We start from the raw sequence: 213,684 nt of genomic DNA, 5'->3' as shown, positions 1-213,684 counted from the left end.
CACCGAGCGCGGTGCGATCGACATCGACGATCACATGCGCACGAACGTCGAGGGCATCTACGCCATCGGCGACGTCACCGCCAAGCTGCAGCTCGCCCACGTGGCGGAGGCTCAGGGCGTCGTGGCCGCCGAGACCATCGGCGGCGCCGAGACCCAGACGCTGCGCGACTACGGCAACATGTCGAGCGCCACGATCCTGTTCGTCATCCGGCGCATCCTCGACCAGGGCGCCCGGCCGGGGGAGCGCGTGGCCGCCATGGCGTTCGGTCCCGGCCTGACCGCCGAGAGCGCCCTGATGACCGTGGCCGTCGGCGCCGCATGAGCCACGATCTCTCCGTGCGGGCACACGATGCGACGGAGCTCATGGACGACCCGTCCGCCGACCTCGCGATGCTGGAGCGCACCTACGAGCGCTTCCGCATCGTGAACGCCCTCGTGTCGCGACCCGGCCAGCTCTACCGGAACGAGATCCGTCCGAGAGCCCGACGCGGCCCGGTGCGGGTGCTCGACGTCGGGGCCGGCGGCGCCGACGTGTGCAGGATGATCGCCGCGCGCCTGCGCCGGGACGGGCTCGAGGGGGAGATCACCGCGCTGGATGCCGACGAGCGGGCCATCCGCTGGGCCGCCGCTCACGACGATGGAGCCGGCGTCCGCTACCGCCGCGCGCTGGCGGAGGACCTCGTCGCGGACGGGGACCGGTACGACGTCGTGTTCTCTAACCATGTGCTGCACCATCTCAGCGAGGCGGAGCTCCAGAGCGTCCTCCGGGACACCGATCGGCTCACGGATGCGGGCGGCGTGGTCGTGCACCGGGACATCGCGCGGAGCCGAGCGGCGTACGCCCTGTTCGCGGCGGCGACCCTGCCGTTCGCCGGCACGCTGCTGCGCGGCTCCTTCATCCGCGTGGACGGCCTCATCAGCATCCGCCGGTCGTACACCCCCGCCGAGCTCGCCGCCGTCGCACCCGCGGGGTGGACCGTGCGCGGCGGGCTCCCGGCGCGCCTCGAGCTGCGCCGGGAGAAGGGCGACGCGCGACGGTGAGGTCGCGGTCCGCGCGCTCGACGAGACGACCCCCCGAGGCGATGCCTCGAGGGGTCGTGCCGTCACGGGTGCGGAGCGCCGGATCGGACGTCTGCGCGTCCGCCGTCAGCCCTCGATCCGTCGATCAGAAGTTGATCATGTGGCCGGCGAGGCCGTGGAAGCCTTCCTGCAGCGCCTCCGACAGCGTCGGGTGCGTGTGCACGTTGCGGGCCAGCTCGAGAGCCGTGAGGTCCCACTTCTGCGCGAGCGTCAGCTCGGGGAGCAGCTCCGACACGTCGGGGCCGATCATGTGGGCGCCGATGAGCTCGAGGTGCTCGGCGTCGGCGATGAGCTTGACGAAGCCGACCGGCTCGCCGAGCCCGTGGGCCTTGCCGTTCGCCATGAACGGGAAGGTCGCGACCTTGATCTCGCGTCCCTCGTCCTTGGCCTGCTGCTCGGTGAGCCCGAACGACGCGACCTGCGGCGAGCAGAACGTCGCGCGCGGCATCATCCGGTAGTCGCCCAGCGTCTGGGTCTCGGCGCCGCCGATGGTCTCGGCGGCCACGACGCCCTGAGCCTCCGCCACGTGGGCGAGCTGCAGCTTGGCGGTGACGTCGCCGATGGCGTAGATGCCCTCGACGTTCGTGCGCATGTGATCGTCGATGTCGATCGCACCGCGCTCGGTGAGCTTCACGCCCGTGGCCTCGAGGCCGAAGCCCTCGACGTTCGGCGCGAAGCCGACCGACATGAGGACCTTGTCCGCCTCGATCGAGGACTGCTGGCCGTCCTTGCCGGTGTACGTCACGGTGACGGAGGAGCCGTTGTCGACGACGCTCTCGACCTTGGTCGAGGTGAGGATGTCGACGCCGTAGTTCTTGTACTGCTTCGCGATCTCCTTCGACACGTCGGCATCCTCGTTGGGGAGCGCGCGGTCGAGGAACTCGATGATCGTGACCTTCACGCCGTAGTTCGTCATGACGTAGGCGAACTCCATGCCGATGGCGCCGGCGCCGACGATGACGATCGACTTCGGGAGCTCGCGGGAGAGGATCTGCTCCTCGTAGGTCACCACGTTGTCGCTCAGCTGCACACCGGGGAGCAGGCGCACCTTCGAGCCGGTCGCGATGATGACGTTGTCGAACGTGACCTCTTCGGTGGAGCCGTCGGACTTGGCGACCGAGATGGCCTTGGGTCCGGTGAAGGTGCCACGACCGTCGTACTCGGTCACCTTGTTCTTCTTCATCAGGAAGTGGATGCCCTTGACGCGCCCGTCGGCCACGACGCGGCTACGGTCGAACGCCTTGCCGTAGTCGATCGTGAACTCACCCGAGATGCCGAAGAAGTCGGCCTTGTGGTTGAGCGTGTGGGCGAGCTCCGCGTTCTTCAGGAGAGCCTTGGAGGGGATGCAGCCGACGTTGAGGCACACACCACCCCAGTACTTCTCTTCGATGATGGCGGTGGACAGACCGAGCTGCGCGCTGCGAACCGCAGCGACGTATCCGCCGGGACCTGCACCGAGGATGACGACATCGTAGTGTGGCATGCCTTAAGCCTATCGCCCCGTCGATTCGTCGGAGTCGCCCTCCGGGTCCTCCTCGGAGCCGGATCCGCGACCCTTCAGAGCGACTGCCGCCACGCCCGCGACGGCGGCGACGAGGACGCCGGCGATGGACAGGATCCAGATCCAGGTCGAGGCGCTCGAGCCCTCGTCGGAGGAGTCGGTCGCCTCGGGCGTCGGGGTGGCGGTGGAGGGCGACGCGGTCGCCGTCGTGTCGCCCGGGTCGGTGGTCGGGGCGGTCGTGGGGGCTGTGGGGTCGCCGGCGGAGGAGGCGGCCACCGTGAAGTCGAACTCGCCGGACGTGGGGTGGCCATCGCTCGACACGATCTTCCAGATGACGCGATACGCCCCCGCCGCGGCAGGGTCGGCGAGCGGCTGCGTGACGATCGCGCCGTCGACGGTCGCCGCGCCGTCGGTCACCGACGCGCCGGTCGCATCGGTGACGACGACCTCGGTCGCCCCCTCGCCGTCGATGAGCTTCGCGCTGAAGGTCAGGGTGAGCTCCGCGGGGAGCACGTCGACGGTGCTGCCGGCCTCGGGCGACGAGGCGATCAGGCTGTCGTGGGCCGCCGCCGACAGCGGCGAGACGAGCACGAGGAGGGCCGTCAGCAGGGCGGCGGCCAGGGCGATCGGACCAGCGGGAGAGGGGCGCGCTGCAGTTTTCACAGGTACAGCCTATGAACCCCCGGTATGCGAGCCCTGAGTGTGAACCCGCCTCACGCGAGACGCGTCGCATCCGTTAGTCTGGAGGACTAGGAGGGCACAGTGACAGACAGCGACAGCCGACCGGCCGGAGACGCCGCGTTCCATCGTCCCGGCGAGCAGAGGCACGACGTGACGCAGACGTTCGGGCACGACTCGGACCTTTCCTTCGTGCCTTTCGGCGTGGAGCTGACGGAGGTCGAGCAGAGCGCCATCGCGGCCCTGCCGTCGGGATCCGCGCTCCTGCTGGTGCGCTCGGGCGCCCTCGCCGGCGCGCGCTACCTGCTCGACACCGACGTGACGACCGTCGGCCGCCACCCGGAGGCCGACATCTTCTTCGACGACGTGACGGTCTCTCGCCGTCATGCCGAGATCACGCGCTCCGGCACGACGTTCGAGATCATCGACCAGCGTTCGCTGAACGGCACGTATGTCAACGGGGAGCGCGTCGACCGCAGCGTCCTCGAAGACGGCTCCGAGCTCCGTGTCGGCAAGTTCCGACTGAACTTCTTCGTCGCTCCCGTCGATCGCGTCGCGGCGAACGCCTGATGGCGGCATCGCCCGCCCGCGAACGCTCCGCGTCGCCGGGGCTGTTGAGCATCGGTCAGGTGCTCGCCCGGCTCACTCCGGAATTCCCCGAGCTCACCTCGAGCAAGCTGCGCTTCCTCGAGGTGCAGGGGATCGTCACCCCGTCGCGCACCGACTCCGGCTACCGCAAGTTCTCCCAGGCCGACATCGAGCGGCTGCGACTCGGTCTCACCCTGCAGCGCGACCACTACCTCCCGCTCAGCGTGATCCGGGATCAGCTCGACGAGGCCGAGGCGAACGGCGAGTCCGCCGCGCTCGTGCCGCCGCCCTCGATCACGCCCACGCCGAGGCGCTACCGTCGCGCGGAGCTGCTCTCGGCGGCCGGCGCCGGACCGCAGCTCCTCAACGACGCGATCAGCACCGGCGTGATCGCCGCGCAGGAGACGTATCCCGAGGCGACCGTCACGCTGCTCCGCGGTCTCGTCGCCCTCGACCGGCACGGCATCGAGCCCCGGCACCTCCGTTCGCTGCGCCAGGGCGCGGAGCGGGAGGTCGCCCTGATCGAGTCCGCCATGTCGGCGCTCCTGCGTCGGACGGACGCCGCCTCGCGCGCCAAGGCGAGCGAGATGGCGCCGACGCTCGCGACGAAGATCGACGAGGTGCGCTCGCTCTTCGTCAAGGACGCGCTGTCCCGCCTGCTTTCGTAACGAACTGATTGCGACACACCTTCGGGGTCGCTCGGATGTCATTGCCGGTGCACGGGGGCTGCTCTACCGTGGAGATAACGGCTCCAGAGAGGAATTCAGATGAATGCGGATGAGCGTGCAGGCGACCCGCGGTTCGTGACCGAACTCCTCTTCACCGACGGTCTGCCCGCGATGGACGACGAGGTCGGCTACCGCGGAGCGGTCGCCGCGCGCGCGGCCGGCATCACCTATCGACAGCTCGACTACTGGGCCCGCACCGAGCTCGTCGAGCCCACCGTGCGCGGCGCCAGCGGCTCGGGATCGCAGCGCCTCTACGGATTCCGCGACATCCTCGTGCTGAAGCTCGTGAAGAGCCTGCTCGACACCGGCATCTCGCTGCAGCAGATCCGCACGGCGGTCGAGGAGCTCCGCCGCGCGGGCATCCGCGACCTCGCCGGCACGACGCTGATGAGCGACGGGGCGTCGGTCTACCTCTGCACCTCGAACGACGAGGTCATCGACCTCGTCAGCCGCGGACAGGGCGTGTTCGGCATCGCCGTGGGCAAGGTGCTCCGCGAGGTCGAGTCCACGCTGGTCGAGTTCGACCCGACCGCTCCCGACCCCGTCGACGAGCTGTCCGCCCGCCGCGCCAAGCGCACCGCCTGAGACTGCGGCCCGGAATCCGGGCTCCACGAAGAAACGGCCACCCTCGCGAGAGGATGGCCGTTCTGCTGTGCGGGGGCGTGTCAGGCCTGAGCGCCGGACTCCGGCACCGGGATGCGTCCCGTGCGGATGATGCGGTCGAGCAGCTGGTCGAAGTCGGCGGCGAGCTCCTGCGCCGAGTCGCCGGGCCAGATGTGCAGCGGCTTGGCCGCGCCCTGCGCCTGCTGCAGCGACGTGCGCTCGGGCAGCTGAGGCGACAGCACGAGAGGACCGAACATGTCGCGCAGCTCCTTGATGCGGAACTGGTGCTCGATCGACTGCGGGCGCACCCGGTTCACGACGATGCCGAGCGGCTGCAGACGGGGCGAGAGACCGCGGCGGATCTCCTCGATCGCGCGCAGCGCGCGGTCGGCGGCGGCGACCGAGAAGAGACCCGGCTCGGTCACGACCATCACGCGGTCGCTCGCGGCCCAGGCCGTACGGGTCAGTGCGTTGAGCGAGGGCGCGCAGTCGATGAGCACGAGGTCGTAGTCGCTCTCGACGGCGGCGAGCGCCTCCTCGAGCTTCCAGACGTCGCGGACGCTCGGGTGCGGGCCGTCGAAGTTGATGGCGGACGGACTGCCGATCAGCACGTCGATGGTCCCGGGGTGCACCTTCGCCCAGCCGCTGGACGTGATGGCCTGACGGACCACCTTCTCCTTCGGGTTCGCCAGGACGTCGGCGATGTTGAGGCGACCGGCCACCTGGATGTCCATCCCGGTGGACACATCGGACTGCGGGTCGAGGTCGACGACGAGCGTCCGGACACCACGGGCGAAGGCCGCTGAGGCCAGTCCGAGGGTCACGGTGGTCTTGCCGACGCCTCCCTTGAGAGAGCTGACGCTGAGTACGTGCACGAACACCACGTTACCTGCCCCTAAGCTGGGTGCACACTCAGCCCCGCCCCATGCGCGCCGAAAACGCCGCGCATCGAGCTCTCAGAGGTGTGCATGTTCCAGAAGATCCTTGTGGCGAACCGTGGCGAGATCGCGATCCGCGCCTTCCGTGCGGCATACGAGGTCGGGGCGAGGACGGTGGCCGTCTTCCCCCATGAGGACCGCGGCTCGGTCCATCGGCTGAAGGCCGACGAGGCGTACGAGATCGGCGAGCGCGGGCATCCGGTCCGGGCGTACCTCGACGTGGAGGAGATCATCCGCGTCGCGAAAGAGGCGGGGGCGGACGCCATCTACCCCGGCTACGGCTTCCTGTCGGAGAACCCCGAACTGGCCGAGAAGGCCGCGGCGAACGGCATCGTCTTCATCGGACCGCCCGCGAAGGTGCTCGAGATGGCGGGCAACAAGGTCGAGGCGAAGCGCCATGCGATCGGGGCGGGCGTGCCCGTGCTGCGCTCGACCGAGGCGTCCGACGACGTGGATGCGCTGGTCGCCCAGGCCGACGGGATCGGGTTCCCGCTCTTCGCGAAGGCCGTCGCCGGCGGCGGCGGGCGCGGCATGCGGCGCGTCGAGACGGCGGCGGAGCTGGCCCCCGCACTCGCGGAGGCGATGCGGGAGGCGGCGAGCGCCTTCGGAGACGCGCGCATGTTCCTGGAGCAGGCGGTCGTGCGCCCGCGGCACATCGAGGTGCAGATCCTCGCCGACAAGACCGGCGAGACCGTCCATCTCTTCGAGAGGGACTGCTCGGTGCAGCGTCGTCACCAGAAGGTGGTCGAGATCGCGCCGGCCCCGAACCTCGACGACGGCATCCGCGCGGCCCTCCACGGGTACGCGGTCGCCTTCGCCCGGTCGATCGGGTACGAGAACGCGGGCACCGTGGAGTTCCTCCTCGAGACGGCGGGGGAGCGCACGGGGGAGGTCGTCTTCATCGAGATGAACCCGCGCATCCAGGTGGAGCACACCGTGACCGAGGAGGTCACCGACGTCGACCTGGTGCAGAGCCAGATGCGCATCGCCTCGGGGGAGACCCTCGCCGACCTCGGACTCGAGCAGGAGAACCTGCACGTGCGCGGGGCGGCGCTGCAGTGCCGCATCACCACCGAGGACCCGACGCAGGGCTTCCGGCCGGACACCGGCAAGATCACGACCTACCGCTCGCCGGGCGGGGCGGGGATCCGCCTCGACGGCGGCACGGTGCATCAGGGCGCGCAGATCAGCCCGCACTTCGACTCCATGCTCGCCAAGCTCACCTGCCGCGGACGCGACTACCCGGCCGCCGTCGCCCGAGCGCGACGCGCGCTGGCCGAGTTCCGCATCCGCGGGGTCTCCACCAACATCCCGTTCCTGCAGGCCCTGCTCGACGACGACGCGTTCATCGCCGGTGACGTCAGCACCTCGTTCATCGACGAGCGCCCTGAGCTGCTGCGCGGTCGCGAGTCCAAGGACCGCGGCACGAAGATCCTCAACTGGCTCGTCGACGTCACCGTCAACAAGCCGAACGGCGTGCATCCGCAGGCTGCGGACCCGCGGACCAAGCTCCCGACGGTCGACCTGACCGCGAAGCCGACCCCGGGTTCGCGCCAGCGGCTGCGCGAGCTCGGCCCGGAGGGGTTCGCGCGGAGCCTGCGTCAGCAGACCGCGCTCGCGATCACCGACACCACGTTCCGGGATGCGCATCAGTCGCTGCTGGCGACTCGGGTGCGGACGAAGGACCTCGTCGCCGTCGCGCCGCACATCGCGCGGCTCACCCCCGGACTCCTCTCCGTCGAGGCCTGGGGAGGCGCCACGTACGACGTGGCCCTGCGGTTCCTCGGCGAGGACCCGTGGGAGCGACTCGACAAGCTCCGGGAGGCGCTGCCGAACGTGGCGATCCAGATGCTGCTCCGCGGGCGCAACACCGTCGGATACACGCCGTACCCCACCGCCGTCACGGAGGCCTTCGTCTCGGAGGCGGCGGCCAGCGGCGTCGACATCTTCCGCATCTTCGACGCCCTGAACGACGTGGAGCAGATGCGTCCGGCGATCGAGGCGGTCCGGGCCACGGGCACCGCCGTGGCGGAGGTGGCGCTGTGCTACACGGGTGATCTGCTCGACCCGGCGGAGGGCCTCTACACGCTCGACTACTACCTGCGGCTCGCCGACCGGATCGTGGCCTCCGGAGCGCACATCCTCGCGATCAAGGACATGGCCGGCCTCCTCCGCCCGGCAGCCGCCGCGAGGCTGGTGGGCGCGCTCCGCGAGCGGTTCGACCTCCCGGTCCACCTCCACACGCACGACACCCCGGGCGGACAGCTCGCCACGCTGCTCGCCGCGAGCGCCGCGGGCGTCGATGCGGTGGACGCCGCGTCCGCTCCGCTCTCCGGCACCACCAGCCAGCCGTCGCTCTCGTCCCTCGTCGCGGCGCTCGCGCACACCGACCGGGACAGCGGGCTCGACCTGGCGGCCGTCTCGGACCTCGAGCCGTACTGGGAGGCGGTGCGCCGCGCGTACGCGCCGTTCGAGTCCGGCCTCCCCGGGCCCACCGGGCGCGTCTACCACCACGAGATCCCGGGCGGGCAGCTGTCGAATCTGCGGCAGCAGGCGAAGGCGCTGGGGCTCGCCGACGACTTCGAGCTCATCGAGGACATGTACGCCGCCGCCGACCGCATCCTCGGCCGCGTGCCGAAGGTCACGCCGTCCTCGAAGGTCGTCGGAGATCTGGCTCTCCACCTCGCCGCGGTCAAGGCCGACCCGGCGGACTTCGAGGCGAACCCCGAGAAGTACGACGTCCCGGACTCGGTGGTCGGGTTCATGGCCGGCGAGCTCGGCGACCTGCCCGGCGGCTGGCCGGAGCCGTTCCGCTCGAAGGTCCTGGCGGGTCGCACGGTGCGCACGGCGATGACCGAGATCTCCGAGGATGACGAAGCCGCTCTCGCCGGAGACAGCCTCACTCGCCGCGCGCGGCTCAACACGCTCCTGTTCCCCGCGCCGATGCGTGAGTTCACGGAGCGGCGCGAGCACTTCGGCGACCTCTCGGTGCTGGACACCGGGGACTACCTGTACGGGCTCGTGCAGGGGCAGGAGCACCTCGTCGAGATGGATCGCGGAGTGCAGCTGTACGTGGGCCTGGAAGCCATCGGCGACCCGGATGACAGGGGCATGCGCACCGTCATGACCACGCTCAACGGCCAGCTGCGCCCGGTGTTCGTCCGCGACCGCTCGGTCGCCGTCGACGCCCACGAAGTGGAGAAGGCCGACACCTCGGTGCCCGGTCAGGTGGCCGCGCCGTTCTCGGGGGTCGTGACGCTGAAGGCGGAGGTCGGCGACACGGTGCGGGCCGGCGAGCCGGTCGCGTCGATCGAAGCCATGAAGATGGAGGCGGCCATCACGTCGCCCGTGGACGGCGTCGTCGAGCGCCTCGCGATCGGGGCGACCCAGCAGGTGGACGCCGGGGATCTTTTGGTCGTCATCCGTCCGGCGCACTAATCTTGTCGGGCGCGGGCCGCGCTCGTCGTAGTGCACCCGAGGCCCGCCCAGGCTTGGAGTGACATCGTGACCCCGAAGAACATGGCAGAACCGCCGGACGAGGAGTCCAGGGGGGTGCTCGACGACGCCGCATCCCTGGACACGGCGGTGATCGGCAACCTCGGCAACACGGCTCAGGTCAGCGTGGTGATGCCGAAGGACGAGGATGACGACCTCGAGGACGACGGCGTGGTGGACGGCGAGGTCGTCGCGGATCTGATCATCGACGAGCCGGTCGCCGCCGCCAGAGCGGCGGCAGAGACCGTCGCGGCCGCGGAGATCTCGATCGCACCGCTCAGCGGTCCGCTGATCATCGAGCTGCCGCCGGAGCCCACCGGTCAGCAGGCGGATCCCGCGCCCGAGGAGCCGGAGGCGGATCCCGCGCCCGAGGAGCCGGAGGCGGAGTCTGCCTCCACGACGGCGACGCAGACGGGCGTCGAGACGCAGACCGGTCCGCAGGAGGACGATGCGCACCCGTCGTCCGAGCACGACGCGGCACCCGAACCCGACTCCGAGGGGGATCCCGCGCCGTCGGCGCAGGCCGAGGACGACATCGACCGGGACTCCGACTCCCATGCCGAGATCGCCGAGGTGCTGCCCGAAGGCCCCGCCTCGTCCGCTCGCACCGCGCAGACCGGCGCCGACCCCGTGACGTCGAGTGCGGCCGACTCCGCCGGGGACGTCCGCGGCGACGACGATGCCCGGGCGGCCGCGGATGCCGCCGAGGCGGCAGCCGCCGCGGCGTTCATCGCGCGCGCGCAGGCCGACATCGACGCACGCGCCGCATCGCGCACCGCGCCGACCCGCATCCGAACCGCGACGAAGGAGAGCACCGCTGTGGACATCCCCGACAAGAGCGTCGTCCCTCGACAGACGCGTTCGACGCGTGCGGACGTGCAGCTCAGCTCCAAGCGGCTCGACGATCTCGGCGACTCGTCGCGGGAGAGCGCCGACCTGCTCACGGCCGACCGGCTGCTCGATCCGCACCGCGTCACGAAGCCCGAGCCCGAGGGGGCCTGGAGCCACTTCCTGTACACGATCTCCGGTCGGCGCATCAACATCGGAGACGGGCGGCGCGCGCGGGAGCGCAAGGCTCTCTCCGCGCGGATCGCCGCACCGCTGGTCGGCGGCGCCCGGTTCGTGCCGGTGCTCTCCCGCAAGGGCGGGGTCGGCAAGACGACGATCACCGCGCTCCTGGGCATGGCCCTCGCCGACGCGCGCGACGATCGGGTGATCGCGGTCGACGCCAACCCCGATCGCGGCACCCTGGCGGAGCGGATCGTCCGTCCGCCGCACAACCGCTCGGTGCGAGACCTCGTGCGCATCCACGACGAGGTCAAGGGCTACCACGACATCTCGGCGATCGTCGCGCGCGATGCCACGCGTCTCGACGTCCTGGCGTCGGACGCCGATCCGCGCATCGCCGAGGCGTTCAGCGACAGCGACTACCGCGATGTCGCGGGAGTCGCCGCGCACTATTACTCCCTCGTGCTGACCGACACCGGCACGGGCATCGTGCACTCGGTGATGTCGGCGACGCTCGACCTCGCCGACCAGATCGTGATCGTGTCGGGGCTGAGCGTGGACGAGGCGCGTCTGGCGTCCGAGACGCTGACCTGGCTCGAGACGAACGGCTACGCCGAGCAGGCTCGGGAGGCCGTGGTCGTGCTGAACCAGTCGACGCCCGGCGCGCCGCTCGTGCGGCTCAACGAGCTCGAGGCGCACTTCCGCACGCGGGCTGCGCATGTGGTGCGGATGCCGTACGACGCGCAGATCGCCGGCGGGGGCACGATCGTGTTCACGAACCTCCAGCCGGAGACGAGGGTGGCGGCGCGCGAGCTCGCTGCGCTCCTCGTCGAGGGCCTGCGGGCGAAGGGAGCCTGATGTCGGTCCGTGAGATCAGGGTCTTCGGAGACCCCGTGCTCCGCACGATGTGCACGCCGATCGAGGAGATCGACGACGGCGTGCGCGCGCTGGTCGCCGACCTCGTCGACACCGTGGAGCTGCCGGGACGCGCGGGCGTCGCCGCCCCGCAGATCGGCGTGGCGCTGCGGGCGTTCAGCTACAACATCGACGGCGACATCGGCTACGTCATCAATCCCGTGCTGACCGAGGTGCGCGGCGAGCCCGTGCCGACCGGGGAGGGATGCCTCTCGGTACCCGGCCTGTGGCACGACGCGCTGCGGTATCCGTGGGCTCGGGTCGAGGGGATCGACCTCGACGGCGCGCCCGTGGTGCTCGAGGGGGAGGGGCTGCTCGCCCAGGCCCTCCAGCACGAGACCGATCACCTCGACGGCATGCTGTACCTGTCTCGACTCGACGCCGAGACCCGCAAGCGCGCGATGCGCGAAGTGCGCGAGAGCGCCTGGTTCTGAGCCGTCCTCCCACGCAGAAAGGCCCCGCCGGAGCGGGGCCTTTCTGCATGCAGGCTCAGCCGCCGATGGCGACGTTCGTCGTGGTGACCGGCTCGTCATAGATCGCGGAGATCTCGTCGGCGAAGTCGTTCATGATGATGTTCCGCTTGATCGAGAGCTTCGGCGTGAGGTGGCCGGAGGCCTCCGTCCACTCGCTGTCCAGGATGGTGAACTTGCGGATCGACTCCGCGCGGGAGACGCGGGTGTTCGCCGCATCCACGGCCTTCTGCACCTCGGCGCGCACAGCGTCGTTCTTCGCCGCCTCCACGAGGGACATGTCCTTGTCGAGGCCGTTGTTCGCCAGCCAGGTCGGGAGCATCTCGGGGTCGAGGGTGACGAGTGCCGAGATGAACGGGCGCTGATCGCCGACGACGACGACCTGACCGACGATCGGATTCGCGCGGATCGGGTCCTCGAGGGCGGCGGGGGCGACGTTCTTGCCACCCGCCGTGACGATGATCTCCTTCTTGCGACCGGTGATCGTGAGGAACCCCTCGGAGTCGAAGCTCCCGATGTCGCCGGTGTGGAACCATCCGCCGTCGCTGAACGCCTCGGCCGTCGCCTCGGGATTGTTCCAGTACTCCTTGAAGACGTTGACGCCCCGGACCTGGATCTCGCCGTCGTCCGCCAGCCGGATGCCGACTCCGGGCAGCGCGGGGCCCACCGTGCCGATCTTCGACTTGTCGGCGAGGTTCACGGTCGCGGGTGCGGTCGTCTCGGTCAGGCCGTAGCCCTCGAGGATCACGACGCCGAGACTGTGGAAGAAGTGGCCGAGACGAGCGCCGAGGGGAGCGGACCCGGACACCGCGTACACCACGCGGCCGCCCATCGCGTCGCGCAGCTTGCCGTAGACGAGCTTGTTGAACAGCGCGAACTTGAGCTTCATCCCGAACGGGATGCTCTTGCCCTCCTCCAGCAGTCGGGAGTGCTCGATGGCGACGTCCGCCGCCGCCCGGAAGATCTTGCCCTTGCCGCCGGCCTCCGCCTTCTGCTCCGCCGAGTTATAGACCTTCTCGAACACGCGGGGGACCGCGAGAAGGAAGGTCGGCTTGAAGGAGCCGAGGGCGGGGAGCAGCTGTCGCGTGTCGGGCTGGTGGCCGGTGCGCACACCCGCGTGGATGTTCAGGATCGAGATGAAGCGCGCGAACACGTGCGCCGTGGTGATGAAGAGCAGCGTCGACGATCCGGGCGTCTGGACGACCGCGTCGAGGGCCTTCGCGGAGTTGCGCGACAGCTCCACGAAGTTGCTGTGCGTCAGGACGCAGCCCTTGGGGCGCCCCGTCGACCCGGAGGTGTAGATGAGCGTCGCGATGTCGGAGCCCACGGCGATGCTGCGCAGACGCTGGATGTCGGCATCCGGGACGGAGGCGCCCTGGGCCGTGAGCGAGCCGATCGCGTCGAGGTGCAGCTGCCACACCTCCCGGAGCAGCGGGAGGTCTCCGCGGACCTCGTCGACCTTGGCGAAGTGCTCGGGGGACTCGACGATGAGGGCGATCGCTCCCGAGTCCTCGAGGATCCACTGGATCTGCGACGGCGAGCTCGTCTCGTAGATCGGCACCATGACGGCGCCGGCATAGAACAGCGCGAAGTCGACGAGCGTCCACTCGTAGGTCGTGCGCGCGAGGAAGCCCACCTTCCCGCCGGGCTGGATGCCCGCGGCGACGAAGCCCTTGGCGAGGGCGATGACAGCGGCTTCGAAGTCCTTCGCCGAGATGTCGCGCCATCCGTCTCCCTCCGGGACGGCGAACAGCGCCCGGTCCGGGGTCGCCTCGACACGCTTCGCGAGCAGGTCGGCGACGTTCCCCTCGGGGTCGGCGGGGACGACGGCGGGGACTTCGAATTGGACCACGGCAGCTCCTTCGGTACCGGTCGGGCACGGGGTTGCACCCGAGTCTAGGGCATGGGACCCGGTCGCATCATCGATGGAACTGAGTCGCTCGGCGGGCATCTCCACGAGATGCCTCCGACGGATGCCGGACTCGGCGCTAGACTTCACCTCGATGTTCTACTGGCTGATGAAGTACGTCGCGATTGGCCCCCTGGTCAAGGCGATCTTCCGACCATGGGTCGTGGGACGCGCGAACATACCCGCGAACGGGGCGGCGATCCTCGCCAGCAACCATCTGTCCTTCGCGGACTCCATCTTCCTGCCGCTGATGATCGATCGCTCGATGTCGTTCCTGGCGAAGAGCGACTACTTCACCGGGCGCGGTCTCAAGGGCCGGGCGACGAAGTTCTTCATGAAGGCGACCGGGCAGATCCCGATCGACCGGTCCGGCGGCAAGGCCTCGGAGGCCTCCCTCAACACCGGCCTGCAGGTGCTCGGCAGGGGAGACCTGCTCGGCATCTACCCCGAGGGCACTCGAAGCCCCGACGGCAAGCTGTACCGCGGTCGCACGGGCCTGGCACGCATGGCGCTCGAGGCGAAGGTCCCTGTCATCCCGGTGATCATGGTCGACACGGACACGGCGATGCCCATCGGGCAGCGGCTGCCGCGCGTCGTCCGCGTGGGCATCGTGATCGGCGAGCCCCTCGACTTCTCCCGCTACGCCGGCATGGAGAACGACCGCTACATCCTCCGCTCCGTCACGGACGAGATCATGGTGGCCCTGCAGCGGCTGGGCGCGCAGGAGTACGACGACGTGTACGCGTCGACCGTGAAGGACCGCCTCCCCGCCCGCGTCACACAGCGCTCCTGACGCATCGGGGCACCCTCCGCGAGCAGTAGGCTGGACGCATGCTCCCGCACCACATCGACGCGCTTGACGCGTGGCGCTCGCTCCCGATCAAGCAGCAGCCTCAGTGGCCGGACGCCGAGCGCGTCGCCGAGGTCTCTGCTCAGATCGCGGCGCTGCCGCCCCTGGTGTTCGCCGGCGAGGTCGACAACCTCCGCGACCGGCTCGCGCGCGCGGCATCCGGGCAGGCGTTCCTGCTCCAGGGTGGCGACTGCGCCGAGACGTTCGCCGGCGCCACCGCCGACCAGATCCGCAACCGGATCAAGACCGTCCTGCAGATGGCGGTCGTGCTGACGTACGGCGCCTCGATGCCGATCGTGAAGATGGGCCGCATGGCCGGTCAGTTCGCGAAGCCGCGCTCGAGCGACTCCGAGACCCGTGGCGATGTCACGCTGCCGGCATACCGCGGCGACATCGTGAACGGCTACGACTTCACCGAGGGATCGCGCCGCGCGGACCCGGGCCGCCTGCTGCAGGGCTACCACACGGCGGCATCCACGCTGAACCTCATCCGCGCGTTCACGCAGGGTGGATTCGCGGACCTCCGCGAGGTGCACTCGTGGAACAAGGGCTTCGCGCAGAACCCCGCGAACCAGCGGTACGAGCGCATGGCCGCCGAGATCGACCGCGCGATCAAGTTCATGGAGGCCGCGGGAGCGGACTTCGACGAGCTCAAGCGCGTCGAGTTCTTCACCGGCCACGAAGGCCTGCTCATGGACTACGAGCGGCCCATGACGCGCATCGACTCCCGCACGGACACGCCGTTCAACACCTCGGCGCACTTCCTGTGGATCGGCGAGCGCACGCGCGAGCTCGACGGCGCGCACGTCGACTACTTCTCGAAGATCCGCAACCCCATCGGCGTGAAGCTCGGCCCGACCACGACGCCCGAGACGGCGCTCGCCCTCATCGACAAGCTCGACCCGAACCGCGAGCCCGGCCGACTGACCTTCATCACCCGCATGGGGGCGGGAAAGATCCGCGACGCCCTGCCGCCGCTGCTCGAAGCCGTGCGCGACTCCGGCGCTCAGCCGCTGTGGGTCACCGACCCCATGCACGGCAACGGCATCACGACGCCGACCGGGTACAAGACCCGTCGCTTCGACGACGTGGTCGACGAGGTGCGCGGCTTCTTCGAGGCGCACCGGGCCGTGGGGACGTTCCCCGGCGGCATCCATGTCGAGCTCACGGGCGACGACGTCACGGAGTGCCTCGGCGGCTCGGAGCAGATCGACGAGGCCGCGCTCGCGACCCGCTACGAGAGCCTCTGCGACCCGCGCCTGAACCACATGCAGAGCCTCGAGCTGGCCTTCCTCGTCGCCGAGGAGCTCGAGAAGCGCTGACCCGTCGCAGACGCGAGAACCGCCCTTCCGGATGCCGGGAGGGCGGTTCTTCTGCATAGGGAGCGGCGAACATCGTCCGTCGCCCGTGGTCAGCCGGAGAGCTGGATCGACAGCCGGACGGTGCCGCCGCGCCGCAGCTGCTTGTCGGCGCCCGGGTCCTGGCCGGTGACCTTCGCCAGCTCCGCGAAGCCGGGGAGGTCACCCCATGCCGCATACGTCGCGGTGAAGCCGGCGTCCTCCAGGATGCCCTTCGCCTCCACGAGCGTGCGGTTCGACACGTCGGGGACCGGGAAGAGCTCGGGGCCCTTGGACACGATGAGCTGCACCGAGTCCCCGGGCCGCCAGTTGCCCTCCTCTGCGCGGTCGGCCACGCCGATGACGACGTCCTGGTCGACCGACTCGCTGAACCGGTAGTCGATCTCTCCCGAGACCTGCAGCTGCTTCTCGGTCAGCGTGCTCGTCGCCTCGTCCACCGACATCCCCGCGACGTCGGGGAAGGCGCCCGCCGAGACGTACAGCTCGACCGAGTCGTCCTCACGCAGCTCGCAGCCGTCACCGCAGCCGTAGACCTCGGCGCCGTCGCGCGGTGTCACGAACGCGTTGATGACGCGGCCCTCGTCGGCATCGGAGAAGAGGATGAGCGGCTGCTCGGCGACGTTGACCCTGATGTCGGCGAGGAAGTCCCGCGCCTCCTGCTCGGTCTTGCCGTTGAGCGCCTCGACCGTGTGCGAGGCGGGCCCGGCCGAGACGATCACGGTCACCTCGGCGCCCTTGTCCAGGCGCGCGCCCTCGTCGGGATCGGTGCGGATCGTCTGGTCCTTCGCGACGTCGATCGAGTTCTCCTCGCCGCGCACGGCCACGAAGCCCTCGGCGCTGAGCGCAGCCGCCGCGTCGTCGTAGCTCAAGCCCGCGACCCCGGGTACGGCGACCAGGGACCCCGGGCCGGAGCCGAACCACCAGCCGACGCCGCCCGCGAGCGTGGCGAGCAGCAGCACGAGCGTCAGGAGGAACGCGCCCCGCGCCTTCCGCTTGGACGCACGACGACGCAGCAGGGTCGCGTTGTCCACGGCTTCGGGCGCGGGCGCTGTCGGGTCGGGGATGACCATGGTGCTCGGCATGACCTTCGTCAGGTCGGCCGAGTCGGCCTGGGCGCGCTGCGGCGTCGTGGCGGCGGCGACCGCGGGGGCGATGCCGAGGTTCCGCTCGATCTCGCGCAGACGGTCCAGCATCTGCTGGGCGTCGTCGGGGCGGTCGTCGGGAGACTTCTCGGTCGCCCACAGCACGAGCTCGTCGAGCTGCTCGGGAACGCCCGGGTTGCGCACGCTGGGACGGGGGACCGATTCGGTCGCGTGCTGGAACGCGATCTGCATCGGCTGCTCGCCCTTGTACGGCTGCTCACCGACGAGCATCTCGTAGAGCATGATGCCGAGGGCGTAGATGTCGCTGCGCGCATCCGCGGTGCCGCGGGTCACGAGTTCGGGAGCGAGGTAGGCGATGGTGCCGAGCAGCTGCTGCCCCGTGGCGGTGTTGGCGGTCGTCGCCCTGGCGAGTCCGAAGTCGCCGATCTTGATGCGCCCGTCCTCGGCGAGGAGCACGTTCTCCGGCTTCACGTCTCGGTGCACGATCCCGGCGCGGTGTGCGGCGGAGAGCCCGGCCAGCACGGCATCCATGATCGTGATCGTCTGCGGCACGGTGAGCCGCTTCTGCTCGCGCAGTAGCTCGCGCAGCGTGATGCCGGGCAGGTACTCCATCACGAGATAGGCGAGCTCGCCGTCCTGGCCCTGATCGAACACGTTGACGACATGGGGATCGGCGAGGCGTGCGGCCGCGCGGGCCTCTTGGATGAACCGGCTCTGGAACGCCGAATCGTCGCTGAGGTGCGCGTGCATCACCTTGAGCGCGATGCGGCGCTCGAGCCGGAGGTCGGTGGCGACGTAGACGGTCGCCATGCCTCCGCGGGCGATCCGCGCCCGAACCCGGTACCGACCGTCGACGAGCCGCCCGATGAGGGGGTCGGCCTGCTGATTGGTCGTCACGTCAAGATTCTATTGAGGACTCCCTGAAAGCTCCGGGAGCGGCTCGCCCTCGGGGCCTGGGGGTTTCCGGGGAACTCCGTCACCCGTGCTGCGCGAGCCACTGGTACGCCTGCGTCTCCCACTGCCCGTACCGCTCGGGGTAGGCCGAGATCTGCACGGCCTGCGCGGCATCCGTGAATCGCATGGTCTCCCAGCCCGGGATGTCGAGGAGGCCGCGGGTCGACTGCCCGTTCGGGTCGCCGACTCCGCCGAAGAACACCCGCGTGCTGCGGTCGGCGTCGAGCGCCTGCTCGGGCGTGCCCCACCCCGTGCTGGGGCGCTGCTGGAAGAGACCGAGCGAATCCCGGTCGCCCCAGGGGAGGTTCCGCAGGCTGGACTCGACCATCGCCGTCGCCAGCGCGATGGCGATCGCGCGGTCGGAGACCCCGAGCTGGCGGCCGACGCCGATGATGAGCGCGGCGTTGGACGCCTGCTCCGCATCCAGCGCCGCCGAGGACTGCGCGGCGGGGCCGGGCGCCGCGGCCGGAGCCGGCGCGGGTGCGGCGGGAGCGGGTGCCGCCGCGACGACGATGCTCTGACCCGGGTAGATGATGGCGTCGGCGCCCAGGCCGTTGAGGGCGAGCAGCGCCGCGGTCGTGGTGCCGTGCTTCTTCGCGATGCCGAAGAGGGTGTCTCCGGCGACGACCGCATGCGTCGCACCGCCGTTCGCGGGTGCCGGTGCGGCGGGTGCGGCGGGGGCCGGTGCGGGTGCAGTGGCAGCGGGGGAGCCGGAGAGCGCGAGCGCCTGTCCCGGGAAGATCACGGACGAGCGGGTGAGGCCGTTCGCGGCGAGGACGGCGTCGACGCTCGTACCGTGCTTCTGCGCGATGCCGAAGATCGTGTCCCCGGCGACCACCACATACGTCGCCGCCGCCGGCGGCGCAGGGGAGGGGGCGGCAGCGGGGGCCGGCGCGGAGCCGGCGAGCGAGAGGGTCTGACCCGGATAGATGACGGATCGCCAGCTCAGCCCGTTCCACGACAGCACGTCGACCGTGCGGAGCCCGAAGCGGGTCGCGATGGAGGAGACGGTGTCGCCCGGCTGCACCGTATAACTGGCCGGCGCGGCTTCCATCGGGGCGACCCGCAGCGGCGTGGTCTGCGGGCGCTCGATCGGCACGGCGTCGGCGGTCGCGGGAGCGGCGGCGACGCCGCCGGACAGGGTGCCGAGCACGGCGGCCGGCACTCCGAACTGCAGAATGCGCGTCCGACGCGCTGCGGTGTGCGTGCTCACGGTGGTCTCCCATGTCTCGGCGTCCGTCCACGCTGACACGGATGTATACGGAAGTCAACGGAAGTGACGTCCGTGACATGAGTGACGGAAGTGGTCGAAATGCGTCCTGCGCGCGCAGGTGAGATAGTTGTGGGGTGTCTGCGCCGTCTGAGAACAACCCGTCCGTGACCCCCACCGAGTGGCTGGCCATGCCCGACCTCGTCGAGGCGCTCGACGTGCCGCTGGGCCGCGTTCGGCGGCTCATCGACGAGCACTATCTGATCGGCTCACGCCGATCCGGGGTCTTCGCGGTCCCGTCGATCTTCATCGTGGACGGACATCCCCTCTCGTCGCTGCGCGGCACGGTGATCGTGCTGCAGGACGCCGCTTTCACCGACGACGAGGTCATCGACTGGCTGCTCGAGGCGGACGACACGCTCGGGCGCTCTCCCATCGACGCGCTCCTCGCCGGTCACAAGAGCGAGGTCAGGCGCCTCGCGCGCACGCTGGCCTGAGACCTTCTCGCCGGCCCCTCAGGCGGAGCGGACGGTCGCCGCGCGAGCGAGATCGCGCAGCTCTCCGACAGCGGCGTTGTCGAGCGGTGCTCCCGAGAGCGCGCGGTCCGCATCCTTCGCGTAGTCGTCGATCATCGCCTCGACGCGATCGAGGGCGCCCGACGCCGTGATGGTGGCCTGCAGGAATCCGATCTGATCCGCGCCCAGCTCGGGATCACCGAGCAGCTCGTCGAACAGGTTCCTCGCCGAGGTGTCGAGCGTCTGCCTGGTGAGCGCCACGAGCACGGTGCGCTTGCCCTCGCGGAGGTCGTCGCCTGCGGGCTTGCCCGTAACGGCGGCATCGCCGAAGACTCCGAGCACGTCGTCGCGCAGCTGGAACGCCATGCCCACGGGATGACCGAAGCGGCGGAGCGCTCGCTGCTGCTCCGCGTCGGCGTCGGCGACGGCGGCGCCCAGCACGAGAGGCTGCTCGATGCTGTACCGCGCCGACTTGAGAGAGACGACACGGAGGGCTCGGTCGACGTGCGAGTCGGCGGCGTTCACACTCCACGCGGACTCCTCGGCGATGTCGAGGAACTGACCGACCGTCACGTCGCGTCGCATGCGGGCGTATTCGCGACGCACCCCGGCGGCGTGGGGGAGCGGCGCGATCGCGTCCTCGAGCAGATCGTCGCTCCAGGCGACCAGGAGGTCTCCCAGAAGGATCGCCGAGGACCGTCCGAAGGCGGCGGCGTCGCCCGACCACTGCGACGCGCGATGCGCGCCCTCCAGTGCCCGGTGTGCAGCCGGACGTCCGCGGCGCGTGTCGGAGTTGTCGATCAGGTCGTCGTGCACGAGTGCGGCCGACTGGAAGATCTCGAGGGCGGCGCACACGTCCCACAGGGCGTCGGACTCCGCGGCGCGGCGGTCGTGGTGGCGGGCGACCGCCTGCCATCCCGCGTGGCAGAAGCGGGCGCGCAGACGCTTGCCGCCGACGAGGGTGCCCGCCGCGGTCTCCACGAGCGCGGCGGCGTCCGGGCCGTATTCGGCCGACTCCTCCCGCATCCGCTCGAGGAAGAGCTCCAGGCGTGCGGCGACGGCGTCGGGGACGAGTGTGGGGGACGGCACGACTCCCAGCATACGTAAAGCCAATGGGGCCCCGAACAGCTAGCCCCGCGCCGCATACCGCGCGTAGAATGGACGGACGAATACCCGAGGGGGACGAAATGCCACTCTCCGAACAGGAGCAGCGTCTGCTCGACGAGATGGAGCGCCATCTCCTGCACAATGACGCCGACGTCGTGAGTGCGCCTTCGGGCGACCGAGCACTCAGCTACCGCAACCTGGTGTACGGAGCCCTCCTGCTCCTCGCCGGCGTGGGCGGGCTGATCGTCGGCGTCGTCCTCGGAGACGTGTGGGGCGTCGTCGTCGGAGTCATCGGCTTCGCGGCCATGCTCGGGGGCGTCATGCTCGCCGTGACCCCCGTGCGAAAGCCCCTCTCCGCCGTCCCGCGCGAGCGGGCACCCAAGCAGCAGAGCTCCGCGTCCTTCATGGATCGCATGAACGATCGTTGGGACCGCCGTCACGACGGCCACTGACCGCACTTCCTCCTCGAAGGCCCGGATGCATTGAGCATCCGGGCCTTCGTGGTTCTCGGGCTCGGGGCTCCCCGTCATACGGCGCCCCGACGGCGAGCGCGCTCCGGGTGGCCGCTGAGCTCCCTGTCGCTCCACCGGTCCTCCACCCGCCCTCCACTGCGCTCCACCGCATCGTTCCGCGGAATCCCGCGTCCCCTCTCGTCATTCCTGTCCTCAGAGCGGCAATTGACCGTGGTTTTGTGGAGGAAAGTGGAGTAAAGTGGTGCTCACCTCGAGTTGGCCGGACGCAGAGGGGGTGATGGCTGATGTTGCTGGGAACGCATTCTCCGAAGCTGGACGACAAGGGACGGGTCATCCTTCCCGCGAAGTTCCGCGAAGACCTCGGTGGCGGCATCGTCGTCACTCGAGGGCAGGAGCGCTGCCTCTACGTCTTCAGCACGGCCGAGTTCGAGGCGATGCACGAGCGGATCCGGCAGGCCCCGCTCGCGAACAAGCAGGCGCGCGACTTCATGCGCCTGTTCCTCTCCGGTGCGAGTGCGGAGATGCCAGACAGCCAGAACCGCATCACCATCCCCGCGCACCTCCGCCAGTACGCGGGACTGCAGAAGGAGCTCATCGTCACCGGAGTCGGCGCTCACGCCGAGATCTGGGATGCCGAGAGCTGGAACGCCTACCTCGCCGCCGGCGAGGAGTCCTACGCCGACCTCGAGCAGGAGGTGATCCCGGGACTGTTCTGACCACGGCTGTGATGCCCCGCCGCTCTCGCCCCGACACACTTCCCCGGTGCCGGGTCGTGAAGCGGAGGGGGATCAGGGCCCTGGTCACCGACATACAGAGGTCACCGAGAGAGATCATGAACCTCCGCGACATCCACACCCCCGTCCTGCTCGATCGATGCGTCGAGCTGCTGGCTCCGGCCCTCCAGGCCGACGGAGCGGTGCTCGTCGACGCCACTCTGGGCATGGGCGGTCACTCTGAGGCCCTGCTCGAGCGCTTCCCCAACATCCGCCTGGTCGGCCTCGACCGCGACACCGACGCCCTGCGCATCGCGGGTGAGCGTCTCGCACGATTCCGCGACCGCATCACGCTCGTGCACACGGTCTACGACGAGATCGGACTGCACGCGCAGGGTGCCGCCGGCATCCTGTTCGACCTCGGAGTCTCGTCGCTCCAGCTGGACGAGGCCGAGCGCGGATTCGCCTACTCCAAGGACGCGCCGCTCGACATGCGCATGGATCAGACGCGCGGCATCACCGCCGCCGAGGTGGTCGCGACCTACAGCGAGGGCAACCTCCGCCGGATCTTCGAGCGCTACGGCGAGGAGAAGCTCGCGGGACGGTACGCGCGCTTCATCATCGACGCGCGGCAGAAGTCGCCGATCACGCGGTCCGGGGAGCTCGTCGACATCCTCATCGCGGCCACTCCCGCCGCCGCGCAGCGGGCGGGGCACCCGGCCAAGCGGGTCTTCCAGGCTCTCCGCATCGAGGTCAACGCCGAGCTGAATGTGCTGGCCGACGCGATCCCCGCCGCGATGGACGCCCTCGCGGTCGGCGGGCGCATCGTCGTCATGTCCTACCAGTCCCTCGAGGACCGTCTCGTGAAGCAGGCGTTCGCCGCCGGTGCCGCGTCGACGGCTCCGAAGGGTCTCCCGGTCGAGCTCCCCGAGCACGCCCCTCGCTTCAGAATCATCACCCGCGGAGCCGAACTGGCCGATGACGCCGAGCGGGCGCGCAACCCGCGCGCGATCCCGGTGCGGCTGCGCGCAGCGGAGAAGGTCCGAGAGAACGCATGAGCCTGAACGCGACCGCACGCACGCCGCAGAGGGCGCCCGCCGCGCCTGCACGCGAGCCTCGGCGCCGACTCGAGCCCGTCACCGGCACGCCGACCCGCCGCAAGCCCAAGCTCGCCTACGCGCTGGCCGCGCTGGCCGGGGCGATGGCCATCGGGGCGGCGCAGATCGGGCTGTCCCTCGCGATCACCCAGGACTCCTTCGTGCTGGCCGGCCTGAGCTCGCAGCAGCGCGAGCTCGACCTTCGCACCGACGCCCTGCAGGAGGACCTGACCGGCTTGAGCTCGCCGCAGTCGCTCGCGTCGGGAGCCGCCGCGCTCGGCATGGTCGTCGCCGGCTCCCCGTCGTATTTGCGGCTGAGTGACGGAGCCGTGTTCGGTCAGGGGGAGGGCGCCGGAGGCACCTCGACCATCGATCCGAACGGCGCGGGCGCGGTGAGCAACGCGCTGCTGCAGAACGCCATCGCGCAAGGAATGACGGAGGCCGAGGCAGGGGAGGCCGAGGCCACGACGCCGCCCGCCGCCGAGCTGCCGCCGGCGATCACCGACGGCCTGCCGAGCCCGACCACCCGCTGAGACACCCGCACCGACCGCCACGACCCGACGGAGACAGTCCATGACGACGAGAGCCACCCGGAGTCCCCGGCGACGCACGGTCGTCGCACTGGCGGTCATCCTCGCCATCCTGGCGGCGTTCGTCGTGCGGCTGATCGACATCCAGGTGGTCAAGGCCGACGAGCACGTCGAACAGTCCCTGGATTTCATCGCGAAGGGGACGCCCATCTACGGCGACCGCGGATCGATCACGGACGCGGACGGCGCGGTGCTCGCCGAGAGCGTGAAGGTCTACGACGCCCAGCTCAGCCCGCAGGTGATCCGACTTCTCGAGGAGGACGCGGACAACCCGCCGAAGCTCCCGTGGGCCGAGGCGTCCACGCGGATCGCGGAGATCATGGGCCTGGATGCCGAGAAGCTGCGCGCCGACATCGCCGCGACGCTCGCGGAGAACCCCGACTCCCAGTACTTCCCGCTCGTGAAGGGCCTCGGCTCCGAGCAGTACATCGCGCTGCGCGAGCTCAAGCTCGGCTCCTACCTCACCATGACCGCGCGTGAGATCCGCGTCTATCCGAACGGCGCCGTGGCCGGCAACCTGATCGGCTACCTCGACGGCACCGGGACCGCTCAGGCCGGCGTCGAGAAGCTGGATGATCGATGCCTCGCGCCGACCGACGGCGAGGAGAGCTATCGCACGGGCAAGGACGGCGTGATCATCCCGGGCAGCGAATCCCGCACCGACGCCGTGAACGGCGGGACGGTGCAGCTCACGATCAGCAGCGACCTGCAGTGGTACATGCAGCAGATGATCGCCGAGGAGGCTCAGCTGCAGGGCGCCAAGGGCGGCACCGTGACGGTCGTCGAGGTGGGGACGGGCAAGATCCGGGCCGCCGCCGAGTGGCCGACCATGGACCCCAACGACCTCGACGCGTCTGCGCCGAACACCTGGGTGAGCAAGCTGTTCTCGTACCCGTTCGAGCCCGGATCCACGTTCAAGGCCGTCACCGCGGCGGCCGTGATGGAGAACGCGGGCGTGACGATGACGAGCCCGACCGTCGTCGCCTCCTCCTACGAGAAGTTCGACAACGGCGCCGTCATCAACGACGCGTTCGTGCACCCCGCTTTCACGTACACGCTCGCGGGCGCCCTGATCGACTCATCGAACGTCGCGCTGTCGAAGTTCGGGACCATGGTCAGCACGGACGTGCGGTACGACTACCTGCAGCGCTTCGGCGTCGCCGAGCCGACCATCGGGTTCCCTTCCGAGGCGAGCGGGCTGCTGCACCCGACGAAGAACTGGGACAACCAGTCGCTCTACACGACGACGTTCGGCCAGTACTTCACCGTGACGGCGCCGCAGCTCGCCGGTGCGTACCAGGCCATCGCGAACGGCGGAGAGAAGATCGGCCTGTCCCTGATCGAGTCGTGCACGGCCGCCGACGGCACGGTCGTCACCCCGGATGCGCCGGCGCGTGAGCAGATCATCAAACCGGAGACAGCCGCCGACCTCACCCGCATGCTCGAGAACGTCGCCGTCCAGGGCGGCAACGCCGAGCGCATCCAGGTTCCCGGCTATCGCGTCACGAGCAAGACCGGTACCGCGCAGATCCCCGACGGCAACGGCGGATACAAGCAGGGCGTGTACTACACGAGCATGGTGGGCTTTGCTCCCGTCGACGATCCGCAGTACGTCGTCGTGGTCACACTCGACGAGCCGACTAGAGTTACATCGTCTGCTGCTACCGCATCGGCCTTCCAGAAGGCGATGACCCAGACCATGAAGACCTATCGCGTGATGCCGTCCTCCACCCCGATGGACGCACTGCTTCCCAAGTTCGAATAGACGGCGCCCTGTCGCGCCTGGAGACGTCATGATCGCCCTGTCGCTTGCTGAGATCGCCGCCGTCCTCGGGGGTGAGCTGAGGCTCGCCGGAACCGCCACGGCGGACACCGTCGTCGACGGCGTCGTCGACACCGACTCGCGCACGATGGCTCCCGGTTCGATCTTCGTCGCGAAGCCGGGCGCCGAGACCGACGGCCATCGCTTCGTGGGCGCGGCTCTCGCGGCCGGCGCTGCTCTGGCCGTCGTCGAGCACCCCGTCGACGACGAGATCACCCAGATCGTCGTCGACGACGTCGTGGTGGCTCTGGCCGACCTCGCCCGCGAGGTCGTCGCGCGCGTGCGAGCGGCGGGGGACCTCCGGATCGTCGGGATCACCGGCTCCAACGGCAAGACGACGACCAAGAACTTCCTCGCGCGCATCCTCTCCGACGAGGGCGAGACCGTCGCGCCGATCAAGTCGTACAACAACGAGGTCGGCGCGCCCGTGACGATGCTGCGCGTCACCTACGACACCCGGTTCCTCGTCAGCGAGTTCGGAGCCGATGCGCCCGGCAGCATCGCGCGCCTCGCCGGCCTGGTCGAGCCGGACATCGCGGTGGTGCTCATGGTGGGCATGGCGCATGCCGGCGGGTTCGGCGGCATCGAGGCGACGGCGAAGGCGAAGTCGGAGCTCGTGACCGCGGCCTCGTCGTCCGGCACGGCCGTCCTCAACCTCGACGACCCCCGCGTGGCGGCGATGGGCGACCTCGCCCGCTCGCGCGGTATGCGGGTCGTCGGATTCGGCCAGGGACCGCACGCCGACGTGCGTGCCGAAGGCATCGAGGTCACGGCATCCGGGACGTCGGTGGACATCGTCGCCGGAGGCGAGAAGCGTCGACTCGCGCTGCGCGTCCTCGGCGCGCACCATGTGAACAACGCGCTGGCCGCGATCGCCGCCGCGGGCGTGCTGGGCGTTCCGGCGTCCGATGCGATCGCCCGGCTCGAGACGGTCGAGATCGCGGAGCGGTGGCGGATGCAGCCGATGGGCAGCGATCGGGTGCGGATCATCAACGACGCCTACAACGCCAGCCCTGACTCGATGGCCGCGGCGCTGCGGACCCTCGCGCAGATCACAGGCCCCGGCGAGCGCACGGTGGCGGTCCTCGGCGCGATGAGCGAGCTGGGGGAGACGGCCGGCGATGAGCACGACCGCATCGGCCTGCTCGCGGTGCGTCTGAACATCCAGCGCATCGTCGTCGTGGGTCAGGAGGCGCGTCGGCTCTACATCTCGGCGATCGGCGAGGGATCGTGGGACAGCGAGGCGATCTTCTTCGCCGACCAGGACTCCGCCTTCGAGTACCTGCGCACCGAGCTGCGCGACGGCGACCGCGTGCTCGTGAAGTCGTCCAATTCCGTGGGCCTGCGGCATCTCGGCGATCGTCTGGGAGAATTGTTCTCGTGAGGTCACTCATCATGGCGGCCGCGATCTCGCTCGCCTTCACCCTGTTCCTGACCCCCGTCTTCCTCCGGCTCTTCCGGAAGTGGGGCTGGGGGCAGGTCATCCGCACCCCCGAGGCGATCGAGAACCCGAACCACGAGGCGAAGCGCGGCACCCCGACGATGGGCGGTGTGATCTTCATCGTCGGCACGATGGTCGGCTACTTCACCGGCGTCTACGTCGGCGGCGGGACTCCTGCGCTCTCGGCGCTCCTGGTGATCTGGCTCATGGTCGGGTTCGGGATCGTCGGATTCATCGACGACTACATGAAGGTCCGCAGTCAGCGCAGCCTCGGCCTCTCCGGCTGGCGCAAGATCATCGGCCAGCTGCTCGTCATGATCCCGTTCGGGATCGTCGCGCTGAACTTCCCGAACCGGTTCGACCAGACTCCGGCATCCGGCTCGATCTCGCTGTTCCGCGACATCCCGTGGCTGAACCTCTTCGCCTTCACCGCGATCGTCGGCTGGGCGCTCTACCTGCTCTGGATCTCGGTCATCGGCGTCGCGACGTCGAACAGCGTCAACCTGACTGACGGGCTCGACGGGCTCGCTGCGGGCGCCGGTGTCATCGTCGTCGGGGCGTACAGCCTCATCGCCTTCTGGCAGTTCAAGCAGTCCTGCGTCGGAGAGGGCGTCGAGAAGGCGGCCATCGGCGGATGCTATGAGGTGCGAGACCCGTTCAGCCTCGCGATCATCGCGGCATCCTTCGCGGCGAGCCTCATCGGATTCCTGTGGTGGAACGCCCCCAAGGCGAAGGTGTTCATGGGAGACGTCGGCTCGATGGCGATCGGCGGCGTCGTCACCGCCATGGCGATCCTCACCCGCACGGAGCTGATGCTGTTCATCATCGCCGGCGTCTTCGTCCTCGCCTCGGGCTCGGTGATCCTGCAGCGCGCGTACTTCAAGATCACCCGCGGCAAGCGCCTGTTCCTGATGAGCCCGTTCCACCATCACCTCGAGATGCGCGGATGGTCGGAGGTGACCATCGTGGTCCGGATGTGGATCATCGCGGGTCTGCTCGCGGTGTCCGCGGTCGGTCTCTTCTACGTGGAGTGGCTGACGCGTGTCGACTGAGTCCCGCCTCGCGACCCTCACCAGCTGGCACGCGGACTGGTCGGGTCTCCGAGTCGCCGTCCTCGGCCTCTCGATGACGGGCTTCTCGGTCGCCGACACCCTCACCGAGCTCGGTGCCGAGGTCCTCGTGCTCAGCGAGGCGGCCGAAGAGGAGTACGCACGCCTGCTGCCGGTGATCGGAGCCCGGCTCGAGCTCGGTCCGCTCGCCGAGGTCCCCGACGCGCTGAGCGGGTTCGCCCCCGAGGTGATCGTCGCCTCGCCCGGGTTCCCGCCGTCGCACCCGGTGATCCGCTGGGCCCGGGAATCGGGCATCGCGATCTGGGGAGACGTCGAGCTCGCGTGGCGCGTGCGCGACAAGGTCACGCGTCCCGACGGCTCTCCTGCCGAGTGGGTGCTGATCACGGGCACGAACGGCAAGACCACGACCACGCAGATGACGGCGTCGCTGCTCGTCGCCGGCGGCCTCCGGGCGGCTCCCTGCGGGAACATCGGCATCCCCGTCCTCGACGCCGTGCGCGATCCCGCGGGCTTCGACGTCCTCGTCGTCGAGCTCTCCAGTCACCAGCTCTGGTACCTCGGCCAGTCGCGCGCCGAGGGCGAGATCTTCCCGTACGCGTCCGTATGCCTCAACCTCGCCGACGACCACCTCGTCTGGCACGGCAGCGCCAGGGCCTACCGCGACGCCAAGGCCATCGTCTACCGCAACACCCGCGTCGCCTGCGTCTACAACAAGTCGGACGAGGCGACCAGGGAGATGGTCGAGGAGGCCGAGGTGGTCGAGGGCGCCAGGGCGATCGGCTTCGACCTGGGCACACCGGGCCCGAGCGACCTGGGAGTCGTCGACGGGCTCCTCGTCGACCGCGCCTTCCTCGACGACAGGGCCCGCAGCGCGCTGGAGCTCACGACGGTCGCGGATCTCGCGGTCGCCGGCCTCGCGGCTCCCCACATGGTGCAGAACGTCCTCGCGGCCAGCGCCCTCGCGCGGTCGTTCGGGGTGGAGCCCGAGCGCATCCACGCCGCTCTGCAGGAGTTCAGGCTCGACGCGCACCGCATCGAGGTCGTCGCGCATCACGAGGGCGTGACCTGGATCGACGATTCGAAGGCCACGAACCCGCATGCCGCGGCATCCTCGCTGCGTGCGTATCCCGGGGCCGTGTGGATCGTCGGCGGAGACCTCAAGGGCGTCGACATCGCCGATCTCGTGGCCACGGCGGGTGTCACCGCCCGGGCGGCGGTCGTGATCGGCGTGGAGCGCGCCTCCGTCGTGGCGGCATTCGAGCGACACGCGCCGTCGGTGCCGGTGTTCGAGGTGGATGCTGGCGAGACTGGACAGGTCATGAACCGCGTCGTGGAGATCGCGGCCGGGATCGTCGATGGAGAGGGCACAGTCCTGCTGGCCCCCGCCGCGGCATCCTTCGACCAGTTCTCCAGCTATGCGGATCGGGGCCACCGCTTCGCCGAGGCGGTGCGGGACTGGATAGACCGGGGGAGCACCGATGACGCAGGTCGCACGCCCCCCTCGCTCTGAGTCGGGTCGCACGGCGTCGGGCGGTCTCGCGGCACGGGTGTCGCTCGGCCGGCGCTTCACCCCGGTCTCGACGGAGTTCCTGATGATCGCGTCGGCAGCGCTGCTGCTGACGATCTTCGGTCTGGTGATGGTCCTGTCGGCGACCAGCGCGACGGCCGTCTCCCGCGGAGAGAACCCGATGGACGGAGCGCTCCGCCAGGGTGTCTTCGCGATCCTGGGCGTGCCGCTCATGTTCCTCATCTCGCGGCTCCCGATGGCGTTCTTCAAGCGCATGGCGTGGCCGGCGCTGTTCTTCGCGGTCGCGCTGCAGATGGTCGTGTTCACCCCTCTCGGCATCGAGGACGGCGGAAACCGCAACTGGATCGGGATCGGCTCGTTCACGCTGCAGCCGTCCGAGTTCATGAAGATCGCCCTGGCCATCTGGATCGCCTTCGTCCTCCTGCGCAAGCAGGCCATGCTGGGCACCTGGCACCACGTCTTCATCCCCGTGATCCCCGTCGCGCTCCTCGCCATCGGCACGGTCATCGCCGGGAACGACCTCGGCACCTCGATGGTCCTGGTGCTCATCCTGCTGGGCTGCCTGTTCTTCTCCGGCGTCAAGCTGAGACTCTTCATCATCCCGGTGATCCTCGGGGTCGCGGCGGTGCTCGCGTACGCGCTCTCCAGCACCGACCGGATGCGGCGCATCACCGCCACGTGCGACGACATGTCGGCGTACACCGGCGACTGCTACCAGTCGATCCACGGCATCTGGGGGATGGCGTCCGGCGGCATCTTCGGGGTGGGTCTCGGCAACTCGCAGGAGAAGTACGGCTGGCTGCCCGCCGCCGGCAACGACTTCATCTTCGCGATCGTCGGCGAGGAGCTCGGTCTCATCGGGTGCGTCGTGGTGCTCGCCCTCTTCACGCTCTTCACGGTCGGCGCGTTCCACGTCATCCGCAAGACGAACGACCCGTTCATCCGCGTCGCCGCGGGAGGGCTGACGGTCTGGATCACGGGCCAGGCCGTGCTGAACATCGGCGTCGTCATCGGCGTGTTCCCGGTCATGGGCGTGCCGCTCCCGTTCATGTCCCAGGGCGGCACGGCGCTGCTGGCCGTGCTGATCGCATGCGGCGTGCTGCTGTCGTTCGCGCGCACGCTCCCGGTCGGCGAGGAGCGCGTCGCCGTGCGGGCGACGGAGGCTGGACGTCGGCCCGCGGCAGGGCGGGGTAGGGTCACACGGTGACCACGTACCTTCTCGCCGGCGGGGGAACCGCCGGTCATGTGAACCCCCTGCTCGCCGTGGCGGATGCGCTCCGCGACCGCGACGCGTCCGCGTCCGTGCTCGTCCTCGGCACGGCAGAGGGTCTCGAGTCCCGACTCGTGCCGGAGCGGGGCTACGAGCTGCTCATCGTCGACAAGGTGCCGTTCCCGCGGCGGCCGAACCGTCAGGCGCTCGGCTTCCCGCAGCGTCTCCAGCGGGCGATCGCCCAGGTGCGCGCCCACATCCGCGAGCACGGCGTAGACGTGGTCGTCGGCTTCGGCGGCTACGCATCCGCCCCCGCCTACATGGCCGCCCGTCGCGAGGGCGTCCCCTTCGTCGTGCACGAGGCGAACGCCCGGCCCGGGCTCGCCAACGTCCTCGGCGCGCGCCGAGCCGCCTCGGTCGGCGTGGCCTTCGAGGGCACCCCGCTCCGCCGTGCCGAGGTCGTGGGAATGCCCCTGCGGGCCGAGGTGATCTCCCTCGATCGGGACGCGACGCGTGCCGAGGCCGCGGAGCACTTCGGACTCGATGCCTCCCGTCCCGTCCTGCTCGTGTTCGGCGGTTCGCTCGGAGCTCAACGGCTCAACGAGGCGTTCGCGGATTCGTGGGCGGATGTCCTGGCGGCCGGCTGGCAGCTGCTGCACGTCACGGGAGAGCGGAGCGAGCTGGTCGACCCCGAGGTGCCGGGCTATGCACTCCGGCGGTACGTCGATCGGATGGACCTCGCGTTCGCGCTCGCCGACCTCGTCGTCTGCCGGTCGGGCGCGGCCACCGTCAGCGAGGTCAGCGCGCTCGGGATCCCGGCCCTGTATGTGCCGTACTCGGTCGGCAACGGCGAGCAGCGGCTCAACGCGGCATCCGCCGTCGCCGCAGGGGCCGCGCAGCTCCTCGACGACGCGACCTTCGACGGCGACGCCGTGCGACGGATCGTGCGCCCTCTCCTCGGCGACCGCCCCCGGCTCGCCGCCATGGCCGCCGCGGCGGGACGGGTGGGCACGCGTACCGGCACCGAGAACGTCATCGCGCTCATCGACCGGGCCGTCGCCGGCTCTTGACGCCCGACGCGGGCGCGGCGTGGAGCCCGCACCGTCGCCACGGAAAACTAGACTGGACCAGACATGATCAGACCTGACCTCTCCCTCCCGATCCCCGACACGATCTCCTCCGCGCACTTCATCGGGATCGGCGGCTCCGGCATGAGCGGACTCGCCAAGATGTTCCTGGATGCCGGGATCCGTGTGTCCGGCAGCGACCGGGCGGACAGCGACAACCTCCGCGCCCTCGCCGCGGCAGGAGCGACGGTGCATGTCGGCCACGACGCCGCCCACCTCGGCGACGCGGACACCGTCGTCCACACCGGCGCGATCTGGCCGGAGAACCCGGAGTTCCTGCTCGCGAAGGAGCGCGGCCTGCACGTGATCCATCGCTCGCAGGCCCTGCACTGGCTGATCGGCTCGCGGCGGCTGGTGTCCGTGGCGGGCGCCCACGGCAAGACCACCTCCACAGGCATGATCGTCACGGCGCTCCAGGCGCTCGGCGCCGACCCGCACTTCGTCAACGGCGGCGTCATCGAGCAGCTCGGCGTCTCCAGCGCCACCGGATCGAGCGACCTGTTCGTCATCGAGGCCGATGAGTCGGACGGCACCTTCCTGCTGTACGACACCGCCGTCGCGCTCATCACGAACGTCGACCCCGACCACCTCGACCACTACGGCTCGGACGAGGCGTTCCACGACGCCTTCGTGCGGTTCGCCGACGCCGCGTCCGAGGCCGTCGTCATCTCGAGCGACGACAGCGGGGCGCTCCGGGTCGGTGCAGGTCTCTCGCACCCGAACGTGGTCACGTTCGGACAGGCCGAGGATGCCGATGTGCGCCTCACCGGGATCGTGGCGGCCGGCCCCGTGTCGGCGACGATCACCCACCGCGGCGAGAGCGCGCACCTCCAGCTCGCGGTTCCCGGCGTGCACAACGCCGTCAACGCCGCCGGCGCCGTGGCGGTGCTGCTCTCGCTCGGGTTCCGTCTCGACGAGTCCGTGCGGGCGGTCGAGGGGTTCGCGGGCACCGTGCGCCGTCTGGAGCAGCACGGCGTCGAGCGGGGAGTGACGGTCTACGACGACTACTCGCACCACCCCACCGAGGTGCGCGCGGCGCTCGAGGCCATGCGCTCGATCGCCGGCGCCGGGCGGATCATCGCGATCCAGCAGCCGCACACCTATTCGCGCACGCAGCACATGTACCAGGAGTTCGCGGACGTCCTCGAGACCTACGCCGATCACACGGTCATGCTCGACGTCTACGGTGCACGTGAGGACCCGGTCCCCGGAGTCACCGGGGAGCTGGTGAGCAGCGCCTTCCAGGATCCGTCGCATGTGCACTTCGTCGCCGACTGGCAGCAGGCCGCCGACTACACCGCGTCCGTGGCGCACGAGGGCGACTTCGTGATCACGCTCGGCTGCGGAAACGTGTACCAGCTCATCCCGCAGGTGCTCGAGTCGCTGCGGACCACCGGGGAGTAGCCGATGCGCCGCCCGCCCCCGCCGCCCACGCCGCCACCCGGTGTCGCGGAGCGCGACACCGGGTCCGCAGGCCGTACGGCGCCCCGTCGCGATCGAGGTGCGGGTGCGGATCCCGGTCCCCGCGATCGCGTCGAGGGCCGACCGCTCGACGGCAACCCCGCGCCCGCGGCGGACGACGGCGAGCACCCGACCTCGACGCGCGACGTCTGGCGCGCGGCCCGGGCCAGGCGGAAGGCGCTGCGCGCCGAGATCAGGCGGTTCACGCAGCGATCGCGTCGCCGCAGGATGGTCATGCTCGGGGCTCTCGGCGTCGCCGTCGTGATCATCGGCGGCAGCGTCGCGGCCGCATACAGCCCGTTGTTCGCCGTCGAGCGGATCACGGTCGTGGGCGCGACGACGCTCGACGCCTCCGCCGTCGAGTCGGCGCTCTCCGACCAGGTCGGAACACCGCTGGCCCTGGTCGACTCGAGCGAGGTCAAGGCGGCGCTGCTCGCCTTCCCGCTCATCGAGACCTATGCGCTCGAGGCGAAGCCGCCGCACGACCTGACGGTGCGGATCGTCGAGCGCACGCCGATCGGCGTCCTCCGGTCGGACGCCGGCTACACGCTCGTCGACGCGGCAGGAGTCGCTCTCGCGACCACCAGCGACCAGCCCGCCGGACAGCCTCTCCTCGACATCGACGGCGGCATCGACTCCGCCGCCTTCGAGAGCGCAGGGCTCGTGGTGCGCTCGCTCCCGGCCGACGTGCGCGCCGCGCTCACCGGCGTGACCGCGACGACCGCCGACGACGTGACGCTCACGCTGAGCACCGGACTGACGGTCGTGTGGGGGAGCTCCGACGACTCGCCGCTGAAGAGCGCGACTCTCGCCAAGACCCTCGTCGCGCGGCCGGACGCCTCGACGATCGACGTGACCTCGCCTGAAGTCGCGGTCGTCGGTTAGGTTCGCCCGCCAAACGGGCGACACGCCCGTGCGGTTGCGAGCGCGCGCAGGCGCGACGCTTACCTTCGAACAAGAGAAACCAATACCGGGAAATACTTTACACCTCTAGTTGAGGTTTAAGGTTCACCCTCACGGAATCCCTTCCAGACAACAGGCTCGATTATTCGGAGGCCGGCCATGAGCCAGAACCAGAACTACCTCGCCGTGATCAAGGTCGTCGGCGTCGGCGGTGGCGGCGTCAACGCCGTCAACCGCATGATCGATCTCGGTCTCCGCGGAGTCGAGTTCATCGCGGTGAACACCGACGCGCAGGCGCTCCTCATGAGCGACGCCGACGTCAAGCTCGACGTGGGGCGCGAGCTCACGCGCGGCCTCGGCGCCGGAGCGGACCCCGAAGTGGGCCGTCGCGCCGCGGAGGACCACGCGGAGGAGATCGAGCAGGCGCTGACCGGGGCCGACATGGTCTTCGTCACCGCCGGCGAGGGCGGTGGAACCGGAACCGGCGGCGCACCCGTCGTCGCCCGCATCGCCAAGTCGATCGGCGCACTCACCATCGGCGTCGTCACGAAGCCGTTCTCCTTCGAGGGACGTCGTCGCCAGAGCCAGGCCGAGGCGGGCGTCGCGAAGCTGAAGGAAGAGGTCGACACCCTCATCGTCGTCCCCAACGACCGTCTGCTCGAGATCAGCGATCGCGGCATCTCGATGATCGAGGCGTTCGCGACCGCAGACCAGGTGCTCCTCGCCGGTGTGCAGGGCATCACCGACCTCATCACCACGCCGGGTCTCATCAACCTCGACTTCGCCGACGTCAAGTCGGTCATGCAGGGAGCGGGTTCCGCCCTCATGGGCATCGGATCGGCACGGGGTGCCGATCGCGCGATCAAGGCCGCCGAGCTCGCGGTCGAGTCGCCGCTGCTCGAGGCGAGCATCGAGGGCGCACACGGCGTGCTGCTGTCGATCCAGGGTGGATCCAACCTCGGCATCTTCGAGATCCACGACGCCGCCGACCTCGTCAAGGAGGCCGCGCACCCCGAGGCGAACATCATCTTCGGTACCGTCATCGACGACACGCTCGGCGACGAGGTGCGCGTGACCGTGATCGCGGCGGGCTTCGACGGCGGCGAGCCGTCGCTGCGTCTGGACCCGATGGTCGTCACCCGCCCCGCGGCCGCGAGCACGCTGCCCGAGGTGGAGCTGCCCCGCGACGACGACAGCGCGCAGAAGCCCGAGAAGGTCGAGGCGGAGCCGCAGCCGCAGCGCGTCACCACGACCAGCATCGAGCCGGCGTTCGCCGACGACGACATCGACATCCCCGAATTCCTGAAGTGACCGACCTGGCGTCGCGGCTGTCGGCGATCGATGAGCGCATCGTCGACGCCGCGCGCCTGGCCGGCCGCGATCCGGGGGAGATCACCCGGATCGTGGTGACGAAGTTCCATCCCGCGTCCCTCGTCCGCGATCTGCGGACGCTGGGCGTGCGGGAGGTGGGGGAGAACCGCCAGCAGGAGCTCGGCGCCAAGGCCGACGAGCTGGCGGACCTCGACCTCCGCTGGCACTTCATCGGGCAGGCGCAGACGAACAAGGCGGCGGCGATCCGTCGCAGCGCCGACGTCGTCCATTCCGTCGACCGCCCTCGCCTGGCGGACGCCCTGCACCGCGCGGCGGACGGCGACGACGTCCTGGACGTCCTCGTGCAGGTCAACCTGACGCAGGATCAGGGGCGCGGAGGCGTCGGCCCCGACGAGGCGCGCGCCCTCTCCGATCACATCCTCGAGCTGCCGAGCCTCGCCCTCCGCGGCGTCATGGCGGTCGCACCCCTGGACGAGGAGCCCGCGTCGGCATTCGCACGCCTGCGCGCGGTGGCGGACGACATCCGCACGGTCGAGCCGACCGCGCACTGGATCTCCGCCGGCATGACCGGCGACTTCGTCGAGGCCATCGCCGCGGGCGCGACACACCTGCGGATCGGCTCCGCAATCACAGGACCCCGCCCCGAGCGGGGTTAACCTCTAATCAGACCAGCCCGAGACGTTCGAACCGGAGGACACGATGGGTAACCCGCTGAAGAAGACCATGGTGTATCTCGGCCTCGCCGACGAGGAAGAGGTCTACGAGGAGGAGACGCAGGCCCCGGCCCGCGCCCGCCACGACCGTGACCGCGACCGCGAAGAGCCGGTCCCGGCTCCGGTCACCCCGCTGCGTCGTCCCGTCGCGGTGCGTCAGCCCGCAGGAGGGGCAGTGAACGAGATCCTCACCGTGCACCCGAAGCAGTACCGCGATGCCCAGCTCATCGCCGAGAGCTTCCGCGAAGGCGTGCCGGTCATCATCAACCTCTCCCAGATGAGCGACGCCGACGCTCGCCGTCTGATCGACTTCGCGAGCGGTCTCTCCCTCGGGCTGTACGGCCGCATCGAGCGCGTCACCTCGAAGGTCTTCCTGCTCTCGCCGGAGAACATCGCGGTGTCCGGTCACGGGGGAATCGCGCACGCGGACGCCGAGTCCGCGAGCTTCGACCAGTCGTAACCCGTGGGGTTCGTCTCGGTCCTCGCGAGCATCGTCCACCTGCTGCTCCTGCTGTACCTGCTGGTCCTGTTCGCGCGTCTCATCCTCGACTACATCCCGATGTTCAACCGGGAGTGGCGTCCGAAGGGCGCAGGCCTCGTCGCGGCCGAGGTCGTGTACACGATCACCGATCCGCCGGTCCGGTTCTTCCGGCGCATCATCCCGCCGCTGCGCATCGGCTCGCTGTCCCTGGACTTCGGATTCTCGATCACCGTCCTGATCGTCCTGATCCTCATGAACATCGTCCGGATCTTCATCTGACCCCGGTGCGACTTCGGCCGCACGCGAGTGTCGCGGCATCGCGACGCTCAGGCTCGGGGGCTATGCTTGGCTCCCAGGTGCGCGCCCCGGGTTCGCGCCACATCACGACCACGCCATTCTCGAAACTGGCAACCGAACTCATCGAAGGAGCCACCCATGGCACTTACCCCGGATGACGTCGTCACCAAGCAGTTCCAGCACGTCCGCTTCAAGGACGGCTTCGACCCGGACGAGGTCGACGACTTCCTCGACGAGATCGTCATCGAGTGGCGCAAGGCCCTCGAGGAGAACGTCGAGCTCAAGGCCAAGCTGGCCGCGTTCGAGTCTGGTGCGACCCCCGCCGCGGCTCCGGCCGCCGAGACGCCCGCCGCTCCGGCCGAAGCGACGCCGGCCGCCGCTCCGGCAGAGCCGGCCCCGTCGGGCTCCGCCACCGCGACCGCAGGCATCATCGAGCTCGCGCAGCGCCTGCACGACGAGCACGTCGCCGAGGGTGAGGCCAAGCGCGCCCAGCTCATCGCCGACGCCGAGGGCGAGGTCAACCGCATCCGCACCGAGGCCGAGGCCAAGCAGCGCGAGGAGTCGGCCCGTCTGGAGCGCGAGCGCAACACGCTCGAGGCCCGCATCACCGAGCTCCGCAACTTCGAGCGCGACTACCGCTCGCAGCTGCGCGGCTACATCGAGGGTCAGCTCCGCGACCTCGACGAGAAGTCGGCGTCGACGGACTCGACCCCGGTCTCCGCGATCGGACTGTAGGTCGTCCTCTTGCCAGGACGCCGTCCTCTTCGTCGGTCGGCGGCCGGTGCGCTCGTTGCGGTTCTCGCAGCGGTCGTACTGGCCGCCGATCAGTTTGCGAAGCACCTCACGATCGAGAACCTGCCCCTGCAGGAGCCGGTGCCGGTTCTCGGAGAGTTCCTCCAGCTGTACTACGTGCGCAACCCCGGCGCGGCCTTCTCGCTCGGGTCCGACGTCACCTGGATCTTCACGATCGCGCTGGCGGTCGTCGCGGGCGTCATCATCTGGAAGGCGTTCGGTCTGCGGTCCCGTCTGTGGGCCGTGGTGCTCGGGTGCCTCCTGGGCGGCGTGCTCGGCAACCTGACCGATCGACTCCTCCGCGATCCCGGTTTCCCGATGGGCCATGTCGTCGACATGATCTCCATGCCCTGGATGATGCCGGCGATCTTCAACGTCGCGGACATCTTCATCGTGACCGGCATGATCTCGGTCGCCCTCCTCGTCGTCTTCGGGCTTCGCTTCGACGGCACCCGCGAGCGCGATCACGCGCCCGTCGAGACCGACGAGGACGCCGAGGCGGCCGCGGTCGCCGAGGAGCACGGCGGATCGGATGCCGCAGCGGGCTCGTCCGCCGAGGACGGACGCTGACGGTGGAATCGCGTTCCCTGCCCGTTCCCGACGGGCTCGACGGCAGCCGCGTCGACGCGGCCCTCGCGAAGATGCTCGGTTTCTCGCGGACCTTCGCGGCGGATGTCATCGCTGCCGGCGGCGTGCGCCTCGACGGCGCTGTCCTCGACAAGTCCGACCGTCTGCGCGGCGGCGCGTGGCTCGAGGTCGAGTGGCAGCCCAAGGAGGAGCCGCGGATCATCCCGATCGCGGTTCCCGAGCTCGGCATCGTCTACGACGACGACGAGATCGTGGTCGTGGACAAGCCCACCGGCGTCGCGGCGCACCCGTCGCTCGGCTGGGACGGCCCGACGGTCGTCGGCGCCCTCGCCGCCGCGGGTTTCCGCATCGCGACCAGCGGGGCTCCCGAGCGGCAGGGGGTCGTGCACCGACTCGACGTCGGGACGAGCGGCCTCATGGTCGTCGCCAAGACCGAGAGCGCGTACACCGCGCTCAAGCGCGCCTTCAAGGAGCGCACGGTCGAGAAGATCTACCACGCGGTCGTGCAGGGGCATCCGGATCCGCTGTCCGGCACGATCGACGCCCCGATCGGTCGTCATCCGAATCACTCCTGGAAGTTCGCCGTGGTGCCGGACGGGAAACCGTCGGTGACGCACTACGAGACGCTCGAGGCGTTCCCGGGTGCCGCTCTGCTGGAGATCCATCTCGAGACGGGACGCACCCACCAGATCCGCGTGCACATGGCGGCTCACCGGCATCCGTGCGTGGGAGACCCGCTCTACGGAGCCGATCCGACGCTGTCCGCCCGCCTCGGCCTCACGCGGCAGTGGCTGCACGCGCACCAGCTCGGCTTCGCGCACCCCGCGACCCGTGAGTGGGTGCAGTTCGAGTCGCCGTACCCCGCCGACTTCGTGCACGCGCTCGACGTCCTCCGCGGCGACTGACGCACTGGTCGCCGTCGGCGGTGTGCGCGAGACTGAGCGCATGACCGCCATCGAGGTGAGACCGGCGACCGAGTTCGCCGACGTGGCCGCGCTCGTCGGCCCGAAGAAGCCGACGTCGAACGTGTGCTTCTGTCTCAGCTATCGCATCGGGAGCAGGGAGAACCAGGCGCTGCGCGGACCCGCCAGGGCCGATCGGGTGCGAGAGCTCTGCCGTGAGGATCCGCCACCCGGGGTCATCGCGTACCTCGAGGGCGAACCCGTCGGGTGGGCGGCGCTGCATCCGCGCCGGGAGACGAGCTTCGCCAGGAACAGGCTGATCCCGCACGTCGACGACCTCGACGTGTGGTCGCTGTGGTGCATCCGCGTGCGGCCGGGTCATCGCAAGCAGGGCATCTCCCACGCGCTCGTCGACGGCGCCGTGGCGTACGCGAGGGAGCGGGGCGCCCCGGCGGTGGAGGCGTATCCCGTCGACAACGAGGGCGAGAAGGTGAACCTGACGATGGCGTACGTCGGTACGCGCCGGCTGTTCGAGAAGGCCGGGTTCGAGAAGGCGGCGGACACGGGATCCGTGCTCGACGGGTTCCCTCGGGTGCTGATGCGACTCGATCTGACGGGGACGTCGCAGAAAGCGTGAACCGCGCGCTCGATCAGGGGCAATACACAGTGTGAGCACAGACAGCGAGATCATCAGACGGTCTCAGGACGAGCCGAGCGCCTTCGCGGAGCTCTTCGACCGTCACGCGCGCAGCGTCCTGGCGTTCGCCGCGTACCGCGTCGGGCGTCAGGTCGCGGACGACGTGCTCAGCGAGACGTTCCTCGTCGCCTTCCGACGCCGCGCGGATTTCGACCCCTCAGCCGACTCCGCCGCACCCTGGCTGATCGGGATCGCGTCCCGCGTGATCCGTCGCCACCGCACCGTGGAGGCGAAGCAGTGGCGGTCCTTCGCGGCATCCGTCCCGCAGCATGACGTGTCCACCCTCGGCGGGCTGGACGATGCGATGAGCCGCATCGATGCCGCGAGGGAGGTCGCGACCCTCCGCGCGCGCATCTCGGCGCTGGCCCCGAAGGACAGGGAGACACTTCTGCTCTATGCCTGGCAGGGCATGAGCTACGACGACATCGCCACGGCGCTGGGGGTGCCGGTGGGCACCGTGCGATCCCGCCTCAACAGGGTGCGCCGGAAGCTGGACGGGGATCGGAAGATCCGCGCGTTCGAGAAGAAGCACGAGAAGGGAGAGGCCGTTGGACATCGTTGAGAAGGTGAGGGGGATCGCTCCCTCCGTGGAGGTGGCGGACCACGACCTCGCGGCCGCCCGCGCGCGGCTGCTGGACGGTATCCGGGCGGAGGAGCCGCGGCGGGCGCGCCGACCGGAGACGCGTCGATGGGTGCTGGCCTCGGGGATCGTCGCGGCTGCGGCGATCGCGACCGCCGCAGCCGTCGTGATCGCCGGCGTCACGGCGCCGCAGCCCGCGCCCGTCGTGGAGGCGGTGCCACCGCGCGAGCCGGGAGGCGTGTTCACCCCGGCGCCGACGCCGGAACCGACCGCCGAGCCGGTCACCGCCGCCTCCGTGCTGACGGGCGCAGCGAGCATCCTCGGGATGAACCCGGGGCCCGTCGCCGGCCCCGGCCAGTACCTCGAGATCCAGCACCACAACTCTCAGCTGGTTCTGTACTCTCCCGAGGATCCCGTGAACTCGACGCGCGCGCAGGCCACCTCGGCCTGGATCGTCACGAACTCCTACACGTCCTACATCCCAGGGGACACCTCGGGCGAGTGGGTCGACGTGTTCGCTCCCGAACTGGAGGTCGTCGAGCTCTTCGGCACGGACGCGGCGGCGCGATCCGAGGAGTGGCTGGCCCAGTTCCGCTGGCGGACGGAGGGCGGGCCGTCGATCCAGCGCTACCAGGGCAGCGGGGATCCGAACGCCGGCGACGCCGTGCCGAACCAGATGTTCCGGCACTACCCGGAGATGCCCCGCGACCCCTCGGCGCTGCTCGAGTGGATCGTCGCGTACGGCCACGGCGCGGAGCCCGGCACGGAGGATGCGACGGCCGTGGTGGTCCTCATGCAGGAGCTGCAGCTTGGACTGGCCCCCGTGGACCTCCGTGCGGCGATGTTCCGGGCGCTGAGCCTGGTGCCGGGCATCGCGATCTCCGGCAGTGAGGGAGACGTGGTGACCCTCACCTTCGCCGGCTCCGCCCCGGACGAGCGTACGGATTCGATCTCCATCGACACCCGGACGGCTCTGGTGACGCGACTGACGACGACGCTCGGGTCGGGAGGGACCGTGGTCCCGGACTCCGTGCCCACCTACGTCACGACGCAGAGCGTCAGGGTGGTCGATTCGGCCCCCTGACCGAGCCCGGCGGAAGCCGTCGGTGAGCGGGCCGGTCGACGCCCGATGTCGGATGCCGAAAGTAGACTCGAACGCATGGCATCCGACTCCTTCGTCCATCTGCACGTGCACAGCGAGTACTCGATGCTCGACGGTGCGGCGAAGATCGGCGCGATGACCCAGGCGGCCGCCGACTACGGCATGCCGGCCATCGCCGTGACGGACCACGGCAACACGTTCGCCGCCTTCGAGTTCTACAAGGCGGCGAACGCGGCGGGGGTCAAGCCCATCGTCGGTCTGGAGGCCTACGTCACCCCGGGCACGCACCGCAGCGACAAGTCGCGCGTGCAGTGGGGATCACCCGATCAGAAGAGCGACGACGTCTCGGGGTCCGGTGCCTACACCCACATGACGATGTGGAGTCAGAGCACGGAGGGCATGCACAATCTCTTCCGACTGAGCTCGCGCTCGAGCATGGAGGGGTACTACTTCAAGCCCCGCATGGATCGCGAGCTGCTGCAGACCTACGGCAAGGGACTCATCGCCACGACGGGCTGCCCGTCCGGCGAGGTGCAGACCCGTCTTCGACTCGGCCAGTACGACGCGGCCCGCGCCGCGGCAGCGGAGTTCCAGGACATCTTCGGCAGGGAGAACTACTTCGCCGAGATCATGGACCACGGCCTGTCGATCGAGCGTCGGGTCATGACCGACCTGCTCCGCCTCGCGAAGGACCTCCACATCCCTCTCGTCGCGACCAACGACTCGCACTACACGCATCAGCACGAGGCGGATGCGCACGCGGCTCTGCTCTGCGTGCAGTCGGGGTCGACGCTCGACGACCCCAACCGCTTCAAGTTCGACGGCGACGGCTACTACATCAAGACGGCCGCCGAGATGCGGCAGATGTTCCGCGACCACCCCGAGGCGTGCGACAACACCCTGCTGATCGCGGAGCGCTGCGAGGTCGAGTTCAACACCTCCGCCAACTACATGCCGCGCTTCCCGGTTCCGGACGGCGAGACCGAGGACAGCTGGCTCATCAAGGAGGTCGAGAACGGGCTGCACTACCGCTACCCGGGGGGAATCCCCGACAAGGTGCGCAAGCAGGCAGAGTACGAGACCGGCATCATCCTGCAGATGGGCTTCCCCGGCTACTTCCTCGTCGTCGCCGACTTCATCAACTGGGCGAAGGACAACGGCATCCGCGTCGGTCCTGGGCGTGGTTCCGGAGCAGGCTCGATGGTCGCGTACGCGATGAAGATCACCGATCTCGATCCTCTGGAGCACGGGCTCATCTTCGAGCGCTTCCTGAACCCCGACCGCGTCTCGATGCCCGACTTCGACGTCGACTTCGACGACCGCCGTCGCGGCGAGGTCATCGACTACGTCACGGCGAAGTACGGCTCCGAGCGCGTCGCTCAGATCGTGACCTACGGCACGATCAAGTCCAAGCAGGCCCTGAAGGACGCCGGTCGCGTCCTCGGCTTCCCGTTCAGCATGGGCGAGCGACTGACCAAGGCGATGCCGCCGCCGGTCATGGGCAAGGACATGCCGCTCGACGGCATGTTCGACTCGGCGCACCCGCGGTACAAGGAGGCGAGCGAGTTCCGCGCGCTGATCGAGACCGATCCCGAGGCGAAGACGGTGTTCGACCGCGCCCTCGGACTCGAGGGGCTCAAGCGCCAGTGGGGCGTGCACGCGGCCGGCGTGATCATGTCGTCCGAACCCCTGCTCGACATCATCCCCATCATGCGCCGCGAGCAGGACGGCCAGATCGTCACGCAGTTCGACTATCCGTCCTGCGAGACGCTCGGTCTGATCAAGATGGACTTCCTCGGGCTGCGCAACCTCACGATCATCTCCGACGCGCTCGACAACATCCGTTCGAACCGCAACGAGGAGCTCGATCTCGAGCACCTCGCCCTCGACGACCGCGGCGCGTACGAGCTGCTCGGCAAGGGCGAGTCACTCGGAGTCTTCCAGCTCGACGGCGGTCCGATGCGCTCGCTCATGCGTCTGATGAAGCCCGACAACTTCGGCGACATCTCGGCGCTCATCGCCCTGTACCGCCCGGGACCCATGGGCGCGAACTCGCACACGAACTACGCGCTCCGCAAGAACGGCATGCAGCCGATCACGCCGATCCATCCCGAGTTCACCGAGTCGCTCGCCGACATCCTCGACGAGTCGTACGGCCTGATCATCTACCAGGAGCAGGTCATGGCCATCGCCCAGCGCGTGGCGGGCTTCTCGCTCGGACAGGCCGACATCCTCCGGCGCGCGATGGGCAAGAAGAAGAAGTCCGAGCTGGACAAGCAGTTCGAGGGCTTCCAGGCGGGCATGCACGCCAACGGGTACTCGGACGGTGCGGTCAACGCGCTGTGGGAGATCCTGCTGCCGTTCTCCGACTACGCCTTCAACAAAGCGCACTCAGCGGCCTACGGACTCGTGTCGTACTGGACCGCCTACCTGAAGTCTCACTATCCCGCCGAGTACATGGCGGCGCTGCTGACCAGCGTCGGCGACTCGAAGGACAAGATGGCGCTCTATCTGAACGAGTGCCGCCGCATGGGCATCAAGGTGCTGCCGCCGGACGTCTCCGAGTCGATCAATTACTTCGCCGCCGTCGGAGACGACATCCGCTTCGGTCTCGGCGCCGTGCGGAACGTGGGCAGCAACGTCGTCGACGGCATCGTGCAGGCCCGCAAGGACGAGCGCTTCACGTCGTTCCACCACTTCCTCGACAAGGTGCCGCTGCACGTGTCGAACAAGCGCACGGTCGAGTCCCTCATCAAGGCGGGGGCATTCGACTCGATGGGCGACTCGCGCCGAGCACTCCTCGAAGTCCACGAGGATGCCGTCGAAGCGGCTGTCGATCGCAAGCGCAACGAGGCGCAGGGCGCCATCGGCTTCGACTTCGACAGTCTCTACGACGGCATGGAGGAGGCGGCGCCGGCGAAGGTCCCCGCACGCCCCGAGTGGATCAAGAAGGACAAGCTCGCGTTCGAGCGGGAGATGCTCGGCCTGTACGTCTCGGATCACCCGCTCGCCGGGCTCGAGGTGCCGCTCGCCAAGCACGCGTCGATCTCGATCCATGACCTCAACAACTCCGAGGATCTGCAGGACGGCGACCAGGTCACGGTCGCCGGACTCGTCACCAGCGTGCAGCATCGCGTCGCCAAGGCCAGCGGCAACCCCTACGGCATGATCACCGTCGAGGATTTCAACGGCGAGGTGACGGTCATGTTCATGGGCAAGACCTACACCGAGTTCCAGCACATCCTGCAGCAGGACTCGATCCTCGCCGTCCGCGGTCGGGTGTCGCGACGCGACGATGGTCTCAACCTGCACGCGCAGTCCGCGTTCGCACCGGATGTCGGCTCGTTCGACGCGGCTGGTCCGCTGGCGCTCGTGCTGGCGGAGCAGAGGGCCACCGAGCGCGTGATGAACGAGCTCGCCGACGTTCTGCGCCGTCACAACGGGGAGACCGAGGTGGTCCTGCGCGTGCATCGCGGCGGGACGGCCAAGGTCTTCGACGTGCCGATGCCGGTGAAGGTCTCGGCCGATCTCTTCGGCGATCTCAAGTCGCTCCTGGGCCCCGCCTGCCTCGGCTGAGAGCCCGCCTCACACGATTCCTGTACTGTCCTCCAGGACGCACCCGGGTAAAATCAGGATCCGTTGGGTGCAGGGCCGCCGACGCCCGCACCGTGACGAAAGGACTCCCATGAGCACGGACTCTTCCTTCCGCGACGACGAGGCGCCGGACGCCCAGGACGCGACGACGTCAGCGGAGCACCTCGTCGACGACGAGTCGTTCGAACCCGAAGACGGCGTCCTGTACGACGACGAGGTCACGCCGGAGTTCGGCATCCTCGGGTTCACCCTGCGAGAGCTGCTGATCGTCGGCGTCTGGCTGGTCGCGTTCATCGCGTCGTTCTTCCCGCACCTCGCCGACGCATCGATCTGGGGCACGGGCATCCAGTGGATCCTTCCGATCGGCGTCCCGACGGTCGCGGTGTTCCTGCTGATCCTGCGACGGTTCTCACCGGACGGCATCCGCCGAGTCGGCTCGCTGGGCATCGACCAGTTCGCCTCGGTCGCCTTCTCGGTCGCGGCCGTGTACTGGATCGCGGACCTGTGGAACCTTGTCGCGGTCAGCATCGACTTCGGGATCGTCGCACTCAGCGCGAACGGCATCGTCCAGCTGGTCGCGTCGCTCGCGCTCGTCGTCCTGACCGTCTTCGCCCCGCTGATCCCGGGACTGAAGGAGGACTTCCACGGTCGCCTGGTCACCCTCGCGCACCGCAACGCCAATCCGGTCCGTCCGGTCATCGCCCGGCCGCGCCCCGAATCGACGCCGAGGTCGGAGGAGGCCCCGACGACGCAGGCTGCAGACGGCACCGACGCCTCGCCCGACGCCGACGGCTTCGCCGCTGCGCCCCCGACCGCCGACGGCCTCACCGCCTCGCCCCCGACCGCCGACGGCCTCACCGCCGACGGCCTCACGGCCGCGGCGGCGGGTCCGGCCGTCGTCTCCGACCCGGCCCCGACCTACAGCCCCGGCCTCGGCGACGAGCGGTCATCCGCGGTGACCACGCCGAGCGCGGGGGCCCCGGCGGAGCTCGACGTCGAGCTGTCCGGCCAGCAGGCCACCGACGAGGTCGCCCGGCTCGATATCGCCGAGCAGGTCCCGCTCGCGTCCCACGCGTCCGGCGGGGGCACCGGCACCGAGCAGGCGACCGCAGAGGACGACTACGTGCCGTCCTACTCTCGCCGTTCGTGGAACCAGGAGCCCGAGATCGTCTCCGACACGGGCAGCATCGAGTCGCTCATGGGCACGACGGCGCAGGACGTCGACGCCACCGAGACGACGGCGTTCCCCGCGGTGGATCCGTCGACCGACGCCGACCTCGCACCCGCCGCCACGCCCGAGACGGGGCAGCCGTTCTGGATCCTCGCGCCCACCGAGCGCGACGTGCACGACGAGCGCGGCGACGTGCTCTTCCGCATCGGCCCGAGCGCCTGGGCGCTCGTGATCGAGGATCGCGGCGGCGCCTACGTGGTTCGACACGACGACGGCAGGATCGGCTACCTGCACGACATCGCAGACATCACGAAGGGCTGACCGTGCGCACCATCGATCTGCGGGGGCGCGAGCTCTCGCCGGCTGACATGCTCGCGGCCGTTCCGCGCGCCACGCAGGCCCGTGCCGAAGCCCTCGACACCGCGGCCCGCATCGTCGAGGACGTGCGCGAGCGGGGAGAAGCGGCTCTGCGCGAGCAGGCCGAACGCTTCGATCGCGTCGCCGGACACGCGATCCGCGTACCTGCCGAGCACGTCGCCGACGCGCTCGAGTCGCTCGACGCCGCGGTGCGGTCGGCGCTGGAAGAGGCGATCCGCCGCGTGCGTGAGGCCTCCACCGCCCAGGTGCCCGCAGCCCGGGTGACGGAGATCGGCCCGGGCGCGACGATCACGCAGCGCTGGCAGCCGGTGCACCGTGTGGGCGTGTACATCCCCGGAGGCAAGGCGGTCTACCCGTCGAGCGTGATCATGAACGTGGTGCCGGCGCAGGTCGCCGGCGTGCAGCAGATCGCCCTGGCCTCGCCGCCGCAGTCCGACCAGGACGGCCGCATCCACCCGACCATCCTCGCCGCGGCCGGCCTGCTGGGCGTGACGGAGATCTACGCCATGGGCGGCGCCGGCGCCATCGGCGCGTTCGCCCACGGCATCGACGCGATCGGTCTCGACCCGGTCGACACCGTGTCGGGGCCCGGCAACAACTATGTGGCCTCGGCGAAGCGCGCCGTCGCGGGCGTCGTCGGCACCGACTCCGAGGCGGGGGCGACCGAGATCCTCGTCGTGGCCGACTCGTCGGCCGACGCGCGCCTCGTTGCCGCCGATCTGGTGAGCCAGGCGGAGCACGACGAGCAGGCTTCCGCCGTGCTGGTGACGGATTCGCAGGAGCTCGCAGACGCCGTCGGTGCGGAGATCGCCCGGCAGTCCGCCGCGACGCGGCACGCCGACCGCGTCTCCGTCGCACTCGACGGACCGCAGTCCGCCATCGTGCTCGTCGACGACCGCGCGATGGCGACCTCGTTCAGCAACGCGTATGCGCCGGAGCACCTCGAACTCCACCTGGTGGATGCCGAGGCCGCCGCGGCGTCGTTCACCAGCGCAGGGGCCGTGTTCGTCGGCGACCACACGCCGGTGAGTCTCGGCGACTACATGGCGGGGAGCAACCACGTGCTGCCGACCGGCGGTCAGGCGCGCTACGCGCCGGGCCTCGGGGCATACACGTTCCTGCGCCCGCAGCAGGTGATCTCGTACGACCGCGCCGCTCTCGCCGAGGTCAGGGCCGGCGTGGTCGCGCTCGCGCACAGCGAGGCTCTGCCCGCCCACGGCGACGCCGTCGAGGCGCGCTTCACCGCGTAGGATCGGTCAGATGCACTGCCCCTTCTGCCGTCATCCCGACTCCCGTGTCATCGATTCGCGCACCAGCGACGACGGTCTGTCGATCCGACGGCGACGTCAGTGCCCCGAGTGCGGCGGGCGGTTCACGACCACCGAGACGGCGAGCCTCAATGTCATCAAGCGCTCCGGCGTGATGGAGCCCTTCAGTCGTGAGAAGGTCATCTCCGGCGTCCGCAAGGCCTGCCAGGGACGTCCGGTGACCGAGGCCGACCTCGCCATCCTCGCGCAGCGCGTGGAGGAGGCGGTGCGCCAGACCGGCGTCTCGCAGCTCGACGCCAACGAGATCGGGCTCGCGATCCTCGGCCCGCTGCGCGATCTCGACGAGGTCGCCTACCTCCGTTTCGCGAGCGTCTACCAGGCGTTCGAGTCGCTGGAGGACTTCGAGAGCGCCATCACCGAGCTGCGCGCCGACCACACGGAGCGGGAGCCCGCCGACCGGTAATCTGGCAGGGATGTATCCGCTGCTCTTCCGCGCTGTCCTCTCGCGCTTCGATCCCGAGTTCGCCCACCACGCCGGCATGGCGGTGATCCGCGTGCTCGGAGCGCCCCCGTTCGCGTGGGCGACGCGCGCGCTCACCAGACCGGACGCGTCCCTGCGGGTCGAGGCGCTCGGCGTGACCTTCCCCTCGCCGTTCGGCATCGCGGCCGGCTTCGACAAGAACGCCGTCGGGGTGCGGGGGCTGGCCGCGCTCGGCTTCGGGCACGTCGAGGTCGGCACCGTGACCGCCATCCCGCAGGACGGCAACCCGAAGCCGCGGCTGTTCCGTCTCATCGCGGACCGGGCGGTCGTGAACCGCATGGGGTTCAACAACCAGGGAGCGGATGCGGTGGCCCGACGCCTCGCCGCGCTCCGCCGCGGAGCGCCGGACACGGTCGTGGGGGTGAACATCGGCAAGAGCCGGGTCGTCGACGTCGAGGACGCGACGGCGGACTACGTCGCATCCGCACGTCGCCTGGCTCCGCTCGCGGACTACCTCGCGGTCAACGTGTCCTCTCCGAACACGCCGGGCCTTCGCGGACTGCAGGCGGTCGAGACGCTGGCGCCGCTGCTGCGCGCCGTTCGAGCGGCGTCGGGCGAGACGCCCCTGCTCGTCAAGATCGCCCCCGACCTGCCCGACGAGGAGATCACGGCCATCGCGACGATGGCGGTCGACGAAGGACTCGCCGGCGTCATCGCGCACAACACGACCGTCAGCAGGGACGGACTGCTGACCGATCCCGCGATCGTCGAGGCGGCCGGTGCCGGCGGGCTCTCGGGAGCGCCGCTCAAGGAGCGGTCGCTGCAGGTGCTGCGCCTCGTCCGCGGAGTCGTCCCGTCGGACTTCTGCGTGATCGCCGTCGGGGGAGTGGAGACGCCCTCCGACGTGCAGGAGCGCCTCGACGCCGGCGCGACCCTCGTGCAGGGCTACACGGCGTTCCTCTACCGCGGACCGTTCTGGGGACGAGAGATCAACCGAGGGCTCGCCCGCCGCTGAGCACTCTGATCCACGAAGAGGCGTCCCCCGCTCCGCAGAGCAGGGGACGCCTCTTGGTGGATCGGGGCGACGCGATCAGGCGGGGTGCTGCCCCCGCTTGACCTGCGGCTTGGGCAGCCGCATGAAGCGCATCTGCAACGAGCGCATGGCCGCGTACCAGCCGAGGCCGCGCTCCATGCGATCCTGGCCGAACTTCGCGGCCACCTTGCGCTTCACCCGGATGCCGAGCAGGATCATGCCGCCGATGGCGAGCACCAGATAGGCCATCATCACGAGGTAGGCCCAGCCCGCGATGGCGAAGCCGGCGATCGCGAGGTTCGGCGGGAGCAGGGAGATGAGGATCACGAGGACCATGACGCCCATGACGAACTCCGCGGGGTGCCACCCGGCATCCACGTAGTCGCGCACCCATCGGCGCTGCGGTCCCTTGTCGCGTGCCGGCAGGAACTTCTCCTCACCCGCGGCGAGACCGGCCTGAGCGCGGTTGCGGCGCTCCGCGAGCTCGGCGCGCGCGGCGGCCTTCGCCTCCTTCGTGTTCGCGACGAGGGGGCGACGACGCGCCGCCTCCTGCTCCGCGCGGGTCGGCGTCGCGCGCCCCTTGCCGAGAGCGGGCGTCTCGGGGGCGTCGTCGTTCGTCGAAGGGGTGGAGGGGGTAGTGGCCACGAGGATCCTCGGTTCGGGTGAAGGGTTCACCTTAAGATTACTCGCATGACATCTCCTGCTCTGCCCGGTGATCCGATTCCGTCCGACGATCGCGAGGCCGCCGTCCTGGAGGCCGCCGCGCTCGGCTTCCCGGCCGCGCTGAGCGACCTCGGTGCGCTCGTGCGCATCCCCGGCATGGCATGGCCGGCATTCGACCAGACGCAGCTCGAGCGCAGCTCGGAGGCGGTCGCGGCGCTCGCGTCCGCGACGGGGGTGTTCGACGAGGTCCGCATCCTGCGCGCGGCCGTCCCCGGCACCGACGAGGTCGGGCAGCCCGCGGTTCTCGCCACCCGAGCGGCGCGCAACGGCAAGCCGACGATCCTCCTGTACGCGCACCACGACGTGCAGCCTCCCGGGGACGACGCGCTGTGGCAGACGCCGCCCTTCGAGCCGACGGTGCGCGACGGCCGCCTCTACGGCCGGGGCGCCGCCGACGACAAGGCGGGGATCATGGCCCACGTCGCGTCCATCCGCGCCGTGACCGAGGTGCTCGGCGACGACCTCGAGCTCGGCATCGCGATGTTCATCGAGGGCGAGGAGGAGTACGGCTCCCGGTCGTTCGCGCAGTTCCTCTCCGACAACAAGGACGCTCTGCGCGCGGATGCGATCGTGGTCGCCGACTCCGGCAACTGGGACTCGACGACCCCGGGACTGACCGTCTCGCTGCGCGGCAACGCCCGCTTCACCGTGCGGGTCCGCACCCTCGACCACGCCTCGCACTCCGGCATGTTCGGCGGCGCGGTCCCGGACGCGATGATGGCCACCGTCACGATGCTCGCCACGCTCTGGAACGCCGACGGCTCGGTCGCGGTCGAGGGGATGACCGAACGGGACGCGCCGACTCCCGACTACTCGGAGGAGACGCTGCGCGACGAGGCGGGGCTGCTCCCCGGCACATCCCCGATCGGCGACGGCACGATCCTCAGCCGCATCTGGAACAAGCCGTCGGTCACGGTCATCGGGATCGACGCGACGAGCGTCGCCGCTGCGTCGAACACGCTGCTGCCAGAGGTCACCGTCGTGATCAGCGCGCGCGTCGCCCCCGGGCAGTCCGGCGAGGACGCCTATGCCGCCCTCGAGGCGCACCTGCGCGCGCACGCGCCGTTTGGAGCGGAGCTCACGTTCTCGGACGTCGACCTCGGCAACGGCTTCCTCGTCGACACGAGCGGCTGGGCCGTGGCGCTCACCCGCGAGGCGATGCGCGACGGATACGGGGTGGCGCCGATCGACCTGGGCGTCGGCGGGTCGATCCCGTTCATCGCCGATCTCGTGCGGGAGTTCCCGCAGGCGCAGATCCTGGTCACGGGCGTCGAGGACCCGCATTCCCACGCGCACAGCCCCAACGAGTCGCTGCACCTGGACACGTTCCGGCACGCGGTGGCCACCGAGGCGCTGCTGCTCGCACGCATGAACGACATCGTCATCTGACGCGCGCCGCGAGCGCCGAGCCCCTGCCGTGGTGCGGAGGGTAAAATCGAGGTACCAGCCGTGCGAGCACGGCCCGTCACAAGGAGCGACATGAGCGACACCACACTGACTTCGGCAGAGACCACCCAGGCGCACGGCGTGAAGCTGACCGACGCCGCGGCGACGAAGGTGAAGAACCTTCTCGAGCAGGAGGGACGCGACGACCTGCGTCTGCGCGTCGCCGTGCAGCCCGGCGGATGCTCCGGCCTGATCTACCAGCTGTACTTCGACGAGCGCTTCCTCGAGGGCGACGAGACGGTCGACTTCGACGGCGTCGAGGTCATCGTCGACAACATGAGCGTCCCGTATCTCGACGGCGCGTCCATCGACTTCAAGGACACGATCTCGGAGCAGGGCTTCACGATCGACAACCCCAACGCCGCGGGCAGCTGCGCCTGCGGAGACAGCTTCCACTGACCCGGTGAGGCCCGCCAACCTGCGTGGTTGGCATGAATCAGGTGTGAGGTTGCCCTAGACTTGGGTGTGCCCTGTCCGCAATCTGAAAGGTGCATCGTGCCCTCGAATCGCCGCCTTCGTTGGGTCGCTCTTCCTCTGGGAGTGGTGACCGCCGTGGCCCTGGCTGGATGTACCACCACCGAGCTGAACGGTTACCTCCCGGGCTTCGTGGACGACGGACCTGCAGCCACGAACCAGACCGAGCGCGTGTCGTCGCTCTGGGTCAACTCCTGGATCGTCCTGCTCGCCGTCGGAGTCATCACCTGGGCCCTGATGGCCTGGGCTGCGATCGCCTACCGCCGTCGCAAGGGCCAGACCGGTCTGCCCGTGCAGATGCGGTACAACATGCCGATCGAGATCTTCTACACGATCGTGCCGCTCATCCTGGTCCTCGGGATGTTCTTCTTCACCGCCCGCGACCAGGCGGCGATCGAGACGAAGTGGGACGAGCCCGACGTCGAGATCACCGCGATCGCCAAGCAGTGGGCGTGGGACTTCCAGTACGACGGCGACGAGGAGGACAACTCCGACGCCGTGTGGACGATGGGCATCCAGGCGCAGCCCGATGCCGCGGGCAACATCGATCAGGGCCAGCTGCCCACGCTGGTGCTCCCGGTCGACCAGAAGGTGACGATCAACCTCCAGTCGCGCGACGTCATCCACTCCTTCTGGATCATCGACTTCCTCTACAAGAAGGACATGTACATCGGGAAGGACAACTCCTGGTCCTTCATCCCGACCCGCGTGGGCGAGTACGCCGGCAAGTGCGCCGAGCTCTGCGGCGAGTACCACTCGATGATGCTCTTCAACGTCAAGGTCGTCGAGCAGGACGAGTACGACGCCTACCTCCAGTCCCTGGAGGAGGAAGGCAACACCGGCGACATCACGGACGCGTACGACCGTCTCGCGAACTACCCCGGCACCACCCCCCAGAACGACTCCGAGGAAGGAGAGGAGTAAGCCATGTCGACCACTGAAGCACCCCGCACCGACGAGGCCCCTCGCTCCCGTCCCACCACTCTGCCGGCACGCCAGGCCGCTCTGATGAGCTCCTCGCGCGTCGAGCAGAAGGGCAACATCGTCGTCAAGTGGATCACCTCCACGGACCACAAGACCATCGGGTACATGTACCTGATCGCCTCGGTGCTGTTCTTCCTCCTCGGCGGCGTGATGGCCCTCGTCATCCGCGCCGAGCTGTTCGCACCCGGGATGCAGATCGTCCCGACCAAGGAGCAGTACAACCAGCTGTTCACGATGCACGGCACGATCATGCTGCTGATGTTCGCGACCCCGCTCTTCGCGGGTTTCGCGAACGCGATCCTGCCCTTGCAGATCGGCGCCCCCGATGTGGCGTTCCCGCGTCTCAACGCCTTCGCCTTCTGGCTGTTCCTGTTCGGGTCGACGATCGCCGTCGCTGGATTCCTCACTCCGCAGGGTGCCGCATCGTTCGGCTGGTTCGCCTATCAGCCGCTCGCGAGCGCCTCGTTCTCGCCGGGTGCCGGTGGGAACCTCTGGATGCTGGGACTCGGCATCTCGGGCTTCGGGACCATCCTCGGCGCGGTGAACTTCATCACCACGATCATCACGATGCGCGCGCCGGGCATGACCATGTGGCGCATGCCGATCTTCGCGTGGAACACGCTCATCACGAGTCTCCTCATCCTCATGGCCTTCCCGGTGCTGGCCGCGGCGATCTTCGCTGCGGCAGCGGACCGGGTGCTCGGCGCCCACATCTACGACCCGGCGAACGGCGGCGTCCTGCTGTGGCAGCACCTCTTCTGGTTCTTCGGGCATCCCGAGGTCTACATCATCGCGCTGCCGTTCTTCGGAATCGTCTCGGAGATCTTCCCGGTGTTCAGCCGCAAGCCGATCTTCGGCTACAAGACCCTCGTCTACGCGACGATCGCGATCGCCGCGCTGTCGGTGGCGGTCTGGGCGCACCACATGTACGTCACCGGCTCGGTGCTCCTTCCGTTCTTCGCCCTGATGACGATGCTGATCGCCGTCCCGACGGGTGTGAAGATCTTCAACTGGATCGGCACGCTGTGGCGAGGATCCGTCACATTCGAGACGCCGATGGTGTTCGCGCTCGGCTTCCTCGTGTCGTTCGTCTTCGGTGGCCTGACCGGCGTCATCCTCGCTGCTCCGCCTCTGGACTTCGCACTGTCCGACTCGTACTTCGTGGTGGCGCACTTCCACTACGTCGTCTTCGGAACGGTCGTCTTCGCGATGTTCGCGGGCTTCTACTTCTGGTGGCCGAAGTGGACGGGCCGCATGCTCAACGAGCGCCTCGGCTATGTGCACTTCTGGATGCTGTTCATCGGCTTCCACATGACGTTCCTCATCCAGCACTGGCTGGGCGTCGACGGCATGGTCCGCCGGTACGCCGACTACTCGGAGGCCGACGGCTGGACCTGGGGCAACCAGGTGTCGACCATCGGTGCGATCATCCTCGGTGCCTCGATGCTGCCGTTCTTCCTCAACGTGTGGATCACGGCGCGCAAGGCACCCAAGGTCACGGTCAACGACCCCTGGGGCTACGGAGCATCGCTCGAGTGGGCGACGTCGTGCCCGCCGCCGCGTCACAACTTCACCTCGATCCCGCGCATCCGCAGCGAGCGTCCGGCATTCGACCTGAATCATCCGGAGGCGGCCGAGTTCGCAACCACCGCACCCGGCGAGCGAGAGGGCCACTGAGCCATGCGCGACAACGTCATCCTCTGGTGGGTCCTCACCGCATTCTTCGCCCTGATGGGCGTGGTCTACACGGGCTGGAACATCCTCGCCCACCCCGATGTCGATCTGGTGAACAAGATCGAGTGGGTCGGCACCGTTGCGCTGTTCTTCTCGGCCTTCATGGGCGCGATGATCGCGTTCTACCTCGATCGCACGCACAAGGCGCAGAACGGTGAGCTTCCCGAGGACATCCTCACGAGCGACATCGACGACGGTGACCCCGAGCTCGGTGAGTTCAGCCCCTGGTCCTGGTGGCCGCTGGTGCTGGCGGCATCGGCGGGCGTCTTCGTCGTCGGTCTGGCGGTCGGACAGTTCCTGCTCCCGATCGGACTGTCGATCTTCGTGATCGCGATCGTCGGCTGGGTGTACGAGTACTACCGCGGCAACTTCGCCCGCTGATCGTCACGACAGAGGTCCCGGGGATCGTTCCCCGGGGCCTCTGTCGTGACGCTGCGTCTCTCGCAGCGGCCCGTGCGGCCAGGAGAGGTCCGTCGGCGTCAGGCGCGCGTGCGCACTCGAGCGATGCCCGTGAGCGGGTCGACGGGCCGACGGTGCACGCCGTCGGCATCCTCGACGGGAAAGCCTTCCCGCACCCAGTACTCGAAGCCGCCGATCATCTCGCGCACCGCATAGCCGAGCTTCGCGAATTCGAGGGCGCCTTTCGCGCCGGCATTGCACCCGGGGCTCCAGCAGTACACGACGACCGCGGCATTCGCCGCGATCTCGAGCGGAGCCCGAGCGGCGATCTCGCTGTAGTGCATGTGCACGGCCCCTGAGACCCGTCCCTGCGCCCAGGCTTCGTCCGAGCGCACATCGACCACCACGAGGTCGTCTCCGGCCTTCAGCGCGGCGTGGACGTCGCTGGCATCCGTCTCGTAGGCGAGTCTGGCGGCGTAGTATTCGGCACGATCGATCATCCTCTCAGCCTAGGGAGCGGCGTGAGACCGCACCCGCAGCATCCGGACTCCGATGCGCGGGATCCCGCCAGACGCCGCGCCGGACGCGAGCAGGGCGATCTCAGAGATCGATCGTCATCTGGACGCGCCGCCCGAAACGGTCGATGCCGATCGCCGCCTCCGTCTCCACGAGACCTCGTTGGAACGGTGTCTCGGGGAGGCTCTCCAGGAAGCCGAAGGTCGCGTAGAAAGGCGCGTTCCAGGGAATCTCGGCGTAGGTGCGCAGGGTGACGCGCGTGTAGCCGCGATCGCGAGCCTCCTCGAGCGCCGCGGTCACCAGCCTGCGCCCGTGTCCACGACGACCGGCGGCGGGGATCACGGAGAGCTGCTCGAGATGGGCGTGGCCGTCGGCGTCCAGGACATGCACGAACCCGACGGGGGAGTCGCTGTCGCCGTCCTCGAGCAGGAGAACGTACCCGGGACCCCCGATCCGCGCGACGGCATCGCCCGCATCGGGCCACTGCGGGGCGCCGAGGCTGTCGACGAGCAGGGAGTCGGCCTCGCGTTCGATGGCCTCCACGATCTCCGCATCGGCCGCCGTCGCGGGTCTGACCGCGGCGCTCATCGTGCGTCCTCCGCGATGGCGACGTCCTCCGCGATGACCGCGACCGCCTCGATCTCGACCAGCTGGTCGTCGTAGCCGAGCACCGTGACGCCCAGCAGCGTGCTCGGAACGTCGTGGTCGCCGAAAGCCTCGTGGATCACGTCCCAGGCCGCCACCAGGTCGGCCTGTGACGAGGAGGCGACGAGCACACGGGTGCTGATCACGTCGCTGAGAACGGCACCGCTGGCCGTCAGCGCCTCCCGCAGGGTCCTCACGCACTGCGCGGCCTGCGCCGCATAGTCTCCGGGAGCGATCGTGGAGCCATCGGGGGACAGAGGGCAGGCGCCGGCGAGGAAGACCAATCGCGAGCCGGCGGGTGCTGTCGCCGCATGGGCGTAAAGGGCGGGCGCGAGAGCGTCAGAGCGGATAAGGCGGACGGACGTCATGTCACGATCCTTCCACGCCCACATGAAAGGGCCCTGTCCGAGATGGACAGGGCCCTTTCATCGCGTCGGCCTGATCAGGCCTCGTCGTCGGTCTTCTTGCTCCGAGGCTTCTTCACCGGCTCGGTCGAGATGACCGTGCTGGGGGTGTTCGGCGTCTCGTCGACGTGCGTCTCCTCGACCGTCAGAGGGGCGTCGGGGAATCCGGCCCGCTCATGCGCGCCCCGGATCTCGGCGAGCTCGATCTCCTCGTCCTGCTCCAGCACGTGGTGCTGATGGGCGTCCGCCGCCTCGACCTCGGCCTGCGTGAGCGGCGTGAGACGGTCCTCGTAGAACCAGCGCGACATCGACGAGCGGAGGTTCTCGGTCCAGGAGATCCGACCCTTGGCGTTCGGACGGACCACGAGCGGCTCGTATCCGTCGACGTCGATGAGCTTCCAGCGGTCGTACTTGTCGACCGGCTGGTGCACCTCGATGAACTCGCCACCGGGGAGGCGGACGATGCGTCCGGACTCGAAGCCGTGCAGGACGATCTCGCGATCCTTCTTCTGCAGCGCGAGGGCGATGCGCTTGGTGACGAAGTAGCCGAGCACCGGACCCACGAAGAGCAGCGCCTGGAGCGTGTGGATCACGCCCTCCATCGTGAGCATGAAGTGCGTCGCGATGAGGTCGGAGGATGCCGCCGCCCACAGGACCGCGTAGAAGATGACGCCGGCGGCGCCGATCGCGGTGCGGGTCGCCGCGTTGCGCGGACGCTGAGCGATGTGGTGCTCGCGCTTGTCGCCCGTGATCCACGCCTCGAGGAACGGGTAGATGGCGACGACGACGATGAACAGACCCAGGACCGCGACGGGGAGCAGGATGCCGAACGACCACGTGCGGTCGAGGAACACGACGTCGAGGTTCGACGGCGCCAGTCGCAGCGCTCCGTCGGCGAAGCCGATGTACCAGTCGGGCTGGGTTCCCGCCGAAACGGGGGAGGGGTCGTACGGTCCGTAGTTCCAGATCGGGTTGATCTGGAAGAAGGTCGCGATCAGCACGATCACACCGAACACGATGAACAGGTAGCCGCCCATCTTCGACATGTAGACCGGCATCATCGGGTAGCCCACGACGTTGTCGTTGGTGCGGCCGGGGCCGGCGAACTGCGTGTGCTTGTTGATGATCATGAGCATCAGGTGCACCACGATCAGTCCGATCACGAGCAGCGGCAGCAGCAGGATGTGCAGCGTGTAGAGGCGACCCACGATCGCGGTTCCGGGGAACTCGCCGCCGAAGAGCATGAACGAGGTCCACGTGCCGATCAGGGGGAGGCCCTTGATCATTCCGTCGATGATGCGGAGGCCGTTGCCCGAGAGCAGGTCGTCGGGGAGCGAGTAACCGGTGAAGCCCTCGGCCATCGCGAGGATGAACAGCACGAAGCCGATCACCCAGTTGAGTTCGCGCGGCTTGCGGAACGCACCCGTGAAGAACACGCGCAGCATGTGCACGCCGATGCCGGCGATGAACACGAGAGCGGCCCAGTGGTGGATCTGGCGTACCAGGAGACCGCCGCGCAGGTCGAACGAGATGTTCAGCGACGACTCGAGTGCCGCCGACATCGCGATCCCGCGCATCGGGGCGTAGGCACCCGTGTAGTGCGTCTCGACCATGGAGGCCTCGAAGAAGAACGTCAGGAAGGTTCCGGAGAGGAACACGACCACGAAGCTCCACAGCGCGATCTCACCCAGCATGAACGACCAGTGGTCGGGGAAGATCTTGCGACCCAGCTCCTTGACGAAGCCGGAGAGGCTGGTGCGCTCATCGATGTAGTTCGACGCGGCGCCGACGAAGCGGCCGCCGAGAGGCGCCTTGGTGTCCTTGTCGTCTTTGGACAGCGTTGCGGTGCTCAATAGCGCTCCCAGAAGCTCGGGCCGACGGGCTCGGTGAAGTCACTGCGCGCGATGAGGTAGCCCTCGTCGTCGACGGTGATGGGCAGCTGAGGCAGCGGACGCGCGGCCGGGCCGAAGATGACCTTGGCGTGGTCCGTCACATCGAACTGCGACTGGTGGCAGGGGCAGAGAAGGTGGTGCGTCTGCTGTTCGTACAGGGCGACGGGGCAGCCGACGTGGGTGCAGACCTTCGAGTACGCGACGATGCCGTCATACGACCAGGTCTTGCGGTCCTCGGCCTCGATGAGCTGCTCGGGGCGCAGCCGCATCATGAGGACGATGGCCTTGGCCTTCTCCTCGAGGTAGCCGTCGGCGTGGCTGACATCCACGAGCTCCTCCGGGATGACGTGGAAGGCGGAACCGAGGGTGACGTCCGCGGCGCGGATCGGGGTGCCCTCGGGGTCGCGCACCAGGCGGGCTCCCTCTTTCCACATCGTGTGCTTCAGCAGCGCGACCGGGTCGCCCGCGGTGGGATCGTCCGGGGTGCTGTGCGGCGCGAGACCACGGAAGAGCGTCACTCCGGGGATGATCGAGGCGACGATCGCCGCGAAAAGCGAGTTTCGGATCATGGTACGTCGACCGAAGCCGGACTCCTCGTTCGCGTCGGAGAACGCCTTCACGGCGGCCTCGCGCGTCGAATCCTTGCCACGGGTCGGGTGGCGGTGCTCGATGTGCTCCTTGTCGCTCATGAGCGCCTTGGACCAATGGATCGCGCCGATGCCGATCGCGAGGAGCGCGAGCGAGATGCCGAGCCCGATGAAGAGGTTGTTCTGGCGGATGTCGATCAGTGCGCCGCTCTCGATCGGGAAGAGCATGTAGGCGGCGACCGCCCAGATGCTTCCCGCCAGCGAGAGGTAGAACAAGGTGTAGACCGTACGCTCCGCAGCCTTCTCTGCGCGCGGATCCTTGTCGGTCATCCGCTCGCGGTGCGGCGGCAGCCCCGGGTTCTGCACGGGATCGCTGACTGCGACACCCAGCCCCGGAGAGGGCTGGTAGGCCCTGTCAAGAGCCTGCGAGTCGTCGTCGTGTGCCATGGTGCTCCTCGTACGTTCCTCTTCGATGAATAAGCGTCAGTTGGACTTCGCCGTGATCCACACGGTGATGGCGACGAGAGCGCCGATGCCGAAGATCCAGACGAACAGGCCCTCGGAGACCGGTCCGAGCGAACCGAGCGAGAAGCCGCCGATCTGCACGGACTGCTGCTGGAAGAGCAGCGCCGAGATGATGTCGCGCTTGTCCTCGTCCGACAGGTTCATGTCGCCGAAGACGGGCATGTTCTGGGGGCCAGTGACCATGGCCGCGTACATGTGCAACGCGCTGGTCTCGGTCAGGGCCGGGGCGTATTTGCCCTCGGTGAGCGCGCCGCCGGCGGCTGCCACGTTGTGGCACATCGCGCAGTTGACGCGGAAGAGCTCCGCCCCGTTGGCGACATCGCCCCCTCCGTCGATGATCTCGTCGGACGGATAGGTCGGACCGGGGGCCTCGGACTGGACGTACGCCGCCATGGCGCGGATCTGCTCCTCGGTGAACTGCGGCGCCTTCTGCGGCGCCTGCGGTCCCTGCATCTGCAGCGGCATGCGACCGGTCGAGACCTGGAACTCCACGGCCAGCTCGCCCACGCCGTAGAGGCTGGGGCCGTTCGCGGTGCCCTGCAGGTTCAGGCCGTGGCAGGTCGCGCAGTTGGCGGTGAACAGCTTCGCGCCGTCTTCGGCGGTGAGCGTGCTCGCTGCCGAAGACCGGGTGTCGGTCGACGCGATCGCCGCCGTCGCGCCGGCGTACACGGCGCCGGTGATCAGGAGTCCTGCTCCGATGAGTGCTGCCGCTGCCAGTGGGCTGCGACGGCCGTTCGAACGGCGCTTCTTCTCTCGTGCCATCTCGGGGATCAGCTCCGCTCTTATTTCAGGAAGTAGATAACGACGAACAGCACGATCCAGACGACGTCGACGAAGTGCCAGTAGTAGGACACCACGATCGAGGAGGTCGCCTCCTTGTGCCGGAAGTTCTTGACCGCGTACGCGCGTCCGATGACGAGCAGGAACGCGATGAGTCCGCCGGTGACGTGCAGGGCGTGGAAGCCCGTGGTGATGTAGAAAGCGGATGCGTAGGAGTCGGCGCTGATGGGCATGCCCTCTGCGACCAGCTGCGCGTACTCCCAGACCTGGCCGGAGACGAAGATCGCGCCGAGCGCGAAGGTCAGGAAGAACCACTCGACCATGCCCCAGCCGAAGAGCCGGCGGCGGCCCGCGCCGTTCTTCTGCCCCTTGGCGATGCGATAGGGCTGCAGGTCCTCCGCGGCGAACACGCCCATCTGGCAGGTGAACGACGAGAGCACGAGTATCGCGGTGTTGACGAACGCGAACGGGACGTTCAGCAGCTCGGTGCGGTCGGCCCAGAGATCGGGGGAGGTGCTGCGGAGCGTGAAGTAGATCGCGAAGAGTCCCGCGAAGAACATCACCTCGCTGCCGAGCCACACAATGGTGCCGACAGCTACCGGATTGGGGCGCTTGATGGTTCTTGCCGCCGGGGCATGCGTCGCTGAGGTCGTCACCCCTCCATTATGGCCGATGCGCGGGCATGATTCTCGCACCTCGTGCCCTCGATTCCGTGTGCAGCGACTTAGGGGACCCTAAGAAAACACTGCGAATCCTCGGTGAATCCGCGGGAAACGGGGGATGCCGTCGGACCGCCGCCGCGTGCGGAACTGCCTGCACGTTTTCTCGACGCCGATAGGATCGCACACATGGCTGATTCCCTGACCTGGTCCGATGTGCTCACCATCCTCCTGGAGCGTCGCGACCTCAGCGTGTGGGAGTCGACCTGGGCCATGCGCCAGATCATGCGCGGCGATGTGACCGAGGCGCAGCTCGCGGGCTTCCTCGTCGCTCTGCGCGCCAAGGGCGAGACGATCGACGAGATCGTCGGCTTCCGCGACGCGATCCTCGAAGCCGCTGTGCCGCTCCCCGTCTCGCCCGACGTGCTCGACATCGTGGGGACGGGAGGCGACCGCGTCGGCACGGTCAACGTCTCGACCACGGCGGCCGTGATCATCGGCGCCACCGGCATCCCCGTCGTCAAGCACGGGAACCGCGCCGCGAGCTCGTCGTCCGGCTCCTCCGACGTGCTGAGCGCCCTGGGCCTGGAACTGACCCTCGACCCGGACTCCGTCTCCGCGATCCTCGACCGCACCGGCATCACGTTCGCCTGGGCCGGCGCCTTCCATCCCGGCTTCAAGCATGCGGGTGCGGTGCGCGCGCAGCTCGGCGTGCCGACCGTCTTCAACATGCTCGGCCCGCTCTGCAACCCCGCACGCGCCGAGGCGAACGCGGTCGGCGTCGCGCAGATCGAGCGCGTCCCGCTCATCACCGGCGTGTTCCGCACGCGCGGGGCGACCGCGCTCGTCTTCCGCGGCGACGACGGTCTCGACGAGCTGACGACCACCGGGCACAGCCGGATCTGGGAGGTCACCCGCGGCGACATCCACGAGCACGACCTCGACCCGCGCGACCTGGGCATCCCGATCGCCGACCTCAGCGACCTCATCGGCGGCTCTCCCGAGCACAACGCCGAGGTGCTCCGTCGCACCCTGGCCGGCGACACGGGGCCGGTGCGCGACATCGTGCTGCTCAACGCCGCCGCCGGCATCGTGGCGTTCGAGCTGTCGCAGGACGCGACGCAGGTGCAGCGTCCGATCCTCGAGCGGCTTCGCGAGGGGTACGAGCGCGCATCGGCCGCGGTGGGCGACGGGCGTGCGGCGGCGAAGCTCGATCAGTGGATCGGCGTCAGCCGCGAGCTCGCGAGCGCGGCCACCGCCTAGGAGGAACCATGGACGCCGTCGCGGCACTGCTCGAGATCGCCTCGCTGCTGGAGCGCGAGCGCGCATCGCGGTATCGCGCGAAGGCGTTCCGTCAGGCCGCGGCCACCCTGCAGGAACTGCCCGCCGACGTCAGGGACGATCCGACCCGGCTCCGCGCCGCGAAGGGGATCGGCGAGTCGACGTTCGCCGTGATCCGGCAGGCGCAGGCGGGGGAGACGCCCGACTATCTCGTCGAGCTGCGCGGCGAGGTGGAGCCGGAGATCGTGTCCACGCTCCGTGGGAGGCTGCGCGGCGACCTGCACGCCCACACCGAGTGGTCCGACGGGACGACGCCCATCGCCGTGATGGCGGCAGCGGCGCGCGCGCTCGGTCACGAGTATCAGGCGATCACCGACCACTCGCCGAGGCTGCGGGTGGCCCGCGGGCTGTCGGCGGAGCGGCTCCGCGAGCAGATGCCGCTCGTGCGGGCCGAGTCGGACGACGGGTTCACGCTGCTGGCGGGCATCGAGGTCGACATCCTCGAGGACGGCTCCCTCGACCAGGAGGATGCGCTCCTCCAGGAGCTCGACATCGTGGTGGCATCCGTCCATTCCCGACTGCGCATGGACTCCCGGCCCATGACGGCGCGGATGATCGCGGCCGTGTCGGATCCGCGGGTCAACGTGCTCGGGCACTGCACCGGGCGGCTGGTGCAGGGGGATCGCGGCACGCGGCCCGAGTCCCAGTTCGATGCGGCGGCCGTCTTCGCCGCCTGCGCGGAGAACGGAGTGGCGGTGGAGATCAATTCCCGCCCTGAGCGTCAGGATCCCCCGGACGACCTCATCGCCGTCGCGCTGGAGGCCGGCTGCCTCTTCTCGATCGACTCGGATGCGCACGCGCCCGGACAGCTCTCGCTGCTGGACCACGGCGCGGCCCGCGCCGAACGGCTCGGTGTGCCGGCCGCGCGCATCGTCACGACCTGGGGTCTCGAGCGCCTGCTCGCCTGGGCGGGCTGACGCGGCGCCTCATCCTCCGGTCGTCGCCACCGCGGCGATGGCGCGCGTCATCGAGGACCCGAGGTTCCACTTCTCCGCGACCGCCGTCGCGGCGTCGACCTCGGCCGGGTCGAGCGGTCGCAGGGGGTCCTCGGGAGCGGTGATGTCGAGATCGGTCGCCACCGCGACGACGGTCGGCGCGACCTCGAGGTACTCGGCCGCCGCGAGCACCTTCGCCCGCACTCCGGCGCTCATCCCGACTCCCGCCTCGGCCGCCGCGCGGATGCCGGCGAGATCGCCGTGCTCCTTCAGCAGGGTCGCCGCGGTCTTCTCGCCCACGCCGGCGACTCCCGGCAGGCCGTCCGACGCGTCGCCGCGCATGGTCGCGAAGTCGGCGTACTGCGACGGCAGGACGCCGTACTTGCCGACGACGACCGCATCCGTCACGATCTCGAGGTTGCTCATCCCGCGGGCCGTGTAGACGACCCGGACGTCCCGCGCATCGTCGACGAGCTGGAAGAGGTCGCGGTCGCCGGTGACGATGTCGACGGGCATGCCCGCATGCGTGGCGAGCGTGCCGATGACGTCGTCGGCCTCGTGCTCGGCGACGCCGATGATCGGGATGCCGAGCAGCCCGAGCGTCTCGCGGATCAAAGGGATCTGCGCCTCCAGGGGGTCGGGCACCTCCTCGACGTCCGGCCCGGCCGGAACGACCTCGACCACTCGGTGCGCCTTGTAGCTCGGGATCAGGTCGACCCGCCACTGCGGGCGCCAGTCGTCGTCCCAGCAGGCGACCACGTGGGTCGGCTCGTAGAGCGTGACGAGCTTCGCGACGATGTCCAGCAGCCCGCGCGCCGCGTTGATGGGGGAGCCGTCGGGGGCGGTCACCTTGTCGGGCACGCCGTAGAAGGCCCGGAAGTACAGACTGGCGGTGTCGAGCAGGAGCAGCTTGTCGGCGCGGGGCATGACGACAGTCTGTCAGCGCGCGGCGCCGGGGTCAGCATTCCGGCCCGACACGCACCCGCGAGATCTGATAGCCTGAAGTGTCACTCGTGGCATGCCTGTGCATGCCTTCGTGACAGCACTCCACAATCCAATCGCTGAGAAGCGCTCCTCCGGCCGTGCGCGGCCTGCGCTCCCAGCCCGAGTTCCATTCAACAAGGACAACCCACTACATGACTACCGCAACGACCGCCCCGGCCACCAAGCAGGTCGCCATCAACGACATCGGATCTGCTGAGGACTTCCTGGCCGCGGTCGAGAAGACCCTGAAGTTCTTCAACGACGGCGACATCATCGAGGGCACGATCGTCAAGATCGACCGCGACGAGGTCCTGCTCGACGTCGGCTACAAGACCGAGGGCGTCATCCCCTCGCGCGAGCTCTCCATCAAGCACGACGTCGACCCCAACGAGGTCGTCAAGGTCGGCGACGAGGTCGAGGCTCTCGTTCTCCAGAAGGAGGACAAGGAAGGCCGTCTGATCCTCTCCAAGAAGCGTGCGCAGTACGAGCGCGCCTGGGGAGACGTCGAGAAGATCAAGGAGAACGACGGCGTCGTCACCGGCACCGTCATCGAGGTCGTCAAGGGTGGCCTCATCGTCGACATCGGCCTCCGCGGCTTCCTCCCGGCCTCGCTCATCGAGCTGCGTCGCGTCCGCGACCTCACGCCGTACCTTGGCCAGGAGATCGAGGCGAAGATCCTCGAGCTCGACAAGAACCGCAACAACGTGGTCCTCTCGCGCCGCGCCCTCCTCGAGCAGACGCAGTCCGAGTCCCGCACGACGTTCCTCAACAACCTGCACAAGGGTCAGGTCCGCAAGGGTGTCGTCTCGTCGATCGTCAACTTCGGTGCGTTCGTCGACCTGGGCGGCGTGGACGGCCTCGTGCACGTCTCCGAGCTGTCCTGGAAGCACATCGAGCACGCCTCCGAGGTCGTCGAGGTCGGCCAGGAGGTCACCGTCGAGATCCTCGAGGTGGACCTCGACCGCGAGCGCGTCTCCCTGTCGCTGAAGGCGACGCAGGAGGACCCGTGGCAGGTCTTCGCCCGCACCCACGCGATCGGACAGGTCACGCCGGGTAAGGTCACCAAGCTCGTCCCGTTCGGTGCGTTCGTGCGCGTCGCAGACGGCATCGAGGGCCTCGTCCACATCTCCGAGCTCTCCAGCAAGCACGTCGAGCTGGCCGAGCAGGTCGTCTCCGTCGGCGAAGAGGTCTTCGTCAAGGTCATCGACATCGACCTCGAGCGTCGCCGCATCTCGCTGTCGCTCAAGCAGGCCAACGAGTCGGTCGACCCCAACGGCACCGAGTTCGACCCGGCACTGTACGGCATGGTCGCGGAGTACGACGAGAACGGCGAGTACAAGTACCCGGAGGGCTTCGACGCCGAGACGGGTGCCTGGAAGGAAGGCTTCGACGCCCAGCGCGAGGCATGGGAGCAGGAGTACGCTGCGGCCCAGGCTCGCTGGGAGGCGCACAAGGCCCAGGTCACCAAGGCGGCCGAGGCCGAGGCTGCTGCCGGCGAGGACTTCGGCGGCCAGACGTTCTCCAGCGAGACCGCAGGCGCGGGCACGCTGGCTGACGACGAGGCTCTCGCGGCTCTGCGCGAGAAGCTCTCGGGCGGCAACTCCTGAGCATCACTGCCTGAACGGGCCGTCACCTCTTCGGAGGTGGCGGCCCGTTCCGCATTCCGGCCAGGGCGGATGTCGGCACAGCACGGCGGCGATCCCGTTCCGTGACCGAACATTACGCGGCGGTTCGAGACGACCGGGCGATCTCCGACAGCATGAGGGCATGACCTCCCTCCTGAACGCGCCCGCTGCGTCGCGCGCGGCGGAGAGCGCCGGCGCGGCGCAGGCCGTGCGGCTCGAGGCCGTCGAGCGCTCCTTCCCCCTGTCCCGTGGGTCACGCCACGTGCTGCGCGACGTGCGGCTGGAGATCCCGGCCGGTGAGATCGTCGCCATCGTCGGTCCGTCCGGCTGCGGCAAGTCGACGCTGCTCCGGCTGATCGGCGGACTCGACACCCCGACGAGCGGGAGCATCCGTCTCGATGACACCGCCGTCGCGGACGTCGACGAGCGCACCGCGATCGCGTTCCAGGAGCCGCGCCTGCTGCCGTGGCGGACCATCGCGCAGAACGTCGCGCTCGGACTGCCCCGCGGCACGCCGCGGAAGAAGGGACGAGACAGGGTCGAGGAGCTGCTCCGGCTGGTCGGGCTCGATCATGCGGCCGATCAGCGCCCCCGTGAGGTGTCCGGCGGCATGGCGCAGCGCGCCTCGCTCGCCCGGGCCCTCGCCCGCAACCCCGGGGTCCTTCTCCTCGACGAGCCCTTCGGCGCGCTCGACGCCCTCACTCGTCTGCGGATGCACGATCTGCTGCTCGAGATCCACGCCGCCGAGCCGACCACCGTCCTCCTCGTCACCCACGACGTGGAGGAGGCCCTGTATCTCGCCGACCGCGTGCTGCTGCTCCGCACGCTCGGCGATGAACCGGAATCGGCTGCCGCGTCCGTCGCGCAGACGATCTCCGTTCCCGGCATCCGCCCCCGTGACCGCGCCGATCGCGGCCTCGCGGACCTTCGCGCCGACCTCCTCGAGGGACTCGGCGTCGACACCCATCACCGCACGTCCCCCGAGGAGAACCGATGAGCACCATCACCCGCCGAATCGTCCCCGCGATCGCCCTCGCCGGGACGATGATGCTCGTCGCGACCGGCTGCGTCGCCGGCGAGAACGCCTCCGCGTCCGACTCGACCGCCGACGACTCCTCCGCTGCGGACGGGTGGTCGTCGGACACCCTCTCGATCGACTTCGCGACCTACAACCCGCTGAGCCTCGTGATCCGCGACCAGGGGATCCTCGAAGACATCCTGGGCGACGACGTGACCGTGGAGTGGGTGCAGTCGGCCGGGTCGAACAAGGCCAACGAACTGCTGCGGTCGGGCTCCATCGATGTCGGATCGACGGCCGGCTCCGCTGCTCTGCTGGCTCGCTCCAACGGGTCGCCCATCCAGGTCATCGACATCTACTCGCAGCCGGAGTGGTCTGCGATCGTGGTCGGACCCGACAGCGACATCACGTCGGTGGAGGACCTCGCGGGCAAGTCCGTCGCAGCCACGAAGGGCACCGACCCCTACTTCTTCCTGCTCCAGTCGCTCGAGGAGGCGGGACTCTCGGTCGGCGACGTCGAGGTGCAGAACCTCCAGCATGCCGACGGACGTGCCGCGCTCGACGGAGGATCGGTCGACGCCTGGGCGGGTCTCGATCCCATCATGGCCGCCGCCGAGGTCGAGTCGGGCGACCAGCTCATCTACCGCAACGTCGACTTCAACACCTACGGGTTCCTCAACGCCACCGAGGACTTCATCCAGAACCACCCCGACCTCGCTCAGGCCGTCGTGGACGCGTACGAGCAGGCACGTGAGTGGGCGCTGGAGAACCCCGACGAGACCGCCGCGCTGCTCGCGGAAGTGGCGGGCATCGACATCGCGGTGGCGACGACCGTCATCGAGGAGCGCTCCAACCTCGATGTGAGCGGCGTGCCCGGCGACGACCAGATCTCCGTGCTGGAGAAGATCGCGCCCGTGCTCGTGGAGTCCGGCGATGTGCAGGGCGGAGCGGACGCGGTCGACGCGGCGCTGTCCTCGATCGTGAACGACGCCTTCGCGAAGAAGGCGGTCGGCGGCGAGTGACGGACATCGATCAGCGCGTCGTCGTCCCCGCAGACGCTCAGGACGCCCTCGACGCCGCGGCAGGCGTGCGTCGACGTCCGCGGAACGCGGCGCGTCGGGCGTGGGATCAGCCGCTCGTCCGGGTCCTGGCCGGCCTCGTGCTCCCTGCGGTCATCCTGATCGCCTGGCAGGTCGTCACCACCACCGGGGTCGTCCCGCCCTATCGCCTGCCCGCTCCGGCCACCGTCTTCGCGGCCGGCGTGGAGCTTGCCGAACGCGGCGAGCTCTGGACCCATATCGCGATCTCCGTGCAGCGCGTGCTCCTGGGCTTCGCAATCGGGTCGGCGATCGGCCTCGCGGCGGCCGGCATCGTGGGTCTGTCGCGCATCGGGGACCTCCTGCTGAGCCCGACCCTCGCAGCCGTGCGTGCGGTGCCGTCGCTCGCGTGGGTGCCGCTGCTGATCCTCTGGATGCAGATCGGCGAGGAGTCGAAGGTCACGCTCATCGCGATCGGCGCGTTCTTCCCGGTGTACACCACCGTCGCATCGGCCCTGCGTCACGTCGACCCTCACCTCGTCGAGGCGGGACGCTCGTTCAGCCTGCGCGGATGGTCCCTGTTCCGCACCGTGCAGCTCCCGGCGGTCGTGCCGTCGGTGATCGCGGGACTCCGTCTCGCCCTCGCGCAGGCCTGGCTGTTCCTCGTCGCCGCAGAGCTCATCGCCTCGTCGATGGGCCTCGGCTTCCTCCTCACCGACTCGCAGAGCAGCGGACGGGTCGACCGGATACTGCTCTCCATCGTGCTGCTCGCCGTGCTCGGCACCGTGACCAACGGCGTGCTCGCGCTGGTCGAGAAGCACCTCCTCCGGAGATGGACGTGACGGGCGTCGAGGCTCGACTGCACGAGACCCGCAGCTATCCCGCGCCGCCCGCGTTCGCCGCGCAGGCGAATGTGACGGGCGAGGCGTACGAGCGGGCCGCAGCGGATCCGACCGCGTTCTGGGAGGACGCGGCGCGGCGGCTGTCATGGGCCGAGCCCTGGCACACCGCGCAGGAGTGGGACCCGCCCGTCGACGGGGCCGTCCCCTCGGCCCGCTGGTTCGTCGGCGGACGCCTCAACGTGGCGTACAACTGCGTCGATCGTCACGTCGAGGAGGGACGCGGCGACAAGGTCGCGCTGCACTTCGAGGGCGAACCGGGGGACCGGCTCTCGGTCACCTACGCCGACCTTCAGCATCGCGTCGCCCGGGCTGCGAATGCGCTCAATGCGCTCGGCATCGAGCCGGGGGACCGCGTGGTCGTCTACCTGCCCGTCCTCGTGGAGACCGTCGTCATCGCCCTGGCGTGTGCTCGCATCGGCGCCGTGCACTCCCTCGTGTTCGGAGGGTTCTCCGCCGAGGCGGTGCGGTTCCGCCTCAGCGACACCGGCGCGAAGCTGCTGGTCACCAGCGACGGGCAGTTCCGACGCGGCACCGCGACCGAGGTGAAGTCGACGGCGGATGCCGCGGCGGCAGGCCTCCCCGATCTGGAGCACGTCCTCGTCCTCCGGCGCACCGGACAGGACGTGCCGTGGACGGAGGGTCGCGACGTCTGGTGGCACGAGGTGGTCGACATCGCGTCGTCGACACACGTCGCGCCCTCGTTCGACGCCGAGCATCCGCTCTTCATCATCTACACGTCGGGCACGACGGGGAAGCCGAAGGGACTCGTCCACACGTCCGGCGGGTACCTCACGCACGCGAGCTGGGCGCACTGGGCCCACTTCGACGCGAAGCCCGATGACGTGCACTGGTGCACCGCCGATCTGGCGTGGGTGACCGCGCACACCTACGAGATCTACGGCCCGCTCTCCAACGGTCTGACGCAGGTCATCTACGAGGGGACGCCGGACACGCCGAGCCGCGAGCGACACCTCGAGATCATCGAGCGCTACGGAGTCACCGTCTACTACACCGCGCCCACGCTCATCCGCACCTTCATGACCTGGTTCGGTGCCGATCTGCCGGAGGGGCACGACCTGTCGTCGCTTCGCCTGCTGGGCACGGTCGGTGAGGCGATCAACCCCGAGGCGTGGGTGTGGTTCCGACGGAACTTCGGCCGCGACGAGCTCCCGGTGGTCGACACCTGGTGGCAGTCCGAGACCGGGGCGGCGATGATCGCACCGCTTCCCGGCGTCACGACGCTCAAGCCCGGATCGGCATCCGTGCCCCTGCCGGGCATCGACGCGACGGTCGTCGACGCGAACGGTGATGAGGTGGCGCCGGGAAGATCCGGCACGCTCGTCGTGCGCCGTCCGTGGCCGGGGATGGCGCGGACCGTGTGGGGCAACCCGCAGCGCTACCGCGACGCGTACTGGTCGGCGTATGCCGGACGCGGCGAGCACGGCGGATACTACGTCGCCGGTGACGGGGCGACCCGAGACGCGGACGGGTACATCTGGATCCTCGGTCGACTCGACGATGTCGTGAACGTGTCGGGACACCGCCTCTCGACGATCGAGATCGAATCCGCCCTTGTGGCGCATGACACGGTCGGGGAGGCGGGCACCGCCGGCGTGGCCGATGCGGTCACCGGGCAGGCCGTGGTCGCATTCGTCACCGCATCCGGACGCTCTGAGGTCTCGACCAGCGAGCTGCGCGGTCAGGTCGCGCACGCGATCGGTCCGGTGGCGAAGCCCAAGCACATCGTCGTGGTGCCCGACCTGCCGAAGACGAGGTCGGGCAAGATCATGCGGAGGCTGCTCGCCGAGCTGTGGGAGGCCGAGCAGGATCGTCGCGCCGGTCGCGTGGCGGCTCCGCTCGGCGACACGACGTCGTTGCAGAACCCGTGGGCCGTCGACGACATCGCGACCGTGCTCGAGACCGCAGAACTGAGGACATCATGACGGAAGAACATCGCTTCGGATTCCGGACCAGGGCGCTCCACGCAGGCGGGACACCCGACGCGGCGACGGGCGCGCGGGCGGTGCCGATCTACCAGACGACCTCGTTCGTGTTCGACGACGCCGCGGATGCGGGCAACCTGTTCGCGCTGCAGAAGTACGGCAACATCTACTCGCGCATCGGCAACCCCACGGTCGCCGCGCTCGAGGAGCGGCTCGCCTCGCTGGAGGGCGGCATCGGGGCGGTCGCGACCGCGTCGGGCATGAGCGCCGAGTTCATCACCTTCGCCGCGCTCGTCGGCGCGGGGGACCACGTGGTCGCCGCCGCGCAGCTGTACGGCGGCACCGTGACCCAGCTCGACGTCACGCTGCGCCGCTTCGGCGTGGAGACCACGTTCGTCGCCTCCACGGACCCCGCCGACTACGCGGCCGCGATCCGGCCCGAGACCAAGGTCGTGTATGTCGAGATGATCGGGAACCCCTCGGGGGAGATCGCGGACATCGAGGGGCTCGCGGAGGTCGCGCATGCGGCCGGCGTTCCCCTCGTCGTGGATGCGACGCTCGCGACGCCCTACCTCGCCCGGCCCCTCGAGCACGGAGCCGACATCGTGATCCACTCGGTGACGAAGTTCCTCGGCGGGCATGGCACGACCCTCGGCGGAGTGGTCATCGAGAAGGGGACGTTCGACTGGGGGAACGGTCGCTTCCCGCAGATGACCGAGCCCGTCGAGTCGTACGGCGGCATCCGCTGGTGGGACAACTTCGGCGAGTACGGGTTCCTGACGAAGCTGCGCACCGAGCAGCTCCGCGACATCGGTCCCGCGCTGAGCCCGCAGGCCGCGTTCAATCTCCTCCAGGGGGTGGAGACGCTGCCGCAGCGCATCGACGCGCACGTCGCGAACGCCAGAGTCGTCGCCGACTGGCTCGCGTCCGATCCACGCGTCCAGTACGTCACCTGGGCGGGCCTCGAAGGGCATCCGCATCACGAGCGCGCGGCGAAGTACCTGCCGCTGGGGCCCGGATCGGTCTTCGCCTTCGGAGTGAAGGCGGACGACGGCCGCGCGGCGGGGGAGACGCTGATCGAGAGTCTCCAGCTCGCCTCCCACCTCGCGAACATCGGCGACGCACGCACCCTCGTCATCCACCCGGCATCCACGACGCACCGGCAGCTGAGCGAGGCCCAGCTGGCGGGGGCGGGCGTGCGACCCGACCTCATCCGCATCTCGGTCGGACTCGAGGACGCCGATGACATCATCTGGGACCTCGATCAGGCTCTCACTACGGCGACGGGACGGAACAGATGACCTCGACGAACGCCTCTTCCCCCGACGCGTGCGCACTCCCGGCGGCGACGGATGCCGCGGCGTGCGCCCTGCCCGGCGCCGACGCGGGCCGGCCGGAGCGGACCTGGACGGGCCCCGGAGCTCAGCAGCGGTTCGGCATCCTCCGTCGCGCGAGATCGATCGCGATCGTCGGCGCGTCGGGCAACCCCGCCCGGGCCTCGTACTTCGTGGCGACCTATCTGCTGTCGAGCACAGGCTATGACGTCTACCTCGTGAATCCCCGCGAGAAGGAGATCCTCGGGCAGCCGGTCTACGCGTCCCTCGCGGACCTCCCGGTGACTCCCGACATCGTCGACGTCTTCCGCCGGCACGAGGACCTGCCGGGCGTGGCTCAGGAGGCCGTCGACGCGGGAGCGCAGACGCTGTGGCTGCAGCTCGGCTCCTGGAACGAGGACGCCGCGGCGATCGCGGAATCCGCAGGGCTCTCGGTCGTGATGGACCGCTGCGTGAAGATCGAGCACGCCCGCTTCCACGGGGGACTCCACCTCGCCGGGTTCGACACCGGCGTCGTGAGCTCGCGACGACAGCTGCTCGCCCGCTGAGCACGCCCACCCCGAACCCTAGACTGGCGTCATGCCTCTCATCGCGCTCACCGGCGGCATCGCATCGGGGAAGTCGACGATCGCCCGGCGTCTCGCCGAACTCGGGGCGGTGATCGTCGACGCCGATCAGATCGTCCGGGATGTCCAGTCTCCCGGATCGCCGGTGCTCACGCGCATCGCGGAGACCTTCGGGGCCGAGGTGATCGCGGAGGACGGATCCCTCGACCGCGCGGGCCTCGGGGCTCGGGTGTTCGGCGACGAGGAGCTGCTCGCGCGGCTCAACGCGATCGTCCACCCCGCTGTGCGGGCGGAGTCCCAGCGCAGGTTCGCCGAGGCGGCGGCCGCGGACTCCGAGACCGTCGTCGTCTACGACGTCCCCCTGCTCGTGGAGGCGCGCGTCGAGGATCCCTGGGATCTCATCGTCGTCGCGCATGCCCCGGCCGATGTCCGCCGTCGCCGACTCGTGGAGATCCGCGGGATGAGCGCGGAGGCGGCTCAGGCCCGGATCGACGCGCAGGTCTCGGACGACCGCCGACTGGCGATCGCGGACGAGGTGATCGACACCTCGGGGGCGCTGGACGAGACGGTGGCGCAGACCGATGCGCTCTGGGAGCGGATCCGCCGACGGTGACCTTCACCGGACACGCGCCGGGGACCCCGAGCTACCGTCGCCTGATCGCCGGGCTCTTTTTCGCCGGGATCGCGACGTTCGCGCAGCTCTACTCTCCGCAGGCCGTGCTGCCGCAGCTGTCGGAGGACCTCGCCATCGCCCCGGCGACCGCCGCGCTCAGCGTGTCCGCTGCGACGCTCGGACTCGCGGCGGCGGTCATCCCGTGGTCCCTGGTGGCCGATCGCATCGGCCGCGTGCCGGCGATGGCGATCGGCGTCCTCACCGCCACGGCATTCGGTCTGCTCGCACCGCTGAGCACGGGGATGGAGCTCCTGCTCGTGCTCCGGCTGCTCGAGGGAGTGGCGCTCGGCGCGGTCCCGGCCGTCGCCCTCGCCTACCTCAGCGAGGAGGTGAGTGCGCGCAGCGCGGCGGCCGCCGCAGGGAGCTACATCGCGGGGACGACCGTCGGCGGTCTCCTCGGTCGCATCGTGTCGGGGATCGTCGGCGAGCACGGCGGGTGGCGCACCGGGATGGGGAGCGTCGCCGTCGTCTGCGCGGGCGCGGCGGTGCTGTTCCTGTGGCTCGTCCCTCGCGCCCGGGGGTTCGTCCCGGATCGGGAGCGGCGGGTCGGAGCACTCGGAGCGCGCCTGCTCGGGCCGCTCCGATCGAGAGCCCAGCGTGCCCTCCACGCGCAGGGCTTCCTGCTGATGGGCGCGTTCGTCGCCGTGTACAACTACCTCGGCTTCCATCTGTCGGGGCCGCCGTTCGACCTTCCGGCCTGGCTGGTGACCCTGCTCTTCCTCGCCTACCTCGCCGGGACCGTCTCGTCCCCCTGGGCCGGATCACTCGCCTCGCGGATCGGACGCTATCCCGTGCTGCTCGGCGCGACCCTCGTGATGGCCGTCGGCGCGGCCGCGATGCTCACCACGACCACGATCGTCGTGCTCGTCGGACTGCTGCTCTTCACGGCGGGCTTCTTCGGTGCGCATGCCGTGGCCTCGGGATGGGCCCCCATCGCGGCGACACCGGACAGCAGGGCTCAGGCCTCGTCGCTCTACTACTTCGGCTACTACGCCGGCTCGAGCCTGTTCGGATGGGCCTTGGGCATCGTCTTCGGTGCGGGCGACTGGCTCTGGTTCGTGCTCGCGGTGCTCGCCCTCTGCGGGACTGCTGCGATCCTCGCGCGCGCGGCGCTGCCGGGTGCCGAAGGCGCACGACCGATCGGCTGAGCTCCGCTGACGCGGGCAGGTGCTCAGGGTCCGACAGCAGCGGTCGCGTCGCGCTCGCGCCGTCGACGCGCTCGTCGTCGCAGCAGCACCACGACGGCGACCGCGAGACAGACGAGCAGGGCTGCGGCGAGCAGCGGCACGAGGATGGCGGCGGCCGCGAGGGCGAACGACGCGCCGTCCTCGGCCGTGCTGAGCACCGGGGCGGCCAGGCCGCCGGTGGTGGCGTTCGCCGCGACCCGAGCGGTCGCCTTGACGACGTGCACCACGAGCGCGACGACCACGCCCATCACCACCGGCACCCACGCGTCGTCGGTGAAGAACGCCGCAGGGTCGTCGACGGCGATCGTATGCGCTCCGGCGCCCGCGCCGAAGGCGATGCCTCCGGTCGCCGGTCGGAGGACGCTCTGCACCACGTCGTTCACCGAGTCGAGCGCGGGGATCTTGTCGGCGACGATCTCCAGGAGGAGCAGGCCTCCGAGGATCCACAGCGAGACGTCCCCCGCGAGCCACGACCACGCCGAGGGCAGCTCGACGGCCGGCAGGAGGCGGTCGGCGAGGCCGAGCAGGAACAGCGGCATCCACGCGTTCAGACCCGCGGACGCGGCCAGGCTGGTGCCGATGAGGAACTCGATCACGGCCCCACTCTAGGTCCGGCCGCCGACACCGCCCCCGATGTCCGTGGCCCGGCCTACGCTGGAGGGATGCAGACCACCCGCAGCGTCCGTCCGTTCGAGGTCATCAGCGAGTACGCGCCCGCCGGCGACCAGCCGAAGGCCATCGCCGACCTCGCCGCCCGCATCAACGCCGGCGAGACCGACGTCGTGCTGCTGGGTGCGACCGGTACGGGCAAGTCCGCCACCACGGCGTGGCTGGTCGAGCAGGTGCAGCGCCCCACGCTCGTGCTGGCCCACAACAAGACCCTCGCCGCCCAGCTGGCGAACGAGTTCCGCGAGCTCATGCCCAACAACGCCGTCGAGTACTTCGTCTCGTACTACGACTACTACCAGCCCGAGGCGTACGTGCCGCAGACCGACACCTTCATCGAGAAGGACTCCTCGATCAACGCCGAGGTCGAGCGCCTGCGCCACTCGACCACGAACTCGCTGCTCAGTCGGCGCGACGTCGTGGTGGTGTCCACCGTCTCCTGCATCTACGGCCTCGGCGCCCCCGAGGAGTACCTGCGCGCCATGGTGGCCCTGCAGGTGGGGGAGCGGTACGACCGCGACGCCCTCATCCGCCAGTTCATCGCCATGCAGTACAACCGCAACGACGTCGACTTCTCGCGCGGGAACTTCCGGGTCCGCGGCGACACGATCGAGATCATCCCGGTGTACGAGGAGCACGCGATCCGCATCGAGCTGTTCGGTGACGAGATCGAGGGGCTGTACTCGCTGCATCCGCTCACCGGCGAGGTGATCGAGAAGCTCGACGCCGTGCCGATCTTCCCCGCCTCGCACTACGTGGCAGGCACCGACGTCATCCAGCGCTCCATCGGCACCATCGAGCACGAGCTCGAGGAGCGACTCGCGGAGTTCGAGCGGCAGGGCAAGCTCCTCGAGGCGCAGCGCCTGCGCATGCGCACGACCTTCGATCTCGAGATGCTCCAGCAGCTGGGCTTCTGCTCGGGCATCGAGAACTACTCACGGCACATGGACGGTCGGATGCCGGGCGAGCCCCCGCACACGCTCCTCGACTTCTTCCCGGACGACTTCCTGCTCGTCATCGACGAGTCCCACGTGACGGTTCCGCAGATCGGAGCGATGTACGAGGGCGACGCCTCCCGCAAGCGCACCCTCGTCGACCACGGCTTCCGCCTTCCGAGCGCGATGGACAACCGCCCGCTGCGGTGGGACGAGTTCAAGAACCGCATCGGCCAGACGGTCTACCTGTCGGCGACGCCCGGCAAGTACGAGATGGGCATCGCCGACGGTGTGGTCGAGCAGATCATCCGACCGACGGGGCTCGTCGACCCGCACATCGTCGTCAAGCCCTCGAAGGGCCAGATCGACGACCTGCTCGAGGAGATCCGGGTCCGCGTCGAGCGTGACGAGCGCGTGCTCGTCACGACGCTCACCAAGAAGATGGCCGAGGAGCTCACGGACTTCCTCGGCGAGCACGGCGTGCGGGTGCGGTACCTCCACTCCGACGTCGACACGCTCCGACGGGTCGAGCTGCTCAGCGAGCTGCGGTCCGGCGTCTACGACGTCCTCGTCGGGATCAACCTGCTCCGCGAGGGACTCGACCTCCCCGAGGTGTCGCTCGTGGCGATCCTCGACGCCGACAAGGAGGGGTTCCTCCGCTCGGGCACGTCGCTCATCCAGACGATCGGCCGTGCGGCCCGAAACGTGTCGGGAGAGGTGCACATGTACGCCGACAAGATCACCGATTCCATGGCCAAGGCGATCGAGGAGACCGACCGCCGCCGCGACAAGCAGCTCGCGTACAACAAGGAGAACGGCATCGATCCGCAGCCGCTGCGCAAGCGGATCGCGGACATCACGGAGGTGCTGGCGCGGGAGGGCGCCGACACCGCGGACATGATGTCCGGACGAGGGCGCGCGAGCGGCAAGGGCAAGTCGCCGACCCCGAACCTCCGCCGCACCGGCATCGCGGCGGAGGGCGCGCAGCAGCTCGAGGCGACGATCCAGGACCTCTCGGATCAGATGCTCGCGGCGGCGTCCGAGCTCAAGTTCGAACTGGCCGGACGTCTGCGCGACGAGGTGCAGGATCTCAAGAAGGAGCTCCGCGCCATGGAGCGCGCGGGACACGCCTGAGCGGAGGGGGCTGGCTGTGGACACGGAGCAGAAAGAGCTCGCCGACCGGGTGCGGGCGCTGCTGACCTCCGGCACGGAGGTCGAGGAGAAGCGGATGTTCGGCACTCGAGCATTCCTTCTCGACGGGCGCATCCTGGTCGGGGCTCGCCGAGGCGGTGTCCTCCTCGTACGCGTTCACGAGGAGAGCGGAGCGGCCCTCGTCACGAGGCCCGGTGTCGAGGTCGCCGTCATGGGGCCGAGGACGATGGGGACCGGATGGCTCGACGTGTCGCCCGGGGCGCTGTCCGATGACGACGATCTGGTGTTCTGGCTCGACGTCGCGCGCGAGGACGCCGCGTCCGCGACCTGAGCCGCATCCGCACGCGGCCGCGGGACGTCAGGGGCAGTGGATGAGCGGCTTCGGCCCGCTGCGGTCGATCTCGTGCTGGGTCATCGGGGCTCCGCAGAGCGGGCAGGCGCGTTCCGCACGCTCTGCGGCGCTCGGCGGGGGCGTCTTCTCGTAGGGGCCGACGGATGCCGGGCCGGCGAACCGGATGAGATTCGTGTTGATCCAGGAATAGAGGCCCCCCGCCTCCCGGATGCGGGAGCGGAGCGGAGGACGATCACCGGACGAGGTCATGTTCATTAGTGTACTAACTGTTAGTGCCCCTGTATAGTCGAGCGCGTGACGACCTCCGATGACCTCCTCCGTCTCGACGACCAGCTGTGCTTCGCCCTGGTGACCGCGGCGCGGAACGTCGTGGCGGTCTATCGCCCGATCCTCGAGCCTCTCGGGCTCACGCATCCGCAGTACCTCGTCATGCTGGCGCTGTGGGAGCGCGCGCCTCGACCGCTGGGGGATCTGGCCGCCGATCTCGCGCTGGACCCGGCCACCGCGTCGCCGCTCGTGAAGCGCCTCGAAGCCGACGGACTCGTGGCCCGACAGCGCAGCGCTCTGGATGAGCGTCGACTCGACATCACGCTCACCGACGCAGGGCGCGCGCTGCGGGAGCGCGCACTCGACGTGCCGCGTCAGGTGATGGCGGCGGTCGGCATGGATATGCAGGAGATCGCTGCCCTGCGAGACGGGCTCGCGGCGTTCGCCGGGCGCCGCCCCGCTGTCTCCTGAGCCGTGCGCGCGCTTCCTGTGAGCGCTCACGGAGCCAATGTCCGTGGCCCCTCGTAGACTTGTCCGGTGCCCATCGTCCCCGTTGCATCCCCAGGAAAACTCAGTGTTCGCGGTGCCCGCGTACACAATCTGAAGAACGTCGACATCGACATCCCGCGCGACTCCCTGGTCGTGTTCACGGGCCTGTCCGGGTCGGGAAAATCGAGTCTCGCGTTCGACACCATCTTCGCCGAGGGGCAGCGTCGGTACGTCGAGTCGCTGAGCGCCTACGCGCGTCAGTTCCTCGGTCAGGTCGACCGACCCGACGTCGACTTCATCGAAGGCCTCAGCCCCGCGGTGTCGATCGATCAGAAGTCGACGAACCGCAACCCGCGGTCGACCGTGGGCACGATCACCGAGATCTACGACTACATGCGTCTGCTGTGGGCGCGCATCGGCATCCCGCACTGTCCCGAGTGCGGGGAGCGCATCCAGCGTCAGACGGTGCAGCAGATCGCCGACCAGCTCATGGAGCTGCCCGAGCGCACGCGCTACCAGATCGTCGCGCCGATCGTCTCGCAGAAGAAGGGCGAGTTCGTCGACCTGTTCCGAGAGCTCGGCGCGAAGGGCTACGCGCGCGCGATCGTCGACGGCGACCTCATCCAGCTCGCCGAGCCTCCGACGCTCAAGAAGAGCTACAAGCACGACATCGCGGTGGTCGTCGACCGTCTGGTCGCCGCGGACGACATCCTCGGCCGCGTGACCGACTCGGTGGAGACCGCGCTCGGCCTCGCCGGCGGCGTGGTGCAGGTGAACTTCGTCGACGAGGAGGGCGACGCCGCCTGGCAGTCCTTCTCCGAGAAGCTGGCGTGCCCGAACGGTCACGCGCTGACGCTGACGGAGATCGAGCCCCGCACGTTCTCGTTCAATGCGCCCTTCGGCGCGTGCCCCGCGTGCTCCGGCCTCGGGACGCGCATGTCGGTCGACGTCGACCTGATGCTCGGCGACGAGGAGCTCTCGATCCGCGAGGGTGCGATCATCCCCTGGACGACCCAGGGCAAGGGACTCTTCCAGTACTACGAGCGACTCCTCGAGGGTCTCGCCTCGGACCTCAAGTTCTCCCTCGACACGCCCTGGCAGGATCTCCGGGTCGACGTCCAGGACGCGATCCTCCGCGGTGACAACTACAAGGTCACGGTGAAGTGGAAGAACCGGTACGGCCGGGAGATGCGATACTCCTCGGGCTTCGAGGGCGTCGTGCCCTACATCGAGCGCCAGTACGCCCAGGCCGAGTCCGACACGCAGCGTGCACGCTGGGGCGAATACCTCCGCGAGGTGCCCTGCCCCGTCTGCGACGGCAACCGCCTCAAGCCCGAGGTGCTCGCGGTGCAGGTGCACGGCCATTCCATCGCCGAGGTGTCGCACCTGAGCCTCGCCGACGCCCGCGCGTTCATGGAGACGCTGACCCTCACCGACCGGGAGGCGAAGATCGCGGCGCAGGTCCTGCGCGAGATCCGCCTGCGCCTGGACTTCCTGCTCCAGGTCGGTCTGTCGTACCTCAACCTCAGCCGCTCCGCCGGGTCGCTCTCGGGCGGTGAGGCGCAGCGCATCCGTCTCGCGACGCAGATCGGCTCCGGTCTGACCGGCGTGCTGTACGTGCTCGACGAGCCGTCGATCGGCCTGCATCAGCGCGACAACCGACGCCTCATCGACACGCTCCTCAAGCTCCGCGACCTCGGCAACACGCTGATCGTCGTCGAGCACGACGAAGAGACCATCGAGGCGGCCGACTGGGTGGTCGACATCGGCCCCGGTGCCGGCGTGAACGGCGGCGACGTCGTGCACTCCGGCCCGTACTCGGCGCTGCTCGCGGAGTCGGACTCCATGACGGGCGACTACCTCTCGGGACGCCGTGAGATCCCCACCCCCGCGAAGCGGCGCAAGCTCGACAAGAAGCGCATGCTCAGCGTCGTCGGCGCGCGGGAGAACAACCTCAAGAACGTGAGCGTCAACTTCCCGCTGGGGGTGCTCACCGCGGTCACCGGCGTGAGCGGCTCGGGCAAGTCGTCGCTCGTGAACGACATCCTGTATCAGGTGCTCGCATCGCGGCTGAACGGCGCGCGCACGGTCCCGGGCAAGCACACCAGGGTGAGCGGCCTCGACAACCTCGACAAGGTCGTGCACGTCGACCAGGCGCCGATCGGCCGCACCCCGCGCTCGAACCCGGCGACCTACACCGGCGTGTTCGATCGCATCCGCACGCTCTTCAGCGAGACGCCGGAGGCGAAGGTCCGCGGCTACCAGCCGGGCCGCTTCAGCTTCAACGTGAAGGGCGGTCGGTGCGAGGCGTGCTCCGGCGACGGCACGATCAAGATCGAGATGAACTTCCTGCCCGACGTCTACGTCGACTGCGAGGTGTGCCACGGCAAGCGCTACAACCGTGACACTCTCGCCGTGCACTACAAGGGCAAGAACATCGCCGAGGTGCTCGAGATGCCGATCGCCGAAGCCGCGGAGTTCTTCGAGCCCATCCAGGCGATCCACCGCTACATGAAGACGCTGGTCGACGTGGGCCTCGGATACGTGCGACTCGGGCAGTCCGCGACCACCCTGTCGGGCGGCGAGGCACAGCGCGTGAAGCTCGCGACGGAGCTCCAGCGCCGCAGCAACGGCCGCAGCATCTACGTCCTCGACGAGCCGACCACCGGTCTGCACTTCGAAGACGTCCGCAAGCTCCTCGAGGTCCTCAACGGCCTCGTCGACAAGGGCAACACGGTGATCGTGATCGAGCACAACCTCGACGTGATCAAGTCCGCGGACTGGGTCATCGACCTCGGGCCCGAGGGCGGATCCGGCGGTGGGGAGATCCTCGCCACCGGGACCCCCGAGCAGATCGCCCGCGTCGAGGAGAGCCACACCGGCCAGTTCCTCGCGGAGATCCTGGGTGAGGGGCGCGCCGCGAAGAAGGCCAGCTGATGGCGGACGTGCTGCCGTACAAGCCGCGGACCGGTGAGATACCGACCGATCCCGGCGTGTACCGCTTCCGTGACGCCGACGGGCGCGTGCTCTACGTCGGGAAGGCCAAGAACCTCCGGCAGCGGCTGTCGAACTACTTCGCACCGCTGCGGACGCTGCACGAGCGCACCCGTCGCATGGTGACGACGGCGGCGTCGGTCGAGTGGACGGTCGTGCCGACCGACGTCGACTCGCTGCAGCTCGAGTACATGTGGATCAAGGAGTTCGATCCGCCCTTCAACGTCCGCTACAAGGACGACAAGTCGTATCCCTTCATGGCGGTCACTCTCGGCGATGAGGCGCCGAGAGTGATCGTGACCCGCAATCACAAGATTCCCGGGGCGCGGTACTTCGGGCCCTATCCCAAGGTGTGGGCCGTCCACGAGACCATCGACCTGATGGTGAAGGCTTTCCCGATCCGCACCTGCAGCGACTCGAGCTACAAGCGGGCGATGCAGACGGGCAGGCCCTGCTTCCCGGGGCAGATCGGCAAGTGCGGCGGTCCCTGCTCGATGACGGTCTCCATCGAGGAGCACCGCGCCATGGTCGACGACTTCGTCGCCTTCATGGCCGGAGGGGATGAGCGCTTCACTCGCGAGCTCCGCAAGCGCATGCTGTCCGCATCCGCGGCGATGGACTACGAGGCCGCGGCGAAGTACCGCGACAAGCTCACGGCGATCGACGCCGTGCTCGGCAAGAGCGCGCTGGTGCTTCCCACCGACGAGGACGCCGATCTGTTCGGCATCGCCGAGGACGAGCTCGCGGCGGCGGTGCAGCACTTCGTGATCCGGGGCGGTCGCATCCGCGGTGTGCGCGCGATGACGATCGAGAAGGAGATCGACATCTCGACCGCCGACCTCGTCGACCAGGTGCTCCAGCGCGCCTACGGCGACGCCCAGGACGTACCCAAACGCGTCTTCGTGCCCTCGCTGCCCGACGACGCCGCGGACCTCGAGGTGTGGCTGCGGGAGCGACGGGGCAGAAGGGTCGAGATCGCGGTGCCGCAGCGCGGACAGCGCGCCGACCTCATGCGGACGGCGACCATCAACGCGCAGCAGGCGCTCATCCGGCACAAGACCCGCCGCACGAGCGACTACGTCGCACGCACCCAGGCGCTCACCGATCTGCAGGAGGCACTGGGCATGGCCGAGGCGCCGCTGCGCATCGAGTGCTTCGACATCTCCCATCTCGGCGGGACCAACGTCGTCGCCTCGATGGTCGTCTTCGAAGACGGCCTGCCTCGGAAAGACCAGTACCGCTCCTTCAACATCCCCGAGACCACGGACGACACCGACTCCATGTACCAGGTGCTCCGTCGCCGGCTCGCCTATCTCGACCGGCCCGAGGAGCAGACCGACGACGTCGTGCTCGACGACACGGCCTCGGGCGAGCAGGAGGCGACGGTCAAGCGCCGCCCGCGTTTCGCCTACCCGCCGCAGCTGCTCCTCGTCGACGGCGGGCAGCCGCAGGTCGAGGCCGCCGCTCGTGCGCTGCGAGACGCCGGTCACACGGAGATCGCCGTGTGCGGGATCGCGAAGAGGCTGGAGGAGATCTGGCTGCCGGGGGAGGACTTCCCCGTGATCCTCCCTCGCACGAGCGAGTCCCTCTACCTGCTGCAGCGGCTGCGGGATGAGGCGCACCGCTTCGCCATCACGCATCAGCGTAAGAGGCGCAAGAACGACATCACCACGGTGCTCGCCGAGGTGCCAGGACTCGGGGCGTCGCGCATCAAGGTCCTCCTCAAGCACTTCGGCTCGGTCGCCGCGCTCCGCACCGCGGAACCCGGCCAGATCGAGGAGGTCCAGGGGATCGGACCGGTGCTCGCGCAGAACATCCACACCCATCTCTCCACCCGACAGCCCGGCACTCGGTAGGCTTGTCGGGGCGGGGGAGAAGGAGTGATGATGGCTGACGACGACAAGGGCGAGTTCCTCATCGTCACGGGGATGTCGGGAGCCGGCCGCACGACCGTCGCGAACGCTCTCGAGGACCTCGGCTGGTACGTCGTGGACAACCTCCCTCCGCAGATCCTCCGGCCGCTGCTGGACCTGACCGACATGGGCGGTCCCGCACTGCCCAAGGTCGCCGCGGTCGTCGACGTCCGCGGACGCAACCTGTTCGACGACTTCCCCGGGGTGGCCAGGGCACTCCGCTCGCGCGGATCCATCCGCGTGCTGTTCCTCGACGCGTCGGACGACGTCCTGGTGCGCCGCTTCGAGTCGGTCCGACGTCCGCACCCGCTGCAGGGCGACGGCACGCTGCTCGACGGCATCCGCACCGAGCGCTCGCGCCTCGCCCCGATCCGCGAGTCCGCCGACATGGTGATCGACACCTCGTCGCTGAACATCCATCAGCTCGCCACCCAGGTGTCCGACCTCTTCTCGGAGGAGGGTGCCGCCCGGCACCGCGTCACGCTGATGAGCTTCGGGTTCAAGTACGGGCTGCCCACGGACGTCGACCTCGTCGCCGACATGAGGTTCCTCCCCAACCCGTTCTGGAACGAGGAGCTGCGCGGGCTGACCGGTCAGGACGAGACCGTCCGCGAGTACGTCCTGTCGCGGGACGGGGCCGCCGAGTTCCTCGACGCCTACTCCGCGGCGCTCACGCCGGTGCTCGAGGGCTACCAGCGCGAGAACAAGAGCCACTCGACCGTCGCGATCGGCTGCACCGGAGGCAAGCACCGGTCGGTGGCCATGGCCGAGGAACTCGCGCGCCGCCTCGCCGCCGTGCCGGGCGTCGCGGTCAACGTGCGTCATCGGGACCTCGGCCGGGAATAGCACCCGCCTCCGCCCGAGTAAGCTGGAGGTTTGCGTCGCGATCCGGCGCGTGAGCGTAGAGGAGTGTCGTGGCACTAACCACCGACGTCAAGGCTGAGCTGGTCAGCATCCGTAATGCACCCCCCACGGTGCGTGTCGCGGAGGTCACATCGATCCTCCGGTTCGCCGGTGGACTGCACTCCATCGCGGGGCGGGTCGCCGTCGAGGCCGAGGTCGACGCCGAGGTCCTGGCGCAGCGTGTGGCCCGCGACCTGGCCGAGATCTACGGTGTGCGGCCGGAGATCGCGCAGGTCCAATCGAGCACCGCGAACGACGGAGCCCGGTGGGCCGTCCGCGTGATCGCCGCCGGCGAGACCCTCGCCCGGCAGACCGGTCTGCTCGACCAGCGCCGCCGTCCGGTGCGCGGACTGCCCAATCGACTGACCACCGGCTCCCGCGCCGAGGTCGCCGGCCTCTGGCGGGGCGCGTTCCTCGCCGCCGGGACGCTCAGCGAGCCCGGTCGCTCGGCCATGCTCGAGGTCGCCTGCCCCACGTCGGAGGCCGCGATGGCCCTCGTCGGCGCGGCCCACAAGCTCGGCGTCGCCGCGAAGGCGCGCGAGGTCCGCGGCATGCCCCGCGTGGTCGTCCGCGAGGGAGAGGCCATCCGCACCATCCTCAGCGAGATGGGCGCGCAGAAGACCGCCGTCGCGTGGGAGGAGATGCGACAGCGCCGCGAGGTCCGGGCCGGCGTCAACCGCCTCGTGAACTTCGACGACGCCAACCTGCGCCGCTCCGCGCAGGCCGCCGTCGCCGCGTGCGCTCGCGTCGAGCGTGCTCTGGAGATCCTCGCCGACGAGGTCCCCGATCACCTGAAGGTCGCCGGCGAGCTCCGACTCGCCCACCGAGACGCGAGCCTCGACGAGCTCGGTCACCACGCCGACCCGCCCATGACGAAGGATGCCGTCGCCGGCCGCATCCGCCGCCTGCTGGCCATGGCCGACAAGCGCGCGCAGCAGGAGGGCATCCCCGGCACCGAGGCCGCGGTGCCCGCGGGACTCGACGTCTGACCGGCGCGAGCGCACGAAAACAGAAGAGAGGCGGCCCTGTCAAGGGGCCGCCTCTCTTCGTCATACGGCGGAAGGATCCGGGACGCGCACGCGTTGTCGTCACTAGGATGAGTTAAGTCCGCTCCGCACCGCACTTCGGTGGCGCGGAGGATCGGCAAGCGCCGCGGCGCGGCGCGGATTGGATGAAAGCGAAATGGCGACCTACACGCTCCCCGACCTCCCGTACGACTTCGCAGCACTGGAGCCGCACATCAGCGGCAAGATCATGGAACTCCACCATGACAAGCACCACGCGACCTACGTCGCCGGCGCCAACACCGCTCTCGAGGGTCTCGCCGAAGCCCGCGAGACCGGCAACCTCGCGAACGTGAACAAGCTCGAGAAGGACCTCGCGTTCAACCTCGGCGGTCACGTCAACCACTCCATCTTCTGGACCAACCTGTCGCCGAACGGCGGGGGAGAGCCCGAGGGCGAGCTGAAGGCGGCCATCGACGAGTTCTTCGGCTCGTTCGAGAAGTTCCAGGCGCACTTCACCGCCAACGCGCTGGGCATCCAGGGCTCCGGCTGGTCGGTGCTGAGCTGGGACTCGATCGGACAGCGTCTGATCATCCAGCAGCTGTTCGACCAGCAGTCGAACACCGCCCAGGGCACCGTCCCGCTGTTCCAGCTCGACATGTGGGAGCACGCCTTCTACCTCGACTACCTGAACGTGAAGGCCGACTACGTCAAGGCCGCCTGGAACATCGCCAACTGGGAGTACGTCGCCCAGCGCTTCGAGGTCGCCCGCGAGAAGACGAACGGCCTGCTGGTACTGTCGTAATCGGGTCGCGTCCCGACGGGCCTGGTCTCGTCGGGACGCCATCTCAGCCAAAAACCCCCGCGCATCGCGTACGCATCTCTGCTGCGCACAGCGCATGAGAAACAGGGAGACCTGAGTGTCTGTCAAGATCGGCATCAACGGCTTCGGCCGTATCGGACGCAACTACTTCCGCGCGGCTCTCGCGCAGGGCGCTGACCTCGAGATCGTCGCGGTCAACGACCTCACCGACAACAAGACTCTGGCGCACCTGCTGAAGTACGACTCGGTCGGAGGCGTCCTGGACGCCGAGATCAGCTACGACGAGGAGAGCATCACCGTCAACGGCAAGGCCATCAAGGCGTTCGCCGAGCGCGACCCCGCCAACCTCCCCTGGGGCGAGCTGGGCGTCGACATCGTCATCGAGTCGACCGGCTTCTTCACCAAGGCCGAGGCCGCCAAGAAGCACATCGATGCAGGCGCCAAGAAGGTCCTCATCTCCGCTCCGGGCACGGGCGTCGACGCGACGTTCGTCATGGGCGTGAACGAGGACCAGTACGACCCCGCCGCGCACCACATCATCTCGAACGCGTCCTGCACCACGAACTGCCTCGCGCCCCTCGCGAAGGTGTTCAACGACGAGTTCGGCATCGACCGCGGCTTCATGATGACCGCGCACGCGTACACCGCGGACCAGAACCTGCAGGACGGCCCGCACAGCGACCTGCGTCGCGCTCGCGCCGCCGCGATCAACATCACCCCGGCGTCCACCGGAGCGGCCAAGGCCATCGGCGAGGTGCTCCCGGAGCTCAACGGCAAGCTCAGCGGCTCGTCGTACCGCGTCCCGGTCCCCACCGGCTCCATCGTCGACCTCACCCTCGTCACCGACCGCGAGAACCTGACGGTCGAAGAGGTCAACGAGGCCTACAAGAAGGCCGCTGCCGACGGTCGCCTCGCCGGCTACCTGCAGTACAACGCCGACCAGATCGTCTCGAGCGACATCGTGCACAACCCGCACTCGTCGATCTTCGACTCGACCCTGACCAACGTCAGCGGCAACCTGGTCAAGGTCTCCAGCTGGTACGACAACGAGTGGGGCTACTCCAACCGTCTCGTCGACCTGACCGAGTACGTGGCCGAGCGTCTCTGAGACACTCCCATGACTCTGCGCACCCTGGATTCGCTGGGTTCGCTCGAGGGCAAGCGCGTCATCGTCCGTTGTGATCTCAACGTCCCCCTGCGGGACGGGACCATAACGGACGATGGCCGTGTGCGCGCCTCGCTGCCGACCCTCAACGCTCTCATCAACGCCGGCGCCCGCGTCGTCGTGTGCTCGCACCTCGGCCGCCCCGACGGCGCGCCCGACCCGCAGTACAGCCTGGCGCCGGTCGCCCAGCGCCTCTCCGAGCTGCTCGGCAAGCCGGTCGCGTTCGCGCGCGACACCGTCGGCGAGTCGGCGCAGGAGGCCGTCGACTCCCTCGAGGACGGCGGCGTCGTCGTGATCGAGAACCTGCGCTTCAACGCGGGCGAGACCTCGAAGGACGACGCCGAGCGCGGCGCGTTCGCCGCGCAGCTGGCGGAGCTCGGCGACGTCCTCGTCTCCGACGGCTTCGGCGTCGTGCACCGCAAGCAGGCGAGCGTCTACGACCTCGCCGAGCTCATCCCGTCGGCGGCCGGTCTGCTCATCGCGGCCGAGCTCGAGGTGCTGGACCGTCTGACCGAGAACCCCGAGCGGCCTTACGCGGTCGTTCTCGGCGGCTCCAAGGTGAGCGACAAGCTCGGCGTCATCTCCCACCTCCTGCCCCGCGTGGATCGCATCCTCGTCGGTGGCGGGATGCTGTTCACGTTCCTCAAGGCGCAGGGCCACGACGTCGCGTCCAGCCTGCTCGAGGAGGACCAGCTCGAGACGGTGCGCGGCTATATCGCCGAGGCGGAGAAGCGCGGGGTCGAGCTCGTCCTCCCGACCGACGTCGTCGTGGCGGAGTCGTTCTCTGCGGACGCCGCTCACGAGACCGTGTCCGCGGACGCGATCGAGAGCACCGCGTTCGGCGCGGCGGGCATCGGCCTCGACATCGGGCCGGAGACCGCGGCACGCTTCGCGGAGGTCATCCGCGGGTCGAAGACGGTGTTCTGGAACGGGCCCATGGGCGTGTTCGAGTTCCCTGCGTTCGCGAACGGCACGAAGGCCGTGGCCCAGGCGCTCACCGAGGTCGACGGGCTGAGCGTCGTCGGCGGCGGCGACTCCGCCGCTGCGGTGCGTCAGCTCGGCTTCGCGGACGACCGCTTCGGTCACATCTCGACCGGCGGCGGAGCCAGCCTCGAATTCCTCGAGGGCAAGAGACTACCCGGACTGGAGGTGCTCGGATGGGCATGAACACCCGTACCCCGCTGATCGCGGGCAACTGGAAGATGAACCTCGACCACCTGCAGGCGGTCGCCTTCGTGCAGAAGCTGCACTGGACGCTCAAAGACGCCAAGCACGAGGACGGCTCCGTCGAGGTCGCGGTGTTCCCGCCCTTCACGGACATCCGCAGCGTGCAGACGCTGATCGATGCCGACAAGATCCCGTTCGCCCTGGGCGCGCAGGACGTCTCCGCACACGACTCCGGCGCGTACACCGGGGAGGTCTCGGGCGCGTTCCTGGCGAAGCTCGACGCGAAGTACGTCATCATCGGCCACTCCGAGCGGCGCGAGTACCACGCCGAGACCGACGAGGTCGTCGCCGCGAAGACGAAGGCCGCGCTGAAGCACGGCCTGTCGCCCGTCATCTGCGTCGGCGAGACCTCCGAGGATTTGGAGAAGTTCGGCGCGAGCGCTGTTCCGGTCGGTCAGCTCGAGACCGCCCTGCAGGGACTCTCGAAGGACGCCGACATCGTCGTGGCCTACGAGCCCGTCTGGGCGATCGGCTCCGGACAGGCGGCGACGCCGCAGCAGGCGCAGGACGTCTGCGCGGCCCTGCGCGCCGTCGTCGCGAAGGTGCTCGGAGACGAGGCGGCAGCCCGCACCCGCATCCTCTACGGGGGATCGGTGAAGGCGGCGAACATCGCCAGCTTCATGCGGGAGCCCGACGTCGACGGTGCCCTGGTCGGAGGCGCGAGCCTGGTCGTCGACGAGTTCGCGGCCATCATCCGCTTCGAGAAGCACGTCGGGGTATGAGCGCGTGCGGCGGGGCTCCGGCCCCGCCGCACCGTATACTTGACCGTTACGGGGGCAGTCCTGCCCCAGCGAAAGGCTCTTCCTCGTGGAAATTCTCGAGTTCGTCCTGCAGGTCGTGCTGGGTATCACCAGCGTCCTGCTGACCCTCCTCATCCTGCTCCACAAGGGTCGCGGCGGCGGCCTGTCCGACATGTTCGGCGGAGGCATGTCCTCCGCCGTCGGCTCGTCGGGCCTCGCAGAGCGCAATCTCAACCGATTCACGGTGATCCTCGCGCTCGCGTGGTTCGTGGCGATCGTCGCGCTCGGTCTCATCACGAAGTTCCAGGTGATCTGATGGCTACCGGTGGAAACGCCATTCGCGGCACCCGTGTCGGTTCCGGCCCCATGGGGGAGCAGGACCACGGCTACCACGCCGACCGCATCGCGGTCTCCTACTGGGACGGACTCGGTAACGAGACGGTGCGCTACTTCGCCGCCGGCCTCCCCGAGGAGGAGATCCCCGACACGATCGACCACCCGCAGTCCGGCCTCCCCGCCGGACGCGACAAGGCGAACCCTCCCGCGCTGGCGAAGGCCGAGCCCTACAAGACCCACCTCGCCTATGTGAAGGAGCGGCGCACCGACGAGGAGGCCGTCCAGCTCCTCGAGGACGCGCTTACCCAGCTGCGCGAGCGCCGCGGTCAGTGACCTCGAGCCCTCAGGGGACAGAAGCCGTCGCGATCCGTCGCGGCGGCTTCTTCGTGTCCGGCGCGGTCTCTCAACGGCAGGCGAGCGCGGCGTCGATGTACGACTGGGGCGGGTAGCCGTAGGCCCACACGCCATTGGCGTCGTCACTGAAGCCCATCCCGATCGCCCACGCCGTCGCCCACTTCTCGATGCTGTCCTGCGTGGTGGAGTCGTACATGTCCTCGCACTTCACGCTGATCGCGTGTCCGACCTCGTGCGCGACGAGCGCCTTGCTCCGATCGGCGGGCCACTGCTCGGCGACGGAGTTCGACAGCTCGATCACCGCCCTGTCCGGCTCGTCCCACCACCAGGTGGTCAGGCCGCCCATGCTGCCGTTGAATCCGGCGTTGTTGACGACCGGGCTCCAGTCGAACTCGATCAGGACGCCGGGGGCCAGGGACCGCGCGAACGCCTCGATCTCGAGACGCACCGACTGCAGAGGGCCCGCCTTCTCCGCGAGCTCGGCCTGCTCCGAAGCGACGACCTGCCCTGCGGCATCCTGCAGAGCGACCAGCGCTCCGACCGCCTGGTCGTCGAGCGCGGAGGCGAGAGTGACGTCCGTCGCGGCGTCGCGCAGGGCGATCACGGCGTCGTTCTTGGCGGACAGGTGCGCGGCCTCGAACGAGCTCGCGGCGGTCGCGGCCGAGCCCAGCACGGCGAGGCCGGCATCGGTGAGCGAGGCGTTCGCGGTGTCCAGCTCGGGGGACTGCGCGGCGAGGTCCCGACCGACGCGCTCGAGGTCGTCGGTCCGCTCGGCGAGACCCTCGGACGCCGCGAACAGCTCCCAGAAGAAGGAGGGCTTCGGTCCGGCGCCCGGGATCGACTCGCCGAGGAGTCGGCGGGCCGCCTCGTCGGCCTCCCGGGCATCGCCGACCGCGGCGGTCAGGGCGTCCCTCGCGGCGGGATCGACGAGAACCCCGCTGTCGCTCTGGAGGAGGAGGTCAGCGACCTCCGCGGTGCCCGCGACCATGTCCGCGGCCCCCTGCACCACAGACATCGCGGATCGGGTGGAGGTGCGGGTGTCGTCGAAGTCGGACCGGGCCTCGTCGTAACCGAGATTCGCGGCCACCTGCAGCGCTGAGAGGATGCCGGCGACCAGCAGGATGCCGAGGGCGCCGAGGAGCCACCCGGCCCGGCGTCGCGGGCGTCTCTGCGCCGGCGAGGCGCTGTGGAAGACGGGGGGCAGCGTGTGCCCGCCGGGTGGGGGATCGACGAAGCCGGTGGGGACGGACATGCGGTGGAGACCTCCGGTCAAGACCTGCGTATGTCGACTCTGCCAGAAGGAGGTCCATCGGTTCGACAAAAAGACGAAGGCCCCCGCATCTGCGGAGGCCTTCGGAGCGAGGGGCTGACGAGAATCGAACTCGCATCATCTGTTTGGAAGACAGAGGCTTTACCACTAAGCTACAGCCCCGTTGTCGGCGGAGACCCGTGGAGTCGGTGCCGACTCATCGATCATAGCGGACTGGCGGGGGTGCTCTCGTCCGTTAGACTCGGTGGGGCTGAATCTGCGTGCGGATTCCCCGGGGCGTAGCTCAGTTTGGTAGAGCGCCCGCTTTGGGAGCGGGAGGTCGCAGGTTCAACTCCTGTCGCCCCGACACGGCACGATCGGCCCGACAGCCGCGATCCAGCGCGGAAACCACAAGGAGAACACACCAGCATGGCGAACAGCACCGTCGAGAAGCTGACCCCGACCCGGGTCAAGCTCAGCATCACGGTCACCCCCGACGACCTCAAGCCCAGCATCGCTCACGCCTACGAGCACATCGCTCAGGACGTGCAGATCCCCGGCTTCCGCAAGGGCAAGGTCCCGGCTCCGATCATCGACCAGCGCATCGGGCGCGGCGCGGTCATCGAGCACGCGGTCAACGAGGGCCTCGACAAGTTCTTCCGCGACGCCACCGCCGAGCACAAGATCCGTGTCGTCGGTCGTCCGTCTGCGGAGATCACCCAGTGGCCGAACGAGAAGGACTTCTCCGGCGACCTCCTGGTCGACGTCGAGGTCGACGTCCGTCCCGACATCGAGCTGCCCTCGTACGACGGCATCACGGTGACCGTCGACGCCGTCGAGGCCGATGACGCGGCCCTCGACGCCGAGCTCGAGAACATGCGCGCGCGCTTCGGCACGCTCGTCCCCGTCGACCGCCCCGCAGCCAAGGGCGACTTCGTCGAGCTCGACCTCGTCGCGACGATCGACGGCGCCGAGATCGACCGCGCCGAGGGCGTGTCGTACGAGGTCGGCTCCGGCGAGCTCCTCGAGGGCATCGACGACGCCATCGAGTCGCTCACGGCCGGTGAGGACACGACGTTCCGCTCCGCACTCGTGGGCGGCGACCACGCCGGCTCCGAGGCCGAGGTCTCGGTGACGGTCAAGGCCGTCAAGGAGCGCGAGCTGCCCGAGGCGGACGACGACTTCGCGCAGATCGCCAGCGAGTTCGACACGATCGCCGAGCTCCGCGCGAGCCTCGCCGAGCGCGTCGCCCAGCAGGGCGTCTTCACGCAGGGCTCCGCTGCCCGCGACAAGCTCGTCGAGACGCTCCTCGAGCAGATCGAGATCCCGGTCCCGCCGCAGCTCATCGAGGACGAGGTGCACAACCATCTCGAGGGCGAAGGGCGCCTCGAGGACGACGTGCACCGCGCCGAGGTGACCGAGGCGAGCGAGAAGCAGTTCCGCACGCAGGTCCTCCTCGACACGATCGCCGAGCAGGCCGACGTGCAGGTCTCGCAGGAGGAGCTCTCGCAGTACCTCATCCAGTCGGCCGCGCAGTACGGCATGGCTCCTCAGGAGTTCGTCGAGGCGCTGCAGTCCTCGAACCAGCTCCCTGCGCTCGTCGGCGAGGTCGCTCGCAACAAGGCGCTCGCGATCGCGTTGGGCAAGGTCAAGGTCGTCGACACCAACGGCAAGACCGTGGACCTGTCGGACTTCATCGTGACCGATGACGAGGCAGCGGACGACGCCCCCGCCGAGGCCGAAGCCGAGGCCGAGGAGAAGCCGGCCAAGAAGGCTCCCGCCAAGAAGGCCGCGGCCAAGAAGCCCGCAGCGGACAAGGCGGCCGAGAAGGACGCCGACGCCGCGGAGAAGCCCGCTGCCAAGAAGCCGGCCGCCAAGAAGGCTCCGGCCAAGAAGGCCGCCGACAAGGCGGAGTGATCGACCACGATCCCACGAGAGGGGCGGATGCTGCGGCATCCGCCCCTCTCTCGTCGGGGCGGGGCCGGAGACGACACGAGGGAGGAATCATGACGAGCTGGGACGACCGGATCGACGAGGTCTGGGCCGACGCGTCGGGCGAGGAGGTCGGTGACGAGATCATCGCCCGCATCGACGCTCTCGCGGCCGAGCGGGGAGACGACGACGGGCGTGCCGTCTTCGAGCGGGCCGGCGCGCGCGACTCCGCGGGGCGCGAAGCCGATGCCGTGACGCTGTACCGACGCGCGCTGGAGCTGGGCCTCGACGAGGAGCACAGGCCGCAATGCGTGATCCAGCTGGCGAGCTCGCTGCGCAACATCGGCGAGTACGACGAGGCGCTCGCGGTGATCCGCGCCGAGGGGGAGCGCTCTGCGGAGAGCCCGTATCGCGACGCGTTCGCCACGGTGCACGCGCTCATCCTCGCGAGCTCGGGCCGTCCGGCCCAGGGGCTGTCGGTGGCGCTGCTCGCACTGGTGCCGCACCTCCCGCGCTATCACCGATCGATGACCGCCTACGCGCACGAGATCGCCGATCTCGACGCCTGATATGCCGACGGCGAACACGGCCTGGGCGCCGCGTTGACGCCGGTAGATTCGAATCACTGAAACACGGAATCAGGAGCTGACATGGCTGCAGAACCCCTCCTCGCGACGAGCGTCTTCGACAGGCTGTTGAAGGACCGCATCATCTGGCTGGGATCAGAGGTGCGCGACGACAACGCCAACGAGATCTGCGCGAAGATCCTCCTTCTCGCCGCAGAGGACTCGGAGAAGGACATCTACCTGTACATCAACTCGCCCGGCGGCTCGATCACCGCGGGCATGGCGATCTACGACACGATGCAGTTCGTGCCGAACGACATCGTCACGGTCGGGATCGGCATGGCGGCATCGATGGGCCAGCTGCTGCTGACCGCCGGCACCAAGGGCAAGCGCTACATCACCCCGAACGCCCGAGTGCTGCTGCACCAGCCGCACGGCGGATTCGGCGGCACGTCGAGCGACATCCAGACGCAGGCGCAGCTCATCATCTCGATGAAGAACCGTCTCGCGGAGATCACGGCGGCGCAGACCGGCAAGTCGGTCGAGCAGATCAACGCCGACGGCGACCGCGACCGCTGGTTCACGGCAGACGAGGCGCTCGAGTACGGCTTCGTCGATCACATCCGCGAGTCCGCGACCGACGTCGTCGGCGGCGGCGGCACGGACGTCAACTAACGAGAGCGAGAGGATTCTCATGTACACAGCCACCTTCCGCTCCGCCGGCGACCTGCCCTCCAGCCGCTACGTCCTCCCGCAGTTCGAGGAGCGCACGGCCTACGGCTTCAAGCGCCAGGATCCCTACAACAAGCTCTTCGAGGACCGCGTGATCTTCCTCGGCGTGCAGGTCGACGACGCGTCGGCCGACGACGTGATGGCGCAGCTCCTCGTGCTGGAGAGCCAGGACTCCGAGCGCGACATCACGATGTACATCAACTCGCCGGGTGGATCGTTCACGGCGATGACCGCGATCTACGACACGATGCAGTACGTCGCGCCGCAGATCCAGACGGTCGTCCTGGGCCAGGCGGCCTCCGCTGCCTCCGTCCTGCTCGCCGCCGGCGCGCCCGGCAAGCGCCTCGCGCTGCCGAACGCCCGCGTGCTCATGCACCAGCCGGCGATGGGCGAGGCCGGTCACGGCCAGGCATCCGACATCGAGATCCAGGCCGCGGAGATCCTCCGCATGCGGACCTGGCTCGAGGAGACCATGGCGCGCCACACCGGCAAGCCCGTCGAGCAGGTCAACCGCGACATCGACCGCGACAAGATCCTCTCCGCGGCCGAGGCCCTGGAGTACGGCATCGTCGACCAGGTGCTCTCCTCGCGCAAGCGCGCCTGAGCGATCCCGATCCCGAGAGGGCGTCAGCCGAGCGGCTGACGCCCTCTCGTCGTTTCCGGCGGATGTGCGTCACCCCCACGCGGCAGTGCTCATATGAGCAGAAAACTGCGCGAAAGAGGATTCGCGCGTAGGCTGGTGCATGAAGGAGGATGCCGTGGAAGACGATCTCACGATGGTTCGCGTCGCCGAGCTGTACTACGACGAGGACAAGACGCAGGACGAGATCGGCGCCATCCTCAAGATCTCCCGCTGGAAGGTGGGTCGACTGCTCACCCAGGCGCGTCAGCGCGGCATCGTCCGGATCGAGATCGTGCACCCGCGGGCGAGGCGGCTCGGACTCGAGCGCCAGCTCGTCGATCGACACGGTCTCACCGCCGCGGTCGTCGTTCCCGCACCCGAGGGGGACGACGGCACCCTCGAACGCGTCGCGCAGGCCGCCGCCGACTACCTCGCCTCCATGCGACCGGTTCCCCGCACGCTGGGGGTCAGCTGGGGCAGGACGCTCCGCGCCGTGGCCGAGGCGCTGCCCGACGGATGGGCCACCGGCGTCAGCGTCGTGCAGCTCAACGGGGGCGTGAGCCTGAACCGGCGCTCCGGCGGCGCCGCCGGTCTCGCCGTCACGATCGCCCAGCGCGCATCCGGCCAGGTGTCGCTCCTGCCGAGCCCGGCGATCCTCGAGCGCGTCGAGACGAAGCAGGCCATCGAGTCCGATCGGACTGTCGCCGGAGTCCTCGAGGAGGCCGCCGACGCCCAGGCGTTCCTCTTCACCGCCGGACCCTGCGACGCGACGTCCGCCCATGTCGAGAACGGCTACCTCACGGCATCCGACGTCGAGGAGCTCGCCCGCCGGGGCGCCGTGGGAGATGTCCTGGGACGGTACATCGACGCCGACGGCAACATCGTCGACCCGCAGCTGGACGCCCGGACGGTCGGCGTCGACCTGGGCCGGCTCCGTGCGGCGAAGCGAGCGATCTTCGTCACCGCGGGTGACGCCAAGCACGACATCGCGCGTACAGTCGTGACGAGCGGCCTGTGCAGCGTCCTGGTGACAGACGAGACCACAGCACGAGCATTGTTGGAGGAACGATGACGACCCAAGAACTCAGCCGCAGGACGGCGGTGGACGTACTCGGCGGCGAGCCGGACGACGCCACGCTCCGCCGATTCCTGCACGGACTCCCCGGCGTCGACGCCGTCGGCCTCGAGCAGCGGGCGGCCGGCCTCGGCACCCGCTCGATCAAGACCACGTCGAAGGCGTGGGCGCTCGACACGATCATCCGTCTGATCGACCTCACGACGCTCGAGGGTGCGGACACCCCGGGCAAGGTGCGCTCGCTGGTCGCGAAGGCCAAGAACCCGGATGCGGCGGATCCGAGCACTCCGAAGGTCGCGGCGGTCTGCGTGTACGGCGACATGGTGGGCGACGCCGTCGAGGCCCTGGGAACCCTGCACGGCGACCCCGACGACGGTCTGATCTCGGTCGCCGCCGTCGCCACGGCTTTCCCCAGCGGTCGGTCGTCGCTCGCCATCAAGCTCGCCGACACCGCGGAGGCGGTCGCTGCCGGTGCCGACGAGATCGACATGGTCATCGACCGCGGTGCGTTCCTCTCCGGTCGATACGGACTCGTGTACGACCAGATCGCCCAGGTCAAGGAGGCCTGCCGCCGCGCGGACGGCTCGTACGCGTCGCTCAAGGTGATCCTGGAGACGGGCGAGCTGAACACCTACGACAACATCAAGCGCGCGTCGTGGCTCGGCATCCTCGCCGGAGGCGACTTCATCAAGACCTCCACGGGCAAGGTGCAGCCCGCCGCGACCCTGCCGACCACGCTCCTCATGCTCGAGACGGTCCGCGACTGGCACCGCGGCACGGGGGAGCGCATCGGCGTGAAGCCCGCGGGCGGCATCCGCGCCTCGAAGGACGCGGTCAAGTACCTCGTCACCGTCGCCGAGACCGTGGGGGAGGAGTGGCTCCAGCCGCACCTGTTCCGCTTCGGCGCGTCGAGCCTGCTCAACGACGTCCTGCTGCAGCGTCAGAAGCTCACCACCGGCCACTACTCCGGCCCCGACTACGTCACGATCGACTGAGGAAGCGCGCACATGTCATTCCTGGAATACGCTCCGGCACCCGAGTCGAAGGCCGTCCTGAAGCTCAAGGACAGCTACGGCCTGTTCATCGGCGGCGAGTTCGTCGACGGCTCGGGCTCCGGCTTCACGACGATCTCCCCGGCAGACGAGTCCCCCATCGCCGAGATCGCCTCGGCGACCGACGACGACATCGACCGCGCCGTCGCGGCGGCACGACGGGCCTACGACAAGACCTGGTCGCGCATGAGCGGTCGCGATCGCGGCAAGTACCTCTTCCGCATCGCGCGCCTCGTGCAGGAGCGCGCCCGCGAGCTCGCGGTCGCGGAGAGCCTCGACAACGGCAAGCCGATCAAGGAGAGCCGCGACGTCGACGTGCCGCTCGTCGCCTCCTGGTTCTTCTACTACGCGGGCTGGGCCGATAAGCTCGACTTCGCGGGTCTGGGCGCGAATCCGCGCGCGCTCGGCGTCGCCGGCCAGGTCATCCCGTGGAACTTCCCGCTGCTGATGCTCGCGTGGAAGCTCGCGCCCGCTCTCGCCGCAGGCAACACGGTGGTGCTCAAGCCCGCCGAGACCACGCCGCTGACGGCGCTGATCTTCGCCGAGATCCTGCAGCAGGCCGACCTGCCGGCGGGTGTCGTCAACATCGTCACGGGCGCGGGGTCGACCGGCGCCGCGCTCGTGCGGCACCCCGACGTCGACAAGGTCGCGTTCACCGGTTCGACCGGCGTCGGCCGCGACATCGCGCGCGCCGTGGCCGGCACCAACAAGAAGCTCACGCTCGAGCTCGGCGGCAAGGCGGCGAACATCGTCTTCGACGACGCGCCGATCGACCAGGCCGTCGAGGGCATCGTCAACGGCATCTTCTTCAATCAGGGGCACGTGTGCTGCGCAGGCAGCCGCCTCCTGGTCCAGGAGTCCATCCACGACGAGGTGATCGACCGTCTCAAGACGCGACTCTCGACGCTGCGTCTCGGCGACCCGCTCGACAAGAACACCGACATCGGCGCCATCAACTCGGCGGCGCAGCTCGCGCGCATCCGTGAGCTCAGCGACATCGGCGAGGCCGAGGGTGCCGAGCGGTGGACCGCCGACTGCGCGATCCCCGACAAGGGCTTCTGGTTCGCGCCGACCATCTTCACGGGTGTCGAGGCGTCGCACCGCATCGCCCGCGACGAGGTGTTCGGCCCGGTGCTCTCCGTGCTCACGTTCCGCACGCCTGCGGAAGCGATCGCGAAGGCGAACAACACGCCGTACGGCCTGTCCGCCGGCGTGTGGTCGGACAAGGGGTCGCGCATCCTCGCGGTCGCCGATCGCCTGCGCGCGGGTGTGGTCTGGGCCAACACCTTCAACCGATTCGACCCGTCGAGCCCGTTCGGCGGCTACAAGGAGTCCGGATACGGCCGCGAGGGCGGTCGCCAGGGTCTCACCGCGTACCTGAAGGGGGCTGCAGCATGAGCAAGCGACTGAGCGTGCCGAAGACGTACAAGCTCGCGATCGGCGGAGCGTTTCCGCGCAGCGAGTCCGGGCGCACGTACGAGGTGCTGTCCGCCAAGGGCGCCTTCCTCGCCAACGCCGCGCAGGGCTCGCGCAAGGACGCCCGCGACGCGGTCGTCGCCGCGCGCGCCGCCGTCAAGGGGTGGTCGGGCGCCACCGCCTACAACCGCGGCCAGGTCCTGTACCGCGTCGCCGAGGTGCTCGAGGGTCGTCGCGCGCAGTTCGTCGACGAGATCACCGCCCAGCAGGGCGTGTCGACCTCGGCCGCCGAGGCGCAGGTCGACGCGGCCATCGACCTCTGGGTCTGGTACGCCGGATGGTGCGACAAGTACGCGCAGGTCGCGGGCAACGCCAACCCCGTCTCCGGGCCGTACTTCAACATCTCGGTCCCCGAGCCGACGGGGGTCGTCGCGATCGTCGCACCCCAGGAGTCCGCGCTGCTGGGGCTCGTCTCGGTCGTCGCGCCCGCCCTCGTCGCGGGCAACACCGTGGTCGTGGTCGCGAGCGAACGGCATCCGCTCTCCGCGATCAGCCTGGCCGAGGTGCTCGCGACGAGCGACGTCCCGGGAGGAGTCGTCAACGTCCTCACGGGCTCGCCCGCCGAGATCGCGCCGTGGCTCGCCTCGCACCAGGACGTCAACGCGCTCGACCTCGCCGGCGCCGGAGCGCTGGACTGGGTCGACATGCAGATCGCCGCCGCGGACACGCTGAAGCGCGTCCTGGCTCCGGGAGAGGTCGTCGCCTCGCCCGAGCGCATCGCGGCCTTCACCGAGGTGAAGACCGTCTGGCACACCAAGAGCATGGTCTGAGCATCCGATGACGGAGGCCCGTCCCGCGCATCGCGGGGCGGGCCTTCGGCGTCTCGCGTCGATACGGACTCGAGACGTGCGTCGTCGCGCCAATGCGTCCCGGTGTCGGATGCAGCGGTTAGGCTCAGTAGACGATCTCTGGATCCCCTAGGAGGACGCGCATGGCCCGTATCGGTGAGAGCGCTGACCTGTTCAAATGCTCGTTCTGCGGAAAGAGCCAGAAGCAGGTGCAGCAGCTCATCGCTGGCCCCGGTGTGTACATCTGCGACGAGTGCGTCGAGCTGTGCAACGAGATCATCGAAGAGCGCATGGCCGAGTCCTCCGCCGAGGGCACCGCGGACTTCGAGCTGCCGAAGCCTCGCGAGATCTTCACGTTCCTCGAGGAGTACGTGGTCGGGCAGGAGCCCGCGAAGAGGGCCCTCGCGGTCGCCGTGTACAACCACTACAAGCGCATCCGCGCCCACGGCACGCTCCAGCCGGCCGAGCAGAAGGCCGAGAGCGTCGAGATCGCCAAGAGCAACATCCTGCTGATCGGCCCGACCGGCTGCGGCAAGACGTACCTCGCCCAGACTCTCGCGAAGAAGCTCAACGTGCCGTTCGCGGTGGCCGATGCGACGGCGCTGACCGAGGCCGGATACGTCGGCGAGGACGTCGAGAACATCCTCCTCAAGCTCATCCAGGCGGCGGACTACGACGTCAAGCGCGCGGAGCAGGGCATCATCTACATCGACGAGGTCGACAAGATCGCCCGCAAGGCAGAGAACCCGTCGATCACCCGCGACGTCTCGGGCGAGGGCGTGCAGCAGGCGCTCCTCAAGATCATCGAGGGCACGGTCGCGTCCGTGCCTCCGCAGGGCGGCCGGAAGCACCCCCACCAGGAGTTCCTGCAGATCGACACGTCGAATGTGCTGTTCATCGTCGCCGGAGCGTTCGCCGGGCTCGAGGACATCGTCTCGGCCCGCGTCGGCAAGCACGGCATCGGCTTCGGCGCTCCGCTGCACGACAAGGGCGAGGACCTCGATCTGTTCAGCGAGGTCCTGCCGGAGGACCTGCACAAGTTCGGGCTCATCCCCGAGTTCATCGGTCGCCTCCCGGTGGTCACCAACGTCTCGCCGCTCGATCAGGACGCCCTCATCGACATCCTGACCGGGCCGCGGAATGCGCTCGTGAAGCAGTATCAGCGCATGTTCGAGCTCGACGGCGTGCAGCTGGAGTTCGAGGAGGACGCGCTCCGCTCGATCGCGGATCTCGCCGTCGAGCGGAAGACGGGCGCGCGCGGTCTGCGCGCGATCCTCGAGGACGTGCTGGGCCCCATCATGTTCGAGATCCCGTCCGCCGAGGACGTCGCGAAGGTCATCATCACCCGGGCGGCCGTCGACGAGGGCGCTCCGCCCACGATCGTGATGGAGCGCAAGCGCAAGAGCGCGTGACCGCAGCCCCAGGGCGACAACGTTTGCAAAGAAACACTTGCAAAGAAACTGATGCAAAGGTATCTTTGCATATATGGAGAACGAGACGGGCATCCGGACCCTCGATTCCGGAGCGCTGAAGGCGCTGGCGCACCCGCTGCGGGTGAAGATCTTCGATCTTCTGGCCTCGCAGGGGCCGCAGACGGCGAGTTCGCTCGCCGCGATGGTCGGGGAGACCTCGGGTGCGACGAGCTACCACCTCCGTGCGCTCGCGGCGCATGATCTGATCCGCGAGATGCCCGACCGGGGTACGGCGCGCGAGCGGTGGTGGGAGCGGCCCAAGGGGCGCATCGACATGCCGGGGCCCGACGAGACGATGTCGCCCGCTCAGCGCGCGTCGGCGCAGATCGTCACCTCCGAGTTCTTCCGACTGCGCCACGAGACCCTCATGGCCTATCTCAACCGCCCGCAGTCCGACGTGCCGGCGGACTGGCGCGACGTCGGACTCACGATGACCACCCATCTCGACATGACCGCGGCGCAGGCGCTCGAGCTCCGCGCCGAGATCGAGGCTCTCGTCGGAAGCGCCATCGAGCGCTTCCGCGGGCAGACCGGACCCGACGTGCGGCGCGTGTCGCTGCGCGCCGACATCTTCGATCTGCCGGCTGTTCCCGGCCGGCAGCAGGACGCACAGGAGCGATGATGGCCACGGCAACCCTGCGCCTCGCCGCGCCCACCGCCTTCGAACGCCTGCTCAGGAACATCGCCGCGGCGCTGATACGGCATGTGGATCGCCGCATCGTCGCGCGTGCGGATCGGCGGGCCCTCGCACTCGACCTGCTCCGTGAGCAGCAGACGCGGAAGCACGATCCGCGCGCCGTGGAGCACGTGCTCGCGCAGCTCGGCCTGCCGCGTCGCTGACCGCGCCGGGCAGGACGCCGATGCCGGGCGCGGTGAGCGTGCGGTCGACCGGCTCGGCGGTCAGTCCTCGAAGGGACGCGAGACCACGTCGCCGGTGGCGGACTGGATGACCTCCCAGCCGGCGTCGAGTTCAGCGATCGCGCGACCCTCCAGCCAGGTGAGCGTCCAGTGACCGGCGAGTCCGCGCCCCTCGACCTCGGCGATGGCCGGACGCAGCACGGCCGGCACAGAGGCCGGGGGCTCGGAGCCGGTCACCCACCGCGTGCCCAGCTGCATCAGGCGCCCTCGACCGGCGCGAGCTCGATCGCGGTGACCGCGAACTCCTCCGCCTCGGTGATCTCGAGCTCGGCGATGCGTCCGACGGCGCGGAGATCGTCGGCGGCGGCCCGCAGCGCCTGCAGCTTCGCAGCCGGCGCGGTGATGACCGCCCGGGAGACGGGGGTCTTCTGCGACGCCTTGGCCTCCGTCTTCGCGCGGCGGATGCCGATGAGCGCCTCGCTCGCCGCGGAGAGCACGGCGGTGTCGCCGTCGATGCCGAGGGCTTCGGGCCAGGACGCGGTGTGCACCGAGCCCTCCTCGAACCAGGACCAGACCTCCTCCGTCGCGAACGAGATCACGGGCGCCAGCAGGCGGAGCAGCGTCGACAGGGCCAGGCGCAGCGCGAGGGCCGCGGAGGCCTGTCCGACATCCGTCTGGTCGTAGGCGCGCTCCTTCACGAGCTCGAGGTAGTCGTCACAGAAGGTCCAGAAGAACGCCTCCGTGACCTCGAGGGCCTTGGCCTGGTCGTGGTTCTCGAACGCCTTCGTCGCCTCGGCGATCACCGCATCGAGCGCGGCGAGCATCGACGCGTCGAGCGCATGGGTGACCTGGGCGCCTTCGGGGACGGGGAACGACAGGACGAACTTCGCGGCATTCAGCACCTTGATGGCGAGACGACGTCCGATCTTCACCTGCGTCGGGTTCTGCGGGTCGAACGCGGCATCCATGCCGAGGCGGCTGGATGCGGCCCAGTAGCGCACGGCATCCGACCCGTGCGTGTCGAGGATGTCGGACGGCGTCACGACGTTGCCCTTCGACTTCGACATCTTCTTGCGGTCGGGGTCGACGATGAAGCCGGAGATGGCCGCATTGCGCCAGGGTGCGCGACCGTCTTCGAGCGTCGAGCGCAGCATGGTGGAGAAGAGCCAGGTGCGGATGATGTCCTGTCCCTGCGGGCGCAGGTCGAACGGGGCAGTGAGGTCCCACAGCTCCTCGTCGCGCTGCCACCCGCCGGCCAGCTGCGGGGTCAGCGACGACGTCGCCCAGGTGTCGAGGATGTCCGCCTCGGCGTCGAATCCGCCCGGAACGCCGCGCTGGTCCTCGGAGTACCCCTCGGGCACGTCCGTCGTCGGGTCGATGGGAAGCGCCGCGTGATCGGGGGTGAGCACCCGGTCGTAGTCGCGCTCGCCGTTCTCGTCGAGCGCGTACCAGAGCGGGATCGGCACGCCGAAGAAGCGCTGACGGGACACGAGCCAGTCGCCCGTGAGGCCGCCGACCCAGTTCTCGTAGCGCACTCGCATGAAGTCCGGGTGGAAGGCGACGTCCGCGCCGTGGGAGAGGAGCTGATCGCGCAGCTCCGTGTCGCGGGCGCCGTTGCGGATGTACCACTGCCGGGTCGAGACGATCTCGAGCGGGCGATCGCCCTTCTCGAAGAACTTCACCGCGTGGCTGAAGGGCTTGCCGACCGCAGTCATGTCGCCCGTCTCCTGCAGCTTCTCGACGATCGCCTTGCGCGCGGAGAAGACGGTCTTGCCCGCGAGCTCTGCCGCGTACCAGTCGATGGCCTCGTCGGCGGTCACGATCGACGGGGCCGTCGGGAGGAAGCGGCCGTCGAGGCCGATCGTCGTCATGTTGGGGAGGTCGCCGCCCGCGACCGTGCGCAGCTCGCGCCACCAGATGATGTCGGTCACGTCGCCGAACGTGCAGACCATGGCGGCGCCGGTGCCCTTGTCGGGCTGGGCGAGGTGGTGGCCGTGGATCTCGATCTCGGCGCCGAAGAACGGTGTGCGGACCTTCGTGCCGATCAGGTGCTTGTGCGGTCCCTCGGGGTGCGTCACGATCGCGACACAGGCGGGGAGGAGCTCCGGACGCGTGGTCTCGATCGTGATCGAGCCGGACCCATCGGCGAACGGGAAGTCGATCGTGTGGTACGCCGCCTGCTGGTCGCGGTCCTCGAGCTCCGCCTGCGCGATCGCCGAACGGAAGTCGATGTCCCAGAGCGTCGGGGCGAGCGACTGGTAGGCCTCGCCGCGCTCGATGTTGCGGAGGAACGCCAGCTGGCTCTGACGGATCGTGTCGTCGGAGATCGTGCGGTAGGTCTGCGTCCAGTCGACGCTCAGACCGAGCTGACGGAACAGCGCCTCGAACTGCTTCTCGTCCTCGACGGTCAGGCGCTCGCAGAGCTCGATGAAGTTGCGTCGGCTGATCGGCACCTGATCCGCCGCGCGGCTGGACTTGTTGTCTCCGCCCTCGAACGGGGGAGTGAAGTCCGCCTGGTAGGGCAGCGTCGGGTCGCAGCGCACACCGTAGTAGTTCTGCACGCGGCGCTCGGTGGGCAGCCCGTTGTCGTCCCAGCCCATCGGGTAGAACACCGTCTTGCCGCGCATGCGCTCGAAGCGCGCCTTGACGTCGGTGTGCGTGTAGGAGAACACGTGTCCGATGTGCAGGCTGCCCGACGCGGTGGGCGGGGGAGTGTCGATCGAGTAGACGCCGTCTCGTCCCGCTTCGGCTGCGCGGATGCGGTCGAACAGATACGTGCCGCGGTCGGCCCAGGCATCGCCCCACTTCGCTTCGAGACCCTCGAGTGCGGGCTTGTCAGGGATCACGGACATGGAGGTCTCCTCGAGCGATGTATGCGGCACTGTGTGAGCGTGCCTGAGTGTGGGTTGTGCCCCCAGTCTAGACGCCCGAAGCTCGGAGGAGCGTCCTCGCTCACTCGCCCCAGACGGCCTCGACGATCGTTCGGGCGTCGTCGGAGTCGAGGACCAGCGTGGTCTCGGACGAGCCGAACAGCTCGATGCCCGGGCTCGCCTGCAGGGCGAGCTGCTCCAGGTCGAGGAAGTCGCCGTCGGCGTTCTGCACGCTCATGCGGATCTTGTCGGTGGGGAGATCGTTGCCGACGAGGATGATCCGCAGGAACGCCGCGAGGTCGTCCTCGTCGATCGCCGCCCTGTCGACGTCGATGCCGACCGAGAGGTAGAACGTGAAGCCGTCGAGTCCCTTCGACGCGAAGGAGTCGGTCACACCTCGCCCCGACGCGGCGAGCTCCGCGGGGATGGTCTCGGCGAAGTCCCCGTCCGAGAACTCCTTCGCGACCACGCCGCAGCCCCCGAGCGAGACGGCGAGAAGGGCGATGCCGGTGGCGGCGGCGATGCGGGTGCTGAGGCGAGCCGCGGGGCGGCCCCGCCTCATCGTTCGACTCCCTGGTAGATCTGGTGGTCGACGACGGTCCCGCCGAGGCCCGCCAGATTCCAGGGATCGCCGTCGTTGGCGGAGTGGTAGTCGCTCTCCCATTCGCCGACCGACGCGGCGTAGAGGCCGTTGTCGTGCGCTCCGAATCCGTGCGATCCCGCCGGGTCGGGCAGCGTGATCTGGTGGATGTTCGGCGGAAGCACCGTCAGCGGCGTGTTCGGGATGTCGATCGGGCCCTGGCCGGGGAGGCCGGGCAGAGCGGTGACGCTGCCGTCGAGCATCGGCACGGGGTCCGTCGCGTGCTGGAACGCGTAGACCGGCACGTTCGGCGGCACATGGAAGTTGTCCACGGGCGAGCCGTTCGTCACGACGCCGATGGGGTTGTACGGGAAGGACGAATCCGCAGCCAGGTTCGCCGCCATGATGCCGCCCTGGCTGAACCCGGTGAGGACCACGTCAGCGCCCTCGGGGACCCCCGCCTGCCGCATGGCCTCGAGCACGGCGCGCTCGTACTGGGTGCGGAAGAGCGGATGGTCGAGCATGAGCGCGATGTTGTTGTCGCGGTCGTTCATCGCGCCGCTCGACGGGCCGAGCTCCCATGCCTGGGTGGAGGGGCAGGAGATGACCCAGTGGGTCGATCCGTCCGGTGCGACGACCTGCTTGATGTCGATCGCGGTCGAGTCCTCGCCGCCGATGCCGTCTGTCGTGCCGTTCACCGTCACGAGGTCCTCGAGCGAGTCGATCGAGGTCATGTCGTGCGCCTTGTCCCACGCGATGCGCTGATCGGCGTTGAGGGTCGCGGGATCGACCTCGTTGACGTGTGCATCGCCGGTGAGGAGGTCGTGTGCGACGTTCCCGAAGATCAGACCGAGGGGTCCCATCGTGATGACGCTCACGAAGGGCAGCATGTCGACGAGCGTCTCGCGGAGCTGTGCGAGCGCATCGCCGATCAGGGGGACGAGCTTGGAGAGCAGCTGGGCGAGCGTCACGACCGAATCGATGAGGCTCTTCACCAGCGATCCCGCGGAGCTCACGAACTCGTAGGCGGACTGCGCGAAGCGCTCGATCTGGTCGAGTTTCTGCAGCGGGTTGAGGGAGAAGCTGAACAGGTCGTCCGCGAACCGGCTGAGCTTGCCCAGGAAGTCGCAGATCAGGATGCGGGTGGACTCGATGATCTGCGAGACCAGCCGCACCGCGCTCGCCGTCGCTCCCGTCCACTGGACGCCGTCCTCCGCGACCGCGGCCAGCTCGGTGAAGCGGGCGCGCAGGGCCCGGACGGTGCGGCCGTCGAGGTCGTCGAGCGAGCGGTCGGCGTCGCGCAGGGATTCCGAGACGGTGACGAGCGCGCGTTCGGCATCCTCCCATCGCGAGGCGAAGCCGCCGACCGCCCCCGGGTCGCCGAGCAGGTCGTCGAACCATTCGCGCAACGGCGCCACGTACTGGATCAGGAGGCCCGCGAATCCGGGGATGCTCCCGCAGTCGCCCACGGCGGAGCCCGGTCCCACGGTCCCGGCGGCCCAGGATGCGGATCGGACCTGCCCCGCGACGGAGGCGATCGCCGTCATCGTCCGGTCCCGTCCATCGCGCGGAAGGTGTCGACTGCCTTGTCCTCCACCTCGCTGAAGGAGTCCACGGTCGACTTCAGGCCCGACGAGGACCCGGTGGCGAGCGCCGTGGCGGTCGTGAGGACCGACTCCGACGCATCGGCGAGAGAAGCGATCGCCGGCCCGAGAAGAGGGCCGCAGAGACCGCCGAAGGCGGAGGCCCCGATGCCTCCGGAGGCCGTGGATGCCGCCGCCCGGAGCGTCTCGGCCGCGTCCTCGAGCGACCGGACGTGTGCCCGGAGCACCTCTTCATCGATCCGGATCTGCTGGTTTGCGGCTGTCATGACGTTCCCCCGTCGCGTCGGTGAGTGTGTGGGTCTCCGGTGCGCACCGGATGGATGCCGTCAGCTGCCGCCGAGTGCGCGCTGCCCGGCCAGGTCAGTCTCCGAATAGAGTCCCGCGAGCATGTCCAGGACGGCGGTGACCTCTCTGAGGAATGCGGCGCGCGCGGTCATGGACGCCGAGAAGCCGAGCTGCGCGACCTCGAACGCCTCCTGCGCCTCGCCGGCCCACTCGTCCTTCAGCGTGTAGGCGGCCTTCGTGAACTGCTGGAGCTCCTCGTCGATGCGGCCGGAGAACTCGCCGATCGCTGCCGCCGCCGCGCTCAGTCGAGACGGGTTGACCTCGATCACACCCATCAGCGGTACTCGATCGTGTCGCTGCGCCCGCCCGGGAACGCCGCGTCGACATCGGTGCGCACGGCAGCCACGAGCGGGGAGTCCTCGCCGAGGGTCGACGCCATGGAGGCGAGCACCGACTCGGCGGCCGCGCGCTGGGCCGCTGCGATCGTCGTCGTGATGGTCCGGCCGAGGCCGGCGGCATCCCCGTCGGCGCTCGAGAGCCGCACCTCGTCGATCCCGCCGTGCGGACGCGCCGTGACCGTCACGCGACCGTCCGGCGACGTGACGGTCGCCGTGGTCTGCTCGGCCTCCGCGCTGAGCCGGGAGGACTCCTCCGCGAGTTCTCGAGATCGTGCGATCTGGGCGTCGATCCGCGCATGCAGAGCAGCGACGGTCTCCGAGAGTCCTTCATCAGCCGGCACAGTTCTCCCCCTCCTCCGGTGACCCTTGCAGTATAGGGGGCCGCCCGGTCGCCGCAAGGGTCGCGTCGCGCGGAGGCCGGAGAAGATGGACCGGGTGCAGGAATCGGCGATACGATGGAGACCACCCCGATCACCTTCTTCCGAGGATCAGCATGCCCACTGCGCTCGCGCGTCGAGTCCTGCCCATCGCCGCCATCGCCGCCGCGAGCTCCCTTCTGCTCAGCGCGTGCGCCCCCGCGTCCGACTCCGAGTCCGGCGGCGAGCTCGTGTGGTCGATCGAGGGCGCCAACCTCTCGGCCGGTCACATGGATCCGCAGGTGAGTCAGCTCGACGTGTCGGGGATGGTGCAGCGCGCGGTGCTCGACTCGCTCGTCTTCCAGGAGGACGACGGGTCGTTCACGCCGTGGCTCGCGAAGGACTGGACGGTGTCGGACGACAGCACCGAGTACACGTTCACCCTGCGCGACGACGTGACCTTCACCGACGGCGAGCCGTTCGACGCCGAGGCCGTGAAGGCGAACTTCGATCGCATCGTCGATCCGGAGACGGAGTCGGCCCAGGCCGCCAGCATGATGGGGGCCGACTTCTACGAGGGCACCGAGGTCGTCGACGAGCACACCGTGACGGTGCGGTTCACGCAGCCGTACGCCCCGTTCCTGCAGGCAGCCAGCACGCCGCAGCTGGGCTTCTACTCGCCGGCGGTCCTCGCCGAGTCGGGCGACCAGCTGAAGGCGGGTGGCCCCGGGGTCACCGTGGGCACCGGTCCCTTCGAGCTCACCGAGTACACCCCGGACCAGGAGCTGGTCTACACGCGCAACGACGACTACGCCTGGGGTCCGCACGGCGAGGGGGCCCCGGAGGTCGAGACGCTCCGTGTCGAGATCCAGCCCGAGGCCGCAGTGCGGACGGGTGTCATCGAGAGCGGCGAGGCCGATCTCGCCAGCAACATCCCGCCGAACCTGGCCACCGAGCTCGGCGACGGCATCACCGTCGACTCGATCGAGTACCCGGGTCTGCCGTACTCGCTGTACCTCAACGAGAAGTTCGGCGTGTTCGCCGACGAGAAGGTGCGTCAGGCGTTCGCGCGCGGCATCGACATCGACGCGTCCGTGGAGGAGATCTTCTTCGACCAGTTCCCTCGCGCCTGGAGCGTGCTGGGGTCGACGACACCGGGATACGACTCCTCGCTGGAGGGCAGCTGGCCCTTCGACCAGGACGCGGCGAACGCCCTCCTGGACGAGGCCGGATGGACGGCCCGCGACAGCGACGGCATCCGCATGAAGGACGGTCAGCGGCTCTCCGCGCGCTGGATCGCCTGGACCCCCGTGCCCGACGACCGCGCCGCACTGGCCAACGCCATCCAGTCGGATCTCAAGGGGATCGGCTTCGAGGTCGTGCGCGAGGTCCTCGAGCCCGGCGCGTACAACGAGCAGTACGGGCCGAAGACGTTCGACCTGACCGACTGGGGCTTCTCGGGCGCCGATCCGGACTTCCTCCGGTCACACCTGCACACCGACGGCTTCCAGAACGCCTCCCAGGTGACGGACCCGCAGGTCGACGCCCTTCTCGAGCAGGGGGTCGCGTCCGGCGACCAGGAGGAGCGGACGGCGATCTACACGCAGCTCCAGGAGTGGAATGCGCAGTACACGGCGATCGTGCCGCTGTACAGCCCGTCCGCGATCACGGCCGTGGGCGAGCGGGTGTCCGGACTCGACTACGACCTGTACGGTCGACCGCTCTTCTACGACGTGAGCGTCGGCTGAGCGGAGCGGCCGCGGGCAGGGACCGACCGGACCCTGGGATATCGTTCCTGAGCGGGCGCGCGTGGGCGATGTGCGCTTCCGGCCAGTCGAGAGGGCGCACACGGTGAAGGCAGCTCTTCTGCGGGTCGCGGGCCTCGCGGCATCCGTCGTCGTCGTGCTGTGGGGAGCGGCCACACTGGCCTTCCTCGCGTTCCGGGTGATCCCCGGCGACCCGGTGTCGGTCATGCTCGGGCCGCAGGCCCAGGTGAGCGAGGAGGTGAAGGACGGCATCCGCGCGGAGCTCGGGCTCGACCGCTCGCCCCTCGAGCAGTACGCGACCTTCATCGGCCAGCTCGCTCGCGGAGATCTGGGCGAGTCGTATCAGCTCCGGATGCCCGTGACCGAGGTGATCGGGCGCCAGCTGGGTGCGACCGTGCAGCTCGCGGTGCTCGCTCTGGTGATCGCCGTGATCCTGGCCCTCCTGGTCGCCGTGTTCGTCCGCGGGCGGAGCGGACGCGGCATCGCGGCGGGCGTCGAGCTGGTGATCCTGTCCTCCCCGGTCTTCTGGATCGGACTCGTGCTCCTCAGCGTCTTCGCGTTCGGCCTCGGCTGGTTCCCCGTCTCCGGAGCGCGCAACCCCGCGACCATCGTCCTTCCCGCGATCACCCTCGCCCTCCCGGTCGCCGCGCTCCTCAGCCAGGTGCTCCGCGACGGGCTCCAGCAGGCGGAGCGGATGCCGTTCGCCGAGACCGTCCGAGCGCGCGGCGCCGGCTCGTCGTGGTTCACGCTCCGCCACGGCCTGAGGCACGGGGCATCGGGCGCCATCACCCTGACCGCCTACCTCACCGGATCGATCCTCGGCGGGGCGGTGCTCGTCGAGACGGTGTTCGCGCGGGCCGGACTCGGGCGGGTGACGCTCGCGGCGATCACCAACCGCGACCTTCCCGTCATCACGGGCATCATCCTGCTGAGCGCCCTGGTCTTCGTCGCCGTGAACCTCGTGGTGGAGCTGCTGCATCCGCTGGTCGACCCGCGGGTGCGCGCATCCCGCGGAGGTGCGCGGTGAGGCGGGCGGAGCGCATTCTGCTCGGAGCAGCGCTCGTCGTCCTGATCGTCCTGGGGTTCGCCGCGGCCTTCCCCGCCGTGCTCGCCACCCACGACCCGCTGCAGACCGACGTGCGCGCGGCGCTCCTGCCGCCCGGCGGCGAGCACCTGTTCGGAACCGACCAGAGCGGACGCGACGTCTACTCCCGGGTCGTCTTCGGCGCCGGGCGATCGATCGGCATCGGCCTGCTCGCGACCGCCGTCGCGCTCGCGCTCGGCCTCGTCATCGGCGCGCTCGCCGGGCTCGCGCCGCGGGGAGTCGACGCCGCCCTCATGCGGGTGAACGACGTGCTGTCTGCCTTCCCTGAGTTCCTCGTCGCGCTCGTCGTCGTCGCCGTCCTCGGCCCGGGGCCCGTGAACATCGCGGTCGCCGTGACCCTCGCCGCCGTCCCGGTCTACGTGCGGCTCGCGCGCGTGCAGACCCGGACCCTCCGCACGGCCGAGCACGTCGAGGCGGCGCGCATCCTCGGGGTGCCGCCCGTGCCGGCCTTCATGCGCCACGTCGTGCCGGGCGTGCTCGGTTCGCTGAGCGTGCTGGCGACGATCGGCATCGGCTCGAGCATCCTCGCCGCGGCGGGCCTCAGCTTCCTCGGCCTCGGTCCCGTCGAGCCCACGCCGGAATGGGGTCTCATGCTCGCCGGAGGGCGGAACGTGCTCGGGCAGGCATGGTGGATCGCCGTCTTCCCGGGGCTGGCGATCACCCTGACCGTCGTGGCGGCGACGGTCGTCGGTCGCCTCCTGCGGGCCCGGGCAGAGGGGATCCGACCGTGAGCGGCGCACTGGAGCTGTCCGGCCTCTTCATCGACTTCGGCGCCGCGCCGGTCGTCGACGACGTCTCGCTGTCGGTGCAGCCGGGGGAGTGCGTCGCGATCGTCGGCGAGTCGGGGGCCGGCAAGTCGCTGACCGCGCGGGCGCTGCTCGGTCTGACGCCGACAGGGGCACGTGTGCGCCTGGATCGGCTCGTGATCGACGGCACGGACGCCCGCGGTCTGCGCGACCGGGGATGGCGAGCGCTCCGCGGCGCCCGCATCGCGCTCGTGTCGCAGGACGCGCTGGTGTCCCTCGACCCGCTGCAGCGCATCGGCGCGGAGATCGCCGAGCCGCTGCGACTGCACCGCCTCGCGCGAGGGCGGACCGCGATCGGCGACCGCGTCCGGTCGCTGCTCCAGCGGGTGTGGATGCCCGACGTCGACCGGCGTGCACGGCAGTATCCCCACGAGCTGTCGGGCGGGCTGCGGCAGCGGGCGCTGATCGCCTCCGCTCTCGCCGCCGATCCGGCCGTGCTGGTGGCGGACGAGCCGACGACGGCGCTCGACGCGACGGTGCAGGCGCGGATCCTCGGTCTGCTCAGGGAGATCGTCGACCGCGGGACGGCCGTGGTGTTCATCAGCCATGACTTCGCTGCGGTGCGACGGATCGCCGATCGTGTGCTCGTGATGCGGGCCGGAACGGTCGTGGAACAGGGGCCCGTCTCCGAGGTGCTCGAGAACCCGCGGCACGAGTACACGCGACAGCTCATCGCCGCCACGATGCACCGGCCGCGCGAGGGGTCGCGAGCGCCCGCCGATCCGGTGCTCGTGGCCACCGGGGTGAGCAAGACGTTCGACGGCGTCGCCGCCGTGCGGGAGGCCTCCTTCGCGGTCGCCGAGGGGCGCACGCTGGGCGTCGTCGGCGAGTCCGGCTCGGGCAAGACGACGCTCGCGCGCATGATCGTCGGGGTCGAGGACCCGGACGACGGGGGACTGCGGTGGCGTGGCCGTCACCGCGTGCAGCTCGTGCACCAGAATCCGCTCGGTGCCTTCGACCCCCGATGGACGATCGCCCGGTCGCTCAGAGAGGCGCTCGCGGCGGGAGGCGTGCCCCGGTCGGATCGCCGCGCGCGGGTGTCCGCACTGCTCGCCGAGGTCGGCCTCGATCCGGCGCTCGCGTCCCGCCGACCCATCGCGCTGTCCGGCGGACAGCGTCAGCGGGCCGCGATCGCGCGCGCGCTCGCCGCGGAGCCGGAGGTGCTGGTGCTGGACGAGCCGGTGTCGGCACTCGACCCGTCGGTACGGGAGCGGGTGCTCGCGCTGCTCCTGCGGTTGCAGCGCGATCGTCGGCTGACCATGGTGTTCGTCTCGCACGACCTCGACGTGGTCGGCGCCATCGCCGACGACGTGCTGGTCATGCAGGACGGCGCGGTCGTCGAACAGGGCTCGGTCGGGTCCGTGTTCGCCGCCCCGCAGCATCCGTTCACGAGGGAGCTGCTGGAGGCGAACGGACCCGTCAGTCCCTGACGCGGATGCCGAGTCCCGCCGCGAACAGCGGGGCCAGCTGCTGCACCTGGAAGCCGCTGAGCGTCGTGCCGCGCAGACTGTTGGCATCGAGGAAGGCCGCGGCGTCCAGTCCGCGCAGGTCGACGTCACGGGCCGTCATGCCGCGAGGGTCGACCTCGTCGGAACGGCAGCCGGTGAAGCGCACGCGGGTGAGATCGGCCTGCGGCATGTCGAGGGTGCGGATGCCGCAGTCGCCGACCTCGACGTCGACCGCCCTGGTGCCGCCGAGGTTCAGGTAGTCGATGCGGACGTCGCGCAGCTCGAGCTCGTCGATGCGCGCACCGCTCAGGTCGAGGGTGCCGATGCGGCCGCCGCTGATCCGGACGCGGCGGACGCTCGCATCGCGCATCCGCAGGGAGGCCACTCGCGCGTCCGATAGGGCGACGTCGATGAGCGTCGCTCCGGTGAGGTCGACCGCGTCGGCATCCGCCGTGAGCTCGCACTGCTCGAGGGAGGAGTGGGCGAGGTCGACGGTGCCGGCGAGGTCGAGCCGCGCGGCCAGGAGGTCGACGTTCCGTCGCGGCGCGGCCGACTCGAGATGAGGCGGCAGATCGGGGGCGGAGACGCGGGGCGCGACGGGGGAGCCGGGAGTGCGGGCCATGGCTCGAGCGTATGCCGTGGGTCGGACGCTGCCGCCGGACGCCGTTCGCGGTTCGCCGTTGCCTCGGACGGATGCCGTTTCCTCGGACGGGTGTCGGCAAAGCACCCGAGAGACCGTCATTCGTCCGAGGCACGGTGACCGCTTCATGTCTCCTCCACACCCGGCGTGCGGGCGCGATTCTCCCCGTCGGGCTGGGAGTCAGACCCAGAGTCGTCGACGATCGCGCGACGATGTCCGGATGCCGCACGCCACCGCCCACCTGATCGCCGTGCTCACGGAACGGGGCGGGGTCGTGCGGAGCCGCGTGCTGGTCGAGAACCGGATCTCCCCGGGGACCGTGCGCTCGGCCGTGGTGTCCGGCGAGGTGATCCGGCCGAGGAAGGGATGGGTGGCGCTCCGTGATGCGGACGGGGCGCTCGTGACCGCGGCGCGCCACGGAGTGATCCTCACCTGCCGGACGCAGGCGAAGCGCCTCGGACTGTGGGTGCACGAGGCAGCGGGCGCCTCGCAGGACACCACCATGCGCGCCGTCGCTCAGGGTCTCCACCTTCCACGATGAACGCACGCTCGTATCTCTGCACTTCCCTCGAATCCATTCCCGCAGAGGATCCGCGGGAAATGAAGACGTCCGACGCACGGATCGCGCTCCGCCGCGCTCTCACCCCGCAGAACTGCGCCGGGTCCGCGAGCGCGCGTACAATGGACGGACGAGCATCGATCCGGCCATCACCGGGGAGCTCTCGGAAGAACACCTCCGCCCTCACCGGCGCAGGCAAGTAGAACCGAGCGGGGCAGGCCCGTCACAGCCGCAGTGAGAGTGGCTCCGCCGTGAGGCGCGGCACGCGAGGTGGTACCGCGGTCCCCGGGAATCCCGACGGATCGTCCTCGCAGCAGCATCCGCCACGACTCCTGCGAGACGACATGACCTACCCGCGTTCCTCCTTCGGCCCCGCCGCCGACCAGGCTGCCTCCGTCGCCCCGAGCCCCCGGTTCCCCGAGATCGAGCGCGAGGTGCTCGACTTCTGGGAGTCCGACCAGACCTTCCGCGCCTCGATCGAGCAGCGCGAGGGCGCCGACGAGTGGGTCTTCTACGACGGCCCTCCGTTCGCCAACGGCCTGCCCCACTACGGTCACCTGCTCACGGGGTACGCCAAGGACGTCTTCCCGCGCTTCCAGACCATGCTCGGCAAGAAGGTCGACCGCGTCTTCGGCTGGGACACCCACGGGCTCCCCGCCGAGCTCGAGGCCATGAAGCAGCTCGGCATCACCGAGAAGAGCGAGATCGAGGACATGGGCATCGACGTCTTCAATGCGAAGGCGAAGAACTCGGTGCTCAAGTACACGCACGAGTGGCAGGACTACGTCACGCGTCAGGCTCGCTGGGTCGACTTCGACCGCGGCTACAAGACCCTGGACCTCGGATACATGGAGAGCGTCCTCTGGGCGTTCAAGACCCTGTACGACAAGGGCCTCGCCTACGAGGGCTACCGCGTGCTGCCGTACTGCTGGCGCGACGAGACGCCGCTGTCGGCGCACGAGCTGCGCATGGACGACGACGTGTACCAGAACCGGCAGGATCCGTCGGTCACCGTCACCTTCCCGCTCACGGGCGCGAAGGCCGAGGCGCTCGGACTGACCGCCGTGCGCGCCCTCGCCTGGACGACGACGCCGTGGACCCTCCCGACCAACCTCGCGCTCGCCGTGGGGCCCGACATCGAGTACGTCGTGCTCCCGGCCGGACCGAACGGCGCCGCGGACGTGCACGCGGCGGCGGGAACGGCGGATGCCGTCGTCGAGGCCTCCGCGCACCGCTATCTCCTCGCCCGCGAGCTCCTCGCCGGATACGCGAAGGACCTCGGCTACGAGAGCACGGAGGACGCGCTCGCCGCGGTCGACCAGACCGTGCGCGGCTCGGAGCTGCAGGATGTCACGTACGACCGCCTGTTCGACTACTACGCGGATGCCGAGACCTACGGCACCGAGAACGCGTGGCGCATCCTCGTCGACGACTACGTGACCGTCAGCGACGGCACCGGCATCGTCCATCAGGCTCCCGCCTACGGTGAGGACGACCAGCGGGTCGCGGGCGCCGCCGGCATCCCGACCATCCTGTCGCTCGACGACGGAGGGAGGTTCCTCCCGAACGTCGCCGACGTCGCCGGTCAGCTGTGGATGGACGCCAACACCCCGCTCATCCGCCTGCTCCGCGGCGAGGGCCGCCTGCTCCGCGAGCAGAGCTACGTGCACTCCTACCCGCACTGCTGGCGCTGCCGGAACCCCCTGATCTACAAGGCCGTGTCGAGCTGGTTCATCCGCGTCACCGACATCAAGGACGATCTGCTCGCGAACAACGAGCAGATCACCTGGGTGCCCGAGAACGTGAAGCACGGGCAGTTCGGCAAGTGGCTCGAGGGCGCGCGCGACTGGTCGATCAGCCGCAACCGCTACTGGGGCTCGCCGATCCCGATCTGGAAGAGCGACGACCCCGAGTACCCGCGCGTCGATGCGTACGGCTCGCTCGAGGAGCTGGAGCGCGACTTCGGCACGCTCCCGCGCAACCCCGAGGGCGAGATCGACCTGCATCGTCCGTACATCGACGACCTCACGCGACCGAACCCCGACGACCCCACGGGCCAGAGCACGATGCGCCGCATCGAGGACGTCTTCGACGTGTGGTTCGACTCGGGATCGATGCCCTACGCGCAGGTGCACTACCCGTTCGAGAACCAGGAGTGGTTCGACTCGCACGCGCCCGCGGACTTCATCGTCGAGTACATCGGTCAGACCCGCGGCTGGTTCTACGTGATGCACGTGCTGTCGACCGCGCTCTTCGACCGCCCGGCGTTCACCGGCGTGAGCTGTCACGGCATCGTCCTGGGCAGCGACGGCTACAAGATGTCGAAGTCGCTGCGGAACTATCCCGACGTGTCCGAGGTGCTCGACCGCGACGGCTCCGACGCGATGCGCTGGTTCCTCATGTCGAGCTCGGTGCTGCGCGGCGGCAACCTGGCGGTGACCGAGGAGGGCATCCGCGCGGGCGTGCGCGAGTTCCTGCTGCCGCTGTGGAGCTCGTGGTACTTCTTCTCGACGTACGCGAACGCCGCGTCGCCCGAGGGCTACGAGGCGTCCTGGCGCACGGACTCCACCGACGTGCTGGATCGCTACATCCTGTCGCGGCTCGGCGACCTGGTGCGCGAAGTGCGCGCCGACCTCGAGGGACTCGACTCCACGACCGCCTCGGCCCGCCTGCGCGACTTCGCGGAGGTGCTCACCAACTGGTACATCCGCCGTTCGCGCGACCGGTTCTGGGAGGGCACGAGCACCGAGGCGTTCGACACGCTCTACACGGTGCTCGAGACGCTGACCCGGGTGGCGGCTCCTCTCGTGCCGCTCATCAGCGAGCGGGTCTGGCAGGGGCTGACGGGCGGACGCAGCGTGCATCTGCAGGACTGGCCGGACGCCGACGCGTTCCCGGCCGCCGACGACATCCGCGATGCGATGGATGCCGTGCGCGAGCTGTCGAGCGTCGGCAACGCCCTGCGCAAGAAGGAGAAGCTCCGCGTGCGGCTGCCGCTCTCGCGTCTGACCGTCGTGTCGCCGGTGGCGTCGGAGCTCGGTCAGTTCGAGGACATCCTCCGCGACGAGCTCAACGTCAAGTCGGTCGAGCTGGTGCCCCAGTCCGAGACGACCGCGGGCGAGTACGGCATCAGCCACCGCCTGAGCGTCAACGCCCGCGCGGCCGGTCCGCGCCTGGGCAAGAACGTGCAGACCGTCATCAAGGCCGCGAAGTCCGGCGACTGGTCGGAGGTCGACGGGGTCGTGACGGCCGGCGGCATCGCCCTCGAGCCGTCCGAGTACGAGCTCGCACTGGAGACCACCGGACGTCCGGAGGGTGAGGCACTGGCGATCGTGCCGGCCGGCGGCTTCGTCCTGCTCGACACGCAGACGACGCCGGAGCTCGAGGCCGAGGGGCTCGCTCGCGACGCCATCCGCGTCGTGCAGGAGGCCCGCAAGAACGCAGGACTCGACGTGAGCGACCGTATCGTGCTCGCTCTGAACGCCACGCCGGAGGATGCTGCGGCGCTGACGACGCACGCCGAGCTGATCGCCCGCGAGACGCTCGCGATCGCCTTCGCCGCGCAGCCGACGGACGGCCTGGACGCCGTGGTGGACAGCGTCGAGAGCCCCGGTGACGGCATCTTCCGCACGGGCGCCCGGGCGCTGGGCTCGTCGAAGGGTCCGATCATCGTCACGATCGACGCCACGTCCGTGGTGAGGGAGGGAGCATCCGCATGAGCGCACGCGACAGGGCGGATGTCGTCTACGAGACGCTCCTGAGCCGAGCCGGGGAACGGTGGGTGCAGCCGCGCAAGGAGCGCACCGCGCGGGTGCTCGAGTACCTCGACGACCCGCAGCGCACCTACCGGGTCGTGCACATCACCGGGACGAACGGCAAGACGTCGACCGCACGCATGATCGAGAGCCTGCTGCGCGCCCACGGGCTGCGGACCGGACTGTTCACCAGTCCGCATCTGGAGCGCTTCACGGAGCGGATCATGATCGACGGGGAGCCGATCGAGGACCAGGCGGTGGCGGACGCCTGGGAGGAGATCGCGCCCTTCGTCGAGATCGTCGACGCCGAGCTCGCCGCCGCGGGGGAGGAGCCGCTCACGTTCTTCGAGCTGCTCACCGTGCTGGCTTTCGTGGCCGTCGCGGACGCGCCGGTGGACGTGCTCGTGCTCGAGGTCGGCATGGGCGGGGAGTGGGACTCCACCAACACCGCCGACGGCGACGTGGCGGTCTTCGCACCCATCGACATCGACCACGCGGACCGGCTCGGCGACACGATCGCGAAGATCGCGAAGGTCAAGGCCGGGATCATCAAGGGGGGCGCGGCGGTCGTCTCCGCTCAGCAGCCGGAGGAGGCGGCGGAGGTCCTGCGCGCCGTCGCCGGTGAGAGGAGCGCGACGATCGCGTTCGAGGGCGAGGACTTCGGCCTGACCGAGCAGAAGCTCGCCGTCGGCGGGCAGCTGCTGACCATCCGGGGACTCGCCGGGCAGTACGTCGAGGAGTACCTGCCGCAGTACGGCGCGCATCAGGGGCACAACGCCGCCCTGGCCGTGGCCGCGGTCGAGTCGCTCATCGGCGGCGCCCGGCAGCGCATCGCAGACGACATCATGTCGGAGGGCCTGCAGGGGGCGACGTCGCCCGGCCGTCTCCAGCTGCTCGGGATCTCGCCGACGGTCATCGTCGACGGTGCGCACAACCCGCATGGCGCCCGTGCGCTGGTGCAGGCCATGGACGACAGCTTCGACTTCGACGAGTGGGGTCTCGTGCTCGGGATCCTCGCGGACAAGGATGCGGCGGGGATCGTGGCGGAGCTGGCGCCGGCGACCGCGCACGTGTTCGCCACCATCCCGGAATCCGATCGCGCGAGCGACGCCGACGTCATCGCCGACCTCGTCGAGGCGACCGGCCGGCGAGCCACCGTCCACGCGACCCTCGCCGAGGCCGCGGATGCGGCGCGCGAATGGGCGGCGTCCTCGGATCGCCGCGCTGTCATCATCGCGGGATCCGTCGTGCTCGCCGGCGAGGCGATCACCCTGGCGGAGGAGGAGGACTGGAAGTCGGGGTGGCGCGCGTGACCGCTGCGAACCCGCCGGCCCGGGCTCCCCGGCCACCGCGGACGCTCGTCCAGAAGCTCGCCCCTGTCGTGCTCGGCTTCGAGTCGATCGTCGTGTTCCTCGCCGGGCTCACGATCTTCGGCCTCCGAACCCTTCCGGCCGGCATCCCGCAGTGGTGGGGGATCATCGGCGGAGCTGTGGTCGGGCTCGCCTGCATCGCGATCGCCGGGATGATCACGAGACCGTGGGCGATCGCGGCGGGATGGGTGATCCAGGCGATCATCGCGCTGTCCGCGATCCTGGTCCCGGCGATCCTGCTCGTCGTGGTCGTTTTCGGCGGCATGTGGGGATATGCGACGATCATGGGGGCGCGATTGGACGCACGACGTCCCGCCGGGCCCGCGACCGAGACTCAGACAGAGAGTGAATGACATGGCCACTGAAGAAACCCTCGTCCTCGTCAAGCCCGACGGCGTCGCCCGCGGCCTCACCGGCGCGATCCTGGCGCGCATCGAGGCGAAGGGCTACGCCCTCGTCGACATCCGTCTCGTCGAGCCCGACCGCGACCTGCTCGCCGCGCACTACGCCGAGCACGAGGGAAAGCCGTTCTACGAGCCGCTCCTCGAGTTCATGCTGTCCGGCCCGTCGGTGGCGATCCGTCTCGCGGGGAACCGTGTGATCGAGGGCTTCCGCTCGCTCGCGGGCACGACCGATCCGACCACGGCGGCGCCCGGCACGATCCGCGGCGACTTCGGCCGCGACTGGGGCCTCAAGGTCCAGCAGAACCTCGTGCACGGCTCCGACAGCCCGGAATCGGCTGCTCGCGAGCTCGGCATCTGGTTCGACTGACGCGCCTCGACCGACGACGAAGCCCGCCGCACGAGACCGTGCGGCGGGCTTCGTCGTCGACGACCGGCGTCAGAACAGGAGCTTCGCCATCTCGCCGAGGAAATCGAGTCCCTGCAGCTGCGCCAGCACGATGACGACCGCGAAGGCGAGGATCGTGGCGAGGGGCACCCACATCATGGCCTGGTCCGCCGCGGCGCGCACCTTCGCATTCCGGGTGAAGGTGCCGTTGCGGGTCAGGTGCACCACGGTGGCGAAGAACGTGGGGATCGTGACCGCCCAGGTGACCATGCACCACGGGCAGAGCACGAACAGGTCGTAGAGGCTCTGGGCGATCAGCCAGCAGACCAGGCCGAACGCGAAGGTCACGCCGACGCCGAACAGTGCCCAGAACCAGCGGGGGAAGCGCGCCCCGGCGAGGATGGCGACGCCCACCACGAGCGGCGCCATCCAACCGGTGAGACCCATGATCGGGTTCGGGAAGCCGAACACCGACCCCTGCCAGGATTCGAGATTGGTGCTGCACTGGATGAACGGGCTCAGGTCGCACGCGAGCGGGTCGGTCGGGTTCTCGAGCAGCGCGAACTTCTCGACCGTGAGCTGAAAGGCGGCGAACCAGCCCACCACGCTCGCGATGATCAGCCAGACGGCATAGACGACGGGGCGGGTGCGCTGCTCGCTCATGTGTGGATTATCCCAGGGATCGCTATGTGTCGGGCGTGAGCCGCTCCGGGGAAAATCGACGCCGGATCGACGGGATGCCGCGATCCGGCGCACTTGGTGCGATAATGACCTGTGATGCACCGCACGACCCCGTCGCGCCACGCATCGACGCAGACTTCGGGGCCGTATGCCCCTCGTGACCAGAGCCTGGAGCCGGTCGCACACCGAGTGAGTTCGCGGCACCAGAGGGTGCTGCACGAGATTTCGCGGAACACGCAGTGTCCGCGCGAGGAGTTCGCCAGAGATGGCCGATGAGAACAATGACTACGACGCCCCTACCCTCGACTTCCCGGCGGATGCTGACGCGCCCGCCGAGGTAGTCGCCGACGCCCCGGAGGGGGACGGCACGCCCGACGCCCCCGAGGCGCCGCCGGCGGAGGACGCCCCGGCGGCCGACGCCGCGCCCGTCGCCGCGTCTGCGGGGGAGGAGCCTGCTGCTGTCGAGGAGCCCGCTGCCGTGGAGGAGCCCGCTGCCGCGGAGGAGCCCGCTGCCTCGGAGGAGCCCGCTGCCGCGGAGGAGCCCGCCGCCGTCGAGACGCCCGCCGAAGCGGAGACGCCCGCCGAAGCGGAGACGCCCGCCGAAGCGGAGACGCCCGCGGAGCCGGAGACGCCCGCCGAGCCGGAGACGCCCGCGGAGCCGGAGAAGCCCGCACCCGTCACCGCTGTGTCCCTGGGCCTGCTGCCCGAGGTGTTCGTGTCGCAGGTGTCGACGCAGCTGCACTTCTACGCGCCGGAGGTCGTGCCTCTGCCGGCGCGCCCCGGACGGGAGCGCGTCTTCGATCGCATCGCCGAGCGCGACCAGGAGGAGCCGGCATCCGGACGCCGTGGGCGCCGCCGTCGCGGAGGATCCGACGACGGAGACCAGCGCGACGAGCCGCGTCAGCCCCGTCAGCGGGTCGTCGAGTACATCACCGAGCCGAAGGCCATCAAGGGCTCGACCCGACTCGAGGCCAAGAAGCAGCGTCGCCGCGACGGACGGGACGCGGGTCGTCGTCGCCCCGTCGTCACGGAGGCCGAGTTCCTCGCGCGTCGCGAGTCGGTGGACCGCAAGATGGTCGTCCGCTCCAAGAACGGCCGCACGCAGATCGGCGTGCTCGAGGACGGCGTCCTCGTCGAGCACTACGTCGCCCGCAACCAGGATGCGTCGCTCATCGGCAACGTCTACCTCGGACGTGTGCAGAACGTCCTCCCGAGCATGGAGGCCGCCTTCGTCGACATCGGACGCGGCCGCAACGCCGTGCTCTACTCCGGCGAGGTCGACTGGGACGGCGTCGAGACCGGCAATCAGCCCCGGCGCATCGAGCTGGCCCTCAAGGCCGGCGACCGCGTGCTCGTGCAGGTCACGAAGGACCCGGTCGGCCACAAGGGGGCCCGCCTCACCAGCCAGATCTCGCTGCCCGGCCGCTACCTCGTGTACGTGCCCGGCGGGTCGATGAACGGCATCAGCCGCAAGCTCCCAGACAACGAGCGCGCGCGCCTCAAGCGCATCCTCAAGGAGGTGCTTCCCGAGTCGTCCGGCGTCATCGTCCGGACCGCCGCCGAGGGTGCCACTGAGGAGCAGCTCACACGCGACGTGCAGCGCCTGACCACGCAGTGGGAGCACATCCGCAAGCAGGTCGAGAACCAGCAGGCGCCGTCGCTCCTGCACGCCGAGCCGGACCTCCTGGTCAAGATCGTGCGTGACGTCTTCAACGAGGACTTCACCAAGATGCTCATCCAGGGCGAGGACGCGCAGACCACGATCCGCGCGTACCTCGAGAGCGTCGCCCCCGACCTCCTCGAGCGCGTCGAGTCCTACGAGGACGAGACCGATCCGTTCGACGCGTTCCGCATCACGGAGCAGATCGAGAAGGCCCTGGATCGGAAGGTCTGGCTGCCCTCTGGCGGTTCGCTCGTCATCGACCGCACCGAGGCCATGACGGTCGTCGACGTCAACACCGGCAAGTTCGTCGGCTCCGGCGGCAACCTCGAGGAGACGGTCACCAAGAACAACCTCGAGGCGGCGGAGGAGATCGTCCGCCAGCTGCGCCTGCGCGACATCGGCGGCATCATCGTGGTCGACTTCATCGACATGGTCCTCGAGTCCAACCGCGATCTCGTGCTGCGTCGGCTCATCGAGTGCCTGAGCAGGGACAGGACGAAGCACCAGGTCGCCGAGGTCACCTCGCTCGGCCTCGTGCAGATGACCCGCAAGAAGCTGGGTCTCGGACTCCTCGAGACGTTCAGCGAGGCGTGCGAGGTCTGCGCGGGACGCGGCGTCATCGTGCACCACGACCCGGTCGTCAAGCACCGCGTGAACACCAACGGCAACGGCGGCGGCTCGTCGAACCGGCGCCAGCGCGGCGGCAGCGGTCAGAACCAGAACCCCGCGCCCGCGACAGGCACGACGCACAGCATCCCCGAGGGTGCGAAGTCCGCGCTCGCGCAGATCGCGAAGTCGACGCTCACGCCGAACGGCGAGGTCGCGGCGGATGCCGTCGCTCCGGCCGCCGAGCCGGTCGCCGCTCCCGCCGCGGCGCAGGAGCGTCCGAAGAAGCCTCGCAAGAAGCGCGGCTCGGAGCGCAAGAGCCCGAGGTCGCCGGCCGAGCAGCTGCTCGACTCCGTGCTCGACGCTCTGCCCGAGCCGAAGGCGCCGGGTCAGGGGCGAGGCCGCCGCCGCGTCTCGACGGCAGCGCTGACGGGCACTCCGGTATCCGTGAGCTCCGAGCCCTCAGCGCCGGTCGCGGGCGGGGATCCGGAGTCCTGAGGCGATCAGCCTCCGGACGAGCTCCTTCCCGCCGACGTGCTGGGCGCCGGCGGCGACGAGCCGGGGGATGATCTCCTCCGGCACGTCGTAGTGGTCGAGGTCGAAGGCGCGCGCGGGCACGTCGTGGGCGCGCGCGAAGGCATGCAGCTCGTCGAGACTCTCGTCGCTGACGAGGTGCGCCCACAGTCGTCCGTGCGCGGGCCAGCGGGGGTCGTCGACGAGAACGGTCACCTCGACAGCCTAGGACCGGACACGCTGTCGGACGCGTTTTGCCTCTCTGTCCGGCATCCGGTAAAGTAGTCCCTTGGTGCGTATGCCGCGTCTTCCTCGAAGGACGATGCGGAGAGTCTTGCATTCGTGCCCGTCGCCCCGCGACGCATGCAAGCAACAGTCTTCCCGTGAGATCTCGGAGCCGCGAGCTCCCCAACGAAACAGGTATGAAGTGGTTTACGCAGTAGTGCGCGCCGGTGGGCGGCAGGAGAAGGTCGAGGTCGGCACGATCGTTCAGCTCGACCGTGTCAAGGCTGCCTCGGGCGAGAAGATCGAGCTGGCCGCCGTGCTGCTCGTCGACGGCGCCACGGTGACCACCGACGCTGACTCGCTGGCGAAGGTCAAGGTCACGGCCGAGGTCATCGGCAACCTCCGCGGCCCGAAGATCGTCATCCAGAAGTACAAGAACAAGACCGGCTACAAGAAGCGTCAGGGCCACCGCCAGGAGCTCACGCGCGTCAAGATCACCGGCATCAAGTAAGACCGAGGAGACCAGGACATGGCACACAAAAAGGGCGCAAGCTCCACCCGCAACGGTCGTGACTCCAACGCACAGCGCCTTGGCGTCAAGCGCTTCGGCGGACAGCAGGTTCTCGCCGGCGAGATCATCGTCCGTCAGCGCGGCACGCACTTCCACCCCGGCGTGAACGTCGGCCGTGGCGGCGACGACACGCTGTTCGCACTGGCCGCGGGTGCGGTCGAGTTCGGCGCGAAGGGCGGCCGCAAGGTCGTCAACATCGTCGCCGCTGCTGAGTGATCACAGCACGACAGTAGACATCCTGTTCGGGGCGGGCTTCGGCCCGCCCCGAACTCTTTTGTGAGGAGAGAGACATGGTCAGCTTCGTCGACACCGTGACGCTGCACCTGCGTGCCGGCAAGGGCGGCAACGGCTGTGTCTCCGTGCACCGCGAGAAGTTCAAGCCGCTCGGCGGACCCGACGGCGGCAACGGCGGCGACGGCGGCGACATCGTGCTCGTGGCCGACTCCCAGACCGGCACCCTGCTGTCGTACCACCACTCCCCGCACCGCTCGTCGGGCAACGGCGGCCCGGGCATGGGCGACCACCGATCCGGCTTCCTGGGCGAGACGCTCGAGCTCCCCGTGCCGGTGGGGACCGTCGTCAAGAACGCCGCCGGCGACGTGCTCATCGACATGATCGAGCCGGGGGAGCGCTTCGTCGTCGCGAAGGGCGGTCAGGGCGGACTGGGCAACGCCGCCCTCGCCACCCCCAAGCGCAAGGCGCCCGGCTTCGCGCTGCTCGGCACGCCCGGACACGAGGGCGACGTCGTCCTCGAGCTCAAGACCGTCGCCGACGTCGCTCTCGTCGGATACCCCTCCGCGGGGAAGTCCAGCCTGATCGGAGCGATCTCCGCCGCACGGCCGAAGATCGCCGACTATCCCTTCACGACCCTGCATCCGAACCTCGGAGTGGTCCAGCAGGGCGACTTCCGCTACACCGTGGCCGACGTGCCCGGGCTCATCGAGGGGGCGAGCGAGGGCCGCGGTCTCGGTCTGGAGTTCCTCCGTCACGTCGAGCGCTGCTCGGCGCTCCTCCACGTGCTCGACTGCGCGACCCTCGAGCCGGGCCGCGACCCCATCTCCGATCTCGACGTGATCCTCTCCGAGCTCGCCGCGTACGAGGTGCCCGAGGGGCAGACTCCGCTCCTCGAGCGCCCGCAGCTCATCGCCCTGAACAAGATCGACGTCCCCGAGGCGCGCGACCTCGCGGAGCTCGTGCGACCCGACCTCGAGGCCCGCGGGTTCCGCGTGTTCGAGATCTCCTCGGTGTCGCACGAGGGTCTGCGCCCGCTCACCTTCGCCCTGGGCGAGATCGTCGCCGCGCACCGTGCCGAGCAGGCGGCCGCCGAGACGCCCCGCGAGCGTGTGGTCATCCGCCCGCGGGGGGCGAAGAAGGAGTTCACGATCCGCGTCGAGGGCGGCACGTACGGCAACGTCTACCGCATCATCGGCGAGAAGCCGGTGCGCTGGGTGCAGCAGACCGACTTCCAGAACGAGGAGGCCGTCGGCTTCCTCGCCGACCGGCTCGAGAAGCTGGGTGTCGAGGACGAGCTGTTCCGGCTCGGCGCGGTGCAGGGCTCGACGGTCGTGATCGGCGAGGGCGACAGCATCGTCTTCGACTGGGAGCCGACCATGACGTCCGCCGCGGAGCTCATGACGGCGCCCCGAGGCACCGATCCGCGTCTGGCGCCCAACTCGCGCCGCACGACGTCGGAGCGTCGGGAGCAGTACTACGAGCGCATGGACGCCAAGGCCGAGGCACGCGCAGAAGCGGAGGCCCGCCGCATCGCGACCCGCGACGAGGGCGGCGAGTGACGGCGCGCACGCGCGCGGACCTCGCGACCGCGTCGCGCATCGTCGTCAAGGTCGGGTCGTCCTCGATCAGCGGTGAGGCGTCGTGGCGCATCCCCGTCATCGTCGAGGCCCTCGCCGCGGCGCACGCGCGCGGCGCGGAGGTCATCCTCGTGTCGTCCGGGGCGATCGCGAGCGGCATCCCGTTCCTCCGTCTCGACGCGCGTCCCACGGATCTCGCCACTCAGCAGGCGGCAGCCGCGGTCGGGCAGAACATCCTCGTCTACCGCTATCAGGAGGCCCTGCGACCGTTCGACATCGTCGCCGGTCAGGTGCTGCTCACCACCGGTGACCTGGAGAACCCCACGTCGCGCAGCAATGCCCGTCGCGCGATGGAGCGTCTTCTCGGGCTCCGTGTGCTGCCGATCGTGAACGAGAACGACACGGTCGCCACGCAGGAGATCCGCTTCGGCGACAACGACCGCCTCGGCGCTCTCGTGGCGCAGCTCACGCAGGCGGATGCTCTGGTGCTGCTGAGCGACATCGAGTCGCTCTACACGCGGCCCCCGTCCGATCCCCGAGCCGAGCCGATCGACATCGTGGCGCCGGACGCCGACCTCTCGGGGCTCGAGTTCGGGTCGACGGTCGTCAACAGCGTCGGCACCGGGGGAGCGGCGACGAAGGTCTCGGCCGCGCGACTCGCCGCCGCATCGGGCATCGGCGTGCTCGTCACGAGCGCCGACCTCGTCGACAAGGCGCTGCGCGGGGCCGAAATAGGGACCTGGTTCGAACCGGCCCTCTCCTAGACTGGGCGGATGACCGACCAGACCCCGACGCTGCGTCTCGAGCGCGCCAAGGAGGCGTCTCGCGCCACCGCCGCCCTCACGAGCGACGACAAGAACCGCGCGCTCGAAGCGATCGCCGCAGCGCTCGAGCAGAACGCGTCCCGCATCATCGAGGCCAACGCGCAGGACATCGAGCGCGGGCGCGCAGACGGCATCGGCGAGTCGCTGATCGACCGCCTCCGCCTCGATGAGAAGCGCGTCTCGGCTCTCGCGGAGGCGGTGCGCCTCGTCGCCGCCCTTCCCGACCCGGTCGGTCGGGTCATCGGCGGGCATCGGATGCCGAACGGCGTCGCCCTCGAGCAGGTCCGCGTCCCGTTCGGGGTCGTCGGAGCGATCTACGAGGCCCGACCGAACGTCACGGTCGACATCGCCGCGCTCGCGCTCCGCTCCGGCAATGCCGTCGTGCTCCGCGGCGGCAGCGCCGCCCAGGCGTCGAACTCGGTGCTCGTCGAGATCATGCGCAGCGCGCTCGAGGGCGTCGGCATCACGCCCGAGGCCGTGCAGACCGTCGACGACTTCGGCCGCGAGGGCGCCAGGGCGCTCATGCACGGTCGGGGCTACATCGACGTGCTCGTCCCTCGCGGGAGCGCGGGACTGATCGAGACCGTCGTCACCGAGTCGACAGTCCCCGTCATCGAGACCGGCGCCGGCAACGTGCACATCGTGCTCGACGAGAGCGCCCCCGACGACTGGGCGCGCGACATCGTGGTGAACGCCAAGGTGCAGCGTCCCAGCGTGTGCAACGCCGTGGAGACCGTGCTCGTCCTGCGCCAGGCCGCGCCGCGGCTCGTGCCGCTCGTCGCGAGCGCCCTCCAGAGCGAAGGCGTCGCGATCCACGGAGACGACATCGTCGCGGGCTTCGTCGCCAACGTCATCCCCGCGACCGAGGAGGACTGGGAGACCGAGTACTCGAGTCTGGACGTCGCGATGAAGGTCGTCGACACGCTCGACGACGCCCTCGACCACATCCGCCGGTACAGCACGGGCCACACAGAGTCGATCATCACGACCGACTCGCGGAATGCCGAGCGGTTCCTGGCGGAGGTGGACTCGGCGGTGGTCATGGCCAACGCCTCCACCCGCTTCACCGACGGCGGCGAGTTCGGCTTCGGCGCCGAGGTCGGCATCTCCACCCAGAAACTGCACGCGAGAGGCCCGATGGGGCTGCCCGAGCTCACCAGCACGAAATGGCTGGCGCGTGGAGCGGGGCAGATACGCGGCTGAGGGCTAGACTGGGTGGCGCTGTGATGCCACGGGTGTCGCTCACCCTCAGCCACGAAACGGAGTCAGGATGAACCTCGTCGCACAGATCGCGATGGCCGCCGCCGAGACCGCGCAAGAAGGCAACGTCGCGCTCGAGACGGTGATCTTCGGGGTCATCGCCGCGATCGTGTTCGCCTTCCTCGGCCTGGTGACGTTCTCGTACAAGAACGTCGCGAACCGCCACTCGGCGAAGGCCGAGGCATGGGCGGCCAAGCACGGCAAGGACGGCCACGAGGCGGGACACGGCCACTAGGCCCCTATGAACGACACGACCTCGCGTCCGGCGCGCATCGGTGTGATGGGCGGTACCTTCGACCCGATCCACCACGGGCACCTGGTCGCAGCCAGCGAGGTCGCGCACTCCTTCGGTCTCGACGAGGTCGTCTTCGTCCCGACGGGACACCCCTGGCAGAAGTCCGACGTCACGTCCAGCGAGCACCGCTACCTCATGACGGTGATCGCGACGGCGTCGAACCCGCAGTTCACGGTCAGCCGCGTCGACATCAACCGCGAGGGGCCGACCTACACGATCGACACCCTGCGCGATCTGAAGCGCGACCGCCCCGACGCCGAGCTCTTCTTCATCACGGGAGCCGACGCCGTAGCGCAAATTCTCAGTTGGAGGGACCATGATGAACTGTGGGAGCTGGCCCACTTCGTCGCGGTCTCGCGTCCAGGACATGTCCTGAGCACCGACGGCCTCCCGAGCGACGACGTCAGCCAGCTGGAGGTGCCGGCGCTGTCGATCTCGTCGACGGCCTGCCGCGAGAGGGTTCGCGAGGGTGAGCCGGTCTGGTACCTCGTTCCCGACGGAGTCGTTCAATACATCGCGAAGCATCATCTGTATCGGAGCAAGGCATGAGTACATCGGATCAGCAGGAGCAGGGTCCGCTGACGCGAAAGCAGCTGCGTGAGATCCGGCTGACGGGGGCGACCCCCGTGATCACGCCCGAAGAGGCCGCCGCGGCCGCTGCCGCCGCCCCGGCTCCGCCACGACCCCCGGCCCCCGAGCCGACCGCGCCGGAGGCTGCCTCCGAGGAGTCGGTCGGCGAGCCGACCACGTCGGCCGAGCCCGCATCCGCCGCCCCGACGTCGGGCACCGCACCCCTGACCCGGCGTCAGGTTCGCGAGCGCGAGCGCGGCGCCACCGCGCCGACCGTCATCCCGCCGGTGCCGGAGACTCCCTCGGAGGCCGAGCACGAGAACGACCACGCCCCGGAGAGCGAGGCGACCGCGGATGCCGTGCTGCCCGCACCCGCGGAGGTCCCCGTCGACGAGGCCGAGGTCGTCTCGGTCGTCCCGGCCGACGACATCGACGATGCGGACGTCGAGGACCAGGTCGCGGCGACTCCGGTCAGTGCGTCCGCCACCGTGGAGAGCGCCGGAGAGGTGCCGATGGTCCTCGAGCAGGTCGACGCCACCGAGGCCGAGACCGACGCGCCCGACGCGGACGCGCCCGGCGACGACGGCTCGTCCGACCAGGACGCCGCGGAGCGCCCGACGGTGAGCTCGGCCTTCGGCAGGGCGGTGCTCGCGGACGCCGAGGCCGCACCGCAGCCGATCACCCCGTCCTTCGACGAGCTGCTCACCGCCGGGGACTCCGCGGGATCCCAGCACCTCGCGCCGAACACGCTCATCTTCACGCCGTCTCCCGGTGACGGCTCGCTCTCCGGTCCTGTGGCCTCGACCGGGGAGATCCTCGTCACCGGATCCTATGAGCTCCCGAACGGCCTCGGCTCCCAGGGTCACGCTCACGGAACGACCGACGGCAAGGACATCGACGCCGTCCTCATCGACGGAGAGCTGCCCCCGGCATCCTCTCCGACGCCGATCGCGGCCAGCGCCGCGGTCAGCACCATCAAGCCCGCCGGCGAGGTCATCCGCCCGCCGGCTCCCGAAAAGGGCAACAAGCTCATGCTCATCCTCGCGATCGTGGCGGGTGGTCTCGCGCTCGCGCTGGGCGTTGCCCTGATCGTCGCCTTCACCACGAATGTGTTCTGATGCAGTCACCTGAAACCGCCGAAGAGATGCTGCAGCTCGCGGCAGACGCCGCCGTCTCGAAGGGCGGAGAGGACCTCGTCGCCCTCAACGTCTCCGAGCCGCTTCCGCTCGTCGACATCTTCCTGCTCGTCACCGGCAACAGCGAGCGCAACGTCGCCGCGATCGCCGACGAGATCGAGGACCGGCTCATCGAAGCCGGTCACAAGCGCGTGCGTCGCGAGGGCCGCGCCGAGGCGCGCTGGGTGCTCCTCGACTTCGGCGACCTGATCGTGCACGTCTTCCACCAGGAGGAGCGGGTCTACTACGGCCTCGAGCGGCTCTGGAAGGACTGCCCCGTGGTCCCGTTCCAGCTCGCCGACTCCGCCGCCGCCGATCGCGACTGAGATGCGCGTGCACCTGGTCACCGGGGCCGGCTCCGGAATCGGCGCCGTGCTCGCGCGGCGCCTTCTGGCACGCGGAGATCAGGTGGTCCTGCTCGCACGCGACGCGGGTCGCGCACGGGAGATCGCGCAGGCGCTCCCGGGCGCAACGACGATCGTCGGGGACCTCTCGCAGCCCGGCCGGCTGTCGTGGGCCTTCTCGAAGCAGGCGCTTCCCGAGCGCATCGATTCGGTGATCCACGTCGCGGGCGTCGTCGACCTCGGTTCCGTGGCCGATCTTCCAGCGACCCTGTGGGAGCGGCAGCTGGCGGTGAATCTCGTCGGCCCGGCGGAGCTCACCCGGCTCCTCCTCCCGCTCCTGCGCGTCTCGCGCGGTCGGGTCGTCTTCGTCAACTCCGGCGCCGGACTGCATGCGCACGCCGGCTGGTCGGCCTATGCAGCGTCGAAGCACGGCCTCCGGGCTCTCGCCGACTCGCTGCGCGCCGAGGAGGGCGAGCACGGAATCCGCGTGACCTCGATCTACCCCGGACGCACGGCCACTCCGATGCAGGAGCGCGTCCACCAGCAGGAGGGCCGCGACTACGATCCGGCTCGCTTCATCGACCCCGACTCCGTGGCGACGACGATCCTGACCGCGCTCGATCTGCCCGAGGACGCGGCGCTCACCGATCTGACGATCCGACCGGCTGGCTGAATCCGGGACTGCGGGTCTCGCATCCTGAGTCTCGCCGCTGCGTCTGTCAAGGCCCTACTCCGGCACCACCCCCCACCGCATGATCGTGTGGGGGGGAAGAGTCTTGGAGGGCTGTCACATGAGCGGAGATCCGGAACCGAGATACGTGCTGCATCGCATCACGCCGTCGGAGTGGGTGATCAACGATCGGCGATACGGAGCCGATGATCCGCGTCATGTCGTGGCCTGCGTGTACGAGTACGCGGAGACCGAGGTCGAGGTCGTCTGGCTGCGGGACCTCCCGCTGGCCGTCCGCTACTCGAATGCCTACGAGGTGCTGGAGGAGGTGGCGCGGGTCCAGGATCCCAGCCGCGCTACGAGGCCGATCGCGATCCCTCATCTGCCGCCCCTGCTCGCGACCTGAACGATGTCGCGCGGCAGCCCCGGATCAGGACTGCCGCGCGAGGCGGCGACTGCTCGTCTTCAGAGGTCCGAGTCCGCGCCGTCAGGGTTCTCGGCTGCCAGACGATCGGCCTCGGCGCCGTCCACCTGATCGGCATCCGCGTCGGTGTCGAGCACACGCTCGCCGTCGACGTCACGCTGGGGGACGGCCTGATCGTCGCCCTCGTCGGGGAGCGGCACGAGCGGCGGAGTGGGTGTGGACATGATCGTTCTCCTCTCGAACGGACTGATCCGCCACGGTAGACGCGCAGGAGGATGCGGGGGAGCGGCTTGACCGGTGCTCCGCGGAGGAGTAGACCGCGCACCCACGGAGAGAAACAAGAAGTCCCGCGATCTCTCGCGGGACTTCTTGTGGTTCGTGGTGGACCTGAGGGGACTCGAACCCCTGACCCCCTGCATGCCATGCAGGTGCGCTACCAGCTGCGCCACAGGCCCAGAACTGCTTCCTCACTGCTCGAAGCAACTTGAACAGAGTACTACACGGAGCGCGCGCAGCACCAATCGAGGCGACGCTCCCGGGCGCGTCGCCTCGGCAGGAACAAGCGCCGCGCATCGGGCGTTGTGGTCATCGTGAGCATCCTGGACAGCGTCGTGATCGGCGCCGGTCAGGCCGGTCTGTCGGCCTCCTTCCACCTGACCCGCCTCGGCATCGGGCACGTCGTCCTCGACGGCGACACCGAGCCGGGAGGCGCATGGCGCCATCGCTGGGACGCTCTGACGATGCGCGACGTCCACGGGGTGGCGGAGCTGCCCGGAGACACCGCCCCGCCTCGCGACGACCAGCGCGCGAACCTGGCGGTCCCTGCGTACTTCGCAGCCTACGAACGGGCGCACGGCCTGCCCGTCGAGCGGCCGGTGCGCGTCGACCGGGTCGAGGACGAGGACGGCGTCCTGGTCGTGCGCGCGGGTGAGCGGCGGTGGCGGAGCCGTACCCTCGTCAACGCCACCGGGACGTGGACGCATCCGTTCCTCCCGCACTATCCGGGCATGGAGACCTTCGTGGGGGAGCAGCTCCACACCGTCGACTACCCGGGGCCCGACCACTTCCTCGGGATGCGTGTCGCGGTGGTCGGCGGAGGAGCGTCGGCGGTGCAGTTCCTGGGAGCTCTCGCACCCCTCACCGACACGCTCTGGGTGACCCGGCGGGAGCCGGTGTGGCGCACGGACGACTTCACGCCGGAGGCAGGTGCCGCCGCCGTCGCCCTGGTCGAGCGTCGCGTCGCGGAGGGGCTCCCGCCGGAGAGCGTGGTGAGCGTGACAGGACTCATGCTGCGCCCGCAGGAGCGCGAAGCGGAGCGGCTCGGCGCGTACGCGGCGCGCCGGCCCATGTTCGAGCGGATCGAGCCCGACGGGCTCCGCTGGGCGGACGGCTCGTTCGAGCGAGTGGATGCGATCCTCTGGGCGACGGGCTTCCGACCGGCGATCGCCCACCTCGCACCGCTGCGTCTCCGGAGCGCGGCCGGCGGCATCCGGCTCGATCGCGACGGTCGGGGCACCGCGGCGGTCGCGGACCCGCGCATCCAGCTGGTCGGATACGGGCCGTCGGCGAGCACGATCGGCGCGAACAGGGCGGGGCGGTCGGCCGCCACCGGCGTCCGTCGGGCCCTTGCGGAGGCCTCCGTGCGATCGCGTTGAGCGGACGCGGCACCCGAGCCGATGTCGGGGAGGGCGCGTAGGGTGGAGACATGTCGCGCATCATCGTCTTCGGCGGCCACGGCCGCATCGCCCTGCTGCTCGCCCCGCTGCTCGTCGCCCGCGGCGACGAGGTGACCTCCGTGATCCGCAACCCGGATCACGTCTCGGAGGTCGAGGAGACGGGTGCCCGCGCCCTCGTCGCCGACATCGAGACCCGCGACACGGACGCACTCGCCGATCTGATCCGCGGTCATGACGCCGTGGTCTGGTCGGCCGGCGCCGGAGGCGGATCGCGGGAGCGCACCTACGCGGTCGACCGCGATGCGGCGATCCGCACCATGGACGCAGCGAAGGCCGCGGGCGTCGACCGCTATGTCATGGTCTCCTGGATCGGCTCGAAGGCCGATCACGGTGTGCCCGAGAGCGACGACTTCTTCGCCTACGCCGACGCGAAGTGGGCGGCCGACGAGCACCTGCGTGCCTCGGGGCTCGAGGCCACGATCCTCGGCCCTGGCACGCTCACGTTCGACGACCCCACCGGCCGGATCCTCATCGACGCGGAAGGACGCGCAGAGGTCGCCCGTGCCGATGTGGCCGCGGTGATCGCCGAGGCCGTCGGCAACCCGTCGACCTTCGGCCGCACCATCCGGTTCGGCAACGGCTCGGCGGACTCCTCCGTCCCGATCGCCGACGCCCTCAGCGCCTGACATCATGTCCCGGCGTCGCGCCTGGGCGGTCGGTGGAGCCGCGATCCTCTGCGGAGCCGCACTGCTCGGTCCCTCGGCGGCGACCGGATCGACCTCCGACTCCGGACGCGTCGCGGTGCTGGCGACCTCCGACGGGCCGCGAGAGCGCGCCGGACATCTCGTCGACGACATGTCCGTCGCCGAGCAGGCGATGAGCGTCGTGATGGGCCACATCCCGTCGACCGATCCCGCGGCCCTCGGATCCTACATGGCGCAGGGCCTCGGCGGCTTCATCCTCATGGGGGCGAACATTCCGGCCTCGGCGGCCGAGCTGACGGCGGTCACCGGGTCTCTCACCGTCGATCCGGAGCTGCCCCCGCTGGTGGCGGTCGATCAGGAGGGTGGGATCGTGTCGCGGCTTCCGGCCGATGGGTTCGCGGCGTCCACGTCTCTCAAGGACCTGCCGGTCGCGGCGACGTCCGCTGCGTTCGCGGCGCGCGGCTCGCTCGTGGACTCGGCGGGCATCGGGGTGAACTTCGGGACGGTGGCGGATGTCCCCGCGGACTCGTCGTCGTTCATCTTCGGCCGAGCGCTCGGTACCGATCCGTCGACGTCCGCCGAACGCGTGGGGGCGGCGACGGCCGCCCAGGAGCAGTTCGTCGCCTCGACGCTCAAGCACTTCCCCGGTCACGGCGCCGCCCCGGGCGACTCTCATCACGCGATACCGACGACGACGGAGAGTCTCGAGGCCTGGCGGCAGACGGATGCGGTGCCGTTCGTCTCGGGGATCGACGCCGGAGCCTCGCTGCTGATGTTCGGACATCTGGCGTACACGGCGGTCGATCCGGCACCCGCATCCCTCTCGCCGCGGTGGCACGAGATCGCGCGCGACGATCTCGGCTTCGACGGCGTCATCGTCACCGACGATCTCGGGATGCTGCAGTCGTCGGGTGTCCCGGAGTACGCGGACCCGGTCGCCAACGGGGTGGCCGCCCTCGCCGCCGGCAGCGACCTCCTGCTCTTCATCGCCGGATCGACGCCGGAGACGGCCGGACAGGTCGCCGCCGGGATCACCGCTGCCGTCGAGACGGGGAGCCTTCCGGCCGAACGGCTCGCCGACGCCGCGACGCGCGTGATGACGCTGCGCCTGCAGTCGAGTGCCGCGACCGCCGAGTGGGCGCCGTGCGCGGAGTGCGAGCCCGTCGGCTGATCGGTCAGACCGCGGCCGGCACGGTCTCCTCGGAGCCGAGCCAGGACTCGAGGATGCGGCCCCGCAGCACGGCGCCGCGTTCGGCGAACCCCCGCTGGCGCCGCACGTACTCGGCCTTGCCCTCGGCGGTCTCGATCGGCACGGGCGCGACGTCCCACTCCGCGAGGTCGTAGGGCGCCGCCTGCATGTCGAGCAGGCGGATGTCGCGGGCGAGCTCGAAGGTGTCGAGCAGGAGCTCGCCGGGAACGAGTGGACCGAGCTTCAGCGCCCATTTGTACAGGTCCATCCCGGCGTGCAGGCAGCCGGGCTGCTCGAACAGCGGCTGTGCATCCCGCGTGAGGGCGTCGCGGTTGCGCGGCACGGCGTCGGGAGTGAAGAACCGGAAGGCGTCGAAGTGCGTGCACCGCAGGTCGTGGCTCTCCACGACGTCGTCCGTGCCGCTCCGACCGAGCCGAAGGGGCGCGGGATGCCGGTGCTCCTCCGCGCGGTAGACCATCGCCCACTCGTGCAGTCCGAAGCAGCCGAACTGGCCGGGACGCGAGGCGGTGCGCCGCAGCATCCGCTCGACGAGCGCCGCGAGCTCCGGCTTCTGCGTTCGGAAGGCGTCCGGGTCCGGCATCACGCCGTCGATGGTCGAGCCGGGGGAGTACCAGCGCCAGCTCGCGCGGTCGGCCGCGTCGTGGAGCTCGACCCGCGCACCGGGATGCCAGCGACGCAGCTGGGAGGGCTTGTAGGCGTAGTACGTGAAGAGGAAGTCCCAGACGGGGTGCTTCTCGTGGCGGACGGATCGCTCACGGTGCTCCGCGGTGAGGGAGTCCGCGCGCTCCTGATGCGCCTTCTCGCGCACCCTCCACTCGTCGCCGGCGAGGGACATGCTCAGCTCAGGATGCCGGCTTCGCCGAGCAGGTCGCGGAGACCGGCCCCGTCCTCGGCGCTCACCCAGGGGGCGACGTCGACGGAGTGGGGCTCGCGGCCCGCGCGGCCACCGGCGAGCACGGCTTCGGCGGGGAGCAGGCGACGGATGGCGACGCCGGCGACCGACGTCGGGTGCTCGTCCATGAACTCGGAGTAGATGGCCTCGTCGTGCTGGCCGTCGTCGCCGATGAGGAGCCAGCGTACGTCGGGGAACTCCGCGGCGAGGCGACGGAGGTTGGTGAGCTTGTGCTCGCGGCCGCTGCGGAACCAGCGGTCGTGCGTGGGGCCCCAGTCGGTGAGGAGCATGGAGCCCGCGGGGAAGAGGTGGCGTCCGAGGAACCGCCGCAGTGTGGGCGCGACGTTCCACGCTCCGGTGGAGAGATAGATCATGGGGGCACCGGGGTGCTCGCGCAGCACCTGGTCGAGGAGCACCGCCATGCCGGGGACCGGGATGCGCGCATGCTCGTCGACCACGAACGAGTTCCAGGCGGCGATGAACGGACGCGGGAGCGCGGTGACCATCACGGTGTCGTCCACGTCGGAGAGGACGCCGAAGCGCGTATCGCCGGAGACGATGAACGCGGTCGTCTCGACGGGGTCCTGTCCCTCGACGGTGAATGTGAACGTCTGCCATCCGGGCTCGAGCTCCGCGTCGACGACGGAGTCGATGACCCCGCCGCGATCCGCGACGACGTGATGCACCCGGTCTCCGATCTGCACGGTGACCTTCGCGAAGCTCACCGGGATGCCGACGAAGCTCCGCCAGCCTCGCACGCTCGCCGGCTCGCCGTCCTTGGTGTTCCGCGTGGGCGGCACGATCAGCACGCGCCCGAGGACTCGAACCCAGCCGGGGCCGCCGTAGCCGGGGAAGGGGAGGATCGTCGCCGTGCGTCCGCGACGGCGCGCGCGTCCCTCGCGCCACACGTGCAGGCGGTGCTCGAGACGCGCGAACCAGTGGATCCGGGGCGCCGGATGTGCGGAAGCCATTGCTTCAGTCTTTCATGTCCGCGCTGTCCTGCGTGCTCGCGTCCTGCGCGTCGAGGTGCCGCGACTCGAGGCGGGTGAGCAGGCGCTTGCCGAAGAAGATGAGCAGGAGGAACGCCGCGATGATCCCGACGAAGATGTAGCCCGCGAAGTGGACGGTGTCGACGAGCTCGCGGAAGCTCCCGGCGGCGAGCGAAGTGATGCTCACGTAGGCCGTCGCCCAGAGCAGGCATGCCGGTGCCGTCCAGGCGAGGAACCGACGGTAGGAGTAGTGGCTCATGCCCACCGTGAGGGGGACGAGCGAGTGCAGCACCGGGAGGAACCGGGAGAGGAAGATCGCGATGCCGCCCCGACGGGCGAGGTAGTTCTCCGCGCGCACCCAGTTGTGCTCGCCGACGCGACGCCCGATCCACGAGTGACGGATGTGCGGGCCGAGCCAGCGCCCCAGCCAGAAGCCGATGCTCTCGCCGATCAGCGCGCCGACGACGACGGCGACGACCATCGCTACCGCCTCGACGATGCCCGAGACGCCCATGGAGGCGATGATGACGATCGTGTCGCCCGGGACGACGAGACCGATCAGGATGCTCGTCTCCAGCATCACCGCGAGACCCGCGATGAGCGTGCGTGTGACCGGATCGATCGATTGGATCACATCGAACAGCCACAGCAGGAGGTCGTCCACTCCTTGAGAATACGGGAGTCAGGGCGGCCTAGGCTGGGAACGTGCCCGAACGCCTGAGCACTCGCGCCCTGCCCGGCCGGGTCGACCTCGACGCGCTGTTCGTCGCGCTGGAGAAGGTGTCGACGGAGGTGTTCTGGCTCGATGCCGGAGCGACCGCCACCCAGGGATGGAGCGTCATCGGCACGGGAGCGATCGCGCCCTTCCCCGGGGAGGTGCGTCTCGATGCCGGCCCCTCCGATGCCGACCTCTCCGACGCCGACCCCACGCCCGGGCGACCGCCCCTGCGGGGCGGGTGGGTCGGCTGGTACGACTACGAGAGCGGAGCCCGTGAGGCGGGGGCCCCGGTGGCCCCGCACGGCGACACCGCGGGCGGTGCATGGCTGCGGATCACGCACCTGGTGGCCCTCGACCACACGACCGGCCGGACCTGGATCAGCGCTCCGCCGGCAGAGCTCGAGGAATGGGCGTCCTTCGCGTCGGCATCCGGTGCCCAGGCGCCTTCCGCGCCGCGCCCGCCGCGAGCGGACACCGCGCCGCCGTCGGCGCGGGCGCGGCACAGCCCCGACGAGTACGCCTCGCTGATCGAGCGCTGCCGCGAGCTGATCAGGGCGGGCATCGCGTACCAGCTGTGCCTCACCACGCGCTTCACCGTGGACGGACCCCACGACGCGGTCGAGGCGTACCGCCGACTGCGTCGCCTCACGCCCGCGCACCACGGCGGATTCCTCCGCATCGGCGGACGGTCGCTCCTGAGCGCCAGCCCCGAGCAGTTCCTCGACGTCAGGGACGGAGTCGTCCGGACACGGCCGATCAAGGGCACGCGGCCGCGCAGCGACGACCCCGTGCACGACGCCGCGCTCGCCGCGGACCTCGCGGCGGACCCGAAGGAGCGCGCGGAGAACGTCATGATCGTCGACCTCATGCGCAACGACCTCTCGCGCGTCTGTGAGCCGGGATCGATCCGCGTCGAGGCGCTCTGGGCCGTCGAGAGCTATCCCGCGGTGCACCAGCTCGTGAGCACTGTCAGCGGCGTCCTGACGCGCGGGACCACCAGCGGGGAGCTGCTCCGGGCGACCTTCCCCGCCGGCAGCATGACGGGGGCCCCGAAGCTGTCGGCCATGACGCGGCTGCACGAGATCGAGGGAGGCCCCAGGGGCGTCTACGCCGGATGCTTCGGATACATCGGCGACGACGGGGCGCTCGACCTCGCCATGGTGATCCGCAGCATCGTGATGGAGGGGGACACCGCCGTCGTGGGCGCCGGAGGCGGGATCACCTGGCGATCGGTCGCCGCGGCCGAGGTGGCGGAGGTGGCGACGAAGGCGCGCGCGCCGCTGGCGGCGCTGGGCGCGGAAATGCCCGCGGCCTGGGCTTCCGATATCCTGAACTGATCCCTGTCTCCCTTCTGATTGGTCGTGCGTTCGTTGTCTGAGAACCTGTCCACCTCTCCCGTCGACGAGGAGATCTCGTCGGCGCATGCGATCCAGGCCAAGTGGCAGAAGTACTGGGCGGAGAACGAGACGTTCCTCACCGGCGGCGACGACGACACGCGGCCCCGCCGCTACGTGCTGGCCATGTTCCCGTACCCTTCCGGCGACCTGCACATGGGGCACGCGGAGAACTACCTGTACTCCGACATCGTCGCGCGCTTCTGGCGTCACCGCGGGCACAACGTGCTGAACCCGATCGGCTGGGACTCCTTCGGCCTGCCCGCCGAGAACGCCGCGATCCGTCAGGGCGCGGACCCGCGGGAGTGGACCTATCAGAACATCGATCAGCAGAAGCAGGCGTTCCACAACTACGGCGTCTCGTTCGACTGGTCGCGCGTGCTGCACACGTCCGACCCCGAGTACTACCGCTGGAACCAGTGGCTGTTCCTGAAGCTGCACGAGCGCGGGCTGGCATATCGCAAGAAGAGCGCCGTCAACTGGTGCCCGAACGACCAGACCGTTCTCGCGAACGAGCAGGTCGTCGACGGCCGCTGCGACCGCTGCGGTGCCGAGGTCGTCAAGAAGAAGCTCACGCAGTGGTACTTCAAGATCACCGACTACGCCGACCGTCTGCTCGACGACCTGAACCAGCTCGAGGGCTTCTGGCCGCACAAGGTGCTGCAGATGCAGCGCAACTGGATCGGCCGCTCGGTCGGTGCGGACGTCGACTTCCGCATCGAGGGTCGAGACGAGCCGGTCACCGTCTTCTCGACCCGACCCGACACGCTGCACGGAGCGACGTTCTTCGTCGTGGCCCCCGATTCCGACCTGGCGGCGGAGCTCGCCGGCGACGCCCCCGTCGAGGTGCGCGAGCGCTTCCAGGGCTACCTGGCCGACGTGCAGAAGACCACCGACGTCGACCGTCAGGCGACGGATCGTCCGAAGACCGGCGTCTTCCTGGAGCGCTACGCGATCAACCCGGTGAACGGCGAGAGGCTCCCCATCTGGGCCGCGGACTACGTGCTGGCCGACTACGGCCACGGCGCCGTCATGGCCGTGCCCGCGCACGACCAGCGCGACCTGGACTTCGCCCGCGCCTTCGACCTGCCGGTTAAGGTCGTCGTCGACACCACCGCTCCCGTCACGGGTGCGATGCCGGTCATCGAGGTCGACGACGAGGGCGTGCCGATCGACACCGGCGCCGCGCTCGACGAGCAGAACCCGGCGTCCACCGGCATCGCGCTCACCGGAGAGGGCCGGATGATCAACTCCGGCGCACTCAACGGCCTGTCGAAGCGCAACGCGATCGCGCGCGCGATCGAGCAGCTGGAGGCATCCGGCACCGGTCGCGCGGCGAAGAACTACCGCCTGCGCGACTGGCTGATCTCCCGCCAGCGCTTCTGGGGCACGCCGATCCCGATGCTGCACGCCGAGGACGGCCGGATCATCCCCGTCCCCGAGGATCAGCTGCCGGTGACCCTGCCCGACGTCGAGGGCCTCGACCTGAAGCCGAAGGGCTCGTCGCCGCTGGGTGCCGCCGAGAAGTGGGTCCGCACGGTGGACGCCGCCAGCGGCGATCCGGTGCTGCGCGACCCCGACACGATGGACACGTTCGTCGACAGCTCCTGGTACTTCCTGCGCTTCCTGTCGCCGAACAGCGACACGGTGGCGTTCGATCCGAGCCAGGCGTCGCGCTGGGCGCCCGTCGACTCGTACATCGGCGGGGTCGAGCACGCCATCCTCCACCTGCTGTACGCCCGGTTCATCACCAAGGTCCTGTTCGACATGGGCCTCATCGACTTCACCGAGCCGTTCTCGAACCTGATCAACCAGGGGATGGTGCTGCTCGACGGAGCGAAGATGTCGAAGAGCAAGGGCAACCTCGTGCTCTTCGAAGAGGAGCTCGACGCCTACGGAGCAGACGCGCTGCGTGTGGGCCTGGCCTTCGCCGGGCCCGTCGAGGACGACAAGGACTGGGCGGACGTCTCGACGACCGGCGCCCAGAAGTTCCTGTCGCGTGCGCTGCGCATCGCGAACGAGGTCTCGTCGCCGGTCGACGTGGTGTTCGCCGGCGGTGACGCGACGCTGCGCCGTGCGACGCACAAGCTGCTCGCCGATGCTCCCGCCCTCATCGAGCAGACGAAGTTCAACGTGCTCGTGGCGCGTCTGATGGAGCTCTCCAACGCGACACGGAAGACCATCGACGGCGCCGCCGGCGCGGCCGACCCCGCCGTGCGCGAGGCCGCCGAGACCATCGCCGTCATGCTCGACCTCATCGCTCCGCACACGGCGGAGGAGATGTGGGAGATCCTCGGGCACGAGCCGTCGGTCGGACTCGTCACCTGGCGCTCCGCCGATCCCGCGCTGCTCGTCGAGGACACCGTGACCGCCGTCGTCCAGGTCGGGGGCAAGGTGCGGGCGCAGATCGAGGTCCCGGCTCGCATCGGCGAGGCGGAGCTCGAGGCGCTGGCGCGCGCGGACGAGCGGGTGATCCGATCGATCGGCGACCGGGAGATCGTCAAGGTCGTCGTCCGGGCCCCGAAGATCGTCAGCATCGTCGTCAAGGGCTGACCCGCCCTCCACATCCCGCGTCGCGCGGGGTTCTGCTCACGCGACGCGGGGATGCGTCGGCCGTCCGTCGGTCGGCGCCCGTACGGTGGCGGGATGCCCGATCCGACGCCACTCCCTGCGCCGCGTCGACTGCGGCTGAGCGTCGGCGCGGCGATCGTGTTGGGGCTGGTCGTGCTCTCCGTCGCGGTCGGCCTGGGGATCCTCCGCGGCCAGAGTGCACCCACGGAGTCCGTGTCCCTTCCCGCCGGAGCCGCCGACGCCGGCGACGGCGGTGACCCCGGATCCTCGTCGGGCGAGATATACGTGCACGTCCTCGGAGAGGTCGAGCATCCGGGGCTCTACGTGCTCGACCTCGATGCGCGGCTGGTCGACGCGATCGCGGCGGCCGGAGGGACGACCGATGCGGCCGACCTGACCGCGATCAATCTCGCCCGCGTGCTCGCCGACGGCGAGCAGATCCTCGTCCCGGCACTCGGCGCGTCGACCACGCCGTCCGCCGGCGCCTCCGGCGACGACCTGGTCGACCTCAACTCGGCCGATCAGGCTGCGCTCGAGACCCTCCCGCGGATAGGGCCGGCGCTGGCGGAGCGCATCATCGCGTGGCGGGACGAGAACGGGCGGTTCCGGTCCATCGACGACCTCCTGGCGGTGCCGGGCATCGGCGAGAAGTTGCTCGAGGGCATCCGTGACGCGGTGCGCGTGTGAGGCGCGATGTCCGGCTGCTCCCGGTCGCCGCGGGAGTGTGGGGCGTCGCGCTGATCTGCGTCTTCGTGCCGTCGTCGGCCGGCTGGTGCGCGCTCGCGGGCGTGGTCGGGGCGGCCGCCGCGGTGGGCGTCATGCACCGGAGGTCCGACCGTGCGGTGCCGTGGCTCGGAGTCCTGGCGGTGATGCTCGCGGCTGCGGCATCGTCGGCGGCCATCGTCCTGTGGGCGCTTCCTGACCGCGAGGGCGCATCGTCGTGGGACGGCCGGGTGGTGGAGGCGACCGGCGAGATCACGTCCTCGGCGTCGACAGGCCGTGACGGCCGGCTGTGGGTGGAGGTGCAGCTGACCGCGCTGGGGTCGCCGGGCTCCCTGCGGCCGGTGTCGACTCCCGTGCGGATCGGCGTGGAGCCCGCCGACGGCTTCGATCTCGGCGCGACCGTCCGAGTCACGGGCGAGGCTGCCGCGACGGATGCGGGGGAGAGGGCGGCTCTGGTCGTGTTCGCGAGCTCGGCCGAGGTCGACAGGCCCGCGCAGGGCGTGTTCGCCGTGGCAGCGGGCCTGCGCGGGCTGTTCGTCGAGCGCGCCCAGCGGCTGCCCGAACCGGGGGCGGGACTCCTCCCCGGACTCGCGGTCGGCGACACCCGAGCGGTCTCGACCGAGCTGAGCGCCGCGATGCGCGTGAGCGGCCTCAGCCATCTCACGGCGGTCAGCGGGGCGAACTGCGCGCTGGTCGTCGGAGCGGTCTTCGGCCTCGCAGCGCTGTGCGGGGCGGGCCGGGCGGTGCGCGTGATCGCCGCCGCCATCGCACTGGCGGGCTTCGTCGTCCTCGTGACTCCCGAGCCGAGCGTGATCAGGGCGGCGGTGATGGCGGGTGTCGCGATGCTGTCGATCCTCCTGGGGCGCCCGAGCGCGGGGGCGGGCATGCTCGCTCTGAGCGCCACGGGGATCCTCGTCTCCGATCCGTGGCTGGCATCGACCCCGGGGTTCGCCCTCTCGGTCGCCGCCTCGGGTGCGCTCATCCTCCTGGCGCCGTCCGTCGCGAAAGGGCTCGAGCGCTGGATGCCGAGGGCGCTGGCGGTCGCGATCGCGGTGCCCACGGCGGCGCAGCTCGTCTGCGGCCCGATCATCGCGCTGTTCGCCGAGCAGCAGTCCCTCGTGGGGCTCGCGGCGAATCTGCTCGCCGCTCCGGCCGCTCCGATCGCCACGGTCCTAGGCCTCCTCGCGTGTCTGACAGCCCCCGTCCCCGTGCTCGCCGACCTGCTCGCCGCCTCGGCGTGGCTCCCGGCGTCCTGGATCGCCGCGACCGCCGAGGTGAGCGCCGGCATGCCGCTGGCGCAGATCGCCGTGGTGCCGGGGATCGCGACCGCAGTGGTCGTCGCTCTGGTGAGCGGCGCTCTCGGCATGGTCCTCGTCCCGCGCGCCGATACCGCCGCACGAGGCCGCAGGCTCTTGCGCGCCGCGGCGGTGTCCGTCCTCTCCGTCGCCGTCGCCCTCGCCGGTGCCCACCTTCTGACGAGCGGACCGCTCGCCGCAGCGACCAGTCCGGACGGATGGTCGATCGCCGCCTGCGACGTCGGTCAGGGCGACGCGGTCCTCGTGAGATCGCAGGGCGAGGTCGTTCTGATCGATACCGGTCCGGAGCCGGGGCCTCTGGCGGACTGTCTGCGCGGTCTCGGGGTCGAGCGGATCGACGTGCTGGTGCTCACCCACTTCGACCTCGATCACGTCGGCGGAGTGGACGCCGTGGTCGGCCGCGTCGATCGTGTGCTCCATGCGCCGCCCACGAGCCCTGCGGATGAGCGCACCCTCGACGCGCTCCGGCGGAGCGGAGCGGAGGTGGGGGCGGGGGTGGCAGGACTCGAGGGCGCACTCGGCGCCGCATCCTGGCGGGTGATCTGGCCGTCGCGCTCGTCCTCGGCTTTCTCGGCCGGCAACGATGCGAGCCTCGTGCTCGAGATCGAGGGAGGGGGTGTGCCCCGGTCGCTGTATCTCGGCGACCTCTCCGCCGAGGCGCAGCGGGCGCTGCAGCGGACCGCGCATGTCGAGGGACCGTTCGCCGTGGTGAAGGTCGCGCATCACGGGAGCGCCGACCAGGAAGCGGGCCTGTACGAGGCTCTGCGACCGACGGTCGGCCTCATCAGCGTCGGCGAGGACAACGACTACGGGCATCCGCGCGCCGAGACCCTCGACACGCTGGAGGCCCTCGGGGCGCTCGTCCTGCGCACGGATAGGCAGGGACGCATCCTGGTCGGCCTCCGCGACGGAGAGCTCGCGGTCTGGACCGAAGAATGAGGATGCGAGAGCGCCGTGGCGAGCCTGCCGTCGTCTCGTGTCGGATCCCACCGGTCGCCCGGAGGAGTGTCGCCCGCCCCGGGTAGGCTGGGGGCATGGCAGCTTCGCGTACACCCTCTCGTGGCGGTGCCGCAGCGGCCAAGATCCCTCAGGTGTCCTGGCGCGCCCCGCGCCCCGCGCCCGTGGTCCTCGTCTTCGGTCCCGAAGAGGTGTGCGCCGAGCGTGCGATCGCCGGGGTGCGGGATTACCTGCGTGCCGAGGATGCGGCGCTCGAGGTCAGCGACGTCCGTGCCGACGACTACGCCCCCGGCACGCTGCTGTCCCTCACATCGCCCTCGCTGTTCGGCGAGCCGAGACTCGTGCGGGTGTCCGGCGTCGAGAAGTGCTCCGACGCCTTCCTCCAGGAGGCGGTGTCCTACCTCGCGCATCCGCAGGAGGGCGCCACGGTCATCCTCCGCCACTCGGGCGCGAGCGTGCGGGGGAAGAAGCTGCTCGACGCGATCCGTGCGGGCACCGGCGACGGCATCGAGATCCCGTGCCCGGCGATCAAGCGCGACAGCGACCGGGTGGACTTCGCCGCGGGGGAGTTCGCGGCGGCGAAGAAGCGCATCGCGCCCCCCGCACTCCGGGCGCTCGTCTCGGCCTTCGCCGACGACCTCACCGAGCTCGCGGCCGCGTGCCAGCAGCTGATCGGCGACGTCGAGGGCGACGTCACCGAAGACGTCATCACGAAGTACTACGGCGGCCGCGTCGAGGTGTCGGCCTTCGTCGTCGCCGACACCGCGATCGCCGGTCGCTACGGCGAGGCGCTGATCGCGCTCCGACACGCCCTCGCCTCTGGCGCGGATCCCGTGCCCCTGGTCGCGGCGTTCGCCATGAAGCTGCGCACGATGGCTCGCGTGGCGGGCACACGGGAGCCGAGCCGACAGCTGGCGCAGCGACTGGGCATGAAGGACTGGCAGGTCGATCGTGCACGTCGCGACCTGGCTGGCTGGAACGAGCGGTCGCTCGGCATGGCGATCCAGGCGACGGCTCGGGCCGACGCCGAGGTCAAGGGGGCCGCGCGCGACCCGATCTTCGCCCTCGAGCGCATGCTCACCGTCATCGCGACGCGGCAGCCGTTCGGCGAATAGCGATCGGCCGCCGCCGCCGATGCGGATCGCCCTGCGATGCTGGGGCGAACGGCACACGAAAGAGCCCGCCCCGCGAACGGGACGGGCTCTTCACACTCGGCGGTTCGGCTCAGAGAGCGGCGACCTGCTTCGCGATGGCCGACTTGCGGTTCGCGGCCTGGTTCTGGTGGATGACACCCTTGCTGACGGCCTTGTCGAGCTTGCGGGAGGCGGTCTTGAGGGCGGCCTCGGCAGCGGCCTTGTCACCCGAGGTGACGGCGGCGCGGGCGGCGCGGACGTGCGTCTTGAGCTCGCTCTTCACAGCCTTGTTGCGCTCGTGCGCCTTGTCGTTGGTCTTGTTGCGCTTGATCTGCGACTTGATGTTTGCCACGTGTGGACGCTTTCTGTACAGGAGTTATTCGGAATGCCGGCAGAAGAAGAGGGCTTCCGCACGGCGGTCGTGAGGGAAGAACCCACACGCAAGCCAAGAGACAACACTACCAGCAGTCGGCCGATTCACCCTAAACGATGCCTGTGCGTCGCCGCGGGATCCCGACGCGGCGGAGACGCGAGCACGCGAACGGTCGCGGGGGAGTGCGCACCGGGTGCACAATCAGCAGTGACGGGGCGCTCACCATCGCCCGACACGTCTCGGACAACGACGTCGAGGAGCGCTATGTCCACGGAGCCCCTGCCTCCCGCCGCCGTGCCGCACCGGGTCGGCGCCCGCTGGATGACGCTGTTCACCCTCGCCTGGCTCGCGATCTGGACGGTGCAGCTCACGCCGGTCCAGCTGCTGCTGCCGCTGCAGCTGGACACGTCGGAGGGGGACTGGATCAGCGGCGTCGTGTCGTCCGGACTCGTGCTCGGCGTCGGCGGCCTCGCCGGAGTGGTGGCCGGGCCGCTCGCCGGGGCGCTCTCCGATCGGGCCCGGACGGGACGCCGCCGTCGACGCCCCTGGGCTCTGGCAGGCACCTGGCTCACGGCACTGTGCCTCATCCTGACGGGATTCGCAGACGGCCCGTGGGCCGTGGGAGCCGCGTGGGTGGGGGTGACGGTCGGCGTCGCGGTCTCCTCCGCGGCGTTCAGCGCGCTCATCGCCGATCAGCTCGCATCGTCGCAGCGCGGAGCGGCGTCGGCTGCCGTCGGATCGAGTCAGGCGGTGGGGGTGGTGCTCGGCGTCGGTCTGGTGGTGCTCCTCGGCCTGGGCATCCGCGACGGCTACCTCGTGCTCGCAGCGCTGATGGCGGTGATCGGCACGCTCAGCGCGCTGCTGCTCCCCGACGCACTGGCCGAGGCTCCGCACCGGAAGGAGCGGAGCGCGCGGCGTCCGCTCTCCTCGCTTCGCGACCGGGACTTCGCCTGGATGCTGTCGGGGCGCCTCGTGACGAACATCGGAAACGCCCTGGGCACCTCCCTCTTCCTGTTCTTCCTGCTGCACGGACTCGGGCAGGGATCGACGGAGGCGCAGGACAATCTGCTGCTGCTCGTCGTGATGTACACGGTCTTCGTGGTGATCGCGTCGGTGCTGACCGGCATCCTCTCCGACCGCTCGGGCGATCGGCGGACGCTCACCGTGCTCGCGACGCTCGTCCAGGCGACCTCCGGCATCGTGATCGCCGTGGTGCCCACCTTCGAGGCGACGATGATCGCCGCCGCGCTGATGGGGGTCGGATACGGGGCGTTCTCGACCGTCGGCCTCGCGTTCGCCGCCGACCTGCTGCCGGATGAACGCGATCACGCACGGGACCTCGGCGTCGTCACGGTGACCGCAGCCCTCGGTCAGCTCGTCGGCCCGGTCCTCGGTGCAGGACTGGTGGCCCTCGTCGGCGGGTTCTGGCTCGTCTTCGTCGCCGCTGCCGCATTCTCGCTGGCAGGGGGAGCGCTCACGGCTCGCGCGCGTCCATCCGCGTCGTCGGGGGGTCGGACGCCGCGGCCGCGTCGACCGTGGCGATCCCGAGCCGCAGCACCGCGTTGAAGACGTCCGGTCGCATCGCGGTGACGAGATGCGTCGTGCGCGGGACCACGATGAGCTCCGCGTGCGGCGCGAGGCGCTGGAACAGCGACTCCGTCAGGCGCAGCTGGTCGTACTGGCCGTTGACGAACCAGAGCGGGATGTCGATCCGGGCGACCGCGGTGGCGAGGTCCAGCGCCGACAGTGCGCGCAGCGCCGTGTCCTGCGTGTCCAGGGCGTAGCCGCCCGCGGAGAAGTCCGACCGCGTCTCGATCGGGATCGTCGCCGCGAGGATCCGCTTCGTCAGCCACATGCCCCGGTCGGGCAGGCGATCGACGGCGCGGGCGATCATGCGGTACGCCGCCAGCCCCGTCCCCTGAGGGAGCGAGGTGCAGGAGGCCGCGATCAGCGCATCGACCGGGGGCCTCTGCGGACCGCCGGTGTAGGCCAGCGAGAGGAGTCCGCCCATCGAGTGACCGACGAGGAGGACCGGCCCTCTCGTCGCTGCGGACCGCACGGCCGCGTCGATCGTGTGCAGCGCCTCGTGCAGCGAGAAGTCCTCCGCCATGCGGGACCCGTGGCCGGGCAGGTCGACGGCCGTCGCGGGGATGCCGTGCGCCTCGAGATACGCGAGCTGCGAGCGCCACATCGTCGCCGAGGTGCGGATGCCGTGCACGAGCACGATCTGGACGGTCACGCGTTCAGCATAGAGAAGGCGGGGCCGGTGGACGAACCACCGACCCCGCCCGGACACCGGGGTGTCCTGTGCTTACTTCTCCCAGCCCAGGTCCTCGACCGGGGTCACTCCGAAGAGGTCCAGGCCGACGTAGGGCTCAGGGGTGAGGTTCGCGAGACCCTCCTGCGTGACGTAGATCGAGGGGCCGTTGTAGAGCGGGATGACGCCCCACGTCTGCTCGATGATCTTCGGCTCGAGGTCCATCGCCGCCTTGGTCCAGCTGTCCGCATCCTTCTGCGACTCGACCTCGTCGGCGACCATCTGGTCGATCTCGGGGGTGCCGGTGCCGGAGAGGTTCAGCCCGCTGTCGGAGCAGTAGATCTGGCACATCCACGCCGGTCCGAACGGGTCGGAGTCGGTGAAGCGGAGTCCGAAGACGTCCCAGTTCTTCGTGGTGAAGTCGTCCGAGAAGTCGGCCGACGCGCGGACCTCGATCTGCAGGTCGATGCCGATCTCCTTCTGCTGCGCCTGAAGCGACTTCGCGAGAGCCTCCTGGACGGGGCTGTTGCTGAAGATCGGGTACACGACCGTGAACTTGGTGCCATCCTTCTCGCGGATGCCGTCCTCGCCCTCGACCCAGCCGGCGTCGTCGAGCAGCTTCTTGGCGGCATCGACGTCGTACTTCAGTCCGGCCTCGCCGAATGCGTCCTTCCAGCCGTCCTGGAACGAGTACATGTTCAGCGACCCTGCGGCCTCCTCCTCGTACCCCAGGCCGTTCCAGGCGATCTGCTTCTGCTGGTCGATGTTGACACCCATGAAGAACGCCTTGCGAGCGTCGAGGTCGGCGAACTGCGGCTTGTCGGCGTCGACCATCAGGACGGTCTTCGCGGTCTGCTGCGCGCGACGGACGACAGCGCCGTCGACGTCCTCCACCTGCTTCAGCCGCTCTTCGCTGCCGGCCTCGACCTGGTCGATCTCGCCGTTCTTGAAGGCGTTGATCGCGGCGTCGTCCTCGAGAGCCGTGAACGTCACCTTGTCGAGGAGCGGAGCGTTGCCCCACCACTCGGGGTTCGGCTTGAAGGAGACGAAGCCGGCGTTCGCGTCGAACTCGTCGACCGTGTACGGACCCGCGCCCCAGTCGGCGTTGAGGTTTCCGATGTAGCCGTTGTTGAACGTCTCGACGTCAGCGTACTTCGGGTTCAGGACGCCGCCGGTGAGGAACGCCATCGACGGCCACGCGTAGACGCCGTCGAACGTGACGATCGCCGTCTTGGCGGTGTCGCCCTGCTCGACCGAGGTGATCTGCTTGTATCCGTCGGTCGCGTTCGGGTTGTAGCCCTCGTCGTACGAGCGGTTGGCCTTCCACGTCGCGTCGATCGCGGTCCAGTCCATGGGGGTGCCGTCGTTGAAGTGGGCCTCCTCCGTGAACGTGAAGGTCAGGGTGGTGTTGCCGTCCGCCTCGCCGATCTCGTACTGGTCGAGGTACGCGTCGTTCTTCGTGATCTCGCCCTCCGGCGAGACCAGGAGGAGCTGCGGCATGAAGTAATACCAGAGCCGTGCGGTGTCGGCGCTGGCGTCGCTGTTGAAGGCGTTCAGCTGCTCCGGAACCTCGTTGATCTCGAAATTGACCTCGCCGCCCTCCTGCAGGTTCTCTCGGGGCTGCGGGTTGTAGTCGGCGGCCTTGGTCTCGACGGTCTCTCCGCCGCTGTCCCCGCCGCCGTTGTTGCCGGAACCGCTCGCGCACCCCGCGAGGGCGAGTGCGAGGGCGCCGCTGATCGCGATCGCCCCCAACAGCTTCTTGTTCTTCATGGTGCTCCTTTCGCCTTTCGGCGTTTCATAAGGGGAAGACTAGTTCGGCCCGAATGCCAGCACACCGGCGGGCAGTGAATACTCCCTAACCGTTATCGGACGGTGACCCGCACCTGCGGAGCCGTCATCCGGGGACGGGATCAGGCGAGGACGGGTCGTGTGGACATCGTCTCGGGATCGAACACCACGCGCCGTCTCGTGCGCTCGATGTCGGGGTCGGGGACCGGGATCGCCGACAGCAGCGCCTGCGTGTACGGATGCTGCGGATTCTCGAAGACCTCGTCGACGTCGCCGTGCTCGACGAAGTCTCCGAGGTACATCACGGCGACCCGGTCGGCGATGTGGCGCACCACCGACAGATCGTGCGCGACGAACAGGTACGACAGCCCCAGCTTGGCCTTCAGCTCGTCGAGCAGATTGATCACGCCGGCCTGGATCGAGACGTCGAGCGCCGACACCGGCTCGTCGAGGACCACGATCTTCGGGTTCGTCGACAGCGCGCGGGCGATCCCGATGCGCTGACGCTGTCCGCCCGAGAACGCCTGCGGGAACCGGTCGCTGTGCGCGGGGTTGAGGCCCACGAGATCCATCAGCTCGTCGACGCGACTGTACGCCTCGTCCTTCGGCGTGCCGATCGCGAACAGCGGCTCCGAGATGATGTCGGCGACGGTCATGCGCGGGTCGAGCGCGCCCATGGGGTCCTGGAAGACGATCTGGATGTCCCGGCGCAGACGGCGCTCCACCTTGTGGCTGTGGATGTCGTTCACGCTGGTCCCGGCGATCACGATGTCGCCGTCGGTCTGCTTGACCATGTCCATGATCTGCAGCAGGGTCGTGGTCTTGCCGCTGCCGGACTCGCCCACGATCGCCATCGTCTCGCCCTCGCGCACGTCGAAGCTGATGCCCTTGATCGCGTGCACCTCGCCCACCTTGCGCTTGAGGAAGGCGCCCTTCAGCAGCGGGAAGGTCTTGGTGAGGTTGGTCACCTCGAGCGTGATCGGACGCTCCTCGCGGGGCACGGTGGCCAGGGGGCTCTCCGGGATGTCCCGGACGGGGTAGACCGGGAGGCCGCCGAGGAGGCCGCCGTCCTCGATCTCGTCGGCGCGGATGCAGGCGGCCCTGTGCGCGTCGCCGCTGCCGGTCGCCACCGGCAGCAGGTCGGGCTCGCGCGTGCGGCAGGCGTCCAGGGCGATCGGGCACCGGTCGGCGAACGGGCACGCGTCGGGAAGGTTGATGAGGAGCGGCGGGTTGCCCTTGATCGGCGTGAGCGGGACCTTCTCGGCCTTGTCCACGCGGGGGATCGCTCCGAGGAGGCCGATCGAGTACGGCATCCGCGTCTTGTGGAAGAGCTCGTGCGCGGGCGCCTGCTCCACCGGCTTCCCCGCGTACATGACCATCACGTCGTCGGCGGTGCGTGCGACGACGCCCATGTCGTGGGTGATCATGATCACGGCGGCGCCGGTCTCCTGCTGCGCCTTCTCGATCAGGTCGAGGATCTGCGCCTGGATGGTGACGTCGAGCGCCGTCGTGGGCTCGTCGCAGATGATGAGCTTCGGGTCGTTCGCCATCGCGATCGCGATGACGACGCGCTGACGCATGCCGCCGGAGAACTCGTGCGGGAACGACTTCATCCGCCGCTCCGGCTCGGTGATGCCCACGAGCTTCAGCAGCTCCACGGAGCGGTTCCACGCCTCCTTCTTGCTGAGGCTGCGGTGGACGGTGAGCGCCTCGATCAGCTGGTCGCCGACGGTGAAGACCGGCGTCAGCGACGTCAGCGGGTCTTGGAAGACCATCGACATGCCGTTCCCGCGGATCACCGAGAGCTGCTTGTCGGTCATGCCCAGGAGCTCCTGGCCCTCGTACATGATCGAGCCGGTGACCTTGGCGTTCTCGTCGAGCAGGCCCATGATCGCGAGCGACGTGACGGACTTGCCGGAACCGGATTCGCCGACGATGCCGAGCGTCTTGCCGGCTTCGAGGTCGAAGGAGACGCCGCGCACGGCGTCGACGCGTCCGGCCTCGGACGCGAAGCTGACGGTGAGATCTCGGACTGAGAGTACGTTGCTCATGCACGGCCTCCAGCCGCAGAGGTGGGGTCGAGGGCGTCACGGAGTCCGTCGGCGATGAGGGCCATCGAGACCGTGAGGAGCGTGAGAGCCGCAGCGGGGAAGTAGAACAGCCACGGGGAGGTGACGAGCGAGCTCGATCCGGCTCCGATCAGCGCTCCGAGCGAGACGTCGGGGATCTTCACGCCGAAGCCGAGGAAAGAGAGGCCGGTCTCCGCCACGACCGCGTTCACGACGCCGAGGGTGAAGTTGATGACCAGCAGCGAGCCGATGTTCGGCAGCAGGTGCCGCAGGACGATCCGCATGCCCCGGACGCCCATGTAGCGGGCGGCGCTGACGTACTCGCGCTCGCGGAGCGACAGCGCGAGGGTCCAGATCACGCGGGCGGGGAAGTACCAGCCGATCACGAAGATCATGATCAGCGCGATCACGCGCCAGTCGCCGCCGGACTTGTTCGAGATCATCGCGAGGATGAGGAAGCTCGGGATCACCATCATGAAGTGGATGACGAGGAGAGTGATGCGCTCGGTCCACCCGCCGAAGTAGGCGGCCGCGGTGCCGACGAGTGCCGAGACGATCGTCACGCCCACCGACACCGAGACGGCGATCATGAGCGACCGCTGGAGTCCGACGGCGACCTGCGCGAACAGGTCGTTGCCCGCGTTGTTCGTGCCGAACCAGTGCTCGGTCGTCGGGCCGGTGCTCAGATTGAGGAAGTCGAGTTCGACGTGGTCGTACCGGGCGATCAGGGGCCCGAAGATCGCGAACAGCACGAGGAAGACGAAGATCGCGAGACCGGCGAGAGCGCCCTTGTTGCGGGCGAAGCGGCGGGAGTACAGCGTCCACTTCGACAGACGGCGCGTGGCGACGCGCGTTGTCTCGGGACCGGCGGGGACGGTGGGCGCCTCGACGGTGGGGTCGATCATTTCCGAGGTCATCTCAGCTCACTCTCACTCGAGGATCAAGGACGACGACAGCGACATCGGCGAGGATCGCCCCGATCGCGGTGAGGACTGCGCCGAATGCCGCGATCGCCACGGTGCCGTGGATGTCGTTCTTGGTGATCGCGTCGATGAAGTACTTGCCCATGCCGTTCCACGCGAAGATCGTCTCGGTGAGAACTGCGCCGGTGAACACGGCAGGGATGGTGAACGCCACCTGCGTGGCGACCGGGATGAGGGACGTGCGCAGCGCGTGCTTGCGGATCGCCTGCTGCTTGGTCAGGCCCTTCGCACGAGCGGTGCGCACGTAGTCCGCGCTGATGTTGTCGAGCAGCAGCGAGCGCTGCAGGAAGTGGATGCCGGCGTAGCCGATCAGCACGAGCGCTATCGTCGGCAGCGTCAGATGCTGCAGCACGTCTATGAGGACGGGGAAGAACCCCTCCACGCCCCTGCTCGCGTTGCCCGTCACGTAGAAGATGCGCACGCCGGTGGCGTCGTTCAGCGAGATGGCGAGGAGCACGATGCCGAACGCCGCGACGACGATCGGGATGTTCATGGTGATGATGCTCGTCGCCTGGCCGATGCGGTCGGCGAGCTTGTACTGCCTCGAGGCGGTGTACACGCCGAGGGCGATGCCGAGCACGGTCGTGAGGATCGTGGCGCCGAGGACCAGCTCGGCGCTCACCCACATGCGGTAGGCGACCTGCTCGTTGACCGATCCGCCGGTCGGGCTGACGCCCCAGTCCCAGCGGAGCACGATGCCGGTCAGCCAGGTCCACCACCGCTCGATGAGCGGGACGGTGTCGCTGAGGTTGCGCGGCGCGAGGGTATGCACGATCTGCTCTTCGGTGAGCGGAGGGCGGCGTCCGACGTAGTTGCTGCGCGGGTCGAGGAATCCCCACGCCAGGAAGTACGTGATGTTCGTCGCGACCACGATCATGAGCAGCCAGCCGGCCGCTCGGCGCACGAGATACTTGATCAAGGTGGTGATTCTTTCTCTTCTACAGACGCGCGCGGGATCTGCCGACGCAACGCTGAGCCGGGAAGACAGTCAATCACCATCCGCCGATCTGCGCGACACGACGCCTGCACCTGGTCTGTGACGGAGTCTTATCGCTCACGGGATCCGGTGTCACGGATTGCTCCCGGGCAACCTGGGCAGAATATCACCGGATCGATCGAATCAGGCATGACGTGCACCTCACCGTAGAATCGACGGGACATGTCACCACGCGCCCTCACTCCGCTTCAGCCTGCCGCGACGCCTGCGACCCAGATCCGCAACTTCTGCATCATCGCGCACATCGACCACGGCAAGTCGACCCTCGCCGACCGCATGCTCCAGATCACCGGCGTGGTCTCGGATCGCGACATGCGCGCCCAGTACCTGGACCGCATGGACATCGAGCGCGAGCGCGGCATCACCATCAAGAGCCAGGCCGTGCGGATGCCGTGGGAGCTCGAGGGCGAGACCTTCGCGCTCAACATGATCGACACCCCGGGGCACGTCGACTTCACCTACGAGGTGTCGCGATCGCTCGCCGCCTGCGAGGGCGCGATCCTGCTCGTCGACGCCGCGCAGGGCATCGAGGCTCAGACCCTGGCCAACCTCTACCTCGCACTGGAGAACGACCTCCACATCATCCCGGTGCTGAATAAGATCGATCTTCCGGCGGCTGATCCCGACAAGTACGCCAAGGAACTGGCATCGCTCATCGGCGGGAAGCCGGAGGACGTGCTGCGCGTCTCCGGCAAGACCGGTGTCGGCGTGGAGGATCTCCTCGACCGGCTCGTCCAGGAGATCCCCGCGCCCGTGGGCGACGCCGACGCCCCGGCCCGGGCCATGATCTTCGACTCCGTGTACGACGCCTACCGCGGTGTCGTCACGTACGTCCGCATGGTCGACGGCAGCCTGTCGCCCCGCGAGCGCATCCAGATGATGTCGACCGGCGCGAACCACGACGCGCTCGAGGTGGGCGTGTCGAGCCCGGAGCCGACGCCCACCAAGGGACTCGGCGTCGGCGAGGTGGGCTACCTCATCACGGGCGTGAAGGACGTGCGCCTGTCGAAGGTCGGCGACACCGTCACCGCGGCACGCAAGCCCGCGACCGAGGCGCTCGCCGGCTACACAGACCCCAAGCCGATGGTCTTCTCGGGCATCTACCCGATCGACGGGAGCGACTACGCCGAGCTCCGTGAGGCGCTCGACAAGCTCAAGCTGTCCGACGCCTCGCTGCAGTACGAGCCCGAGACCTCCGTGGCCCTCGGGTTCGGCTTCCGATGCGGATTCCTCGGACTGCTGCACCTCGAGATCATCACCGAGCGCCTCTCGCGGGAGTTCGGCCTCGACCTCATCACGACCGCGCCCAGCGTGATCTACGAGGTCCTCACGTCCGACACGGGCGAGACCGTCACGGTCACGAACCCGAGCGAGTACCCCGACGGCCGGATCGGCTCGGTCGCCGAGCCGATGGTGAAGACCGCCATCCTGCTGCCGAAGGACTACGTCGGCACGGTCATGGAGCTGTGCCAGTCGCGTCGAGGGTCACTGCTCGGCATGGAGTACTTCTCGGAGGAGCGCGTCGAGCTGCGGTACATGATGCCGCTCGGCGAGATCGTCTTCGACTTCTTCGACCAGCTGAAGTCGAAGACGCAGGGGTACGCCTCTCTCGACTACGAGCCCGCGGGGCAGCAGGAGGCCGATCTGGTCAAGGTCGACATCCTGTTCCAGGGCGAGAAGGTCGACGCGTTCAGCTCGATCGTGCACCGTGACAAGGCCTACGCCTACGGCACGATGATGGCGGAGCGCCTGCGCAAGCTCATCCCGCGCCAGCAGTTCGAGGTGCCGATCCAGGCCGCGATCGGCGCCCGGATCATCGCCCGCGAGACCATCCGGGCGATCCGCAAGGACGTTCTCGCCAAGTGCTACGGCGGTGACATCACACGCAAGCGCAAGCTCCTCGAGAAGCAGAAGGAGGGCAAGAAGCGCATGAAGATGGTCGGCCGCGTCGAGGTCCCCCAGGAGGCGTTCATCGCCGCGCTCTCCGGCGACGTCGAGGGCAAGGACAAGAAGTAGCGTGACGCTGCCGCGGTACGAGCGCGGGGTGACGCGGCATCCGCTCGTCGACGTGCCCGCCGGCATGCGGGCCGAGGAGCGCGCGGTCCCGGTGCCGTCCGCGGCCCGGGATGCGGTGGGCGCGCTCATCCGATCGTGGGAGTTCAAGCGGCGCGTGGGTTTCGGCACGCCCGAGGCGCCGCCCGTCGCAGGTCAGGTGGGCGTGCTGTCGACTCGTGTGCTGGGCGTGAACTTACGCGAGCCCGTCCGCGTGGTCTGGGCCGACGGACACGGCTTCGGGTACGAGACGCGTCCCGGGCATCCGATCTACGGCGAGGAGTCCTTCGTCCTCGAGGACGGCGTCTTCACCGCGCGCTCGATCTCGCGGCCGTCCACCGTCTTCTGGCGGATGCTGGGGCCGGCGCTCCGGGCGATGCAGCGTTCCACGCATGCCCGCTACGTCCGCGTCGTCCAGGCCGAGATCGCTCGCGTCGCCTGATCCGCGGCCGGTGTCGGCGACGAGATCAGGATGACAGCGGTCGGTGCCGCGTTTCGCGTGGGGTGATCGTCCAGCGTTCGCGAAGTAGGCTGGAGATCATGCGGCGCGGGACTTTCCGAGACGACACGGTGGACTATGCGGCCGTGGGTGCGACCCACGCGCCCGATCTCATGCAGTACCCGCCGGAGCGCAGCATCCCGGCGGAGAACTCGTGGCGGATCGGGAGCGGTGCGGAGCGCTTCGAGACCGCCGGCGAGGCCCTGCTCACCTGGACGGCCCAGCGGGCGTCCGGCCTCTCGGTCGACGACGTGCGGCCCGCACCCGGCCCCGCATACGCGGGGGTCAGCTTCGACGCCGAGGGCAACCCGATCGCGCCGAGCAAGAACGACGTCGAGCAGCGCTTCGACGCCGAGGGCACGCCGTTCGTCGGCCCCGGCATGACGCTGCGTCTGCACGGGCGCGTGGCCGGCATGCGCGCGGACGCCGAGCTGCGCGTGATCTCGGTGACCGAAGAGAAGCGCCGGATCGGCTTCGTCCTCGGCACGGTGGGCGGTTCCGTGGTCCGCGGCGAGGAGTCGTTCGACATCGAGTGGCGCGAGGACAACGACGAGGTGTGGTTCACGGTGCGCGCCTTCGACGCGCCGAACTCCCTGCTCTACCGGATGGTCCCCGCGCTCGTGAAGCGCCGTCGTCGCGAGCTGTTCGCACGCTACCTCCGCGCCATCTCGCCGCTGTACGCGACTCCCGTCTGATGGCCTCCGCACTCTGATGGCCGGTCCGCTTCCCCTCGGCGACCCGGCCCCGAGCGACGGTCGTCTGCCGGCCGACCTGCCCATCGATCTCGACGTCCCGTTCTCCGCGTATCTGCACGTGCCGTTCTGCAGCGTGCGCTGCGGGTACTGCGACTTCAACACCTATACGTCGAGCGAGCTCCGGGGCGCGAAGCAGGAGGACTACGCGTCGACGCTGATCGCCGAGATCGCCCTGGCGCGCCGGGTCCTGCAGGACCTGGGTGCGCTGCGACCGATGGACACCGTGTTCTTCGGCGGGGGCACGCCCACCCTGCTCCCGGCCGGGGACCTCGCCCGCATGCTCGGGGCGGCCACGGCGGCCTTCGGACTCGCGGAGGGCGCGGAGGTGACGGTCGAGGCGAACCCCGACACCGTCACGCCGGAGGTCGCACGCACGCTCGCGGAGGCGGGCGTCACGCGCCTCTCGGTGGGGATGCAGTCGGCCGTGCCGCACGTGCTGGCCGCGCTCGACCGCACCCACCGCCCCGAGAACGTGCGTACCGCCGTGGCGGCGGCGAAGGACGCCGGGCTCGCCGTGAGCGTCGACCTCATCTACGGCGCACCCGGAGAGTCGCTGGGCGACTGGGAGGCCTCGCTCGACGCGGCGCTCGCGCTCGAGTCGGACCACATCTCGGCGTATGCGCTGATCGTCGAGGACGGCACGAAGCTCGCCAGGCAGATCCGCCGCGGTGAGGTCCCGACGCCGGACGACGACCTGCAGGCCGACATGTACGAGCTCGCGGACGCCCGCCTCGCCGCCGCCGGCTTCGACTGGTACGAGGTCAGCAACTGGTCGCGCACGGTCGAGCAGCGGTCGCGCCACAACCTCGCATACTGGCGGGGGAGCGACTGGTGGGGCTTCGGGCCGGGCGCTCACAGCCATGTCGCGGGCCTCCGCTGGTGGAACGTCAAGCACCCCGCGGCCTATGCGCAGCGCCTCGCGGCATCCGAATCCCCCGCGGCCGGAACGGAGCGGCCGGACGAGGAGTCCCTCCTGCTCGAGCGCATCCTGCTGAAGAGCCGGATCCGCGAGGGCATCGCGGTCGACGAGCTCGCAGCCGACCGGCGTCCGCGGGTCGCCGGCCTCATCGCCGACGGCCTCGTCGACCCCGCCGCCGCCGTGCGCGGGCGTGTGCAGCTCACGCTCCGCGGCCGCCTGCTCGCGGACGCGGTGGTGCGGGAGCTCACCGACTGACCGCCCCGCCGAGCGCGCGATCGGCGCACCGGCCCGACGGCCGGGTAGAATTGGCACTCACAGCAGGTGAGTGCCAGACGAGGGGAGATGCGATGGTCAGCGAACGAGGCCTCCAGGTCCTCCGCGCGATCGTGCAGGACTACGTCGAGACCCACGAGCCCGTGGGCAGCCGCTCGATCGTCGACCGCCACTCGTTCGGCGTCTCCGCCGCCACGATCCGCAACGACATGGCGCTCCTCGAGGACGAGGAGCTCATCACCGCGCCCCACACGTCGTCCGGCCGCGTCCCGACGGACAAGGGCTATCGCGTCTTCGTCGACCACCTCGCCCAGCTGCGGCCGCTCTCGGTCGCCCAGCGCACGGCGATCGAGTCGTTCCTGACCGACCCCGCCGACCTCGACGACCTCATGATCCGCACCGTCCGGGTGCTCACGCAGCTCACCGGTCAGGTCGCCCTCGCGCAGTACCCGTCGTTCGCGCGGGCACACCTGACGCACATCGAGCTCGTGGCGCTCGCCCCCAACCGCCTCCTCATCGTGCTCGTCACCGACGCCGGGGGCGTCTCGCAGCGCATGGCGCCGCTGCCCGACGTGGTCGACGAGGCCGACATGGCGGTGCTGCGCGCTCGGCTCTCCTCGCTGATCACGGGCCGTGCGGTCAGCGACGCCGCCGAGCGGCTCCAATCGCTGCTGGCGGCCGACGAGCATCGGCACGACAGCGTGCTCCGCGCGCTGGCGACGATCATCATCGACGAGCTGGGGGAGTTCCGGCAGGAGCGGCTCGTCATGGCGGGCGCCGCGACGCTCGCCCGCCGCGAGCAGGACTTCCGCGGCAGCATCCATCCCCTTCTCGAGGCGATCGAGGAGCAGGTCACGCTGCTGCGCCTGATGAGCGAGATGGAGGCCGATTCTCACGGTCTCGCCGCGAGCATCGGCACGGAGAACGCGTCGTTCGGACTCGGCGAGGCGTCGATCGTCGCGAGCAACTACGCGGCGCCCACGGGCACCGCCCGCGTCGGCGTGATGGGGCCGACGCGCATGGACTACCCGAGCAACCTCGCCGCAGCGCGGGCCGTGGCCCGCTACCTGTCGCGGATGCTCGACGAGGACGAAGCCGCCCGCTGACGCGGACGGCGAAGAACACACACGCAGAAGGGCCATTGTGGCGGATCACTACGAGGTACTCGGCGTCTCGCGCGACGCCTCCACCGACGAGATCAAGAAGGCGTACCGCCGTCTGGCGCGCCAGCTCCACCCGGACGTCAATCCGGGTGAGGATGCGGCGGAGCAGTTCAAGCTCGTGACGCACGCGTACGACGTGCTCAGCGACGACGAGTCCCGTCGCCGTTACGACATGGGCGGCGGAGACGGCGCCGCAGGCAACTTCGGCGGGTTCGGCGGATTCGGCGACATCTTCGAGACGTTCTTCGGAGCCGCGCAGGGCGGCGGACGCGGCGGTCGGCCCCGGTCGCGTCGCGAACGCGGCCAGGACGCGCTGGTCCGGGTGACGCTCGATCTGGGCGACGTCGTCTTCGGCGCGCACCGGGACATCGAGGTCGACACGGCGGTGCTGTGCGAGACCTGCAACGGCTCGTGCTGTCAGGAGGGCACCTCGCCCGTCACCTGCGACATCTGCGGCGGGTCCGGGCACGTGCAGCGCCAGGTGCGCAGCCTGCTCGGCAACGTGGTCACCTCGCAGCCGTGCGGCACCTGCGAGGGCTACGGCACGACCATCCCGTATCCGTGCGGGACGTGCGGCGGCCAGGGACGCGTGCGCTCGCGCCGCACGGTCTCTCTCGACATCCCCGCCGGTGTCGAGACGGGTCTCCGCCTGCAGCTCCCCGGCTCCGGCGAGGTCGGCAAGGCGGGCGGCCCGCACGGCGACCTCTACGTCGAGGTGACGGTGACCGCGCACCCGACGTTCAGCCGCGACGGCGACGACCTCCTGGCGACGCTCGAGGTGTCCATGCCCGACGCGATCCTCGGCACCGAGACCACGATCCAGGGACTCGACGGCGAGGTCGACCTCGAGATCCGCGCCGGTGTGCAGTCCGGCGACGTGCTGACGATCAAGGGTCGCGGCATCACCCCGCTCCGCGGCACGCAGCGCGGGGATCTGCGGGTCGGCGTGCAGGTCGTGACCCCGACCAAGATCGACTCCGCGCAACGGCGGCTGATCGAGGACTTCGCGAAGAAGACCAAGGCTCCGGCGCCGCAGCTCGCGCAGTTCCAGCAGGGGCTCTTCTCGAAGCTCCGCGACCGCTTCCGCACGCACTGATCGTCACGCCATGGCACTTCACTTCCTCGTCGACTCGTCGTCGGACGCCGCCGTCGGCGACGTCGTCTCGCTCACCGGTCCGGAGGCGAAGCACGCAGCGGTCGTCCGACGGCTCCGGGTGGGGGAGGCCGTCACCGTCGGCGACGGCGCGGGCGTCCGGCTGAGCGGTGTCGCCGAGGAGGTCACTCCGTCTCGCGTCGACATCCGCGTCTCCGACAGATCGGTCGAGGCCGCGGCGTCTCCGCGCATCGTCCTCGTCCAGGCGCTCGCCAAGGGCGACCGCGACGAGCTCGCGGTGCAGGCGGCGTGCGAGCTCGGCGTCGACGAGATCGTGCCGTGGCAGGCGAGCCGGAGCGTCTCCCGCTGGGAGGGCCCGAAGGCCGTCAAGGGGCGCGAGCGCTGGGCGACCATCGTCCGCGAGGCCGCCAAGCAGGCGCATCGCGCCTGGGTGCCCGAGGTGACCGCGCCCGTCTCGACCCGCGAGCTGGCGGCCCGCGCCGCGAGCCGGCGGGTGCTGCTGCTCGACCCGACCGCCACGACCCGGCTCTCCGAACTGGACTCCGACGGTCGCGACATCGTGCTCGTGGTGGGTCCCGAGGGCGGCATCGCGCCCGAGGAGCTGACGATGCTGACGGATGCCGGCGCCGAGCGCGTGCTGCTCGGTGACACGGTGCTGCGCACCTCGACGGCGGGGCCGGCGGCGATCGCCGTGCTCTCGGTGGCGCTCGGCCGCTGGTGAGGCGGTCCTGGGCCCCGCGTCGTGGCGATCGGTAGACTGAGAAGATGTCCGATCCCTCGATCTTCACGCGCATCCTCAACGGCGACATCCCGGGGGAGATCCTGCTGGACACCGAGCGGGTGTTCGCGATCCGCGACATCGATCCGCAGGCTCCGCTGCACGCCCTCGTGATCCCCAAGACCGAGGACTACCGCGATGTGACCGAGCTCGCGGCCGGCGACCCGCAGCTCCTCGCCGAGATGGTCGCCGCGGCGAAGCAGCTCGCGTCGGATCATGCGAACGGCGAGTACCGCCTCATCTTCAACAACGGCGCGAGCGCCGCCCAGTCCGTCTTCCACGTGCACGCCCATGTGCTCGGCAACATCGAGGAGAACAAGCTCGTTGGCTTCTGACGATAACGACACCGTCACCGAACGCATCTACGCGGACGGTGTCGCCATGGTGCAGCTGCTCGGACCGCAGGACCGCCTGCTCCGGATGCTCGAGAAGGAGCACCGCGATGTGCAGGTGCTCGTGCGCGGCAACGAGATCAGCCTCACCGGTGCCCCGGACGCCGTCGCGAGGGCGAAGAGCCTCGTCGACGAGCTGCTCACCATGACGAAGGCCGGACACGATCTCGCCCCGAGCGACGTGTCGAGCTCCGCCCGGATGCTCCGCACCGACGGCGGTCCGCGACCCAGCGAGGTGCTGGGCGAGGCGATCCTGTCGACCCGCGGCAAGGTGATCCGCCCGAAGACCCTCGGACAGAAGGAGTACGTCGACGCGATCGAGCAGAACACGATCGTCTTCGGCATCGGGCCCGCCGGAACGGGCAAGACGTACCTCGCGATGGCCAAGGCCGTCCAGGCGCTGCAGCGCAAGGAGGTCACCCGCATCATCCTGACCCGTCCGGCCGTCGAGGCGGGGGAGCGGCTCGGGTTCCTGCCGGGGACGCTCACCGACAAGATCGATCCGTACCTGCGCCCGCTGTACGACGCGCTCAACGAGATGATGGACCCGGAGATCGTTCCTCGTCTGATGGCCACCGGCACCATCGAGGTCGCCCCGCTCGCGTACATGCGGGGACGCACCCTCAACGACTCCTTCGTGGTGCTCGACGAGGCGCAGAACACGACCCCCGAGCAGATGAAGATGTTCCTGACCCGTCTCGGCTTCGGCACGCGGATGGTGGTCACGGGCGACATCACGCAGGTCGACCTCCCGCAGGGCGCGTCGGGCCTCCGACTGGTGACGCGCGTGCTCGACGGCATCGACGACATCCACTTCTCCCGGCTCACGAGCGACGACGTCGTGCGCCACTCGCTGGTCGGTCGCATCGTCGACGCCTACAGCGAGTATGACGAGCGGCGCACGGCGCAGCGGTTCGAGCGCGAGCAGGCGGCCGAGTTCGCCAATCGCGCCGAGCGCCGCGGCGCCCAGCGACCGGGACCCCGCGACCGGATGCCGAAACGAGGCCTCTCCTGATGAAACGAGCGCAGGCATGATCGAGATCAACAACGAGTCGGCGATCGCCGTCGACGAGACGGTGCTGCAGCGCCTCACGGACTTCAACCTCGCCCAGCTGCACGTCAGCGCCGATGCCGAGGTCGCGATCGTCCTCGTGGACGAGGGGGCCATGGAAGCGCTGCACGTGCAGTGGATGGACGAGCCCGGACCCACCGACGTCCTGAGCTTCCCGATGGACGAGCTGCGTCCCGGGACCGAGGACCGTCCGACGGCACCCGGCCTGCTCGGCGACATCGTCCTGTGCCCGCAGGTGGCCGAGACACAGGCGCAGGCCGCCGGGCACACCCTCATGGACGAGCTGATCCTGCTCACCACCCACGGGCTGCTGCACCTCCTCGGCTTCGACCATGCCGAGCCCGACGAGGAGCGCGAGATGTTCGGTCTGCAGAAGGAGCTCATCCAGGGCTTCGCGGCCGCTGAACGTCGACGATGACCGCGATCCTCCTGCTCGTCGCCGCCGTCCTGCTCGTGGCGTTCGGCGGTCTCATGGCCGCGATCGACGCCGCGTACGGCGTCGCCTCGCGCGCCGACCTGGCCGACATGGCCACCGAGGGCCGCCGTGCGCGCGCCCTCGGACGCATCGCCGACGACCTCGACGCGCACGTCAATGCGGTCGCGTTCATCCGCGTCCTCGCCGAGGTCACGGCCGCGGTGCTCGTGACGGTCGCGTTCACGATCCTGATCGAGAACAACTGGCTGGCGATGCTCGCCGCCGCCGTGCTCATGACGGGCATCACCTTCGTGCTCGTCGGGGCCAGCCCGCGCTCGTTCGGGCGACACCACGCCGAGGGGATGATCCGGGGCAGCGCGTCGATCGTCCGCGGTCTGCGCATCATCCTCGGTCCGGTCGCCCAGGGGCTGGTCGTGCTGGGCAACCGCGTGACGCCCGGCACCGGGCGCAGCTCGTTCACCAGCGAGGACCAGCTGCTCAGCATGGTCGACGAGGCGGCCTCGCACGATCTCATCGAAGAGGACGATCGCGACCTCATCCACTCGGTCTTCGACTTCACCGACCAGTTCGTGCGCGCCATCATGGTGCCCCGTACCGAGATGGTCACCGTCGATGCGACCGCGACCACGAGCGAGGCGATGACGCTGTTCCTGCAGCGCGGAGTCTCGCGGATGCCGGTGGTCGACGACGAGGCCGACGACGTGGTCGGCGTGCTGTACCTGAAGGACCTGGTGCAGTTCGCCTTCCGCGACGAGAGCGCGTGGCGCACGGCATCCATCCGCCCGATCTCGCGGCCGGCGACGTTCGTCCCGGAGTCGATGCGCGCCGAGACCCTCCTCCAGCAGATGAAGCGCGATGCGGTGCACGTGTGCCTCGTGATCGACGAGCACGGCGGCATCTCGGGACTGGTGACGCTCGAGGACCTCATCGAGGAGCTCGTCGGCGAGATCTCCGACGAGTACGATCAGGTACTGGCGGAAGTCGTCGATCTCGGCGAAGGACGCTACCGCGTGAGCGCCCGGCTCTCGCTCGAGGACGTCGGCGATCTCTTCGGTCTCGAGCTCGAGGACGAGGACGTCGATTCGATCGGCGGACTGCTGGGCAAGTCGCTCGGCCAGGTTCCGCAGCCGGGGTCGACGGCGACGGTCGAGGGACTGACCCTCACCGGAGGCGCGTCGAGAGGACGCGGTCGCGGGATCGCGACGGTCTTCGTGGAACGCGCGGCGGATGACGCGGAGACCCCCGCAGAGGAGAGAGACGGAAACGATGACTGACGAGACGCGCAGCGGGTTCGTGACCTTCGTGGGACGCCCGAACGTCGGCAAGTCGACTCTCACGAATGCGCTGGTGGGCGAGAAGATCGCGATCACCAGTGAGAAGCCGCAGACGACTCGTCGGGCGATCCGAGGGATCGTCAACCGACCCGAGGGGCAGCTCGTGATCGTCGACACCCCCGGGATCCACAAGCCTCGCACCCTCCTGGGAGAACGGCTGAACGATCTCGTCGAGCAGGTGCTCGGCGATGTCGACGTCATCGGGTTCTGCGTGCCGGCGACCGAGAAGGTCGGCCCCGGGGACCGTCGCATCGCGGCGTCCCTCGACGGCTATCCGCGAGCGAAGAAGATCGCGATCGTCACCAAGACCGATGTCGCCGGCCGCGACGAGATCACCGAGCGCCTCATGGAGGTCGACGCGCTGCGCGCGGACTGGGACGCCGTCATCCCGATCTCGGCTCTCACCCGGGATCAGCTCGACGTGCTCGCCGACGAGGTGCTCCTGCTCATGCCGGAGGGACCCGCGCTGTACGGCGAGGGGGTCACGACCGACGAGTCCGACGAGGACCGCATCGCGGAGATGATCCGCGAGGCCGCTCTCGATGGAGTCCGGGACGAGCTCCCGCACTCCATCGCCGTCGTGATCGACGACATCGCTCCTCGCGAGGGCACGGATCTGACGGACGTCCACGCGTCGATCGTGGTGGAGCGGGACAGCCAGAAGGCGATCATCATCGGCCACAAGGGCAAGCGCCTCGCGGATGTCGGGCGACGCGCACGCGTCGGCGTCGAGGAGCTCCTCGGGACCCGTGTGTTCCTCGGGCTCCATGTCAAGGTGGCGAAGGAGTGGCAGCGGGATCCGAAGCAGCTGGGCCGCCTCGGATTCTGACATGACACGCCGACACGCGAGGCGCGTCGGGTGCTCGGCCGGACTCGTCGCATGAGCACCCGCGGCGGCGACGCCGAGACGCAGCGGAACGAGGCCTTCTCCCGGCTCTTCGACGCGAACTGGGCCGCCGTGCGCCATCACGTCGAAGGGGTCGTCGCGGATGACGGCGAGGTCACCGAGATCGTGTCCGAGGTCTTCCTGCTGGCCTGGTCGCGGCTGAGGCCCGCTGCGCCGATGAGCCGGACCTGGCTTCTGCGAGCGGCGGACAGGACGCTGCGCGCCCGCGCCCGGCGGCCGGTCGTCCGGGGCGGCGCCCTCGAGGCCGTGCACAGCGGCATGACCGGTGAGGACGCCGCGACCGATCCCGCGATGCGCGCCGACGTCCTGACAGCTCTGGGTGTCCTCAGCCGAGGCGAGAGGCGTATCATCATGCTCACGTACTGGGATGGGCTCGACGTGGGGGACATCGCGGAGGTGCTGCGAAGCCCGCGTTCCCGCGTACGGAGAACGCTGCGTCGTGCTCGTTCGAGGATGATCGCGGAGCTGGGCCTGGAGGAGGGGGGTGTCGTGGATGGGTGACCATGCGCTCCTCGAGAGGGTGCTCGTCGAGGCCGACCCCGCCCGCACCGCGCGGGATGCCGCGCCCGATGCGGAGGCCAGACGCATCCGTGATCGGATCATCCGCACCGCGGCGGCGCCGCACCCGCGACGCCGTGTCGCGCTCTCGTGGGCCTCGGGTCTCGCCGTCGCCGCGGCAGCCGCCGTGGTCGCCGTCGTCGTCGCACTCCCGCACGGCGCCGCCGTCGCGGACACCCCGCGCCCGCTGGACTTCACCGATGCCGGCTCCGTGACCGCGACGGTCGACGCGGCACGGGACGCGCTCGTCGACGGGGAGGGTCCGGCGTCGCCGGAGCGTCTCGTCACGACGGCATCGTGGACCTTCTCGCTCGACGACGCGCTGATCGCTCCGCAGCTGTCCATCCTCTCGTGGGAGGCGGATCTCTCCGGCTCCGTCCTGACGTTCGACGGCGTGCCGTACGACCCGGCGGACGCCGAGGCCAACCAGGCCGAGGTCGTCAGCCGCGGCGAGGTGTCGTCCGAACTGGTCATGCAGCCCGGAGACTTCAACACGCCGGTGCCCGATCCGCCGGGAGACTCCCGAGACGCCGTCGTCGCCATGCTCCGCGCCTTCGGGATGCCCGAGCAGCCGTCGGCGTTCGAGGTGACGGCGGCCATCAGCGCCGCCGTGGACCAGTGGACCCTGACCGACGCCCAGCAGTCCGAGATGCTCGGGCTGCTCGAGGGGTCCGACGGCGTCTCCGCGCTCGGCACCGCGACCGATCGGCTGGGTCGCGAGGTCACGGGCCTTCGTGTGATCGCCCCGGACCGCGGCGTCAGCGACGTGCTGCTGCTGTCGGCCGACACCGGCCGCATCGTCGGCTCTGAGCGCACCGCGCTGGTGGCGGACGATGTCGTCCCGGCCGGTGCGATCACCGGATACCGCATGTGGGACGTCGACGAGGAGGTGATCCGATGAAGCGTCTGCTCGCGGCGATGGCGGTCGGGCTCGTGCTCCTGACCGCCGCGCCTTCCGCCGCCCATGCCGCGGAGGATCCGCAGGACGTGCATCCGGCCATCGCGGAGGCACTGAAGGAGATCCCCGGCGGCGTCGCCGTGGCTCCCGATCGTGCGGTGTGGCGGGAGTTCGACATGACCCTCAGCGTCGTCGACGATGCACGACTCGCCGTGCGCGCGGTCGGGTCCTGCGCCACGGGCAGGATCTGCGCCTACCTCGGCACCGGGCTGACCTCGATGTACGCGAGCTGGGGAGTGTGCGGCGTGCTGCCGGCCCCGTCGGGGCAGACGATGCGGTCGATGGCGAATGCGCGGACCAGCGGCTATGCGCAGGCGCGCAACGGCTCGAGCGTCGTCGCGACCGCCGCGGCCGGCGCCTGGACCAACGTGTACAGCACGGTGACCTCCATCCGCTGCGTGCTCTGACATCGCTTCCGGACACCGGCGCACGGCCGGTACGGTGGCGATATGACCCTCGCGAAGCACTGGATCGCACGATCATGGGGATCCCCGGACGGCTGGGATCTCGTCGAGCACGAGGTGCCGCGCCCACGCAGCGGCGAGGTCACGGTGCGCGTGCTCGCTGCCGGGGTGAATCCCGCCGACGCCAAGCACGTCGCCGCTCCGCGTGCGGGTGCGCAGCTGCCGACGGCGATCGGCTACGAGATCTCCGGTGTCGTCACCGCGGTCGGCCCCGACACGTCGATCGGGTCGGGAGCGGTGCGTGTCGGCGACGAGGTCGTCGCCTTCCGGGTGCAGGGCGGCTATGCCACCGAGCTCACGATCCCGGCCGAGAAGGCGTTCGCCAAGCCGACGACCCTCCGCCACGCCGAGGCGGCGAACCTCCTGCTGGCCGGCACGACCGCTGCCGAGATGCTGTGGGTGACGGGCGCCCGGCCGGGCGAGACGATCCTCCTCCACGGCGCGTCCGGTGCGGTCGGGGTCAGCGTGCTGCAGCAGGCGGCGCTCCGTGGCATCCGCGTGATCGGCACCGCGAGCGCCGAGCGATCCGACGCCGTGCGTGGTTTCGGCGGCACTCCGGTGCGCTACGGGCCGGGGCTCGCGGAGCGGGTGAGGGAGGCGGCGGGCGTGGAGATCGCCGCCGCGCTGGACGCGGTCGGCACCGACGAGGCGGTCGACGTCTCGCTGGAGCTCGTTCGCGATCGCCGGCGCATCGTCACGATCGCCGCGATGGCGCGCGCGGCCGCCGACGGCATCCTCGCCATCGCGGGGTCCATGCCGGACAGCGCGCGGTTCCGGGACGGGATTCGGGGGTGAGCTCGTCGCGCTCGCGCAGAACGGCGATCTGGTCGTCCCCGTGGCACGCACCTTCCGGCTCGAGGACGCTCCTGCGGCGCTGGCTCTCCTCGCCGAGGGGCATCCGGGTGGCAAGCTCGCGCTGATCCCCGGGGTCTAGTCGACCTCGAGGACCGCCGAGGTGACGATCACCACTCCGTCGCCGTACCGCTCGTCGACAGCGCGCTGCAGCGACCCGTCGTCCCAGACGACCTGCACCCACACGTAGCCCCGTTCGATCCAGGTGGTGAGAGCGTCGGTGCCGAGGGCGTCGCCGACCTCCGTCTGCACCCTGGCGAGATCGTCCTGGTCGCTCGAACCGTCGACGCCGCCCGCCGGGTCGTCGGACCGGATCGGGTCGTAGAGCGCGAGCATGATCGGCGCATCCGTGACGGTGAAGGTCTCTCCGTCGTAGGTGCCGCGCACGGCGTAGCCACCCCAGGTGGTGTCGCCGCTCGTCTCGCTCCCGTCGACGCCGTCCCACGACCAGCCGACCAGCGGGATGCCCGAGCACTGCGGCGGGTACGACTCCGCCACCGCGCCGAGGCAGAGGGAGGCGTCGCCGCCGCGGTCCAGGACGGTTCCCGCGGCGACGACCCGACCGTGCGGCGGTGCGGGGTCGGCGAGCGGTCCGTCGGCGCCCGCGACAGGGCTCGTCGGCGCCGGGGAGGATCCGGAGCCGGCGGCGCAGCCGGAGACGGCGAGGACGACGACGGATGCGGCGACCAGCAGCACGCGGAACGGGATGAGGCTCATATGGAGGAGTGTCCGTCCCGGGTGGATCGTCTCGCCGTGTCGAGCGGTCCGGGGCTTCCTGCTAGCATGGCCGCATGCCTTTCGGCGGTCTGCTTCTTCTTAGCTGCCGCGACGAGTCCTGAAGCTAGGGCCTTCCTCGTCGCGGCGCTCGTGTTGGCCCGTTCACATCCCTGACGAAGAGAAGAAGCCCATCATGCAGAACACTCAGCGCCCGTCCTCGATGCCGATCCACAAGTATCGGCCGTTCCACGAGCAGATCTCCGTCCACCTGCCCGACCGCACCTGGCCCGACGCCCGCATCACGGAGGCTCCGCGCTGGTGCGCCGTCGACCTGCGCGACGGCAATCAGGCTCTCATCGACCCGATGTCGCCCGAGCGCAAGCGCGTCATGTTCGAGCTCCTCGTCAGCATGGGCTACAAGGAGATCGAGGTCGGCTTCCCGTCGGCGAGCCAGACGGACTTCGACTTCGTGCGTCAGCTCATCGAGGAGAACCTCATCCCCGATGACGTCACGATCCAGGTGCTGACCCAGGCGCGCGAGCACCTCATCGCGCGGACCTACGAGTCCATCGCCGGTGCGAAGCAGGCGATCGTGCACCTGTACAACTCGACGAGCGTGCTGCAGCGCGAGGTGGTGTTCCGCACCGACAAGCAGGGCATCATCGACATCGCTCTCGAGGGCGCCCGTCTGTGCCGGCAGTACGAGAAGACGATCCCGGACACCCGGGTCTACTACGAGTACTCGCCCGAGAGCTACACCGGCACCGAGCTCGAGTTCGCCGTCGACGTCTGCAACCAGGTCATCGAGGTCTTCGAGCCGACCCCGGATCGCAAGGTGATCATCAACCTGCCCGCGACGGTCGAGATGGCTTCGCCGAACGTCTACGCCGACTCCATCGAGTGGATGAGCCGCCATCTCGCGCACCGCGAGAACGTGATCCTCTCGCTGCACCCGCACAACGACCGCGGCACGGCGATCGCGGCCGCCGAGCTCGGCTACATGGCCGGCGCAGACCGCATCGAGGGATGCCTGTTCGGCAACGGCGAGCGGACAGGCAACGTCGACATCGTGGCGCTGGGCATCAACCTCTTCACGCAGGGCATCGACCCGCAGATCGACTTCAGCGACATCGACCAGGTCAAGCGCACGGTGGAGTACTGCAACCAGCTGCCTGTGCCGGAGCGCAGCCCGTGGGCCGGGGACCTCGTCTTCACCGCGTTCAGCGGGTCGCACCAGGACGCGATCAAGAAGGGCTTCGAGGCGATGGCCGCGAAGGCCGAGGACCAGGGCGTGACGGTCGACGAGATCGAATGGGCCGTGCCGTACCTGCCCGTCGATCCGAAGGACCTGGGCCGCTCCTACGAGGCGGTCATCCGCGTGAACTCGCAGTCCGGCAAGGGCGGCGTCGCGTACCTGCTGAAGGCCGATCACGCGATCGATCTGCCCCGCAAGCTGCAGATCGAGTTCTCCGGCGTGGTCCAGACCAAGACGGACGCGGAGGGCGGCGAGGTCACCAGCGAGCAGATCTGGTCGATCTTCACCGACGAGTACCTGCCCGCGACCGACACAGAGGCGAAGTGGGGTCGATTCGAGCTGCTCTCGACGCAGACCCGCAGCGACATGTCCGGCGACGTCGTGCTCGACGTCACGCTCCGCGACGACGATCAGCAGGTCGCCGTCGCCGGCAACGGCAACGGTCCGATCGCCGCGTTCATCGAGGTCCTGCGCGGCCAGGGCTTCGACATCACGCTCTACGACTACGTCGAGCACGCTCTCAGCGCGGGCGGGGATGCGCAGGCCGCAGCCTATGTCGAGCTGCAGGTCGGCGACCAGCGTCTGTGGGGCGTCGGCATCGACGGCGACATCTCGACCGCCTCGCTCAAGGCGATCGTGTCGGGGGTCAACCGCTCGATCCGGACGCGCCAGGAAGAGCTCGCCGCCGTCTGAGCGCCGGCGTCTCCCGGTCGTCGAGCGAGGACGGCGGTGCGTCGCTCCTCCTCGACGACCGGGATTCAGGCGGCAGGCGGCTTGATGATCGGGATCACGCCGGTCTCGGCGGCGACCTTGCGACGGTAGAGACGGCGCTGTTCGGGCAGCGACACGTCGAAGCTCACCGCCAGCACGCGGATGACGGCGGTCACGACGATCCCGATGATCGCGGCGACCGGGATCGGCATCCCGAACGCGCTGGCGACGACGATGAAGGTGCACCCGGCCGCGGCGGCGACCGCGTACAGGGATCCCACGTGCATGATCGCGGTCGGGAGGCCCATCAGCATGTCGCGCAGGACGCCGCCGCCGACGGCCGCGCAGGCGCCGATGAAGACCGCGGGCACGGGCGGGATTCCGAACGCCAGGGCCTTGCTCGTGCCGAAGGCGCCGAACATGCCGATCACGACGGCGTCCAGCACGACGATGACCCGGTTGAGCCGGTTGAACAGGCCGGCGAGCAGCATCCCGAGCAGCGACGCGCCCGTCGCCGTGATCAGATACCAGTTGTTCTGCAGGGTCGCCGGAGTCTGGCCGAGCAGGATGTCGCGGATGAGACCTCCGCCCATCCCGATCATGATGCCGATGATGGCGACGCCGAGCCAGTCGAGGCGGCGCTGGCCCTGAAAGCCGGAGGCGAACATCGCGCCCTGGACCCCGCCGAGACCGACGCCGAGGAGGTCCGCCCAGAGCGGAATGGTGAAGAGCGGTTCGGTCACGCCCCTATTCTTCCGCACGGAGGATAATCGAACGGTGCCCACCTATCGAGACGAAGCGGTGATCCTGCGCACCCACAAGCTGGGTGAGGCGGATCGCATCGTCACGATGCTCTCGCGGCGGCACGGCAAGGTCCGAGCGGTCGCGAAGGGCGTTCGTCGCACCTCGTCGAAGTTCGGCTCCCGGCTCGAGCCGTTCATGGTCGCCGACGTGCAGCTGTACCAGGGGCGTTCGCTCGACATCGTCCAGCAGGCGGAATCCCTCGGCGCGTACGGCACCGACATCGCCGCCCACTACGACCGGTTCACCTCGGCGAACGCGATGGTGGAGACGGCCGACAGGCTGAGCGACTCCGAGGCCACGCCCGAGCAGTACCTGCTCCTCGTCGGCGGATTGCGGGCGCTGTCCCGCGGTGAGCACTCTCCGCGCAGCATCCTCGATTCCTATCTCCTGCGCGTCATGGCGCTGTCGGGCTGGGCGCCGTCGCTCGGCGACTGCGCCCGCTGCGCCGCCCCGGGGCCGCATGCGCATTTCGTCGGGCAGCTCGGCGGGGCCGTCTGCGCCGACTGCGCTCCCGCCGGCAGCCCGCGTGTCGCGGACAGGACTCTCTCGCTCCTGCGTTCGCTCATGGCGGGGGAGTGGGACGTGATCGACGCCGCGCCCCTCGCCGACACGGCCGCGGCGTCCGGCCTCGTCGCCGCCTACGCCCAATGGCATCTGGAGCGCGGCATCCGATCCCTCGCGCACCTCGTCGCCGACGACCCCCGAGAAGGAGCACGGTGAGCCCCAAGCCCTACACGCACAAGCACGCCGTGGCGTACCGCCCGCTCGACTGGACGGGCGTGCATCCGCCCGAGTTCCCCGCCGTCCCCGGTCATGTCGCCATCGTCATGGACGGCAACGGCCGCTGGGCGAACCGTCGGGGGCTCAACCGGGTCGAGGGTCACAAGGCGGGCGAGGAGGTGCTGCTCGACGTCGTCGCCGGGGCGATCCAGGCGGGCGTGAAGCACCTCTCGGTGTACGCGTTCTCGACCGAGAACTGGGCGCGCTCCCCCGAGGAGGTGCGCTTCCTCATGGGCTACAACCGGGACGTGCTGCACCGCCGCCGCGACCAGCTCAACGAGTGGGGAGTGCGCGTGCGCTGGGCCGGACGCAAGCCGCGCCTGTGGGGCAGCGTCATCAAGGAGCTGCAGTACGCGGAGCAGCTCACGCGCGACAACGACGTGCTCACGCTGACGATGTGCGTGAACTACGGCGGACGGGTCGAGATCGTCGACGCCGTGCGGTCGATCGCCGCCGACGTCGCGGCGGGACGCGTGAAGCCGAACGCGATCAGCGAGAAGATGATCCGGCGCCACCTCTACGTCCCCGACATGCCCGACGTCGATCTGTTCCTCCGGAGCTCGGGGGAGCAGCGCACGTCGAACTTCCTGCTGTGGCAGGCGGCCTACGCCGAGATGGTGTTCCTCGACACGCTGTGGCCGGACTTCTCGCGGGAGGAGCTGTGGCGCGCCATCGGGATCTACCTGTCGCGGGACCGCCGCTTCGGCGGAGCCGTCGACACCCCCGACGCCTCGGCCTGAGCGCGCAGCCACCGCTCGGTCTCCTTCGGGTGACGCAGGCGGACGATGGTGAGGTGGGGGTGATGCTCCACGACGTCCGGCATCCGCTCGGCCCACTTGTGCAGTGTCGTGGTCTGCCACAGCAGGATGTTCTCGTCGGGGTCGCCGCTGAACATGCGCCAGATCGGCTTCTCCCTGTTGCCGTTCCACAGCCGGGTCCGGGCGATGCTCCGGCCGAGGGTCCTCCGCAGCAGGCGGAACCGGACGACCCGGTACGGGTAGTCGAGCCAGAGGACCAGCTCGGCACGCGGCGCGAGGATGCCGTCGGTGCCCTTGCTCGTGTACTGCCACTCCGTGACCCAGCGATCCTCCGCGGCGAACGCGCGCACATCGTCGAGGAAGCTCTCGCGGGGCGTCCATCCGGGCCCGTGGAACAGCGCGTCGATCTCGACATGGCGCAGCCCCCACAGGGCGGCGACTCGTCGGGACATGGTCGTCTTCCCCGATCCGGTCACGCCTGCGACGAGCACGCGCGCGGGCGCGTCGGGGAGGCGATCATCGGCGTGGAGCACCCGAGAATCGTACCCACGGAATAGCTCGCCCGCGCATGCGGTTGGATGTGAGTGTGACTGAACCCATCTCGATCGACATCTGGTCCGACATCGCCTGCCCCTGGTGCTACATCGGCAAGCGCAATCTCGAGAAGGGACTCGACGCCGTCTCCGGCGACGAGGACGCACCGCAGGTGAACATCACCTTCCACTCGTTCGAGCTCTCGCCCGACACCCCGGTCGACTTCGACGGCGACGAGGTCGACTTCCTCGCCGGACACAAGGGCATGCCGCGCGAGCAGGTCGAGCAGATGCTGTCGCACGTGACCGGCGTCGCCGAGGGCGCTGGCCTCGAGTACCGCTTCGACCTGCTGCAGCACACGAACACCGTCAAGGCGCACGAGCTGCTGCACTTCGCGAAGGCGAAGGGCCTCCAGCACGAGATGGAGGAGCGCCTCATGTCCGCCTACTTCACCGAGGGCAAGCACGTCGGCCGCATCGACGACCTCGTCGATCTCGCGACGGAGGTCGGCCTGAACGCCGACGACACCCGCGAGGCTCTCGTCTCCGCCCGACACCTCTCCGATGTCCGCCAGGACCAGGCGCAGGCTCAGGCGTACGGCATCCAGGGCGTGCCGTTCTTCGTGATCGACGGACAGTACGGCATCAGCGGCGCGCAGCCGCCCGCCGCGTTCGAGAACGTGCTCCGCGACCTCTGGGCGAAGCGCGGCGAGGCGGAGCCGGAGACCGCCGCGGTCTAGCGGGTCAGCGCGGCTTCGATCGCCCGGACGATCTCGGGGTCGTTCGGCTTCTGCTTCGGGCGGAACCGGACGACCTCGCCGTCGGGGAGCACGAGGAACTTCTCGAAGTTCCACTCGACCCGGCCGGCCTTGCCGCCGGCGTCGGGGGTCTCCTTGAGCGACTTGTAGAGGTCGGCGGCGTTCCGGCCGTTCACCTTCACCTTGTCGGTGATGGGGAACGAGACGCCGTAGGTCGTCGAGCAGAACTCGAGGATCTCGTCGACGGACCCGGGCTCCTGACCGAAGAACTGGTTGCAGGGGAAGCCCACCACGCTGAAGCCGCGGTCGCCGTACAGACGCTGCAGCTCCTCGAGCTGCTCGTACTGCGGCGTGAGGCCGCACTTCGAGGCGACGTTCACCACGAGCACCACATCGGCGCCCAGATCGTCGAGCGTCTTCTCGTTGCCGGCGGCGTCGGTGAAGGGGATGGAACGGACTGCAGCATCGGTCATGCTCACAGCTTAGGTCGATGCGCCGCCAGCGGCTCCGGGTCTGGGAGAATGGAAAGGTCATGACTCTCGCCACAGCCTCGCCGCGCACCCTCCGCATCGGTCCGATCGCCCTCGACGTCCCGGTGGTCCTCGCTCCCATGGCGGGCATCACCAACACGGCGTTCCGGCGACTGTGCCGCGAGTACGGCGCCGGGCTCTACGTCAGCGAGATGATCACGTCCCGCGCGCTCGTCGAGCGCAACGAGACGACGATGCGTCTGATCCGTCACCACGAGTCCGAGACGCCGCGATCCATCCAGCTGTACGGCGTCGATCCGACGACGATCGCCGAGGCCGTGCGCATCATCGTCGCCGAGGACCACGCCGACCACATCGACCTCAACTTCGGCTGCCCCGTGCCCAAGGTCACTCGCAAGGGCGGAGGAGCGGCGCTGCCGTGGAAGAGCTCGCTCTTCGCCGACATCGTGACGCAGGCGGTGAAGGCCGCGGGCGACATCCCGCTCACCGTGAAGATGCGCAAGGGCATCGACCCCGATCACCTCACGTTCCTCGACGCGGGACGCGCCGCCGAGGACGCGGGTGCGGCCGCCGTCGCGCTGCACGCCCGCACGGCCAGCGAGTTCTACTCCGGCTTCGCCGACTGGAACGCGATCGGCGAGCTCAAGCAGGCCGTCACGAGCATCCCGGTGCTGGGCAACGGCGACATCTGGTCGGCTGACGACGCCGTCCGCATGATGGAGCAGACCGACTGCGACGGCGTGGTCGTCGGGCGCGGATGCCTCGGGCGGCCGTGGCTGTTCGGCGACCTCGCGACGGCCTTCGGCGCCGAGGCGCATCCAGTCGACGCGACTCTCGGCTTCGTCGCCGACGCGTTCCGGCGGCACGCCGAGCTGCTCGTCGAGTTCTTCGAGGACGAGGACCGCGGATGCCGCGACGTGCGCAAGCACGTGGCGTGGTATTTCAAGGGCTACCCGGTCGGCGGAGACATCCGCACCGGGCTGGCCACCGCGTCGAGCCTCGCCGAGATCGACGACCTGCTCGGCCGGCTCGATCACGATGCTCCCTACCCGGGGGCGGATGCCGAGGGTCAGCGCGGCCGGTCGGGGCGCCCGAAGCGTCCCGCGCTGCCGGACAAGTGGCTGGACTCGCGCGAGCTCGCGGCGACGGCGTCCGAGATGATGCGAGGGGCGGAGATCGAGAACAGTGGCGGCTGATCCTCTGGCGGGCGCGGCGCTCTTTCGCGCCGACGGATACGACCCGCGCGACGCCGAGCGCTTCTTCGCCGAGACCCATCGCTCCGAGCGCGACGACTTCGCCCGTGACCGTGCGCGCGTGCTGCACTCGGCGGCACTGCGCCGACTGGCCGCGAAGACCCAGGTGCTCAGCCCGGCCAGCACCGCCGACTTCGCCCGCAACCGTCTGACCCACTCGCTCGAGGTCGCGCAGGTCGGCCGCGAGCTCGCGACCGCGCTCGGCGTCTCCGCCGATGTCGTCGACACCGCGTGCCTCAGCCACGATCTCGGGCATCCTCCGTTCGGCCACAACGGCGAGCGGGCCCTGAACGAATGGGCCGGCGACATCGGCGGGTTCGAGGGCAACGCGCAGTCGCTGCGCATCCTCACCCGGCTCGAGGCGAAGGCGATCGACGACGACGGCCAGTCCGTGGGCCTCAATCTGACCAGGGCGAGCCTGGATGCGACGTGCAAGTACCCGTGGACGGTCGACAGCCCGGTGCCCGACCCGGGCGGGCGGCTGAAGTTCGGCGTGTACCCCGAGGACGAGGCCGTCTTCCGCTGGATGCGGCAGGGGGCGCCCGGCCGCCTGCGCTGCATCGAGGCCGAGATCATGGATCTGTCCGACGACATCGGCTACTCGGTCCACGACTTCGAGGATGCGATCCTCAACGGCTACGTCGATGTCGCGCAGCTCTCCGACCCCTCCGCGCACGATGCCCTGATCGACCGCATCCAGCAGTGGGTCGGCTACGACTTCACCCGCGACGAGCTCGCCGACGCGCTCTACCGCCTGGCGTCGCAGCCGATGTGGCTGACCTCGTTCGACCGGTCGCGTCGCGATCTCGCGCGCCTGAAGAACCTGACGAGCGACTTCATCGGCCGATTCGCCCGAGCCGCGGTATCGGCGACGCGCGAGGCCTACGCGGGCTCGGTGCTGGTGCGGTACAACGCGCACGTCGTGGTGCCCCGCGTCGTCGAGGCCGAGATCGCCGTGCTCAAGGGCATCATGGGCCAGGCCATCGTCACGATCGACGCGCGCAAGGGCGTCTACAAGGAGCAGCGTCGCGTGCTGACGCGCCTGGCCGACGCCCTGTGGTCGACCGACGCTCTCTGGTCCGCGGGGGCCGACGTGCTGGAGCCGGCCTTCTCGGCGGACTTCCTGGCCGCGTCCACCGATGCGGAGCGCGCCAGGGTCGTGGTCGACCAGATCGCCAGTCTCACCGACCAGAGCGCGATCGACTGGCACAACAGGCTCGTCGGGGAGATCGACCCCGCCGAGGTCGGCATCTGGACGCCGCGCCACGCTCGGCCGGGCGCCCGGCCGCACACCCCTCGGCAGGCGGTCCGCGAAGGAGCCGGCTGATGCCGCGCATCCGCCAGGCCGACGTCGACGAGGTCAAGGCGCGCACCAACATCGCAGACATCGTGGGGGAGCGCGTCGCGCTGAAGTCCGCGGGCGTCGGATCGCTCAAGGGGCTCTGCCCGTTCCACGACGAGAAGAGCCCCAGCTTCCACGTGCGCCCGCAGGTGGGGTACTACCACTGCTTCGGCTGCGGCGAGTCCGGAGACGTCTACTCGTTCCTGCGCGAGATGGATCACGTCAGCTTCACCGAGGCGGTCGAGAGACTGGCCGGGCGCATCGGCTATGCGCTGCACTACGAAGACGGGGGCGCAGCTCCGGAGACCAGCGGTCGAAGCCGTCTGTACGCGGCGAACACCGCGGCCGCCGAGTTCTTCCGCGGGCAGCTGCTGACAGCGGATGCCGAGGCGGGGCGCCGCTTCCTCGGGGAGCGCGGCTTCGATGCGGGAGCGGCGGCGCACTTCGGCGTCGGCTTCGCTCCCCGGGGCTGGGACGGGATGCTCAAGGCGCTCACGGCGCAGGGCTTCACCCGCGACGAGCTCAGCGCCGCCGGTCTGGTCTCCACCGGACAGCGCGGGGTCTACGACCGGTTCCGCGGTCGCCTCGTCTGGCCCATCCGCGACGTGTCCGGCCAGACCATCGGATTCGGCGCCCGCAAGCTGTTCGACGACGATCAGGGACCCAAGTACCTCAACACCCCCGAGACGCCGATCTACAAGAAGGCGCAGGTGCTCTACGGGCTCGACCTCGCCAAGCGCGACATCGCCCGGGGCGACCCCCGCCGCGTCGTCGTGGTCGAGGGGTACACCGATGTCATGGCCTGTCACCTGGCCGGGCTCACGACCGCGATCGCGACGTGCGGAACGGCGTTCGGCACGGATCACATCAAGGTGCTGCGCCGCGTGATGGGCGACGACAACGCGTCGGGGGAGGTCGTCTTCACGTTCGACGGCGACGAGGCCGGGCAGAAGGCGGCGCTGCGCGCCTTCACCGAGGACGACCGCTTCAACGCGCAGACCTTCGTCGCGGTGGCGCCCGACGGCCTCGACCCCTGCGACCTGCGGCTGCAGCGCGGTGATGCGGCCGTCCGCTCGCTCATGGAGAGCAAACAGCCGATGTTCGAGTTCGCCATCGATCGCAAGCTGGGCGGCTTCGACCTCGCGACCGTCGAGGGGCGCGTCGGGGCGCTCCGTGCCGCGGCGCCGATCGTCGCCGAGATCCGCGACCGGCTCCTGCGACCCGGATACGAGCGGGTGCTCGCCCGGCGGCTGGGTATGGACCCGACCGAGGTGCACCACGAGGTGGAGCGGTCCGCTCGAGGCGGGTCGGCATCCGGACGGCAGGAGCAGGTCCGGGCGGAGTCGACCTCGGCGGGGGCACCGGGCGTCGCTCCGGTGACGCTCGCGAGCCTGCCGCGCACGGCGGACGTGGCCGTGGAGCGCGACGCCCTGATGGGCGCCCTGCAGTACGGCCACCAGATCGACCAGACCCTCCTGACGAGGGCCCTGGCGGCGCCGTTCCGGACGCCCGGTCTCGACGCCGTGCGCGAAGCCGTGGCATCCGCCGCCGACCGCACTCGGGCCGGCTGGGTCACGGATGCCGTCAACTCCGTGCGCGAGCCGTATCGCTCGCTCGCCGGCGAGCTGCTCATGACGCCGTTCCCGGCGCGGAACGAGGAGGGCGCACTCGTGTCGGCGACCGATCTCGCGCGTCGCCTGATCCTTCGCAGCCTCGAGCACGAGAAGCAGGAGCTGCTCGGCGCCGTCCAGCGCGTCCCGGCGGACTCGGACGGCGGTCGTGCCCTGCGCATGCGCCTGCGCGACATCGATGTCGAGCGTCAGCGCTTCACCGAGTCGTAACAGGGGGCGTCGATCCGGACCAGGCAGGATGGGACCATGTCCTCCCGGCCCGAATCCTCCCATGCGATCGACTGCTCCGACCTGGTCATCGATCGCGTCGGCCACAGCGGGCCCACGCGCGCGATCGACGGGGTCAGCTTCACGCTGGCTCCCGGCGGTCTGATCTGCGTCGCCGGACCGACGGGCTCGGGGAAGTCGACGCTCGTCGCCGCCCTCGCCGGATCGACCGATCCCTCCGTGCGCGTCGTCGGGGGCAGCGCGCAGGTGTGCGGAGTCGACGTGCGGCGGCCGGGACGTCGGCATCGGCTGCTGACCTACCGCACCGGCTTCGTGCCGCAGGGGGCGGGAGCCGATCTCCCTCCGCAGCTCACCGTCAACGAGGTCATCGCGGAGCCCATCCTCATCCGCGAGAAGCGGGTGAACACGAAAGCCCTGTCGATCCGGGTCGCGTCCCTGCTCGACGAGCTGCATCTCCCGCTCGGCACGGCGGCGAAGTTCCCCTACGAGCTGAGCGCCGGCATGCGTCAGCGCGTCGCGATCGCGCGGTCCTTCGTCCTCGAGCCCCGGGTGCTCATCGCCGACGAGATCCTCTCGAACCTCGATCTCGAGGTCCGTCCCGTCGTGTTCGACGCCATCACCCGGCGGCGCAAGGACGACGGGATGGGGGCGCTCCTGGTGACGAACGACGCCGACTTCATCCGCGAGCTCAACGCCGAGACCCTCATGCTCAGGGGCGGACACGTCGTCGCGCGCGGGGTGGGCAAGGACCTGCTCTGGGTGCCCAACGCGGAGGCGGATTCCCTGCCCTGACCGGTCGCGTCGTCGACACGCCCGAGAGTGCGGTCGGTGTCACGAGCATGCTGCGGAGTTTGCTAGGATTGACGAGTTGCCCGCGCAGCGGAGCACATTCCTCGGTAGCTCAATTGGCAGAGCAGCCGGCTGTTAACCGGCAGGTTCTTGGTTCGAGTCCAAGCCGGGGAGCCAATACCCCCGGCCTTCTTCGGAAGGCCGGGGGTTTTCCCTTTTCGGTGCGCCGCCGCAGGAGGGGAGTGGTGCCCGGACACGCAGAAGAGGCCCCGCCGGATGGCGGAGCCTCTTCGGAGATCGCGTCGGATCAGCGCGCGGCGCCCTTGAGGGAACCGGTCGTCTGACCCGCCGGGTCGGAGATGACGCACTGGACGATCCGGTCGTTCAGCTCGTCCCACGTCTGCTGGGTCGGCGTGATCGGGTAGACCTCGAGCACCGAGGCGTCGAAGGCCACTCCGACGAAGTTCGTGTAGGCGTCGCCGATGCACTCCTGCGACGCTGCGTCGATGTTCTCCTCGGAGAACTCGCCGTCATCCATGGTGATCTCGTAGTAGACCTCTTCATCGTGCGGCTGATCGCACGGGACGACGTCGGCGTCCTCGATGAGACCGGTCTCGCTCGCCATCTTGCAGTCGCCGAGCTTCAGCGAGAAGATGTCGATGTTCGAGCTCTCGGTGACCTGGCCGGTCTCCTCGTCGCGATCCGCGTCTCCGGATCCACCGCCCAGAATGTCGTTGATCGCGCTACAGCCGGTCAGTGCGACAGACAGTGCCACGGCCGATCCCGCCAGCGCCAGTGCGCGTCGCGTGCGCATTTTCATCATTGTTGACTACCCTCCCAGAGCCTCTTGGTGCGCGGGCATGGTAAGGCCCGCCTAAGAACGCTATCGGGGGCGGAGTCTGTGATGCAACTCCGAGAACACTGTGATCGGGCTGGGAAGGGATCAGCCCTCGAGGTCGTCGACGCCCGGCATCCAGCTGGCTCCCGGCCTGCCCCAGCCGCGCTTCCTGGCGATCTTCTGCACCGTCTTCCAGTCGCCGTCCGACAGGCGATCGATGTAGAGGACGCCGTCGAGATGGTCGTACTCGTGCTGCATGATGCGGGCGCGCCAGCCGTCGACCGCGATGTCCACCGGGGCGCCGTCGAGATCGGTCCCGGTGACGCGGACGCGCTCGGAGCGACGCAGGGCGAACCGCTCGCCCGGGAACGAGAGACACCCCTCGGATTCGAGGTCCTCGTCGGGCTCGCCGGGTTCGAGCGGCGTCATCCACAGCTCGGGGTTGATGATCACGCCCCGCCACGGCCGGTCGTCATCGTCGACGTAGGCGTAGGTGTAGATGCGCAGCGGCACGCCCACCTGGGGCGCCGCCAGGCCGACGCCCGGCGCCGTGTCCATCGTCTCGAACATGTCGGCGACGAGCGTCCGGATGTCGTCGGTGATCTCCTCGACGGGTGAGGCGGGGGAGTGCAGGACGGGGTCGCCCATGATGCGAATCGGAAGAACAGCCACGCCATAACCCTACTCGGCGAGGATCGCCGGGTAGGGTCGAAGGGTGAGCATCTCCGTATGGATGACTGGGGCGGAAGACGTGACCGACCAGCTCGTCGGCGCCTTCCAGAACCCCGGACTGCTCCTCGGCATCCCCCTCGCGCTGGCGGGCGCGGTGTTCATGTCCCTCGGCGCGCAGTATCAGCACCGGGGCGTCGAGAAGATGGAGCGACTGAGCGGCGCAGACGGCGCGTCCGGTCTCACCATGGTGCAGGTGCGAGGCCTGCTCACCCGGCCGTCCTGGCTCATCGGCACGCTCATGCTCGGCCTCGCCGTGGTGTGCCAGCTGGCCGCGCTCACCGTCGCCCCGCTGATCGTCGTGCAGCCGCTGGGCGCGATCGCCCTCGTCATGACGACGCTCCTGAACGCCCGGATCTCCGGGCACTCGCCGACGAGGCAGTCGATCACGGCGATCGTCTGCTGCGTGGGCGGCATCTTCCTCTTCGTCTTCTTCGCAGCGATCTTCGCCACCGAGAAGGACGTGACCGACACCGAGCTGTTCACGATCCTCGCGATCCTGCTGGTCGTGATCATCATCCTCGGCGCCTGCTGGCTCATCCTCCGCCACCGCATGCGCGCGCTGTTCTACGTCATCGGCGCCGGCATCCTCTACGGCTTCGTGGCGACGCTCGCCAAGGTCGTCATCAAGCGGGTGCAGGCCGGCGACTTCGAGTGGATCACGATCGTCTGCGTCGTCGCGCTGATCGCGGCCGCGGCCGTCGGCGCGTACTTCGTGCAGACCGCGTACAGCTCCGGACCGCCCGACCTCGTGATCGCCGGGCTCACCGTGGTCGACCCGCTCATCGCCGTCCTCATCGGCATGGTCGTGCTCGGCGAGGCCGCTGCCGCGCCGCCGTGGGTGCTCGTCATCTTCGGCGTCGCGGGCGCGATCGCGGTCTGGGGCGTCGTGGGCCTCGCGCGGTACCATCCGCAGGTGCTCAGCGACAGCCAGGAGCTCGGCATCACGCGCGGGAGCGACGGCGCGACTGCGGCTCCCGACGAGTCGGACCGCTGACGTACGTCATCCCTCGGCGCCGCATCGGGGCGCACGAGGGACGAACGAAGGCCTGGGTCAGTAGGCCGGATCGATGAGGTCGGGCGAGACCTCGGATGCGGCGGCCTCGTCGACGAAGAAGACGGTGCGCTTGCGGCCCTTCGCACCCGCGGCGGGCACGCTCTGATAGCTCGCGCCGGCGAGGGCGAGACCGAGGGCCGAGGCCTTGTCGGCGCCCGTCAGCACGAGCCATACCCGCTTCGAGGAGTTCAGCACCGGGCGGGTCAGGGTCACCCGCTCGGGCGGCGGCTTCGGCGAGTCGCGCACGGGCAGCGCCGCGGCATCCGTCACGGTCACCTCGACGCGGTCAGGGAACAGCGAGGCGATGTGCCCGTCGGGACCGACGCCGAGGAAGCACACCGCGAACGACGGCCACGGGTGCTCGTCCGTGCCGAAGCCGGCGAGCTCCGCCGCATACGCGGCGGCCGCGTCGTCGAGGCTCACTCCCTCGTCCGAACCCGCGACCTCGTGGATGTTCTCCGGCGGGACGGGGATGTGGTCGAGCAGCGCCTCGCGGGACTGCAGCGCATTGCGGTCGGCATCGTCGCGCGGGACGAACCGCTCGTCGCCCCACCAGAAGTGCACGAGCGACCAGTCGATGCCGGCCGAGCGCGGGTCGTCACGGGTGGCGCGCAGAACCGCTCCGCCCATGGAGCCGCCGGTGAGGGCGACATGAGCGATGCGGCCGTTGCGCGTACGGGCGCGGAGCCGGGTCAGGAACCTGTCCGCCACCCTCGCGGCGAGCTCACCGGGAGTGGTCTCGACCACGACCCGCTTCTCTGCGGGCGCTGTCTGCATCGACATCATTCTCCTGTCTCGGGCGGACCCAGCTTCTCCCAGCCCTCGGTGATCACTCGACCGTACAGGACGTCGGGGTCGAGGCGACGCAGCTCCTCGGCGAGGCACTCCCGCAGCGTGCGGCGCGGCAGGTGCAGGTCGTGATCGGGCTGGTCGGGCTGGGTGAGCACGGCGACCCCGGGCTCGGGACGCTCGAGCAGGATGTCGCCGGATGCCCGGGTGAGGCGCACGGACTTGATGCCCTCGTGCCACTTCTCGGGATCCTCGTACGACCAGGTCACGTCGACCTCGAGGGCCATCTGCAGCCAGGCGGCGAGCAGGGCCGTCGACGGCGAGGCGGAGGCCCCGCGCACCTCGACGCCGGTGACCTCCTCGAACGGAGGCTGATCCAGCACCGCGGCGAGCTGCTCGCGCCAGTGCGTGAGGCGCGTCCACGCCAGATCGGTGTCGCCGGGAGCATGCGTCTCTCCGAGCAGGCCCAGGCGGTCGCGGACATCGGCGGACGTCGCCGCATCCGTGATGCGTCGCTGGGCGATCTTGCCGAGCGGCGAGGTGGCGGGGGAGGTCGGTGCGTCCTCGGGCCACCACGCGACCACCGGCGCGTCGGGGAGGAGGAGCCCGGTGATGAGGCTCTCCTCGTTGCTCGCCGCCTTGCCGAAGGCGTGCAGCACCACGACCTCGCTCGCGCCCGCATCGCCGCCGACGCGGATCTGCGCGTCGAGACGAGAGTCGCCCTCGCCGGTCGTGAGCACGATGACGCGCATCGGATGCTCGCGGGATGCGTCGTTCGCGGCGTCGATCGCCGCCTCGACGACGCCGTCGCGCGCCGAGATCACGAGGGTGAGCACGCGACCGAGAGCGACGGCGCCGCCCTCCTCGCGCACCTTGACGAGCTGCTTCGCGACCTGGCTGACGGTCGTGTCGGGAAGGTCGATGATCACGGTCGTCTCCAGACTCGTCCGTCACGGGCAAGGAGGTCGTCGGCGGACGCCGGACCCCACGAACCGGGTGCATACTGATCCACCGGGCCGCCGACGGCCGCCCAGTATTTCTCCACGGGGTCGAGGATCTTCCAGGAGAGCTCGACCTCCTCGTGCCGCGGGAACAGCGGCGGATCGCCCAGCAGGACGTCCAGGATGAGGCGCTCGTACGCCTCGGGGCTCGCCTCGGTGAACGCGTGGCCGTAGCCGAAGTCCATCGTGACGTCGCGCACGTTCGTGCCGTTGCCGGGGACCTTCGACCCGAAGCGGATCGTGACGCCCTCGTCGGGCTGGACGCGGATCACGAGCGCGTTCTGGCCGAGCTCCGCCGTGTTCGACCGCCCGAAGAGGTGCTCGGGAGCCTTCTTGAACACGACCGCGACCTCGGTCACCCTGCGGCCGAGCCGCTTGCCCGTGCGGAGGTAGAAGGGCACGCCCGCCCAGCGGCGCGTGTCGATCTCGAGCTTGATGGCCGCGTAGGTCTCGGTCGCGGACTCGGGGTTCATGCCCTCCTCGTCGAGGAAGCCGGTGACCTCCTCGCCGCCCTGCCAGCCGCCCGCGTACTGACCGCGCGCGGTGGCGAGCGACAGATCGTCGGGGACGTGAACGGCCGCGAGGACCTTCTCCTTCTCGGCACGGAGGTGCTCGGCGGAGAGGCTGATCGGCTCCTCCATCGCGGTGAGCGCGAGCAGCTGCAGGAGGTGGTTCTGGATGACGTCGCGCGCGGCGCCGACGCCGTCGTAGTAGCCGGCACGGCCGCCGACGCCGATGTCCTCGGCCATCGTGATCTGGACGTGGTCGACGTAGTTGCGGTTCCAGATCGGCTCGTACAGCTCGTTGGCGAAGCGCAGCGCCAGGATGTTCTGGACCGTCTCCTTGCCCAGGTAGTGGTCGATGCGGAAGATCGAGTCGGCGGAGAACGCGACCTCGAGCGCCGCGTTCAGCTCGCGGGCCGACTCGAGGTCGTGCCCGAACGGCTTCTCGATGACGACACGGCGCCAGCAGTCCTCGTCGTCATCGTCCGCGCCGACCAGACCCGAGTCCTTCAGCTGCTGCGCCACCACGGCGAACGACTTCGGCGGGATCGACAGATAGAACGCGTGGTTGCCCATCGTGCCGCGTTCGACGTCGAGCTGGTCGACGGTCTCGCGCAGCTTCTCGAACGACTCGGGATTGTCGAACTCGCCCGAGACGAAGCGGATGCCCTGGAGCAGCTGCGCCCACGTCTCCTCGCGGAACGGCGTGCGGGCATGCTGCTTCACCGCGTCGTAGACGACCTGGGCGAAGTCCTGATCCTCCCAGTCGCGACGCGCGAAGCCGACGAGCGCGAAGCCCGGCGGGAGCAGGCCGCGATTGGCCAGGTCGTACACGGCGGGCATGAGCTTCTTGCGTGACAGGTCTCCGGTGACACCGAAGATCACGAGGGCGCTCGGCCCCGCGATCCGGTTGAGACGGCGGTCATCGGGGTCGCGCAGCGGGTTGTGCCCGCGCGAGATGGGAACAGACATCGGTGGGGGGATCTCCAGGCTGTTACTTCTGTGCTGCTTCGAAGAGGGTGAGGACGTCGGCCGACGAGTCGGTGATCGTCAGGGAGACGACCGGACGGCCGTGCTCGGCGAGGACGGCGGCGTCGCCGGCGGCCTGCGCCTCGATGAGCTGTCCGAAGGTGTACGGACGCTCGGGGATCTCGAGATCGACGTCGGTGCGCTCGAGGATCTGCACGAAGACGCCCTGCGCGGGGCCGCCCTTGTGATACTGACCCGTCGAGTGCAGGAAGCGGGGTCCCCAGCCGAAGGTCGTCGGACGCCCGGAGTCTGCGGCGACGAGCTCGCGGAGCCCCTGGAGCTGCGGGACGTCGAGGCGATTGACGTAGGCCTGGAGGGAGACGTAGCCGTCGTCCGCGAGGCGGGCCCAGAGCGCGTCGAGCACGCCTTCGACCGTTCCGGACACCGCGAGCGCGGCGTCGGACACGCGCACCTCGACGCCGTTCTCCACGAACGCGGGCGCCGTCGGCGCGGGACGCGCGTCGAGCAGGCCGCGGGCGGCGACCTTCGCGGACTCCACATCGGGCTGGTCGAACGGGTTGATCCCGAGCAGGTATCCCGCGATCGCCGTGGCGTGCTCCCAGACGATGAACTGGGCACCGAGGGTGCCGCTCACCAGGATCTCGCCCTTGTGCTGCTCGCGCAGGTGGAACTCGTCCGCGTCGTCGACGAGCCGCACGACCTGGAGGTCCGCGGGCTTCGTGTCGAGTTCGGGGGAGACCGGGAGCAGCACGACGGGCAGGATGCCGGTGCCGGCCTTGCCGGTCGACTCCGCGATCAGCTGCTCGATCCAGTCGGGCAGCCCGTTGATGTGCGTGCCGTCGGTGATGAGGCCGAGCTTGTCGCGACGGGGCACCGTCGCGGCGATCGCCGCGGCCAGACGCAGGGCGGGGTTCTCGGCCGAGTCGACGGCGACCTCGAGCAGCGAGGCCTCGGCCTCGTCGAGCAGCTCGTCGATGTCGACGCCGGCGAGACCGCTCGGCACGAGACCGAAGGCCGTCAGCGCCGAATAGCGTCCGCCGACGTTCGGGTCCGCGGTGAAGACGCGATAGCCGGCCCCGCGAGCGGACGCCTCGAGAGGCGAGCCCGGGTCGGTCACGACGACGATCCGGTCGGCGGGATCGATGCCGAGGTCGCGGAACGCGGCCTCGAACGTGCGGCGCTGCGAGTCGGTCTCGACCGTCGAGCCGGACTTCGACGACACGACGAGGACGGTGTTCTCGATGCCCTCGTCGAGAGCGGCCAGCACCTGACCCGGTGCCGTGGAGTCGAGGATCGTGAGCGGGACGCCCGCCGTCTGCGCGATGACCTCGGGAGCGAGCGACGACCCGCCCATCCCCGCGAGGACGACACGGTCGACGCCCTTCGCGTGCAGTTCGGCGCGCAGCGCGACGATCTCCGCGACGAGCGGGCGGGAGACGGAGACGGCCTCCACCCAGCCGAGGCGCACGGAGGCCTCGGCCTCGGCATCCGCACCCCACAGCGTCGAGTCGCCGCCGGTGACCCGGGAGGCGATCAGGTCGTGGACGAGAGACGGCACGGTCTCGTCGATGGCCACGCGAGCTGCGCCGGACGCGTGGATGGCGAAGGTCATCGCTGCGCCTCGAGCCCTTCGGCCACCTGGGCCAGCAGGTCGTGCCAGGAGTCGATGAACTTCGCGACGCCCTCGTCCTCGAGCACCTGCGTGACGTCGGTGAAGTCGATGCCGACCTCGGCCAGACCCGCGAAGACCTCGCGCGCCTCGTCGTAGCCGCCGGTGATCGTGTCACCGGTCACGACGGCGTGGTCGAAGGTCGCCTCGAGCGTCTTCTCGGGCATCGTGTTGACGACTCCCTGCGCGACGAGCTCGGTGACGTACAGGGTGTCGGGGAGTGCCGGGTCCTTGACGCCGGTCGAGGCCCACAGCGGGCGCTGGAGGTTGGCGCCGGCGGAGAGGAGCGCCTGCGCGCGGTCCTCGGCGAACGTCTTCTCGAAGAGCTCGTAGGCGAGGCGCGCGTTCGCGAGGCCCGCCTTGCTCTTGAGTGCCTCGGCCGCCTCGGTGCCGATCGCCGAGAGACGCTTGTCGGTCTCGGTGTCGACGCGAGAGACGAAGAACGACGCCACGGAGTGGATGGTCGAGAGATCGATGCCGGCCGCCTTCGCGGTCTCGAGACCCGTGAGGTACGCCTCGATGACCTCGGCGTAGCGCTCGAGGCTGAAGATCAGGGTCACGTTGACGCTGATGCCCGCTCCGATCGCCTCGGCGATGGCCGGGAGCCCGGCCTTCGTCGCAGGGATCTTCACGAGCAGGTTCGGACGGTCGACCTTGGCCCACAGCTCCTTCGCGGACGCGACGGTGCCGGCGGTGTCGTGCGCGAGGTCGGGGGAGACCTCGATCGAGACGCGGCCGTCGACGTGGTCCGACGCCTCCCAGACCGGGCGGAAGACGTCGAGGGCGGCCGCGACGTCCTGCGTCGTGGCGGCGAAGACCGCGTCCTCCGCCGATGCGCCGGAGGCGGCGAGCTCGGTCACCTGGGCGTCGTACGACGTGTCGTTCTTGTCGGTGATCGCATTCGCGAAGATCGTCGGGTTCGTCGTGACGCCGACGACGTTGCGGCTCTCGATCAGCTCGGCGAGGTTGCCGGAGGAGATGCGGGTGCGCGACAGGTCGTCGAGCCAGATGCTGACGCCGGCTGCTGCGAGGTCTGCGGTGGGGGTGCTCATGCGTTCTCCTTGATGGTCTCGCGGGCGGCCGCGATGACGGCCTCGGTGGTGATGCCGAACTTCTCGAACAGCGTCTTGTAGTCGGCGGAGGCGCCGAAGTGGTCGATGCCGACGGAGCGGCCGCGGTCGCCGACGATGCCGCGCCAGCTCAGGACGGAGCCCGCCTCGACCGAGACGCGCGCGGTGACGGCCTTCGGCAGCACGGACTCGCGGTACGCCTCGTCCTGCTCGGCGAACCACTCGAGCGACGGGGCCGAGACGACGCGGACGCCCACGCCCTCCTCGGCGAGAGCCGCGCGCGCGTTCACCGCGAGCTGCACCTCGGAGCCGGTCGCGACGATGATGACGTCCGGCGTGCCGTTCGGGGCGTCGGCGAGCACGTAGGCGCCCTTCGACACGCCCGCCGTGGAGGCGAACACGTCTCCCTCGGCAGCGCCGTCGCCGCGCTCGAACACCGGGATGTTCTGACGCGTCAGCGCGATGCCCGCCGGGCCCTCGTGGCGACGGAGGATCTCGAGCCACGCGGCGGCGGTCTCGTTGGCGTCCGCCGGACGGACGAGGGTGAAGTTCGGGATCGCACGGAGCGTCGCGAGCTGCTCGATCGGCTGGTGGGTCGGGCCGTCCTCGCCGAGGGCGACCGAGTCGTGGGTCCAGACGAAGATGCTGGGGACGTTCATCAGCGCGGCCAGACGCACCGGCGGGCGCATGTAGTCGCTGAAGATGAGGAACGTGCCGCCGAAGGCGCGGGTCGGTCCGTGCAGGACGATGCCGTTCACGATCGCGCCCATGGCGTGCTCGCGGATGCCGAAGTGCAGCACGCGCCCGTAGGGGCTGCCGGACCACTCGTGCGTCGACCACTCGGCGGGGATGAACGACTTCGCGTCCTTGATGGTGGTGAGGTTCGACTCGGCGAGGTCGGCGGAACCGCCCCACAGCTCGGGGAGCTCGGCGGCGAGCGCGTTGATGACCTGACCCGAGGCGGCGCGGGTCGAGACGTCCTTGCCTCCCTCGAAGACGGGGAGTGCTGCGGCGACATCGGCAGGGAGCGCCTTGGCCTCGAGCCGGTCGAGCAGCGCCTTGCGCTCGGGGTTGGCCGTGGCCCAGGCGTCGAACGACTCCTGCCACACGGCGCGCTCCTCGGCGGCGCGATCGGCGAGTCCGCGCGTGCGGGCGATCACGTCGTCGGCGACGGCGAAGGTCTGCTCCGGGTCGAACCCGAGAACCTTCTTGGTCGCGGCGAGCTCGTCGCCGCCGAGCGCGGATCCGTGGATCTTCCCGCTGTTCTGCTTGCCGGGCGACGGCCAGCCGATGATGGTGCGCAGGACGATGAGCGAGGGCTTGTCGGTCTCGCCCTTCGCGGCCTCGATCGCGGCATACAGCTCGGCGACGTCTTCGACGTACTCGCCGGTCTTCTTCCAGTCGACCGTCTGCACGTGCCATCCATAGGCCTCGTAGCGCTTCGCGACGTCCTCCGTGAAGGCGACGTTGGTGTCGTCCTCGATCGAGATCTGGTTCGAGTCGTAGATGGCGATCAGGTTGCCGAGCTGCTGGTGGCCGGCGAGCGAACCCGCCTCGCTGGTGACGCCCTCCTGCAGGTCGCCGTCACCGGCGACGACGTAGACGAAGTGGTCGAACGGGCTGTCGCCGGCCGGCGCCTCGGGGTCGAACAGGCCGCGCTCGTAGCGGGCGGCGTAGGCGAAGCCCACGGCGGAGGCGAGGCCCTGGCCGAGCGGGCCGGTGGTGATCTCGACGCCCTTGGTGTGGCCGTACTCGGGGTGTCCCGGGGTGAGGGAGCCCCAGGTGCGCAGCGCCTTGAGGTCGTCGAGCTCGAGACCGAAGCCGCCGAGGTACAGCTGCACGTACTGCGTGAGCGAGGAGTGCCCTGCGGAGAGGATGAAGCGGTCGCGCCCGAGCCAGTGCGTGTCGGCCGGGTCGTGGCGGAGCACTCGCTGGTAGAGCAGATAGGCGGCCGGTGCCAGGCTCATCGCGGTGCCGGGGTGGCCGTTGCCGACCTTCTCCACGGCATCCGCAGCCAGCACGCGAGCGGTGTCCACCGCGCGCCGATCGATCTCATCCCACTGCAATTCCGACACGGTCAAGCCCTTCTCCGACAGTTCGAGAGCACCCGGATGCAGCATCGCGGTCCGCATCTTCACGGAAGGTGGAGTGATGAGCGCCGGGCGCGCGAGTCCCCCCAGCATAGCGCCGCGGTCGGACCCGTTACCCCCCCTTTACAACGCGCCTGAGGGCGGGTAATTCCCGCGGCGCGGACGCACGCGCGGGCGGCGGCGGGACCCCATTCCAGGATGCGTGGGACGCGGTTCCGGACGCCCGGGCGCGTCCCCGTGATGAGCCTCAGAGCGAGCCGCAGGAGAGGGCCGGACGAGGCGCCCTGGCGCGGATCGGGACCGGTCATGCGGTGCCGTAGACTGGAAAAGCTGTCGTGACGTGTGCGGAGGAGGCGATCGAAATCTCGACGATGTCCGATCAGACCGTGGTGAAGAAGTCCATCGGTCGTACCGTGAAGGCGTACGTCGCCCTCACCAAGCCGCGCGTCCTCGAGCTGCTGCTGGTCTCCACCGTGCCGGTCATGTTCCTCGCCCAGGGCGGGCTCCCGAACCTGTGGCTGGTCGTCGCGACGGTGATCGGCGGCTCCATGAGCGCCGGCTCCGCCGCCGCGTTCAACATGTACCTCGACCGCGACATCGACGCCCACATGCACCGCACCGAGAACCGCCCGCTCGTGACGGGCGAGATCTCGCCGCGCGGCGCTCTCGTGTTCTCCTGGACGCTCGCGGTGCTCTCGACCGTGTGGCTCTGGTTCACCACGAACTGGCTGGCGGCGACGCTGTCGGCATCCGCGATCTTCTTCTACGTCGTGATCTACACGATGATCCTCAAGCGGCGCACCGAGCAGAACATCATCTGGGGCGGCATCGCGGGCTGCTTCCCGGTGCTCATCGGCTGGGCGGCCGTGACCGGTTCGCTCGACTGGCCCGCATTCATCCTCTTCGGACTGATCTTCCTCTGGACGCCGCCGCACTACTGGCCCCTGTCGATGAAGTACAAGGACGACTACGACGACGTGGACGTCCCCATGCTCGGCGTCACCCGGAACGCGTCGCAGGTCGGCCTCCAGGTGATCCTGTACGCCTGGGCGACCATCGCCTGCTCGCTGCTCCTGATCCCGATCGCCGGCATGGGGCTCGTCTACACCGTCTCCGCCGTCGTGTTCGGCGGCTGGTTCATCTACGAGTCGCACCGCCTGTACAACCAGGCGGTGCGCGGGAACGAGGCGCGGCCCATGCGGGTCTTCCACGCCTCGATCACCTACTTGACGCTGATCTTCGTCGCGGTGGCGGTCGACCCGCTGCTGCCGTTCTGAGCGTCCTCCGCCCCCACGGGCTCGGCCGCGCGTGCCGTGTCGTGCGCTGACGAGGAGTTCTCCGCGATCGCACGGTCCGCTGACGGTCCGTCCGTTTCCACTCCGTCATCGGAGGACTCGTCGGCGGTCCCGTCGATCGGCTCGACGACCACCGGCGTGCGGGCGGGGACGATCGCCTGGACAGCGCTGAGCGCCACGGCGAGCAGGATGCCGATGACACCGGCTCCGAGCAGTGCGGCGCCGACGACGACCAGCGACTGACCCACGTAGACCTCGATGCCCGTCGCCGTGCCGTCGAGCAGCGTGCTCGTCATGGTGCCGACCTGTCCGGCGATGAGCCACCCGCCGACCCCCGCCGCGGCGAGCGAGAGGACGAGGAGGAGCCAGAAGCCGATGCTGCGTGTCAATGACTTGTTCATGGCCGCCACGATGCACGGCCCACTGATGAGGGGGTGATGTGTACGCTATGCATCGCCTGTGCGGTCGTCACGGACCTCGTGCCCCGGTCCGGACCGTCAGACCGCCGACGCCACCGGCTTCTTCAGGCGCAGGACGACGACCGTGTACGCCGCGGCGGACAGGGACGCGAGCACCATGTGGATGCCGACGAGCAGCGGGGGGAGTCCCTCGCGCGCCTGCCACACGCCCACGCCCACCTGGACGGCGATCGCGATCACGAGCACGAGCAGCCACTTCCTGGGCTCGAGTCGCAGTGCCCACGCCGACACCGCCAGGGCCAGCACGAGGACCGCCAGCGCGTAGCCGGGCCAGGAGTGCACGTGGGCCAGGACGGTCGCATCGAACCCGCGCCGCAGGACGTCGGCGTCACCCGAGTGGGGCCCTGATCCGGTCGTGAGCACTCCGAACACGATGGTGACGGCGAGGGCGAGGCCGGAGACATGGCTGAGGACGGCGAACCAGCGAGGGACGACGCGCTCCCGCGGTCCGGGAGCGGCGTACAGGCGCACGAGGAACGCGGCGGTGACGCACACGAGCAGCAGTGAGGAGACGTAGTGGAACCCGACGATGAAGGGGTTCAGTCCCGTGAGCACCGTGATGCCGCCGACGAGGGCCTGGGCCACGACGCCGATGAGGACCACCCAGGCGAGGATCACGAGATCGCGTCGGTCGGCGGTCAGCCGGACCGCGCGGACGGTCGCCGCGATCACCGCCACGAGCAGAGCGCCCATCGCGAACGGAGTGGCGGGCAGGCCGACCAGGGTGACGACGAGGAAGACGAGGGCCGCGGCCACGATGCCGCCGGCCGCGAACCGCAGAGCGGAGAAGACCATGAGCCGGCCGCCGACTCGCGCCAGCACGAGCAGCAGGACGGCGAGGGCGATGATGCCGACCACCCCGGTCATGACGCGGTTGCCGAACTCGATGAGGCCGTGGATTCCCTGATCCGCGTAGATGGGGACGAGCGACTCCGGTGTGCAGAGCGGCCATTCCGAGCATCCGAGACCGGAGCCGGTGAGGCGCACGGCGCCTCCCGTGCCGATGATGATCGTCTGCGCGAGGAACGACAGCCACGCGAGGACGCGCAGGGCACGGCCCCACAGCAGTGCGTGCGACGAGGGTGCATCCGCGACGCGCGTGGGGGAGGAGATCGTGGGGTGGGGCATTGGTGTCTCCGGACCGCGACGGACACGGCGGGCGGCCCTGTCCTCAGGCGGAACCTGTAGAATCGGATTGTTGCGATGAGCGCTGACCGCGCTGAAGCATCGTCAACAGTTTAGGCGCGATGGAAGCGCCGGTGATGAGGGCCCACCAACGGCACCCGCTCCCGCAGACTCGACGGGGATCAGGTGTGTCGGGGCGGATGACACCGTTTGGGACCTGTGAGGAGAGTGTGTGATGTCGGATGTGCTGATCGACCGCCCGGAGCTCGATGGCCTGGGGGTGTACGAATTCGGATGGCACGATGAGGACGCCGCCGGCGCCGTTGCGAAACGAGGCCTCTCCGAAGAAGTGGTCCGGGGGATCTCGGGCCTCAAGAACGAGCCGGAATGGATGCTGAAGACCCGTCTCAAGGGTCTCTCCCTCTTCGGCCGCAAGCCGATGCCGACGTGGGGCGCCGACCTCAGCGACATCGACTTCGACAACATCAAGTACTTCGTCCGCTCGACGGAGAAGCAGGCGCAGTCCTGGGAGGACCTGCCCGAGGAGATCCGCGAGACGTACGAGCGCCTCGGCATCCCCGAGGCGGAGCGCCAGCGTCTCGTCGCCGGTGTCGCCGCGCAGTACGAGTCCGAGGTCGTCTACCACCAGATCCGCGAGGACCTGGAGGAGCAGGGCGTCATCTTCATGGACACCGACACGGCGCTGCGCGAGCACCCGGAGTTCTTCGAGGAGTACTTCGGATCCGTCATCCCCGCCGGCGACAACAAGTTCGCCGCCCTCAACACCGCCGTCTGGTCGGGCGGATCCTTCGTCTACGTCCCCAAGGGCGTGCACGTCGAGATCCCGCTCCAGGCGTACTTCCGCATCAACACCGAGAACATGGGCCAGTTCGAGCGGACCCTGATCATCGCGGACGAGGACAGCTACGTCCACTACATCGAGGGCTGCACGGCTCCGATCTACAAGTCCGACTCGCTGCACTCCGCCGTCGTCGAGATCATCGTCAAGAAGAACGCGCGCGTCCGGTACACGACGATCCAGAACTGGTCGAACAACGTGTACAACCTCGTCACCAAGCGCGCCGTCGCTCACGAGGGCGCGACCATGGAGTGGGTCGACGGCAACATCGGCTCCAAGGTGACGATGAAGTACCCGTCGATCTACCTGATGGGCGAGCACGCGAAGGGCGAGACGCTCTCGGTCGCATTCGCCGGTCCGGGACAGCACCAGGACGCCGGCGCGAAGATGATCCACATGGCGCCGTACACGCAGTCGTCGATCGTCTCCAAGTCGATCGCCCGCGGCGGAGGCCGTGCCGGCTATCGCGGCGAGGTGCGTGTCGACGCGAACGCCCACCACTCGGCGAACACCGTCCGCTGCGACGCCCTGCTCGTGGACACGAAGTCCCGGTCGGACACTTACCCCGCGATCGACATCCGCGTGGACGACGTGCAGCTCGGCCATGAGGCGACGGTCTCGAAGGTCAGCGAGGAGCAGCTCTTCTACCTGCAGTCCCGCGGCATGCCCGAGGACGAGGCGATGGCGATGATCGTGCGCGGCTTCATCGAGCCGATCGCGCGCGAGCTGCCGATGGAGTACGCCATGGAACTGAACAAGCTCATCGAGATGGGCATGGAAGGATCGGTCGGCTGATATGACGGCCCAGACGACGACGCCGACCGCGTCGCATCATTCGAGCGCGCACGTCGACCCCGCCGCCCAGGTCGCGGACGCCGGCTTCGTGCCGGTGCAGACCCGCTCCGAGCGCCCGCATTCGTTCGAGCCCGCCGACTTCGGGACGCCGACCGGCCGCGAGGTCAACTGGAAGCACACCCCCGTCGCCAAGCTCGCGGCGCTGTTCGAGGTCGCCGGCACCGCCGACGGCGTCGCGCACGTGATCACGACCGGTGAGCAGTACGTCGCGGCACCGCTGGCTCCGGGTGCCGCCCCGCGCGGCGAGGTGTTCCTCGCCGAGGACGTCACGTCCGCCGTGGCGTGGCAGGGCGCGCCAGACGCGCTGCACATCCGCATCCCGCGTGAGGAGGAGGTGGCCGAGCCCGTCTTCGTCACCATCGAGGGCAAGGGCGCTGACCTCCGGGCGGACGCCCACATCGTCATCGAGGCGCTCGAGCACAGCTCCGCCACCGTCGTGCTGCAGCACACGGGTGCCGCGCAGTACGCCCAGAACGTCGAGATCATCGTGCGCGACGGCGCGAAGCTCACGGTGATCAGCCTCCAGCAGTGGCAGGACGACGCCGTGCACACGTCCGCGCATCAGGCGCGGGTGGCGGCCGACGCGACCCTCAAGCACTTCGTGGTCAGCTTCGGCGGCGGCGTCGTGCGCGTGAACCCGAGCGTCGAGCTCGCGGGCGCAGGGTCCGAGGGCTACCTCTACGGCCTCTCCTACGCCGACGCCGGCCAGCACCTGGAGAGCCAGGTGTACCTCCACCACAAGGGCCCGCACACCAAGGGCGACGTCCTGTACAAGGGCGCCCTGCAGGGCGAGGGCGCGCACAGCGTCTGGATCGGCGACGTGCTCATCGGCGCCGACGCCACCGGCACCGACTCCTACGAGGCGAACCGCAATCTCGTGCTGACCGAGGGGGCGCGTGCGGACTCGATCCCGAACCTCGAGATCGAGACCGGCGACATCCTCGGCGCCGGCCACGCCAGCGCGACCGGTCGCTTCGACGACGAGCAGCTGTTCTACCTCCAGGCTCGCGGCATCAGCGAGGAGGAGGCCCGCCGTCTGGTGGTGCTCGGATTCCTCAGCGACATCGTGCAGCGCCTGCAGATCCCCGCGCTCGAGGCCGAGCTCCTGGCGGCGATCGAGACCGAGCTCGCGGAGGTGGACGCATGAGCGCAGAGCGCGTGTGCGCCGTCGCCGACCTCGAGATGGACACGCCGCTGCGTGTCGAGCCGAACGGCGTGCCGATCACCGTCATCAAGGACTCCGAGGGCGTCATCCACGCCATCGGCGACACCTGCACGCACGGCGACATCTCCCTCTCCGAGGGCTTCGTCGAGGGTGACACGGTCGAGTGCTGGGCCCATGGCTCGGCGTTCTCCCTGCTCACCGGCAAGCCCCAGAACCTCCCCGCTTATGAGCCCGTGCCGGTCTACGTCGTCGAGATCGACGGCGACGACGTGCTCATCGATCCGACTGTGACGAAGGAAGTCTGAATGTCTGTTCTCGAAATCCGCGACCTGCACGTGACGGTCGAGACCGAGGCGGGGACCACCCCGATCCTCAACGGAATCACCCTCACCATGAACACCGGTGAGACCCACGCCATCATGGGGCCGAACGGCTCGGGCAAGTCCACCCTCGCCTACACGATCGCCGGACACCCGAAGTACACCGTCACCTCGGGCTCCATCACCTTCGACGGTCAGGACGTCTTGGAGATGTCGGTCGACGAGCGTGCCAGGGCCGGCCTGTTCCTCGCGATGCAGTACCCCGTGGAGATCCCCGGCGTGACCGTGACGAACTTCCTCCGCACCGCCAAGACGGCGCTCGACGGCGAGGCGCCGGCGATCCGCGGCTGGACCAAGGACGTCAAGGCGGCCATGGCCAACCTCCGGATGGACCCGAAGTTCGCGCAGCGCAACGTCAACGAGGGCTTCTCCGGCGGCGAGAAGAAGCGTCATGAGATCCTCCAGCTCGAGGTCCTCAAGCCGCAGTTCGCGATCCTCGACGAGACCGACTCCGGCCTCGACGTCGACGCGCTGAAGATCGTCTCCGAGGGCGTCAACCGCGCCAAGGAGGCCACCGGTCTCGGCGTGCTGCTCATCACGCACTACACCCGTATCCTCCGCTACATCCGTCCCGACTTCGTGCACGTCGTCGTCGCGGGCAAGATCGTCGAAGAGGGCGGACCGGAGCTCGCCGACCGGCTCGAGGAAGAGGGCTACGACCGGTTCCTCGACCCCGCCGCCCCCATCGAGGCGTAGGCTGAAGGCATGTCAGCCACCCTCACGGACGCGAAGTACGACGAGGTCACCGAGGCACTCAAGGACGTCATGGATCCCGAGCTCGGGATCAACGTCGTCGACCTCGGCCTCATCTACGACCTCGCCTGGGACGACGAGAACGATGCACTCGTCATCCACATGACGCTCACCAGCGCCGGCTGCCCGCTCACGGACGTGCTCGAGGACCAGACCGCCCAGGCCCTGGACGACGTCGTCGACCGCTTCCGCATCAACTGGGTGTGGATGCCGCCGTGGGGTCCCGAGCGGATCACGGACGACGGTCGCGACATGATGCGCGCCCTCGGCTTCGCCATCTGAGGATGCTCGAGGTCAGGGCTCTGCCGCTGGCGGAGCTTCGCGAGCGCACCAGCGAGAAGTGGCGGGAGTATCCCGCCGACGTCCTGCCGCTCTTCGTCGCGGAGACGGACTTCCCGCTCGCGCCGGAGGTGACCGCCGCTCTGCGGCACGCGATCGACATCGGCGACACCGGCTACACCGCATCCCGGGGCCCTCTCGCGGAGTCCTACACGGCGTTCGCCCTGCGCCGATTCGGCTGGCAGGTGGATCCCGCCCGCATGCGTAGCACGGCCGACGTCAGCATGGGGATCGTCGAGATCCTCCGGCGCGTCACGCAGCCGGGGGAGCGCGTGGTGGTCATGCCCCCGATCTATCCGCCGTTCTTCGATCTGGTGGCCGAGGCGGGTGCCGAGGTCGAGCGCGTGCCGCTCCGCGACACCGGGGCTGCCTGGGAGATCGATCTCCCTGGCGTCCGCACGGCGTTGGAGGACGGTGCGACGGCGATCCTGCTCTGCAACCCGCAGAACCCGACGGGCACGGTGCACGATCGCGCATCGCTCGCGGCCCTCGCGGACCTTGCGGAGGAGTTCGGCGCCGCCGTCGTCTCCGATGAGATCCACGCGCCGCTCGCGCAGCCCGGCGCGGGCTTCACGCCGTTCCTGGCGACGGGCGCGGCAGCGGAGCGCGTGGGCTACGCCGTCGTCAGCGCCAGCAAGGCCTTCAACCTCGCGGGCCTCAAGTGCGCCCTCATGGTCACGGCGTCCGACGAGACGTCCGCGGTCGTGCGCGCCCTGCCGATCGAGGTCGAGTGGCGCACCGGCCAGCTCGGTCTGATCGCCGCCGTCGCCGCCTTCTCCGAGGCGAGTGATCCGTGGCTCGACGGACTGCTGCGCACCCTCGACGAGAACCGCGTGCTGGTGGAGGACCTCCTGGCGGCGCATCTCCCCACGGCGAGGTACCGCCTTCCGGAGGCCGGGTATCTGGCGTGGATCGATCTGTCGGCGCTCGGATGGGGAGACAGCCCCGCTCGGCGCATCCTGAAGGAGGCCAGGGTCGCGCTGAGCGCCGGGCCGGGATTCGGCGCCGAGGGCCGCGGACATGTGCGGTTGAACTTCGGCACGAGCCCGGAGATCATCACCGAGGCGATCGAGCGCATGGCGTCGCTCGCCGACCGATGAGCGAGGCCGCGACCACGGCGACCATCTGGGACCGCGAACGGGTCTGGGTCACCGTCGGGTCCGTCGCCCTGATCTTCCTCGCTGCGATCGAGGCGCTCGCGGTGACCACGGTGATGCCCATCGTCAGCGCGGCCCTGGACGGGAGCGCGCTGTTCGCCGCGGCGTTCGCCGGAACACTCGCGACGAGCGTGATCGGCATGGTCGCGGCCGGTGCGTGGTCGGACGCGCGCGGCCCCCGCGGGGCCCTGTACGTCGCCGTGACGCTCTTCCTCGTCGGGCTGCTGATCTCCGGCTTCGCCGTGACCATGGAGCAGTTCCTCATCGGCCGTCTCGTGCAGGGACTCGGCACCGGTGGCCAGACGGTCGCGCTGTACGTCGTCGTCGCCCGGCTCTACCCGCCCTATCTGCACGGCAGGGTGTTCGCGGCCTTCGCCGCCGCCTGGATCGTGCCGTCGATGATCGGGCCGTTCCTCGCCGGTGCGGTCGCCGAGTACCTCGACTGGCGCTGGGCCTTCCTCGGCGTCGCCGTGCTCACGGCGATCGCCTTCCTCCTGATCGCGGTACGACTGCGCGGCCTGGATCTCGGTCACGGCGAGCCGCAGGATCGTCGCGCGCTTCTGATCCGCCTGGCGCTGGCGTTCGTCGTCGCGGCGTTCGCCGTGATCCTGGGCCTCACCGCCGACATGCCCGCGGCGCTGCGCTGGCCGGTCGCGATAGGGGCGGTCCTCGGCATCGCGATCACCGTACTGCCGCTGCTGCCGAAGCGGACCCTGCGCGCCGGAAGAGGGCTGCCCAGTGTCGTGCTGATGCGCGGGATGGTGGCGGGAGCGTTCTTCGCCACCGAGGCGTACATCCCGTACCTCCTCATCGAGGGGTTCGGGTGGTCGGCGACGTGGGCGGGCGTCGGACTCATGTTCGCCGCGTTCGCCTGGGCCGGAGCATCGAACCTGCAGGGCCGGATCGGGGAGCGGCTGGGCAATCGCCGCATCACTCTCATCAGCCTGGCGCTCCTGGTGATCGCGATCGCCGGTGTGCTCGTCACGGCGATCGGCGATGTGCCGCCTGCCGTCGTCGTCGTCGCGTGGGGATTCGCCGGAGCCGGCATGGGCCTGCTCTACCCGCGCCTGACCGTCCTCACCCTCGCGTACTCCGACGAGGGCAACCAGGGCTTCAACTCGTCGGCGCTCTCGATCTCGGACTCGACGGGCTCGGCGGTCGTGATCGCCGTCTCGGGGCTCGCGGTCGCCAGCCTGGGCGGACATGTCGCCGATGTCGGAGCCGTCTTCCTGATCTCGCTCGGCCTCGTCGTCGTCGCCTTCCTCCCCGGCCTCAGGCTCGGCCACGCGGCGGAGTCGGCCCTCCGCTGACGAGCGCCCCGGCGAGCGCGCTCACGCCGAGGTCGAAGATCCGGTCGAAGCCGGCCGTGGCGTCGTGCTCGTCGACGTTCTGCACGACCCCGTGGCTGTCGGCGTGCATGCGCTGCTGCACGAGTGTCGCGTGACCGAGCACGAAGTGGAGCAGCGCAGCCGCCCGTCCCGACGCGTCCGACGCTCCGGAGCGGCGGAGAGCAGCCTCGAGCGCTGTCTGAGCGTGCGCGGACCCGAGGCCGAGCGCGTACGTGCTCAGGACGAGCTCGGCGCCGTCGCGGTAGGTGAAGAGCGCGTCGCGGATGCTGCGCGCCAGGGGCAGCACCGCCGTGTCGCCGGATGCGATACCCGTCGTGATGCGGTCGGCGAGCTCGGCGAGGAGTGCCTGCTTGCTCGAGTAGTGCCAGTACAGGGCGCTGGGCTGGACGTCGAGCCGGCTGGCGATGCGGCGCATGGAGAGGTCGGCGAGGCCGACCTCGTCGAGGAGGGCGAGCGCGGCCCTGGCCACGGCGTCCCTGTCGCGACGGGTCGGATTGTGATCGGGGGTCATCCGCTCACTATAGTGAACACCGTTCACGTGAACACTGTTCAGGAGGGTGCAGAGATCATGAACCAGAATCCGGATGCCGGGAGGGAGCTGGCGCGTGTCGCGATCTTCGCGGCACTCCTCGTCGCGCTCGGCATGGTGACCGTCCCGATCCCCGGCGGCGTGCCCATCACCGCGCAGACGCTGGGGGTCATGCTCGCGGGCGCGGTGCTCGGCCCGCGCCGAGCGCCGCTGTCGGTCCTCCTCGTCCTCGCTCTCGCAGCAGTGGGACTCCCGGTGCTCGCCGGCGGGCGCGGCGGCCTCGGCGCGTTCGTCGGACCCACCGCCGGATACCTCCTCGGGTGGGTGGCGGGGGCCGTCGTGATCGGTCTGATCATGCGCGGGCACCGGGTGACGTGGTGGCGCACGGCGCTGGCGACCGTCCTGGGCGGCATCCTGGTCGTTTACGCCTTCGGCATTCCGGTGCAGGCCCTCGTGCTGGGCATGGATCTGCGGACTGCGGCCGCCTCGAGCATCGTGTTCCTCCCCGGGGACGCCCTCAAGGCGGCGACCGCCACGGTGCTCGTGATCGCTCTCCGCCGCGCGTACCCGCCGGCGTTCGGTCGCGCCGCCTCCGCCTCCGCCCCCCGTGCCGTCTGAGGCCGCGCCGTCCGCCGCGATCCCCGCCGTCGGGGAGGCGGCTCCTTCCGCCATCGAGATCGACGGCGTCACGGTCGAGCGCGACGGACGTGCGATCCTGCGCGGGGTGAGCGCGCGACTCGCGGCGCGCCGCACCGCCGTGATCGGGGCGAACGGATCGGGCAAGTCCACGTTCGTGCGCCTGCTCAACGGACTCGTGCTGCCGACCGTCGGCGCGGTGACGGTGGACGGTCTCGACACGCGGCGCGACGCGCGGGCGGTGCGTCGTCGCGTCGGTTTCGTCTTCACCGACCCGCAGGCGCAGATCCTGATGCCGACGGCTGTGGAGGATCTGCGTCTCTCCCTGCGGGGGCGGCCACGGAAGGAGATCGACCGGCGCGTGGCGGAGGCGCTGCACGCGCACGGCCTGGAGGATCGGGGCGACATCCCCGCATCGGCGCTCTCCGGCGGGCAGAAGCAGCTCCTCGCGCTCGCCTCTGTCCTGATCGCCGACCCGGCGCTCCTGGTCGCCGACGAGCCGACCACCCTGCTCGACCTGCGGAACGCCCGCCGCATCGGAGATCTGCTCCTCGCCGGTCCCGCGCGGCTGGTGGTGGCGACGCACGACCTCGACCTCGCCGCCCGCTGCGATCACGCGCTGCTGTTCGACGACGGTGCGATCACGGCATCCGGCGACCCCGCCACCGTCATCGATGCGTACCGGAGGAGCTGCGCATGATCCAGCTGTACCGGCCCGGCTCGAGCCCCGTGCACCGGATGGGGGCCGGATGCAAGCTGCTCGCCCTCGCGCTCACCGCCCTCGGGATTTCGCTCGCGCCCCACGATGCCGTCAGCATCGCGCTGGTGCTGCTCGGCGTCTGCGGGCTCTTCGTCGTCGCACAGATGCCGTGGCGCGTGCTCGGAGCGGAAATCCGGCGACTCCGCTGGCTGGTGCTGGTGATGGGCGGTGCGCTGTGGATCTTCGTCTCCCCGTTGGCGGCCTGGATCAGCACCCTCAAGGTCGCAGCGCTCGTGCTGCTGGCGACCCTGCTCACCCTCACCACGCCGATGGGACAGCTGCTCGCGGTGCTGCAGCGGCTCCTGTCGCCTGCGCGCCGCAGGGGGGCGGACACCGACGCCATCGCCATGACGATCTCCCTCACGCTCACGCTGGTGCCCGTCGTCTCAGGGTTCGCGGCGGAGATCGGGGAGGCGCAGCGTGCGCGCGGCGTCCGCCCGGGACCGCGGGCGATCGTGCCTCTGCTCGTGCGCACGCTACGCCACGCGGATGACGTCGGCGACGCTCTCGCGGCGCGCGGTCTCGTCTGACCGACGAGCGAGCCGCAGGGCGGCGACGAGGCCTGCGACGGCGACGGCGGCCGTGAGCACCGTGGTCCCCACGGCGAGCAGGAGCACGACGGACGACAGGCCGAGCGCCACGGCGAGGACGAGTCCGCGCGCCGACCGCGTGGGGCGCGGAGCGCGGACGGCCTCGTGCCGGGCGAGCGCCACGGCGACGACGGCCGTCAGGATCAGCGCCGCACCGAGCCACAGCGGCCGGGTCAGCCACCACTCGGCGCTGCTCGGCTCGGGGAGAGCGAGACCCGTGGACAGGGCGAACAGCGCAGAGACCCCGGCCATACCCAGCAGCACCGGCATGTGCCAGAGGTAGACGGTCATGGTGCGCGCGTTCACGAACGCCGAGAGGGCCGCGCACCGGGGGCGCCGGCTGAACGCCTCGATCCGGTCGCGGAGCAGCGACACCGCGCTCAGCTGCACGACGCCGACGAGGATGAGCGCTGCCGTGGGCGGGTTGATGTGGGCGATGAGGTCGGGGGAGGAGAGCCCTCCCGTGAAGGCGGCGGCGAGCAGCACGAGCGCGACCCCGCCGACGGCTGCCCTCACCCGGCGGGACAGTCGATGGACGGTGCCGTCGGCGAGGAAGAAGCCGAGCTGCTGCAGGCTGAGCCAGACGAACGCCAGGTTGAGCATGCCGAGACCCTCGATGCCGGTGAGAGCGCGCAGGAGATCGACGACGCCGGCACCGACGACGAGCAGCAGGATGCTGAGGATCGGTCGCCGGGTGTGCGCGGAGGCCAGTGCGGGGAGCAGAGACTGGCAGAGCAGGAACACGGCCAGGAACCACAGCGGCTGGCCGTAGCGGTAGCCGGCCGTCGCGACCAGATCGGCGGGGACTCCGGCAACGGCGAGCGCCGCGAGGAGCACGCCGACCACGCCGATCACGACGACCGCCGGACGCAGCAGGCGGTGCACGCGCGCGGCGACGAAGTCTCCCGCCGAGCCTCCCCGCTCCCGCAGCCGACGCCAGGAGTGCAGGCCGGCGAATCCGCCGATCACGAAGAACAGGGGCATCACCTGCAGCACCCAGCTGAGAGGGACGATCCACGCCTCGCCCTCGCTCGCGTTGGCGAACTCCGGGGCGCCGTCGACGACGGTGACGCCCACCATGACCGCGTGGAGGACCACGACGCCGATCACGCAGATCGCGCGCAGAAGGTCGATCCCCGTATCCCGACCGCGGGGCGGGGGAGTGCTCGGGGCGATCCTGGGGGGTGGGTCGACGATGGCCATGGGGTCCTCCTCGGTCGGGGTGTCCGAGGAGCGTATGGACGCGGTGCCGATCGGGGCATCACCCTGCGGAGCCGTTCACCCCCTACCGAGGGGGTAATCAGGAGGCGGGCTCGACGAGACCGGCGTCGTAGGCGAGGATCACCGCGTGCACCCGATCGCGGAGCGACAGCTTGGCGAGCACCTTGCCGACATGCGTCTTGACGGTCTGCTCGGCGATGAACAGATCGGACGCGATCTCGCTGTTCGATCGACCTCTGCCGATGAGGACGAGCACCTCGCGCTCGCGGTCGGTGAGGCCGGCGAGCGCCGCCGCCGCCCGGGGCGTGCGGGGACGGCGACCGGCGAACTGCTCGATCATGCGTCTCGTCACGCTCGGCGCCAGGAGGGCGTCGCCGCCGGCGACCACACGGACGGCCTGCACCAGCTCCTCGGGGAGGGCGTCCTTGAGGAGGAAGCCGCTGGCCCCGGCCTCCAGCGCGTCGTACACGTAGTCGTCGATGTCGAAGGTGGTGAGCATGAGCACGCGCGGCACATGGGCGGCAGGGTACGCGGGCCCCAGGATGCGCCGGGTCGCCTCGATCCCGTCGATCTCCGGCATGCGCACGTCCATCAGGATCACGTCGGGATCGAGACGGGCCGCGAGAGTCACCGCCTCGGCGCCGTGCGCTGCCTGACCCGCCACGCGGATGCCGTCGTGGGCATCGAGAAGGGCGGCGAAACCCGCCCGCACCATGGCCTGGTCGTCGGCGATGAGAACGCTGATGGTCATGGGGCCTCCTCGGCGACGCCGTCGCTCATGTCGATCGACCGCAGCGGAAGCGCCGCAGCGACCTCCCATCCGCCGTCCGCGGCGGGACCCGCAGCGAACGTCCCGCCGAGGATCTCCACACGCTCGCGCATCCCCCGCAGACCGTACCCGCCGCCGGACGCGGCCTGCGGCGTCGACGCCGACGCGTTGCGGACCCGGACGACGAGCATGTCGCCGTCCCGCTGTATGCGGACCGTCACGGCCGCGCCCGCGGCATGTCGGATCGCATTGCTCAGAGCCTCCTGCACGATGCGGAAGACGGCGATCTGCGCGGCGGACGACGGATCCTCCAAGGATCCGGTGATCTCCAGCCCGACGGTGACGCCGGCCCGACGGAACGTGTCGACCAGCGCGGGGACGTCGTCGACGCCCTGCAGGGGGGCGAGCTCTGCGGCCCGGTCCTCGGTGCGGAGCACTCCGAGCATCCGTCGCATCTCGGTGAGCGACGTCCTCGCCGTCGCCGCGATGCTGTCGAACTCCGCGGCGGCCTCGGCGTCGATGCCGGGCAGCCGATAGCGCGCGGTGGACGCCTGCACCTGGATCACGGACATGCTGTGCGCGATCACGTCGTGCAGCTCGCGGGCGATGCGCGTGCGTTCCTCCACCAGACCCCGCCGCGACTCCTCCAGCGCCGAGTGCTCGCGTTCGCGCGTGAGCTCCGCGGACACTCGCATCCGCCCGGCGGCGAGCGCGGCGATGACCGAGACCGCGGCGGCCACGGACGTCGTGACGATCAGGTTCGCGGTGACGTTGGCCGCGACATCGCCGCCGGACAGCACATCTCCGCGCAGGAGGGGAGCGGTCAGGGACAGGCCGGACCCGATGACGAGCGCGAACGCTCCGAGACGCGCGCCATGCAGGAAGGTCACGACGCCGACCAGCAGGACGAAGGCCAGCAGCGCCGGCACCGACCACGGCCACGGCGCCTCGGTGGCGAGTCCCGCCGTGACAAGCAGGGGCAGGGAGAACGCGGCGGTGTAGAACAGCACGACCGCCCATCGCGGATGCGTCAGGGCCAGCAGCGGAGCTCCGCACAGCGCGGCGGCGAGGAGGAACGACAGCGGCAGCGAGGTGCCGTAGAGGGTCGCCTGGATGGGCACGAGGACCGCGTAGAGCGTGATCACCGCAGCGCCGAGCGCGGCGACGGCCGCCGACCGCCCGCTCGCTCGAGCGGTGCGCCGGGTGCGCTGCGTGCCTGGAGAGCGAGCCATGTCTGTCATCCTGCCAGCCGGGGGACCGATGTCCGACGTCGGCGGAGTGCCGCGATCCGGTCGATCACGAGCCCGAGGAGGAGCGCGACGACGATGCCGACGCCCGCGCTGAAGAGCGGCTGGTCGGCGAGCCAGGCTCCGGCGAACAGCCCGATGGTCACGCTCAGTGCGCTCCAGCTGACACCGGCCACGATGCTCAGCGGAGCGAACCGCCGCCATGCGAACCCCAGGGCGCCCGCTGACATGTTGACCGCCACCCGCCCGACGGGGATGTACCGAGCACCGAGGATGAGAGCCGCGCCGCGTCGACCGAGCGCACTCCGGGCGTGCGCCAGCGCGGCGACCACGCGCGGACGGCGCATCCACGACCAGCGGTCGGTGCCGATCCGGCGACCGAGCGCGAACGCGATGTTGTCCCCGATCGCCGCTCCCGCCGCGGCCACCAGACCCAGCGGTACCAGGGCCCACAGGTCGCCGGCGGATGCCGACACGGCCGCCGCGGCGACCAGCACGGTCTCGCTCGGTATCGGCGGGAAGAAGCCGTCGATCACGGTGACCGCGAACAGCACGAGGTACAGCCAGGGCGACGCGACGGCCTGCAGAACGAGCTCAGAGATGACATCCACCCGAGAAGGCTAGGAACGAGGTGGCGGAGAGGGCATCACTCCCCGGTATCGATCGCATCCATCCGGAGAGGGAGATCGCCCCTCCCCGTCATCCTGGACACCGGCCGCCGAGGTGCCCAGCCGGGCGTTCTATACTGGGAGGCTGGCCGCTCGGCCGCCTCTCCTCCTGAACGAACGGACGTCCCGCTGTGCTTGCCGTGCACGAACTCGAGATCCGCGTGGGCGCACGCCTCCTGATGGAGAACGTGTCCTTCCGCGTCAGCGACGGCGACAAGATCGGTCTCGTCGGACGCAACGGCGCCGGGAAGACCACGCTGACGAAGGTGCTCGCCGGCGACGTCCTGCCGTCGGGTGGCAGCGTCACCCGCTCCGGGGAGCTGGGCTACCTCCCGCAGGACCCGCGATCGGGCAACCCGGAGGACCTCGCGCGCACCCGCATCCTCGACGCCCGCGGCCTCGGACAGCTGAATCTCGGGATGACGGAGGCTTCGCTCGCGATGGGCTCCGAGGACCCCGCGGTCGCGGACAAGGCCATGAAGCGCTACGCGCGCCTCACCGAGCAGTTCGAGGCGCAGGGCGGGTACGCGGCCGAGGCCGAGGCGGCGTCCATCGCGAACAACCTGTCGCTTCCCGACCGCATCCTGGATCAGCCGCTGTCGACGCTGTCCGGCGGTCAGCGTCGTCGCATCGAGCTCGCTCGCATCCTCTTCTCCGACGCGGAGACGATGATCCTCGACGAGCCGACGAACCACCTCGACGCCGACAGCGTGGTGTGGCTGCGCGAGTTCCTCAAGAACTACAAGGGCGGGCTGATCGTGATCAGCCACGACGTCGAGCTCGTCGGCGAGACCGTGAACCGCGTCTTCTACCTCGATGCGAACCGCCAGGTCATCGACACCTACAACATGAACTGGAAGAACTACCTGCGCCAGCGGGTGGCCGACGAGGAGCGTCGCAAGAAGGAGCGCGCGAACGCCGAGAAGAAGGCGACCACGCTGCAGCAGCAGGCCGCCCGCTTCGGCGCCAAGGCCTCGAAGGCCGCGGCCGCGCACCAGATGATCGCGCGCGCAGAGAAGCTGCTCGCCGGACTCGACGAGGTGCGCCAGGAGGACCGCGTGGCGAAGCTGCGGTTCCCGAAGCCGGCACCTTGCGGGAAGACGCCGATGATGGCGACCGGGCTGTCGAAGTCCTACGGCTCCCTCGAGATCTTCACCGACGTCGACCTGGCGATCGACCGCGGCTCGAAGGTGGTCGTGCTCGGCCTCAACGGTGCAGGCAAGACCACGCTGCTGCGGATGCTGGCCGGCGTCGACAAGCCGGACACGGGCCAGCTCGAGCCCGGTCATGGCCTGAAGGTCGGGTACTACGCGCAGGAGCACGAGAACCTCGACGTCAACCGGTCGGTCCTCGAGAACATGGTGTCGGCGGCGCCGCACATCACCGAGACCGAGGCCCGCAAGGTGCTGGGCTCGTTCCTGTTCACGGGCGACGACGTGCTCAAGCCGGCGGGGGTGCTCTCCGGCGGCGAGAAGACGCGACTCTCGCTCGCGACGCTCGTGGTGTCCTCCGCGAACATGCTCCTGCTCGACGAGCCGACCAACAACCTCGATCCCGCGTCGCGCGAGGAGATCCTCGGAGCGCTCGCGCACTACGAGGGCGCCGTCGTGCTGGTCTCGCACGACCCGGGGGCGGTGCAGTCGCTCAACCCCGAGCGCGTGCTGATCCTCCCGGACGGCGTCGAGGACATCTGGAGCCAGGAGTACCAGGACCTCATCGAGCTCGCGTGACGTCCCGCGCGAGCGCGCTGCGGGACAGGCCCGCGGGTCGGTGGCATAGTCGAGTGCGTGACCACCACGACTGACATCGACCGTGACTCCGCGCGCTGGCTGCGTTCGCTACCCGCGCTCACCGGATCCGCGCCGGCGCTCGACGGCCGCGCCGTGCCGGACGATCCCGTGACCGCGTTTCGCTCGTGGATCGTCGGCGCCGTCGAGGCCGGGGTCGCGGAGCCGCACGCGGCGACGCTCGCGACGATCGATCGCGACGGCGTCCCCGACGCGCGCACCCTGATCCTCAAGGAGGTCGACGGGCGCGGATGGGCGTTCGCGGGACCGCGCTCGTCGGGCAAGGGCGCGCAGCTCGCCGTGCATCCGGTGGCGGCGCTGAACTTCTGGTGGCAGCCCCTCGTGCGAGCCGTGCGGCTGCGGGGAGAGGTGCGGGAGGCGGAGCCCGACGAGAGCGCCGCGGATCTGGCGGCTCGCTCGGCCGCGGCGCGCGACGGCGTCGCCCATGACGACTGGGTGCTCTGGCGGCTCATCCCGTCGCGGGTCGAGTTCTGGCAGGGGGAGACGGATCGTCGGCACTCCCGTGTGATCTTCGACCGTGACGGCGGCGAGTGGCGGCGATCCGTGGTGGGTCGGGCAGCGGACGACGCAGCCGAGAACGCGGTGCGGTGACGTCCGCTCTGCGCGAGGTGCTCCCGCCGCCGCCCGAGCGTCCTGCCGATTTCGAGGACGACTTCGTCGACGGGGTCGACCCCGCGAAGTGGATCCCGCGATACCTCCCGCACTGGACGGTGTCCGAGAGGTCGGAGGCGCGGTACGCCCCCGTGCACGGCGGGCTCGAGCTGCGCATCGACGACGATCAGCCGGACTGGCGACCGGAGGACGCCCCTCTGCGCGTCTCCAACCTGCAGTCAGGGGAGTTCTCGGGACCGCTCGGCTCCGCACGCGGCACGCATCGCCATCGACCCGACGGGCTGGTGGTGCGGACCCCGACGCCGCTCCGTCTGCTCTTCGCTCCGACCGCCGGGCGCATCGACGTCACAGTCGCGGCGAGCACCGATGAGGGCTGCATGCTCGCCGCCTGGCTGGTGGGAACCGAGCACCTCGCGGACGAGGACGCCGGCGAGATCTGCCTCTTCGAGATCGACGCCGCTGCGGTGGGTGCGACGACACGAGCGCGATCGGGCGTCAAAGCCCATCACGACCCGCGGCTGCACGACGACATGGCCGAGGTGATCCTCCCGTTCGATGCGCGTCGGGTGCACACCTGGACAGTCCTGTGGGGACCCGGCGAGACGGTGATCGGATGCGAGGGCCGCGTCCTCCGTCGCATCCCGCAGGCGCCGGAGTACCCGATGATCCTGCTCATCGACCTCTTCGAGATCGGCGGGCCGAGCGGAGAGTACCCGAAGCGGGCGCTCGTCTCCTCCGTGCGCGCCTGGACCTGAGCCGACTCACGACGCCTTCTCTCCGACGGATGACGGAGCAGACGACGATACCCGGGAGTGTTCGGCCGATTCGTCCGTGATCCGTCCGGACCTCCGTGATCCGTCCGGACCTCCGTGAGCCGTCGATCAGTGGTGCGCGTCGAGGAGCTCGTCCTCGACGTCGGCATCGCGGTCGCGACGCCGTGGCGTCTTGGCGACGGCGGGCCGGCCCTCGAGCTCCTCGCGGTGCTTGGCGATCTCGGTGCGGATGATGTACCCGATGAAGATGAAACCCATGAGCGCGAACAGGATCCACTGGATCGCGTACGACAGGTGCGGGCCGGGGTCATCGGTCGGGGAGTCGAAGGTCCCGAGCGCGCCGTCCCCCGAGGGCGACTCGCTGACGATCTGGCCGTAGGCGCTGGTGATGACATCGCCGTCGACGAGCTCGGCGATCGCGGGGAGATGGATCGTCGGCACCTGTCCCTCGGGCGCTCCGCGACCGGACGCGGGAGCCTGTTCGCCCGGCCGCACGCGGACGACGACCTCGACCTGGCCGGACGGAGGCGCGGGCACCGCGTCGGGGGAGTCGCCGTCGCCGGGCGGGACCCAGCCCCGATCGACGATGAGGATGCGTCCGTCGGAGTCGCGGAACGGCACGAGCACTTCGAAGGCGCTGGTGCCGCCGCGCGGGCGGTTGCGGACGAGGAGCTGCTCGTCCGGGAGGTACTCGCCCTCGAGGACCACCGGATGCCACACGTCGCCCGCGGCGAGCTCGCCGTCGGCGCCGATCAGGTCCTGCAGCGGCACGGGATCGGCATCGTAGTTCTTCTCCACGAGGGCGATCTGCTCCGCGCGGTTCTCATTGCGCTCGAACTGCCAGTAGGACAGGAAGGCGCAGGCGACGGCGAAGCCGATGGCGATCAGCACGTAGACGCTCCACCGCGTCATCCGGGCGCTCACGACGGCATCCCATCGCGCACGGTCACCGGGAAGTCGCGGGCGGCGAGGTAGTCGCGGAGGAAGTCGACATGCTCGGCGCACGCGAGCCAGATCTTCTCACGGTCCTCCGCATGGATGCGGGGGTTGCGCCACACCACTCGGGCCTTCGCCGCGTTCCGGCATCCGGCTCGCGAGCACTCCAGTCCACTCACGCGCGATCCCGACCGTTCTCGCGGATGGTGAAGATCTGCGGTCCGTCGTCGACCTTCTCCGTGGGGTCGGAAGCCGGCCGCGAGGGTGCCGCGATCTGCTGCACGGGCGACTCGGCCGTCGTCTCGGTGCTGTCGCTGCCGGCGTTCGCGAAGACGACCGCGATGTAGGGGAGCACGGCCGCCGCGAGGGCGAAGACCCAGGTGTACCAGCCGTACGGCTGCACGAACATCATGAGAGCGAAGCAGACGATGCGGATCGTCATCGTGATCGCGTAGCGGCGCACGCGGTGGTCGGCCTCGGCCTGCGGCGACTGCGGCAGGGAGGTGACAGCGGGGACCAGACCCTTGTTCTTCACGATGCCTCAAGCCTACGCCGGTCGCGGGGCCCCGGCGCGCGATCTCGGGGTTCAGGAGCTGAAGACGAACGGCAATGAGAACGCGCCCACGAAGAGGAAGCTGAACAGCACGATCGCGAGCACGACGAGCTGGATCCCGACCATGACGTAGCCCATGATGAGGCCGCCGAAAGCGAGGCCGCGACCGCCGACGCCCGGGTCCGCCTTCGTCCGACGCAGCGCGAGGTGACCGGTGATGATCGCGACGACGGACGAGATGAAGGGGAGGACGAGCCAGAAGAGGAACGTGCCGAAGACCACCCCGGCGATGCCGCACACCAGCGACGTGATCGCCAGACCGCTCGCGGGACGGGGCGCCGCGTACATCGGCGCGGCGCCGTACACGGGATAGCCCGCATTCGGCGCCGACGGTGGGGCGTAGGGCGACTGCGCGGACGGTCAGCGTGCCTTCCGGGCCCTCGCCGCTGCGAGCGGTGACGGCCGGCCATACCGTGCACCCGCTCACCATGC

General features: G+C 69.7%; 210 protein-coding genes and 4 tRNA genes. 150 read left to right on the top strand and 64 right to left on the bottom strand.

All coding sequences use genetic code 11. The features are described from left to right. Together A4X16_RS18305 and A4X16_RS11365 are read left to right on the top strand one after the other, a co-directional pair. Positions 1 to 322 (top strand): FAD-dependent oxidoreductase (locus A4X16_RS18305; protein ID WP_231880340.1); only part of this gene is annotated, 322 nt, incomplete at its 5' end. Beyond that, positions 319 to 1,041, top strand: coding sequence for a methyltransferase domain-containing protein (locus tag A4X16_RS11365; protein ID WP_067120584.1), 723 nt, complete (start codon positions 319 to 321; stop codon positions 1,039 to 1,041). The genes A4X16_RS18305 and A4X16_RS11365, both read left to right, overlap by 4 nt. 124 nt (positions 1,042 to 1,165) lie before the next feature. Here A4X16_RS11365 and lpdA read toward each other — a convergent pair whose 3' ends face one another. Both lpdA and A4X16_RS11355 read right to left on the bottom strand, forming a co-directional pair. Further along, entirely contained in the window at positions 1,166 to 2,563 is a 1,398-nt protein-coding gene (gene lpdA / locus A4X16_RS11360; protein WP_067120583.1) for a dihydrolipoyl dehydrogenase, read from the bottom strand. Between the two features lie 9 nt (positions 2,564 to 2,572). After that, positions 2,573 to 3,244, bottom strand: a complete 672-nt coding sequence (locus A4X16_RS11355) for a copper resistance CopC family protein (RefSeq protein WP_067120581.1) — start codon at positions 3,242 to 3,244, stop codon at positions 2,573 to 2,575. Between the two features lie 99 nt (positions 3,245 to 3,343). On the opposite strand from A4X16_RS11355, the gene A4X16_RS11350 reads away from it, so the two are divergent. The 3 genes from A4X16_RS11350 (at position 3,344) to A4X16_RS11340 (ending at position 5,160) form a co-directional block, all read left to right on the top strand. After that, a complete protein-coding gene (locus tag A4X16_RS11350; protein WP_067120579.1) occupies positions 3,344 to 3,829 on the top strand; it encodes an FHA domain-containing protein in 486 nt (161 codons plus the stop codon). After that, positions 3,829 to 4,515, top strand: a complete 687-nt coding sequence (gene ftsR / locus A4X16_RS11345; RefSeq protein WP_067120577.1) for a transcriptional regulator FtsR — start codon at positions 3,829 to 3,831, stop codon at positions 4,513 to 4,515. Before A4X16_RS11350 ends, ftsR begins: the two co-directional genes overlap by 1 nt. Before the next feature lie 99 nt (positions 4,516 to 4,614). Next, entirely contained in the window at positions 4,615 to 5,160 is a 546-nt protein-coding gene (locus tag A4X16_RS11340; protein WP_067120575.1) for a MerR family transcriptional regulator, read from the top strand. Positions 5,161 to 5,240: 80 nt separating this feature from the next. On the opposite strand, the gene A4X16_RS11335 is transcribed toward A4X16_RS11340, so the two are convergent. After that, positions 5,241 to 6,053, bottom strand: coding sequence for a ParA family protein (locus tag A4X16_RS11335; protein WP_067120628.1), 813 nt, complete (start codon positions 6,051 to 6,053; stop codon positions 5,241 to 5,243). Between the two features lie 93 nt (positions 6,054 to 6,146). Between A4X16_RS11335 and A4X16_RS11330 the strand changes: the two genes are divergently transcribed. The 3 genes from A4X16_RS11330 to def (A4X16_RS11320) all read left to right on the top strand — a co-directional run bounded on the left by A4X16_RS11330 (position 6,147) and on the right by def (A4X16_RS11320) (position 11,968). Next, positions 6,147 to 9,554 (top strand): pyruvate carboxylase, encoded by a 3,408-nt coding sequence (locus A4X16_RS11330; protein WP_067120573.1) that lies wholly within the window; start codon positions 6,147 to 6,149, stop codon positions 9,552 to 9,554. 81 nt (positions 9,555 to 9,635) lie between these two features. Next, complete coding sequence (locus tag A4X16_RS11325) at positions 9,636 to 11,477, top strand: MinD/ParA family ATP-binding protein (RefSeq protein WP_082914427.1); 1,842 nt, start codon at positions 9,636 to 9,638, stop codon at positions 11,475 to 11,477. Further along, positions 11,477 to 11,968, top strand: coding sequence for a peptide deformylase (gene def / locus A4X16_RS11320; RefSeq protein ID WP_067120569.1), 492 nt, complete (start codon positions 11,477 to 11,479; stop codon positions 11,966 to 11,968). The genes A4X16_RS11325 and def (A4X16_RS11320) overlap by 1 nt, the downstream gene beginning before the upstream one ends. 55 nt (positions 11,969 to 12,023) lie before the next feature. Here def (A4X16_RS11320) and A4X16_RS11315 read toward each other — a convergent pair whose 3' ends face one another. Then, on the bottom strand, positions 12,024 to 13,856 hold the full coding sequence (locus A4X16_RS11315) for an AMP-dependent synthetase/ligase (RefSeq protein WP_067120567.1): 1,833 nt from the start codon (positions 13,854 to 13,856) through the stop codon (positions 12,024 to 12,026). A gap of 151 nt (positions 13,857 to 14,007) precedes the next feature. Here A4X16_RS11315 and A4X16_RS11310 point away from each other — a divergent pair, with 151 nt between their 5' ends. Then, a complete protein-coding gene (locus A4X16_RS11310) occupies positions 14,008 to 14,706 on the top strand; it encodes a lysophospholipid acyltransferase family protein (protein WP_067120626.1) in 699 nt (232 codons plus the stop codon). Between the two features lie 38 nt (positions 14,707 to 14,744). Beyond that, complete coding sequence (locus tag A4X16_RS11305; RefSeq protein WP_067120565.1) at positions 14,745 to 16,085, top strand: class II 3-deoxy-7-phosphoheptulonate synthase; 1,341 nt, start codon at positions 14,745 to 14,747, stop codon at positions 16,083 to 16,085. Positions 16,086 to 16,174: 89 nt separating this feature from the next. Here A4X16_RS11305 and pknB read toward each other — a convergent pair whose 3' ends face one another. Both pknB and A4X16_RS11295 read right to left on the bottom strand, forming a co-directional pair. Then, positions 16,175 to 18,121 (bottom strand): Stk1 family PASTA domain-containing Ser/Thr kinase, encoded by a 1,947-nt coding sequence (gene pknB, locus A4X16_RS11300; RefSeq protein ID WP_067120563.1) that lies wholly within the window; start codon positions 18,119 to 18,121, stop codon positions 16,175 to 16,177. A 79-nt stretch (positions 18,122 to 18,200) separates the two neighbouring features. Beyond that, on the bottom strand, positions 18,201 to 19,391 hold the full coding sequence (locus A4X16_RS11295; RefSeq protein ID WP_067120624.1) for a LysM peptidoglycan-binding domain-containing protein: 1,191 nt from the start codon (positions 19,389 to 19,391) through the stop codon (positions 18,201 to 18,203). Positions 19,392 to 19,579: 188 nt separating this feature from the next. Here A4X16_RS11295 and A4X16_RS11290 point away from each other — a divergent pair, with 188 nt between their 5' ends. Continuing rightward, a complete protein-coding gene (locus tag A4X16_RS11290; protein ID WP_067120561.1) occupies positions 19,580 to 19,885 on the top strand; it encodes an Rv2175c family DNA-binding protein in 306 nt (101 codons plus the stop codon). Between the two features lie 18 nt (positions 19,886 to 19,903). On the opposite strand, the gene A4X16_RS11285 is transcribed toward A4X16_RS11290, so the two are convergent. Then, positions 19,904 to 21,004, bottom strand: coding sequence for a polyprenyl synthetase family protein (locus A4X16_RS11285; protein WP_067120558.1), 1,101 nt, complete (start codon positions 21,002 to 21,004; stop codon positions 19,904 to 19,906). A gap of 86 nt (positions 21,005 to 21,090) precedes the next feature. Here A4X16_RS11285 and A4X16_RS11280 point away from each other — a divergent pair, with 86 nt between their 5' ends. From A4X16_RS11280 to A4X16_RS11150, 27 genes are all read left to right on the top strand, one after another. Next, the gene (locus A4X16_RS11280) at positions 21,091 to 21,462 is read left to right on the top strand and encodes a DUF3040 domain-containing protein (RefSeq protein ID WP_067120557.1); all 372 of its coding nucleotides are present in this window, start codon (positions 21,091 to 21,093) and stop codon (positions 21,460 to 21,462) included. 305 nt (positions 21,463 to 21,767) lie between these two features. Continuing rightward, entirely contained in the window at positions 21,768 to 22,199 is a 432-nt protein-coding gene (mraZ, locus tag A4X16_RS11275) for a division/cell wall cluster transcriptional repressor MraZ (RefSeq protein ID WP_067120554.1), read from the top strand. Positions 22,200 to 22,315: 116 nt separating this feature from the next. Then, positions 22,316 to 23,254, top strand: coding sequence for a 16S rRNA (cytosine(1402)-N(4))-methyltransferase RsmH (rsmH, locus tag A4X16_RS11270; protein ID WP_067120552.1), 939 nt, complete (start codon positions 22,316 to 22,318; stop codon positions 23,252 to 23,254). After that, on the top strand, positions 23,251 to 23,826 hold the full coding sequence (locus A4X16_RS11265) for a hypothetical protein (RefSeq protein ID WP_067120550.1): 576 nt from the start codon (positions 23,251 to 23,253) through the stop codon (positions 23,824 to 23,826). Before rsmH ends, A4X16_RS11265 begins: the two co-directional genes overlap by 4 nt. Before the next feature lie 40 nt (positions 23,827 to 23,866). Then, positions 23,867 to 25,648: a peptidoglycan D,D-transpeptidase FtsI family protein gene (locus A4X16_RS11260; protein ID WP_067120548.1), complete on the top strand. Its 1,782-nt coding sequence runs from the start codon at positions 23,867 to 23,869 to the stop codon at positions 25,646 to 25,648. A 28-nt stretch (positions 25,649 to 25,676) separates the two neighbouring features. Then, positions 25,677 to 27,089: a UDP-N-acetylmuramoyl-tripeptide--D-alanyl-D-alanine ligase gene (locus A4X16_RS11255; RefSeq protein WP_067120547.1), complete on the top strand. Its 1,413-nt coding sequence runs from the start codon at positions 25,677 to 25,679 to the stop codon at positions 27,087 to 27,089. Then, positions 27,086 to 28,198, top strand: coding sequence for a phospho-N-acetylmuramoyl-pentapeptide-transferase (mraY, locus tag A4X16_RS11250; RefSeq protein WP_067120545.1), 1,113 nt, complete (start codon positions 27,086 to 27,088; stop codon positions 28,196 to 28,198). Before A4X16_RS11255 ends, mraY begins: the two co-directional genes overlap by 4 nt. Further along, a complete protein-coding gene (gene murD / locus A4X16_RS11245; protein WP_067120542.1) occupies positions 28,188 to 29,726 on the top strand; it encodes a UDP-N-acetylmuramoyl-L-alanine--D-glutamate ligase in 1,539 nt (512 codons plus the stop codon). The genes mraY and murD overlap by 11 nt, the downstream gene beginning before the upstream one ends. Continuing rightward, positions 29,695 to 30,951, top strand: coding sequence for a putative lipid II flippase FtsW (ftsW, locus tag A4X16_RS11240; RefSeq protein WP_082914423.1), 1,257 nt, complete (start codon positions 29,695 to 29,697; stop codon positions 30,949 to 30,951). Before murD ends, ftsW begins: the two co-directional genes overlap by 32 nt. Further along, the gene (locus A4X16_RS11235) at positions 30,948 to 32,024 is read left to right on the top strand and encodes a UDP-N-acetylglucosamine--N-acetylmuramyl-(pentapeptide) pyrophosphoryl-undecaprenol N-acetylglucosamine transferase (RefSeq protein ID WP_067120540.1); all 1,077 of its coding nucleotides are present in this window, start codon (positions 30,948 to 30,950) and stop codon (positions 32,022 to 32,024) included. The genes ftsW and A4X16_RS11235 overlap by 4 nt, the downstream gene beginning before the upstream one ends. 63 nt (positions 32,025 to 32,087) lie before the next feature. Beyond that, positions 32,088 to 33,485, top strand: a complete 1,398-nt coding sequence (gene murC / locus A4X16_RS11230; protein WP_067120538.1) for a UDP-N-acetylmuramate--L-alanine ligase — start codon at positions 32,088 to 32,090, stop codon at positions 33,483 to 33,485. 3 nt (positions 33,486 to 33,488) lie between these two features. Beyond that, the gene (locus A4X16_RS11225) at positions 33,489 to 34,427 is read left to right on the top strand and encodes an FtsQ-type POTRA domain-containing protein (protein WP_067120536.1); all 939 of its coding nucleotides are present in this window, start codon (positions 33,489 to 33,491) and stop codon (positions 34,425 to 34,427) included. Between the two features lie 177 nt (positions 34,428 to 34,604). Next, entirely contained in the window at positions 34,605 to 35,756 is a 1,152-nt protein-coding gene (ftsZ, locus tag A4X16_RS11220) for a cell division protein FtsZ (protein WP_067120534.1), read from the top strand. Then, positions 35,753 to 36,433 carry a YggS family pyridoxal phosphate-dependent enzyme gene (locus tag A4X16_RS11215; protein WP_067120532.1) on the top strand — a complete coding sequence of 227 codons (681 nt, stop codon included), beginning with the start codon at positions 35,753 to 35,755 and terminating at the stop codon, positions 36,431 to 36,433. Before ftsZ ends, A4X16_RS11215 begins: the two co-directional genes overlap by 4 nt. A 43-nt stretch (positions 36,434 to 36,476) precedes the next feature. Beyond that, positions 36,477 to 36,950 (top strand): cell division protein SepF, encoded by a 474-nt coding sequence (locus A4X16_RS11210; RefSeq protein WP_067120530.1) that lies wholly within the window; start codon positions 36,477 to 36,479, stop codon positions 36,948 to 36,950. Between the two features lie 3 nt (positions 36,951 to 36,953). Continuing rightward, complete coding sequence (locus tag A4X16_RS11205) at positions 36,954 to 37,250, top strand: YggT family protein (protein ID WP_067120528.1); 297 nt, start codon at positions 36,954 to 36,956, stop codon at positions 37,248 to 37,250. A 156-nt stretch (positions 37,251 to 37,406) separates the two neighbouring features. Then, a complete protein-coding gene (locus A4X16_RS11200) occupies positions 37,407 to 38,003 on the top strand; it encodes a DivIVA domain-containing protein (RefSeq protein WP_067120526.1) in 597 nt (198 codons plus the stop codon). Positions 38,004 to 38,012: 9 nt separating this feature from the next. Next, positions 38,013 to 38,630 (top strand): signal peptidase II, encoded by a 618-nt coding sequence (lspA, locus tag A4X16_RS11195; protein WP_082914422.1) that lies wholly within the window; start codon positions 38,013 to 38,015, stop codon positions 38,628 to 38,630. 2 nt (positions 38,631 to 38,632) lie between these two features. Then, positions 38,633 to 39,553 (top strand): RluA family pseudouridine synthase, encoded by a 921-nt coding sequence (locus tag A4X16_RS11190; RefSeq protein WP_067120524.1) that lies wholly within the window; start codon positions 38,633 to 38,635, stop codon positions 39,551 to 39,553. A 40-nt stretch (positions 39,554 to 39,593) separates the two neighbouring features. Then, a complete protein-coding gene (locus A4X16_RS11185; RefSeq protein WP_067120522.1) occupies positions 39,594 to 40,187 on the top strand; it encodes a GNAT family N-acetyltransferase in 594 nt (197 codons plus the stop codon). A gap of 31 nt (positions 40,188 to 40,218) precedes the next feature. Next, positions 40,219 to 40,809 carry an RNA polymerase sigma factor gene (locus A4X16_RS11180; RefSeq protein WP_067120520.1) on the top strand — a complete coding sequence of 197 codons (591 nt, stop codon included), beginning with the start codon at positions 40,219 to 40,221 and terminating at the stop codon, positions 40,807 to 40,809. Then, positions 40,796 to 41,911 carry a hypothetical protein gene (locus tag A4X16_RS11175; RefSeq protein WP_157560129.1) on the top strand — a complete coding sequence of 372 codons (1,116 nt, stop codon included), beginning with the start codon at positions 40,796 to 40,798 and terminating at the stop codon, positions 41,909 to 41,911. Before A4X16_RS11180 ends, A4X16_RS11175 begins: the two co-directional genes overlap by 14 nt. 75 nt (positions 41,912 to 41,986) lie before the next feature. Further along, complete coding sequence (dnaE, locus tag A4X16_RS11170) at positions 41,987 to 45,505, top strand: DNA polymerase III subunit alpha (RefSeq protein ID WP_067120516.1); 3,519 nt, start codon at positions 41,987 to 41,989, stop codon at positions 45,503 to 45,505. 109 nt (positions 45,506 to 45,614) lie between these two features. Continuing rightward, positions 45,615 to 47,015: a hypothetical protein gene (locus tag A4X16_RS11165; RefSeq protein WP_197491822.1), complete on the top strand. Its 1,401-nt coding sequence runs from the start codon at positions 45,615 to 45,617 to the stop codon at positions 47,013 to 47,015. 2 nt (positions 47,016 to 47,017) lie between these two features. After that, positions 47,018 to 48,322, top strand: a complete 1,305-nt coding sequence (hisD, locus tag A4X16_RS11160; RefSeq protein ID WP_067120514.1) for a histidinol dehydrogenase — start codon at positions 47,018 to 47,020, stop codon at positions 48,320 to 48,322. A 10-nt stretch (positions 48,323 to 48,332) separates the two neighbouring features. Further along, on the top strand, positions 48,333 to 48,803 hold the full coding sequence (nrdR, locus tag A4X16_RS11155) for a transcriptional regulator NrdR (RefSeq protein ID WP_067120512.1): 471 nt from the start codon (positions 48,333 to 48,335) through the stop codon (positions 48,801 to 48,803). Positions 48,804 to 48,813: 10 nt separating this feature from the next. Beyond that, complete coding sequence (locus A4X16_RS11150; protein ID WP_067120510.1) at positions 48,814 to 49,836, top strand: quinone-dependent dihydroorotate dehydrogenase; 1,023 nt, start codon at positions 48,814 to 48,816, stop codon at positions 49,834 to 49,836. 75 nt (positions 49,837 to 49,911) lie between these two features. Here A4X16_RS11150 and A4X16_RS11145 read toward each other — a convergent pair whose 3' ends face one another. After that, complete coding sequence (locus A4X16_RS11145; RefSeq protein WP_067120508.1) at positions 49,912 to 50,499, bottom strand: DUF3043 domain-containing protein; 588 nt, start codon at positions 50,497 to 50,499, stop codon at positions 49,912 to 49,914. 45 nt (positions 50,500 to 50,544) lie between these two features. On the opposite strand from A4X16_RS11145, the gene A4X16_RS11140 reads away from it, so the two are divergent. The 5 genes from A4X16_RS11140 (at position 50,545) to A4X16_RS11120 (ending at position 55,596) form a co-directional block, all read left to right on the top strand. Beyond that, complete coding sequence (locus A4X16_RS11140; protein ID WP_197491821.1) at positions 50,545 to 51,966, top strand: dipeptidase; 1,422 nt, start codon at positions 50,545 to 50,547, stop codon at positions 51,964 to 51,966. A 90-nt stretch (positions 51,967 to 52,056) separates the two neighbouring features. Next, positions 52,057 to 52,422: an iron-sulfur cluster insertion protein ErpA gene (gene erpA, locus A4X16_RS11135; RefSeq protein WP_067120506.1), complete on the top strand. Its 366-nt coding sequence runs from the start codon at positions 52,057 to 52,059 to the stop codon at positions 52,420 to 52,422. A gap of 96 nt (positions 52,423 to 52,518) precedes the next feature. Beyond that, a complete protein-coding gene (ctaC, locus tag A4X16_RS11130) occupies positions 52,519 to 53,421 on the top strand; it encodes an aa3-type cytochrome oxidase subunit II (RefSeq protein ID WP_067120504.1) in 903 nt (300 codons plus the stop codon). Between the two features lie 3 nt (positions 53,422 to 53,424). Then, positions 53,425 to 55,158 (top strand): aa3-type cytochrome oxidase subunit I, encoded by a 1,734-nt coding sequence (gene ctaD / locus A4X16_RS11125; protein ID WP_067120502.1) that lies wholly within the window; start codon positions 53,425 to 53,427, stop codon positions 55,156 to 55,158. Positions 55,159 to 55,161: 3 nt separating this feature from the next. After that, positions 55,162 to 55,596: a cytochrome c oxidase subunit 4 gene (locus A4X16_RS11120; RefSeq protein WP_067120500.1), complete on the top strand. Its 435-nt coding sequence runs from the start codon at positions 55,162 to 55,164 to the stop codon at positions 55,594 to 55,596. Between the two features lie 98 nt (positions 55,597 to 55,694). Here A4X16_RS11120 and A4X16_RS11115 read toward each other — a convergent pair whose 3' ends face one another. The 7 genes from A4X16_RS11115 to ctaE all read right to left on the bottom strand — a co-directional run bounded on the left by A4X16_RS11115 (position 55,695) and on the right by ctaE (position 61,619). Further along, positions 55,695 to 56,114, bottom strand: coding sequence for a rhodanese-like domain-containing protein (locus A4X16_RS11115; RefSeq protein ID WP_067120498.1), 420 nt, complete (start codon positions 56,112 to 56,114; stop codon positions 55,695 to 55,697). A gap of 100 nt (positions 56,115 to 56,214) precedes the next feature. Continuing rightward, complete coding sequence (locus A4X16_RS11110) at positions 56,215 to 56,718, bottom strand: GNAT family N-acetyltransferase (protein WP_067120496.1); 504 nt, start codon at positions 56,716 to 56,718, stop codon at positions 56,215 to 56,217. Then, entirely contained in the window at positions 56,715 to 57,143 is a 429-nt protein-coding gene (locus A4X16_RS11105; protein ID WP_067120494.1) for a RidA family protein, read from the bottom strand. The genes A4X16_RS11110 and A4X16_RS11105 overlap by 4 nt, the downstream gene beginning before the upstream one ends. 74 nt (positions 57,144 to 57,217) lie before the next feature. After that, positions 57,218 to 59,032: a cytochrome bc1 complex cytochrome b subunit gene (gene qcrB, locus A4X16_RS11100; protein ID WP_067120492.1), complete on the bottom strand. Its 1,815-nt coding sequence runs from the start codon at positions 59,030 to 59,032 to the stop codon at positions 57,218 to 57,220. Then, complete coding sequence (gene qcrA, locus A4X16_RS11095; protein ID WP_067120490.1) at positions 59,029 to 60,105, bottom strand: cytochrome bc1 complex Rieske iron-sulfur subunit; 1,077 nt, start codon at positions 60,103 to 60,105, stop codon at positions 59,029 to 59,031. The genes qcrB and qcrA overlap by 4 nt, the downstream gene beginning before the upstream one ends. 36 nt (positions 60,106 to 60,141) lie before the next feature. Then, positions 60,142 to 60,945 carry a cytochrome bc1 complex diheme cytochrome c subunit gene (qcrC, locus tag A4X16_RS11090; RefSeq protein ID WP_067120488.1) on the bottom strand — a complete coding sequence of 268 codons (804 nt, stop codon included), beginning with the start codon at positions 60,943 to 60,945 and terminating at the stop codon, positions 60,142 to 60,144. A gap of 20 nt (positions 60,946 to 60,965) precedes the next feature. Then, positions 60,966 to 61,619 carry an aa3-type cytochrome oxidase subunit III gene (ctaE, locus tag A4X16_RS11085; RefSeq protein ID WP_157560127.1) on the bottom strand — a complete coding sequence of 218 codons (654 nt, stop codon included), beginning with the start codon at positions 61,617 to 61,619 and terminating at the stop codon, positions 60,966 to 60,968. Positions 61,620 to 61,811: 192 nt separating this feature from the next. Between ctaE and trpD the strand changes: the two genes are divergently transcribed. Together trpD and A4X16_RS11075 are read left to right on the top strand one after the other, a co-directional pair. Beyond that, positions 61,812 to 62,885, top strand: coding sequence for an anthranilate phosphoribosyltransferase (gene trpD, locus A4X16_RS11080; protein WP_067120486.1), 1,074 nt, complete (start codon positions 61,812 to 61,814; stop codon positions 62,883 to 62,885). An 8-nt stretch (positions 62,886 to 62,893) separates the two neighbouring features. After that, a complete protein-coding gene (locus A4X16_RS11075) occupies positions 62,894 to 63,880 on the top strand; it encodes a PHP domain-containing protein (RefSeq protein ID WP_067120484.1) in 987 nt (328 codons plus the stop codon). Positions 63,881 to 63,889: 9 nt separating this feature from the next. Here A4X16_RS11075 and A4X16_RS11070 read toward each other — a convergent pair whose 3' ends face one another. Then, positions 63,890 to 64,825, bottom strand: a complete 936-nt coding sequence (locus tag A4X16_RS11070) for a 5'-3' exonuclease (protein WP_067120482.1) — start codon at positions 64,823 to 64,825, stop codon at positions 63,890 to 63,892. Between the two features lie 209 nt (positions 64,826 to 65,034). On the opposite strand from A4X16_RS11070, the gene rpsA reads away from it, so the two are divergent. From rpsA to A4X16_RS11025, 9 genes are all read left to right on the top strand, one after another. Beyond that, positions 65,035 to 66,489, top strand: a complete 1,455-nt coding sequence (gene rpsA, locus A4X16_RS11065; RefSeq protein ID WP_067120481.1) for a 30S ribosomal protein S1 — start codon at positions 65,035 to 65,037, stop codon at positions 66,487 to 66,489. A gap of 160 nt (positions 66,490 to 66,649) precedes the next feature. After that, positions 66,650 to 67,504, top strand: coding sequence for an ABC transporter ATP-binding protein (locus A4X16_RS11060; protein WP_067120479.1), 855 nt, complete (start codon positions 66,650 to 66,652; stop codon positions 67,502 to 67,504). Next, complete coding sequence (locus A4X16_RS11055) at positions 67,501 to 68,547, top strand: aliphatic sulfonate ABC transporter substrate-binding protein (protein WP_067120476.1); 1,047 nt, start codon at positions 67,501 to 67,503, stop codon at positions 68,545 to 68,547. The genes A4X16_RS11060 and A4X16_RS11055 overlap by 4 nt, the downstream gene beginning before the upstream one ends. Then, positions 68,544 to 69,404 carry an ABC transporter permease gene (locus A4X16_RS11050; RefSeq protein ID WP_082914421.1) on the top strand — a complete coding sequence of 287 codons (861 nt, stop codon included), beginning with the start codon at positions 68,544 to 68,546 and terminating at the stop codon, positions 69,402 to 69,404. Before A4X16_RS11055 ends, A4X16_RS11050 begins: the two co-directional genes overlap by 4 nt. After that, positions 69,395 to 71,407 carry an acetate--CoA ligase gene (acs, locus tag A4X16_RS11045; protein WP_157560126.1) on the top strand — a complete coding sequence of 671 codons (2,013 nt, stop codon included), beginning with the start codon at positions 69,395 to 69,397 and terminating at the stop codon, positions 71,405 to 71,407. The genes A4X16_RS11050 and acs overlap by 10 nt, the downstream gene beginning before the upstream one ends. Beyond that, complete coding sequence (locus A4X16_RS11040; RefSeq protein ID WP_067120474.1) at positions 71,404 to 72,708, top strand: O-acetylhomoserine aminocarboxypropyltransferase/cysteine synthase family protein; 1,305 nt, start codon at positions 71,404 to 71,406, stop codon at positions 72,706 to 72,708. Before acs ends, A4X16_RS11040 begins: the two co-directional genes overlap by 4 nt. After that, positions 72,705 to 73,289, top strand: a complete 585-nt coding sequence (locus A4X16_RS11035) for a CoA-binding protein (protein WP_082914420.1) — start codon at positions 72,705 to 72,707, stop codon at positions 73,287 to 73,289. Before A4X16_RS11040 ends, A4X16_RS11035 begins: the two co-directional genes overlap by 4 nt. Positions 73,290 to 73,320: 31 nt before the next feature. Beyond that, positions 73,321 to 73,920 (top strand): dephospho-CoA kinase, encoded by a 600-nt coding sequence (gene coaE / locus A4X16_RS11030; RefSeq protein ID WP_067120472.1) that lies wholly within the window; start codon positions 73,321 to 73,323, stop codon positions 73,918 to 73,920. Beyond that, positions 73,917 to 75,128 carry an MFS transporter gene (locus A4X16_RS11025; protein WP_067120469.1) on the top strand — a complete coding sequence of 404 codons (1,212 nt, stop codon included), beginning with the start codon at positions 73,917 to 73,919 and terminating at the stop codon, positions 75,126 to 75,128. Before coaE ends, A4X16_RS11025 begins: the two co-directional genes overlap by 4 nt. A gap of 23 nt (positions 75,129 to 75,151) precedes the next feature. Here the strand turns inward: A4X16_RS11025 and A4X16_RS11020 are convergent, their stop codons facing one another. After that, positions 75,152 to 75,763, bottom strand: coding sequence for a DUF4126 domain-containing protein (locus tag A4X16_RS11020; RefSeq protein WP_067120467.1), 612 nt, complete (start codon positions 75,761 to 75,763; stop codon positions 75,152 to 75,154). A 66-nt stretch (positions 75,764 to 75,829) separates the two neighbouring features. Here A4X16_RS11020 and uvrB point away from each other — a divergent pair, with 66 nt between their 5' ends. After that, complete coding sequence (gene uvrB / locus A4X16_RS11015) at positions 75,830 to 77,902, top strand: excinuclease ABC subunit UvrB (RefSeq protein ID WP_067120465.1); 2,073 nt, start codon at positions 75,830 to 75,832, stop codon at positions 77,900 to 77,902. A gap of 16 nt (positions 77,903 to 77,918) precedes the next feature. Continuing rightward, on the top strand, positions 77,919 to 78,251 hold the full coding sequence (locus A4X16_RS11010) for a TfoX/Sxy family protein (protein ID WP_231880339.1): 333 nt from the start codon (positions 77,919 to 77,921) through the stop codon (positions 78,249 to 78,251). A 27-nt stretch (positions 78,252 to 78,278) separates the two neighbouring features. On the opposite strand, the gene A4X16_RS11005 is transcribed toward A4X16_RS11010, so the two are convergent. Further along, entirely contained in the window at positions 78,279 to 78,521 is a 243-nt protein-coding gene (locus A4X16_RS11005) for a hypothetical protein (protein WP_442922911.1), read from the bottom strand. Positions 78,522 to 78,566: 45 nt separating this feature from the next. Here A4X16_RS11005 and A4X16_RS11000 point away from each other — a divergent pair, with 45 nt between their 5' ends. From A4X16_RS11000 to A4X16_RS10950, 11 genes are all read left to right on the top strand, one after another. Continuing rightward, complete coding sequence (locus A4X16_RS11000) at positions 78,567 to 79,010, top strand: MarR family winged helix-turn-helix transcriptional regulator (RefSeq protein ID WP_067120461.1); 444 nt, start codon at positions 78,567 to 78,569, stop codon at positions 79,008 to 79,010. A 66-nt stretch (positions 79,011 to 79,076) separates the two neighbouring features. After that, positions 79,077 to 81,965, top strand: coding sequence for an excinuclease ABC subunit UvrA (gene uvrA, locus A4X16_RS10995; protein ID WP_067120458.1), 2,889 nt, complete (start codon positions 79,077 to 79,079; stop codon positions 81,963 to 81,965). Then, positions 81,965 to 83,878 carry an excinuclease ABC subunit UvrC gene (uvrC, locus tag A4X16_RS10990; RefSeq protein WP_067120456.1) on the top strand — a complete coding sequence of 638 codons (1,914 nt, stop codon included), beginning with the start codon at positions 81,965 to 81,967 and terminating at the stop codon, positions 83,876 to 83,878. Before uvrA ends, uvrC begins: the two co-directional genes overlap by 1 nt. A gap of 30 nt (positions 83,879 to 83,908) precedes the next feature. Further along, a complete protein-coding gene (rapZ, locus tag A4X16_RS10985; RefSeq protein WP_067120454.1) occupies positions 83,909 to 84,781 on the top strand; it encodes an RNase adapter RapZ in 873 nt (290 codons plus the stop codon). 68 nt (positions 84,782 to 84,849) lie between these two features. Continuing rightward, on the top strand, positions 84,850 to 85,827 hold the full coding sequence (gene whiA, locus A4X16_RS10980) for a DNA-binding protein WhiA (protein ID WP_067120452.1): 978 nt from the start codon (positions 84,850 to 84,852) through the stop codon (positions 85,825 to 85,827). 193 nt (positions 85,828 to 86,020) lie between these two features. Further along, positions 86,021 to 86,647, top strand: a complete 627-nt coding sequence (locus tag A4X16_RS10975; RefSeq protein WP_067120450.1) for a superoxide dismutase — start codon at positions 86,021 to 86,023, stop codon at positions 86,645 to 86,647. Positions 86,648 to 86,762: 115 nt separating this feature from the next. Then, complete coding sequence (gap, locus tag A4X16_RS10970; RefSeq protein ID WP_067120448.1) at positions 86,763 to 87,773, top strand: type I glyceraldehyde-3-phosphate dehydrogenase; 1,011 nt, start codon at positions 86,763 to 86,765, stop codon at positions 87,771 to 87,773. Positions 87,774 to 87,782: 9 nt separating this feature from the next. Next, a complete protein-coding gene (locus A4X16_RS10965) occupies positions 87,783 to 88,997 on the top strand; it encodes a phosphoglycerate kinase (protein ID WP_067120446.1) in 1,215 nt (404 codons plus the stop codon). Beyond that, positions 88,988 to 89,779, top strand: coding sequence for a triose-phosphate isomerase (tpiA, locus tag A4X16_RS10960; protein WP_067120444.1), 792 nt, complete (start codon positions 88,988 to 88,990; stop codon positions 89,777 to 89,779). Before A4X16_RS10965 ends, tpiA begins: the two co-directional genes overlap by 10 nt. A gap of 85 nt (positions 89,780 to 89,864) precedes the next feature. Next, entirely contained in the window at positions 89,865 to 90,113 is a 249-nt protein-coding gene (gene secG, locus A4X16_RS10955) for a preprotein translocase subunit SecG (RefSeq protein ID WP_067120442.1), read from the top strand. Then, a complete protein-coding gene (locus tag A4X16_RS10950) occupies positions 90,113 to 90,466 on the top strand; it encodes an RNA polymerase-binding protein RbpA (RefSeq protein WP_067120440.1) in 354 nt (117 codons plus the stop codon). The genes secG and A4X16_RS10950 overlap by 1 nt, the downstream gene beginning before the upstream one ends. Positions 90,467 to 90,536: 70 nt before the next feature. Here A4X16_RS10950 and A4X16_RS10945 read toward each other — a convergent pair whose 3' ends face one another. Both A4X16_RS10945 and A4X16_RS10940 read right to left on the bottom strand, forming a co-directional pair. Beyond that, a complete protein-coding gene (locus A4X16_RS10945) occupies positions 90,537 to 91,739 on the bottom strand; it encodes a hypothetical protein (RefSeq protein WP_067120438.1) in 1,203 nt (400 codons plus the stop codon). 109 nt (positions 91,740 to 91,848) lie between these two features. Further along, a tRNA-Gly gene (locus A4X16_RS10940) sits at positions 91,849 to 91,919 on the bottom strand. A 110-nt stretch (positions 91,920 to 92,029) separates the two neighbouring features. On the opposite strand from A4X16_RS10940, the gene A4X16_RS10935 reads away from it, so the two are divergent. The 12 genes from A4X16_RS10935 (at position 92,030) to A4X16_RS10880 (ending at position 102,291) form a co-directional block, all read left to right on the top strand. Continuing rightward, positions 92,030 to 92,103: transfer RNA gene (locus A4X16_RS10935), tRNA-Pro, on the top strand. Between the two features lie 62 nt (positions 92,104 to 92,165). Further along, the gene (gene tig, locus A4X16_RS10930; protein ID WP_067120435.1) at positions 92,166 to 93,653 is read left to right on the top strand and encodes a trigger factor; all 1,488 of its coding nucleotides are present in this window, start codon (positions 92,166 to 92,168) and stop codon (positions 93,651 to 93,653) included. A gap of 89 nt (positions 93,654 to 93,742) precedes the next feature. Then, entirely contained in the window at positions 93,743 to 94,237 is a 495-nt protein-coding gene (locus tag A4X16_RS10925; protein ID WP_067120434.1) for a tetratricopeptide repeat protein, read from the top strand. Positions 94,238 to 94,318: 81 nt separating this feature from the next. After that, positions 94,319 to 94,909 (top strand): ATP-dependent Clp protease proteolytic subunit, encoded by a 591-nt coding sequence (locus A4X16_RS10920; RefSeq protein ID WP_067120431.1) that lies wholly within the window; start codon positions 94,319 to 94,321, stop codon positions 94,907 to 94,909. Positions 94,910 to 94,928: 19 nt separating this feature from the next. Continuing rightward, on the top strand, positions 94,929 to 95,570 hold the full coding sequence (locus tag A4X16_RS10915; RefSeq protein ID WP_067120429.1) for an ATP-dependent Clp protease proteolytic subunit: 642 nt from the start codon (positions 94,929 to 94,931) through the stop codon (positions 95,568 to 95,570). Positions 95,571 to 95,724: 154 nt separating this feature from the next. Then, positions 95,725 to 96,660, top strand: coding sequence for a sugar-binding transcriptional regulator (locus A4X16_RS10910; protein WP_231880338.1), 936 nt, complete (start codon positions 95,725 to 95,727; stop codon positions 96,658 to 96,660). Beyond that, positions 96,657 to 97,658, top strand: coding sequence for a deoxyribose-phosphate aldolase (gene deoC, locus A4X16_RS10905; protein ID WP_082914419.1), 1,002 nt, complete (start codon positions 96,657 to 96,659; stop codon positions 97,656 to 97,658). The genes A4X16_RS10910 and deoC overlap by 4 nt, the downstream gene beginning before the upstream one ends. Before the next feature lie 12 nt (positions 97,659 to 97,670). Beyond that, the gene (locus tag A4X16_RS10900) at positions 97,671 to 99,113 is read left to right on the top strand and encodes an aldehyde dehydrogenase family protein (protein WP_067120424.1); all 1,443 of its coding nucleotides are present in this window, start codon (positions 97,671 to 97,673) and stop codon (positions 99,111 to 99,113) included. Next, positions 99,110 to 99,961, top strand: coding sequence for an aldehyde dehydrogenase family protein (locus A4X16_RS10895; protein ID WP_067120422.1), 852 nt, complete (start codon positions 99,110 to 99,112; stop codon positions 99,959 to 99,961). The genes A4X16_RS10900 and A4X16_RS10895 overlap by 4 nt, the downstream gene beginning before the upstream one ends. A 161-nt stretch (positions 99,962 to 100,122) precedes the next feature. Further along, positions 100,123 to 101,391, top strand: coding sequence for an ATP-dependent Clp protease ATP-binding subunit ClpX (gene clpX / locus A4X16_RS10890; RefSeq protein WP_067120420.1), 1,269 nt, complete (start codon positions 100,123 to 100,125; stop codon positions 101,389 to 101,391). A 73-nt stretch (positions 101,392 to 101,464) separates the two neighbouring features. Further along, a complete protein-coding gene (locus tag A4X16_RS10885; protein WP_067120418.1) occupies positions 101,465 to 102,073 on the top strand; it encodes an ArsR/SmtB family transcription factor in 609 nt (202 codons plus the stop codon). Beyond that, positions 102,073 to 102,291 carry a hypothetical protein gene (locus A4X16_RS10880; protein WP_067120416.1) on the top strand — a complete coding sequence of 73 codons (219 nt, stop codon included), beginning with the start codon at positions 102,073 to 102,075 and terminating at the stop codon, positions 102,289 to 102,291. The genes A4X16_RS10885 and A4X16_RS10880 overlap by 1 nt, the downstream gene beginning before the upstream one ends. 60 nt (positions 102,292 to 102,351) lie before the next feature. On the opposite strand, the gene A4X16_RS10875 is transcribed toward A4X16_RS10880, so the two are convergent. The 7 genes from A4X16_RS10875 to A4X16_RS10845 form a co-directional block, all read right to left on the bottom strand. After that, entirely contained in the window at positions 102,352 to 102,567 is a 216-nt protein-coding gene (locus A4X16_RS10875; protein ID WP_067120413.1) for a hypothetical protein, read from the bottom strand. Then, the gene (gene valS / locus A4X16_RS10870) at positions 102,567 to 105,161 is read right to left on the bottom strand and encodes a valine--tRNA ligase (RefSeq protein ID WP_067120411.1); all 2,595 of its coding nucleotides are present in this window, start codon (positions 105,159 to 105,161) and stop codon (positions 102,567 to 102,569) included. The genes A4X16_RS10875 and valS overlap by 1 nt, the downstream gene beginning before the upstream one ends. 100 nt (positions 105,162 to 105,261) lie before the next feature. Next, complete coding sequence (locus A4X16_RS10865) at positions 105,262 to 105,741, bottom strand: hypothetical protein (protein WP_067120409.1); 480 nt, start codon at positions 105,739 to 105,741, stop codon at positions 105,262 to 105,264. Beyond that, a complete protein-coding gene (locus tag A4X16_RS10860) occupies positions 105,738 to 107,306 on the bottom strand; it encodes an alpha/beta hydrolase (RefSeq protein ID WP_067120407.1) in 1,569 nt (522 codons plus the stop codon). The genes A4X16_RS10865 and A4X16_RS10860 overlap by 4 nt, the downstream gene beginning before the upstream one ends. Then, entirely contained in the window at positions 107,303 to 107,629 is a 327-nt protein-coding gene (locus tag A4X16_RS10855; protein WP_067120405.1) for a hypothetical protein, read from the bottom strand. The genes A4X16_RS10860 and A4X16_RS10855 overlap by 4 nt, the downstream gene beginning before the upstream one ends. 60 nt (positions 107,630 to 107,689) lie before the next feature. Beyond that, entirely contained in the window at positions 107,690 to 107,983 is a 294-nt protein-coding gene (locus tag A4X16_RS10850) for a WXG100 family type VII secretion target (protein ID WP_067120403.1), read from the bottom strand. Continuing rightward, positions 107,983 to 108,387, bottom strand: coding sequence for a YbaB/EbfC family nucleoid-associated protein (locus A4X16_RS10845; RefSeq protein WP_067120401.1), 405 nt, complete (start codon positions 108,385 to 108,387; stop codon positions 107,983 to 107,985). Before A4X16_RS10845 ends, A4X16_RS10850 begins: the two co-directional genes overlap by 1 nt. A gap of 152 nt (positions 108,388 to 108,539) precedes the next feature. On the opposite strand from A4X16_RS10845, the gene A4X16_RS10840 reads away from it, so the two are divergent. The 4 genes from A4X16_RS10840 to A4X16_RS10825 all read left to right on the top strand — a co-directional run bounded on the left by A4X16_RS10840 (position 108,540) and on the right by A4X16_RS10825 (position 113,509). Beyond that, the gene (locus A4X16_RS10840; RefSeq protein ID WP_067120399.1) at positions 108,540 to 110,150 is read left to right on the top strand and encodes an ABC transporter substrate-binding protein; all 1,611 of its coding nucleotides are present in this window, start codon (positions 108,540 to 108,542) and stop codon (positions 110,148 to 110,150) included. Positions 110,151 to 110,253: 103 nt separating this feature from the next. Next, positions 110,254 to 111,195 carry an ABC transporter permease gene (locus A4X16_RS10835; RefSeq protein ID WP_157560123.1) on the top strand — a complete coding sequence of 314 codons (942 nt, stop codon included), beginning with the start codon at positions 110,254 to 110,256 and terminating at the stop codon, positions 111,193 to 111,195. Further along, positions 111,192 to 112,004, top strand: a complete 813-nt coding sequence (locus A4X16_RS10830) for an ABC transporter permease (RefSeq protein WP_067120397.1) — start codon at positions 111,192 to 111,194, stop codon at positions 112,002 to 112,004. Before A4X16_RS10835 ends, A4X16_RS10830 begins: the two co-directional genes overlap by 4 nt. Further along, entirely contained in the window at positions 112,001 to 113,509 is a 1,509-nt protein-coding gene (locus A4X16_RS10825; protein ID WP_067120395.1) for a dipeptide ABC transporter ATP-binding protein, read from the top strand. The genes A4X16_RS10830 and A4X16_RS10825 overlap by 4 nt, the downstream gene beginning before the upstream one ends. Here the strand turns inward: A4X16_RS10825 and A4X16_RS10820 are convergent. Further along, on the bottom strand, positions 113,499 to 114,149 hold the full coding sequence (locus tag A4X16_RS10820; RefSeq protein WP_067120393.1) for a pentapeptide repeat-containing protein: 651 nt from the start codon (positions 114,147 to 114,149) through the stop codon (positions 113,499 to 113,501). The two genes, A4X16_RS10825 and A4X16_RS10820, sit on opposite strands and share 11 nt — an antisense overlap. Positions 114,150 to 114,387: 238 nt before the next feature. Here A4X16_RS10820 and A4X16_RS10815 point away from each other — a divergent pair, with 238 nt between their 5' ends. The 5 genes from A4X16_RS10815 (at position 114,388) to ndk (ending at position 120,622) form a co-directional block, all read left to right on the top strand. Further along, positions 114,388 to 114,708, top strand: coding sequence for a hypothetical protein (locus tag A4X16_RS10815; protein WP_067120391.1), 321 nt, complete (start codon positions 114,388 to 114,390; stop codon positions 114,706 to 114,708). Between the two features lie 362 nt (positions 114,709 to 115,070). After that, positions 115,071 to 118,445 carry an isoleucine--tRNA ligase gene (gene ileS / locus A4X16_RS10810; RefSeq protein WP_067120389.1) on the top strand — a complete coding sequence of 1,125 codons (3,375 nt, stop codon included), beginning with the start codon at positions 115,071 to 115,073 and terminating at the stop codon, positions 118,443 to 118,445. Then, positions 118,442 to 119,794 carry a bifunctional folylpolyglutamate synthase/dihydrofolate synthase gene (locus tag A4X16_RS10805; protein WP_067120386.1) on the top strand — a complete coding sequence of 451 codons (1,353 nt, stop codon included), beginning with the start codon at positions 118,442 to 118,444 and terminating at the stop codon, positions 119,792 to 119,794. The genes ileS and A4X16_RS10805 overlap by 4 nt, the downstream gene beginning before the upstream one ends. Further along, positions 119,791 to 120,204 (top strand): DUF4233 domain-containing protein, encoded by a 414-nt coding sequence (locus tag A4X16_RS10800; protein ID WP_231880337.1) that lies wholly within the window; start codon positions 119,791 to 119,793, stop codon positions 120,202 to 120,204. Before A4X16_RS10805 ends, A4X16_RS10800 begins: the two co-directional genes overlap by 4 nt. Position 120,205: 1 nt before the next feature. Then, positions 120,206 to 120,622, top strand: coding sequence for a nucleoside-diphosphate kinase (gene ndk, locus A4X16_RS10795; protein WP_067120383.1), 417 nt, complete (start codon positions 120,206 to 120,208; stop codon positions 120,620 to 120,622). Between the two features lie 69 nt (positions 120,623 to 120,691). On the opposite strand, the gene A4X16_RS10790 is transcribed toward ndk, so the two are convergent. Then, complete coding sequence (locus A4X16_RS10790; RefSeq protein WP_067120380.1) at positions 120,692 to 121,303, bottom strand: vitamin K epoxide reductase family protein; 612 nt, start codon at positions 121,301 to 121,303, stop codon at positions 120,692 to 120,694. A 283-nt stretch (positions 121,304 to 121,586) separates the two neighbouring features. Between A4X16_RS10790 and A4X16_RS10785 the strand changes: the two genes are divergently transcribed. Next, positions 121,587 to 124,088: an Rne/Rng family ribonuclease gene (locus A4X16_RS10785; protein ID WP_067120378.1), complete on the top strand. Its 2,502-nt coding sequence runs from the start codon at positions 121,587 to 121,589 to the stop codon at positions 124,086 to 124,088. Here A4X16_RS10785 and A4X16_RS10780 read toward each other — a convergent pair. Then, positions 124,053 to 124,319, bottom strand: a complete 267-nt coding sequence (locus tag A4X16_RS10780; protein ID WP_067120376.1) for a DUF4031 domain-containing protein — start codon at positions 124,317 to 124,319, stop codon at positions 124,053 to 124,055. The two genes, A4X16_RS10785 and A4X16_RS10780, sit on opposite strands and share 36 nt — an antisense overlap. Before the next feature lie 211 nt (positions 124,320 to 124,530). Here A4X16_RS10780 and rplU point away from each other — a divergent pair, with 211 nt between their 5' ends. The 11 genes from rplU to A4X16_RS10725 all read left to right on the top strand — a co-directional run bounded on the left by rplU (position 124,531) and on the right by A4X16_RS10725 (position 132,254). Further along, a complete protein-coding gene (rplU, locus tag A4X16_RS10775) occupies positions 124,531 to 124,839 on the top strand; it encodes a 50S ribosomal protein L21 (protein ID WP_197491820.1) in 309 nt (102 codons plus the stop codon). Between the two features lie 18 nt (positions 124,840 to 124,857). Next, positions 124,858 to 125,115, top strand: a complete 258-nt coding sequence (gene rpmA, locus A4X16_RS10770) for a 50S ribosomal protein L27 (protein ID WP_017202370.1) — start codon at positions 124,858 to 124,860, stop codon at positions 125,113 to 125,115. A gap of 74 nt (positions 125,116 to 125,189) precedes the next feature. After that, positions 125,190 to 126,692, top strand: a complete 1,503-nt coding sequence (gene obgE, locus A4X16_RS10765) for a GTPase ObgE (protein ID WP_067120371.1) — start codon at positions 125,190 to 125,192, stop codon at positions 126,690 to 126,692. Then, entirely contained in the window at positions 126,689 to 127,474 is a 786-nt protein-coding gene (proB, locus tag A4X16_RS10760; protein WP_067120369.1) for a glutamate 5-kinase, read from the top strand. The genes obgE and proB overlap by 4 nt, the downstream gene beginning before the upstream one ends. A gap of 9 nt (positions 127,475 to 127,483) precedes the next feature. After that, positions 127,484 to 128,737 carry a glutamate-5-semialdehyde dehydrogenase gene (locus A4X16_RS10755; protein ID WP_067120367.1) on the top strand — a complete coding sequence of 418 codons (1,254 nt, stop codon included), beginning with the start codon at positions 127,484 to 127,486 and terminating at the stop codon, positions 128,735 to 128,737. Between the two features lie 67 nt (positions 128,738 to 128,804). After that, positions 128,805 to 129,029: a hypothetical protein gene (locus A4X16_RS10750; RefSeq protein ID WP_067120365.1), complete on the top strand. Its 225-nt coding sequence runs from the start codon at positions 128,805 to 128,807 to the stop codon at positions 129,027 to 129,029. Between the two features lie 6 nt (positions 129,030 to 129,035). Then, positions 129,036 to 129,638 (top strand): nicotinate-nucleotide adenylyltransferase, encoded by a 603-nt coding sequence (gene nadD / locus A4X16_RS10745; RefSeq protein WP_067120363.1) that lies wholly within the window; start codon positions 129,036 to 129,038, stop codon positions 129,636 to 129,638. Beyond that, the gene (locus tag A4X16_RS10740; protein WP_067120361.1) at positions 129,635 to 130,777 is read left to right on the top strand and encodes a hypothetical protein; all 1,143 of its coding nucleotides are present in this window, start codon (positions 129,635 to 129,637) and stop codon (positions 130,775 to 130,777) included. Before nadD ends, A4X16_RS10740 begins: the two co-directional genes overlap by 4 nt. Beyond that, positions 130,777 to 131,160, top strand: coding sequence for a ribosome silencing factor (gene rsfS, locus A4X16_RS10735; protein WP_067120359.1), 384 nt, complete (start codon positions 130,777 to 130,779; stop codon positions 131,158 to 131,160). The genes A4X16_RS10740 and rsfS overlap by 1 nt, the downstream gene beginning before the upstream one ends. Before the next feature lies 1 nt (position 131,161). Then, positions 131,162 to 131,851 carry an SDR family oxidoreductase gene (locus A4X16_RS10730; RefSeq protein ID WP_067120358.1) on the top strand — a complete coding sequence of 230 codons (690 nt, stop codon included), beginning with the start codon at positions 131,162 to 131,164 and terminating at the stop codon, positions 131,849 to 131,851. Between the two features lie 118 nt (positions 131,852 to 131,969). After that, on the top strand, positions 131,970 to 132,254 hold the full coding sequence (locus A4X16_RS10725; protein WP_067120356.1) for a hypothetical protein: 285 nt from the start codon (positions 131,970 to 131,972) through the stop codon (positions 132,252 to 132,254). Positions 132,255 to 132,313: 59 nt separating this feature from the next. On the opposite strand, the gene A4X16_RS10720 is transcribed toward A4X16_RS10725, so the two are convergent. Both A4X16_RS10720 and A4X16_RS10715 read right to left on the bottom strand, forming a co-directional pair. Continuing rightward, positions 132,314 to 132,496 (bottom strand): hypothetical protein, encoded by a 183-nt coding sequence (locus A4X16_RS10720; protein ID WP_067120354.1) that lies wholly within the window; start codon positions 132,494 to 132,496, stop codon positions 132,314 to 132,316. A 155-nt stretch (positions 132,497 to 132,651) separates the two neighbouring features. Beyond that, positions 132,652 to 132,727: transfer RNA gene (locus A4X16_RS10715), tRNA-Ala, on the bottom strand. Between the two features lie 135 nt (positions 132,728 to 132,862). Between A4X16_RS10715 and A4X16_RS10710 the strand changes: the two genes are divergently transcribed. The 3 genes from A4X16_RS10710 to A4X16_RS10700 are packed head-to-tail and all read left to right on the top strand — an operon-like array spanning position 132,863 to position 135,823. Further along, entirely contained in the window at positions 132,863 to 133,927 is a 1,065-nt protein-coding gene (locus A4X16_RS10710) for an NAD(P)-binding domain-containing protein (RefSeq protein WP_067120607.1), read from the top strand. Between the two features lie 50 nt (positions 133,928 to 133,977). Further along, a complete protein-coding gene (locus A4X16_RS10705; protein WP_067120352.1) occupies positions 133,978 to 134,634 on the top strand; it encodes an SDR family oxidoreductase in 657 nt (218 codons plus the stop codon). A gap of 4 nt (positions 134,635 to 134,638) precedes the next feature. Next, positions 134,639 to 135,823: a glycoside hydrolase family 3 N-terminal domain-containing protein gene (locus tag A4X16_RS10700; RefSeq protein ID WP_231880336.1), complete on the top strand. Its 1,185-nt coding sequence runs from the start codon at positions 134,639 to 134,641 to the stop codon at positions 135,821 to 135,823. A 4-nt stretch (positions 135,824 to 135,827) separates the two neighbouring features. Here A4X16_RS10700 and A4X16_RS10695 read toward each other — a convergent pair whose 3' ends face one another. Genes A4X16_RS10695 through A4X16_RS10685 form a run of 3 tightly spaced genes read right to left on the bottom strand, consistent with a single transcriptional unit; the run spans position 135,828 to position 138,407 of the window. Beyond that, a complete protein-coding gene (locus A4X16_RS10695; RefSeq protein WP_067120350.1) occupies positions 135,828 to 136,697 on the bottom strand; it encodes a 3-methyladenine DNA glycosylase in 870 nt (289 codons plus the stop codon). A gap of 2 nt (positions 136,698 to 136,699) precedes the next feature. After that, positions 136,700 to 137,725: an App1 family protein gene (locus A4X16_RS10690; RefSeq protein ID WP_067120348.1), complete on the bottom strand. Its 1,026-nt coding sequence runs from the start codon at positions 137,723 to 137,725 to the stop codon at positions 136,700 to 136,702. 4 nt (positions 137,726 to 137,729) lie between these two features. Beyond that, the gene (locus A4X16_RS10685) at positions 137,730 to 138,407 is read right to left on the bottom strand and encodes a DedA family protein (protein WP_067120346.1); all 678 of its coding nucleotides are present in this window, start codon (positions 138,405 to 138,407) and stop codon (positions 137,730 to 137,732) included. Positions 138,408 to 138,448: 41 nt separating this feature from the next. On the opposite strand from A4X16_RS10685, the gene A4X16_RS10680 reads away from it, so the two are divergent. From A4X16_RS10680 to holA, 5 genes are all read left to right on the top strand, one after another. After that, complete coding sequence (locus A4X16_RS10680; protein WP_067120344.1) at positions 138,449 to 139,798, top strand: anthranilate synthase component I family protein; 1,350 nt, start codon at positions 138,449 to 138,451, stop codon at positions 139,796 to 139,798. Between the two features lie 33 nt (positions 139,799 to 139,831). Next, complete coding sequence (leuS, locus tag A4X16_RS10675; protein WP_067120342.1) at positions 139,832 to 142,408, top strand: leucine--tRNA ligase; 2,577 nt, start codon at positions 139,832 to 139,834, stop codon at positions 142,406 to 142,408. Between the two features lie 93 nt (positions 142,409 to 142,501). After that, complete coding sequence (locus A4X16_RS10670; protein ID WP_067120340.1) at positions 142,502 to 143,113, top strand: ComEA family DNA-binding protein; 612 nt, start codon at positions 142,502 to 142,504, stop codon at positions 143,111 to 143,113. After that, on the top strand, positions 143,110 to 145,404 hold the full coding sequence (locus A4X16_RS10665) for a ComEC/Rec2 family competence protein (RefSeq protein WP_067120338.1): 2,295 nt from the start codon (positions 143,110 to 143,112) through the stop codon (positions 145,402 to 145,404). The genes A4X16_RS10670 and A4X16_RS10665 overlap by 4 nt, the downstream gene beginning before the upstream one ends. A 95-nt stretch (positions 145,405 to 145,499) precedes the next feature. After that, positions 145,500 to 146,537, top strand: coding sequence for a DNA polymerase III subunit delta (gene holA, locus A4X16_RS10660; RefSeq protein ID WP_067120335.1), 1,038 nt, complete (start codon positions 145,500 to 145,502; stop codon positions 146,535 to 146,537). A gap of 109 nt (positions 146,538 to 146,646) precedes the next feature. Here the strand turns inward: holA and rpsT are convergent, their stop codons facing one another. Then, complete coding sequence (gene rpsT, locus A4X16_RS10655) at positions 146,647 to 146,907, bottom strand: 30S ribosomal protein S20 (RefSeq protein ID WP_067120333.1); 261 nt, start codon at positions 146,905 to 146,907, stop codon at positions 146,647 to 146,649. Between the two features lie 285 nt (positions 146,908 to 147,192). Between rpsT and A4X16_RS10650 the strand changes: the two genes are divergently transcribed. Continuing rightward, positions 147,193 to 148,494, top strand: a complete 1,302-nt coding sequence (locus A4X16_RS10650) for an MFS transporter (RefSeq protein ID WP_231880335.1) — start codon at positions 147,193 to 147,195, stop codon at positions 148,492 to 148,494. Here the strand turns inward: A4X16_RS10650 and A4X16_RS10645 are convergent. The 5 genes from A4X16_RS10645 to A4X16_RS10625 form a co-directional block, all read right to left on the bottom strand. Then, positions 148,403 to 149,167, bottom strand: coding sequence for an alpha/beta fold hydrolase (locus A4X16_RS10645; protein WP_067120330.1), 765 nt, complete (start codon positions 149,165 to 149,167; stop codon positions 148,403 to 148,405). The two genes, A4X16_RS10650 and A4X16_RS10645, sit on opposite strands and share 92 nt — an antisense overlap. 72 nt (positions 149,168 to 149,239) lie before the next feature. Next, positions 149,240 to 150,955, bottom strand: coding sequence for an ABC transporter family substrate-binding protein (locus tag A4X16_RS10640; protein ID WP_067120329.1), 1,716 nt, complete (start codon positions 150,953 to 150,955; stop codon positions 149,240 to 149,242). A gap of 140 nt (positions 150,956 to 151,095) precedes the next feature. Beyond that, positions 151,096 to 153,024 (bottom strand): ABC transporter ATP-binding protein, encoded by a 1,929-nt coding sequence (locus A4X16_RS10635; RefSeq protein ID WP_067120327.1) that lies wholly within the window; start codon positions 153,022 to 153,024, stop codon positions 151,096 to 151,098. After that, on the bottom strand, positions 153,021 to 153,959 hold the full coding sequence (locus A4X16_RS10630; protein WP_231880334.1) for an ABC transporter permease: 939 nt from the start codon (positions 153,957 to 153,959) through the stop codon (positions 153,021 to 153,023). The genes A4X16_RS10635 and A4X16_RS10630 overlap by 4 nt, the downstream gene beginning before the upstream one ends. Position 153,960: 1 nt before the next feature. Next, positions 153,961 to 154,944 carry an ABC transporter permease gene (locus A4X16_RS10625; RefSeq protein WP_067120324.1) on the bottom strand — a complete coding sequence of 328 codons (984 nt, stop codon included), beginning with the start codon at positions 154,942 to 154,944 and terminating at the stop codon, positions 153,961 to 153,963. Positions 154,945 to 155,184: 240 nt separating this feature from the next. On the opposite strand from A4X16_RS10625, the gene lepA reads away from it, so the two are divergent. The 17 genes from lepA to A4X16_RS18485 all read left to right on the top strand — a co-directional run bounded on the left by lepA (position 155,185) and on the right by A4X16_RS18485 (position 169,630). Beyond that, positions 155,185 to 157,038: a translation elongation factor 4 gene (gene lepA / locus A4X16_RS10620; RefSeq protein ID WP_067120322.1), complete on the top strand. Its 1,854-nt coding sequence runs from the start codon at positions 155,185 to 155,187 to the stop codon at positions 157,036 to 157,038. Position 157,039: 1 nt separating this feature from the next. After that, positions 157,040 to 157,516: a DUF1990 family protein gene (locus tag A4X16_RS10615; protein WP_067120320.1), complete on the top strand. Its 477-nt coding sequence runs from the start codon at positions 157,040 to 157,042 to the stop codon at positions 157,514 to 157,516. Positions 157,517 to 157,614: 98 nt separating this feature from the next. After that, positions 157,615 to 158,268: a DUF1990 family protein gene (locus tag A4X16_RS10610; RefSeq protein WP_067120318.1), complete on the top strand. Its 654-nt coding sequence runs from the start codon at positions 157,615 to 157,617 to the stop codon at positions 158,266 to 158,268. Between the two features lie 16 nt (positions 158,269 to 158,284). After that, positions 158,285 to 159,502, top strand: coding sequence for a radical SAM family heme chaperone HemW (gene hemW / locus A4X16_RS10605; RefSeq protein WP_067120316.1), 1,218 nt, complete (start codon positions 158,285 to 158,287; stop codon positions 159,500 to 159,502). 92 nt (positions 159,503 to 159,594) lie between these two features. Further along, positions 159,595 to 160,626, top strand: coding sequence for a heat-inducible transcriptional repressor HrcA (gene hrcA, locus A4X16_RS10600; protein WP_067120314.1), 1,032 nt, complete (start codon positions 159,595 to 159,597; stop codon positions 160,624 to 160,626). 37 nt (positions 160,627 to 160,663) lie between these two features. Then, positions 160,664 to 161,779 (top strand): molecular chaperone DnaJ, encoded by a 1,116-nt coding sequence (gene dnaJ, locus A4X16_RS10595; RefSeq protein ID WP_067120312.1) that lies wholly within the window; start codon positions 160,664 to 160,666, stop codon positions 161,777 to 161,779. A gap of 10 nt (positions 161,780 to 161,789) precedes the next feature. Further along, complete coding sequence (locus tag A4X16_RS10590; protein ID WP_067120310.1) at positions 161,790 to 162,518, top strand: 16S rRNA (uracil(1498)-N(3))-methyltransferase; 729 nt, start codon at positions 161,790 to 161,792, stop codon at positions 162,516 to 162,518. A 44-nt stretch (positions 162,519 to 162,562) separates the two neighbouring features. Next, positions 162,563 to 162,910: an HIT domain-containing protein gene (locus A4X16_RS10585; RefSeq protein WP_067120308.1), complete on the top strand. Its 348-nt coding sequence runs from the start codon at positions 162,563 to 162,565 to the stop codon at positions 162,908 to 162,910. Between the two features lie 46 nt (positions 162,911 to 162,956). After that, a complete protein-coding gene (locus A4X16_RS10580) occupies positions 162,957 to 163,982 on the top strand; it encodes a PhoH family protein (RefSeq protein WP_231880342.1) in 1,026 nt (341 codons plus the stop codon). Between the two features lie 16 nt (positions 163,983 to 163,998). After that, the gene (ybeY, locus tag A4X16_RS10575; RefSeq protein WP_067120304.1) at positions 163,999 to 164,457 is read left to right on the top strand and encodes an rRNA maturation RNase YbeY; all 459 of its coding nucleotides are present in this window, start codon (positions 163,999 to 164,001) and stop codon (positions 164,455 to 164,457) included. Continuing rightward, positions 164,454 to 165,749, top strand: a complete 1,296-nt coding sequence (locus tag A4X16_RS10570; protein WP_067120302.1) for a hemolysin family protein — start codon at positions 164,454 to 164,456, stop codon at positions 165,747 to 165,749. Before ybeY ends, A4X16_RS10570 begins: the two co-directional genes overlap by 4 nt. Then, on the top strand, positions 165,742 to 166,638 hold the full coding sequence (era, locus tag A4X16_RS10565) for a GTPase Era (protein ID WP_067120300.1): 897 nt from the start codon (positions 165,742 to 165,744) through the stop codon (positions 166,636 to 166,638). Before A4X16_RS10570 ends, era begins: the two co-directional genes overlap by 8 nt. Before the next feature lie 51 nt (positions 166,639 to 166,689). Further along, positions 166,690 to 167,217 (top strand): RNA polymerase sigma factor, encoded by a 528-nt coding sequence (locus A4X16_RS10560; protein WP_067120298.1) that lies wholly within the window; start codon positions 166,690 to 166,692, stop codon positions 167,215 to 167,217. Beyond that, on the top strand, positions 167,210 to 168,175 hold the full coding sequence (locus tag A4X16_RS10555) for a hypothetical protein (RefSeq protein ID WP_067120296.1): 966 nt from the start codon (positions 167,210 to 167,212) through the stop codon (positions 168,173 to 168,175). The genes A4X16_RS10560 and A4X16_RS10555 overlap by 8 nt, the downstream gene beginning before the upstream one ends. After that, positions 168,172 to 168,639, top strand: a complete 468-nt coding sequence (locus A4X16_RS10550) for a hypothetical protein (protein WP_067120294.1) — start codon at positions 168,172 to 168,174, stop codon at positions 168,637 to 168,639. Before A4X16_RS10555 ends, A4X16_RS10550 begins: the two co-directional genes overlap by 4 nt. Positions 168,640 to 168,681: 42 nt before the next feature. Beyond that, positions 168,682 to 169,491 carry a quinone oxidoreductase family protein gene (locus tag A4X16_RS10545; RefSeq protein WP_442922910.1) on the top strand — a complete coding sequence of 270 codons (810 nt, stop codon included), beginning with the start codon at positions 168,682 to 168,684 and terminating at the stop codon, positions 169,489 to 169,491. A gap of 40 nt (positions 169,492 to 169,531) precedes the next feature. Further along, a complete protein-coding gene (locus tag A4X16_RS18485; RefSeq protein ID WP_442922909.1) occupies positions 169,532 to 169,630 on the top strand; it encodes a hypothetical protein in 99 nt (32 codons plus the stop codon). Here A4X16_RS18485 and A4X16_RS10540 read toward each other — a convergent pair. Continuing rightward, on the bottom strand, positions 169,627 to 170,265 hold the full coding sequence (locus A4X16_RS10540; RefSeq protein WP_067120292.1) for a hypothetical protein: 639 nt from the start codon (positions 170,263 to 170,265) through the stop codon (positions 169,627 to 169,629). The two genes, A4X16_RS18485 and A4X16_RS10540, sit on opposite strands and share 4 nt — an antisense overlap. A gap of 193 nt (positions 170,266 to 170,458) precedes the next feature. Here A4X16_RS10540 and leuA point away from each other — a divergent pair, with 193 nt between their 5' ends. Next, on the top strand, positions 170,459 to 172,213 hold the full coding sequence (gene leuA, locus A4X16_RS10535; RefSeq protein ID WP_067120290.1) for a 2-isopropylmalate synthase: 1,755 nt from the start codon (positions 170,459 to 170,461) through the stop codon (positions 172,211 to 172,213). A 65-nt stretch (positions 172,214 to 172,278) separates the two neighbouring features. Here leuA and A4X16_RS10530 read toward each other — a convergent pair whose 3' ends face one another. Further along, complete coding sequence (locus A4X16_RS10530) at positions 172,279 to 172,974, bottom strand: trimeric intracellular cation channel family protein (RefSeq protein ID WP_067120288.1); 696 nt, start codon at positions 172,972 to 172,974, stop codon at positions 172,279 to 172,281. Between the two features lie 34 nt (positions 172,975 to 173,008). Between A4X16_RS10530 and recO the strand changes: the two genes are divergently transcribed. Both recO and A4X16_RS10520 read left to right on the top strand, forming a co-directional pair. Further along, positions 173,009 to 173,755 (top strand): DNA repair protein RecO, encoded by a 747-nt coding sequence (recO, locus tag A4X16_RS10525; protein WP_067120286.1) that lies wholly within the window; start codon positions 173,009 to 173,011, stop codon positions 173,753 to 173,755. Then, the gene (locus A4X16_RS10520) at positions 173,752 to 174,555 is read left to right on the top strand and encodes an isoprenyl transferase (RefSeq protein WP_067120284.1); all 804 of its coding nucleotides are present in this window, start codon (positions 173,752 to 173,754) and stop codon (positions 174,553 to 174,555) included. The genes recO and A4X16_RS10520 overlap by 4 nt, the downstream gene beginning before the upstream one ends. On the opposite strand, the gene A4X16_RS10515 is transcribed toward A4X16_RS10520, so the two are convergent. Continuing rightward, on the bottom strand, positions 174,495 to 175,106 hold the full coding sequence (locus tag A4X16_RS10515; RefSeq protein ID WP_082914415.1) for an AAA family ATPase: 612 nt from the start codon (positions 175,104 to 175,106) through the stop codon (positions 174,495 to 174,497). The two genes, A4X16_RS10520 and A4X16_RS10515, sit on opposite strands and share 61 nt — an antisense overlap. A 53-nt stretch (positions 175,107 to 175,159) precedes the next feature. On the opposite strand from A4X16_RS10515, the gene A4X16_RS10510 reads away from it, so the two are divergent. Further along, positions 175,160 to 175,846 carry a DsbA family oxidoreductase gene (locus tag A4X16_RS10510; RefSeq protein WP_067120282.1) on the top strand — a complete coding sequence of 229 codons (687 nt, stop codon included), beginning with the start codon at positions 175,160 to 175,162 and terminating at the stop codon, positions 175,844 to 175,846. On the opposite strand, the gene A4X16_RS10505 is transcribed toward A4X16_RS10510, so the two are convergent. After that, on the bottom strand, positions 175,843 to 176,337 hold the full coding sequence (locus tag A4X16_RS10505) for a glutathione peroxidase (RefSeq protein WP_067120600.1): 495 nt from the start codon (positions 176,335 to 176,337) through the stop codon (positions 175,843 to 175,845). The genes A4X16_RS10510 and A4X16_RS10505 overlap by 4 nt on opposite strands. Positions 176,338 to 176,396: 59 nt before the next feature. Between A4X16_RS10505 and dusB the strand changes: the two genes are divergently transcribed. The 5 genes from dusB to A4X16_RS10480 all read left to right on the top strand — a co-directional run bounded on the left by dusB (position 176,397) and on the right by A4X16_RS10480 (position 181,775). After that, positions 176,397 to 177,551 carry a tRNA dihydrouridine synthase DusB gene (dusB, locus tag A4X16_RS10500; RefSeq protein WP_067120280.1) on the top strand — a complete coding sequence of 385 codons (1,155 nt, stop codon included), beginning with the start codon at positions 176,397 to 176,399 and terminating at the stop codon, positions 177,549 to 177,551. Then, entirely contained in the window at positions 177,541 to 178,935 is a 1,395-nt protein-coding gene (locus A4X16_RS10495; RefSeq protein ID WP_067120278.1) for a deoxyguanosinetriphosphate triphosphohydrolase, read from the top strand. Before dusB ends, A4X16_RS10495 begins: the two co-directional genes overlap by 11 nt. Continuing rightward, positions 178,935 to 180,791, top strand: a complete 1,857-nt coding sequence (gene dnaG / locus A4X16_RS10490; RefSeq protein ID WP_067120276.1) for a DNA primase — start codon at positions 178,935 to 178,937, stop codon at positions 180,789 to 180,791. The genes A4X16_RS10495 and dnaG overlap by 1 nt, the downstream gene beginning before the upstream one ends. A gap of 36 nt (positions 180,792 to 180,827) precedes the next feature. Beyond that, positions 180,828 to 181,601 (top strand): ATP-binding cassette domain-containing protein, encoded by a 774-nt coding sequence (locus A4X16_RS10485; protein ID WP_067120274.1) that lies wholly within the window; start codon positions 180,828 to 180,830, stop codon positions 181,599 to 181,601. 98 nt (positions 181,602 to 181,699) lie between these two features. Beyond that, positions 181,700 to 181,775, top strand: a tRNA-Asn gene (locus A4X16_RS10480). 130 nt (positions 181,776 to 181,905) lie between these two features. On the opposite strand, the gene A4X16_RS10475 is transcribed toward A4X16_RS10480, so the two are convergent. Both A4X16_RS10475 and def (A4X16_RS10470) read right to left on the bottom strand, forming a co-directional pair. Next, positions 181,906 to 182,412, bottom strand: a complete 507-nt coding sequence (locus tag A4X16_RS10475; RefSeq protein WP_231880333.1) for a septum formation family protein — start codon at positions 182,410 to 182,412, stop codon at positions 181,906 to 181,908. Between the two features lie 129 nt (positions 182,413 to 182,541). Then, the gene (gene def / locus A4X16_RS10470) at positions 182,542 to 183,108 is read right to left on the bottom strand and encodes a peptide deformylase (protein ID WP_082914414.1); all 567 of its coding nucleotides are present in this window, start codon (positions 183,106 to 183,108) and stop codon (positions 182,542 to 182,544) included. 61 nt (positions 183,109 to 183,169) lie between these two features. On the opposite strand from def (A4X16_RS10470), the gene A4X16_RS10465 reads away from it, so the two are divergent. After that, entirely contained in the window at positions 183,170 to 184,162 is a 993-nt protein-coding gene (locus tag A4X16_RS10465; protein WP_157560132.1) for a DMT family transporter, read from the top strand. A gap of 57 nt (positions 184,163 to 184,219) precedes the next feature. On the opposite strand, the gene pgl is transcribed toward A4X16_RS10465, so the two are convergent. The 6 genes from pgl to tkt are packed head-to-tail and all read right to left on the bottom strand — an operon-like array spanning position 184,220 to position 192,319. Next, positions 184,220 to 184,999 (bottom strand): 6-phosphogluconolactonase, encoded by a 780-nt coding sequence (pgl, locus tag A4X16_RS10460; protein WP_442922908.1) that lies wholly within the window; start codon positions 184,997 to 184,999, stop codon positions 184,220 to 184,222. A 5-nt stretch (positions 185,000 to 185,004) separates the two neighbouring features. Continuing rightward, entirely contained in the window at positions 185,005 to 185,940 is a 936-nt protein-coding gene (locus A4X16_RS10455) for a glucose-6-phosphate dehydrogenase assembly protein OpcA (protein WP_067120266.1), read from the bottom strand. Then, a complete protein-coding gene (zwf, locus tag A4X16_RS10450) occupies positions 185,937 to 187,487 on the bottom strand; it encodes a glucose-6-phosphate dehydrogenase (protein WP_067120265.1) in 1,551 nt (516 codons plus the stop codon). Before zwf ends, A4X16_RS10455 begins: the two co-directional genes overlap by 4 nt. 22 nt (positions 187,488 to 187,509) lie before the next feature. Then, positions 187,510 to 189,117 (bottom strand): glucose-6-phosphate isomerase, encoded by a 1,608-nt coding sequence (locus A4X16_RS10445; RefSeq protein WP_067120264.1) that lies wholly within the window; start codon positions 189,115 to 189,117, stop codon positions 187,510 to 187,512. Further along, positions 189,114 to 190,226: a transaldolase gene (gene tal / locus A4X16_RS10440; RefSeq protein ID WP_067120261.1), complete on the bottom strand. Its 1,113-nt coding sequence runs from the start codon at positions 190,224 to 190,226 to the stop codon at positions 189,114 to 189,116. The genes A4X16_RS10445 and tal overlap by 4 nt, the downstream gene beginning before the upstream one ends. Continuing rightward, positions 190,223 to 192,319, bottom strand: coding sequence for a transketolase (tkt, locus tag A4X16_RS10435; protein ID WP_067120598.1), 2,097 nt, complete (start codon positions 192,317 to 192,319; stop codon positions 190,223 to 190,225). The genes tal and tkt overlap by 4 nt, the downstream gene beginning before the upstream one ends. Positions 192,320 to 192,705: 386 nt before the next feature. Here tkt and A4X16_RS10430 point away from each other — a divergent pair, with 386 nt between their 5' ends. Beyond that, complete coding sequence (locus tag A4X16_RS10430) at positions 192,706 to 193,611, top strand: heme o synthase (RefSeq protein WP_067120596.1); 906 nt, start codon at positions 192,706 to 192,708, stop codon at positions 193,609 to 193,611. Here the strand turns inward: A4X16_RS10430 and A4X16_RS18085 are convergent. Together A4X16_RS18085 and A4X16_RS10420 are read right to left on the bottom strand one after the other, a co-directional pair. After that, positions 193,557 to 194,030, bottom strand: coding sequence for a hypothetical protein (locus A4X16_RS18085; RefSeq protein ID WP_197491818.1), 474 nt, complete (start codon positions 194,028 to 194,030; stop codon positions 193,557 to 193,559). The two genes, A4X16_RS10430 and A4X16_RS18085, sit on opposite strands and share 55 nt — an antisense overlap. 96 nt (positions 194,031 to 194,126) lie before the next feature. Beyond that, positions 194,127 to 195,236: a COX15/CtaA family protein gene (locus A4X16_RS10420; protein WP_067120259.1), complete on the bottom strand. Its 1,110-nt coding sequence runs from the start codon at positions 195,234 to 195,236 to the stop codon at positions 194,127 to 194,129. A gap of 232 nt (positions 195,237 to 195,468) precedes the next feature. Here A4X16_RS10420 and sufB point away from each other — a divergent pair, with 232 nt between their 5' ends. From sufB to A4X16_RS10385, 7 genes are read left to right on the top strand one after another with little or no spacing between them, the layout of a single operon-like run. Then, positions 195,469 to 196,887 (top strand): Fe-S cluster assembly protein SufB, encoded by a 1,419-nt coding sequence (gene sufB, locus A4X16_RS10415; protein WP_067120257.1) that lies wholly within the window; start codon positions 195,469 to 195,471, stop codon positions 196,885 to 196,887. 1 nt (position 196,888) lies between these two features. Then, the gene (gene sufD, locus A4X16_RS10410; RefSeq protein WP_067120255.1) at positions 196,889 to 198,094 is read left to right on the top strand and encodes a Fe-S cluster assembly protein SufD; all 1,206 of its coding nucleotides are present in this window, start codon (positions 196,889 to 196,891) and stop codon (positions 198,092 to 198,094) included. Then, complete coding sequence (locus A4X16_RS10405; RefSeq protein ID WP_067120253.1) at positions 198,091 to 198,417, top strand: non-heme iron oxygenase ferredoxin subunit; 327 nt, start codon at positions 198,091 to 198,093, stop codon at positions 198,415 to 198,417. Before sufD ends, A4X16_RS10405 begins: the two co-directional genes overlap by 4 nt. Next, a complete protein-coding gene (gene sufC / locus A4X16_RS10400; protein WP_067120251.1) occupies positions 198,418 to 199,188 on the top strand; it encodes a Fe-S cluster assembly ATPase SufC in 771 nt (256 codons plus the stop codon). Positions 199,189 to 199,197: 9 nt separating this feature from the next. Beyond that, positions 199,198 to 199,527 carry a metal-sulfur cluster assembly factor gene (locus tag A4X16_RS10395; protein WP_067120249.1) on the top strand — a complete coding sequence of 110 codons (330 nt, stop codon included), beginning with the start codon at positions 199,198 to 199,200 and terminating at the stop codon, positions 199,525 to 199,527. Positions 199,528 to 199,529: 2 nt separating this feature from the next. Further along, positions 199,530 to 200,684, top strand: coding sequence for a MalY/PatB family protein (locus A4X16_RS10390; protein ID WP_067120247.1), 1,155 nt, complete (start codon positions 199,530 to 199,532; stop codon positions 200,682 to 200,684). Beyond that, positions 200,681 to 202,051, top strand: coding sequence for an MFS transporter (locus tag A4X16_RS10385; RefSeq protein WP_067120244.1), 1,371 nt, complete (start codon positions 200,681 to 200,683; stop codon positions 202,049 to 202,051). The genes A4X16_RS10390 and A4X16_RS10385 overlap by 4 nt, the downstream gene beginning before the upstream one ends. On the opposite strand, the gene A4X16_RS10380 is transcribed toward A4X16_RS10385, so the two are convergent. Then, positions 202,014 to 202,601, bottom strand: coding sequence for a TetR family transcriptional regulator (locus A4X16_RS10380; RefSeq protein WP_067120242.1), 588 nt, complete (start codon positions 202,599 to 202,601; stop codon positions 202,014 to 202,016). The two genes, A4X16_RS10385 and A4X16_RS10380, sit on opposite strands and share 38 nt — an antisense overlap. A gap of 57 nt (positions 202,602 to 202,658) precedes the next feature. Here A4X16_RS10380 and A4X16_RS10375 point away from each other — a divergent pair, with 57 nt between their 5' ends. From A4X16_RS10375 to A4X16_RS10365, 3 genes are read left to right on the top strand one after another with little or no spacing between them, the layout of a single operon-like run. Next, positions 202,659 to 203,237, top strand: coding sequence for a biotin transporter BioY (locus A4X16_RS10375; RefSeq protein WP_067120240.1), 579 nt, complete (start codon positions 202,659 to 202,661; stop codon positions 203,235 to 203,237). Further along, positions 203,227 to 203,955 (top strand): energy-coupling factor ABC transporter ATP-binding protein, encoded by a 729-nt coding sequence (locus A4X16_RS10370; RefSeq protein ID WP_442922907.1) that lies wholly within the window; start codon positions 203,227 to 203,229, stop codon positions 203,953 to 203,955. The genes A4X16_RS10375 and A4X16_RS10370 overlap by 11 nt, the downstream gene beginning before the upstream one ends. Then, on the top strand, positions 203,952 to 204,545 hold the full coding sequence (locus A4X16_RS10365) for an energy-coupling factor transporter transmembrane component T family protein (protein WP_067120238.1): 594 nt from the start codon (positions 203,952 to 203,954) through the stop codon (positions 204,543 to 204,545). The genes A4X16_RS10370 and A4X16_RS10365 overlap by 4 nt, the downstream gene beginning before the upstream one ends. Here the strand turns inward: A4X16_RS10365 and A4X16_RS10360 are convergent. The 4 genes from A4X16_RS10360 to A4X16_RS10345 form a co-directional block, all read right to left on the bottom strand. Next, entirely contained in the window at positions 204,492 to 205,808 is a 1,317-nt protein-coding gene (locus A4X16_RS10360) for an acyltransferase family protein (RefSeq protein ID WP_067120236.1), read from the bottom strand. The genes A4X16_RS10365 and A4X16_RS10360 overlap by 54 nt on opposite strands. Before the next feature lie 97 nt (positions 205,809 to 205,905). Next, a complete protein-coding gene (locus A4X16_RS10355) occupies positions 205,906 to 206,577 on the bottom strand; it encodes a response regulator (RefSeq protein WP_067120234.1) in 672 nt (223 codons plus the stop codon). Next, complete coding sequence (locus A4X16_RS10350; RefSeq protein ID WP_067120232.1) at positions 206,574 to 207,827, bottom strand: sensor histidine kinase; 1,254 nt, start codon at positions 207,825 to 207,827, stop codon at positions 206,574 to 206,576. Before A4X16_RS10350 ends, A4X16_RS10355 begins: the two co-directional genes overlap by 4 nt. Before the next feature lie 5 nt (positions 207,828 to 207,832). Continuing rightward, the gene (locus tag A4X16_RS10345) at positions 207,833 to 208,453 is read right to left on the bottom strand and encodes a DedA family protein (RefSeq protein ID WP_067120230.1); all 621 of its coding nucleotides are present in this window, start codon (positions 208,451 to 208,453) and stop codon (positions 207,833 to 207,835) included. Between the two features lie 188 nt (positions 208,454 to 208,641). On the opposite strand from A4X16_RS10345, the gene abc-f reads away from it, so the two are divergent. The 3 genes from abc-f to A4X16_RS10330 are packed head-to-tail and all read left to right on the top strand — an operon-like array spanning position 208,642 to position 211,685. Then, positions 208,642 to 210,240, top strand: coding sequence for a ribosomal protection-like ABC-F family protein (gene abc-f, locus A4X16_RS10340; RefSeq protein WP_067120228.1), 1,599 nt, complete (start codon positions 208,642 to 208,644; stop codon positions 210,238 to 210,240). Positions 210,241 to 210,297: 57 nt separating this feature from the next. Further along, complete coding sequence (locus A4X16_RS10335; protein ID WP_231880332.1) at positions 210,298 to 210,909, top strand: pyridoxine/pyridoxamine 5'-phosphate oxidase; 612 nt, start codon at positions 210,298 to 210,300, stop codon at positions 210,907 to 210,909. Continuing rightward, the gene (locus A4X16_RS10330) at positions 210,906 to 211,685 is read left to right on the top strand and encodes a hypothetical protein (RefSeq protein WP_157560121.1); all 780 of its coding nucleotides are present in this window, start codon (positions 210,906 to 210,908) and stop codon (positions 211,683 to 211,685) included. Before A4X16_RS10335 ends, A4X16_RS10330 begins: the two co-directional genes overlap by 4 nt. 126 nt (positions 211,686 to 211,811) lie before the next feature. On the opposite strand, the gene A4X16_RS10325 is transcribed toward A4X16_RS10330, so the two are convergent. Genes A4X16_RS10325 through A4X16_RS10310 form a run of 4 tightly spaced genes read right to left on the bottom strand, consistent with a single transcriptional unit; the run spans position 211,812 to position 213,558 of the window. After that, entirely contained in the window at positions 211,812 to 212,627 is an 816-nt protein-coding gene (locus A4X16_RS10325; protein ID WP_231880331.1) for an SURF1 family cytochrome oxidase biogenesis protein, read from the bottom strand. After that, on the bottom strand, positions 212,624 to 212,818 hold the full coding sequence (locus A4X16_RS10320; RefSeq protein ID WP_067120223.1) for a hypothetical protein: 195 nt from the start codon (positions 212,816 to 212,818) through the stop codon (positions 212,624 to 212,626). The genes A4X16_RS10325 and A4X16_RS10320 overlap by 4 nt, the downstream gene beginning before the upstream one ends. Then, the gene (locus tag A4X16_RS10315) at positions 212,815 to 213,174 is read right to left on the bottom strand and encodes a DUF3099 domain-containing protein (RefSeq protein WP_082914412.1); all 360 of its coding nucleotides are present in this window, start codon (positions 213,172 to 213,174) and stop codon (positions 212,815 to 212,817) included. The genes A4X16_RS10320 and A4X16_RS10315 overlap by 4 nt, the downstream gene beginning before the upstream one ends. A 51-nt stretch (positions 213,175 to 213,225) precedes the next feature. Next, the gene (locus A4X16_RS10310) at positions 213,226 to 213,558 is read right to left on the bottom strand and encodes a DUF4190 domain-containing protein (protein ID WP_197491817.1); all 333 of its coding nucleotides are present in this window, start codon (positions 213,556 to 213,558) and stop codon (positions 213,226 to 213,228) included. Positions 213,559 to 213,684 lie beyond the last annotated feature (126 nt).

The sequence above is a fragment of the Microbacterium sp. H83 genome (assembly GCF_001650405.1).
In the GTDB taxonomy this organism is placed as follows: Bacteria; Actinomycetota; Actinomycetes; order Actinomycetales; family Microbacteriaceae; genus Microbacterium.
Note: the sequence above shows the minus strand (reverse complement) of the source record. Positions and strands in the feature narration are given on the sequence as shown.

Excerpts from the sequence above, each read along its gene's own strand:
- A4X16_RS11365 (WP_067120584.1), top strand. The coding sequence starts at position 319 with ATGAGCCACGATCTCTCCGTGCGGGCACACGATGCGACGGAGCTCATG.
- lpdA (WP_067120583.1), bottom strand. The coding sequence starts at position 2,563 with ATGCCACACTACGATGTCGTCATCCTCGGTGCAGGTCCCGGCGGATAC.
- ftsR (WP_067120577.1), top strand. The coding sequence starts at position 3,829 with ATGGCGGCATCGCCCGCCCGCGAACGCTCCGCGTCGCCGGGGCTGTTG.
- A4X16_RS11340 (WP_067120575.1), top strand. The coding sequence starts at position 4,615 with ATGAATGCGGATGAGCGTGCAGGCGACCCGCGGTTCGTGACCGAACTC.
- A4X16_RS11330 (WP_067120573.1), top strand. The coding sequence starts at position 6,147 with ATGTTCCAGAAGATCCTTGTGGCGAACCGTGGCGAGATCGCGATCCGC.
- A4X16_RS11325 (WP_082914427.1), top strand. The coding sequence starts at position 9,636 with ATGGCAGAACCGCCGGACGAGGAGTCCAGGGGGGTGCTCGACGACGCC.
- def (WP_067120569.1), top strand. The coding sequence starts at position 11,477 with ATGTCGGTCCGTGAGATCAGGGTCTTCGGAGACCCCGTGCTCCGCACG.
- A4X16_RS11310 (WP_067120626.1), top strand. The coding sequence starts at position 14,008 with ATGTTCTACTGGCTGATGAAGTACGTCGCGATTGGCCCCCTGGTCAAG.
- A4X16_RS11305 (WP_067120565.1), top strand. The coding sequence starts at position 14,745 with ATGCTCCCGCACCACATCGACGCGCTTGACGCGTGGCGCTCGCTCCCG.
- A4X16_RS11290 (WP_067120561.1), top strand. The coding sequence starts at position 19,580 with ATGCCCGACCTCGTCGAGGCGCTCGACGTGCCGCTGGGCCGCGTTCGG.
- A4X16_RS11285 (WP_067120558.1), bottom strand. The coding sequence starts at position 21,004 with ATGCTGGGAGTCGTGCCGTCCCCCACACTCGTCCCCGACGCCGTCGCC.
- A4X16_RS11280 (WP_067120557.1), top strand. The coding sequence starts at position 21,091 with ATGCCACTCTCCGAACAGGAGCAGCGTCTGCTCGACGAGATGGAGCGC.
- mraZ (WP_067120554.1), top strand. The coding sequence starts at position 21,768 with ATGTTGCTGGGAACGCATTCTCCGAAGCTGGACGACAAGGGACGGGTC.
- rsmH (WP_067120552.1), top strand. The coding sequence starts at position 22,316 with ATGAACCTCCGCGACATCCACACCCCCGTCCTGCTCGATCGATGCGTC.
- A4X16_RS11265 (WP_067120550.1), top strand. The coding sequence starts at position 23,251 with ATGAGCCTGAACGCGACCGCACGCACGCCGCAGAGGGCGCCCGCCGCG.
- A4X16_RS11260 (WP_067120548.1), top strand. The coding sequence starts at position 23,867 with ATGACGACGAGAGCCACCCGGAGTCCCCGGCGACGCACGGTCGTCGCA.
- A4X16_RS11255 (WP_067120547.1), top strand. The coding sequence starts at position 25,677 with ATGATCGCCCTGTCGCTTGCTGAGATCGCCGCCGTCCTCGGGGGTGAG.
- ftsW (WP_082914423.1), top strand. The coding sequence starts at position 29,695 with ATGACGCAGGTCGCACGCCCCCCTCGCTCTGAGTCGGGTCGCACGGCG.
- murC (WP_067120538.1), top strand. The coding sequence starts at position 32,088 with ATGATCAGACCTGACCTCTCCCTCCCGATCCCCGACACGATCTCCTCC.
- A4X16_RS11225 (WP_067120536.1), top strand. The coding sequence starts at position 33,489 with ATGCGCCGCCCGCCCCCGCCGCCCACGCCGCCACCCGGTGTCGCGGAG.
- ftsZ (WP_067120534.1), top strand. The coding sequence starts at position 34,605 with ATGAGCCAGAACCAGAACTACCTCGCCGTGATCAAGGTCGTCGGCGTC.
- A4X16_RS11210 (WP_067120530.1), top strand. The coding sequence starts at position 36,477 with ATGGGTAACCCGCTGAAGAAGACCATGGTGTATCTCGGCCTCGCCGAC.
- A4X16_RS11200 (WP_067120526.1), top strand. The coding sequence starts at position 37,407 with ATGGCACTTACCCCGGATGACGTCGTCACCAAGCAGTTCCAGCACGTC.
- A4X16_RS11185 (WP_067120522.1), top strand. The coding sequence starts at position 39,594 with ATGACCGCCATCGAGGTGAGACCGGCGACCGAGTTCGCCGACGTGGCC.
- dnaE (WP_067120516.1), top strand. The coding sequence starts at position 41,987 with ATGGCATCCGACTCCTTCGTCCATCTGCACGTGCACAGCGAGTACTCG.
- A4X16_RS11165 (WP_197491822.1), top strand. The coding sequence starts at position 45,615 with ATGAGCACGGACTCTTCCTTCCGCGACGACGAGGCGCCGGACGCCCAG.
- nrdR (WP_067120512.1), top strand. The coding sequence starts at position 48,333 with ATGCACTGCCCCTTCTGCCGTCATCCCGACTCCCGTGTCATCGATTCG.
- A4X16_RS11150 (WP_067120510.1), top strand. The coding sequence starts at position 48,814 with ATGTATCCGCTGCTCTTCCGCGCTGTCCTCTCGCGCTTCGATCCCGAG.
- A4X16_RS11140 (WP_197491821.1), top strand. The coding sequence starts at position 50,545 with ATGACATCTCCTGCTCTGCCCGGTGATCCGATTCCGTCCGACGATCGC.
- erpA (WP_067120506.1), top strand. The coding sequence starts at position 52,057 with ATGAGCGACACCACACTGACTTCGGCAGAGACCACCCAGGCGCACGGC.
- ctaD (WP_067120502.1), top strand. The coding sequence starts at position 53,425 with ATGTCGACCACTGAAGCACCCCGCACCGACGAGGCCCCTCGCTCCCGT.
- A4X16_RS11120 (WP_067120500.1), top strand. The coding sequence starts at position 55,162 with ATGCGCGACAACGTCATCCTCTGGTGGGTCCTCACCGCATTCTTCGCC.
- A4X16_RS11115 (WP_067120498.1), bottom strand. The coding sequence starts at position 56,114 with ATGATCGATCGTGCCGAATACTACGCCGCCAGACTCGCCTACGAGACG.
- A4X16_RS11110 (WP_067120496.1), bottom strand. The coding sequence starts at position 56,718 with ATGAGCGCCGCGGTCAGACCCGCGACGGCGGCCGATGCGGAGATCGTG.
- A4X16_RS11105 (WP_067120494.1), bottom strand. The coding sequence starts at position 57,143 with ATGACGTCCGTCCGCCTTATCCGCTCTGACGCTCTCGCGCCCGCCCTT.
- qcrA (WP_067120490.1), bottom strand. The coding sequence starts at position 60,105 with ATGGCACACGACGACGACTCGCAGGCTCTTGACAGGGCCTACCAGCCC.
- qcrC (WP_067120488.1), bottom strand. The coding sequence starts at position 60,945 with ATGGCACGAGAGAAGAAGCGCCGTTCGAACGGCCGTCGCAGCCCACTG.
- trpD (WP_067120486.1), top strand. The coding sequence starts at position 61,812 with ATGGCTGATTCCCTGACCTGGTCCGATGTGCTCACCATCCTCCTGGAG.
- A4X16_RS11075 (WP_067120484.1), top strand. The coding sequence starts at position 62,894 with ATGGACGCCGTCGCGGCACTGCTCGAGATCGCCTCGCTGCTGGAGCGC.
- A4X16_RS11070 (WP_067120482.1), bottom strand. The coding sequence starts at position 64,825 with ATGCCCCGCGCCGACAAGCTGCTCCTGCTCGACACCGCCAGTCTGTAC.
- rpsA (WP_067120481.1), top strand. The coding sequence starts at position 65,035 with ATGACTACCGCAACGACCGCCCCGGCCACCAAGCAGGTCGCCATCAAC.
- A4X16_RS11060 (WP_067120479.1), top strand. The coding sequence starts at position 66,650 with ATGACCTCCCTCCTGAACGCGCCCGCTGCGTCGCGCGCGGCGGAGAGC.
- A4X16_RS11055 (WP_067120476.1), top strand. The coding sequence starts at position 67,501 with ATGAGCACCATCACCCGCCGAATCGTCCCCGCGATCGCCCTCGCCGGG.
- acs (WP_157560126.1), top strand. The coding sequence starts at position 69,395 with ATGGACGTGACGGGCGTCGAGGCTCGACTGCACGAGACCCGCAGCTAT.
- A4X16_RS11040 (WP_067120474.1), top strand. The coding sequence starts at position 71,404 with ATGACGGAAGAACATCGCTTCGGATTCCGGACCAGGGCGCTCCACGCA.
- A4X16_RS11035 (WP_082914420.1), top strand. The coding sequence starts at position 72,705 with ATGACCTCGACGAACGCCTCTTCCCCCGACGCGTGCGCACTCCCGGCG.
- coaE (WP_067120472.1), top strand. The coding sequence starts at position 73,321 with ATGCCTCTCATCGCGCTCACCGGCGGCATCGCATCGGGGAAGTCGACG.
- uvrB (WP_067120465.1), top strand. The coding sequence starts at position 75,830 with ATGCAGACCACCCGCAGCGTCCGTCCGTTCGAGGTCATCAGCGAGTAC.
- A4X16_RS11005 (WP_442922911.1), bottom strand. The coding sequence starts at position 78,521 with ATGACCTCGTCCGGTGATCGTCCTCCGCTCCGCTCCCGCATCCGGGAG.
- uvrC (WP_067120456.1), top strand. The coding sequence starts at position 81,965 with ATGGCGGACGTGCTGCCGTACAAGCCGCGGACCGGTGAGATACCGACC.
- rapZ (WP_067120454.1), top strand. The coding sequence starts at position 83,909 with ATGGCTGACGACGACAAGGGCGAGTTCCTCATCGTCACGGGGATGTCG.
- A4X16_RS10975 (WP_067120450.1), top strand. The coding sequence starts at position 86,021 with ATGGCGACCTACACGCTCCCCGACCTCCCGTACGACTTCGCAGCACTG.
- A4X16_RS10965 (WP_067120446.1), top strand. The coding sequence starts at position 87,783 with ATGACTCTGCGCACCCTGGATTCGCTGGGTTCGCTCGAGGGCAAGCGC.
- tpiA (WP_067120444.1), top strand. The coding sequence starts at position 88,988 with ATGGGCATGAACACCCGTACCCCGCTGATCGCGGGCAACTGGAAGATG.
- A4X16_RS10950 (WP_067120440.1), top strand. The coding sequence starts at position 90,113 with ATGGCTACCGGTGGAAACGCCATTCGCGGCACCCGTGTCGGTTCCGGC.
- A4X16_RS10945 (WP_067120438.1), bottom strand. The coding sequence starts at position 91,739 with ATGTCCGTCCCCACCGGCTTCGTCGATCCCCCACCCGGCGGGCACACG.
- tig (WP_067120435.1), top strand. The coding sequence starts at position 92,166 with ATGGCGAACAGCACCGTCGAGAAGCTGACCCCGACCCGGGTCAAGCTC.
- A4X16_RS10925 (WP_067120434.1), top strand. The coding sequence starts at position 93,743 with ATGACGAGCTGGGACGACCGGATCGACGAGGTCTGGGCCGACGCGTCG.
- A4X16_RS10920 (WP_067120431.1), top strand. The coding sequence starts at position 94,319 with ATGGCTGCAGAACCCCTCCTCGCGACGAGCGTCTTCGACAGGCTGTTG.
- A4X16_RS10915 (WP_067120429.1), top strand. The coding sequence starts at position 94,929 with ATGTACACAGCCACCTTCCGCTCCGCCGGCGACCTGCCCTCCAGCCGC.
- deoC (WP_082914419.1), top strand. The coding sequence starts at position 96,657 with ATGACGACCCAAGAACTCAGCCGCAGGACGGCGGTGGACGTACTCGGC.
- A4X16_RS10900 (WP_067120424.1), top strand. The coding sequence starts at position 97,671 with ATGTCATTCCTGGAATACGCTCCGGCACCCGAGTCGAAGGCCGTCCTG.
- A4X16_RS10895 (WP_067120422.1), top strand. The coding sequence starts at position 99,110 with ATGAGCAAGCGACTGAGCGTGCCGAAGACGTACAAGCTCGCGATCGGC.
- clpX (WP_067120420.1), top strand. The coding sequence starts at position 100,123 with ATGGCCCGTATCGGTGAGAGCGCTGACCTGTTCAAATGCTCGTTCTGC.
- A4X16_RS10885 (WP_067120418.1), top strand. The coding sequence starts at position 101,465 with ATGGAGAACGAGACGGGCATCCGGACCCTCGATTCCGGAGCGCTGAAG.
- A4X16_RS10880 (WP_067120416.1), top strand. The coding sequence starts at position 102,073 with ATGGCCACGGCAACCCTGCGCCTCGCCGCGCCCACCGCCTTCGAACGC.
- A4X16_RS10875 (WP_067120413.1), bottom strand. The coding sequence starts at position 102,567 with ATGCAGCTGGGCACGCGGTGGGTGACCGGCTCCGAGCCCCCGGCCTCT.
- valS (WP_067120411.1), bottom strand. The coding sequence starts at position 105,161 with ATGTCCGTGATCCCTGACAAGCCCGCACTCGAGGGTCTCGAAGCGAAG.
- A4X16_RS10865 (WP_067120409.1), bottom strand. The coding sequence starts at position 105,741 with ATGAGGCGGGGCCGCCCCGCGGCTCGCCTCAGCACCCGCATCGCCGCC.
- A4X16_RS10860 (WP_067120407.1), bottom strand. The coding sequence starts at position 107,306 with ATGACGGCGATCGCCTCCGTCGCGGGGCAGGTCCGATCCGCATCCTGG.
- A4X16_RS10855 (WP_067120405.1), bottom strand. The coding sequence starts at position 107,629 with ATGACAGCCGCAAACCAGCAGATCCGGATCGATGAAGAGGTGCTCCGG.
- A4X16_RS10850 (WP_067120403.1), bottom strand. The coding sequence starts at position 107,983 with ATGGGTGTGATCGAGGTCAACCCGTCTCGACTGAGCGCGGCGGCGGCA.
- A4X16_RS10840 (WP_067120399.1), top strand. The coding sequence starts at position 108,540 with ATGCCCACTGCGCTCGCGCGTCGAGTCCTGCCCATCGCCGCCATCGCC.
- A4X16_RS10820 (WP_067120393.1), bottom strand. The coding sequence starts at position 114,149 with ATGGCCCGCACTCCCGGCTCCCCCGTCGCGCCCCGCGTCTCCGCCCCC.
- A4X16_RS10815 (WP_067120391.1), top strand. The coding sequence starts at position 114,388 with ATGCCGCACGCCACCGCCCACCTGATCGCCGTGCTCACGGAACGGGGC.
- ileS (WP_067120389.1), top strand. The coding sequence starts at position 115,071 with ATGACCTACCCGCGTTCCTCCTTCGGCCCCGCCGCCGACCAGGCTGCC.
- A4X16_RS10805 (WP_067120386.1), top strand. The coding sequence starts at position 118,442 with ATGAGCGCACGCGACAGGGCGGATGTCGTCTACGAGACGCTCCTGAGC.
- ndk (WP_067120383.1), top strand. The coding sequence starts at position 120,206 with ATGGCCACTGAAGAAACCCTCGTCCTCGTCAAGCCCGACGGCGTCGCC.
- A4X16_RS10790 (WP_067120380.1), bottom strand. The coding sequence starts at position 121,303 with ATGAGCGAGCAGCGCACCCGCCCCGTCGTCTATGCCGTCTGGCTGATC.
- A4X16_RS10785 (WP_067120378.1), top strand. The coding sequence starts at position 121,587 with ATGGCCGATGAGAACAATGACTACGACGCCCCTACCCTCGACTTCCCG.
- rpmA (WP_017202370.1), top strand. The coding sequence starts at position 124,858 with ATGGCACACAAAAAGGGCGCAAGCTCCACCCGCAACGGTCGTGACTCC.
- obgE (WP_067120371.1), top strand. The coding sequence starts at position 125,190 with ATGGTCAGCTTCGTCGACACCGTGACGCTGCACCTGCGTGCCGGCAAG.
- A4X16_RS10755 (WP_067120367.1), top strand. The coding sequence starts at position 127,484 with ATGACCGACCAGACCCCGACGCTGCGTCTCGAGCGCGCCAAGGAGGCG.
- A4X16_RS10750 (WP_067120365.1), top strand. The coding sequence starts at position 128,805 with ATGAACCTCGTCGCACAGATCGCGATGGCCGCCGCCGAGACCGCGCAA.
- nadD (WP_067120363.1), top strand. The coding sequence starts at position 129,036 with ATGAACGACACGACCTCGCGTCCGGCGCGCATCGGTGTGATGGGCGGT.
- A4X16_RS10740 (WP_067120361.1), top strand. The coding sequence starts at position 129,635 with ATGAGTACATCGGATCAGCAGGAGCAGGGTCCGCTGACGCGAAAGCAG.
- rsfS (WP_067120359.1), top strand. The coding sequence starts at position 130,777 with ATGCAGTCACCTGAAACCGCCGAAGAGATGCTGCAGCTCGCGGCAGAC.
- A4X16_RS10730 (WP_067120358.1), top strand. The coding sequence starts at position 131,162 with ATGCGCGTGCACCTGGTCACCGGGGCCGGCTCCGGAATCGGCGCCGTG.
- A4X16_RS10725 (WP_067120356.1), top strand. The coding sequence starts at position 131,970 with ATGAGCGGAGATCCGGAACCGAGATACGTGCTGCATCGCATCACGCCG.
- A4X16_RS10720 (WP_067120354.1), bottom strand. The coding sequence starts at position 132,496 with ATGTCCACACCCACTCCGCCGCTCGTGCCGCTCCCCGACGAGGGCGAC.
- A4X16_RS10705 (WP_067120352.1), top strand. The coding sequence starts at position 133,978 with ATGTCGCGCATCATCGTCTTCGGCGGCCACGGCCGCATCGCCCTGCTG.
- A4X16_RS10700 (WP_231880336.1), top strand. The coding sequence starts at position 134,639 with ATGTCCCGGCGTCGCGCCTGGGCGGTCGGTGGAGCCGCGATCCTCTGC.
- A4X16_RS10695 (WP_067120350.1), bottom strand. The coding sequence starts at position 136,697 with ATGTCCCTCGCCGGCGACGAGTGGAGGGTGCGCGAGAAGGCGCATCAG.
- A4X16_RS10690 (WP_067120348.1), bottom strand. The coding sequence starts at position 137,725 with ATGGCTTCCGCACATCCGGCGCCCCGGATCCACTGGTTCGCGCGTCTC.
- A4X16_RS10670 (WP_067120340.1), top strand. The coding sequence starts at position 142,502 with ATGCCCGATCCGACGCCACTCCCTGCGCCGCGTCGACTGCGGCTGAGC.
- holA (WP_067120335.1), top strand. The coding sequence starts at position 145,500 with ATGGCAGCTTCGCGTACACCCTCTCGTGGCGGTGCCGCAGCGGCCAAG.
- A4X16_RS10650 (WP_231880335.1), top strand. The coding sequence starts at position 147,193 with ATGTCCACGGAGCCCCTGCCTCCCGCCGCCGTGCCGCACCGGGTCGGC.
- A4X16_RS10640 (WP_067120329.1), bottom strand. The coding sequence starts at position 150,955 with ATGAAGAACAAGAAGCTGTTGGGGGCGATCGCGATCAGCGGCGCCCTC.
- A4X16_RS10635 (WP_067120327.1), bottom strand. The coding sequence starts at position 153,024 with ATGAGCAACGTACTCTCAGTCCGAGATCTCACCGTCAGCTTCGCGTCC.
- A4X16_RS10630 (WP_231880334.1), bottom strand. The coding sequence starts at position 153,959 with ATGACCTCGGAAATGATCGACCCCACCGTCGAGGCGCCCACCGTCCCC.
- lepA (WP_067120322.1), top strand. The coding sequence starts at position 155,185 with ATGTCACCACGCGCCCTCACTCCGCTTCAGCCTGCCGCGACGCCTGCG.
- A4X16_RS10610 (WP_067120318.1), top strand. The coding sequence starts at position 157,615 with ATGCGGCGCGGGACTTTCCGAGACGACACGGTGGACTATGCGGCCGTG.
- hemW (WP_067120316.1), top strand. The coding sequence starts at position 158,285 with ATGGCCGGTCCGCTTCCCCTCGGCGACCCGGCCCCGAGCGACGGTCGT.
- hrcA (WP_067120314.1), top strand. The coding sequence starts at position 159,595 with ATGGTCAGCGAACGAGGCCTCCAGGTCCTCCGCGCGATCGTGCAGGAC.
- A4X16_RS10590 (WP_067120310.1), top strand. The coding sequence starts at position 161,790 with ATGGCACTTCACTTCCTCGTCGACTCGTCGTCGGACGCCGCCGTCGGC.
- A4X16_RS10585 (WP_067120308.1), top strand. The coding sequence starts at position 162,563 with ATGTCCGATCCCTCGATCTTCACGCGCATCCTCAACGGCGACATCCCG.
- A4X16_RS10580 (WP_231880342.1), top strand. The coding sequence starts at position 162,957 with ATGGTGCAGCTGCTCGGACCGCAGGACCGCCTGCTCCGGATGCTCGAG.
- ybeY (WP_067120304.1), top strand. The coding sequence starts at position 163,999 with ATGATCGAGATCAACAACGAGTCGGCGATCGCCGTCGACGAGACGGTG.
- A4X16_RS10570 (WP_067120302.1), top strand. The coding sequence starts at position 164,454 with ATGACCGCGATCCTCCTGCTCGTCGCCGCCGTCCTGCTCGTGGCGTTC.
- era (WP_067120300.1), top strand. The coding sequence starts at position 165,742 with ATGACTGACGAGACGCGCAGCGGGTTCGTGACCTTCGTGGGACGCCCG.
- A4X16_RS10560 (WP_067120298.1), top strand. The coding sequence starts at position 166,690 with ATGAGCACCCGCGGCGGCGACGCCGAGACGCAGCGGAACGAGGCCTTC.
- A4X16_RS10555 (WP_067120296.1), top strand. The coding sequence starts at position 167,210 with ATGGGTGACCATGCGCTCCTCGAGAGGGTGCTCGTCGAGGCCGACCCC.
- A4X16_RS10550 (WP_067120294.1), top strand. The coding sequence starts at position 168,172 with ATGAAGCGTCTGCTCGCGGCGATGGCGGTCGGGCTCGTGCTCCTGACC.
- A4X16_RS10545 (WP_442922910.1), top strand. The coding sequence starts at position 168,682 with ATGACCCTCGCGAAGCACTGGATCGCACGATCATGGGGATCCCCGGAC.
- A4X16_RS10540 (WP_067120292.1), bottom strand. The coding sequence starts at position 170,265 with ATGAGCCTCATCCCGTTCCGCGTGCTGCTGGTCGCCGCATCCGTCGTC.
- leuA (WP_067120290.1), top strand. The coding sequence starts at position 170,459 with ATGCAGAACACTCAGCGCCCGTCCTCGATGCCGATCCACAAGTATCGG.
- A4X16_RS10505 (WP_067120600.1), bottom strand. The coding sequence starts at position 176,337 with ATGACCGATGCTGCAGTCCGTTCCATCCCCTTCACCGACGCCGCCGGC.
- dusB (WP_067120280.1), top strand. The coding sequence starts at position 176,397 with ATGACTCTCGCCACAGCCTCGCCGCGCACCCTCCGCATCGGTCCGATC.
- dnaG (WP_067120276.1), top strand. The coding sequence starts at position 178,935 with ATGCCGCGCATCCGCCAGGCCGACGTCGACGAGGTCAAGGCGCGCACC.
- A4X16_RS10485 (WP_067120274.1), top strand. The coding sequence starts at position 180,828 with ATGTCCTCCCGGCCCGAATCCTCCCATGCGATCGACTGCTCCGACCTG.
- A4X16_RS10475 (WP_231880333.1), bottom strand. The coding sequence starts at position 182,412 with ATGCGCACGCGACGCGCACTGGCGCTGGCGGGATCGGCCGTGGCACTG.
- A4X16_RS10465 (WP_157560132.1), top strand. The coding sequence starts at position 183,170 with ATGACTGGGGCGGAAGACGTGACCGACCAGCTCGTCGGCGCCTTCCAG.
- pgl (WP_442922908.1), bottom strand. The coding sequence starts at position 184,999 with ATGCAGACAGCGCCCGCAGAGAAGCGGGTCGTGGTCGAGACCACTCCC.
- zwf (WP_067120265.1), bottom strand. The coding sequence starts at position 187,487 with ATGTCTGTTCCCATCTCGCGCGGGCACAACCCGCTGCGCGACCCCGAT.
- A4X16_RS10445 (WP_067120264.1), bottom strand. The coding sequence starts at position 189,117 with ATGACCTTCGCCATCCACGCGTCCGGCGCAGCTCGCGTGGCCATCGAC.
- tal (WP_067120261.1), bottom strand. The coding sequence starts at position 190,226 with ATGAGCACCCCCACCGCAGACCTCGCAGCAGCCGGCGTCAGCATCTGG.
- A4X16_RS10430 (WP_067120596.1), top strand. The coding sequence starts at position 192,706 with ATGTCCGATCAGACCGTGGTGAAGAAGTCCATCGGTCGTACCGTGAAG.
- A4X16_RS18085 (WP_197491818.1), bottom strand. The coding sequence starts at position 194,030 with ATGAACAAGTCATTGACACGCAGCATCGGCTTCTGGCTCCTCCTCGTC.
- A4X16_RS10420 (WP_067120259.1), bottom strand. The coding sequence starts at position 195,236 with ATGCCCCACCCCACGATCTCCTCCCCCACGCGCGTCGCGGATGCACCC.
- sufB (WP_067120257.1), top strand. The coding sequence starts at position 195,469 with ATGTCGGATGTGCTGATCGACCGCCCGGAGCTCGATGGCCTGGGGGTG.
- sufD (WP_067120255.1), top strand. The coding sequence starts at position 196,889 with ATGACGGCCCAGACGACGACGCCGACCGCGTCGCATCATTCGAGCGCG.
- A4X16_RS10405 (WP_067120253.1), top strand. The coding sequence starts at position 198,091 with ATGAGCGCAGAGCGCGTGTGCGCCGTCGCCGACCTCGAGATGGACACG.
- sufC (WP_067120251.1), top strand. The coding sequence starts at position 198,418 with ATGTCTGTTCTCGAAATCCGCGACCTGCACGTGACGGTCGAGACCGAG.
- A4X16_RS10395 (WP_067120249.1), top strand. The coding sequence starts at position 199,198 with ATGTCAGCCACCCTCACGGACGCGAAGTACGACGAGGTCACCGAGGCA.
- A4X16_RS10390 (WP_067120247.1), top strand. The coding sequence starts at position 199,530 with ATGCTCGAGGTCAGGGCTCTGCCGCTGGCGGAGCTTCGCGAGCGCACC.
- A4X16_RS10385 (WP_067120244.1), top strand. The coding sequence starts at position 200,681 with ATGAGCGAGGCCGCGACCACGGCGACCATCTGGGACCGCGAACGGGTC.
- A4X16_RS10380 (WP_067120242.1), bottom strand. The coding sequence starts at position 202,601 with ATGACCCCCGATCACAATCCGACCCGTCGCGACAGGGACGCCGTGGCC.
- A4X16_RS10375 (WP_067120240.1), top strand. The coding sequence starts at position 202,659 with ATGAACCAGAATCCGGATGCCGGGAGGGAGCTGGCGCGTGTCGCGATC.
- A4X16_RS10365 (WP_067120238.1), top strand. The coding sequence starts at position 203,952 with ATGATCCAGCTGTACCGGCCCGGCTCGAGCCCCGTGCACCGGATGGGG.
- A4X16_RS10360 (WP_067120236.1), bottom strand. The coding sequence starts at position 205,808 with ATGGCCATCGTCGACCCACCCCCCAGGATCGCCCCGAGCACTCCCCCG.
- A4X16_RS10355 (WP_067120234.1), bottom strand. The coding sequence starts at position 206,577 with ATGACCATCAGCGTTCTCATCGCCGACGACCAGGCCATGGTGCGGGCG.
- A4X16_RS10350 (WP_067120232.1), bottom strand. The coding sequence starts at position 207,827 with ATGGCTCGCTCTCCAGGCACGCAGCGCACCCGGCGCACCGCTCGAGCG.